A 223,201-nucleotide genomic window follows, 5' to 3' on the forward strand; every position below is an offset into this window, starting at 1 on the left:
CTTCAACTTTTTTATTACCTAAACGTAGTAAATCACCTTGGAAAATATATTGACCATCTGCAGTAGTGTATACCGCAGTCATACCCTCTAAATTGACCCAGTAAAGATTTGGTACTTCGGTTGGTTTAATGTCGATAATTTTGGCATTGATATTTGCGGTTTTAAAATTTTTCTCTAACTTTTGAATCAAGCGTTGTTGCGCATTTCGCTCAGTTAAATTTGATGCTTGGCCGGTTGCTGGAGCAGTTGCCGTTAAAGTACCATCTGATTTTTGTGTGTCTTCAGATTTGGAGCATGCACTCATAAAAAGCGTCGTTGCAAGGGTAGAAGCGAATAAAATTTTCGAACGGGTAAATAACATAAACAACCCTTTTAAAGTTTTCAGCATTATTTTTACTGCGCTAAGCATAACAAAAAATATTCTCAAATCGTAAATTATAGCTCAGTGCTACAAAATTCAGATCGATGACTTAGCCACGGGGATGATGCTGAGCATGAAGTTGTTGCATGCGAATTTGTGCAACATGCGTATAAATTTGTGTTGTCGATAAATCACTATGCCCGAGGAGCATTTGTACCACTCGGAGATCTGCACCGTGATTGAGCAGGTGAGTTGCAAAAGCATGTCTTAATGTATGGGGGGATAGCTCTGTCGCTATACCTGCTTGGAGGGCATAACGTTTGATGGCATACCAAAAGTTTTGACGGCTCATAATCCCGCCATGTTGGGTCAGAAATAAGTAATCTGTAGCACTTTTATAGAGTTGTGGACGAGCTTCTGCTAAATATTTTTCAATCCATTCCACAGCAATTTGCCCCAAAGGAACTAAACGTTCTTTATTTCCCTTGCCCAAGATTCGCAAAAAACCCTGATTGAGATTGATGTGATCTATTCTTAAATTAATCAGTTCGCTCACGCGTAAACCACAAGCATAAAGGACTTCAAGCATCGTGCGATCACGCAAGCCTAACGCTGTGTTTGTATCTGGTGCTTGAATGAGTGATTCAACATCTTGCTCAGATAAATCTTTAGGTAACGCTCGTCCTAACTTGGGTGTTTTGTGTGCGGCTATAGGATTATCTGTTCTTAAATTTTGCTCTCTTAAAAATTTATAGAAAGACCGAAGTGCCGATAAAGTGCGAGCAATTGATCGAGGACTTTTTCCTTGTTTGGTGAGCTCAATCAGTACATCTGAAATATCATCATGTGACCATAAGTTCATGGGGCTGGTTAACAGAGTACTGCATTGGACTAAATCTGTGAGATAGGCATTTCGGGTGTGCGGACTAACAGACTGAGCGATTAAATAATCTCGAAATCCGTGTAAGAACGAAAGTTGTTCTGGAATTTGGATGGGGGCTGGAATTCGAGGTTTCTTATTAATCATAGGGATATTCGATTGAGAAATTCGATTGATTTAATTGAGATTATCTAATGTAGTGTAATTTTCTATGCATGTCGATGTGTTATAAGAAGATGCGAATCATTCTTGATGAGAATGCGGTAATAATTCTCATTTGTATGTATACTGTTCAAAATTTTTTAGGGTTAGGTACGGTGCGTTTATCTGATTTGAAAGTCAAACAATCTGCCATCATTACGCAAGTGCATCGCACTGTAGATGGTACTTCTACAGATATGGTGGCAAGTCGTTTAGAAACGCTAGGATTTGTTGCCGGAACTAAAGTACAAGTCATTACGAAAGGACTGTTTGGCGGCGATCCAATTCTCATTCAAGTGGGTTTTACTCGCTTTGCCTTAAGAAAAAATGAAGCACAAAAAATTGAAATAGAAGGAGTGTCGGCATGAGCGATGCGTTGCGTGTTGCCCTTGTTGGTAATCCTAACTGTGGTAAAACTTCATTATTCAATCATTTGACTGGAACACGCCAAAAAGTAGGTAACTATGCAGGTGTAACCGTTGAGCGAAAAATTGGTCACTTCACGCTAAACTCAGGTAAAGCGGTTCGTGTTTTAGACTTGCCAGGAACGTATAGTTTAGACGCAACTAGTCCAGATGAAGAAATCACCCGTGATGTTGTTTATGGGAAAATTGCGGAAGAAGGTCATCAAGATGCATTTTTATGCGTTGTTGATGCAACCAATCTGAAGTTGCACCTTGGTTTAGTTTTGGAGTTGATCCAATTGGGTCGTCCAATGCTACTCGTACTTAACATGATGGATGAAGCTCGTCGTCGTGGAATGCAAATAAATACCCAAAAGCTTTCTGAGCGCTTAGGCATTCCAGTTGTAGAAACGGTTGCTGTGCGTCGCTCAGGTATTGAAAACCTGATGAATGCGCTAGATCATGGCAAATATGCTGTTCCTCAAACTGAGCTGACAGGTTTGAAAGGATCTGATCACGACAAAGTTGAAGCGATTGTCAAAGATGCCGTTCAATTTGTTGAATTTGATGATAAACGTTCAGTTTTTCTCGATAAAATCTTTCTGCACCCAGTACTTGGTCTATTCAGTTTAGCGGTGATGATGTTCATCATTTTCCAAGCAGTTTTTGCTTGGGCGGCACCCTTCATGGATGGTATTGAGACGTTCTTTGGCTGGTTGGGTGAAGTCGTTGGTGAGAATATTGCACATCCATTACTCAATAGTTTAGTGGTTGATGGAATTATCGCGGGTGCAGGTGGTGTAGTTGTCTTTTTGCCTCAGATTCTCATCTTATTCTTCTTTATCTTGGTGCTTGAAGAATCAGGTTATTTACCCCGAGCGGCATTCTTACTTGATAAGTTGATGTATAAAGCAGGTCTTTCGGGACGTGCATTTATTCCATTACTGTCGAGTTTTGCGTGTGCAATTCCTGGAATCATGGCATCACGGACTATTAGTGATCCAAGAGACCGTTTGACCACGATCTTTGTTGCGCCATTGATGACTTGTTCAGCTCGTTTACCCGTCTATGCGTTGTTGATTGCAGCTTTTGTGCCTTCTCAAACGGTTTGGGGACTATTTAACCTTCAAGGTTTAGTGCTGTTCGGTCTATATATGGCAGGGATTGTGAGTGCACTGATCGTATCGTTTGTGTTGAAGTTTTTCCAAAAAGATAAATCTCAACATATGTTATTGATGGAACTTCCAAGCTATCGTTTTCCAGATTTGAAAAACGTGTGGATTGGCTTGCTTGATCGAGCAAAAATCTTTTTGAAGCGAGTCGGTGGAATCATCTTTGCGCTTTCTATTTTGTTGTGGTTCTTGTGCACATTCCCACAACCACCAGAAGGTGCAACCTTACCTGCGATTGATTATTCATTTGCGGGGATGTTAGGTCATTTGATGCAACCAATCTTTGCGCCATTAGGCTTTAATTGGCAGATCTGTATTGCCTTAATTCCAGCCATGGCTGCGCGTGAAGTTGTCGTTGCTGCTTTAGGCACGGTGTATGCTTTGTCTGCTGTTGATGAGGATGCGATGTCGGAAGGCTTGGCATCACTGATTAGTAGTGGTGGGGATTTGGGCTGGTCTTTAGCAACAGGATTATCACTTTTGGTCTGGTTCATTTATGCACCACATTGTTTGGCGACATTAGCGACAGTGAAACGCGAAACAGGTTCTTGGAAGACAGTTGGCTTGATGACCGTCTATTTATTTGGTTTAGCGTACTTTATGTCGTTCTTGACCTATCAAGTCGCGACCAGCGTGTTAGCTTAAATCTGAAGAGTTGAGGAGACTGAGATGATTGAAATTCTAATTATTACGGCATTGGTCCTTTGGAGTGCATTGGTCGTATTCAAAAAGGTTTTTCCACAGACGTCAAATTCAGTCTTTATGAAATTGTCAGATGCCACGGAAAGAAAAGGGTGGAAGGCACTATCAAAGTGGCTTAAACCCAAAATGACTGCTGGATGTGGCGGAAATTGCGCTTGTCCTGTTTCAGACAAGGAAACACCCAAGTTAAACCCTCAAGCTGTGAAATGGAAGTAGTTTACTTCAATAAAAAAACCGCCTAAATTGGCGGTTTTTTTACGCATGGACACAAAATAATGTCAAGATTATGAAATCAAAAAAAGCATTCAAAGCAGCAAAGTGCTAACATTTCGGCAGTTTCTAATTAGACTAAAATATGGGGCAGAAATGTTAATACAGCGTGGTGGATTAAAAGTTGTCGCAGGACTCGGAATTTCGGGTGTTGCTGCGGTAAATTTTCTACATGAAAAAGGCTATCACGTTGCAGTAACAGATTCGAGGACCTCTCCACCTGGACATGATCAAATTCCACCTGAAGTCCAAACTAGCTTTGGGAAATTTGACGAAGAAATGTTGTTGTCTGCTGAGGAAATTATTATCAGTCCAGGGCTTGATCCTAAACTGCCAGTGATTCAAACAGCACTTGCACAAGGCATTCCTGTTGTCAGTGAAATTCAAATTTTACGACGTGCGACTGAAAAGCCTATTGTTGCAATAACAGGTTCTAATGCAAAAAGTACAGTGACCACCTTGATCGGCTTAATGGCGAAATATGCAGGCAAAAAAGTTGCTGTAGGGGGGAATTTAGGACGTCCAGCCTTAGATTTAACCAAAGATGATCCAGAGCTATATATCTTAGAACTATCCAGTTTCCAATTAGAAACTACATCGAACTTAAATGCTGAAGTTGCTGTCGTCTTAAATATGAGCGAAGACCATCTCGATCGTCATGGCGATATGATGGGATATCACACTGCCAAACATCGTATTTTTCAAGGTGTCAAGAAAGTGGTCTTCAATCGGGATGACTCTTTGACACGTCCTTTAGTACCTGATGCAACGCCAATGCAGAGTTTTGGGCTCAATGCACCAGATATGAATCAATATGGTGTACTCAGAGATACTGATGGCACGATGTGGCTAGCAAGGGGGCGTGAACGTTTATTGAAAAGTTCTGAGATGTATATTCAAGGGACACACAATGTCGCAAATGCACTTGCGTGTTTAGCTTTAGGTGAAGCGATAGGTCTACCATTAGAGGTCATGCTCGAAACTTTGAAAACCTTCAAGGGGTTGGAACATCGCTGCGAATTTGTCAAAGAAGTGCAAGGTGTTCGTTATTATAACGACTCAAAAGGTACAAATATTGGGGCAACCTTAGCAGCATTAGACGGCTTAGGTGCGGCGATCGCAGTACAGAAAGCTAAAGTTGCCATCATTTTAGGTGGTCAAGGTAAAGGGCAAGATTTTAATGCTTTAAGAAAATCATTAACGGAATTTGCAAAACTCGCGGTACTCATTGGTGAAGATGCGCCAGTGATTGAACAAGCAATTCAAGGCACAACCACAATTCTTCACGCTACATCATTAGAAGAAGCCGTAAAATTATGCCAAGCAAATACACAGCAACATGATGTGGTATTGCTTTCGCCAGCATGTGCAAGTTTTGATATGTTTACAGGCTATCCACAACGCGGACATCAATTTGTTGCTTGTGTGAATGCGCTGCACGAAGAACAATAAGGACGAAGATATGGCTGAGTCAGCTCAGACAACGATTGATAAAGTGAATAAAATTTACCAACGTTGGTTACCACGTATTCCAAGTGAAATTACATCAAGGAATGTTCTAATTTTTTGTGTGATTGCACTGCTCTGTATTGGAACGGTGATGGTTGGTTCAGCTTCTATGCCTTACGCAGAAAGATTGCATGAAAATCCATTCCACTATGTCATCCGCCATGCCATATCCATCGTGGTTGCGTTTGTCGCAGCAATTTTGGTTTATCGTGTTTCGTTAAATACCTGGTTTAATAACACATTTCCGTTATGGATGATGACTATGGCATTGCTTGTCGCGGTGTTATTAGTCGGTTCGGAAGTGAACGGTTCGACGCGTTGGATTCGAATCGCAGGATTTACCTTCCAGCCTACTGAAGCTGCGAAAGTGATGATGGCTATTTTTACTGCAGATTATGTTGTCCGTCGGGCAGAAGAAGTGCGGAATAATGTGAAAGGGCTGGCACGATTAGCAACAGTAATGCTATGTACAGTTGGTTTGATTATTGCTGAACCTGACTTAGGTGCAACGGTAGTGGTTGCCTTAACGATGTTAGGGGTGTTCTTTCTTGCAGGTGCGCCACTAATCCAGTTTGGTATTGCATTGGGTGCCATTATCATGGCATTTGTAGTGCTGGTTGTGTTCGAGCCTTATCGTTTCGAGCGTTTAATGTCTTTTACCAATCCATGGGCAGATCCTTTAGGTTCTGGTTATCAGCTTTCAAATGCGCTTATGGCCTTTGGACGTGGTGAATGGTTAGGGGTAGGCTTAGGCCATAGTATTCAAAAAATGTCTTATCTACCTGAGGCGCATACGGACTTTATGTTGGCTATTTTGGCAGAAGAGTTCGGTTTCATGGGCATTACGGTTGTTCTCGCACTGTCATTTCTTATGGTGGGTGCGTGTATTCGAATAGGGCATCGTGCCATTCAGCATCAATTTTTGAGAGCGGGTTATTTGGCTTACGGGATTAGCATTATTTTTGTTCTGCAAATTATGGTAAATGCTGGCATGAATATGGGGCTGCTCCCAACTAAAGGTTTAACTTTACCATTTATTAGTTATGGTGGTTCATCTCTGATTATGTGTGCTGTCATGGTCAGTTTAATGCTGAAAATTGAAGCAACAACCCAAGAAAAGAATCAGGCCAAGGAAGTATCTAGTTTTTAAAATACACGATTGTATCTTAAGCATTCAAATCTGATGATGGTGGAGTACTATTTTGCTGCAACACCATCGTTGGCATATGTGTGCCACAGTTTAAACAGGTGACTTGACCAGATTTGGGTTTTGATAGTGGAATCAATGGAATAAAAAATAAAGAAAAATAATTGCGTTGTTGTTTAATTTCATAATTGCTATATGTACGACAGACTGGGCATAGAAATTGCCCTTTTTCCGTTTTGATGGTTTTAGGTCCTACCCCAAAAATAAAAAACATAATGAACTCCTGATTAATCTATCTAAATGGAATTCAAAAACATTTTCAGCTGAATAACAAGCATGATTCTGTATGGACACTATTCAAAAACACCTTGTATGGTGGTGCCAACTGGAATTTTCTTACGATCCCATTGTTGAATTGCCTGTAGAAGCATGCGATTTGGTTGATCTAGATCAACTGGATCTTGTCCTAATGCGTGAATAGCTTTGTTCAAGAGTTGGGGGGCTTGGGTGAGATCAAGTGCTACAGCTAAATTTTGCTTAGAAAGCTTTGTACCATCTTTATTCATTGCTAGGGGCAAATGCATATACTGAAGTTCAGGGTAGCCCAATAATCGCCCTAACCAAATTTGTCGTTCAGTGTTATCTAGCAAATCAGCACCACGCACAACATGAGTCATTCCTTGTAGATAATCATCCACAACCACGGCGAGCTGATAATTAATAATACCGTCGCGACGTTTAAGAATAAAATCTCCTAATTCATTGGTCAAATTAGAGCAATGCTGACCTTGTAAAAGATCCTCAAAACAAATCAACTCGTCTGATGTTTTAACCCGAATGGCTTGTTGATCGTGTGGTAGTTTTAAATCGCGGCAAGTAGCGCTATAGATATGATTAGAGCCTAAGATTTTGCGTGTACATTGGCAGGCATAGGTGAGGTCACGTTGCTGAAGATCATTTAAGACAGATTCATAGATGTTTAAACGGTCTTTTTGAAAGATAATTTCGTCATCAAACTCGAAACCGAAAGCTTCAATACATGACAAGATATGTTCTTCACTACCAGGATATATGCGAGGGATGTCTGTATCTTCAATTCGTACAACCCATTTGCCTGCATGAGATCTTGCTTCACAATAGCTTGCAACAGCTGTAATGAGTGATCCAAAATGAAGAGGGCCGGTTGGCGATGGCGCAAACCGACCTACATAAGCCATCCTGTTGTCCCCCTCCTTTATCAAAGGAGGGGTTAGGGAAGGATTATTAAATAACATGATTAACCGTTATTTTGTTTCTCTTTAATTTCAGCTAAAGTTTTGCAATCAATGCAAAGCGTCGCTGTTGGACGAGCCTCTAAACGACGTAAGCCAATTTCGATCCCACAGGTTTCACAGAAACCATAGTCATCATTTTTGATTGCTTCGATAGATTGTTCAATTTTGCGAATTAACTTGCGTTCACGGTCACGAGTACGAAGCTCAATCGCAAACTCTTCTTCTTGCGTTGCACGGTCATTTACATCAGGCAATGCAGTATTTTCATCTTGCATTGTATTTAATGTTCGATCCACTTCTGACATTAACTCGTCTTTCCATGCCAATAAAATTTGACGGAAATGCTCAAGTTGACCTTCAGACATGTATTCTTCATTTTTTTTCGGCTGATAAGGCTCGATGCCAAATAGACTCGCTGTAGTACCGCCTTCGGAAGTCTTTGGCTTGGTCTTACGCACGCGTTTTACTTTTTCAGCAACTACGTTGTTTTCTTCCAAGACTTGATTTTGGTTGTCATTCGCCATAAAGGGCATTCCTCATCATATGCGTGTTTGCGTACGCAAAAAATATGGTGATATGCAAGTGTTTTTATCGCTTCCGATAGATTGTTGCTATCGGGGGCGTCATCATATAGATTTTTTATCAAAGATGAAAGCTATGAATATCTGTTTTGGACTGTTCAGATTCCATTCGGACAGATAACTTAATCCAAAACACTTTAAAAGAAAAGCTAATAACCTGAAATTTCTTTATTAATATTTTGCGCAAAATTTTGTAGGCGATGAACACGTGTTTCAAAGCTACCATCAGCTTTCAATAGCAGGCTGCGATAGCCTGGTGCAAGGTCATCAAAGGCAAAATCTTCAGTCTTTGGTTTAAACTGAACAGAGGTAGAAGGCGTTGATAAAAATTGAATATTTTTCCAGACATTCAACGAATCTTGGTGCACATGTCCAAAGATCACTGCTTGAATGTGTTGATATTCTGCCATGATCTGTGTCAATTGATCTGAATTTTTTAAGATGTGTCGATCAATCCACTTGGAATTCATTTCAAGTGGGTGATGATGACACGCCAAAATGACTGGGTGCTGCTGTGTTTCCTGAAGAATCATTGATAAATGATTCAATTGTTCTGCTTTAATCCAACCATCTACTTTGTGGGGCACAGCACTATTTAATAGGACGATTTTCCACGTTCCGAAAGTTAACACGGCCGGTATAGGATCAGGCGCTGCAAAAGGAAAATATTCGGCATCATCATGATTGCCTGGAATTTGATAAAACGGAATATTCAAATTTTTCATGAAACTCAAATATCGCTGATAAGTTGCCTCATGTGGTACCTGTGCCAAGTCACCTGTATGAATAATCGCATCAATGTCTTGATAGCGATTTAAAATATCATTGATCACTGCATGAAAACTTTGTTCAGGATTTATCTGAACAAACGGCGTGTCAGGATGATCCATGAGATGGGTATCGGTAATTTGGATAATGAGCTGATCATTTTTATTCTGTTTGATTAAAGGCGTCATAAATTACCTCAGCGCTATAGAGGTAGTAGCAATGTGCTGTTTGAGCCATTGCAGAGCCATGATGACAGGTGCATTACACAATCGTTTGGATGCCAATAATGGTTCAAGATCTGAATAAGCTAAGATATGCAGTTGGATATTCTCACCTTCATCTGGCATACCATGAATACCGCCTTGCTCAGGAAGATCTGCTTCTGCAACATACAAATGAAAAACTTCATCGCACGCACCAGCAGAAGGGTAGAAGGTAAATAAATGTTCCAGATTACGAATTTCACAACCAGATTCTTCTAAACTCTCACGCTGAATACATGTTTCAGGTGATTCATCGCCATCTAATACGCCTGCAATGATTTCTAGTTGCCATGGGGAGATAGGATCATCGATTGCACCAATTCGAAATTGTTCAATCAGTGCAAAGCGCTTGAGCGCATCATTGTAGATGAGTACACCAGCAGCTTCTTTACGATGCACTAATTCACGATGAATTGTTGGGGTATAAGTATTCTCACCAAATAAACGATGTGTGATGCTCACTTTCTCTATACGAATGAATCCTTGATAAAGGGATTCGCGAGAATGGACCTTAAAATCTTTATTATTGTAGGTGGCTTTTTCAAGAATTTTCATTCGTATACGTTAGGACAAAAATTTATTTCATCCTAACTGAGATTGCATTAAAGAAAAACAGGTTTTTTAATTTTTACAGCTTCTGATACAACTTTTGTCCTTGCTTATGATACTCATTTTTCATCGCGTTGAGACCTGATTCAATCTCTTGATTTAACTTGAGATCTAGATTATCAGACTGCTGATTTTGAGCGTATTCACGCACATTTTGGGTAATCTTCATTGAGCAAAATTTAGGTCCACACATCGAACAGAAATGCGCTGATTTATGTGCCTCTTTAGGCATGGTTTCATCATGCATACTACGTGCTGTATCAGGATCTAAACTTAAGTTAAATTGATCTTCCCAACGAAACTCAAAACGTGCTTTTGAAAGCGCATTATCACGGACTTGAGCACCTGGGTGTCCTTTGGCGAGGTCTGCAGCATGTGCTGCAATTTTATAGGTAATAATGCCATCTTTGACGTCCTTTTTATTGGGTAGACCTAAATGCTCTTTAGGTGTTACGTAACAAAGCATCGCTGTTCCATACCAACCGATCATGGCTGCACCAATTGCTGAAGTAATATGATCATAACCAGGTGCAATATCTGTTGTTAATGGTCCTAATGTATAAAAAGGTGCTTCTTTGCAAACCTCAAGTTGTAAATCCATATTTTCTTTAATCATATGCATAGGAACATGACCAGGACCTTCGATCATGACTTGTACATCGTGTTCCCAAGCTCGATGGGTTAATTCTCCTAATGTACGTAGTTCGGAAAATTGGGCTTCGTCATTGGCATCTTGAATGCACCCAGGGCGTAAACCATCACCTAAGCTGAATGAGACATCATAGGCTTTCATGATCTCGCAGATTTCATCAAAATGGGTGTATAAGAAATTTTCTTTATGATGTGCAAGACACCACTGTGCCATGATTGAACCACCGCGTGAAACGATGCCCGTTAAGCGATTGGCTGTGAGAGGAACATAGCGCAATAAAACACCAGCATGAATCGTGAAGTAATCAACCCCTTGCTCAGCTTGTTCGATTAAAGTGTCTTTAAAAATTTCCCATGTAAGATCTTCTGCGATTCCATCCACCTTTTCTAATGCTTGATAAATCGGAACAGTTCCAATAGGTACAGGAGAATTTCGAATAATCCACTCGCGTGTTTCATGAATATTTTTACCTGTAGACAAATCCATGATGGTGTCAGCACCCCAACGTGTTGCCCATGTCATTTTTGCTACTTCTTCATCAATGGATGAACCCAGTGCTGAGTTGCCAATATTGGCATTGATTTTCACTAGGAAATTTCGTCCGATAATCATCGGTTCGAGTTCAGGATGATTGATATTGGCAGGAATAATGGCACGACCTGCAGCGACTTCTTGGCGTACAAATTCAGGTGTAATTTCTAATAAATTTTTTGCACCAAAGTTTTGACCAACATGTTGGCGAGTATCCACACCTTCGCGTTGCTTTTGGTTTTCTCGAATCGCAATGTATTCCATTTCAGGCGTGATAATACCCTGCTTAGCATAATGCATTTGCGTAACGTTATGTCCTGGTTTAGCTCGACGAGGTTTCTGGATATGTGCGAAACGAATGCCAGCTGTACGAATATCTTGAAGACGTTCTCGCCCAAATTTTGAGCTTAATGTCGCGAGTTGTTCTGTATCTGCGCGCTCTTCAATCCATGTATCTCTGAGGTTTGGTAGGCCTCGATTTAAATCAATTTGAATCTCAGGGTCGGTATAAACACCTGAAGTGTCATACACCATGATGGCAGGATTATACTCACCGCCTAAGCCCGTTGGTGTATCAGAGAGTGCAATTTCACGCATGGGTACGCGAATATCTGGACGAGAACCTTGAACATAGACTTTTTTTGACGCCGGTAAAATGCGGGTGAGATCTTGAGCATCTTGCTCATGTTGAGCAGAGAGATCTGTATTTGAAAGATTCGTTAATTGGTTCATTGCAATGATCCTTATGAATGACATCAACGAATCAAGCACGACCAAAAACGGTGGCGGAATTATCCTGAATGAATAACCGAGAACAAAGTTTTTAGATGGCTTGATTCCTACGCAGGTATTAACCTGATCAGGTTCAACGGTACTCACCATCAAAACAATGTTTTAGGTGATCTCAGCGAGTTATTACTCGCGCTCCGTCAAGCGATGCCAAAATATTAACATATAAAGTCAGATTAAAGTCATCAGACTAGGATGCATAACAAATTGCGTCTTTAAAGCAATTACGACGATTTTCAAGATCAACAGTTTTTAAGTTTAAATAGCGACTTAGCTGTATAAGAACTTGCGGATTTTCATCAGTCTGATTTGAAGTTAATTTACTTTTTTGTTGTGAATCCAGTTCGATAAATTTTAAGAAAAGTCTCGCTTGATCTGCTAAACGACTATTTTTCATATTTGCGAGTTGTTCGATTTCAGCTAAAGCATCGGGAGTAATTTCAACACGTCCTTCAAAATCATGAGAAACAGGATCATGTTTGAGACCTTTAAATAATAGATTTGAATAAAAATGGTAAAGGTACTCTGCATCTAAACGGAAACTGCTTTGAGGATATTTTTTTAGATAATTTTCCCAATACTGGGCACGTCTAGAAATCTCTTGTGCTTCAAGATGAAAATGAGGATCTTCAAATTGTGCTTGCTGATTTTGTTCAGCAAGTTCCTGCATAAATGCTTGTTCTGCCTCAGGGAAATAGGGGGCAAATACTCGTGCTAAATAGTATGGGTTTCTTTGATAAGTTGCTTGGTGGTTAATATCGACGAGATCAATATATGCTTGACCCTTGTGCCGAAGTAAATATTGATCTCGTGGATGTAATTTTTCAATTTGTGATTGTTGAATCGTCGGAAATTGCGACTGGTCATGAGCATATAAATCAAAAGCTTTTTGCTGATCAGCTGATCGATCTATACTTAAGAAATTTCTATACATGATGTCTGCCAAACCGATCAATTCTTTCTGTTCCTGAAATGGCATTAAGGGAAGACAAAGTCGAATATCTTGATTGATTTGCTCAATGGCGAATGTAGTCCGTTGAGCAGTTATCCCGAGCATTTCTTTTTTGAGTTTTTGACAAATGAGGTTGAGATCAGGTGTGGTGTTCTGGTTTTGGGTTGGGTTTGGAGATTCAGTAGGAATTTCTTCGGAAATCGGCTTTTGACACGCAGTTAAGCCAAGACTTACGACCATAAGAGTCAATAATTGACGAATGGGCTTAAACGTGTGCAAAAATGACTTCATTGAGATATCAAAATACAGTTAAAGTGTGAAATGAGGCGCAAATAGATTTTCACTTATTTTAAAACCGTACAGTGAAATTTATTGTAGTTGCTTCGCAATCAAGCGTTAAAGTAATGTATAAAAAACATACACCAATGCGCATAATTCAAAATAATTCTCCGGATTAAATGAAAAAATAATAAAATTGATACGTAAAAAGCTCGATTAAAGATTATATTTGCAACATCCTATTCTAATTACTTGTTATTCAAATGCTTAAGGTACTGTGAAGTCATTATCATGAAAAAAACTCTACTTGCAGTCAGTTTAATTGCGCTTAGCCCGATGAGCTTTGCATTGAACCTCGTTGAAGCCTATGAGCGAGCAAAGCAAACCGATCCAAATTGGCAAGCCAACGTGTTGCAGTATGAGGCTGATCAGTTAAATATAGGTTTAGCAAAAGGTAATTTGCTGCCGACAGTAACCGTTTCAGGAAATGTGACGCGTAAAAACCAAGATGTAAATCGTTCAAGTACAGAATCGAATCCTTTTTTTAATAGTTCTAACCTGTTGGCATCGACATCGACCACTCGTCAAATTGCGATTACTGCACGACAACCCATTTTCAGAATGGATGCTTGGCAGGGATATAAACAGGTAAAAACCTCAGTTCAACTGAGTGAAGTCACTTTAAAACAGCAACAGCAACAACATATATTAAATGTCTCTGAAGCTTATTTTAATGTACTACGTCAACAGGCTTTAACGCTCACTAACGCTCAAGAAGAAAAAGCATTATTCGAGCAGCTCAATATGATGAATGCCAAACTCAAAGAAGGTTTAGTTGCTGAAAGCGATGTGAGCGAAGCGAATGCACAATATCAAAATGCGCGAGCAAATCGAATTGCGACAGGTGTTCAATTAATCTTGGCACAAGAGCAACTTGCTCAGTTGATTGGACCTTACCAAGAAAAGCTCGCTGTTTTAAGTGATGATTTCGAGTATCAAAAGCCTGTACCGAATATCATGAGTGAATGGACTAAATTAGCTCAAGAACAGAATCTTGAAATTCTACAAGCGCGTTTGCAACGTCAATATGCCAATGATCAGCGACGTGTAGAGCAAGCGGCGCTTTATCCTCAAGTCGAAGCAGTAGTCACTTATGGTTATAGTGAACAGTCACCACAAACAGCTATATCAAGTGATGGGAAATTTGATCAGGTGGGTGTAGAAATGAACTGGAATGCCTACACCGGTGGAAGAACTAAAATTAATATTGATAAAGCGAAAAAAAATGTTGAAAAGTCGGAACGCCAATTAGAAGCTGCGATACGTAAAGCAACCACAGATGCTAAAAAATCTTACCTACAAATTGATATGGATAGTGCTACATTGCAAGCGCGCAAAGCTGCCATGGATTCTTCAGCATTAGTCGCGAAAGCATCCCAAGCTCAGTATGATGAAGGGCTTAAAAGTATGGTTGATGTGTTGCTTGCGCAAAGAAATGCTTTTGCAACGCGATTAGATTTTGTGAATGCTCAATATGATTATGTGTTGAATGTGTTGAGGTTGAAGGCTTCTGTGGGGCAATTGAATGAAAATGAGCTTCGTCAAATGAATGCATGGTTAGTTGAAAAATAGAATAAATTGATTGTTTTGTCATCAAATATTCACAATTGATATGCTTTAATATGGCAAAAATTTCAATCTATTCACGCTGTGTGGAGTAATAAGACTTTGAGCTCTAATAATCCTGTACTTAGCCACCATATTTCTTCTCAATTTAACGAAGATTTGCAAGATGTCCATACCAAATTTATGGCGATGGGTGGTTTGGTTGAGCAACAAGTTGCTAATGCCATTCATGCTCTTTTAGACACCAATGTGAATTTGGCTGTAGATGTCCAATTTCAGGATAATACGGTAAATCGCTATGAGCGTGAAATTGATGAAGGCTTGACTTTGATTTTAGTACGCCGTCATCCTGCTGCAAGTGATCTCCGTATGGTGATTGCAATGAGCAAGGCCAATACCGATTTAGAACGTATAGGTGATGAAGCAGCTAAAATTGCACGTATAGCCCAAAATCTATGTGAAGAAGGTGAGTCACCTCGTGGTTATATGGAAACACGTCATATCGGTAACCAAGTTCGAGTAATGATTCATGATGCATTGGATGCATTTGCACGCGTTGATGCAGAGCAAGCACTAAAAGTATTGTTGGCTGATGCAGATATCGATCGTGAATACCAATCTGCTACACGTACATTAATGACTTACATGATTGAGGATCCTCGTCATATTTCTCGTGTTCTGAATGTTATGTGGGTGCTGAGATCTCTAGAGCGTATTGGTGACCATGCGCGTAATATTTCTGAACAAGTGATTTATATGGCTAAAGGCTACGATGTTCGTCACACCAGTGTGGAAGAGATTGAGGAAAAAGTTCAAGGTAATCATTAAAATAGAATTCGTCTCAAACACAAAAACCTCGAACATCGAGGTTTTTTTATGCGGACACTAAACTTGAGTTCTGTAAAACATATAGACAAAAAAATTCCTAGATTTTGGGGGAAATCTAGGAAGGAAAACTGATGAAACAGTACGCTGTTATTATTATTTGTTCACTCATAATCTTGCTATGAAATAATAATATTTAAATTATGTGTAAAGTTCAGCTATAAAAGTGTGATTTTGTGTAATTTAATATTAATAAAATGTAAACTGGTTCACATTTAAGTATCTTATTCAATCCTGCCTATTTTATTGGTTTATGTCAATTATCATGATGATTTAAAAGTATTTTAGAATCGTTGAAATAAAAAAGCCCTGAATATCAGGGCTTTTTTCAAATTCATACTTATGCAGATTTTGCTTCAGCAGGTGCAGATAACATATGACCTGTTTCTTCAAAATTAGAATGCCAAGAGAGCGCTTCTGTAAGTAGGTGAGGGGTTTGTCCACCTTTAGCACATGCACGATCAAAATAGTCGTTTAATGCATCTTTATACAATGGGTGAACACAGTTATCAATGATTGCACGTGCACGTTCGCGCGGTGCAAGACCACGTAAATCAGCAAGACCTTGTTCAGTCACAAGAACGTCTACATCATGACCTGTATGATCTACGTGAGATGCCATTGGCACTACAGATGAAATGTCACCACCTTTAGCGATTGATTTTGTCACGAAGATTGCGATATGCGCATTACGTGCGAAGTCACCTGAACCACCAATACCATTCATCATTTTTGAACCACATACGTGCGTAGAGTTCACATTGCCGTAGATGTCAAATTCAAGCGCAGTATTGATCCCGATAATCCCTAAACGGCGTACCAATTCTGGGTGGTTTGAAATTTCTTGAGGGCGTAATACAAGTTTGTCTTTGTATTGCTCAAGATTATTGAATACTTTTTCACCATAACGGGCAGAAAGTGTAATTGATGAGCCAGAAGCGAATTTCATTTTACCAGCATCAATTAATTCAAAAGTACAGTCTTGAAGTACTTCTGAGTACATGATGAGATCTTCAAAATTCGATTCCTTAAGACCCGTTAATACCGCATTGGCAATTGAACCAATACCTGCTTGTAATGGACCTAAATTTTTAGGAAGACGTTCATCAGCGACTTCTTTTTCAAAGAATTCGATTAAGTGGTTTGCAATTGCTTGAGTCTCATCATCTGGTGCAGTCACTGTTGATGGAGAATCATGGAATTCGCTGTTAAATACGATGCCAACAATTTTAGCAGGATCGATATTAATTGCATGTGTACCAATACGCTCATCGACTTGAGTGAGTGGGATCGGCTGACGTGTCGGACGATAAGATGGGATATAAATATCGTGCAAGCCTTCGAATGCTAGGCTTAAATTTGTGTTAATTTCAACAATTACTTTTTCTGCAAAGATTGCAAAGCTTGCTGAGTTACCTACTGAAGTAGTTGGAATGATGCCACCATCTTCAGTAATTGCTACAGCTTCGATGACTGCAATATCAGGCTTTTTCAATTGTTTATTACGCATTTGTTCAACAGTTTCTGACAAATGCTGATCAATAAACATTACTTCGCCTTTATTGATCGCCTTACGCAAAGTATTGTCGACTTGGAAAGGTAGACGACGAGCCAATACGCCAGCTTCAGTTAACTGTTTATCTAAGTCATTACCCAAAGACGCACCTGTGATTAAAGTGATCTTTAAAGGGTTTGTATGAGCGCGTTTTACCAATGCCAATGGAACTGCTTTAGCTTCACCAGCACGCGTGAAACCACTCATACCTACGGTCATGCCATCTTCAATAAACGTTGAAGCTTGTTCAGCTGAAATGACTTTTTCATGAAGTGACTCTAAACGAATGCGATCTAAAGACATGGTTTACTCTTCTCTTGATATTCTGGATCTGGCACCGATTGTACCGATCAAGCGAGCCATTTTGCATACCTGTTAGGCTAAGGTCTAATTTTTTCAAAAAATGCGGATATAAAGATATATTATGGTTTATAAGATATTGTTTTTTATATTTAATTTTCATTGTGGTGAATAATTAAACCAATTCAACCGTTCAACTATTCACCATTCATCAAAATCGTTCGGTGATGGTTTGCCTGATTTTATCTAAGGTGCTATTGGTTGAAATATCAGCAACTTGAGGTGTTGAAAGGGGCAGTAGAATGACCGCTTCAAGACCTCCTTCAGGACGATTATGAATTTTTAATTCACCTTCATGAATATCGACAATTCGTTTCACAATAGCTAAACCAAGACCACTCCCTTGGATTGTTCGTGCTTCATTACCACGTACAAAAGGTTGCATAAGGTCTTCAATTTGATCTTCTGGGATTCCAGCACCGTGATCAGCAACACAAATTTTTAGATGATCTCCCTCGACTTTCGCACTTAGCTCAATGGGTTCAGCACCATAACGCTTAGAATTATTAATTAAGTTACCAATTAAGCGCTTGAGGGAAAGCGAACGAGCAGTAATTAGTGGGAGTTCTTCTGGTTCAAAGCGAATATCCAGGGGTTTAAACTGAATAACTAATTCTTGCAAAAGGGTATTGATATTGGTTTCTTTCAGGTCTTCATCTGAACCATCACGCATGTAAGAAATAAACTGATTAAGAATGGCATCCATATCATCCACATCAAAGATTAAGCCTTCTTTCAAGAAGTCATCATCTGACATCATTTCGGCACTCAGTCGAATTCGAGTGAGCGGGGTTCTTAAATCATGTGAAATACCAGCCAACATAATTTGACGATCACGTTCAGTGAGCTCCAATGTATAAATCATATGATTAAAGGCTTGGTTGACTTGGCGGATTTCCAAAGGTCCGTGGTTCGTCTCAAGATAGGGGGCTTTTCCAGTTTTACTATAGCTATTTGCTGCATTTTGAAGTCGGCGTAGTGGGCGATTGAGCTGTCTCACTAAAGTTAAGATAATCATGGCTGAAATCAGCGGTACGCCAAGAAACCATGCCAAAATCAATTCGGGGCTATAATTCGCATAAGTTTTTAACGGCTCTTGAACCCAATTCCCGTTCATTTCTGGAGTTTGAATCCAAATACGTGGACTGGGTTTAAATTGGAAATAGACAGTGACTTCAGGTACGTCGAGTTCTTTGGCTAATCGTTTTTCAACTTGATTCGTAAAGAATTCAGCGATGACTTTGTCACGCTGGTTGGGGAATGCAGCAGGGTCTGTAACGTATTCAATTCCAACACGCTGTTTTAACCATGTATCAACATCAAGTTCAGTGTCACCATGAAAAATTCGAAGGTCAGGGTTGTTGATAATTTCGAGTTCAACTGCAAGGTAGCGTGCATGCTGTTGAATCTCTGGCAAATAGAGGGTTTTCCAAAAAAACCAAAGTGACATAAACAGACTAAAGAACACCACAAAAACAACTAAAACTGTTGTTCTCATTGCAGCGGAGCGCGGCTTGATTTTGTCAAGAAAGCGTTCCCATTTGGTTCGTTTTCGCTCTGAATACGCAACAAACTCATTAAATTTTTGTGGGTCAATAGGATCAAGTTTCACGGTCTAACCTGAGAATTTGGGCTTAAAAAGAATAAGTGCATGTAATTGTTCAATACATAAAATAAAGACCCCGACATCATTGATGGCGGAGTCCATTGTTTAAAAATTATTCTGCACCATCTGGTACGAATACGTATCCCACACCCCACACCGTTTGAATATAGCGTGCACGAGCCGGATTTTCCTCGATTAAACGACGTAAACGAGAGACTTGAACATCAATAGAGCGTTCCATTGCTCCCCATTCACGACCACGTGCCAAATTCATTAATTTATCACGTGTCAACGGTTCACGAGGATGTTGCACCAATGCTTTGAGTACTGCGAACTCACCAGTAGTTAAGGTCACCACTTGACCCTCACGAGTCAATGTTCGAGTCGATAGATCGAGTGACCAAGGACCAAATGAAACCACTTCAACATTCTGGCTTGGTGCCCCAGGAACCTCACGCACTTGTCGACGTAGTACAGCTCGGATACGAGCTAACAATTCATTTGGGTTGAATGGTTTTGGTAGATAGTCATCAGCACCTGCTTCAAGCCCTGCAATACGATCAGAGTCGCTACCACGTGCAGTGAGCATAATAATAGGCGTGTCGATGTTAGACTGCCTTAAACGACGACAAATGCTTAAACCATCTTCTACAGGAAGCATAAAATCTAAAACGATGAGCGAGAAAAGTTCACGTTGTAATAACCGATCCATTTGCGTGGCATCATGTGCGGTTTTAACCACAAAACCTTTATCTTCTAAAAACCGTTGTAAAAGGGTACGAAGACGCACATCATCGTCGACGACCAGAATGCGCTCAACTCTGTCAGTGTCATTGTGTACTACATCAGTATTTTCAGCAGGTACAACTAAACTCATGATGCACTCCCTTAAAAGTTGTATTTATAAATATTCATTTGTCTCAGTATAATGCCTAAGTTCTTGTTAAGACTATGTATCAAATTGCTCAAAATTACAATTTTAAGCGTGTTTTGAAACCAAATCACAACAAGTGTTGACCTGTTTTTAGGCAAATAATTTAAAATAAAATCGCTATTCAATATGAAGCTAATTTGAAGTGGTATTGAAAGCAAGAAATTTACATCAAAATTAGAAAAATAAAGTGATTTTAAAGAGTTAAATGTTTTAGTTGATTGTCAAAGTGATGACACAATGAGGCATTACACTCACATAATTGATCAGAGACTTCACCTGAAGCTTTTTCTTTGGGAGATAAAACCAGAAAAATTTAGACTTTTATTTAAAATTTCATTGCAAATATTCAAAACAATTGTGGATTTTATAGTCTCGGTCTTTATAATCACTAACTTTTAGTCCTTATCCTTGTGGAATTTAACACGATGACTGACTTAGTTCAGCAGTTGGCAAGTGAACTTGCCGTACGTCCAAACCAAGTAGAAGCTGCCATTAAGCTGATTGATGAAGGTTCTAGTGTTCCATTTATTGCACGTTACCGTAAAGAAGTAACTCAAGGCTTAGACGATACGCAGTTACGTCAACTGGATACCCGATTAACTTACCTTCGTGATTTATTTGAACGCCGTGAAAAGGTCATTGAATCACTGAAAGAACAAAATAAACTCACGGATGATTTGTTAGCTCGCGTCAATGCCGTTGAAACAAAAAATGCATTAGAAGAAATTTACGCACCGTATCGTCCAAAACGTACCAGTAAATCATTTAAAGCAAAAGAGGCTGGTTTAGGCCCAATCGCTGAAAAAATCTATAATGAAAATGTTGAACCTGCAGAAGCTTTAGCAGGATTTAATCATGAAGATTATCCTGATTTAGAAAGTCAATTAGACGCTGTTCAACATATTCTCATTGATGACTGGGCACAAAATATTGCACTTACGACAGAGCTTAAAGCGATGTTTGCAAAAACAGCAGTGTTAAAAAGCTTAGTTGCTAGTGAAGAGAAAAAAGAAGTTGGTAAAAAATTCCGTGACTACTTCGATTTTTCTGAAAATTTAAACAAAGTTCCATCACATCGCTTATTGGCAATGTTACGTGGACGTCAAGAGAATGTACTCGGTCTAAAAGTTGATGGTGAAAATGATGCTCCTTTGGCGCGCATTGAAACTGAATACAATCTTGATCAAGTTCAACCTCAAGCCCGTCAAGATTTTCTGAAGCAAACTGCAAAATTATTCTGGCTCGGCAAAGTCCGCCCTACAATTGAGCATTCACTTCTGACAGAAAAGCGTTTGGCTGCTGAAGCAGAAGCAATGCAAGTATTTGCAGAAAATTTACGTCATTTACTTTTATCTGCACCAGCAGGTTCACGTACTACTTTAGGTGTGGATCCTGGTATCCGTACAGGTGTGAAATTGGCTGTCGTGAATGCATCTGGAGATGTATTGGCGCACAGCACGATTTATCCATTCGCACCTAAAGAAGATAAAGAAGGGTCGATCAATGAATTGGCACGTTTATGTCGTGAATTCAATGTTGAGCTAATTGCTATTGGTAACGGTACCGCGAGTCGTGAAACAGAAGCTGTTGTTGCGGAAATGATGGCTGCTCATGCTGATCTTAACTTAACGCGCGTGTCTGTATCTGAAGCAGGTGCTTCAGTATATTCAGCATCTGAATTGGCTTCACAAGAATTACCAGATTTAGACGTATCGATTCGTGGTGCAGTATCTATTGCGCGTCGTTTACAAGATCCATTGGCTGAACTTGTGAAGATTGATCCTAAATCAATTGGTGTAGGTCAATATCAACACGATGTGAATCAAACAGGCTTGGCAAAAACGCTTGAAGCTGTAGTGGAAGACTGTGTGAACTCAGTTGGTGTAGATGTGAATACAGCATCTTCAGCGATTTTGGGTTACATCGCAGGATTAAACAAATCTATAGCACAGCAAATTGTAGACTACCGTAAAGAGAATGGTCGTTTTGATAATCGTCAAGATTTGAAAAAAGTACCACGCTTAGGTGAGCGTACTTTTGAGCAAGCTGCAGGTTTCTTACGTATTCAAGACGGTTCAGAGCCATTGGATGCTTCAGCAGTTCATCCTGAGTCTTATGGTTTAGTCAACAAGATTGTTGAAGCGAAAGCGACCACTGTAAAAGATATTATTGGCAATACTGAAATCATTCGTCAGGTTAAACCTGAAGAGTTTGTTGATGACAAATTTGGTTTACCAACGATCCAAGATGTTTTGGCGGAGCTTGAAAAACCAGGTCGTGATCCCCGTCCAGAGTTCCGTACAGCGAAGTTCCGTGATGACATTACTGAGGTTTCACAGCTGACTGAAGGCTTAGAGCTTGAAGGTGTAGTGACTAATGTAACGAACTTTGGTGCATTTGTTGATGTTGGTGTTCATCAAGATGGTTTAGTTCATATTTCAGAACTAGCGAATGAATTTATTTCTGATCCACATAAGTTTGTGAAACCAGGGCAAATTGTTCAAGTGCGTGTGTTACAAGTTGATGTGGAACGTAATCGCGTGAATTTATCGATGCGTCCTGCAGGATCTGAAGTACCTGCGAAGGCACCGCGCCAGCCACGTCGTGAAACTCATGGTCAGCAAGAGCAACGTGGTGAGCGTAAACCACATGCTAAGCGTCCTCAGCAAGCACGTCCACACGGTGATCGCCCACAACATGCGAAAAAACCTCAGCAGCAGAAACCACAAGAACAGAAGATTGGTGGTTTAGGTGCATTATTATTACAAGCAGGGGTTAAAGGTTCGAAGTAATCTTTAATCAGGTAAAAAACCTCCCATATGGGAGGTTTTTTTATGCTTATGTTTTTAAATAAATGAAGAACATCAAGGTGATTTATTTTAAATATAAACTTTAAGATGGTATAAAACAATAAGAAAAACTTAATAATCAATTCATCACTTCAAAATTATTTTTAACTTTATAAGTCATATAATTAAGAGAAATTAAACATGAGTATATCTCAAAATGAAGAGCTGAAACCTCGATTTTATAGTCGTGATTTGCTCTCAGGTCTGGTTGTTTTCCTTGTTGCACTTCCGCTTTGTTTGGGCATAGCTCATGCATCAGGTGCACCACTCATTTCAGGCATCATTGCTGGCGTGATTGGTGGAATCGTTGTTGGTTTTTTTAGTGGCTCACATATCAGTGTATCTGGTCCCGCTGCAGGCTTAGTGGCGATCGTATTGACCCAAATTGAATTACTTCAAGGTAATTATCAAGCCTTTTTGTTCACATTGTTTTTAGCTGGAATTTTACAAATATTATTTGGTATTTTTAGGTTAGGTGTTTTCTCAAATTTCGTACCCACCAATGTGATTTTGGGATTACTTGCCGCGATTGGTCTGTTACTGATTATCAGTCAATTACCCAAATTGATTGGTTTGGACGTCAAAGGCTTTGTTTTGATTGATCAATGGTCAATTCAATCTGTGCTGAGTCATATTGATATCGGCTCAGGATTAATTGGTCTGAGTTGTATTGCGTTAATTCTACTGTGGGATAGTAGTAAATTAAAAAAACTGCCGCTGCCTTCAGCCTTGATTGCGGTGATATTTGCTGGACTTCTCAACTTTATCATGTTGAAAATCGGCTCTCCATATGCAGTAAACCCTCAACAATTGATTAATCTTCCGAATATCTTTTCTGGTTCAGAAGCGATTTTCCAGTTTCCAGATTTTTCGTATTGGAATAATAGTTTAATTTATACGGGTGCAATTACTTTAGCGGTGGTGGCTTCTCTTGAAACACTGTTAAATTTAGAAGCTGCCGATAAGATGGATCCACAAAAGCGCTCATCACCACCGAATCGTGAATTATTTGCACAGGGGGTAGGAAACTCTATGTCAGGATTGATCGGTGGTATGCCGATTACATCAGTCATTGTTCGTAGTTCAGTGAATGCAACCAGTGGAGCTAAAACTAAATTTTCTGCAATCTTTCATGGTTTTTTACTGATTGTTGCAGTGGCGGCGCTCACCCCATTGATCAATGCGATACCGCTATCTTCATTGGCAGCAATCTTAATCTTGACTGGATTTAAATTGGCAACACCAAGCCTATTTAAACGGATTTATGCGCAGGGTTGGAAACAATTTTTACCTTTTATTGTCACGGTAGTTGCAATCATTGCAACTGATTTACTGAAAGGCATCATGATTGGTTTAGTGATCAGTTTATTGATTATCTTACAGAGTCATCTACACCGTGGTGTACGTGTGATCCATGAAAAACATTTGCATGGCTCACTTACCCGTATTGAATTAGCACCGAATTTAAGTTTTTTAAATCGTGCCGCACTCGTCACCGCTTTAGAAAAAATTAAACCGCATGAAACGGTGCTAATCGATGCATCCAATACCTATTATATTGATCCAGATATCTATCAAATTATTAAGGACTTTCAAAGTGAAGTGGCGGTAAAGCAGGGGGTAAAAGTTAATTTACAGGGTTTTAAAGCACATTATCCTGAAATAAAAGAGGACGAGCTCGATCTTGATGTGAGTACGCAAGAACTCCAAAAACAGCTCAGTCCTGATCAAGTTTTACAGATGTTAAAAGACGGGAACTTGCGTTTTATTAATCATCAGCGTTTACACCATAATATTGCTCGCCAAATTCAAGTTACGTCAAATGCAGGGCAACACCCTATTGCTGCAGTGTTGGGTTGTATGGATTCTAGAGCACCGACAGAGCGCATTTTTGATGTAGGAATCGGTGATTTATTCAGTTTGCGTATTGCTGGAAATATTGCTGGTCAAAAAGTCGTAGGGTCTTTAGAGTTCGCATGTAAAACCAAGGGTTCAAAACTGATCGTGGTATTGGGGCATACGGACTGTGGAGCGGTAGGATCTGCTTGTAATTTATTTGAGCAAAAGGTGGATTTGAGTCAACTGAAAGATACACCGAACGTTCAGCATTTCTTGAAGCCGATTATGCAGGCGGCAGAAACAGTCAAAAATGATATGAGTAATTATCAACTTACAACCAATTTTATTGATGCTGTAACCGTGTTAAATGTGCGAAATAATATTAATTATATTATTAAAAATAGTGACACGCTAAGAGACATGATTGAGCGTAAAGAGATTGGGATTGTTGGCGCAATCTATGATGTGAAATCTGGTCAAGTCAACTTTTTATCTTAAATGGTCTCATTTCATCAGTAAGTGATATTAAAAACCTCCCAAATGGGAGGTTTTTAATTTATCCATTAATCATGGGGACAATCCAGCTGGTTAAGATCAATAAAATCCCGAGATGACCTAATTTTCGTGAAATTTTTACGAATTTTGGAACTGATTGTTCGATCTTTTGTGCATAGTCTTGTAGGTTGGCAGCTTTAGTTTGGCGGCTATGCCACAAGAATACGGCAAGATCGATACAGATGAGAATAGTGCCCACATCAGCAACAACGTCTAAAACTTTAAATTCTTGAGTATAAAAACCGAGAGTAACTTGATAAATGAGGAATATCGCAAATGCGATGGCTGCACATTGCAGCACTAAAGCTAAACCACGCATAAGTACAAAGCATAAAATCAATAAGATGCAAGGTTTATAACATAACTCTGCCGCCTAACGAATGATCTCGATTTTTTTTTTACGCCTATATTTGAACCCAATCATGATTAGCACTAAATAAGATTCGGTAAGATCAAGCTGAATGCGATCGTGCCTAAACCTATTTTTGACAAATGATATGCATAAGACTTTGGTGCTTTGGCATGATTCATCTGCTGTTGATCCAATTCAGTTTTATTTTGAGCATCGGCTGGTTTTATGTTGAATCCCAGCTCAAGCAAAATTAAAAATAAACCTAGCTGTAATAAGGTGTCGAATGAGTAATGTTGCTGAATAATCATGCTCATGATTTGAGTAAAAATCAAAACGGCAACTGCTAGAAAAAATAATCTAAAAAAATAAATTTGAGCCATGACAAACTCCTATTTTATGTTTTGATCATGGCATTTAATTCTTAAAGAATAATTAAAATCACACAGTGAAAATGTAACAAGATCATCTCACAAAGTACTTAAATTAACTTGTTCGATCACCAATGTTCGCCAGGAAATAGTCGGGCATATGCACGCTGTACAATGTTTAATTTCTCTTGGCGACCGACAGAAGCAGTAGAGCTTGGAAATAAATTAAATCCAATCGACATCAATTTATTATTAATATCAGGTGCAATTGCATAAGTAATTGATGCAAGTTTTCCAAGACCAGTCGCTACCTTTTTTGGACGGTTCACAATAGCACCAGCGATTAAATCTGCAGCTTGATTCGGTGAAAGTGCTGGCACGTATTTATATATTTTAGTTGGAGCGATCATCGGCGTTCTGACCAAAGGCATGTAGACCGAGGTGATAGCGATATTATGCGCATGTACTTCAGCTGATAGGCAACGGCTAAATGCATCCAATGCAGCTTTTGAAGCGACATATGCAGAGAAGCGTGTAGCATTGGCTAATACACCAATTGAACTAATATTAATAATATGTCCACGTTCACGGTCTATCATATGTGGAAGGATATTTAAAATGAGGCGAACAGCACCAAAATAGTTGAGTTGCATCGTGCGTTCAAAATCGTGAAAACGGTCGATGGACTCATGGACTGCACGGCGAATCGAACGACCTGCATTATTAATTAAAATATCAATATGTGTGACGCTATTGAAGATTTGTTGCGTTACAGCATCGATTGAACTCATATCATTCAAATCACAAGGAAAAATGTCAGCTTTTCCCCCTTTTTGCTCAATCTCATATTTTACTTGTTGTAAAGTTTCCTCAGTTCGTGCCACCAATAATACATGCGCACCTGCCGCAGCCAATTGATGTGCAACAGTTAAACCGATACCACTGGACGCGCCTGTAATCAGAATATTTTTTCCATGGACACGTTTTTTAAAACGTTGTTCTAATTTTTTATTCACTTCATTCTCCCTGTAAATGCAATGAATTGTGGAACACGTATTTTTAAACGTGTCATACAAATCAGCATAGTGGAAAAATGAAAATAAACCATGGCATAAGTTTATGAATTTATTGTAAAAATTAGAGTAAATGCTCTAATTTTTTATTGTGGTAATACGAATAAAATAATTGAAAAAGACGATATGGTAAATGAGGATAAAGCCCCAGTCATGAGGCTTTATTTCTAATGTATTACCAAGATTAAACTTGAGCGAGCGCTTGTTCTAGGTCGGCGATTAAATCGTCAGCATGTTCGATTCCAATAGATAAGCGAACCATATCCGTAGAAACGCCAGCAGCTTTTAACTCTTCTTCATTCAATTGGCGATGCGTTGTGGTTGCTGGGTGACATGCTAAGCTTTTTGCATCACCGATATTCACCAATCGTGTGAATAATTGTAGGGCATCAATAAAGCGAGTTCCGCCTGCTAAGCCATCCTGTACACCAAATGAAAGAATTGCTGAAGGTTTGCCCTTAACGTATTTCTGAGCTAAAGCATGTTGCGGGTGATCAGGTAGTCCTGCGTAATTTACCCATTTTACTTTTGGATGAGCTTGTAAATATTGAGCAACTTTTAAAGCATTTTCAGTATGACGTTCCATACGTAAACTTAATGTTTCTAAACCTTGCAGGATTAAGAAAACATTTTGTGGGCTAATCGCTGCACCTGTGTTGCGTAATGGCACGACACGAGCACGTGCAATATAAGCTGCTTCACCAAGCGCTTCGACATAGTTCACGCCGTGATAGCTTGGATCGGGAGTATTTAATGCTTTAAAACGATCTGGATATTTACCCCAAGGGAATTTACCGCTGTCAACAATGATACCGCCGATCGAATTACCATGTCCGCCGATGTACTTGGTTAGAGAGTGAACAACAATATCTGCACCAAATTCAAAAGATTTTTGAAGCACTGGTGTAGCAACCGTATTGTCCACAATCACAGGAATACCAAGTTCATGTGCAAGCTTGGAAATCGCCTCTAAATCAATAATATTGCCGAGTGGATTACCAATAGACTCAACGAAGACTAATTTAGTTTTTTCATCAACAAGTGCCCGCAAACTTTCTGGATTTTGATAATCGAAGAAGCGCACTTCGATCCCTTGTTTTGGTAGCGTATGTGCAAATAAATTATATGTACCACCATAAAGTGTAGATACAGAAGCGATATTGTCCCCAGCTTCAGCAATGGTTTGAATGGCATAGGTAATGGCTGCCATACCTGATGCAAGTGCTAATGCGCCGATCCCACCTTCGAGTGCTGCAATACGTTGTTCAAGCACAGCAGTCGTTGGGTTCATAATCCGTGTATAAATATTCCCAGAGACCTTTAAATCGAATAGGTCTGCGCCATGTTGCGTATTATCAAATGAGTAAGACGTCGTTTGATAAATGGGTACCGCAACAGCTTTAGTCGTTGGTTCAGGTGAGTATCCAGCATGGATGGCGAGGGTTTCGTCCTTATATGTCATTTTGAGATCTTCTTGTGGTTTAAAAATTGTTCAATGAGAATATAGCACCCTAATCATATTATAAAATTTATAAAATATTGAAAAAGTTATCTAAAATTCTCATATGTTGCTCATTTAAAAGCCATATTCTTGTGCACTTTGAATGGTGAATTTGATGAAAAAATAAACTTGTAACATTCCTTGCAAGTTCGGGCGTATGGCTTATGTTTTTATCGTATTCATCGTATAATGCTCGCTAATTATTTGTCCGCGATTTGTATTTACAGCGGATTTTGTTTTTTTTATAGAGGAGTCCTACGTGGCCCAATATATTTACACGATGAACCGTGTGTCTAAGATGGTTCCGCCTAAGCGCGAAATCCTTAAAGACATCTCTTTATCATTTTTCCCAGGCGCTAAAATTGGTGTTCTTGGTTTAAACGGTGCAGGTAAATCTACCTTGCTTCGTATTATGGCTGGCGTAGATAAAGATTTCTCTGGTGAAGCTCGTGCACAACCAGGCATCAAAATCGGCTACCTTGAGCAAGAGCCGCCATTAGATGAAACAAAAGACGTTCGTGGCAACGTTGAAGATGGCGTTCGTGAAGCACTTGATGCGTTAGCTCGTCTTGATGAAGTTTTCGCTGAATATGCAGCTGAAGATGCCGACTTTGATGCACTTGCAAAAGAGCAAGAAAAGCTTGAAGCAATTATTCAAACTTGGGATGCGCATAACTTAAATAACCAGCTTGAACAAGCAGCGGCAGCGTTAAACTTGCCAGCTTGGGATGCTGATGTCACTAAATTGTCAGGTGGTGAGCGCCGTCGTGTGGCACTTTGCCGTTTGCTCTTGTCTAAACCAGACATGTTGCTTCTTGACGAACCGACGAACCATTTGGATGCATCATCTGTTTCATGGTTGGAACGTTTCTTAAAAGACTTCCCTGGTACAATCGTTGCGATTACGCATGACCGTTATTTCTTGGATAACGTTGCTGAGTGGATTCTTGAGCTTGACCGTGGTATGGGTATCCCTTATCAAGGTAATTATTCTTCTTGGTTAGAGCAGAAAAATGCCCGCTTAGAGCAAGAACAGAAGCAAGAAGAATCTTTTGCTAAAGCATTGAAAAAAGAACTTGAATGGGTTCGTTCTAATGCAAAAGGTCAGCAAAAGAAAAATAAAGCACGTATGGAACGCTTTGAAGAGCTTAACTCTCGTGAATTCCAACAACGTAACGAAACGTCTGAAATCTACATTCCACCTGGTCCACGTCTGGGGAACAAGGTTGTAGAAGTTGAAGGCATCAGCAAATCGTTTGGTGATCGTACACTTTACAAAGATTTATCTTTTGTTGTTCCACCTTGTGCGATCGTGGGTATCGTGGGTGAGAACGGTGCGGGTAAAACCACACTATTCCGTATGATGACAGGCGAATTGCAACCTGATACAGGTACGGTAACGCTAGGTGAGTCAGTTAAAGTGGCTTACGTGGGTCAGATTCGTGACACCTTAGATAACAATAAAACGGTTTGGGAAGAAGTTTCTGGCGGTTTAGATATCTTACGTATTGGTGAATATGAAATCGCATCACGTGCGTATATTGGTCGTTTTAACTTTAAAGGCCAAGATCAGCAGAAGCGTGTAGGTCAATTGTCAGGTGGTGAGCGTAACCGTTTACAGCTTGCGAAAATTCTACAAATGGGCGCAAACGTTATCCTTCTCGATGAACCATCGAACGACTTGGATATCGAAACTTTACGTGCACTTGAGGATGCAATTTTAGTATTCCCTGGTACTGTAATGGTCATCTCGCATGACCGTTGGTTCCTAGATCGTATTGCAACGCACATCTTGTCATTCGAAGGTGAAACACCAGAATTCTTCACAGGAAACTATGCTGAGTTCGAAGAATATCGTCGTAAACGTGACGGCGATGATTTAGTGGCTAAGCGCCAGAAATATCGCAAAATTGGTGGTTAATTCCATCTAATAAAAAAACCAGCCTTCAGGCTGGTTTTTTTATGAATTAATTTTATGAAAAAGCTAAAAGACTATAAGCTTGAAGTAGAGTTCTTTTTGCATTTTCATTTCCAGCATTCGCTGATTGGTTCAGCCATTTTTCAGCAATTTGATAATTTCGATCCAAACCTAGTTCACCATTTAAGTAACTCAGACCTAATTGATATTGTGCTTCAGCATTCCCACGTAATGCATCACGTAGGTATAACCACATTTGATTTCGAGGGTTTAAGGATGTGGATGGCTCGAGATTGGATAAATTAGCCGTTCGAGTAGGTTTTAGATCAAAGAATAGTGATTGAAATAGTTTTTATTATCATTATGGTTCTCCTTGCTTATCCATGCAAAAATGAGATATATTTCATTAAATTATGCTCTTTTGAAGGTTTTGTCTACTACTCATATATAAAATTTAAATTTATTTAATTTTAAGTCCTTAAAGCTCAAATGAGCTTTAAGGACTTATGAAAATAAACAATTAATTTTCCCATTCGTGATTACATTCACGGCATTTCCATTTCTTTTGAGATTGCATGAAGGCTTGCATCGAAATTTTGAAATCTGGTAAATCTTTCCAGAACATCACACCCGCAATCACTGCAATTAAAAATACGATCACAGTTGCAATTTGAAGTGTCTCACCAGCACCATTACTAAAAATCATCAGTACAACGCTAATAATCACCAATAATAGGAGTAAAAATAGAGTGGGTATGAGGATGATTAAGCTTTTAGGAACATTTGGTCGTACAGCAGGTGCATTGGCACTTGCTAAAGGAAGAATTTTACGACTTTGACATTTAGGGCATTGGTACTGCATGAGCGCTCCGTATTTCTTTTGCTTAATTCTATAACATCGAAACTAAAATCAAAAATGTATAGATGAAAAAAAACCACTGATCGAGGTCAGTGGTTTTTTAGAATTTGGCGTCCCTACGGGGATTCGAACCCCGGTTACCGCCGTGAAAGGGCGATGTCCTAGGCCTCTAGACGATAGGGACTTATGAGGCAACACAGTCAATGCTATAAAAGCAATCTAGGTATCAAGCTAAGTGCTCAATCTGTGTGAGCGCTATATTAGGGATATAACACTCATGCGTCAATAAAAAATTTAATTAAGCTTCATCAACTGCATCATTTTTCGGCAGTTTTAAGCTTTCATTCAATTTTTCCCATACTTTAAGCTCTTTTTTACTTGGACCGCCAACGATTTCGAGTGCATGACGCAGACGAGCAAAAGTCAAATCAGGACCAATGGTCACCATGGTTTGCATCACTGGCGTTGAAGCAGTAGAACCCGCAATGGCAATAAAGAACGCAGGCATAAAGTCACGTAATTTAATTTCCATTTGTGCAGCTAAATCCATTAGCGTTTGGCTAACAGTGTCATTATTCCAAGTAAATAAGCTTTCTAAGCGCCAAATTGCAAATTGTAGGCTTTGACGAACTTGCTCTTCAGATAACTTTTTACTTTCGAATTGTTCTTTAGACAGTGTAGGGAAGTGATTAAAATAATGTGCTGACCAATTCACTGCTTCAGACAATAGGTTAATACGTGGTTGGATTGCGGCAGCAATCTCTTCTAACTTGGCACGATCTGCCTTCCACGCCAATAAAGTATCTAAAAGCTCAGCAGGGCTAAGTGATTTGATCCATTGACCGTTTAACCAATTGAGTTTTTCTACATCGAAAATTGGACCCCCAAGCGATACACGTTGGATGTCAAAATTCTCGATCATCTCAGCCAAATTGAACTTTTCGCGTTCATCTGGCATTGACCAACCCATGCGACCCAAATAGTTGAGTAATGCTTCTGGTAATACACCGATATCTTTGTAGTAATTGATTGAAGTTGGGTTTTTACGTTTAGATAGTTTTGACTTATCAGGGTTACGTAAAAGTGGCATGTGGCAAAGCACAGGCATTTCCCAACCAAAATATTGGTAAAGCAATTGGTGTTTAGGTGCAGATGGAATCCATTCTTCACCACGAATCACGTGAGTGATTTCCATTAAATGGTCATCAACAACGTTTGCTAAGTGGTAAGTTGGTAGGCCATCGGTTTTCAACAGAATTTGCATGTCAACTTGTGCCCATGGAATTTCTACTTCACCACGGAGTAAGTCATTAAATTTACAAATCCCTTCTTCAGGTACTTTCATGCGAATAACATGTGGTTCGCCAGCCGCTAAACGTCTTTCAACTTCTTCTGGCGTATGTTTTAGACCACGACCGTCATAACGAGGAGACTCACCACGTGCTTGTTGTTCAGCACGCATTTGATCTAATTCTTCAGCAGTGGCAAAACAATAGAATGCATGACCTTTTTCAACCAGTTCTAACGCATATTTTTTATAAATATCCATACGTTCAGATTGACGGTATGGTGCATGAGGACCACCCACATCTGGACCTTCTGACCAATTCAACCCTAACCAGCGCAAAGAATCGAGAATCATTTTTTCTGATTCAGGTGTTGAGCGGAGTTGGTCTGTATCTTCAATACGTAAGATAAATTCACCGCCATGCTGTTGAGCAAAACATAGGTTAAATAATGCGATATAAGCAGTACCTACATGGGGGAAACCTGTAGGAGATGGTGCAATACGAGTACGAACTGTCATAGCCAGAAAAGTTATCAAATAAAAATTGGTTTTATTATAGCAAAAAGCCCAGTGGCTTAATGATTAATTCATTAAATCGGACTGGGCTAAATTTGGCTCAATTGGGGAGATTGAGAAAAATATTGCTTAAGATGTGTGCTGAGGAAATAAACTTTGTAAAAAACGCGAAAACTGTTGGTGTTGCGATGCTAGGAAGTTTTGCGTTGGAGCATTCTTAATAGAAGTGATCACTTTAATCTGATCCATCTCTGAAGAAGGTTTGTTCTCAGCACGTTCACGTTTTTGTTGAGTCAATGCGCGTTCGATAGGTGTTAAAGACTTTTCAGCTACATTAGAGTTTTGTAGTGATTTAGCAGGGTTTTGTAACGCTGCTGCATGTGTCTGGCTCATACCAAAAACACATAAAGTTAAGCTTAACGCTTGTAAATAGCACAAATTCATTTCAATTTTCCCCTATTTTGAATTTATTGTAAGAGTAATTAGGTTTACATTTTAACCATAAAATTCACAAAAGTACAAATGCATCACACTTTCTTGCAATTTGTTATTCAAAAATCCTTAAGTTACTCAACCTGTAGCTGAAATAAATTTTGCCTCTTTTTATCAATAAAATATGGAGATTCGGTGAAGATATGATGTTAGGGGGTAAAATTTAAAGAGAGTTTATGTGATAAAAATGCAATTCATATGAATAAAATTTATATAAAATTTAAATATTTACAATGAATTAATTCGTCTATTGAATACATTGTGACTGAAGTAAATAAAAAATATAGTGCAATTCATAAATGTAATAAAAAAGAGATTTTAATGAATAAGCACTTTTTCAATAAATTATTGGGCACAATGAGTATTGGGGCATTGTTGTTCAGTATGACTGCACAGGCGAATATATCATTTTTAAATGTTTCTTATGATCCCACTCGCGAATTTTATCAAGAATATAACCAAAGTTTCGGTGAGTTTTGGAAAAAACGTACTGGTCAAGAGGTGCAATTTAAGCAATCTCATGGTGGATCTGGGAAACAAGCACGTGCTGTAGCAACAGGATTACAAGCAGATGTTGTGACCTTGGCACTTGCAAATGATATTGAAGAAATTGTAAAAGCAGGTTATATCAATAAAAATTGGCAAAAAGAATTTCCAAATAATTCAGCACCCTATACATCTACCATTGTTTTTTTAGTAAAAAAGGGCAATCCAAAAAATATCAAAGACTGGAATGATTTAGTCAAACCTGGTGTTGAGATCATTACCCCGAACCCAAAAACAGGTGGTGCGCCACGCTGGATTTATTTATCTGCATGGGGCTATGCGCTTAAACAGCCTGCTGGAAATGATGCGAAAGCTCGTGAATTAGTCAAACGACTATACAAAAATGTCAAAGTGTTAGATTCAGGAGCCCGTGGATCACTCACGACCTTTGCTGAACGTGGAATTGGTGATGTTTTACTGTCTTGGGAAAATGAAGCGCTCTTAGCGACGCAAGGTTTGAGTCAAGATAAATTTGAAATTATTTATCCATCCATTTCAATCCTAGCTGAGCCTTCTGTTGCCATCGTGGATAAAACCGTTGATAGAAATGGGAATCGTAATCTCGCAAAAGGATATCTTAACTATCTGTATTCACCTTTGGGGCAGGAATTAGCAGCTAAACATAATTTTAGACCACGTAATGAAAAAATCGCAGCTAAATACAGTGCTAAATTTCCAAAGGTACAATTATTTACCATCGATAAAGTATTTGGTGGTTGGGCGAAAGCGCAGCAAACGCACTTTGTAAATGGCGCGATTTACGACCAAATTTCAGCAGAAAAATAATCTACTTTTAGACCTTATATGAATGGATCGCGACATGTTATCCATTTTTTCTTATAAGTAATACATAAAATACTATATATTTGAATATAGGCTGTGTTTAAGATGATTTATGAATTAATTCATAAACTTGAAAGAAAAAATGGTAGCAATATAACGTAAACCACATCTCCAAATTAAATTGATGAATATGATTTTATTTCATATATTTAGCTTAATTATGTATATCTAGATTTTTGACTATGAAAATTCAATTTAAAGCCTTGCTTACAGCGGGCTTACTCGCAACAGGTTTATCGTTCAGTGTATCTTCTCAAGCAGCACAACGTGATTTCCTGAACGTATCTTATGATGCGACTCGTGAATTTTATGATGAGTTTAATCAGTCATTTGGTCAATATTGGCAGTCAAGAACTGGAGTGAAAGTCAACTTTAAACAATCTCATGGTGGCTCAGGTAAACAAGCACGCTCTGTGGTTGATGGCTTGAAAGGTGACGTTGTCACTTTGGCTTTGGCAAATGATATTGAAGAGATCGTGAAATCGGGTCAAATCAATAAAGGATGGCAAAAAGAGTTCCCTTATAACTCTGCACCTTATACATCAACCATTGTTTTTATGGTGCGTAAAGGTAACCCTAAAAAAATTCAGGATTGGCAAGATCTTGTTAAGCCGGGTGTAGAAATCATCACACCAAACCCTAAAACAGGTGGTCTACCACGCTGGGTATATTTATCAGCTTGGGGTTATGCACTCAAACAACCAGGTGGTAATGAAGCGAAAGCAAAAGACTTTGTTGGCAAGATGTACCATAACGTCAAAGTGATGGACTCTGCGGCGCGCGCTTCTATGACGACATTTGCTGAGCGTAAAATTGGCGATGTGTTGCTCACTTGGGAAAATGAAGCACTGGTCACTCAAAAAGCCTTGGGCAAAGATCAGTTTGATATTGTTTATCCATCTATTTCGATTTTAACAGAGCCTTCTGTTGCCATCGTTGATCGTACTGTAGATAAAAATGGCAATAAATGGTTGGCAACTGGCTATATCAACTATTTATATTCACCATTAGGTCAGGAGATGGCTGCTAAGCATTTCTATCGTCCGCGTAATGCTGAAGTGTTAGCAAAATACTCAAAACAATTTCCTAAGTTAAAAACATTTACCATTGATGAGGTTTTTGGTGGTTGGGCAAAAGCACAACAAGCACATTTTGTGAATGGTGCGATTTTTGATCAGATTTATAACAGCCGTCGTTAATATACCGAAGTAATTGAAATTCAATAAAAAAGCCTCTAAGTGAGGCTTTTTTATTTGAACATTCCAGTGAATGAAACGGTTTTGCCTATAGAAAGTAAAATTTACCTACAAAAAGTCGTTTGGAGCTTTATTAAAACAAGGTAATAATGTGCAGTTAAATTTTTAGATGTTCTGAAACGTTATTATGTCGCATATTTCTGTATTACTTCATGAAACTGTAGATGCTCTATTGGGTGGGCGTAATACAGGGATTTATGTAGATGGCACCTTTGGTCGAGGAGGTCATACTCGACTTCTCTTGTCCAAATTAGATGAACATTCTCGTGTCTATGCCTTTGATAAAGATCCGCAGGCTTTGGCTGTGGCTGCTCAGTTAGAACAAGAAGATCCAAGATTTACCATTATTCATGCAAGTTTTGCAGATATTAAAACAGCCTTAAATCAACGCGGTGTTGATACTGTCGATGGTGTTATGGCAGATTTAGGTGTGTCATCACCACAACTTGATCAGGCCGAACGTGGTTTCAGCTTTATGAAAGACGGTCCACTGGATATGCGAATGGACAACTCTCAAGGCTTAACTGCAGCGCAATGGTTGGTTGAAGTTGATGAAGAGCATTTAGCGAATATTATTTTTCAATATGGTGAAGAACGATATAGCCGCCGCATTGCGAAAGCGATTAAAGCAGCAGGTTATATTGAGACTACAGGTCAATTGGCTGAAATTGTAAAAGTTGCCCATCCGAAATGGGAAAAGAATAAGCATGCTGCGACACGTACATTCCAAGCAATTCGAATTGAAATCAATAAAGAATTAGAAGATGTGCATGCTTTTTTACCTGAAGCGCTGGATATGCTTCATAATGGAGGTCGATTAGCGGTCATCAGTTTCCATTCCTTAGAAGATCGAATTATTAAACAATTTATTCAAAAAGAGTCGACTTTAGCTGAGGATGATGGTTGGGGCTTGCCTCAGAAACCTAAAGAAACTCGTCGCTTGAAAAAAATTGATCGCGTACGTGCGAGTGAAGAAGAAGTGAAACAAAATCCGCGTTCTAGAAGTGCTTGGTTGCGAGTTGCAGAGCGAATAAATTTTAAAGGCGAATAATGAAAAAGGAAAAAGACGTAGAACAACAGGAACCTGTAGCAACGCCCTTGGTGCGAAAAAAAATACTGATCTATAGCATTTTAACCGCTATGGTCATGGTGAGCGCATTTATGGTGGTCTATCAGGTCTATTCTTATCGTCAAGATTTTCGTGAATTCAATACGCATATGCGTGAGCTTGAAGACATCAATGCTGAATGGGGTCGTCTACTTATTGAGCAACAGACATTTGGAGCGACTGCACAGATTGGGACACGTGCAGTGACACAATTACGTATGTATTCACCACCAACATCACAGACTGTGGTGATTTCACTTCCTGCTGAAACCGCGAAAAATCAATAGGCACGCTGAATGGTTGATAAAAGCAAAACAAAACAAACACGTAAAAAACAGCAGCCAATTACACAGAAAAGAACCGTTGCTGTAGATATGTGGCGTTTCTATTTAATGTGGGGCTTAGTCCTGATATTTTTTGTGGTATTGGTTGCACGTGCCTTTTATGTTCAAATTGTGAACAAAGACTTTTTGCAAAATAAAGCCAACGCTAAAATTTTACGTACTGAAAAATTAAGTGCGATGCGAGGGGTTATTAGCGACCGTAATGGCGTTCCCTTGGCAATTAGTACACCAATTATGAAGGTGGTGATTGATCCTCAACATTATTTTGAAACTAAAGCAACTTTTGATGAAATTACTGAAGAGTTAAAAAAGAATCCAACCAGTCGAAAATTAAAAAATCAGTTACCACAGGAAAACCTGAATTTAGATGAGCTAGCAGATGCAGTTGGGCTGGATCGAGCTGACCTCAAAAAGCGTGTTCAAGATCGAGCTCGTTCACGTTATTTAGTATTGAAAAAAGAAGTACCACCTGCTCAAGCGGCTCTGTTAGCACAACGCAATTTTGCTGGCGTATATTCTGAAAAATCATATAAACGTTATTACCCACAACCACAACCCAACTCTCAAATCATTGGTTTAACCAATACCGAGGGAACAGGGATTGAAGGTTTGGAGATGCAGCTGAATAAGCGGCTTGCAGGGGTCAATGGCGAACAGAAAATTGTACGTGATAAGCATGGTAACCGTGTTCAAGTTCCAGAAGTTATTAAAGAAGTTGAAGCTGGGGAAAATATTACACTGAGTATTGATTCTCGATTGCAATATATTATGTATCGAGAGCTTACCGCGGTAGGTGTAGCAAATAATGCACGTTCTGCTACAGCAATTGCGGTCGATGTCAAAACCGGTGAAATTCTAGCGATGACCAGTTGGCCGTCGTATAACCCGAATGATAAAAAAAGTTTATCCAATAAAGATGCAATGCGAAATCGCGGTGCAGTTGACTCGTTTGAACCAGGTTCGACGATGAAACCATTAACGGTGGCGATGGCGCTTGAAAGTGGTAAGTACACTGCAAACTCAGTCGTTAATACCACGCCAGGGTCGATGCGTGTCGGTAATCATACAATTCGTGATACGCATAATTATGGAGCGCTTACTTTAGGTGGCATTATTCAAAAATCCTCCAACGTAGGTGTAGCGAAAATTGCCTTGTCTTTGCCTTATCCGACTTTACCAACGTTCTATAAGCGTCTTGGTTTTGGACAGCGTTCGGCTGTTAAATTCCCTGGTGAAAGTCCAGGTCTGATCTTACCGCCAAGTAAATGGAATATTTCAGAAGTTGCAACCATGTCCTATGGATATGGTCTCAATGCCACGGTACTGCAATTGGCAGACGCTTATGCCATGTTGGCAAATAAAGGGAAGAAAGTCCCTTTAAGTTTGTACAAGTTGGATAAAGCTCCTCAAGGTGAACAAATGATTGATCCTAAAATTGCGGATCAAGTCTTGTTAATGATGGAGACAGCAACATTGCCAGGCGGTACAGCGACTCGTGCTCAAATACCAGGTTATCGCGTTGCAGGTAAAACGGGTACAGCACACAAATTACGTGCTGACCGTAAAGGTTATTCGACCAATGAATATCGAGCTTTATTTGCAGGTGTTGCACCTGTAAGTGATCCACGTTTGGCGATGGTCGTCGTGGTCGAAAATCCAAAAGGCACATATTACGGTGGTACTGTCTCAGCACCTGTTTTCGCAAAAGTAATGCAGGAATCGCTGAGACTATTAAACGTACCATTGGATAAACCCTTAGATACTCCAAAATCCATTCCATAGGTGATGAATGTCGATTACATTTCAACAAATCTACGCTGTAGATCATCCAGCAGAATGGATGCAACAAGCATTTAATGGCTTCCAATTAGATAGTCGTAAAGTTGAAGCGGGACAAGTGTTTATTGCTTTGACTAGTCTTTCTCAACCTGAAAAAACTGCAGAGTATGCACAGAAGGCACTAGATCTTGGTGCTTTGGCTATTATTTCAGAACAAGATTTAGGTTTAACGCCAAGTTTGATCGTTCCGAATGTGCGTATGCTCATGGGACAATGGCAGAAAGATTATTTGCAACTGACACAGCCAGTAAATCCACTTCGAGTATTGGCTGTCACGGGAACCAATGGTAAAACGACCATTTCAAGGCTTGTTGCAGAGCTATTGGTGTTAAGCAAACACCCATGTGCGGTGATGGGGACGACAGGGAATGGGATTTTACCTCACCTTGAAGCATCTACACATACCACGTTAGATGCGTTGCATATGCAAAATCAATTGCATACTTATGCTCAGCAGGGAGCTAAGTTTGCTGCTATTGAAGCAAGCTCCCATGGTCTTGAACAGGGGCGTCTCAATGGAACGGCAATTGAAATTGCAGCTTACAGTAATTTAAGTCGCGATCATTTGGATTATCACAAGACTTTAGAGGCCTATGCAGAAGCTAAATCACGCTTATTTCAGTTTGAGAGTCTTAAAGTTGCAATTATCAATATCGATGATGCTTACGCAAATATCATGCTCAAAGCGGCGGAGCAAAATCCAGCAAAACCTAAAATTTTAACTTACTCCACCACTCAACCCGCGGATTACCGTGTTGAAGAGATTCAATATAGTTTAGACGGGGTTCATTTTAAATTGGTGACCAAGTCCCAAAGCTATTTAGTGCATAGTCCGTTATTGGGTCATTTTAATATTGAAAATGTAGTTGCGAGCTTAATCTCTGTTGAACAGGCGGGTTTAGATTTATCTCAGTTAGTCGTTTTAGTTCCTCAGCTAAAAGGCGCGCCAGGGCGTATGCAAGTGTTGCGTGATCAAGATCGTTTGTTTGTCGTGGATTATGCGCACACTCCTGATGCATTAGTTCAGGTTCTTCAAACATTAAAACGTCATGTTTCACAGCAATTATGGGCTGTGTTTGGGTGCGGTGGTGATCGTGATCGCGGTAAACGACCATTAATGACACAGGCTGCTTTAGATCATGCAGATGTTGTATTGCTCACCTCAGATAATCCACGTACTGAAAACCCAGAACAAATTTTTGCTGACATGAAGGCTGGAATTGAATTTTTGAACAGAGAGGTTCATGAAATTCATGATCGTCGTGAAGCGATTAAGTTTGCAGTGAAAACAGCGAAAGCAGGTGACATTGTTGTGATTGCAGGTAAAGGCCACGAAAATTATCAAGAGATTGATGGTGTTCGTCATTGGTTTGATGATGTGGTAGAAGTCCAAGCAGCCATTAAAGGTCAGCATGCGACTGAGCCAGCATCTTATCCAGCAGACTAAGGAATCATTATGCACACATCTACTACAAGTACTGCGACACTTGTCCCATGGACTTTGTCTGATCTTGTTGCTGCAACTCAAGGGTATTGGTTGAATGATAAAAAACCGACTGGAGAAGTAAAGCGTATTTTGACAGACTCACGTCATGCGGAGTCGGGGGATGCTTTTTTAGCCCTGAAAGGTGAGCGTTTTGATGCGCATGAGTTTGTTCAACAAGTGGCTGAAAGAGGCTGTCAGATTGCGATTGTTGAGCGGCCTTTAGACATTGATATTTGTCAGTTGGTGGTAACAGATACGAGATTAGCATTAGGTATGCTTGGTGCATTTCGTCGCGCTCAACATGCGCAATTAAAAGTTATCGCACTGACTGGTAGTAGCGGCAAAACCACGACTAAAGAAATGCTTGGTAGTATTCTTGCTCGCAAAGCACCGACATTGATCACGCGAGGTAATCTCAATAATGATCTGGGTGTGCCTATGATGCTATTGGAGCTTCGACCAGATCATGAATATGCAGTGATGGAGCTCGGAGCAAGTCATCAAGGAGAAATTGACTATACCTCGAAGCTCGTTCAACCTCATGTTGCGGGTATTATTAATATTGGTACGGCTCATCTTGGTGAGTTCGGTGGGCGTGACGGAATTTGTAAAGCTAAATCTGAAATCTATGGTCATGTTTCAGAAACTTCGATCGTACCAGCAGCTGATGATTATGTAGATCAGATCCGTCAAAGTGTGAAAACAACAAAAACTTTAAGTTTTGGAGAAGGTGGTGATGTCTATGCTTCAGATATTCAGCTGAATCCACAAAGTGCACAATTTAAATTACATACGCCTGTAGGTGTCCAACCCGTGGATTTACCTTTTGCTGGTGAGCATAATGTTCAAAATGCTTTGGCTGCTGCTGCATTTGCATTGTCATTAAATATCAGCTTGGATGATATTGTCACGGGTTTAGAACAAGCTGTGGGTGCAAAGGGGCGTTTGAATTTTATTCAAAAAAATGATTTTTTATTTATCGATGATACATACAATGCCAATCCGACGTCGATGCGTGCAGCGGGTGAAGTGCTTGCAAAGCAAGAAGGTATTCGTGTCATGGTGATTGGGGATATTGGTGAGTTAGGTCCGACTGCTGCTCAACAACATTATTTACTCGGGCGAGATTTGGTTTCGATTCGCGGACTCAACTTTGTTGTTGCTGTTGGTGAGTTTGCACCAGCAACACAGGAAGGCGCACGTAGTACTCAGTACGGGAAAAAGTTACAAGCTTTCCTCAATCAAGAGCAAGCTCTACCATTTTTAATTAGTCTAATCGAAACACATCAACCGCAAAAAATGAGTTTCTTATTCAAAGGTTCTCGTTATACCCATATGGAAACGTTGATGGCAGATTTGATGGAGAAACTCTAAATGCTGTTATGGTTATTTGAACAACTTTCCGGCTATCACAGCTCGTTCCAAGTGGTTCGTTATTTAACATTACGTGCGCTGCTCAGTGTCTTGACAGCACTCACGATAGGTCTAGTCCTTGGTCCTGTCATGATCCGTAAGTTACAAGCTTTAAAATATGGCCAAGCGGTAAGTTCTTTCGCTCCGGAAAACCATGCCAAAAAAATGGGAACACCAACCATGGGTGGTCTCCTTATTTTGCTTTCTATTGGGATTTCAACTTTACTTTGGGCAGATCTTTCAAACCCTTATGTTTGGATTGTGCTTGGCGTGATGGTGATATTTGGCGCCGTAGGTTGGGCGGATGATTGGATTAAAATCCGTTATAAAGACAATGCAGGTTTGCCAGCGCGTAAGAAGTTTTTTTGGACATCTGTCGCTTCTTTGGGTGCAGGGATATCACTCTACGTAATTGCGACTCAGCAAACTAATCCTGTACACACTGCGAATATGTTGGATTTGCTGATCCCTTTCTTTAAAGATCTTACAATTCCTTTATCGGTAATCCCTTTAGGGATCGGTTTTATCATATTCACTTATTTAGTGATTAACGGTGCGTCGAATGCTGTTAACCTGACTGACGGTTTAGATGGTCTTGCAATTATGCCAATTGTATTGGTTGCGGCGGGCCTAGGGGTGTTTGCTTATTTGGCGGGTGATGTTCGTTTTGCAAATTATTTACATATTCCCTATGTGAAATATTCATCTGAACTCGTTGTTATTTGTGCTGCAATGATAGGTGCAGGTTTAGCATTCCTTTGGTATAACGCGCATCCTGCACAAGTATTTATGGGAGATGTTGGTGCCTTGTCGCTTGGAGCGATGCTGGGAACTATTGCGGTGATGGTACGTCAGGAAATTGTATTTGCAATTATGGCGGGTGTATTTGTAGTCGAAGCAGTTTCTGTATTCTTACAAATCGGTTCGCTTCGTATGCGAAATAAACGTGTTTTCCTTATGGCGCCGTTACATCATCACTATGAAAAGAAAGGATGGCGTGAAACACAGGTGGTCATCCGTTTCTGGATTATCACAATTATGCTGGTAGTTTTAGGTCTAATGACCTTAAAATTGCGCTAAGCAAGAATCAAATGAGATCAAGTCGGCTTATGCCGGCTTTTTTCATCGCTAAAATATTTTGGAGAAAATGATGAATCTGTTGATGTGTCCTGTTTGTCGCGAGGCATTGGCGCTTGAGGGGAAAACATGGCGCTGCAAGAGTAATCATAGTTACGATATTGCAAAGCAAGGTTATGTGAATTTGCATGTCGTACAGCATAAACATAGTAAAAATCCTGGGGATACCCCCGAGTCTGTTCAAGCTAGACGGTCGTTTTTATCAGCGGGATTTTATGCGCCATTACAGCAAGCTGTCGTTGCTAGAATCCGAGAATTACGTATTGAAAATCTTTTAGATATTGGTTGCGGTGAAGGATATTACACCAATGCAATGGAAGCTGAAGCGATACAAGTTGTGGGGGTGGATATTGCTAAAACTGCAGTTCAGGTAGCAGCAAAATTAAATCAAAATGTCACTTGGGTTGTGGGTACGGGGGCTGTGTTGCCTGTTTTAAGCGAGACCATCGATTTATGTACCAGTTTATTTAGTCCTATTCCCGAGGCGGAAATATTACGTGTATTAAAACCATCGGGGTATTTAATGGTTGTTACCCCAGGTCCACAACATTTATATAAAATGCGGGAAGCACTATTTGAAGAAGTTAAGGCACATGAGCCACATAAATTTGTAGCACAGTTGAGCGAGCACTTTGAGTTAATTGATGAAAGCTTAATTCAGGCACCATTGGTGTTGAACCAAAATGACCTAAAGTGTCTTATCGCAATGACGCCATATGCTTATAAGGCCAAACCTGAACGGCGTGAGCAATTAGAGCAAGTTGAAAAATTTGAACTGAGTGCGGAGTTTCAGATCTATATTTTAAAAAAGAAAAGTTAAAAGAAGCCCTCTTTTAGAGGGCTTTATTTTGGTTATTGAACTTGATTAATCAAATTTTCGATTGAATCTCGTTTAACTTGTGGTGTTGAATTCATATCCGGTGGTGTCGACGACGTCGGCGTTAACGGTTGATCGTTATCTGGTAGATCATCAAAATCGCGATCATTCGTTGGTGCTACCACTGGAGCAGGGCGATAAATTGGACGAGCTAAAGGTGGAGTTTTATCTTTTTGCTCATGGTTTAATGTATGTACACGACCACGTTGTTCTCGAGTTAAAGGAGCTTTTGCATTTTTATCTAAACTTACCCAAGCATATGGTGTATTGGCAAGCGACTTCTCCATAAAGTCACTCCAAATTGGAAGAGCAGCGATACCCCCATATTCACGACGACCTAGCGTAGTCGGTTGGTCGAAACCTACCCATGAAACTGCGACTAGATTGCCGTTAAAGCCAGCGAACCAAGCATCTTTTGCATCATTGGTTGTTCCTGTTTTACCTCCTAAATCACCACGACCAATTTTTAATGCTGCGCGACCAGTACCATGCTGAATTACGTCTCGTAAAATATTCGCCATATCAAATGCTGAACTGGATTTTAAAATTCGATGTGCTTGACGATATTGGCTGCGCTCTTCATCGGTTAAAGTGGGTTGCTTATCCTCTAAAGACTGATTGGTAACTTCAATAATTTCGTCGTCTGGTGTTGTTGCTTCAGCAGAGGTTGTATCTTGCTTCTGAGATTTAATACATGAAATACATGCGTATTCTGGATTGGCTTGATAAATCACTTTGCCGTAAGCATCCTCAATACGGCTAATGAAGTGAGGTTGCACGCGGAAACCGCCATTGGCAATCGCGGCATAGCCTGTTGCCATTTGCACAGGGAGTACTTGAGGTGTTCCTAATGCAATCGTGTAGTTACGTGGAATCTGATCTTCCTGCAAACCAAAATCCATAAACAATTGGCGAGTACGTTCTAGACCGACTGTTTGTAAAAGGCGAACAGAGACAGTATTACGTGACAAATATAAAGCCCGACGTAATGGAATCATCCCCAGATAGCGCCCATCAGAATTGCGTGGTGACCATTTACCAATGGTAATGGGATTATCACTAACCATGGTATGCGGCGTCATACCTCGTTCAAGTGCAAGCGAGTAGACAAATGGTTTGATAATAGAGCCAGGTTGACGCCAACCTTGCAGTGCACGGTTAAATTTCGATTGATAAAAATTATATCCACCAACGATCGCGACAATGGAACCATCATTTGGGTTAAGTGCAATTAACTGACCTTGTACACGAGGCACCTGTACCAAGGACCACATACTACGATTTTGATTTGGACGTAGACGAACAATATCTTTGACTTTTACAATTTGTGAGGCATTGCTCGGTGCACCACCCACACTATTGGCATTGCGATAGCGTCTCGCCCAAGACATGCCAGACCAAGGAACAGTGACTGATGAACCATCTTGTAAAGTTGCTTCAAAAGAATTACTTAAAACTTTAGTGACTTCAGCAGGATAGGTGTTTGCAAATGGTACAAAGTCTTTTAATGGTTTGTCATGGGCTTCTGGGCCACGCCATCCATGACGACGGTCATAACTTTCTAAACCAACACGAACTGCTTCTTCGGCAAAGGCTTGACGATTGTAATCAATAGTGGTGTAAACCTTATATCCTGAATCGATCGCGAGATCGCCAAATTTTTTGACGAGTTCAGAACGAACCATTTCACCGACATAAGGGAATTTATTGTTAATACCGCGATCAGGCATGTCCAAAGCGATAGGCTCTGATACTGCATCTTCATATTCAATTTGACTAATATAACCCAACTGTAGCATACGACCTAAAATCCAATTGCGACGTTCTAACGCACGTTCAGGATTGGCCACAGGATTATACTTAGAGGGTGCTTTAGGTAATCCTGCAATCATTGCCATTTGGGCAATTGAAAGATCGTCTAAATTCTTGTTGTAATAAATTTTTGCTGCTGCGGCGATGCCATAAGCATTTTTACCGAGGAAAATTTTATTGACGTAGAGAGTAAGAATTTCTTCTTTTGATAATTTTTGTTCAATTTTACGTGCTAAGAAAATTTCGGTGAGTTTGCGCTTGAGAGTTCGTTCTGGTGTTAAATAATAGTTTTTAGCCACCTGCATGGTAATTGTAGAACCACCAGTTTGAATGTCAGAACCCGTGATCGATTCACTGACTGCACGTCCTAAACTTTTAAAACTAATACCGCTATGCTCAAAAAAAGAAGAGTCTTCTGCAGCTAAAAAAGCATGAATAAAATCTTGTGGGATTTGCTCATATTCAACTGGAACAGAAAGTTTGCCACCATATTCTGCGATTAATTGGTTATCTGCTGTATAAACTTGCAGCGGTTTTAATAATGGAGCCTTCTTAAAAGCAGTCATCTCTGGCAAAGATGGTGCAATATAGAGATACATTCCATAAAATCCCATTGGAATTGTGACTAAGATAATGATAATCAGCAAAAAAAAAGGGTGAATCTGTCCACAACAAGATAGCTTTTTCATAACAAGTAAGTTTTAATAGGTGCTAAAGGCAAACTAATAGAAGGTCAGTATAGCTTCTCATTTAACGGAATGTTAGTTGAGTTATTATATCCGCAAAAAAATTAGACCAAGTGTAGTTAGTTTGTATTGTGCTGTTGTTGGGGACAAAAAAATAATAGGAATTGCATTGTGCTTAGACTATATCGTAAGCCAAATAAGGGGTTAGTGGGGGTAGATGTTAGTTCGACCTCTGTTAAGCTATTAGAGCTATCAGTTAAAAACGGTCGCTATTGGGTTGAAAGTTACGGGTTAAGTCCATTGGTTGATGGAAGTGTTGTTGAAAAAAACATCCTCAATCAGGATAACGTGGCTGATGCTTTAGAGCGCGCGATTAATATTGCAAATCCGCAATCAACGAATGCTGCTTTTGCAGTGCCTACGTCTATGGTGATTCACAAGGTCATCGAGATGGATGCCGACATGAGCGATGATGAGCGTGAAGTTCAGATTCGTATGGATGCTGAGCAATATATCCCATTCCCACTTGACGAAGTCAGTTTAGACTTTGAAGTGCTTCCTGAGCGATTAAACAATCCAAACAGAGTGAACGTTCTACTCGTTGCGACACGTACTGAAAACGTGGACTCTCGTATTGAAGTATTGGATTTGGTCGGCCTTACCCCAAAAGTTGCCGATGTTGAAAGCTATGCACTGGAACGTAGTTTTGAAGTCTTTGCAGATACATTGCCGATTGGTGCAAATCTTGTTGGCGTTCTTGATATTGGTCATACCATGACGACTTTGTCAGTCATGCAAAATGGCAAAATTATTTACACGCGCGAACAAGTGTTTGGCGGTAAGCAATTGACTCAAGATGTGCAAAATCGTTATGGCTTATCTTATGATGAAGCTGGGCGTGCTAAAAAAGATAACACCTTACCAGATGACTTTGAAACAGAAGTTTTAATGCCATTCCTTGATGCAGTGATTCAACAAGCAGCGCGTTCATTACAGTTCTTTTTCTCTTCTTCTCAATTTAACGAGATTGATCATATTTTATTGGCGGGTGGTAATGCCAATATCCCAGGTCTTGCAAAAATGATGCAACAAAAATTGGGATATCGTGTCACTATTGCTAATCCATTTTTACAAATGGGCTTTTCTCCTCAAATCGACCTGAAAAAAATAGAAAATGATGCACCATCATTATTGGTGGCGTGTGGCTTGGCATTGAGGAGTTTTGATTAATGGCTAAAATTAATTTACTCCCTTGGCGCGAAGAGCTAAGAGAACAGCGAAAAAAGCAATTTGTTTATATCTGTATCGCAGTGGTATTACTTGCGATTTTATCGGTTTTAGCAGCTTGGTTCTTCTTGAATCATAAATTGCAAGACCAAGAACAAGCAAACCAACTTATTGTAAGCACCAATCAAAGTTTAGACGTTCAATTAAAATCCTTGGAAGGATTGCAAGAACGTCGAAATGCAGTGATTGAGCGGATGAAACTGATTCAAGGTCTTGAAGGTCAACGACCTGTTACTGTGCGTTTAGTAGATGAATTGGTACGTGTTGTTCCTGAAACGGTGTATCTGACGAAATTTACCCGTACTGGTAATAAATTTACCATCGAAGGTAAAGCAGAAAGTCCGAATGCGGTAGCAGAGTTATTACGTGGTTTAGAAGCTTCCCAGTGGTACCGAAATGCATTTATGAATTCATTCTTGGCTGCGCCAGAAGTGAAGGAAAAAGCACCAAGTTCGGTAATCCCTCGAGTTGAAGAGTCATACGGTACATTTATCGTGACTGTCGACTTGGGTGCGATTGCTCAACCGACATCAGAGATGGACGCGAATAATGTGGGAGGTGCACCATGAGTCGTAATGATTTAAATGACTTTGATTCAGATGTCACTGCACCAAAAAAGAAGTCCATGACTGTTGAAAAGTTCTTTCAGCAATTTAATACTTTGGACTCCAATAACTACGGTAGTTGGCCACTGTCTGTAAAAATTACCTGTTGGATTTTTATTTTCCTATTTGTTTGTGCTATTGGTTACTTTTTGGTGATTAAACCAAAACTTGAATCCATTGATCTTGCTAAAGCACAAGAGGCAAATTTACTGACAGAGTTTAAAGAAAAGGATTCTAAGCTCCGTAATTTGCAGCAATACCAAGCACAGTTGCAACAAATGGAAATGAATTTCAATGAGCAATTACAACAATTGCCAAAAGAAACAGAAATTCCAAGTTTAGTTGAGGACATCAACTTAACAGGTGTGAATTCAGGGCTCAAATTTAAAAATATCCGTCTCGAAAATGAAGTGGCTCAAGAATTCTTTATTGAGCAGCCAATTTCGATAGAAACGACAGGTGATTATCATTCATTTGGGCGTTTTGTGAGTGGAATTGCGTCTTTACCGCGTATCGTAACGTTACATGATTTTGTGATTACAGCGACGCCAAGTACAGATAAAAAATCTGATATTCCACTGATCAATTATTCATTAAAAGCCAAAACATATCGTTATGTTGCATCGACTGAAGATACGGTAGGTTCAGCGGTTGTTCCACCAGCTGATATGCCAGCAGGAGGACAATAATGAAATCATTTAAGCTTTTGTGCGGATTAGTTATTGCAACGACTATGGTGGGATGTGATTCGCGTATTGATGCGGTCAATCAAGAAATGGCGAATATTCGTAGCCAGCCGCCTTTACCCATAGAACCGGCACCTGTATTTAATCCAGTTCCAAATTTTCTTTACTCGGCGCATCAACTTCGAAGTCCATTCTTGCCAAACTCATTGGCAACAGAGCTAAGAATCATGTCGGGTAAACGTGTTTATCCTAATTTTAATCGTCAACCACAGCCTTTAGAAAGCTATGCATTGGAAACGTTAAACTTCAAAGGAAGTTTAAAACGTAACAATGGCCAGATTCTCGCTTTGATTCAAACCCCTGATGGTGAGATTGAACGTGTGCAACGTGGTAATTACATGGGGATGAACCAAGGGCGCATCGTGAAGATAACGCCGACTCAAATCGATCTGATTGAAATTGTTTCAGATGGTCGAGATGGTTATATCGAAAGACCAAGAAGCTTAGTGTTGCTTGGGCCTGTTGGTTAAGACGAGATAAGGAATAACAATGAAAAAGAGTATGCAAAATTTTTGGGGTGGGGATCGACATTATATGAACCGTTTTCTTCGTCAATTCGCTATGACCACTGTTTCTATAGCTGTTATGCAGGCAGCGGCGGCTAAAACTACGATGACTAATATTGTGCCTTTGCAGGTGCCAGGTCAAGGAACAGAAATTCGTGTCATGTTTAACGGATTACCTCCACAGCCACAATCGTATCAATTGGAAAATCCATCTCGACTCGTTTTGGATTTTATGCAGGCAGGTCAAACACTGGCGAATACTAAAATACCTGTGTCGACCACTGAAGCAAACTCAGTTGAAGTCATTTCTAATGATCAGCGTTCACGGTTAACTGTCAATTTAACGCAGAAGGGGAGCTACACGACACGTGTTGAAGGCAATACCTTTATTTTAAAAATAAATAATCCGAACTCTGCGAAAGTGGCAATACCTGCGGCGCCAGTGGTTACCCAAGCCAAAGCACCAGAACCAGCGACTAAACCAAGTGTTTTAAAGCCAGTTATACGTCCTAATCTGACGAATAACGTTACACCTGTTACGGCTACAGCTGTGGCAGCGACACCTGTAACGCCTACACCTGTGATTCCTGTTGCAGCACAGCAGGTATTGAAACCAACTGCACCAACGCCTACGGTTTTAAGACCTGCCGCTCCACCTGTGCCAGTGGTTCGTCAGCAAGTTGCAGCACCTGTACCACCTCCAGTAGCTCCTGTTTATCAGCAGCCTGTTGCGTATACACCGCCAGCGCCTGTCGCTTATCAAGCAGTACAACAAGGACTGCAAGATATTGGTTTTGAGCGCGGTAGTGCAGGTGAGGGACAAGTTGTACTGAATTTAAAAACAGCAGATACACCAGTAGATGTACAACAGCAAGGTAGCAAAGTTGTGGTGCGTTTCCTCGGTAACAAAATTCCATCGCATTTGGTGCGCCGTTTAAACGTTAATGATTTTGCGACGCCTGTCTCTACAGTAGATGCTTATAATGATAAGTCGAATGGTGTAATTTCCATTCAATCGAGCGGTAGCTTCGAATATATGGCTTATCAAACAGATGGTAAGTTAACGATCAGTCTAAAACGTCCAGAAGAGAAAAAAGGCTTAAGCAGCCAAAATCGTACACCGAAATATACAGGCAATAAGATTTCTCTCGATTTCCAAGATATTGAAGTGCGCCGCGTATTACAATTGTTGGCTGATTTTACCGGCATTAATATGGTGACTTCGGATTCAGTTCAAGGGAATATTACATTACGCTTAAAAGATGTGCCTTGGGATCAAGCGCTTGATATTGTAATGAAAACCAAGAATTTGGATAAGCGTCGCAACGGAAATGTAATTTGGATTGCACCGGTTCCAGAATTGATTAAAGCCGAAGAAGAAGAGGCGAAAGCCATTGCACAAAGTGTGAAATTGGCACCATTGCAAACCGAATATATTCAATTGAGCTATGCCAAAGTTGAAGATATTGAAAAGTTGATTACTGAAGGTCGTAACAGTCGTTCTTCTAATGGTAATAATACAAACTCAACAACTGACCCATTGGGGGACAGTGTCGGGTCATTATTAAGTCCACGTGGTACAGTTTCAATTGATCCACGTACCAATACATTGATCATTAACGATACAGTTCAAAAAATTGATCAAATTCGCAAGATGATTGATTTATTGGATGTTTCTGTAAAACAAGTCATGATCGAAGCTCGTATTGTACGCGCGACAACAGATTTCACCAAAGAAATGGGTGTGAAATGGGGTGTAGTATCGAAAGGTGTTGCAACCAATAATGATCTTTTGGTTGGTGGTAGTGATCAAACGCTGTGGGATTTAAAATCACCAAGTGAGGATGGTCGTTATAATATTCAACGTCCTGATAACTTAAATGTGGATTTAGGTGTGGCTGGGGCTGCCGGTAAAATTGCATTTGGTTTAATCAATATGTCTGATTTTATGCTGGATCTTGAGTTGTCGGCATTACAAGCTGATGGCTACGGTGAGGTTATTTCTACACCAAAAGTTCTCACTGCTGACAAGCAGCAAGCGAAAGTTGCTTCGGGTCAGGAAATTCCTTACCAAACCACTGAAACTGCAGGTGGTGCTGCAACGGCGACGACTTCCTTTAAAGAAGCGTTGTTAAGCTTAGAGGTAACTCCAAGTATTACGCCTGATGGTAAAATTCAAATGAAATTGAACATTACCAGTGATTCACCAGCAGGTTATGCACAGAATGGTGAAATCATTTTGAATAAAAATCAAATTGATACCAATGTACTCGTGAACAACGGTGAAACTGTGGTGTTAGGTGGTATTTTCGAGCAAGAAACGATTTTTAACCAAACCAAGGTGCCTTTCTTTGGTGATATTCCTGCTGTTGGTCGTCTATTCCGTAAAGACAGTAAAACAGAGAATAAGCGTGAGTTATTAATCTTTGTGACACCAAGAATTGTTAATGACAGGCAAACTAGAAACAATTAATATAGTTTCAATGAAAGCAATTCAATAGGTGACTCCTTGCCAAGCAAAGAGTTTGAAACCCTACCGAATATTTATTTGGTAGGGCCCATGGGAGCTGGTAAAACAACCGTTGGTCGACATCTTGCAGATTTACTTCATCGAGAGTTTCTTGATAGTGATCATGAGATAGAAAGAAAAACTGGGGCGACCATCCCATGGATTTTTGAGAAAGAGGGTGAACAGGGATTCAGACATCGTGAGTCACTGGTAATTGATGATTTAACATCAAAACAAAATTTAGTTGTTGCGACGGGTGGCGGCGCAGTTACTCAGTCGATTAATCGATCTTATCTAAAAGATCGAGGTATTGTGATTTATCTTTATACTCCCGTAGAAATACAACTTCAAAGAACCTACCGTGATAAAAATCGACCTTTATTACAAGTCGAAAATCCTGAACAGAAATTACGTGAATTATTGAATATTCGTGATCCGCTGTATCGTGAAGTTGCACATCATATTATTGAAACGAATCAAGGTGCTGCGCGTGATTTGGCACAACGTATTCTTAATGTGATTGTCGCAAAAGAATTGAATTAAATTTGTTTTATTGGCTTATAACATCATGCAAACCTTATTCGTTGAACTCGGTGAACGCCGTTATCCTATTTTCATTGGTAGTGATTTAGATCCGCAACAATTACTTGAACCCTATATTCATGGGCAACAGGTCATGATTGTCACCAATGAAACGGTTAAACCGTTGTATTTAGATCACTATGTATCAGCTGTGGAAGGTTTGAGTAAAAAAGTTGGGACATGTGTTCTACCTGATGGTGAATGTTATAAAAATATTGAACATTTGAATTTAATTTTTGATGCCTTGCTTGAGGCAGGATTTAACCGAGATTGTACAGTGCTTGCCTTGGGTGGAGGGGTGATTGGTGACATGGCTGGATTTGCATCAGCTTGTTTCCAACGCGGAGTGTATTTTATTCAAGTCCCGACTACGCTGCTATCGCAAGTCGATTCGAGCGTTGGCGGTAAAACTGGAATCAACCACCCATTAGGCAAAAACATGATTGGCGCATTCCAGCAGCCACAGGTCGTACTTGCGGATATGGCGCAACTTAAAACATTGCCTGAGCGTGAGTTATCAGCAGGTTTGGCTGAAGTCATTAAATATGCCCTATTAGGAGATGTTGATTTTCTTGCATGGCTTGAGGAAAACATGGATGGTCTCGTTGCACAACATCCAGAATTACTTGCTGAAGCAGTGTACCGCTCTTGTGCACACAAAGCGCGAATTGTGGCCAATGACGAGAAAGAACAGGGTGAGCGTGCATTACTGAATTTAGGTCATACCTTTGGACATGCGATTGAATCTTATCTGGGATATGGTGAGTGGTTACATGGTGAGGCTGTGGCGACGGGAATGGTGATGGCGGCAGATTTATCTTATTTAATGGGGTGGATCACAGAAGCTGACCTTGAACGTACAAAAATTATCATTCAACGTGCGAAATTACCGATAAAATGTCCTCAAATTCCACTTGATGAATTTTTGGCATATATGTCTCATGACAAAAAAGTCCTGAACGGTCAATTACGTTTAGTGCTCTTGAAGTCGCTAGGGCAAGCAGTAATTACCAAAGAGTTTGATGTGGAATTAATGAAACAAGCGATTTTACGTAATCAAGCATAATCTTAGGTTTTCTCATGACGGTACGCCACTCATCCCCACGCACAGCGCAACAATATATTTGGTTGATCGGTGGCATACTGTTTTTAGTCGCATCTTTTGTATTCTGGATTTTGACAGATAGCAAAGAGTTGGTTGCTCAGTCTAAGCAACTTGAAGAAACTCAAGTTCAGATTCAACCAGAAAAGGTGGCAGCAACAAATTATTTGGGTGGGCTGACTGATCAAGTGCGACCTTTAGAATTAACTGCGCGTAAAGTTGCTTCAGGAAACCATTTGCCTGAATTTAGAGGCACAAAGTTTATTCAAGACAATAAAAATAATTATTTTATCGAACTATTTCGCGTTACCAATGAAGATGTAATTAAAAGTTTTCTTAATAAGCAAACTGATCGTAAATCATACATTTATTTTCGTTTGAGTGGTGAAGACCAAGTCGAACAGTACATTTTGGGTTATGGGCTGTTTATGGGGGAAGGTGCTGCTAAGACAACTTTAAATGGATTGGATTTAAAGTTACCACCTTCTGTAGCGCCTAAAGTTGCTGGCTTTAATCAGTTTGTGGGTCAAGTCAATGACATGGGATCTGAAGAACTGACAACTGCAAAATTATACGAAGTTAAATTACGACCTGCGGCTGTGCCATTGAATGATGAGTCCTTGCTGGTTCGTCCTAAGCCAACCCCTGTTGTTGATCCTGCTAAGGCAACAACTAATGTGACTATTACAAGAAAAGATCAGTCAGGAAATGTGGTTGATGTGAGACGTTCGCAATCGAATGTTGACCCTATTTCGAGCGATAATTCAAAGAATAATACGGATAAACGGAATCAAGAGGCTCAAATTAGTGATCCATTTAATTAAAATGGTATAAAATGGCGCAAAATTAAACGAAAGCATAATAAATTTGCACATCATTGGTGCGATAAAGTGGTTCTAATTTGGTGCCTTTTCGGTTAATAATGACAAAATAATTGAAATAAAACGCTTGCACGGAATAAATAAATATTGGCATAGATTTTGCTTTATTGGTGCACTGATTAAGTAAATTGTCCCTATTTTGGAGCGAAGACCTTAATTTAGTGTGCGATTTAGTCAAATTGATCTGCTTTAAATGGGTGCAAATCGTCTCGTACATTTGTGAAATTAAATCAGAAAAGACGTTCAATAACGAAAGACATACAGAATCATGTCTTTGTTTTATAAAGAAATCGTATTTGAAGAATAGATAAGTTTTGCCCAATGAGGGCCATGTTGAAGAAGGGTACGCTATGCACATGCCATCGCCTAATACTGTAGCTCCCGCTAAAGGTCTATACCAACCGGATGAGTTTAAAGATAACTGTGGTTTCGGATTAATCGCCCATATGCAAGGTGATGCGAGTCATGACTTGGTCAAGACCGCGATTCATAGTTTAAGTTGTATGACGCACCGCGGTGGTATTGCTGCAGATGGTAAGACGGGTGATGGATGTGGTCTACTGTTGGCTATGCCTAAGCAATTCTTCCGTGAAGAAGCAAAACGTTTAAGTGATATTACACTCAGTGAAATTTTTGCAGTAGGTACAGTTTTTCTTAGCCTAGATCCTGCAATTGCTGCACATGCAAAACAAGTGCTGACTAAAGAAATTGAATCAGAAGGTTTGCGTGTAATTGCATGGCGCTTAGTGCCAACCAATAATGAAGCATTAGGCTCAATTGCGATGCAGTCTTTGCCAGCATTTGAACAAGTAATTGTTAACTGTCCAATGGGTGTTGAAGAAGTTGAGTTTAACCGTAAGTTATTCTTGGCTCGACGTCGTGCTGAACAAAAATTAAGTCAAGATAGTTCATTCTACGTTACAACACTTTGTTCAACTGTGATCTCTTATAAAGGCTTAATGATGCCTGAAGCGATTGCAGATTTTTATACAGATTTGGCTGATCCACGTTTGGAATCTCACATTGTGGTGTTCCATCAGCGTTTCTCAACCAATACATTGCCACGTTGGCCATTGGCACAACCTTTCCGTTACTTAGCGCACAATGGTGAAATTAATACCATTACAGCAAACCGTAACTGGGCGATGGCACGTACACCAAAGTTTGAAAACCCACTCTTGCCAGGTTTAACTGAGCTTAACCCAATCGTAAATCGTACTGGCTCTGACTCTTCAAGTTTAGACAACATGCTCGAGATCTTGGTTGGTGGAGGTATGGACTTATTCCGTGCACTACGCATGCTCGTTCCACCAGCATGGCAAAACGTTGAAACTTTAGATGCTGATTTACGTGCATTCTATGAGTTCAACTCTAAACATATGGAAGCATGGGATGGGCCAGCAGGTCTTGTGATTCAAGATGGTCGTCATGCGATTTGTATGCTTGACCGTAATGGCTTACGTCCTGCACGTTGGGTAATTACTAAGAATGGTTACATCACACTTGCATCAGAAATTGGTGTCTGGGGTTATGAACCAGAAGACGTAGTATCTAAAGGTCGTGTTGGACCAGGTCAGATCTTAGTCATTGACACTTTCACTGGTAAATTGCTGGATACTAAAGACGTCAGTAATCATCTGAAAAAAATGCGTCCTTATCGTCAATGGTTGCGTGAAAATTCAGTGCGTATCCAAGGCAGCCCAGAGCTAGAAGAATATCTATGTGATCAAGGCTTAAAAGGCGATGCTTTAAAAGCAGCTCAAAAAATGTTTATGGTGACATTTGAAGAGCGAGATCAGTTATTACGTCCAATCGCTGAAAGTGGTCAAGAAGCAGTAGGTTCGATGGGCGATGATACGCCGATGGCAGTATTGTCTCGTCAAGTACGCCATGTAACAGATTACTTCCGTCAACAGTTTGCTCAAGTAACTAACCCACCAATCGATCCATTACGTGAATCGATCGTAATGTCTTTAGAAACATGTTTGGGTCGTGAACAAAATGTATTTGAACAAGGTCCAGAGCATGCGGATCGATTAATTATTTCAAGTCCTGTACTGTCAAACTCTAAAATGCATCAAATTCGCACTTTAGGTCGTAAGGGCTACGAGATTGCAGATATTGATCTAAACTATGCAGAGACTGAAGGTCTAGAAGCCGCGATTACACGTATTTGTGAAGAAGCAGCGCAAGCAATTCGTGATGGCAAAACCCTATTGGTGATTTCTGATAAGAAAATCCGTGAAGGGTTCTTACCAGCGAATGCAGCGATGGTAACGGGTGCTATCCATCATTACCTCATCCATGCAGGTTTACGTACAGATGCAAACATTATTGTTGAAACAGCTTTAGCGCGTGATCCACACCAGTTTGCCGTAATGCTTGGCTTTGGCGCAACAGCAATTTACCCATATCTTGCATATGACGTCATTAATGATTTAATTGCGAAAGGTGAGTTGTTAGGTGATCCGATTCATGCACAAGCGAATTTCCGTAAAGGGATTGAAAAAGGATTGTTGAAAGTCCTTTCAAAAATGGGTATTTCGACCGTTGCTTCATATCGCGGTGGGCAGTTATTTGAGGCTGTTGGTTTATCTGAAGAAGTTGTTAATAAATGCTTCACAGGTGTTCCAAGCCGTATTAAAGGTGCGACTTTTGTTGATCTTGAAAATGATTTGAAAAAATTAGCAGAAACCGCTTGGAAATCACGTAAGCCAATTGAGCAAGGTGGTTTGCTGAAATTTGTATTTGATAAGGAATATCACGCTTTTAATCCTGATGTAATTAATGCTCTACATAAATCTGTACGTTCTGGGAAATATGAAGATTTCAAAGAATATGCTGAGCTTGTAAATAATCGTCCAGTGGCAACCATTCGTGATTTATTTAAACTCAAAACAGAAAATTCAATTCCACTGGATCAAGTTGAATCTGTAGAAGCGATTCTTCCGCGTTTTGACTCTGCAGGGATGTCTTTAGGGGCATTATCACCAGAAGCACATGAAGCGATTGCCATTGCAATGAATACAATTGGTGGTCGTTCGAACTCAGGTGAGGGTGGTGAAGATCCAGCGCGTTACGGCACAATCCGGAACTCAAAAATCAAACAAATCGCATCAGGTCGTTTTGGTGTAACCCCTGCTTACTTAACGTCTGCTGAAGTACTGCAAATTAAAGTGGCACAAGGTGCAAAACCGGGTGAAGGTGGTCAGTTGCCAGGTGGTAAAGTGAATGGCTTAATTGCACGTTTACGCTACTCTGTACCGGGTGTGACATTAATTTCTCCACCACCGCACCACGATATTTATTCAATCGAAGATTTATCGCAGTTAATTTTTGATTTAAAACAAGTTAACCCTCAAGCGATGGTCTCTGTAAAACTGGTATCTGAGCCAGGTGTGGGTACGATTGCTGCGGGTGTTGCAAAAGCCTATGCGGACTTTATCACCATCTCTGGTTATGACGGTGGTACAGCAGCATCGCCATTGTCTTCGATTCATCATGCGGGTTCGCCATGGGAGCTTGGTCTTTCTGAAGCGCATCAAGCCCTTCGTGTAAATGATTTGCGTGGTAAAGTTCGCGTTCAAACGGATGGTGGTTTAAAAACGGGTCTAGATGTCGTGAAAGCAGCTATTTTAGGTGCGGAAAGCTTCGGTTTTGGTTCTACACCAATGATTGCGTTGGGTTGTAAATACCTCCGTATCTGCCACTTAAATAACTGTGCGACTGGTGTAGCGACTCAGCAAGATCATTTGCGTCAAGAGCACTATATCGGCGAACCACAAATGCTCATTAACTTCTTCACCTTTATTGCTGAAGAAACACGTGAGTGGTTGGCTGCATTAGGTGTATCAAGTTTGAAAGACTTGATTGGTCGTACCGATTTACTAGAAATGCTACCTGGTGAAACAGATAAGCATGCTCACCTAGATTTAAGTGCTTTACTTGAATCACATCCAGCTGCTGAAGGCAAAGCTCAATATTGCGAAGTCGAAGGAAATGCACCATTTGATAAAGGTGTTTTGGCTGAGTCTATGATTGCAGAAATATTGCCTGCGATTGAAGCTGGTACAGGTGGTGAATACAGTTTTACCATTGGTAACTGTGACCGTTCTATTGGGGCACGTGTTTCAGGTGAGATCGCTCGTCGCTATGGTAACTTAAGTATGGAAGCACACCCTGTTAAAGTGAATTTGACAGGTACTGCTGGACAATCACTTGGTGTATGGAATGCGGGTGGTCTGCATATCAAGCTTGAAGGTGATGCGAATGACTATGTGGGTAAAGGTATGGCGGGTGGTCGTATCTCAATTTTCCCACCGAAGGGTTCTCCATTCCAAACACAAGAAACAGCGATTATTGGTAACACATGTTTATATGGTGCAACAGGCGGTAAATTATTTGCTGCAGGTACAGCTGGTGAACGTTTTGCTGTTCGTAACTCAGGCGCGTTCGCGGTGATTGAGGGTGCTGGCGATCACTGTTGTGAATACATGACAGGTGGTATTGTAACGGTACTGGGTAAAGTTGGTCATAACTTCGGTGCAGGTATGACAGGTGGTTTTGCTTATGTACTTGATTTAGATAATGACTTTGTTGATCATTATAACCATGAGTTAATCGAACTTAATCGTATTTCGACCGAATCAATGGAAGAACATAAAGAGTTCTTAAGCCGCATTTTAGATGAGCATATTAAGGAAACTGGTAGTGCTTGGGCGTACAAGATCCGTAACGAGTTTGATTTCTACAGCCGTAAATTCTGGTTGGTGAAACCGAAAGCTGCAAACTTGCAGACTTTATTAAAAACAACTCAAGCTGATCCTCAATAATTCCACTACTGCAGATATATAGGCAGATGCAGCTGAACTAACAACATACTGCATCTACCCACGGAGAGAGACATGGCAGAACGCCTTAATAATGACTTTCAATTCCTGGATGTCGCACGCCAAGATCCAGAGAAAAAAGATCTCAACGTCCGCAAAGCTGAGTTTGTGGAAATTTATAAACCTTTTACAGCCGAAGTTGCGAAAAACCAAACACATCGCTGTTTAGGTTGTGGTAACCCTTACTGTGAATGGAAATGTCCAGTACATAACTATATTCCAAACTGGTTAAAACTGATTGCTGAAGGTCGTATTTTTCAAGCAGCAGAGCTTTGCCATCAAACAAATACATTGCCTGAAGTCTGTGGCCGCGTATGTCCACAAGACCGTTTGTGTGAAGGTGCATGTACACTAAATGATGGGTTTGGTGCTGTGACCATTGGTAATGCTGAAAAGTATATTAATGATACGGCATTTGCATTGGGCTGGCGTCCTGACATGTCTCATGTCAAATGGACAGATAAAAAAGTCGCGATTATTGGTGCAGGCCCTGCGGGTCTAGGTTGTGCGGACATTTTGGTGCGCAATGGTGTTAAACCCGTCGTATTTGATAAGCGCCCAGAAATTGGTGGTTTGCTGACCTTTGGTATTCCTGAATTTAAGATGGAAAAGGACGTGATGAAACGTCGTCGTGAAATCTTTACAGGCATGGGGATTGAATTCCGTTTAAATACAGAAATTGGCACAGACATCACTATTGATCAATTGCTTGCTGATTATGACGCTGTCTTCATGGGTATGGGAACGTACACATACATGAAAGGTGGTTTCGCAGGTGAAGATTTGGAAGGTGTTTATGATGCGCTTGATTTCTTAATTGCCAATGTGAATCGTTGCCAAGGTTGGGAGAAAGATCCTTCAGAATTTATCAGTGTGGAAGGTAAGAAAGTTATTGTACTCGGTGGCGGTGATACTGCTATGGACTGTAACCGTACTTCAATCCGCCAAGGTGCAACATCTGTCACTTGTGCATACCGCCGCGATGAAGAAAACATGCCAGGTTCACGCCGTGAAGTTAAAAATGCGCGAGAAGAAGGTGTTGAATTTCAGTTCAATCGTCAGCCGATCGAAATCGTGGGTGAGAATGGAAAGGTCACAGGTGTTAAATTTGTGACGACTCAACTCAGTGAGCCTGATAGTCGTGGTCGTCGCAGTCCTGAACCGATCCCAGGTTCAGAGGAAATCTTACCTGCTGATGCAGTGCTGTTGGCCTTTGGTTTCCGTACAAGCCCTGCAGAATGGTTTAATGATGTAAGTATTAATTTAGATGGTTCAGGTCGTGTCGTTGCTCCTGAGCAGCAACAATACAAGTTCCAAACTTCTAATCCGAAAATCTTTGCCGGTGGAGATATGGTGCGTGGTTCTGACTTGGTCGTAACTGCGATTTGGGAAGGACGTCAAGCTGCTGAAGGTATATTAGATTATCTTGATGTTTAAACGAAAACACGCCTTACAAAAAATCCTACTTCGGTAGGATTTTTCATTTATATGCATGACTTGTTTGACAATCTCCTGTTGAATATTCAAAAGTATCCAATTCAAGAACTATCTTAAGAATCATGTAATTAAATTAAAAAAGAGAATGGAGTTGTAATTTAATTTGCGACTTTATTGGCAAAAAATATAATTTATTTGTCTGTGTGGTTATTTTTGCAATATTAAATCTGATTTATTCTGACAGTATGAATAAGAAATGCTATATCCATATAGGCTCTAAAATGACAACTACACAAATCGCCAAAGATAAATCTTATTTAAATCGTCCAAAAGCGATTGGGATTACCGTACGACGTTTAAATTATAATCCTAAAGCCATTCGACGCCATTTTTTCGCGAATTCTCCTGTCATGTCACATTTGTTGACGGCACTTTCTTCTACCTTTCCAATTGGTGAACAATTCTTTGTTCATAGTGTTCGTAATGTACGAGATAAAGTGAAAGATGACAAATTACAAGCACAGATTGCAGCATTTATTGGTCAAGAAGCGATGCATTCAAAAGCACATGCGGAATTTAATGACGCTTGGCGCCGTGATGATTATCAACTTGACAACTTTCAAGCATGGTTAGCGCGACGCGATGAATTTATTCGTACTACCCATCCAAAATTGCAGTTAGCAATTACCTGTGCTTTTGAGCATTTTACAGCGTTATTGGGTGGTTATATTCTTCGTCATCCTGAAGTCCTGTCGACCTTAGATGAAGATGCAACTAAGCTTTGGGTGTGGCATGCTATTGAAGAAATTGAACATCGAGCAGTTGCATTTGATGTCTATCAAGCGGTATACAAAGATACCAAAGTGCGCCGCAATATTATGCGTAGCGTAACCACAGGTTTCGCAAGTCTTACATTTTATTCAGCGACTCGATTATTTTGGCAAGATCGTCGAAAAAGCTTACCGAAGGTCAGTGGAAACTTATATGGTATTTACCTGATTTCTAAAATGATGATCGAGCTAATTCCAGAATATTTATCATATTACAAAGAAGATTTTCATCCTTCTGAAATTGACTATACGGATATCGTGAATCATTGGAAGGCAAAATTAGCTGAAGAATATCAAGTGGAAGGCTTCCAAGAGCATCCCCAACCTGTACTATATAGCTAACAAAAAAACCTAGCGAAAGCTAGGTTTTTTTATTACTTAGATGAGTCTTGATTAAACTGACGCATTCTTCTTTGGCGCTGCCAAGGGAGAGGGCGGTCTAGTGCTTCGGGGACATCGCCTGATGTAGAGCGTAAACGTAAATGTAATGCAGCTTGTGCAATTAAATTTGCCGATACAGGCGCCGTAATAAAGGCAAGTAATGTAATCAGTAGTTCAGCAAACCCAAAGCGACTATGAAAAGCTGAATAAATCATAGCTGCTATTAAAAAACTACCTAAGCCTAGTGTGCTCGACTTTGTAGGGGCATGCAGACGCATGAATAGGTCAGGCAATTTCACCATTCCAATTCCACCTACAAGTGTAAAAAAGGCACCATTGATCAGGAAGAAGGAAACTAAGATTTCCATGATGAGCTGAGTATTCATATTGTTCTCCTAGTCCACCACATGGCCTGTCGTAAAATAACGAGCCAATGCTGCTGTGGATACGAATCCAAGCATTGCCACCAACAATGCACCTTCGAACAATGAAGTACTTGCCCAAAAAATTCCAAGTACCACGACCAAGCAGGTTGCATTCAGAAATAAAGTATCTAGTGCGAGTAGTCGATCTACCATAGAAGGACCAATGACTAAACGCATTAAGCAGAGCAGCATTGAAATCGTAATTCCAATCAAACTAATTCCCAATGCATAAAGTAAGATCGTCATGCTGAATCTCCTTGTTTCACATGGAAAATCGCCATAAGTGGTGCTTCATAGCGTTGTTTGATTTCCAAAATATCAGCTTCGGGATCATCTGAGTTAATTGAATGGACCAAAATGTCACCGCGTTCTTGGTCGATTCCAGCACTGACTGTGCCAGGTGTAGTCGTAATGATCATTGCCAATAAGCTGTTGACCTGATCATGATCAGTATCTAATGGAACACGATACCACTTGGGATGAAGACGGTCAGTTGGTCCAAGCACTTGCTTAGCGACACGGATATTACTGATGATAATGTCCCAAAGTACGACCAAAATTAATTTGCACGCTAAATCCCAATGAATATTGGGTGTGCGAACGATAAAAGGTTGTACCAATTTTGGGATGACTAAACCAATCACAATGGCAACTAAAATATCAAAAAACTGAGCGCTTTGTGCCAGCATTAGCCAACTTATTCCCACAATCACAGAAACAAAAGGATGCGGGAAAACTCGATCAAATAGAGAGCTCTTTTGTATCATTTACTGCTCCATCGGTTGAAGCTTAGATTGGGCTTCTTCAGGTTGTCGCTGGTTCAATTCTTGTTCTTTGATTTGACGGCGCTTGAACTCTGAGATGTGTTCGCCCTCAAGTGATTTTTCACTTATAACATGTGGAATATAATGTGCATTTGGGTCTGCAAACTCTCCGCCGTATTTTGTTTCTGGAAGATAATTGGGATCAAATGGTTGTACACTAATTACTTCACCACGTTCATCCATTTTTAAAACAGCAGTAATATATTGTTCTGAATCATTTAACTGATTTGCAGTTTGTTGAATATACTGTGTGACTGGATGAGCAAATATCACATAAGCGATTAAACTTATAATAAAGACAAAAATTGTGGTGTCATTACGTGGAGGTGCCTTGCTTGGTAACTTTTGATATTCATGATAAGACTCTTGATTAGGGTCATTTTCTGGTACAGTTGAACGCCATAAAATAACGAATCCTAAACGAGTGAAAGCTATGATACTAAGCAAGCTCACAATCAGAATGACAATAATAATGAGCAATTGATAGCTAGATACAGAGGCCGCTTGAAGGATAAATACTTTTCCAAAGAATCCACTGAAGGGTGGAAGCCCTGCCATCATGAGTGCAATAATGAAGAAGCAAATCGAAACTAGCGTCTGCTGTTTCATGATTGGTGCGATTTTTAGATGATCTTTGAATGCACCACGCTGCGAAGTAATCCAACCGCATAGCAAGTAGAATGCAGCGGCAATAATCGTACTATGCACGAGGTAATATAGCGCTGCAGCCCAAGCATCTGCAGTCATCAGAGAAAGGGCGATTGCAATCGTTCCTATAGACGATAGGATCATGAAACCAACAAAACGACGCATTCGCTCTGCACCAATCGCACCAATTACACCATAAATAGTCGTAATTAAACCAATTGGAAGCAGCCAAGTGCTGAGAATTTCTCGCGAAAGCTCATCGGTGAATACGGTTCCATTCACACGTAAAATTGCATAGATACCCACTTTGGTCATGATGGTGAATAATGCGGCTACAGGGGTCGTGGCGACGGCATAAGTTTTAGGTAGCCATAGTCCGACAGGGAGGATTGCAGCCTTGATACCAAAGACTACAAACAGCATTAATCCGCCTGCAACTGCCATATTGTACTGATCACCTTCAAGTGTACGTACAATTCGACCCACATCAGCCATATTCAGGCTACCAGTATTACCATAAATCATCCCTAAGCCAATCAAAAAGAATGCAGACGCTAATAGGTTGATCGTTACATAGTGAATACCAAGTTGGAAACGTGCTTTGCCTTGACCATGTAGAAGCAATACATATGAAGCCATCAACAGCACTTCAAAGAAAACAAACAAGTTAAATAAGTCGCCTGTTAGAAATGCACCACATAATCCCATGAGTAAAAAATGGCTCATTGCATGGAAATAGCGTCCACGTTCATCCCATTCTTTACTTGCAAACCAAATAATTGGTGTCGCAAGAGCATAGGTGAGCACGAGCATAAAGGCTGCCAAACGATCTAGTACAAGTACAATGCCAAAAGGAGCTGACCACTCGCTTAAACTATACACATAGATCTGACCAGAGTTCGCCTGAATTAAGTAAATGATTGCAGTCGCTAAACCAAGAAAAACCGATGTTAAACTGATTCCACGACGCCAAGGTTGACGCCAGTCATGCGCTAAAGATCCTGAACCTGGATTACCCAATAGCACTAAAATAAATGCAGTAAATGTCGGAATTAAAATACTTAAAATTGGCGAGTGGGTGAGCCATAAATCATAAAAATTCATCATTAAGGCTCATCCTCGCGTGGGTCTGTATTAATAATCTCTTCTTTTGAGTCGACGTGATCAGTACCAGATTCATAACGACTTCTTAGCGCCAGTTGAACGATAAAAGCAGTGGTTGCAAAACCAATTACAATTGCGGTCAAAACTAATGCTTGAGGTAATGGATCTGTAACCTGTGTGGCATTGGTTAAAATAGCAGGTGCATTGAGGTGGATTCTCCCCATAGCGAATAAAAACATATTCACTGCATAGCCAATCATGGCCAAGCCTAGTACCACAGGGAAAGTACGGGCACGCAAAATCAGATAAATACCAGTGGCAACCAATAATCCAATAGCGGAGGCGAGTAAAAATTCTAAACTAATCATTCTTTACTCCTTCGGTACAGGGCCGGTGATGCTTGAGTTGCGTGAGTCGCCTAAAACGGAAATCATGAGCATTGTTGCACCAACGACTGTGACATAGACACCAACATCAAATGCTGCAGCAGATGGCAAATGCATTTTTCCGAGAATGATCGGCTCTACATAAATATGAGCGCTGGTCAGGAATGGTCGACCCCAGAACCACGCAGCGACACCAGTCAAACCAGCAACGGTTAAGCCAGTACCAATCCAAATTTCGTAAAGACGACCAGACTTTGCTCGTAAGAGTTTTTCAGTATGATCTTGACCTAGGGCAATGTACTGAATCACAAGAGCCATGGATGTAATAAGACCTGCGATAAATCCACCACCTGGAAGATTATGTCCGCGTAAGAAAATATATAAGCTGACGACTAAGGCAATCGGAAGGACCCAAGATGCGGTCATTCGGAACATCAACGGTGAAGGATTAAAGCGATAGGTTAAGCCTTGTGTAATGGTCGTACCATGAGCACGCATTCCATCCATTAAACACAGTGTCCCAATCGCAGCAATACCCAGTACTGTGATTTCACCAAAGGTATCAAATCCACGGAAATCGACCAAAATCACGTTCACAATATTTGAACCACCACCGAGCGGTAGAGATTGTTGAACAAAGAACCATGAGATTGAATTGTGATCACGCGTAAGAATCATCCAAGTGATCCACCCGATTCCTAGACCTCCGATGATTGCAATCACCGCATCTCTCCAACGACGAGTGCGTGAAGATTCATAAGGTGTGAGTTGCGGTAAGAGGGATAGACTCATCAGAAGTAAAACAGTTGTGACAACATCGACTGTGATTTGTGTAAGTGCCAGGTCTGGTGCTGACATCGTAACAAAGACCATCGTTACGACAAGACCGATTGCTCCACTGATAAGAACGGCTTTAATGCGTTCATGGTGAAACCAAAGCATCATCCAGCACGCTGAAAACAGTAATAACCAAAGCACGATTGCAACCAATGGTGCATGCGTCAGTTCGCGTGTACCTGCATAAATACCTTGACCAATGAGAGGCATGGAGACTAAAGCAACAGCAAAAATTAATATCCACAATAAATAGTTTTGTAGAGAACCTGTTTCTGTTGCTCTTTTTAATTTTCGCGAATTTAAGAGCAAATGTTTGAGAAAGAGATCAAACAGGACTTTACCTTGAAGTTTGCCAAGTATTGGATCAAGGTCAATGTCACGAATTCTACTGTTCTTCGCAAGACTAAAATAAAAAATAATACCGCCAATCAATGCAATCGCACTCATCAATAAAGGCACGTTAAAGCCATGCCAGATTGCTAGATGTACGCCTTCAAAAGCTGGAAGGTTGGTGCTTGCTCGTGCACCAGCATTGACGATATCGCCTACTAAGAGCGCTGGTAATAGACCAACTGCAATACATAATGTAGCTAATAAAATTGCAGGTGCACGCATACCAATTGGTGGTTCATGCGCATCTTTATTTGGAATCGCTTTGCCTAAATCACCATCAAAAAATACGCCATGAACTAAACGAACAGAATACGCGACAGCAAACAGACCTGCGAGTGTTGCAATAATTGCTGCGAAGATACCTACACCACCCGAGAGATTCGCTAATAGTTCAGTAAAGAACATTTCTTTGGATAAGAATCCATTGGTCAGTGGTACACCAGCCATTGAGGCTGCTGTGATCATGGTTAAAGTCGCTGTAAATGGAAGTAACTGCCATACCCCACTGAGTTTTCGTAAATCACGTGTACCTGTTTCATGGTCGATAATACCAGCGATCATGAATAATGCTGCTTTAAAGGTCGCATGGTTAATGATATGAAAAATAGCTGCAGCCACAGCGAGTGGTGAACCAATCCCAAGTAAGCAAACGATCAAGCCTAAATGACTAATGGTGGAGTAGGCAAGCAAACCTTTCAGATCTTCCTTAAAAATGGCAAAGAACGCGGCCATACATAAGGTAAATAAACCAATGAATGTGACGAGGTTATGATACAAAGCAGAACCAACAAAGATCGGCATTAAGCGCGCCAGTAAGAAAATCCCGGCTTTAACCATTGTCGCTGAATGCAAATAAGCTGACACGGGTGTTGGAGCAGCCATTGCATTTGGCAACCAAAAATGGAAAGGGAATTGAGCACTTTTGGTGAATGCACCTAAAAGAATAAGGAGCAAGGCTGGCACAAATAAATGACTCGATTGAATCTGCGCCGTCATATTGAGGATTTGATCAATTTGATATGTGCCAGTGATTTGACCTAAGAGAATAAAACCACCGAGCATGGCTAAACCACCCATACCCGTGATGGTTAAGGCCATTCTTGAGCCACGCTGTGCTGCTTCGTAGTTACTCCAATAACCCACTAAAAGAAATGACGAAATACTGGTCATTTCCCAAAAGACAAGAAGAATAAGTAAATTATTAGAAAGTGAAATGCCGAGCATGGCGGCCATGAACAGCATCAGTAAGAAATATAGCTTACTTAGAGAGTTTTTATGATTTAAATAATAATAAGCATAAATATAAATGAGCGTCCCAATCCCTGTAATAAGGAGGGAGAAGATCAAGCCTAATGCATCAAGTCTAAAGCTTAAGTCGATACCAAACTGTGGTAACCATGACCAATGTTCAGAGATGACTTGACCTTGAAAGACGTCTTTGGCTTGAGTCAGCAACAAGATAAAACTTGTTAAGCTGACTCCAATTGCCCCTAATGCTGTCGCCCCGCGAGAGATTTTTTGCAGCCAGAGGACAAGAAAAGTGCCAAGTATTAATGGTAACAATATAATAATCGGTAGCACACTCGTATCCATAGAGTTGTAGGCCGGAACCTATGATGAGTTTTATCTTTCAAAAGCTTGAGGATGGCAAAGAGTCATCCAACTACTTAAACTTTGAAAGCCGAACGAATTTTAAAAAACAAAAACAAGTTGTGTTGCGCAACTTGGAAAGCTAATGCAAAGAAATAGACATTTTTTGATTAAAAAATGAATGAGTAGATTTTATTACATGTATAAAATTACATCAAACTTTTTAGCTACACAATTCAGAATTATAGCGAAAAAAAGCTTAAATTTCTGTTTAAATTGAGTGAGTCATACCCGATTAATTCATCTAATTCCAATCAATTAGGGTGATGAAATACTTGATAAATCTCCAGCTTGGAGATACTCAATAAAGCGCTGTTTTTCTGACACTGATAAATTTTTGAAGTATTCAAACAAACGCAAGCCATCAAGCGTATCAGTAGATCGACTCACTTCAGTGATTTGATCATCTTGTAAATCATTAGCCATGAGTTGAGCAAATAGTTCATCATATTGTTCCCTGATTTGGTTTTGTTCTACTTCAACAATTTTTCGATTTTCTAACTTAAAATGTTGTACATCTACTTCATTGTTTAAAATCAATTCAGAGCATGCAGATGCGATAATTTGAATTTGTGGGAATGCTTCATGCAAACGGCTGAGTACGTTTTGCACAAAATCTTCATCTACTTGAGCATCAATATTGTCAATTAATAGAATGCCTTCACCATCAAGGCATGGGTCAATACTATGAGGATTCAGGAGACAAAGTCGTCTGACAATATCACCTACTAAACACAACCATTGACGATACGAATTAGATAATTGCGAAAAAGGAATTTCTTGACCATTTTGTACCAGCATCAATTGGATCTTGGGCGTGTATTCAATATAAATGTCACTGATCGATGGGAATAATGTCTGGATGGCTTTCTTGAGTGCTTTGAGTGATGGTAGTTGCATCTCTGCTTCAAGATTCAATAATTTTGCAACTAAATCCTCTTGGTCATGATGAGAGGATAATTTTTGATTGGTTTGAATTTTTTGAAAAACTTGTGCTAATCGTGCATTTTCGATGTCGCTAATTTCACGAAACCATTCGAAGAACCGAGCAAAGGTTGTATAAGGGAGTGCTGCAAGTTCATAGGCTGCGTGTGTTTGTAATACAGCAGGATTATTTTTGCTTAGCAAATTCACTTCGTTGATAAAGCGATCAGAAGGATAGTAGGCCACCATAGGCATGCCTTGAGCAGGATCTTGTTTGATCGCTTGTTGATAAAGATGAACGAGTGATTCTAATTGAGTCGTTAGCGCTTTACTATGACCTACACCTTTACTGGTTAATGTTTTATAGAGTTGCCATTCGCACAAACCATCTTCATTGTGTTGCACAGTCGCAGCCTGTTCAATAGATCCAATATCCGTGGGATATTGAACACAAATATCTATTTTGGCTTGAATGTGTTTGTGCTTAATATCAGAATCAAGCATGACTACACCAGCGGTTCTTAAATCTTTGGCACGTGCAGCAAACCACGTTAAAGCTTGATAAATATTTTTAATAATCGCAGTTTTACCAGAGGCCTGATCACCTAAAATAATAGATATTGGTCGTTGAGTTGGATCAAATTTAATTTTTATATCTGAAAAATGATAACAGTGACGTAACTGAATAGATTGAACTTTCATATTTTGCCTGCAACTTATCGTAGGGGATTATGCTGTTGCTTTCGTTTTAATCGTGGATTTAAGTTTGAGTTGTTGTATTAAATCATAAATATGATGAATATTTAAGCTGCTTTTTGCTCGTGTACATGCAACATAAAGTAAACGTAATTCTTCATCGCTAATTTTATGTTCTAGTCCATTAATTTTAAATTGGTAATCATCTTCTAAATGCACACGATTCCACTCTAAACCTTTGGCTTTATGAGCGGTTGAGATTACATAGTCCGCTTGTTCAATCGGTGTGATTTTGGCAAGAGCTCGTTTGAGTGGATCTGTACCATGTTCATCAACCAATTTAACCAAAGGCTTGATGTCGCTACCATCATTTGTTTCACAATATTCATGCACATCATGCCAAGAGTTAAACCAAGCTAACTCTGGAACGTCCGTTACTCTTTTACCTTGTTTAAGTAAGCTTGCAGCGTCAACAAAGCGATTTAATTTCGCATGATCGGCTTGCAGGCTCACTTTGTCCCCTTGAACTAATCCTGAGAGTAAAAGTTCCATCGCGCGTGCGTTAGTACGGCATAAAATCGCATCTCGCATTTTGGTATGAGGCTTGTTGACGACTTTTGATTGGAGTTCGGGGTTGCCAATCAACGGAACAGTCTCATTGAGTGCGCCTAATAAGTGATTAGCAACTTCAGCGATATCATCACCAAAACGGAATGAAGTGGTTAGGCGCGATTCGGGTAAAGGCATTTGTTGCATTGCATTGACTGCCCCACGCCATGCATAAATTTGTTGATGTGCATCGCCGACATAGATGACTTGCGTACTTTTTTGCTTGAGTAAAATCCCTAGCATGAGTGGGTCAGCATCCTGTGCTTCATCAAACAATACATAGTCTGCGGGTATAAAAGGATCTGATAAAGCCCATAATTTGAGATAGATATCATGCCCAATGCCAGCCTGATGATTAGGGTCGATTGATTCTAACCAACGACGTTCGACTGCAGGATAGAGGTGTTGCTGTAATACCGCAATATCGTCAGCATGTAGCCAACTTGGTGCTTGAATATGTCGGGGTGCAGGATATTGCGAGCTTGTTGAACAGAAATAACTAACAGCATTAGCAACTAAGCCCGCCAAACGACTAGGCATAAGCGCATATTTTTCGTAACGCCCCCCCATGAGTCGGCGTAATGTGATGGGTTGCAAACGGTATTCTTTGGCAATAAAGCTCGGGCTCAAGCGTGGGAGTCTAAGTTTATCTGTCACTCCACGTGGAACGCTTCGAAATGCTAAAGAGTGGAATGTACGACAATCCACGCGCTGATGAAATTTTTGTTGAGCCTCGCTGGCAATCGCTTTGTTAAAGGCAAGATACATACCGCGACGCTGTTGCATCGCATCACTGACTAATTTAAGCGTTGTTGTTTTACCTGTACCTGCATAGGCAATCACTTTGAAGGATTGACCAGATTGCGCTTGTTGAATCGCAATTTCTTGTTCTAAGGTAGGTTTGACAATGACAGACACAGGTTGATAAATCTTCAATGGTTTTAAAAATGATCAGTGAGTATAGCAAGAATTTACAAAGGGGAGAGTTCAATCTTCTTCTTTTTGGATGGGGAGTCTTCGGCGACTTAAAAAGCCGAATTAAATAAAAAAGCCATGTTTGAACATGGCTTTAAAGAGTAAATTAATGCGTGCGATTTGCTTTTTCAACAAGTCCTGACAGACCCTGACGTCGTGCAAGCTCATTTAAAACGAGTTGAATATCAAGATCGAAGTAACCCAGCATCACTATGGTATGGAACCAAACATCAGCAACTTCATAAATTAAATCATTTTGGTGATCCAGCGTCGCTTCTTGTTTGAAATCTTTAGCAGCTATTACCGTTTCAAAACTTTCTTCACCAATTTTTTCAAGTATTTTATTAAGACCCTTATGATAAAGCTTTGCCACATAAGAAGAGTCAGGATCTGCAGATTTACGTTCTGCCATCATTTGACCAAGATAATGTAATACATCGACTTGCTCAGCTTGAGCTGTTGATGCATTCATCACTTTACTATGCGCATTCTCAGACTTTTCGCCATAAATTTGGTTCGGATCTTTCAATTGAGCGTCTACAATTTCCCAACCGTTTGATGTTAAGCGGCGATAAAAACATGATTCACGTCCCGTATGGCAAGCAATGCCACCATGTTGCTCAATTTGAAGAACGATCACATCAGCATCACAATCTAAACGAATTTCATGCACAGTTTGGAAGTGACCTGATTCTTCGCCTTTATGCCACAATTTGCTGCGTGAACGAGAGTAGTAAACAGCTTGATTTTTTTCTGCTGTAAGTGCCAAAGACTCACGATTCATCCAAGCCACCATCAACACTCGACCTGTTTGATGATGCTGAGCAATGGCAGGGATTAAACCTTGTTCGTTAAATTTTACTTCATCGAGCCATTGCGTATTGTTCATAAGGATTTCACCAGAATTAAATGAGACACTACAAAATTGTAGGTCATTAGTTTAAGCGAATAAATCTTTGTAGGGGAGAGTAGAAATTAATTTATTTAAGATCTTGCATGTATTCTTCAAAGTTTTGCTTATGGATCATTTCTAGGAATGCATCCCCTAATCGTTGACTTTCAGCTACAGACTGTTTCCAAAGCTCGATTCGTTTTTTTTGATCAAGCCCTTTCAGTGTGAAATCTTTGCGATCAGGAAGACGTCCTAAAGGAAGTGATCTTAAATAAGACTCAGAGGGTGAAATCAATACGGTTCGTGCTTGATATTCAGCATTAGATCTACGTTTTTTGAGGAACTTATCGAACCAACCTGGTGTTATTTGATCTGTAAAATGAGGGTAGAGGACAATCCCATGACTCGGTAAAGGTAGATCGATATGATAATCAATTAGCCCGCCATCACGATAAGCAGCGACATCTGCACCATCGATATTTCTGACCGCCGGCATCACAAATGGAATGGATGCAGATGCCATTAACCAATCTTCTAAATTTTTTTCAGTCAACGCATAATCAAGGTGTTCGAATTCATTTTTGATGAGTGAAAGTCGTGAAGCGTTGTGTGGTTGAGCAATTGTACGTTGCATGAAGTGTCCAATTTTAGCTCTCGAAAAAGTATTGAGACCGATAATGCCAGCGACTGCACGGGCAAGCATAAGAGGATGATCACTTTGAAAATTTTTCGATGACTTTACTGCCAAAATAGCCAGATGGTAGTCGGGATGATCAATAATTTGATTGGTTTTACCTTGAAGGAGGGCTTTAAGCATGCCGCGACAGACGTCTCCAACTTCAATAATATTCATCTTAGGTCGAAATTCAAGATGGGTATATAACTCTGCTAATTTGGATGTGCCTGCTTGTGCACCATGCGCTGCAATACTTGCAAAACGCCAACTCCCAATGGATGAGCCAATTAAAGTCCGTTTTTTGGGTGCTTGAGCAAAGAACTCACCAAAAACAGCTTGGTCCAATCCTTGAATTCCAATACCTTTGGGACCACCTGCTGCTCCAGGAACAAAATCAACCGCACTGGCTTGTAAACCTTGTTCTTGAATGATCTTTTTTGCTTTATAACCTACATGAATATTCAAGCAAGGTTGAGTGTTCTTGAGGATATGTGTCATAAGCAATTCAGCGACTAAAACCTATTGAAGTAGTAAGTTTTGACATGAGATAGTGAACTTATTTCACCATACGCCAAATGGCAATAAAGGATGCCAATACAATTAAAATCATGGAGATAAACCATGGTGCGATCACAGCAATTGAGAGCAGAATTGCGATTACACTTCCGAAAATCCAACTACGCTTTTGCTGATGCTCCATTTGCAAGCGCAGCGTTTGAAGTTCATTCAATTGTTTAGCATGCCATGCAGACTGATTTTTTAAACCGTTAAGACTGTCAATCAGTAAAGTCGGTAAATCCTGAGCGCCCAATAACAAGTCTGGGATTTTTTGTCCCAATTCTTTAATATTTTTTTGAGGATTCATTTGGGCTTTAACCCAATCCGTTAGAATTGGCTTTGCTAACTTCCAAATATCTAATTCAGGATAAAGGTCTGTACCTAAGCCTTCAACATGCACTAAGGTTTTAAGCAATAACATCAGTTGCGGTGGGATTTCTAAATGAAAACGTCGAGCGATGTCCATCACTTGGATCAATATGCCTGCGAAATCTAACTCATGCATCGGTTTTGAAACCATAGGTCCCACTGTACGACGCATTTCACGTGCTAAAGCATCTTGATCCGTGCCTGGTGGAATCCAACCTGCTTGATGCACAATCTGAATCAATTGCATGAAATCACTGTTCATGACTGCCAGCAACATACGTGCTATCGTCATTTGATCATGCTTGGAAAGCTCGCCCATGATGGCGCAATCGAGCGCAATAAATCTTGGGTTTTGTGGATTAATCGTTTCTACGAAAACATTACCCGGATGCATATCTGCATGGAAAAAATTATCGCGAAACACTTGAGTAAAAAAGATTGTTAAGCCTTTTTCTGCTAAGTCTGCACGATTCATTCCTAAACGATCAAAGGTCGCAGTATCTGAGATAGGCACACCAGTGATACGCTCTGCCACCATTACATCCGAACTATCCATATACACTTCAGGCACATACATCATGCTTGAGCCAGTAAAATAATGGCGCATACGTCGTGTATTTTCGGCTTCAAGAGTCAAGTCGAGTTCATTTAAAATAATTTGACGATAATCTTGAATAATTTCAGATAGATGTAAAGCACGGGCAGCTTCTAGCCTTTTTTCTAAATAGTGACCAAGCCATTCTAAAATTTCAAAATCTTGAATAATTTGAGCACGTATATTTGGGCGAGTTACTTTCACGACAACTTCACGACCATCGTGAAGAGCAGCGGTATGTACTTGGGCAATTGAAGCAGCAGCTAGTGGCTTATCATCGAAGCGCGCAAATAATGTGGAAACATCTGCTTTAAGTGAATCTTGAATTCTTTGCTTAGCCACTCCAAGATCGAAAGGTTTAACACGATCTTGTAATAACACCAATTGTTGTAATATTTCTGGTGGAATTAGATCGCGACGCGTAGAGAGGAGCTGCCCTAATTTAATTGCGAGTGGCCCCATTTCTTCTAAAGCTTCTTTAAGCTTTAAAGAATTTTTACGTTCTCGACTAGAAAGTGCAGCAGGATGCAAACGTATAAGATTCAGCAGGGGACGAACCTTTGCAGGAATATCTTCCGCAGGAACCAACGTGTCGAGTCTATAGTGCGCAGCTATACGCCAAAGTTCGATTAAACGTCTAATGTGCGGAATCATATATGCAATTACCTGAAATCTACGAAGGGTTAAATTTTGATTTTAAAAGCTGAATTTTTGCTTCTAGTCGATCAATATCTTGATTAAGCTGGCGAGTTCCATGGAGAAGATCGTCCATTTGCCAACGTGGTGCGAATAGTCCAGTATCTTCTTTTAAAAAGTCTTCCGCAAAAAAAAGATGAGATTGAAGAGACTTAATTAAATGTTGTGGTGCTAATTGAACCTTGCCGATTTGACTTGCAAGATTAGGTCCGATCCAATCACTCAATTGCGAAGCGAGGTCTGGCTCAGCATTTTGTATAATTTTTTGAATGTCTTGCAGAAGGCGATAGTCACCTTGAACAGGGATATTGCCAATGTCATCTGCTAGAAATAATTTGCACAATTCGACCACATTATTAACATGCAATGTGGAATCTGCTTCAGTAATCGTTTGAGCTTGCTCCCAAGGTCGCTGTTCGAAAATAGAGGGTTGAGTGCTATGACCTGTTACTGTTGGTTCTAAACGAACTTTATTTTCATCAAAAAACACATCAACGGAAAGCTGTGGTGTATCAATCACAACACGAAGCATTTTCCCTTGTAATTGGTTAAATTGGATACGAGTAATCGCATCCAAATTAATCCAATGATGTATGGTTTTTTCAACTGCACCCAGTGCTAAGATTGACCACATGACGAAGTGCTACCTGCGGTTAGAGTTTAAAACCACGGTGAACTGCAACAATACCACCTGTCAAATTGTGATAATCGCAGTTTTGGAAGCCCGCATTTTCCATCATGCTTTTCAATGTGCGTTGATCTGGGTGCATACGAATTGATTCAGCAAGATATTTATAGCTTTCAGCATCATTTGCCACAATTTTACCCATGATTGGTAAAGCAGTGAATGAGTACAAATCATAGAGTTTTGAGAAAGGCTCAAAGACTGGTTTTGAAAACTCTAATACAAGTAAGCGACCACCTGGTTTAAGTACACGATACATTGCTGCAAGCGCTGCATCTTTGTCTGTTACATTGCGCAGACCAAAACTGATGGTGAGTAAATCAAAACTGTTATCTTCGAAAGGTTCAAGGGTTTCAGCATTCGCCAGTACAAAATCAACGTTGGTACAACCCGCGTCGATCAGACGGTCGCGACCTACATTCAGCATGGATTCATTAATATCAGATAATACAACATGCCCAGTAGGACCAACTTCACGGCTAAATACTTTCGCTAAATCACCAGTACCACCAGCGATATCTAAAACGCGTTGCCCACGGCGAACGCCAGACATATTAATGGCAAAACGTTTCCACAAACGATGAATACCAAATGACATTAAGTCATTCATAATGTCGTATTTCGCGGCAACTGAATGGAAAACTTCAGCGACTTTTTGCGCTTTCTCTTCAGAATTTACGGTTTTATAACCGAAGTGTGTCGTTGGTCCAACGTTTCCAGTATTCGCACCACGTGGCAAATTATATTTCGGCACTGAAGAATGTACTGGCGTATCTGTCAGTTGCTCTTGTAGCGATTGTTGCTGACCTTGAGGTGCGCCAGTTGGTAATGGATCTGTTAAAAAAGGACTCACGTTGTCTTTATTATTTGCCGGCTCAACCTGAGCATGAGGCTGTTGATTTTCATTAGACATTCGAGTCACTCCTGAACACAAATAATATTAAATCTGAATTAAACTGCATAATGACAGATTCTTCAGTTTTTTTCAGTCTAGATTATGCAATTGATATGAATAATATACAGAATTAAAGCGAAGTTTCATCCATGAAATGAGAAGATGTTCTTTTATTTTCGATATTCTGACCAGACGCTTTTACGCTTTTTTGGCTGATCAGAATCTTGGCTGATGAATTTTAATTAAGCGATTTGGAAGGGATTTTCTTTCCCTGAGTGTACATTATTTACAATGATTCGCTCTTTTTCAGTAAAACTCCGAATGAAGGTGGCAGCCGATTTCATTGGTTTCATAGCGACAAAGCCTTCACCAATAAAGTCATACATCAGTTCAAAATTATATTTGCTTGCTGCACCTTTACACATTTTAAACGCTGTGTGCATGATGAATGAACGCATGTATTTGTCCAGACTCAGACCGAGCTCATCCAACAGATTGAGTTGTTCATGGCGCGCTTGCTCTTGATCTAAAGCCACTAGAGTTTCACGCATCATTTCATCAGTAATTGGTTGGTCTTTTGGATAATGTTGGAGTAAATACTGTGCAACTTGTTCATCCAATTGCATTGCCAAGACCGCTAGTCCTACAGACTTTAATCCGGTTTTAATAGCATTTTCTGGAATGATTTTTTCAGCTTTGTGTGCGTATTTTAGTAAACGTTCGATTTGCAATGCTAGGTCATCAAATTCTGGGCCACCATAAAGACGGTTAATAAAATATTGAGCCATCAACTTATTTTTGTCTTCAGCGAATAACTCAGCATGTGTTTGAAGTATGCGCTGTTTTAGCCAATTTTGAGCATCATTTAACCTTTGTTTGAGTGCCGGATCCTGATGATAATTGAGTTGTTTGTATTGTTCTAAAAGTTGATCTAATGCAGCAAGTTTGGACATGTTCTAGCTCAATTAAAAGGACTGAAAAAAGCATAATAGGTTAGATTGCGCTCGACTATGACTGTTGAAATCTAAAATAAAACCTTTCAGGTCAGTCATGGATGAAAAGACAATTGCAATAAATTGTACCTGAAGATTTAAGTTGATACTGTTCCTTGCGTATACTGTCGAAAATACAATAATTTTGAGTGGGCTATGTCTGAACTAAAACAACAATTTGATAAAAATACTGATCAACCCGAAGATAAGAACAAAATATTTGATGCAGATCAGATCAATTTAGACTTAATTGAAGCGCAATATGCTCTCAAAGATACACGTGGTAAGAAAAATGCCAAAAGCTTGGTGGTGTTGGTAAGTGGCATTGAGTTAGCAGGTAAAGGAGAATCGGTTAAGCAATTAAGAGAATGGGTTGATCCACGATATTTGAAAGTCAAAGCTGACCCTCCTCACCTTATTCAGCCGAATATCCCATATTGGCAACCTTATGCACGTTATATTCCTGCTGAAGGACAAATGATCGTCATGTTTGGAAATTGGTATAGTAATCTTTTAGCCACATCCTTACATGTTTCAAAACCATTTGATGAAACCATGTTCGAAAATTATTTGCAGCAAATGCAAAGCTTTGAGCAGGATTTAAAAAATAATCATGTTGATGTCGTGAAAGTTTGGTTTGATTTATCGTGGAAATCATTACAGAAGCGTTTAGATAAAATTGAACCTTCGGAGCAGCGTTGGCATAAATTGCATGGGCTGGATTGGCGCAATAAAAAACAATATGAAAATGTACAACGATTACGTCAAAAATTTACCCAAGACTGGGTCATTATCGATTGTGAAGATGAAGTATGTCGTGATCAGAAATTCGCAGAAGTTGTATTAGCGCGACTGAAAGATTTGCCAAATCATCCTCAAAAAATGCGCCAAAAATGGCATCAAGCGGATATCCCAGAAATTTTAACGTCCCCCAATGAAGCAGTACTTGAAAAAGATCAGTATAAGGCTGAACTCAAGAAACTGACCAAGAAGGTCGCTGAAGCATTACGCGCAGAAGGACAAAAAACGGTGATCGTTTTTGAGGGGATGGATGCCGCAGGTAAAGGTGGTACGATCAAGCGTATTGTGAAAAAGCTCGATCCAAGAGAATATGGCATTTATAACATTTCTGCGCCCGAAAAGTATGAATTGGCGCGGCCTTATCTCTGGCGTTTTTGGAATAAACTGCTTGAAGATGAAAAAATCTCGATTTTCGATCGCTCTTGGTATGGTCGTGTATTGGTGGAAAGAGTTGAAGGTTTTGCAACGGATGTGGAGTGGAAACGTGCATATGATGAGATTAATCGCTTTGAAAAAGATCTAGTAGATACGCAAACAGTCGTTATTAAGTTTTGGTTGGCCATCAGTCAAGAAGAGCAAGCCAATCGTTTCAAAGCACGAGAGGAAACACCGCATAAGCGTTTTAAAATTACGGCTGAAGATTGGCGTAATCGCAAACGTTGGGATGATTATTTATTGGCTGCAGCAGACATGCTCCACCGAACAAATACCGAAGATGCGCCGTGGTATATCATTGCTACCAATGATAAATATACTGCACGCCTTGAAATTTTGAAGGCAATTTTGAAACAATTAAAAGTAGATGTTTAGAACTGATGAGAGATATAAATAAAGCCCTTACAGGACTTTATTTATACGTCTAAGGTTTTATGTGTTAAGCGTATTTCACAACATTTGCTTGTTGTTTTTGTTGAATGCTTTTGGCAAGTTTATAGCTTTCTTCAACATGAGCCTCAGCCACTTTTTTCATGACAATATAACCCAAGCTAGCTGCAATAATTGAACCGCCCAATGGAATAAACTTAGTCACTTGCTTGGTCAACACTTTGGCTGCCATATTGTTCAGCGAAGCTTTAGCGGCAGTACGAGCCACGACTAGACCAGAAAACTCGAAACCGCGTTTGCGTAGTTCGTTCCAATGGATTTTTTTGGTTTGAGGATCAAAGACGCTGATTTGTTCAGGAGCTAAGCCAAAGCGAGCATTAATTTCTGGAATTAAAATTGACAACATACCTACGTCAATCACAACATCTAAAAAGGGCACTGGAATGACAGCAACACCTGCTGAAACATAAGAGCGTTTTTTGACGAGATCAAGACATTCATCTCGAATTTGTTCTAAATTTAAATTTGGGTCGATTGTTTCTGGAATTTTATCAATTTTCATTTATTTATCACCTAATCAAAGTCTATGGTTCTCGATCCATCACATGATGAACATAGCGCGAGATGAAAGTTTTATTAAAGTCATAAAGTAAAAGTGACATAGTCAGATTAAGATGTATAGTAATTTATGTTTATGATTTTGTTCACACAACTTCATAACGTGTTCGTTGTATGGTGAAAGGGACCTTATGGGAATTCATGTAATTCAAAGTCAGCGCATTGAAGTTCTGGTACAAGGCATCATCACGACTCAAAAGCGTCCCACGAACAACCCATTTGCAGTTCTACAGCAACAACATTTCGTGGTGCCTTCTGCGGCAATGCAAGAGTGGTTAACCCAACGGTTATCTGAGCACCAAGGCATCAGTGCAAATACATTTTTCCATCAACGTATTCGTGGCTTTCAATGGTATGCCTACCAGCAAATTTTGAGTGACAAAGATAAAGTACGTAAAGCGAATATTCCACGTCTGATTATGAAGTGGCGTATTTTCCAAGCACTCAAACCTTTTATACAGCGTGCGCATAATCAGCTTGAGGTTGAACATCCTTTATTCCCATTAATCACACGTATCTATGACAGCGCAGCACGTATTGAACAGTCAAATGAACAATATCGAAAAAAAATGAGCATGTTGTATTGGGTATCTGATCAAGTGTCAAAATTGTTCAGCAATTACATGATTTATCGAGCAGAGTGTCGCCGAGCATGTGAATATGATTGTCGTTGTCCTGAAAATTGGATTCAGGTATGGGGGCGTAATGAAGCACTCAATATTGAACAACAATTACAATATTTAAATGATCAAGATTCCAGTTTTAAATTTTCGCAGGCACAACAATTAGAGGCTTGGCAACGTTGGTTATGGCTCAATATTTTTCATGAAGACTTTGTTGAAATGCAAAGTATTGATCATGATTTTTGGGCTGTACTTCGTGATGAACAGCAACAGAAAATAGCCCTCAAAAAACTACCACAGCAACTGATCGTTTTTACACTCTTGGATTTACCACCAAGTCAATTACAGTTTTTGCGCCGTTTGGGTCAGTACATTGATGTGTTGATTTTGCATTACAATCCCTCACAAGAATATTGGGCGGATAGTGTCGATCCGAATTGGAAAAAACAATATGACTTAAAGCTTAAAGAGCGATATATCGAAAAGTTTCAGCAAAAGCATCAAAGAAAACCAGCTGATAATGAAATTGAGCAGTTTTTTGAGAATTTTAGTCTGAGCTTTAATGGGCTGGCACGTGAGTCCAGACATCCCTTATTAACACGAATGGGCAAGCAGGCACGTGATCACTTTTCTCTGTTGTCTAACCTTTCCTCTGGTGATGAGGGGCAATGGATAGATGCTTTTGTGGATGCAGCACCGCAGCATTTACTGAGCCAATTGCAATCAGATATTTTACATTTGGTTGAACCTCAAGCTCAAAGTTATGTATTAGATCCAGCAGACGATTCAATCCACATTCATGTTTGTCATTCCGCTGTACGACAGCTTGAAGTCTTAAAAGATCAATTGACCCGATGGCTTGCTCAGTCAACAGCAGAAGCACCACGCCGTCCGAGTGATATTTTAGTTCTTGCGCCTGATCTGAAACAAATTGAGCCTTTGATACGGAGTGTGTTTCCGCAAAAAAATACTGCAACAGGTGTTTATCTGCCAGTAAAGCTAGCTGGTATCACGCAGTTAGATACAGTATTGGCATGGCGTTCAGTGTTAGGGCGAATTGAACTGATACAAAGTCGATTTACCATTGATGATTTTGCTGATTGGTTGAACTTAGCAGCGACCCAGGTGAGATATTGCTTAGACATTAACGGGGCTGAGCGCATCTTATCGTTGTTGAGACAAGCGGGATTTCGACGAGGTTTGGATGAGCAACATTTGCAAAAAACATTGGCGGAGTATGATCAAGACTATCGGTTCAGTTTTAAGTATGCCTTAGATCGTTTGGCGCTGGGTGTGGCTGTTCCAGTTCATGCGATGTTTCAGGAGACCTTAAGTTCTCATGTAGTGGACTCGGGTGATTTTCACTTAATTGCCACGCTCATTGAAATATATAAGCACTTTGTAGAGCGTCGAGATTGGCTCACGACGATTGAAATCGAAAATGATCAAGAGACGTCAGAGCATGTTGAATTTTGGCTCAATCGTTTAATTTTAGAAGTTAATGAGTTTGAAAGCGCTGGTGTAAGCTCGTTAGAGATGATTAAAGAGATTATTCAAAAGCAAATAAGAATGCTAACGCTGGCAAATTTCTATGAAGAACATGATCAAGCCATTCTTAAAAACATACGGTTGCCTTTGAGCTATATTCTGACTGAAATCCAAAGCACCCTTGAATCGCAACTTGATTATGCATTGCCAACTGGACAAATTACATTTAGTCAAATTGGTTTGATTCGGCCAATACCGTATAAGTTAATTGTCATGATGAATTTAGATGGCGGGAAGTTTCCAAATCGGGAGAGCCATTTACCTTTTGATTTAATGGATTTACTCAAGCCAATGATTGGTGATCGATCACGTTTAGATGATGATCAAGGTGCTTTTTTAGACGCTTTGTTATTGGCCAAAGATAATCTCTGGCTATTCTATAATGGTTTTGATGTAGCCGATGGTGAAGTGCGAGATCCATCAAGTAGTGTTCAGGAATTGCTCCAACATCTCGCGTGGATCATAAAAACATCAGATCAATCTTCCTCGAATCCTCTCATTGATATAGATGGCATTCAAGTTCATCAAAATTTGAGCACACTCTATACGGTGCATCCTTTGCAACCCTTTGATCCTGATGGTTTTCAGCAACAGCATCAGCGCTATGACGATGAATGGTATGCCGTGGCTTCTAACCTCAATCGTCAGGATCAACGTGGTCATAGAGCGGCCTGGATTAATACCTCGCTTGAATTGAATCAGGACATCATGGTCTTGGACGCTGAACAATGGATCAAAGATATTTGTTTTCCTGCGCGCCTTTATTTAAAAACCGTAGGCGTATCTAATTTAAAGGATCAGGATTTACCTGAGGTGAATGAGCCGCTGTTATTAGATGGATTAGCACGATACTCTATTCGTGACTTTTTACAACAGCAGCCTAATGTTTCGAAGCTTCAGACTGAATTACTCAGTGACCAGCTTCCTGTCGGTAAATTACAAGAAGTCAGTTTGAAAATGAGTCTGTTAGAACATCAGCAGTTATTAAAAAGACAAAAGTACTATATTGATGAGCCGACCAAAATCACTCAGCGCGTCATAGCAATAGATGATATACATCTTCAAGTGACCGTTCCTCAAGGGGATGAGACGAGTTGGGTGGGTGTTTCAACATCCAGTGCACGAGCACAACGACGAGCACATGTGTGGTTAGAATACTTACTTTGGTTAAGTTATCGAGACTTACCAGATCACCTTGCAACTGAAATGCAGCGCATCCAAATCTTTAGCGATAAAACCATCATGTGTACTGGCCTGACGACGAAACAAGCTCAGGATATGCTTTCTCAATGGATTCAGGCATATAAACAAGCCCAAATAGAGCCTCTCGTTTTACCTGCAGCATTGCTGATGAAACTTGCGGTAGATGGAAAAGCATTAGAATGGGTCACTGATGAAGAGGGTCATCAGCAGTTAAATAACTTCGATAAGCTATTAAATGAGTGGAATAAAAGCGATGCCTTTCTGAGTTATAGTTTAAATGACAGTGAAGAAAGTCATTTGCACCGAGATTGGCAGTATATTTTACAGGATTTAGATGCTGAGCACTTATTAAAACAAGCGTGTGATCAGTTTGCTTATGTTTTATATCAGCCGATATATATGTATCAATCGGAGGCTGAAATATGAGTCAAAAGCCTATAGTCTCATATCAGCCAATTGTGGATATGCATTTCACTGGATTGCATTGGATTGAGGCTTCTGCAGGGACTGGAAAAACGTATACGCTCTCCAGCCTCATGGTCAGAATTTTATTAGAAGAATATTTACCAAAGCAGATTATTGCGACGACATTTACACGCAAAGCAGCGGCTGAATTGAAAAGTCGAATTCGTGCACGTTTAATCGAGGTACTTGGACTTTTAGAGTCATGTCGTGAGCTAACTCAAGATCAAGTTCAGGCGCGTGCAAAATTAGAATCAGATATTTTATATCAAGTGATTTTAAATCAATTTTCTGGCTTGATTGCACATGCATGTGCACGTTTAAAATTGGTGATAGATCAGCTTGAAGAACTCTTTGTTGGGACCTTGGATAGCTTTAGCCAAAAGCTTCTTCGTGAATTTGCATTTGAGAGCGGTAAAATTGAACGAATGCAAATCACCAATGATGCAAAACAATATACGGTTCAGTTAATTCATGATGAATTACGGGCATGGATTCAACAGCAGCCTCAATCAACTGTAGATTATTTGCTGCTTAAGAAAAAAATTAAGTCACAAGATGCTTATATCGATTTAATTGAAACGAGTTTGAATTTTTCCTCTGCTTATTTCAAAGCAGTGCCAGCGCCGACCATAGATGTAGACGCTTTCAGAACTCATGCAGAGCGCTTCATACAGATCGAGCTTGAAACGCTAGATTCATTAACAGACTTTTATGATCCTGAAGGGCAGTATTATGCTGTAGTCGCAAAGAAGTGGCGCGATCAAGATAAATTAAAAATGACACTCACGCAGTTGTTGCCTGAATTCCTTGATCAAGTTAAATCCCAAGGCATTGAAGTCATTTTTGCGTCGCATCTCAGCACTCATCTTAGTCAGTTGAATGAATTAAGAAAAAAAGTTCTCAACAAATGTCCCGTCGATGTTTTGGCGGCATTTGAGCAACATCCTATTATTGTTGAACTTGCTGAGTTTTTTAAACAGTTTGACAAGCTCAACCAACAACTCGAGCATTTGGAGAGTTATTTACAATATTATTTAGCACAACAAGTAAAACAACGTTTGCCAGAGTTGTTACAGCAAAAATCAGAAACCACATTTTCACAGCAAATTCGAACTTTGGCCGAAGCACTGCAGGGAGCGCAAGGTCAGGAGTTTGCAAAGTACGTTCACGCGCGTTACCCACTTATTTTAGTGGATGAGTTTCAGGATACCAACCAAGATCAAGATGATATGTTGGCGCAGATTTGGAGACATCCAAGTCGTGTGAAGCAGGGTTGTATGATTATGGTGGGAGACCGTAAGCAAGCGATCTACGGTTTCCGCGGTGGAGACATGCTCACGTTCCTAAAAGCATATCAAGATGTTGAAACTAAAGCAGGGCGTTTTTACCAACTTGTGCATAATCATCGCTCAGTGAAACCATTGGTCGAAGTCGTCGATGCATTGTTTCAACAACAAATGGATTTTGGTGAACAAGTTGTATATACGCCTGTTACAGCAGGTACTCGATCGCATCCATTATTGATCCAATCCGGTTTAGAAAATTATGCTCCGCTTCGTTGGGTTCAAGTAAATGATAAGGAACACGAGTTAGAGCAGGTTGCTTGGAAGATACTGGATCTGCTCAATCAGGCTGCCCAAAGTCAGCTATATTTCGAAAAGCAGGGGCAACGTATTGAGCTTCAGGCAGATGATATCGCTGTTTTGTCTCGTAACAATCCTGATTTAGATAAAGTTCATCATCACTTATTGATGTTAGGCATTCCTGTAAATCGACCTTCACGAAAAAGTGTCTTCAAAAGTGGAATTGCTCGAGATGTTGGTGCAATTTTGACAGCCATCATGAATCCATTTGATGAAGCTAAATTAAAGAGAGCTTTACTTACACGATTGATGGGTTTTAATTTACATCGTTTTTTGCAACTTCAAATTCAAGCAGATGGCTTAAGTTTATTTATCACGAAATTTGAAGAAATTCGTGAAATGTGGATGGGCCAAGGCTTTTTAACAGCATGGCAAAGTTTCCTCACAGAATTCAAAGTTTGGACAAACTTGGTTGAGCAATTCAGCTATGACAATGAACGCGAAGTGGTCAATCTACGACACATTTCAGAGTTGTTGAGCCAAAACAGTGATGAGTTAAGAGGTATGCATACCCTTTATCATTGGTATATGCGGCAGCTTTCAAATCCGATGGAAAGAGAGTGGGAAATTGAAAGACAGTTGAGTAATCAAGCGGGCGTTCACCTTTTAACTATTCACCAATCTAAAGGATTGGAGTTTAAGATTGTATTCTTGCTTGGCGCAGATCGTAAACTGTCAGATCGAAGCGAACTTAACTTTTCAATTCGTGAAGTGCAGGATCATGGAACTGGAAAGTCCGTCGCACAACGTGTCGTGGCGTTAAAGCGTGAAGAATTATTGGAACCATTAGAGGTTGAGCAACATGACCAACGTGCTTTGGCAGAGCATCGACGATTATGGTATGTAGCCTTAACTCGAGCACAACACCGCGTTTATTCAATGATGAGTGATCAAAAAGGGCAATCTATTTATGGTTTGGCGTTTTGGCGTGGTCATGGTGCGAACCAATTTCAGCATGCTTTCAGTTTAGATGAGCCATGTTTAGAGCAATGCCCTGAGAAAGTAATCGCAAAAAAAGAACATCATACTGTTCAAATGATTGCGCAGAAATATCCTCAAGTTCATTTTTATCCTAGAGCCAAAACCAGTTTTAGTTATCTCGCACAACATTTGAGTCATCAACAAATTAAAGATCGTATGGCGGCTCAAGATATGATTGAACATCATGCGAGTGATGAGGTCAATGCTGTGACGCTCGTGACTCCATATCAATTTGAGGATTTGGATCATCAACAACCTTTGAGTTGGATTCGTGCTCATTTTCCGATGGGAACATTAGCTGGAAATTTCCTACATGAAATTTTTGAACATATCGATTTTCAAGATCGCCGAGATTGGACATTAGAAATTCGCCGCCGTTTTAAAAATGCCTATTCGAGTTTATGGGAGCAATTATTCGCTAAATTTCAATCAGATTTTCCTCAACATCATGATGCCGAGCAACATCTGTTAGAAATGATGGCTGAATGGTTAGCAGAGGTTTTAGAGACACCTATTCAACCTGAATTTCGACTCAAACAATTAGTACCTGAAGCACATTTGGCTGAATTTCCATTCTATTTGGCTTTAGCAGACCGAATATTTGGTATTCAGCGTATTCAGCAATTATTTTTAGAGTTTGGGCTTAATATGCCCGAATTCAATGCTGCAAATTCAGCACGTTACCTCAATGGTTCAATTGACTTGGTTTATTATGATGGGAAGCGCTATCACATTGCCGACTATAAGAGTAATTATCTCGGAAATCATGTGGAAGACTATTCAGCTCAAGCTATTCAGCTGAGCATGACGCATGCAAGTTATTGGCTACAAGCAGCCCTATATTTGGTGGCATTACATCGCTATTTAAGTATTCATATTGATGACTACAACATCGATCGAGATCTTGGTGGTGCCAGTTATTTATATTTACGTGGGATGAATGGCACTGACCAATATGGATTTAATTATTGGCGTCCTAGTTCAGAATTTATTCTAAGATTAGATGCAATATTGGGCTATTTTGCTGAGGATAAAAACAGCAAAATAGCATGAATATTTAAATGAATTTATTATTAATCATTAATTTATCTTGTGGATAATATTGATGATAAATGTGTAGATAACTATGAGGATAACTGTGTGGAAATTAACCAGAATGAAAAAGTTGATGTTCCTCAATGGGTAACAACTTGGGCTGAATATATCCTAAATCAGTATCTTTCATCAGATGATTTAAATGAACAATCCATTAACACCATTGAACAAGTTCTGATGGCATCTACTGTCGGCGATAGTTGTATTGATTTGAAAGGGGAGGTTATCCAAGATCTGAGTAAGTTGCTCGTGAGCGCAGAGCTTGCAGAACAACAGGTCGCGCCTTTTGTTTATGATCAGAACTATTTGTATTTATATCGCTATTGGCAATTAGAGCAGCGTTTAGCTCAACAAGTTTATCGTTTAAAGCAGCAAACGATAGTGCCTGTAGATTGCACAAAATATGAAAAATTATTAATCGATCCATTTCAAAAGCAAGCCTTAGAAATAGTATCAAGGCAAGCGCTGAGTATGATTACAGGTGGTCCGGGTACAGGGAAAACGTATACTCTAGCGCGTATTATTGCCGTATTAAATGAGTCGAATCATCAGTTAAGAATCGCAATGGCTGCACCGACAGGGAAAGCTGCACAGCGAATGAAAGAAGCATTGCAAAACTCATTAAATGACGATGCAATGCTCAATATGGGTTTGGATATTGCCCACTTAAAGCAGCAAAATACGTTAACGATTCACCGTCTTCTGGGTTTAGGGCATAGCGCTCAACCTAAATACAGTCTGAAAAAGCCATTACCCTATGATGTGGTGGTGATTGATGAAGCCTCAATGCTCGATCTCAATCTCGCGACGATGCTTTTTGAAGCAATTCCAGACCAATGTCGTTTGATCTTGTTAGGGGATGCACAGCAGTTGGCCTCGGTTGATGTGGGGATGGTATTGGCGGATTTACAACAAGTAAAAGCGCTTAATGACCATCACGTCAATTTAGTGACCAGTCGAAGATTCAAAGCAGGTGCAAAAATCGGTGATTTGGCAAGGTTCATCCAATCACATGAATGCTCACCACAAAGCTCGAAAGTTGATGTATTGGCTAAATTTGAGAAGGAGATTTGTAGAGCGTCTGAAATCCAACAGATTAATTTAGCTGAGCTTCAAGAGGATCTTGTTCAACTAGAGTATTTGAATAAAGAATATTCAGATCAAGATTTAAAAGCCTATTACCTTAAATTAAGCTCGGGGTTTACGGATTACTTTAAAGCACTCAACCTTTATGTCAGAAATGGATATCAGCAGCAGGATGTGGCTGAAATTATCCAAAAATTTGATGATTATAGGATCTTAGCTGCAGTGAGACATGGACATTTGGGATTGAATCGTTTGAATGATGAAATTGAAAGGGAGCTATTTCAGCACATGCGGATATCACGACACGACCTTTGGTATATTGGTCGCCCTGTCATGATGACATATAACGATTATCAACTCGGGCTTTCTAATGGTGATATTGGGATATGTCTCAGACATTGCCAGTTTGCTGATCAATTTGAAGTATATTTTCCAAGTCTTGACCAATGGTTTCCAGCATCACGTTTACCAAAGTCAATGCAAACCTGTTATGCGCTGAGCATTCATAAGTCGCAAGGTTCTGAATTTAAACACACTGCAGTTGTATTAGATGAGTTTGCGTCACGTCTATTGAGCCAAGAATTATTGTATACCGCGATTACGAGGGCAAAAAAAGCAGTCAGTTTATTGGTGGATACTGATGCTTTATTTGAGGCAATAAACATTAAAACAATAAGAAAAACAGGTTTATTGAATAAATTAAACACTTTATTTATATCTAATATTTAACGATTGGTTGAAAATAGAAAACCTTTGTAGGAAATATCTTACAAGGATTCGAGAAATTGGCGCATAGAGCTTCGTACAATTTTTTGCGATGATTGCTTGCATAAAAGGTTCAACACGGAAAGTTGAGCAATATCGCATAATTACAATAATTTATAGTCGAGAGACTGCGAACTTACAATGATGTAAGTGATAAAAGAGGAAACTTACAGCCGCTAAGCCTTGTAGTTTTGGGAGAGACTACAGGGCTTTTTTATATACATATAAGATTAAATTGATTACATAATGTACGTAATTTCTTACATAAAGATCAGAAAACTGCGACTTGTGTTGCATAATGAATCTGGCAAAATAGTCATATAAGGAAATGAAACCTTAAGAACAAGGACCGTATTAATAATAAATGTGTGTGCAGCACTTACAATAAAAATATAAATAACAGAATCATAACTAAAATATAAGAATCTACAGCGCAAAAAAGGCCCTATGACTTGTCATAGGGCCTTTTTTAACCGTTTATCTCAATTTTAATTTTTAGGCATCTTTATACTTGTTTTGACTTAATGATTCTATTAAAGTGAGTAAAAATTATCACTTTATAAAAAAACCATGAAAAAATTCATAATTTTAATCATTTTGGTGAGTCTTGTTCTGTTTGGGTTGTATAAATGTTTTAAGCCTGCAGATCAAACTAGTTCCTCAGTCGCTCAGATTGATTCTCTATCTGCTTCTGAGCGTGGACAGCAAACGCCAATATCGCCTAACGAAGATAAAGTCGAAGATTTAAATGAGTCTGAGAAGATGCCTGTTACTGATTCTCCAGATTTAGTAGATCCGAAGAGCGATTTTTCGATTAAGCCTATTGATCCAGAAACTGATCCAGCCAATCAAGTGTAATTTTTTACCCTGCGCACTAAAAACATAACAACGGAGAACAATTATGTTTAAAACTTTATCATTAAGCGCATGTTTGAGTGTTTTGATGGTCGGTACTGCAATGGCTCAAATGAGTCCTGTAGCAGCTAACGCTAAATTGAACAATCAGGCAAAACAAAAAGTGTCGAAAGGTGGTATTAATCTGTCGGCATTATTGAACAACAGTTCAAATGATCTAATCGTTGAATATCATATTGACATTAATCATTTAGAAAATAATCGCGCTCAACTTCGTGAACATCTTGCTCAAAAGAAGCAATCGATTCAATCGAACTTTAAGCGTTTAGGTGGTATTCAATTACTACGCGATTATAATGCCTTACCATATAGTTTTCATCGCGTTCAAAAGCGTGACACGCTCGTAAGCTTATTGAATGACCCGAATGTAAAAGCAATTTATCCAAATAATATTTCTTATACGACAGCATCTCAAAGTCTACCATTAATTGGTCAAGTGCCTGCAGCTGCGCAAGGCTATACTGGTGCGGGGACAACAATTGCTATCTTAGATACAGGTATTAATTACCACCATTCAGACTTTGGTAATTGTACAGCGCCAGGTGTACCATCATCCACTTGCAAAGTTTCGGATTCTATTGAAATTGCTCAAGAAGACGATACATTAGAATTAGATGTTAATGGACATGGAACTAACGTTGCAGCAATTGCTTCTAAAGTTGCACCAGATGCAAAAATTGTGATGCTTGATGTGTTCACCGGCAGTACAGCTAGAACTGGTGGTGGCGCATCCGATTATGACATAATTGGTGCCTTGAACTGGGTAGCGAACCATGCCCAAAGCAAAAACATTAAATCAGTAAACTTAAGCATTGGTAATGGACGTAGTTATTCCTCAACTTGTACTAGTTCCGTACTTACAGATTCTTTTTCGAAGTTGAGAGGCTATGGGGTATTACCAGTAGTTGCATCTGGCAATGATGGCCATCTGAGTGGTATATCCTATCCAGCATGTACTGCGGGTGCAGTCAGTGTAGGGGCAGTTTATGATGCTAACGTAGGTTCGATTGCATTTAGCAATTGCTCTGACAGTGCAACTTATAGCGACAAAGTAACGTGTTTCAGTAACTCTAGTCGTAATTTAACTTTATTGGCGCCTGGTTCACGTATCACCGCTGGTGGATATACAATGGATGGTACTTCAATGGCTGCACCTCACATTGCTGGTGCTGTTGCTGTGTTACGTGCGAATAATGCTTTCCCGAATGAATCTCTGGATCAAATTGTTGCACGTATGACGTCTACGGGAACTTTGGTTACGGATCATCGTAACTCAATTCGAACACCTCGTTTGAATTTAATTGCTGCGTTAAATGGTGCTCCATCTACTCCAGCACCACAACCCCCTGTTATTGACCCACCTGTAGTGACGCCAACTCCTACGCCAACACCAACGCCAGCACCAAAACGTAACTGTCGTACTTTCTTTTTTGTGACAATCTGCACTGGTTAATTAATAGCTAATAGATGAAAACTTTAAAAAAAGGCATCTAAATGATGCCTTTTTTACATTGATATTAAACACGTTCAGTTTCAGATTGATCAGTTCCAAATAACGCGCGTCTTTTTTCCTTAGGAATACTTGGGCATTGGTTGGATATTTGATATAGCACTTTTGCTAAAGCGGCTAAATGTGTGCCTAACACAGATTTCCCTGTATTTAAGAACGATACACTGATATCCCGTTGAGGATCTGCCCAACATAAAATATTCGAGAAACCTAGATGACCAAAAGCTTGTCCAGTATTTGGGCCAAATACACCGATTGGATTACTGCCTAACATCGGACCAAGTGCATAACGCATAGGTGCTAAAAGGTTACGGTCTATTGTTGTATTGGATGTAGGGAGAGTTGCTCTGAAAACCGTTTCTGAATTGATAATTTGCTGATCTTGATAACGACCACCATTGAGTAACATTTCAAAAAAGCGATTGGCTTGTTCAGCACTGGTGTAAATATTTCCTGCAGGACAGACGGTATCCATAAAACGGGGATCATTGGTGACATCCACTGCCAGTTGCAGTCCTCCGCCTAATACACGATTGAGATATAGGTCAGTCCCCAAGACAGGGTGAATCCCAGTTGGATAATTTTTTGCAACTAAATGACGTAGTTCTGGTTTTAAACCATAGTTGAAGAAAGGTAAATTCATTGGTTTTTCAATATGTTCGTGCAAGTAATCACGAATATCTTGTCCTGTTACACGTTCAACCAATTCTCCTAAAATATATCCAGCAGTTACAGCATGATAAGAGAGTTGCGAGCCTACGGGTGCAATCGGTTTTGCTGCATAAAGATGCTCCAGGATCCCTTGACGATCAAATAAAAGCTCTGGAGTGACCTCAGTTTCAATTTTAGGAATACCGCCACGGTGTGATAACAAATGAAATATGGTGGCGCGTCGTTTACCGTTAACACCAAACTCTGGAATATAGCGACTCACTGGATCAAGTAAGTTAATTTTCCCTTGTTGATCTAACAAATGCACTAACATGGCATTAACGATTTTAGAGGCAGAAAACATACAGACCGGTGTTTCTGGTGTCGCAACTTTAGAAGGGTCTGTTTGATAGTTTGGACCAAGTTCTGTGTAACCAATACTGCGATTAATTAATATCTGACCCTTGCGACGTAAACACATACTGATCATTGGATGATTGCCAGTACGATAAAGTGCTTCAACACTGTGCCAAATTTTATCAATTTGCTGTTGCGTCATTCCCCCAAGTTCTGGCGCAACTTCGTCTTTATGAAGAGTGATCGTAGTTAAGTCTTTTGGTGCTATGCACGTATTTGTAGAGAGTAATTTCACGTTCATTCCATGTTTCATTGTTTTTATAACAGGCAAGTTTGCCCTGCCAAAAAACAAAAGTCAGTATCTTTAACGACATGAATTGATGATTGTTTCTGCCAGAAGTTATTGAGCGGATAATTTTGCTTTTTGAGGGGGGTTCCTTTAAAATAGCACGCTGCTGTAGTGATGCACGGCAGTCAATTCCGCTTTGAAGAGCGTCATTGATTTGTATCAAATACTTTTAAATAAGCATCTCGGAGAAATCGAATGGCTTTAACAAACGCAGATCGCGCAGAGATCATTGCTAAATTTGCTCGCGCTGAAAACGACACTGGTTCACCAGAAGTTCAAGTAGCTCTTTTATCTGCTCAAATCAATGACTTACAAGGTCACTTCAAAGAGCACAAACACGACCACCATAGCCGTCGCGGTCTTATCCGTATGGTTAACCAACGTCGTAAGCTTCTTGACTACCTTAAAGGTAAAGATGCTACTCGTTACAGCGATTTGATTGCTGCTTTAGGTTTACGTCGTTAATTCGATTTAAACTTTATTTTCGGATTATTGCATGTTGAATGCTGTATTGCTGAAAACTAAAGGCGATCTAGTTTCGACTAGATCATGGGGAAGGGGCGAATAGTTTCGCTCCTTCTTTGTGTTTAAAAATAGTGTTTCTAGTGAGGTCGGCTTCTAAGCTTTGTCATTTAAAACCTGTGTTGTGAATGCCAAACCTTAGGGGTCTCCACTAGAATAAAATCAGGAAAAAATAGAACATGTCGATGTTTAATATTATTCGTAAAGAATTCCAATTCGGTCAGCACCAAGTTGTGCTTGAAACAGGCCGTGTGGCGCGTCAAGCAAATACTGTTGTGATTACCATGGGTGGTGTGACTGTATTGGTTGCTGTTGTTGCTCAACCGACTGCGAAAGCAGGTCAAGACTTTTTCCCACTGACTGTTAACTACCAAGAAAAACAATATGCTGCAGGTCGTATCCCAGGTGGTTATGGTAAGCGTGAAGGCCGTGCATCTGAAGCTGAAACTTTAATTTCACGTTTGATCGACCGCCCAATTCGTCCGTTGTTCCCAGAAGGTTATTACAACGAAATCCAAGTGACTGCAACAGTTGTATCATCTGACAAAACTATGGAAGCTGATATTGCTGCAATGTTAGGTACCTCTGCTGCACTCGCAATTGCAGGTACACCATTCCGTGGTCCAATTGGTGCTGCACGCGTTGGTTTAATTAACGGTGAATACGTTCTTAACCCAAGTCATGAACAACTTGCTCAATCTGATCTTGATCTTGTCGTTGCGGGTACTGAAGCTGCTGTTCTTATGGTTGAATCTGAAGCGAAAGAACTTTCAGAAGACCAAATGCTTGGTGCTGTATTGTTCGGTCACGACGAAATGCAAATTGCAATTCAAGCGATCAAAGAATTTGCTGCAGCTGCTGGCGCGAAGGAATCTGACTGGGTTGCTCCAGCGAAAAATGAAGACCTTCGTAGTCAATTGAAAGCAGCTTTTGAAGCGAAAATCTCTGAAGCGTATACGATTGCGGTTAAGCAAGACCGTTATGCAGCACTTGATGCACTTCATGCTGAAGCGATTGCTCAGTTCGTTCCAGAAAATGACGAAACTGGTCTTGCTGATGAAGTGAACGAATTATTCGAAGACCTTAAATACCGTACAGTACGTGACAACATCTTGTCTGGTAAGCCACGTATTGATGGTCGTGATACTAAAACTGTTCGTGCAATCGACGTACAAGTGGGCGTATTAGATCGCGCTCATGGTTCTGCATTGTTTACACGTGGTGAAACTCAAGCACTTGTAACAACAACTTTGGGTAACACGCGTGATGCATTAATGGTGGATACCCTTGCAGGTACGAAGACTGATAACTTCATGCTTCACTACAACTTCCCTGCATACTCTGTAGGTGAAACTGGTCGTGAATCTGGTCCTAAACGTCGTGAAATTGGTCATGGTCGTTTGGCACGTCGTGGTGTTCAAGCAGTTCTTCCACCAGCTGATCGCTTCCCGTACGTGATTCGTATCGTATCTGACATCACTGAATCGAATGGTTCGTCTTCAATGGCGTCTGTGTGTGGTGCTTCTTTATCACTTATGGATGCAGGTGTTCCACTTAAAGCGCCAGTTGCAGGTATTGCAATGGGTCTAGTGAAAGAAGGTGAACGTTTCGCAGTTCTTTCAGACATTCTAGGCGACGAGGATCACCTTGGCGACATGGACTTTAAAGTAGCAGGTTCTGCAAACGGTATTACTGCACTTCAAATGGACATCAAGATCGAAGGTATTACTGAAGAGATCATGGAAGTTGCATTGAATCAAGCGTATGCAGGTCGTATGCATATCTTGAATGAGATGAATCAAGTGATTTCACGTGCTCGTCCTGAAATCTCAATGCACGCACCAACATTCCAAGTGATCAGCATCAATCCTGATAAGATCCGTGACGTGATTGGTAAAGGCGGCGCAACTATTCGTCAAATCACTGAAGAAACCAAAGCAGCGATCGATATCGAAGATAACGGTACAGTACGTGTATTTGGTGAAACTAAAGCAGCGGCAATGGCTGCAGTAGCGAAAATCCAAGCGCTTACAGCAGAAATTGAACCAGGTACAATTTACACAGGTAAAGTCATTCGTATCGTTGAATTCGGTGCGTTCGTCAATATCCTTCCTGGTACTGATGGCTTGCTTCACATTTCACAAATCTCGAACGAGCGTATTGCGAATGTGACAGACGTTCTTACTGAAGGTCAAGAAGTTAAGGTACAAGTTGCGGATGTTGATAACCGTGGTCGTATCAAACTTACAATGAAAGACATTGAACAAGCTTAATCATTTAAGCTAATTCTAAGCCTTGTGTGGTGCTTCGTTTAAACGAGTGCTACACAAGGCTTTTTTTATGGCATGATCAAAATGTTCTCATTTAAAAATAACTAAAATGCAAAAGTTTAATTATTATTATCATCAAGATGACGGGTATATTTATCTGAGTGAAGCATTATCGACTGATGTTGATGCAGAATTTATATGGTTGAGTTTTGAACGCCACGAATTGATTCAAAATACAGAGACGTGGCAACGATATATTTTTGAGAACACTGGAATTCTGTTGAACGAATTTCATCTTAAAGATATTCAAAACCTTGAGCATCCTTGCGTATTTGATGCATTAGATGATTATGATTTGTTGATCTTTAAAAAATTAATCACCCCAGATGACCACATTCAAATTCAGAATGGTCATTCAGCTGAACAACAAACTGCGGACATTGTTACAACGCCGGTAAGTTTTGTCATGACATCAAATGTTTTAATCACAGTGCATGAACGAGGTAATCGTGTATTTGAAACATATCTTGAAAGAGTGCAGGCGATTCAAACACGACCTATAGAGCAACAAAATATTCCACGAAAATTAGCACAGAGCCCTGTAGATATTGTGCTTAGATTACTGAATATGATGGTGGATGGCTATTTAGGTTTACGTGTGCCACTAACCAAACGTGTGGAATTTTGGCAAAGAGAACTATTACAAGGAAATCAAAAATTTAATCGATGGAATCAACTGCTGCAAGAGATCACGGCTTTTCAACAAGTTGAAAATTTGTGTGAAGAACAGGTTGAATGCCTACAAGAATTAAGAGATGAAGTTGTCGAAAATTATCATCATATTAAAGCTAAACGTAAGGCAGAGAAGCAAAATTTAATGCTCGTCCGAATGGATGATTTAATTAGCCATATTGAAAGAATACAAAAGCACAGTGTTCGGTTAAACCATGCAGTACAAGCCGCTATCGATTTGCACTTTTCAGCAGTGGCCAATCAAACCAATGAAAATATGAGAATTTTAGCAATTATCACCGCTGTATTTGCACCACTGACTCTTCTTACAGGTATTTACGGAATGAATTTTGAATTTATTCCAGGATTAAACTCACCGCATGGCTTTTGGTATATGCTCACAGCCATGTGTGTGACAACACTTTTGTTAATTTGGTATTTTTATCGTAGACAAATGGTCGGACGCGGTGAAAAAAGTGTGATGGAATTGTTGGCTCAACAAAACCAGCAACAACAACTCGGTTTGTTTGCATTTTTGGAGTATGAACCGATTCAAAAAACATTGAAAGGTACGCTCCGAGAAATGGGACGTTGGACTCGATTAAAATAGTCAACGTCACATAAGGCACTTATGCTTTAAGTCAGAATGATAAGTGCCAGATTCACCGTTATTTTATAATATTAAATTGAAATTACTGGGTAAGGTTCATCTGCGCTTGTTTGAGCAAACGATACATTTCATCTTTTAATTTAAGTTTTTTTCGCTTTAGAAACTCAATATCATCATTAATTACATTAACTGGATTTAGTTCCAAATGCGTAATTTCATGATCTAGCGTTTCATGTTCCTCGAAAATTTTAGCGAAGTGAGGGTTTTCTTCTCTTAAAGGCTGAATAAGTTCACGGAACTCAGGGAAAAGGTTTTTCAGCTTTTTATTGCATTCTTTAACTTTCATTGATGGTTTAATCCTTTCATTCTAATCAATAAAAAATAAATGCATGTAACAGTACATGCATTTATGTGGGCTTGCTTTATTTGAAGTATTTCACTTGCTTGCGCAATTGTTGTACTTCATCTATCAGATCCATCATCATGGCGACGGCAGGGAGACTTGCTTCAAAATCCCGTTGCAAGCGATAAGCTCTCCGTGCTCGAGTAAGTTCTTCACCAAAAAATTGATGGATTTTTTGCTCAGAACGAGCAGGTAGAATCTCATATTCAAGTAATTGCAAAACCCATTCAGGACTTTGTCCGCATGCTTGGGCAAAATGCTTTAAATCAAAAATACATTGGTCATCAATGATTTCAGCCTCTAAATATCCATTTTTGTACACTTCTCGGTACTGAATCGTTGTCATGATTCACCTCCTTCATCACGAGGGTTGAAATGTGTAAATGCTTGAGCAAATTGCTCATATGCCTGTTTTTGCTGCGGGGATTCTGCTCTTGGATAAACAATATTCAGGATTAGATAAAGGTGTCCCGGGGGTGAAGAGGGAATCCCTTTTTCTTTAATACGGAGTTGTTTGCCATAAATTGTATGTTGAGGAATGCTGACTTTGATCTTTCCAGAGGGGGTTTTTAGCTCGATGTCTTGGCCTAAAGCAGCTTCCCAAGGACTAATATTAATGTGATAGTAAATGTCTGCCTGATCGACATATATGCTGTCAGTGGTTTGATAATGGATCTGTATATAAAGATCTCCATTTTCACCGCCCGATAAACCAGCTTGTCCTTGACCTTTGAGTCGAATTTGCTGACCGTCTTTCATCCCTTTCGGGATTCTAATTTCAAGGGTTTTTCGCTGAACTTCAGGTTGTCCATATGCATTAAAAGTAGGTATACGCAATTGGATGGATTGAGTGGCACCTTCAAAAGCGACTTGTAAGGGGACTTCTATACTGGCATGTTGATCTTCACCACGAATCGGCTGGGATTTATATTGGTGTGAGCGCTGTGCATAACCTCCACCAAAACCTGTACCAAAACGCCCAAACAAATCTTCAAAGCCAGAAAATTCATGATTTGTATGGTTTTCACTATCCGAGAAAGGAGACTGACTATTCAACTGATCGAGTTGTTGATCGTACTCTTGTTTTTTTAAAGGATCACTTAATGTGTCATACGCAGTATTAATCGCCTGCATTTTTTTTTCGGCATCAGGTGCTTGACTGATATCGGGATGGTATTTCCGAGCCAGTTTTCGATATGATTTTTTTATTTCCTCAGGACTCGCATCGCGATCTAGTCCGAGTTCCTCATAATAATTATTTGCCATTAAGCAAAAATAACCGTTGATTAACTTTTAATCATTATGAGCAGACTTTCGAAGACTACAATATGTTCAGATGGTGAATAATTGTTTCAATTTCTTACAACCAAAAAAAATCAGCAAGTAAAACTTGCTGATTTTCGAAGAGAACTGTTAAGGATTAACTGAGGTGCTCGCCGAATAGACCGAGTGCTTCTTCAGCAGTAAATCTGTATTGAGTGTTACAGAATTGACAGTCCATGGTAATAGGGTTCTGTTGTTCTAAAATTTCACGCACAGATTCAGCACCCACCTGAATTAATGCTGTAGAGCAACGCTCTTTAGAACATGTACAGCCAAATTGAAGTTGTTCAGCTTCAGGTAGTCTGACTTCTTCTTCATTATATAAGCGATACAAAATTTCTTGCGCATCCAGCTCAGTAAGTTCATCTGTTTTTAAAGTTTCAGTGAGCATGGTTAGACGAGGCCAGATATCTTCATCAACCTTTTGCTGCTCTTCATCATTGTTACGCGGTAACAATTGAATTAAAAGACCACCAGCGCGTTGAGCAGTACTAGCTAAAACGATCTTGGTTGGGATTTGGGCAGATAAATCATAATACTGCATGAGGCATTTAGCTAAATTCGGCTGATCTAAAGGCACGATACCCTGATAGCGTTCGCCAAATTCAGGTTCAATATTAATAAATAAAACTGGACTGACCAAAGTTTTCAGAACGATGCTGCTGTCTGATGCTTCTTCAAAACGTGGATCTGCTTCATATTCAGCTAATCCGCGTACTTCACCGAGGTGATTACATTCAGCCATAGCCCATTTTAAGGTGCCAGAAGCTTGAATTTGGAGGCTAATACGTCCCTTAATTTTAAGTGTGCTGGCCAACAATGCAGTCGCACTGAGCATTTCGCCCAATAAAATTTGAATCGCAGGTGCATAGGCGCGTTGCGCTAAAATTGTTTTAAGCGCATCTTCAAGATGTACGACTTCACCACGAACAGGGCTGTTATCAATAAAAAAACGTTGACGTAAATCAGACATAAAATTCTCCAAATCCCTGTCTAGATGGTGACGATATTGTAAATCACAAGTTAAAACTCTTCATCTCGACAAACATTAATTTGGTTTTGCGAGTGCTTAGCGCGTCGTTCTATAGAACTTACTTCAGAATCAATGGTTTCATCTAAACTTTCTGAAAGTGGTTGATGTTGTTGCGCATCATTTTCAAAAATTTGTTCGAGTTCCGCTAAGAAATTTCGATAGCTTTCAAAGACTTTTTGATCATCCGTATAGATGCGTTGTTGCTCAGCTAATAGACGCTCATCATAGTCTCTAAATATTTCAATACTATGTTGAGCATGTTCTTGACTTAAACCTAACGCGGTTAAGGTGCGAAATGCCATACCGAGTGAAGATAGAAAAGTTTCACGCCAAATATGCTCAATGCCTAAGTCTTTAAGTAAATGCATATGATGTCGATCACGGGCACGGACGATGAGTTTGAGCGTTGGATAATTCAAACGTAAATGGCGAGCGATATTCATCGACATTTCCACATCGTCTACAGCAAGTACAAAGGCCTTAGCATGCTCAATGCCTGCAGATCTCAATAAATCAGGCGAGGAGGCGTCTCCATAATAAATTTTACCACCGTACTTTCTCACAAAATCAATTTTTTCTAAATTATTATCAATGGCTGTAAAGCTGACATGATTGAGATAAGCAACGCGCGCCACTATTTGTCCGACGCGTCCAAAACCTGCAATGATTAATGTCGAATGAGTGTCTGGTAATGGGACATCTTCAGCACTATCAGTCTTTCGATCAAGATATGGAATGAGCCATTGTTGTGCAAGCCAAAAAATGACAGGGGTGAGTGCCATCGAAATTGCAATGATCAGAATCGTAGGGGATAACACTGCTTGAGTAATTAAACCTTCGGTATTCGCAATAGCTAAGATCACATAAGCAAATTCTCCTCCTTGAGCAAGACAAATGGCAATCAATACACTGGTTTTCCATTGAAATTTAAAATATCGTGCGATTGCAACCATGCTTAATATTTTTATGATGATCAGCACGAATGCCCCACCAAAAATGAATAGCGGCTCATCTACGAGGAGATCAATCGGTGTCATCATGCCTACGCTCATAAAGAATAAACCGAGTAATAAACCTTTGAAGGGTTGAATGCTCGATTCCAGTTCATGGCGAAACTCAGAATCCGCGAGTAATACACCTGTCAGAAAAGCACCGAGCGTGGTGCTTAATCCGAGCATATCCATAAACAGAACGACAGCCAAAACAATGAAGAGTCCAGCAGCCGTAATGAGTTCAGTGGCACCACTCTGTACAATGAATCTAAAAAATGGTCGCATCACATAGCGACTAAATAAAAATAAGCCAGTAAACGTTGCAACAACAGCGGCAAAGTAAGCAATACCATGATGTGTAGATTGATTTCCCGCGAGTAGGGGAATCAGGGCGAGTAAAGGAATAGCGGCAATATCTTGAAACAGTAAAATAGAGAAAGATTGTTGACCATGTGCGGTATTCAGCTGCTGCTTTTCTGCAAGTAATTGCATGACAAATGCTGTAGATGATAAAGCAAGGGCAAGACCAATAACGACACTAGCAGCAAGATGCTGTTGGAAGAACAGCCAAATGGTTGCGACAAGAATTATACCTGTGATCAAGACTTGAGCACTTCCAATCACAAATATAGAGTGACGCATATTCCACAAGCGCTGAGGGCGTAATTCTAGGCCAATTAAGAACATCAAGAAAATCACGCCGTACTCAGCTAATTTCATTAATGTTTCGGCATCATTGGTCACATTCAATGCACTTGGACCAAGTAATATTCCTGTAAACAAATAACCTAAGACTGTCGCAATACCAAATTTTTTTCCAAGTGGAACAAGAATTAATGCGGCAGCTAGAAAAATTGTGATTTGTAACAACAATGGCATTGGCCTTCCCTAAAGTGGAATGTTGGACTGATGAAATTGTAATCGTGTCTGCTTTAGCTGTGTAAATTTAATTCAGGTCTTCGACTTTGATAATTTAACTCTATTCATGATTAGCTTAGCTCTTGAGGATCTATATCAATACTGAGCTTCATCGTTGAAGGTTTTTGTTGAAGCACGAATGGCCACCATTCTCGTATATAGAAATGCATTTTTGCACGATCTGATGACAATAAAACCACATGTGCCTGATAACGCCCAGCCTTTCGCTCCATTGGCGCAGGAATTGGACCCCAGATCTCAATCAGCTCACCAGTATGTTGTTGGAGCGATTGTGTCATATTGGTTAAAAAATTGAGATTTTCTTCCTGACTACGCGATTCACAACGTATTAATGCTGCATAGCGCATTGGAGGGAGTAAAGCAGCTTGACGATCATGAAGTGTTTCACGAGCAAAAGCACGATAGTCTTTATTAATGAGCGTGTTGAGTAGAGGGTGATCTGGTCGTAAAGTTTGTAGATAAACCTCACCTTTTTTTTCACCTCGTCCTGCACGCCCTGCAACTTGAACAATCAATTGGGCAGTTCGTTCTGTTGCTCTGAAATCAACACTGAGTAAACCACTATCAATATCTAAGATTGCAACTAAGGTTACATACGGAAAGTGATGACCTTTGGCTAACATTTGCGTACCAAGTAAAATCATCGGTTTACTTTGATGAATTTGCTCGTAAATTTTTTGCCAACTCCCGACACGGCTCGTGGAATCACGATCTACTCTGACCACAGGAAAGTCTGGAAATAAATGTTGTAAATTCTCTTCAACTTTTGCCGTGCCCATTCCAATCGGCTTTAAGGTCTGTTGCTGACAAGAGGGGCATTGATCAGGCAGTCGATTAATCGTCCCACAGTGATGGCAATGCAGGTGCTCATATGGTTTTTTATGAAGCGTAAAATGTGCATCACAATGGGGACAATTGGCTTGCCATCCACAGCTTTCGCAGATCAGGACAGGTGCATAACCACGTCTGTTTAAAAAGATCAGTACCTGTTCTTCTTGATTGAGTCTTTTTTGAATTTCTTTAATGAGTTGTTCGCTTATACCATGCTGTTTTTGAGCAATCTTTAGATCAATTAAATGAATTTTAGGTAAGCTTGCACCTGCAGCACGTTCATCGAGTTTCAGAATCGTTAATTTTTTTTGCTCCACCAAATGATATGAGTCAATACTTGGTGTTGCTGAGCCAAGGACAATGGGGCATTGCTCTAAATAAGCGCGATAGAGAGCAACATCACGTGCATGGTAGCGAAAACCTTCTTGTTGTTTGAATGACAGGTCATGCTCCTCATCTAAGATAATGAGCCCTAAATTTGGCATGGGGGTGTAAATCGCAGAGCGTGTACCAAGAATAATGGAGGCCTTCCCTGTTTGAGCATATTGCCAAGCTTGGAGGCGCTTTGTGTCATTCAGTCCGGAATGCAACAAGACAATATTGCAGTGAAAGCGAGATTGAAACCGACTGATAGTTTGAGGGGTTAAGCCAATTTCTGGTACCAGTACCAATACTTGCTGACCTTTTTGTAAAACCTCTTGCATAACTTGCAAATAAACTTCAGTTTTTCCGCTTCCAGTTAAACCATCGAGTAAAAATGCTTGATAGCGATTTTGTGCTTTTAAAATGGATTGAATAGCTTTTTTTTGATCATCATTTGCAGTCAATGGCATTTGAGCCAGCTGTACAGGTTCAGGACTAAAGTCCTGTTGAATCAATTCACATTCGACGATTTCTTTCTTTTCAAGCGCTTTTAATGTTGCTGTTTCCACACCACTTAAATTCAGTATCGTCTCGGCAGTCCCTTGAGGGTGTAGCTTTAATATTTTATAAGCCTCTTGTTGTTTTAAAGATCGAGCCACTTTCTTTTCAGCGTCTAAATTTAAAACTTTCCAAGAGTGAGCTAATAAATTATAGGGTTTACCCTGCCTTAAAAATGTCGGCAAAGTGGTATGCATGACTTCCCCAATGGGAAATTGATAATATTGAGCAGACCACTGCGCGAGCTGAATGATCGTAGCATTGAGTATGGGTTGCAGATCTAAGATTTCAGTGATGGTTTTCAGTTTGATTTTCGGATCTAATGGCGTTTCCGGTGCGATCTTTTCAAGTACGATTCCGACTAAGTTTTGACGACCAAACGAAACAAGAACACGGCAACCTATGTGTATAGTTTGGTATTGTTCTGCAGAAACTTCATAATCAAAACAATCATATAGATAAACTGGCACCGCGATGCGCACTCGATAAACAATTTGGCTTAATTCTGAAATATTTGTCATATATAGTCGTCGATCAATATGGTGAAAACTTATCGTGGATAACCAATGCTTGTGATAGAGTGTTCAAGTTGTTGCAAGTGATCAATATGAATGAAGAGAACGGTCTAAGGCAACTCTTAAGACATCATAATTAGGAAAATTAGAGCATTATCATGCCCGCATATCAATATACTGCCATCGATGCTTCAGGAAAGCAGCAAAAGGGTGTGCTAGAAGGTGATTCAGCCCGACAGATTCGACAACAGCTTCGGGATAAACAATGGATTCCAGTACAAGTTGATGCTGTAGAACAAAAAGACAAGCATCGAACTGGTGGTTTTTTTCAAAAAAAATTTACAGCTTATGACTTAGCTTTGATGACTCGCCAATTATCTGTATTAGTTGCTGCGGGGATCCCACTTGAGGAAGCATTAAGAGCAGTTGCCAAACAAAGCGAAAAAGCTCACGTGCAAAATTTGATGTTATCTGTACGATCAAAGGTTTTAGAAGGTCATTCATTGGCTCAAGGGATGCAACAATCTGGCAGATTCCCTGAACTTTATATTGCAACGATTGCTGCTGGTGAACGATCAGGACACTTAGATCTTATTCTCGATCAATTGGCTGATTACACTGAAAATCGCTTTGCGATGCAAAAGAAGATTCAAGGTGCAATGATTTATCCTATTATTTTGATGTTGATGTCTTTCGGTATCGTAATGGGACTCATGACCTATGTAGTACCAGATATCGTTAAAACTTTTGACCAAAGTAAAGATGCGCTACCTTGGATTACGGTTGCTTTAATGAAAGCCAGTGATTTTATACGTCAAGCTTGGCCATTTGTATTGGTTGCATCGGCGTTGGGATTCTTTCTATTGGTGCGTTTTTTAAGGACTGCCGCAGGGCATTATGCTTTTGATCGTCTCACGTTGAAGTTGCCATTATTTGGAAAACTATCACGAGGTATTAATGCCGCCCGCTTTTCAAGTACCTTATCTATCTTAACGCAATCTGGTGTTCCTTTGGTCGACGCGTTAAAAATTGGTGCAGCAGTAAGTAGCAATTGGGTTATTCGAGATGCAGTCAATGTCGCGGCTGAAAAAGTCACAGAGGGTGGAAATCTGGCTACGCAACTTGAGCGCTGTGGTTATTTTCCACCGATGATGGTGCAAATGATCAAAAGTGGTGAAGCCTCGGGTGAGTTGGATCGAATGTTAGAAAGAGCTTCGACGATGCAAGATCGAGAGGTTACTACATTGATCTCAACATTATTGGCGTTGTTGGAACCACTAATGTTGGTGTTAATGGCTGCGATTGTATTGGTGATCGTGATTGCTGTCATGTTGCCAATCGTCAACATGAACAATATGATTTAAACAGATTCAATAAATTCTAATAATGAATGAAATAGCGAGTGAAAACATGCGAAACAAGATGAAAATGCGAAAACAATCTGGTTTTACCCTGATCGAAGTGATGGTAGTGATTGTGATTTTAGGTGTGCTTGCAGCACTGATTGTGCCTAATGTCATGGGTCGTGGTGAGAAAGCGAAGGTTGATACCACAATCATTACACTGAAAGGTGTTGCAGGTGCATTAGATCAATACAAATTAGACAATAACCAATATCCATCGATGCAAGATGGTGGCTTGGATGCCTTAGTCAATCAACCAGCTTCAGCAAAAAATTGGTTACCTGGTGGTTATGTGAAGGGTGGTTATCCTAAAGATAGTTGGGATAATGATTTACAATATGTGATTCCTGGTTCGGAAGGTCGTGCATATGATCTTTATTCATTCGGCGCAGATGGAAAGCAGGGTGGTGAAGGAAATGATGCTGATATCTTTTACACACCATAAATGAAAATCATTATTAAAAACCATTCATGGTATTAATCACTTCACTTAATCGAATTAATAAATATTGAGTGAAGTGATAATCTTTATTATTTAGAAATATTAACCCAAATAATTGATAATTATAATGTTTAAAAATAAAGGGTTTTTGAGATTTATAATAAGAATTATTCCCATATTTAATGGTTACAAGAAACAGAAAATATGAAGAAAATTAGGCTTTTTATTTTAATTATTCCCTGCATAATGGAGCTAACAGCTTAGCTTGATAATAAGGGGGAATGATGAAAGCATTAATATTGTCAGATGAAATCAATTTATTTCATTGGACTGTGCTCAAGTCTGCACTGCTTATTTTGACCTTATTGCCTATCAGTCATCTATTTATTAATCTTTGGTCAAATGCAGACGCAAGCAGTCAAATCATGATCGGATTTATGGCGATTAGTGTATTTAGTGCGATTACGATTTTAAGTTTTTATAGTGCACTTAAGGCATCTGTTTTGATGCTGTCTGATGTTTCTTCAACATTTGAAGCGCTGCTCATTAAAATTTATCGATCTATTCCCATGTTGAGTTTGATGGCAATGCTGTCTTACCTCACAACACAAATTTAAAAAAACCGAGCATATTTGCTCGGTTTTTTGATATAGAACGTATATTTGATTTGAATCAAGTGTTATCGACGAGATTTAAAACTGACATCGACAACACGTGGTCTAAAGAACCAACCCATCATCAATAAAATCAATGACAATCCCAATATTGGCCAATCACTGAATCTCGTATACCAAGTTTGCCCTTGCATTGCAGGTAGATCACCACGAAGAACCGCTTTTTGATCAATTGGGGCTTGGCTGACGATTTCCCCTTTGTGGTTGATAAAAGCAGTCACACCTGTATTGGTTGCACGAATAAACCAGCGTCCATTTTCTTTTGCTCGCATTTGTACCATTTGTAAATGTTGCCAAGGACCAGCCGTACCCGTAAACCAAGCATCATTTGAAACGGTGACGAGGAAATCACTATTTAGAGCATTGCGTCGGGTTAGGTTCGGGTAGGCAACTTCATAACAAATCGCAGCAGCTAATTTGTGATTGTGAATTGAAAATGGAGCTTGATCCTGCGGACCACGCGAAAAACCGCTCATTGAAGGATCATTTTGAAGTGCAGGTAACACCCAACTTAACAGACCAGACAGCGGAATATATTCACCAAAAGGAACGAGACGCTGTTTTTTATATAAGCCTGTAGCTTCATCACCGGATGCCATCATGGAGTTGTAATAACGCGGATAACCCAATGCCTTAGATTCATTTAAATCCCAATATGGAATACCTGTTACCCAAGCTGTGTTGGTACTTTTGGCTTGCTGATCCATTGCATCTAAAAATGGTTCAATATCTGATTGAAACATTGGGATAGATGATTCAGGCCAAACCACCAAGTCACGTCCCCATTCTGAACGTGTTAATTGTGCATAGATTTCAAGTGTCTTTACTTGATACTCAGTTAACCACTTTAAATCTTGAGGGATATTACCTTGGATTAAAGAAACGCTCAGCGGTGCTGATTTTTTTTCTTCAACAAAAGTTAAATGGGATGCGCCCCATGCACCTAGTAATACAATTGAAACTGGAATAGCCCAAAAGTAGCGTTTTCGTAGGAGTTCAACAAGTGCAGATGCAATGAGAATGACCACGAAAGAAACTGCAAATACACCAAATAAAGGTGCATAGCTATCTAAGAAGCGTTCGGTAAAAGCATAACCTGCAAATAACCAAGGGAAACCAGTAAATACCCAAGTTTTTGCCCATTCAAAGAATACCCATAAAGGGGCAAAAGTAAGTGGTGTTTCTGGAAAGAATCGACGATATATCCAAGTTTGTATTGCAGTAAATAGCCCCATCACCAAGGCCATAATCGCAATCATGATGACACTTAAAAACGCAGATGTATCACCATACACATGGATAGAAGTGTATAACCAGAATGCACCTACAAACCATAATCCAAAACCGTAAGCCCAACCGATGAGGAATGCTTGTTTAGAATTCCGCTTACTGAGTGTGGCATATAGCAATGCTGGCGATAATATTGCCAGCCACCACCAATAAAAAGGTGCAAGTGCGAGACTAAAAGTCGCACCTGCTGTTAAAGCGATAAGGAGTGGGTAAATGAAAGGTAATGATTTTTGTTTTTCTGAAGGACTCAATAATTTTTGAAAATAGGCTCTCATTTACGCACAGCTCGAATCAGATGAATAGTACGGACATCTGCTTCCACAATGGTAAATTCCCAATCTCCCAATTCAATCACTTGGCCTTGAAGATCGCTTACTAAACCAATTTCTTGCAGTAATAGTCCACCCACAGTTTCCACTTCATCATCGGAAAATTCAGCATTTAAAACATTGTTAAAATGTTCAATTGGTGTAAGTGCTTGAACTAACCACGTGTTACTGCTGTTGCTGGTTTGATCTGGAACAATGAAATTGGCTTCTTCATCGACATTGTCATGTTCATCTTCAATTTCACCCACAATTTCTTCAAGAATATCCTCAAGTGTCACTAAACCCGAAGTAGAACCGTATTCATCAATCACAATCGCAATATGTGTTTGAGTGTTTTTTAGCATTCGGAGCACTTGATCAGAACGCGCGCTTTCAGGCACAAAGATCGGTTGGCGCATCAGCGAATGTACATTTACTTTCGAATCACGATCTTTTAAGAAAGGTAAGAGGTCCTTTGCCAAAAGGATACCAATGACGTTATCAGGTTGATCTGTTGAAAATACAGGGAAACGTGAGTGTGCTGACTCGATGAGAACATCAAGAATATCCAATAACTCATCATCTTCTTGTAAGCTAACCATTGAAGTTCGTGGCGTCATGACTTCACGAATTTTAGTCGCTGGAAGGTCAAAGATTCCTTCGAGCATCGCTACTGTATCTGGTTCGAGTAGTCGACGTGAATCTTGTACAATTTTTAACAGTTCATCTCGGGTTTCTGGGGCTGTGCCTAACCATTTGCGTAAGCCACGCATACCCCACGATGTACCTGATTCCTCTTGCATGATCTTTCCTAAAGACTCTTCAATTGAAAAAATAAGTTTTAATCATACCGAAGAAAATACGCTTGTCTATTGGTAAAATTTTGATTCCTAATGATCTATTTGATCATAGACCACTGTATTTGGAGTCTTTTTCTGAATTTGGGAGTGAAAAGATTGAATTATGATAAAATAATCGCCCAATCTTTTTAGGGCGATATTGAATGTCTGATTCTCAAGTTCAACCTCAAATCCAGTTGAATACACGTGGTTTACGTTGTCCAGAACCGGTGATGATGTTACATCAAGCCATTCGTAAATCTAAGTCTGGTGATGTGGTGGAAGTATTTGCAACAGATAATTCAACTTCTTGGGATATTCCTAAATTCTGTATGCATCTTGGTCATGAATTGCTGTTGCAAGAAGAACGTTTAGATGAAAATGGGAACAAAGAGTTTCATTATTTGGTGAAAAAAGGTTAGACCGTCGTGAATTAACGATTGAAACAATTCATATCGTTTAAAATTGATTTTTTCGTGTACAATTTGGGTTAAGAATATCTAAATAATAATGATTAACTCATTTTGACATGAAGAATTTCATCAATAATATTCAGGGTGCGATTGAACAGCTCGGTCTAACCGCCCAAAACAGAGCCCTCCACATCCAATTCAGTCATTCACAACTGAATAGCCAAGTCTTCCTACAACGCATCGATGGCAGCCATGTCCTTAACGAAGGCGTGCAAGCAGAACTCATCTGTCTCTCGACCAATGCCTTAATTCCACTCAAACAATTCATCGGCACACAAGTGGCCGTCGATCAAGTCACTGATCAAGGAACCCTGTTTAGAACCACTGGCATCATCACCGAAGCCTCACAAGGACAAAGCGATGGAGCACTGACCCTCTACAAACTTACGCTTAACGATGCAACTTCACTTTGGCACAAACGCCGCAACAGCCGCGTATTTATGAACAAATCCGTGGTCGAAGTGGTGGAAATCCTCTTTGAAGAATGGCAAAACAAAAGCCCACTCTTTGCCTCTAGCCTTAGCCTAGACCACAGTGGACTACAACAACAATACGACATCCGCCCCTTCATCATGCAAAGCAACGAAAGCGACTACGACTTTCTGACTCGTTTACTACGCAGTGAAGGCATTAACTGGCTCATTGATGAAGCCCAACCGATTGTACCGAGCAACAACAGCCCGATCGAAGCACAAAAGCTCCGCCTGATTGACGACAACAGCCAATACCAAGCCCTTAACCGACGCAACATCCGCTACCACCGTAGTGATGCGACAGAACAATTTGATACCATTACCAGCTTTATCGGACAACGCAGCCTACAGCCCACTGCAGTCCACCTACAACGCTGGCAAGCCACAGCCCTCGAACAAGAAGAAGGCGCAGGCTCAGTACAAAGCAAACACCAACACAGTGACCACCAAGACAATGCCAGCCTAGGCCTCGAACAAGCATGGCACATCAGCCCTGCATGGATCCAAGACCTCAAAGGCGAAGACCAAGCCACCGCCTCAGGCAACAGCCAAGTCGAAAAACTCAACCAACACCTCAGCGACTACTACGCCGGACAAAGCAAACAATTCATCGCCAAAGCCAGCGTCAGAGACAGTCAAGTCGGCTACTGGTTCAGACTCGATGGACACCCAGAAATTGCACAACACAGCGGAGCTGACCAGGAATTCCTCATTGTAGGCAAACGCTACTACAACCAAAACAACCTACCCAAAGACTTAGACCAACAAGTCCAACAACTGCTACAACGCAGCCAATGGACGCCAAAACACAAGACAAACACCAACCAAGCAACCCACACGGACCAAGAACGCCAAGCCAGCGAACTCATCCTACAACGACGCAACATCAAAACCGTACCCGAATACAACCCCTTACAACATCGACCCAGCACCCATCCGCAACGCGCCAAAGTGGTGGGACCTGCAGAAGAAGAAATCCATGTCGATGAATGGGGACGCATCAAAGTACGCTTCCTATTTACCCGAGCAGAAGACCACCAATTTGATGGCGGTGCCGGCAGTAACAACAACGACACCGATTCAGCTTGGGTCGATGTACTGACCCCATGGGCAGGCGAAGGCTATGGTGCACGCTTCCTTCCTCGAATCAATGAAATCGTAGTTATCGACTTCTTTGACGGCAACATCGACCGTCCCTTTGTGGTGGGCCGCCTACATGAAGCCCAACGCAGCCCAACCCGATTTGACAGTCAAGGCCAACTGCCGGACACCAAAAAACTCGCAGGGATTAAAAGTAAAGAAGTCCAAGGCGAAGGCTATGGACAACTCCGCTTTGATGACACCACAGGACAAATCTCCACCCAACTGCAAAACACCCACGGGGCGAGCCAACTCAACCTAGGGAATCTCAGTCATCCCAAAGCAACCGCAGAAAGTGAAGGACGAGGCGAAGGCTTCGAACTCAGAACTGACCAATGGGGTGCAGTACGAGCAGGCGAAGGCATACTCATCTCCACCTACAAACAAGAACAAGCCAAAGCAAACCATCTCGATGCAAGCGAAGCCAAACAACAACTCGAAAGTAGCTTAAACAACGCCAAAGCCTTAAGTGAAGTGGCAAAAAATCAACAAACTGATCCACTGAGCTTACTCGAAAACCTACAGGGCTATCTCAAGAACTTAGAGAGCGAAGACCAAAGCAAAGCCGCGGCCTTCAAACAAGCGATCATGCTTTTGGCTTCACCAAGTTCAATTGCCGTAGAAAGTAACGAAGACATCCACCTCAGTGCAGATGGACAGATCAACCAAATTGCACAAGGAAGCATCAACACCAGTACCCAAGACAGCATACTTAGCCATGCCAGCAAAAAGATCAGCTTATTTGCCGCTCAAGAAGGAGCACGACTGTATGCAGGGAAAGGGAAGATTGAGATTCAAGCTCAAGGGGATGGCGCGGATCTGATTGCCAGAAAGGGGGTGCAGATTATTTCGACGGAGGCAAATGTCGACATCACCAGTGCGAAAGAAATTGTACTGACCGCAGGTGGTTCACAGCTAAAAATAAATGCTTCAGGGGTATTTCCTACGACTGGCGGTAAGTTTGAGGTTAAGGCAGGACAGCATTTGTTTGTGGGGGGAGCAGACGTTGGATTTAATATGCAAGGACTACCTGCATATGAAATATATAATGAAAAATTCCAAATCCTTTTGCCGTCGGGTGAGCCTATGAAGTTTATTGACTATAAGGTTTCTACGAGTGATCAAGAATTTATTGCACAAGCGGATAATAAAGGTAAATCTAAACGTATTAATACCAAAGGCGAAGAAGGTTTAACATTGAATTTAAACTGGATGACTTTAGAGGTAGTTGAGAGCGAAGGAGATGTGGAATAATGGGAGGTGATCTAGACTGGAAAAGTAATACCAATACGACTGAAAATAGTTGCAAAATAGCACAGTGTGATTGTTTGACTTTTTGGGAAGTATATCAGCAAGTAGCGATGCAGCGTCTTTCAAATTTAAAAGATGCTAAACAAAACTTATATAGACTTGAAGAAGGTTATGAAGCACGAGCAAGAAGAATAGCGGCAGCATACGCTAAAATTTTCTTAGAAAAAGAGATAAATGGTAATGTAAATTTAAAAGGTCGTTATTACTGGATGGGTTTGGGTGCATTTGCATCTAAAACAGTTGCTAATGTTTTTGATCATTGGGGAAGTCAGACAGGTTATTCTGCTCCTATTATTGTAGATACTATAAAAGAACCAATCGATCTTTTTGCTTTAGGGAATTTGTGGCTATTTATGGATATTGCCCCTTGGCATTATGCTTGGAGCACTTCATCAAAAACCTTTGATAGTTGTAGAACCCAAAGAAATATTTCAAAATTTACTCATATAAAAAAAGAAGTCATGAATCTACCATGGTCAAGTTGTTTGCCAGAGATTAATTACTTAGGAAGTACAAAGCAAATCAAAAATGCTTTTGCTTTGTTGCCTGAAATAGAGGCTATTTTTTTACAAGCAAAATCTGAAAAGCAAAAATATACTAATGCTAAAACTCAATTATTTGCTCATTTAATGGCTATTGCAGTTCAGGAACAATTTAATATCTTGCAACCTGTTGTTTGGAATAAGGCTTCCGCGAAATGGGGGGCAGAGAAGCAAAGAAGCTGGTATATGGGCTGGGCAATGCCAGATGCAACCTTAGTTTTGTCAAGCGATTATGATGTGGATGAAGTTAAAGAGGGCTGGTTCTCTAGTAGTGATAAGGCTAAGCGAGCTAGCGAACTGCCTGAAGAAGTTTATATTTCACCTTTTAGTGATACAAAGGCGGAGAATTACGATAGTCGTATGATTTGGATTAAAAAAGCCGCTGAAAAATATCACCGTTTAATGTTGGATGATAAAGGGCGTGCCTTTTTACATCAGGAATTAAAAACAATAACGGGGTGGAGTCAGAGCAAAGCAAACTTTCTCTTTGGAATACATCCAAGTAGTAATGAAGGGAAAAAATAACGATTTTTTTAACAAAAGTTTCAATATGAAAAATTATCTAAGTTTAATTTTTGGATTTTCGATATGTTGCCTATTATTGGCATGTACTCCAAATACGAAAAGTGAAGGAAATGAAATCATGCCACCACAAAGTGCTATTTTACATTTTGGACAGCAAGGTTTAAAAGATTTTGTTCAATATAGTAATGCGCCGATAGATCGCCAACCTGCGGGGATGAGTTTTTTGTCACTAGATTGGAGACCGCCCAAACTGGGACAGGTTAAAATTGTGACTGAAAAAAGTAACTTTGAAATTGATAATGTTATTAGTGTAATGGGGACGCAAGTTGCGCGAATGGGCAATGATGGTGTTTTGATTATGGATGTAACCGCTAGTTTACATGCTAATGAATATACGACTAGAGAAGATGCATATAACGCTTATGTCAAACTTATGAAGCAAATGAATGAGAAAAACTGGAAACAGTACTATTTACCTTTTACTGAACGTATAGATAAACAAGATAATCTAAAATATATGAGAAAGCATATGGGGAAGGTTATTGATCCAAGCTATATTTTAAGTTTTAAAGAGTGGCAAGAAATGTTGAATATGACCAATGATCATATGTTTTTTGATTTATATAATAGTAATATTAATTTAGGAATATCTCTTTCTAGAACTCATAAAGACGATGAAAAAGAACAATATGTTGTTAGATATGGTTTTGAGCACTTTAGATATAGTGGTTTTAATGCTATTTCTAACTCAGATGAAATGACAGCAGAACAGTTAAAACAAGCCTTTTTAGATGAAAGAAGAGACAATGAAAAAGATCGTAAATTTAGGGAAGAAAAAATTAAACTGGAAGGCTATCATATTGATGACAGCTATGTAGACCCTGATGTTTGGCAATATATGCAATAGGATATTTGGTGGGCTTTGTTTCACAAAGTTGTTTGTTAGGTTTAATTTAGCAATATAATTGTGAGACGAGTAAGCCCACACTTAAAATCTATTCGACATCCAACTGGCCTAATTACAATAAAAAGTTTTAATTAATCGTGGAAATATTTCGATTTGTTTCGATCTTCAGACTCAATGGTGCACAAAATTACTGCAGTAGTTTCGCTAAGAAAAAATGCAAACCTAGGAAAGATAAAAACTGAGTTCCTAGACGTTTAACTGTTTTCAGTAATTCATTCCGTTCTAAAGATCTCAATTGCTTATCTTTCCAAGGCTTTGCATTCTTCCTAGGTGGAATGACTGCATGTGCATCTCGATCTAAAATGACTTGTCTGCAGTGCTTCGTGTCATAAGCACCATCGGTATAGACCGAATCAATTCGTTCATCTAAGGGAATTTGAGAAAGTAAATCACCGAGTACTTGCGAATCGCTCACATTGTTTGTAGTGAGTTGTACTGCACGTATTTGTAGGGTTTTAGCATCGATACCAATATGAAGCTTACGCCATTGGCGACGATATTCAGGTCCATGTTTCTTACGTTTCCACTCACCCTCACCTAGAAACTTCAAGCCAGTTGAGTCTACGAGTAGATGTAGCCCATCGCTACTTTTTTGATAGCTAATCGCAATATCAATATACTTTTGCCTTCTCCGTATGGTCGAATAATCTGGCGCTATCCAATTTAATCCAGAGAGTTTAATCAAGCTTTGAACAAAACCTGTGACCATGCGTAAAGAGAGTCTGAATAAAGATTTGATCATTAAACAGCATTGAATAGCGGTGTCTGAGTAAGTTTGACTTCGACCTTGCTGGGCTTGTGGTTGTGCATACTACTGAGTGTTTGGATCAAACCAAATGGAAATATTTCCTCGGTTAATAAGGGCACGATTGTAGGAAGACCAGTTAGTGGTACGATAGATTTTAGGAGTAGGTTTATTCATTTTGAAATTATAGGACTGAATAAATCTTCTAGGCTAGGTTTGTGCAACAAAGCCACTTTAAATCTAAAGTAAATGGGTTATTTGTTAATAGTTGTGATGAATCAATTATATATCAAAATTATTATTGTAGCTGGCTTGTTTTTAATAATTTAGTAAATAGGTTGCATCGCTTTAACGATAACTAAAACTAGTTAAAGGTGAAGTAATAGATAATATTAGTGGTTTTTTATTTGATATATTAGATATTTTCGTAAATCAAAATTAGGTAATCCGAAATAAATAGTAGAGTTCAAAATATTTATTTGGGGTGAAAAAAATCATGACTTTATCTGAATTATGTAGTCAAATTTTCGGAATTTATGTTGTGAGTAGATAGTTATGAAAAAAATAATATATTGGGAATTATATTTTCAGTATTTTTATAATAGCATGCAGCCACAAGCTTGCTTTTAATAAAATTGATCTTAAGCAAGCTGAATTAAATAAATATTATAAAGAAACAATAAAAATTGAAGATATTAATATTTTAGATATCAGTTTTTATACAAATTTGCCTAGTAGCTCAGGACTTGATATCACAATTGAAGGAGATTCTCCATTTGATAAAAACTTAATAAGTATACAAGGTGTTCCAAAAGTTGAAGGTAGTTACGAAATTGTAATTAAAGGTGAGTTTAGAGGTGGTATTATGGATGGAGTCACCGAATTTAATAAAAAATATAATTTAATTATAAAATAATATTATTAATATCTTGGATTGTGTCTTTATATAGTATATTACGGTCTATTATAGATGGATTTAGAAGGAACATTACTTAAAATAAATTGAATAACAATCTTATTGATTAGCCATTTTATCTAAATAATATAAAAAAACCCGCTTACGCGGGTTTTTTGATCTCAAACGAGATTACATATTCGGATAGTTCGGACCACCCGCACCCTCAGGTACAACCCAAGTAATATTTTGTGACGGATCTTTAATATCACAAGTCTTACAGTGAACACAGTTCGCAGCATTAATTTGGAAACGCTTAGAACCATCATCATTTTCCATGATTTCGTATACGCCAGCAGGGCAGTAACGCTGAGCAGGCTCATCCCATTGAGGAAGGTTAACGTTTACTGGAATTGATGGATCAGTTAATTTTAAATGCGCTGGCTGATTTTCTTCGTGTACTGTATTCGAAACAAACACTGAAGATAAACGGTCAAATGTAAGCTTACCATCTGGTTTTGAATAGTTTGGTTTGAAGTTCACTGCATCAACAGTTTTTAAAGCACTGTAATCAGGTGTCAAATCACGTAAAGTGAACGGAACTTTAAATACATTTTGATCGATAAAGTTGAATGCGCCACCGAAGAATGTACCAAACTTATGCATTGCAGGGCCAAAGTTACGAGCATTATATAACTCTTCTTTTAACCAACTGTTGTTAAATTTCTCTGTATATGACGTTAACTCTTTAGCAAAGAAATCTTCGCCTTCAGTTACACGAGCAATTGCAAGGTCGCCGCCTTTTTCTACACCAGCTTTAATTGCTTCAAATACAGCCTCACCACATAACATGCCTGATTTCATAGCAGTGTGTGAACCTTTAATTTTTGCAAAGTTCAAGAAGCCAGCATCATCACCAATTAAGCTTCCACCTGGGAAGGTGAATTTAGGAAGAGAGTTAAAACCACCTTTAACTACTGCACGTGCACCGTAAGAAATACGTTTACCGCCTTCCAATACATCTTTAATTAATGGATGTGTTTTCCAACGTTGCATTTCCATGAATGGATACATATGAGGGTTTTGGTAAGATAAGTCGACAATCATACCCAATGATACTTGGTTATTTTCAGCGTGATATAACCACCAACCACCAGATGAACCAGTTTCAGTTAAAGGCCAACCCGCACCGTGCATGACTTTACCTGGTTTGTGCTTCGCTGGATCGATTTCCCAAAGTTCTTTAATACCGATACCGTAATGTTGAGGATCAGCGTCTTTATCTAAGCCGAATTGAGCGATTAGCCGTTTACCTAAGTGACCACGGCAGCCTTCAGCGAATAAAGTGTATTTCGCATGGAGCTCATAGCCTGGTGTAAAGTTATGTGTTGGCTCACCATCTTTACCAATACCCATATCACCTGTTTGGATACCTTTTACAGTACCATCAGCATGATACAGAATTTCCGCTGCTGCGAAGCCCGGGAAAATGGATACTTCAAGCTCTTCAGCTTTTTGTCCTAACCAGCGTACGACGTTACCCAGAGAGATGACATAGTTACCGTCGTTGTGCATAGTTTTAGGCACAAAAGCATGAGGCATTTTTTGAGATTTTTGATCTGAAAGAAGGAAGTACGTTTCATCTTCTGTAACAGGTACGTTTAAAGGCGCACCTTCTTCTTTCCAATTTGGGAACAATTCATTAATAGCGCGTGGTTCAAGCACAGCACCAGAAAGAATATGCGCACCTACTTCAGAGCCTTTTTCAACGACACATACAGATAAATCGTTGAGGTTGTTTTCAATTGCAAGTTGACGGATTTTGATCGCAGCTGAAAGACCCGCAGGGCCCGCTCCAACGATTACAACGTCAAACTCCATCGATTCACGTTCGATGTGTTCCATAAAGGACTCCTCATAAAGTAAAGGGTGGCAACCGATAATTCCGACGGTGCTGCCATGAGTGTTCTTAGTTGCAGGTACAATTTTGCTCTCGTACCTTTTATATATTTTGCGCTAGTATAGGTTCAAACCTTGATCAAGCCAATTGGCTGAGTCGCTTTATTTTCCGTCAGCAGGGCATAAACCATGGTAAAACAAAATGATTCTATAACAGCACAGCCTGATTCACTTGTACCTGATGATAAAAACTTAATCAATATCGTACAATATCTAAAAGATGCACAGTCAAGTCACAAAAGGTCAATCCCACCTCTTGAACAATGGAACCCAAAGCATTGTGGCTCAATGGATTTGAAAGTAAAAGCGAATGGTGAATGGTGGCACGAAGGTCAATTGATTAAAAGACAAAGCCTCATTGACCTATTCTCGACAGTACTGTGGAAAGAAGACAACAAATTTTACTTAAAAACACCCGTTGAGCAAATCGAAATTGAAGTCGAAGATGAACCTTTATTGGTCAATCAGGTAGATCAAGTCGAGATTCAAGGGCTTTCCTATCTACAGCTAACAACGACCACTCAAGATCTCATTATTGTGGATCAAGATCATCCAATCTTTATGCGTGATTTTCAAGGAGAGATGCGTCCTTATGTGCATGTGCGCTTTGGCATCAACGCATTGATACAACGTTCAGCTTTTTTTCATTTAGTTGAAATGGGGGAGTTGAGCGAAAATGAGCAAGGTGAATCAGTTTTGAATTTAAAAAGTGGTAATCTGCTATTGCAATTAGGGACTTGAGGTTTAAGCTTAGCCCATTCATTTAAGCATTATAAAAGTAGTCGTTGAGATGTCTGCAATTTTACCCCAACCGAGCTCTAATGAGCCTATGCCTCATGCACTTGAACATGCCCCTATTGGGATTTTCGACTCGGGTATTGGTGGTTTATCTGTTGCATTGGAAATAGCAAAATATTTACCCAATGAGCATATCCTTTACTATGCAGATACAGCTCATGTCCCTTATGGTCCGCGCGAAGATCAAGATATTCGTCAGCTCACAGCACATGCAATCGAGTGGTTGTATCGTCAAGGATGTAAAGTTGCGGTTGTTGCGTGTAATACGGCATCAGCTTTTAGTCTGGATTACTTAAGGACGCATTATGGTGAGCGATTTCCGATCATTGGGTTGGTTCCTGCGTTAAAACCTGCAGTGTTACAGACACAGTCTAAAGTGGTAGCTGTATTGGCGACTCCAGCGACTTTTAGAGGCCAGTTAATCAAGGATGTAATGCAGAATTTTGCAGATCCTTTAGGCGTTAAAGTTCATCAAGTCACCAGTTTGGATTTGGTTCCTTTCGTGGAAGCTGGGCAACAAAATTCGCAAGCCTGTATTGCAACATTACAACGAGTACTTGATCCCGTCATGCAAGATCAAGCCGATTATTTGGTGTTGGGTTGTACGCATTATCCATTTTTAAAATCTGCAATTGAGCATCTTTATGCAGAGCGACTGACTTTGGTTGATTCTGGATTTGCTGTTGCACGCCAAACAGCAAGAGTCCTTATCAAAAATAAATTCAATGCAACTCAACCATATGACAAATCAGTGCAGTTACGTTGTGTCGTCAGTGGCGGAAATGCGCTTGAACTTCAGCCTGTACTTCAAAATATGATCGGGCATGAAATACTATGGTCAATTGAAAATTTAACTGATACATTCGAAGAAGAATGATCAATATCAAGCTATATATTTTAAGCCTTATGAGTAAGGCATTTTTACCTAGATGCAGGATTGGATTAAGGCATGCTAGATAAGCGTTACCAAGTGTTTATTACAACTTCTGGTAAAGAGATGCAGCCAGAGCGTATGGTTGTGTCTCAAACGCTGATCGGTATGGGTTTTTTTTCATGGGGTTTAGAACAAAGAACACCTGTAACAACCGCTTTTGCACGCCGTCAAATTGATGATTGTGATTATGTACTTCTGCTTTTAGGAAGCCAGTATGGTGAGCAATCTGTCTCTGGTATTAGTTACATGCACTTGGAATATATCTATGCCGTGACTAAGCAAAAGCCCATTATTGTATTTATGCATGAACAGCCAGAATCGCGTGAGGAGCATTTACGAGAGCATGAAGTGGATCTTCAACAGCGCTTTCAAAATTTCCGTCAACAGATCATTCGAGAAGTTGATCAGGTCGTATTTTTTAAAAGTGCTCGTGAATTAGAGCTAGCACTCAGGTCTCATATGCCTCAAATGCTTGAACGTTACCCTGTTTTGGGTTGGGTAAGACCACAAAGCATTCAAGCAAAACAAGATGAGATTGATCGATTAAGAGCTCAGCTGGCACAAGCAAAAATGGAACAAGCCAAATCTGAAGTCGATCCTTTTCTATCTTTGCCTAGAATAGAGTGGGATGATCAATTCAGTTTTGATTATCGTATGCATGCCTATGTTGATAGTCATTTTAAAGAAATTATTTGTATACGTTCCATGCGATGGCATGAAATTTATACTGTTCTTGAGTCTCAATTTTCCCAAGCAACACCAGAAGATTTTTATTCTAAAGTGTTGAATCAGTATTTGACTGATACGGGGCTGGTCGATGCTCAATTGCAACTTCCTAAGGCACATATGGTATCTAGAGCACAGATTAATGTACGTGCATTGCATACCATCAAGCAACAAATGCGTAATAATGAATGGATCGTTCCTGTAGGACGAGATGATCGTCAGCGGATGTTATGGAAATGCATGAATAAATAGATCAAGTTCATATGATAGTTTTTCTCTTTCATTCACATTTTAAAAAGCAATCATAAAATCACGCCGAATTTACTTAGACTCTGATAAAGTATTTCTTAATTAAACAGTGAATTGATGTGGATCAGATGTCTGAGTTAAAGCCGAAAATCACCGTAATTATTGCCAACTTGGGAACACCAGATGCCCCTACAGTGCCTGCGGTACGAACTTTTCTAAAGCAGTTTTTATCTGATCAGCGTGTGATTGAGATTCCATCGTTTTTGTGGAAAATTATCTTACATTGTTTTGTTTTACCATTTCGACCAAAGCATGTTTCTGAAGCATATGCGCAGGTGTGGAATGGAGATTCCCCTATGCGTGAAATTCTGTTGAAGCAAACAGATTTAATCCGTCAAAAAGTTATTCAAGATTATCCAGATTTTGATGTTCAGGTCGTTCCTGCGATGACTTATGGTCATCCTAGTATTCATGAGGTTCTAAAAAAACTTACTCAGACACCGCAAGATCACGTCATTTTATTTCCACTTTTTCCTCAATATTCAGCGACATCTACAGCACCTTTGTATGATGCATTGGCGAAATGGGTTTTAACGCAGAGAAATTTACCTGGCTTAAGTTTAATACGCGATTATTATCAACATCCAAAATTTATTCAGGCTTTGGCAAAGAGTGTTCAGGTTTTTCAGGCGCAACACGGTAAAGCGGAAAAATTATTAATGTCTTTCCATGGGATTCCTCAGCCTTATGCAGATAAAGGTGATCCATATGCCGACCGTTGTAGGGTTACAGCGAAAAAAGTCGCAGAGGCTCTGGGATTACGTGACGATGAATGGGCTATCAGCTTCCAATCACGATTCGGTAAACAAGAGTGGGTCAAGCCATATACAGATGCGTTGCTGACTGAGTGGGGACAACAAGGAGTTCAATCTGTCCATGTTCTCAGCCCTGCTTTTTCAGCAGATTGCTTAGAGACTTTAGAAGAGTTGGCTGTGGAAAATGCCGAAACCTTTAAAACAGCGGGCGGGAAAGACTATGCCTATATTCCAGCGTTAAACACTGATGCAGCACATATTGATTTGTTGGTCGATTTAGTAGAAGCTCAACTGGATGCACTCAAGATTACCCTCCAACATTCTGCGTAAATTTAAAGGTTCCTATGCTTCAAGTTAAAATTATTCCTGTGACAGCATTTCAGCAAAATTGTTCATTGGTTTGGGATCAAGAGACCAAAGAAGCTGTGTTAATTGATGCAGGTGGTGAGCCTGAAAAAATTATGCAAGTTGTGCAAGAGTTAGGCTTAACAGTGAAGGAGTTATGGCTAACTCATGGTCACCTTGATCATGCTGGCGCGGTTGGAGCATTGGCGCGAGAGTGGGGTATTCCAGTAATTGGTCCTCATAAAGAAGATGCATTTTGGTTAGATATGATTCAGGAAGTTTCAGCACGATATGGTTTTCCGATTCCAGAGCCTGTTGTGGTTGATCAGTGGCTTGAAGGTGGTGAAACTTTAAAATTAGGAGAAGAGTCCTTTGAGGTTCGATTCGCTCCCGGTCATACGCCTGGCCACGTCATGTTCTATAATGCTAACTATGGCTTGTTATGGACTGGCGATGTTCTTTTCAAGGGTTCAATTGGTCGAACAGATTTTCCCAAGGGAAATCATCAACAGTTGCTGGATTCGATTGAGAGAGAATGTTTTAGTTTGCCAGATGAAACACAGTTTATTTCAGGGCATGGTCCAATCAGTACCATTGGCTATGAGAAAAAGTTTAACCCGTTTGTGGCAGGTAAAGCTGGTTAATTAAAAACGAAAAAAGTGATCTCGATTGATATCATTCAATTCCAAAAATAGAAGGGCAGCGGCTAACACAAATAGTGCAGAGATTAAAATCAAGACGAAATCATGTTGATAAATGCCTAGACCTGCAAAAAGGAGGCCTAGGCAAGTTAAAATTATACTGAGTATGAATGTGAATTTATAAAGTCTCATGTATTTATGAAAGTAGAATTGTTGTTTTAATGTGATTGTCATCACAATATCACAACACAAACTTAAATAAAATCACATTTATCGAGTTTTCTTAAAAAAGCTAATTTTTTTGGTTGTGTAAATATAATTGAATTATTTTTTTTAATATTGAGCAAAGTTGGCATTATTCATGATATTCGCCTTGATCAGCTTGAGGAGAATCCTGTGTTGGAAGGCGATATTCATCGTTTGCCCAAGCCCCTAAATCGATAAGTTTGCATCGTTCAGAACAAAATGGACGAAATTCATTGCCAGTCCATTGACTAGGCTGTCCACAGCGTGGGCACGGAAATGTTTTTGGCATAAATGAATCCTAGTAAAATAAAACAGCTAAAATAGGCAAAAGCATCTAGAGTTGCTAGACTTGTCGCGTTTTCATAAGTTTGATCTGATTATGCCGATTCGTCAATTTCAAGCACAGCGTATGCATGCGCCACGCGACTTTCAACCGATTCTAGCTGAACCACTATGTGTTGAGATTGGGGCGGGTAAAGGTAAACATGCTTTATTGTTTACGCAACAAAATCCGCAAAGACAACTAATCGCGATTGAACGAACTAGAGAAAAATTTCTAGCGATGCAAAAACAGCATCAACTAGAGGGACAAACCAATTTGCGACCTGTACATGCAGATGCAATCCCTTGGATCGTACATGCGCTATTTCCACAGCAAGTTGAAGATTTTTTTATTTTATATCCGAATCCTGAACCTCATAATCCAGCGCAACGTTGGTTGAATATGCCTTTTTTTGAATTTTTACTGTCTCGATTGCAATCGAATGGTACGATCACTTTGGCCAGCAATATTCCTGAATATATCGACGAGGCAGAGCAACAACTGCTTAATGTTTGGAACCTTTCTTATGTTAAAGAAAGAATCCCTTCAACTTCGGCAAGAACGCATTTTGAAGTGAAGTATCTAGAACGTGGTGAGTTATGCCAGCAGTTGATTATTCAAAAACCTGAAGCGTACCAAACTCGCTTCGATCACTTTATGCCTCTGCAGGGGCAAATACCGATCTCTTCTGAAAATCAACAAACGAATGATCTATGAATTTGGAATATTCAAAGCGAATCGCAATCGTAGGCGCAGGTCCGGCAGGTTTAATGGCTGCTGAAGTTTTATCTGCTCATCCTGCATTTGAAGTTCATATTTTTGAACAAAAGCCTTCAGCTGCACGTAAATTTTTGATGGCAGGTAAAACAGGTTTAAATATTTCTCATGCCGAACCTATCGATCAATTTATTGGTCGTTATGATCATGCCGAATGGCTTGCACCTTGGGTAAAAAAATGGGATGCGCGTTGGATTCGAAATTGGATGAAAAACCTAGGGATTGAATCCTATGTTGGAAGCTCTGGTCGTATATTTCCCAATGAAATGAAAGCAGCTCCATTACTGCGTGCTTGGTTAAAAAGTTTAGTAGATACCAAGGTCAACTTTCATTATCGGCATCAAATTACCGCGCTTAATCAAAATGAACTGACAGTTTTTGATACTCAATCCAATTCAATACGAACTGAGCAATTTGATGCGATTGTATTGGCGTGTGGCGCTGTGTCATGGGCACAGTTGGGTAGTGATGGGGCTTGGCAGTCATGGTTGGCTAAAGAAGAGTTAAAAGCGTTTTCCCCGAGTAATGCTGGTGTAGTCAGAGCTTGGTCTTCGTATATGGAACCTGTATTTGGCTCGCCACTCAAACGAGTTGAAGCTTGGGTGGATCATCAGCCCAAAGCTAAGGGTGATATCGTGATCACCCACTATGGTTTGGAGAGTGGGTTGGTCTATAAGCATGGTCGGGCACTTCGAACACAATTGCAAGATCAAGATTTCATGGTTTTAAATTTAGATTTACTGCCAGAATTATCTGAGCATGAAATCATCTCTAAACTTAAGAATGCTAAGAAACAAAGTATTAATAATATTTGGCGAAAAATGGGATTAGACACTGCAAAGTCAAATTTATTACGTGAATTGACCCCAAAGCATGATTGGGCGTTTGCAGAGAAAATGGCTCAGCATATTAAACATTTATCTATCAAACTAGACGGTTTTAGACCCATTGAAGAAGCCATTAGCTGCGCAGGTGGTGTACGGGAAATTGCCTTGACTAAACAGTTACAGTTGAAAAGTAATCCAATTGTTTTCTGCTGTGGAGAGATGTTGGATTGGGATGCCCCGACAGGTGGTTATTTACTTACAGCATGTTTTGCAACAGGTCGAGCAGCAGGATTAGGTGTAATTGAATACCTAAATAAAACTGTTGAAAAAGACTAGCCAAGCGCTAGTCTTTATTTATGATTATTTCGCAGTGAGTGCATTTCCTTCAAATTTAATGCCATCCCATCCATGAATCATGAATTGACGGATATTTTGATGATCTGATGCTTCAGGTGTCGCCAGAACAGAAGCGTAGTGTTCTGCAAAAAGCTGTAATGTTTGTTCTTGAGAAAGACCATTTAATTTGGCAAAGGAAAAAACTTTAGCACTCCCTTGATTTTCATTACTGGCATTATATTGTTGACCATTACTAAATGCGGTTGGCGTATGTGTATAACCTGCTTCAATAAATGAAATTACGTCTGCAAATTTTGCTTCGCCATTTTTTAATTGTTCCAATAATGCTTGAGCCATAATTGAGTCCTTACACGTTTAAATTTGCTACATCTTAACGAAAAAACGCGTGAATCCAAGACAATAATTCGTTACTTTTTAAGGGGGAAATATGATCAATACACGAGAACGGACATAATATGAGTTGGTTATGGGTAGCATGTGGTGGAGCGATTGGTGCAACACTTCGATATATGACCAGTATGTGGTTCATGCAAAATGCAGATCAATTTCCATGGGCAACTTGGATTGTGAATATCTTGGGCTGTGTTCTAGCAGGGGGATTTTTTGCATTCAGTTTACAATATCCTGTATTACAACATGAGGCTCGCCTATTTTTTATGGTTGGCATATTAGGTGGTTTTACCACATTCTCAAGTTTTGGCTTGGAAACTTTTCAATTGATAAAATCTGGGCAATACAATTTGGCACTGATGTATGTTGTGAGTAGTATCATGATTGGACTCTTGGGATTGGTTTTGAGTTTTTCCTTTACTCAATTTTATTTAACCCATAAATAACGATAAGAATAAAAAAAAGCCTAAATTGGAGGAGTAAATTTAGGCTTTAAAATAGTGAGAGTCGAAAATTTTATTATTTACGTTTAAAGCGACCGAAACGCTTATTGAAACTTGCCACACGTCCTTCATTATTAGCTTGACGGACTTCACCAGTATAGAAAGGGTGCGAAGCACTTGAAATATCTAGCGTGACATAGGGGTAAGTTTTCCCTTGATATTCTTTGGTTTGCTTTGACTGAATCGTACTACCGATGATGAAATACTGATCTGCGTTGGTATCATGAAACAGTACTTCATGGTATTCAGGATGAATATTGGGACGCATGGAAACACTCCTAACTATTTATATTTTGTTATAATATAACATAACAATAATGAGCATTGTAAGGTCTTGTTAATTTTTCAATTAGGAACGAGCGTTTCAAACAAATCATTGATATTGTCATCGACTTTTAAGTTAATCAGATTCCAATAGTGTCCAGAAATAGTACGATTGACCATTAATGTGTCTGGAGAGGGCTTAAATGTATCCCAATACTTAAGTGATTTTTTCACTAAAATGACGCCATCATGATGAGATGAGTTTTCAGCAAAATTGTATTGAGTGGTAAGGGGTCTGAGCAACACTTCTAACCATTGTTTGTAAAGTTCCTCAGGGAATTTTCCTGTTTCAGCAAGAGCATCCAATGCGAATAAATGCTGTTCAATCTCTTGGATATTTTCAGCACGACCAGCGCGAACTAATTTTTTAAATCGATCCACCAGTTCAGCAGATAAGGTTTTAACACCACCGAAATCATAGATGATGACACTACCATCGGAGCGGAAAGCAAAATTGCCAGGATGCGGATCACAATGAAAGCGTTTTAGATAGAAAATCTGATGGCCAAGAGCCTGAATTAGTCGACGACCAATTTCGTTACGTGTTTCAAGCGGCCAAGTGCTTGCGGTTTCAATATTGTCACCTGCTTCTAAGCTCAATGTAAGAACTCGTCTGCTGGAATAATCTTTGAAAACTTGTGGGATAATAATTTTAGAATCCAATGCTTGATGGAAGGTTCTAAATACCTCTAAATTTTGCGCTTCAATTTCATAGTTGAGCTCTTCGTGTAAGCTGTCTTGAATTTCTGCAAATAATCGATCTTGTAATTTTTTATCGACTTTTAATACACCCATCAAACGTAAAGCCAAGCGGACTTGTTTTAAATCGCTTTCGCATGCTTCATCTACGCCTGGGTACTGTACTTTTACAACGACTTCTTGGCCATTTTTTAAGGTTGCTTTATGAACTTGCCCAATCGAAGCTGCTGCAAAAGGTTGTTCATCAAATGTTTTAAAAACATCTAACAGTGGCTGACCAAGTTCTTTTTCAACTTGTTGCTTGATTTGCTGGAAGGGCATCGCAGGGGCTTGACGTTGTAATTTAGCAATAGCCTTCGCGACTTCAGGCGGGAAAATATCTTTGTATTGTGATGCAATTTGACCAACTTTCATTACAGCACCTTTCATTTCCCCAAGGGTGTCTGCAATTTGAACACCAATGTCTTGAAAGAGCTTACTGCGTGCTTCGTTTTTTTTATCATCATCTGCATTAAAGGTGCGGATAGAGTTGGACACGGTTTTAGTAGCAATACTTGCAGTCATACCTGCGAGTTTCATGAAACGACGGCCGGGAGAGCTCGCTTTGTTTGCCATGAGTTGAGAACCTCGATTCATTATTTTCATCTTCTGATTTGATCATAGGCGACAAATCAAAAGATGCATATTTGAAATTGTTAATGAGTTGTAAGTAAATGATTGGCATAAAAAAATAAATCCCGAGCATTCGGGATTTATTGTTCATGATGATTGACTACGCTCAAGTCGCTGATTATTCATATATAAACGTCCGAGTAAGAGTACACAGGCAATACTTAACCCCACGATCAATCCAATCCATACACCCGCAGGACCAATGTTGGTAAATCTAGAGAGATATACGCCTACAGGGAATGCAATCACCCAATAGGCAAGCATAGTAATCCACATAGGACCCTTCGTATCTTGCATGCCTCTTAGACATCCTGCAGCACTGATTTGCCAAGCGTCCATCAGTTGGTAAGCAACAGCGAATAGAACCAAGTAAACCGCAATTTGAGTCACCAATACATCAGAGGTATATAACGCGACAATTTGATGGCGGAAGACCCACAATAAAACCATGGTCATTACTGCCAGTACAGTACTTGTTGCTAAACCCAACCATTGGACTTTACGCATAGATTGGTAATCCTTTTCACCATAATACGTTCCCACTCGGATGGTAAGTGCGATCGCGAGAGACATCGGGATCATAAATAATTGTGACGTAATGGAGATGGCAATTTGATGCGCTGCAACCGTAATTTCACCCAATGGACTCAATACGATTGCAGCGGTACTGAAAATACTGACCTCAAAGAAGATAGCCAAACCAATTGGGAAACCTAAAGCAAGGATGCGTTTTAACCAGTAGCGATCAATTTTTTCAAAATGACTAAAGGGTTGGGTTTTTTGATATGCCTGATTATTCAAGATATACAATGCCAACGTGATCAGCATCAGCCACTGTAGAATTGCCGTTGCAAATCCACATCCAGCACTTCCTAATGCAGGAATTGGACCTAAACCATACATAAACACAAAATTAAGCGGAATAAGTACGACTAAGGCCATTAAACTGATCACAGTCACTGGGCGTGGATTACCAATCGCCTCAGAGTATCCTCGTAGTGCAGCAAACATGGTGACTGCTGGCATACCGAATCCAATCGCATGTAAGAATAGGCCAGCTTTAGGGTGAAGTGACTCTGGAACGCCAAGAAGAGGAAGCGTATAGGGGAGAATCTGTAAGACTAGACCAGCAATAATCCCGAGAACTAAAGCAACCCATAATGCTTGTCGTGTAATAGTGGCAATTTTCTCTGGAGTCCTCGCACCGTTTGCTTCAGCAACCAACGGCGTTGTTGCAATCATAATACCGCTAAATAGCAACATGACAGGAATCCAAAGACCTACCCCGACAGCAATTGCCGCTAAGTCTAATGCAGATAAATGTCCTGCCATAATAGTATCAATCAGTCCTAATCCTGCTTGCGAAAATTGCGTAATCAAGATTGGGATCATGAGATGAAATAGTTTTTTTAATTCATAACTGATGTTGGAAGTTGCAGTCACATTAGACACAAAAATTACTCATCGTTTTTATGTGCTTAGAATGAAGGTTTAGCGTTGTAAAGTGAGAAGCACACCTATAAAAATCACCACGCCACCCAAAATGCGCTGCCAATTAATGGCAATTTTTTCTGTACCTAAAATTCCAAAATGGTCGACTATCATGGACATAACAATCTGTCCAAAAATAATTAACGCCGATAAGGTTAAGAAACCTAATTTAGGTGCGGAATAAATACTAATACTGATGGCATAAACACCTAAAAAACCGCCAAGCCAAAGATGCCAAGGAATTTGTACAATTTCGCTCAATTGTGGTTTTTCAGTCTGTTGAAAAAAAACCAGTATTGCGAGAACTATTGTACCAATCAAAAATGATAAAAGTGCAGCTTGTAATGGAGAATATAAATATTCACGTAATTGTGTGTTAATCGCAGTTTGGAAGGTCATTGCGATTCCGATCCCCAGCGCTAAAGGGATAAAGAATAAAAATTGGCTCGCGACTTTAAACATAAATGCACCCACGTCCTTGTTTTATATTGAGTGTAAAGTAAAAACTGAATCAGTTCTGAGCGTTATGGTGTAGTCATGTTAAAATAAGTTTTTTAAGTTTTGAGCTGTACGTTTGGCTACTTTGAATCCACAAGATATTCCATTGTCACTTTATATTCATATGCCGTGGTGTGTGCGTAAATGTCCATATTGCGACTTTAATTCGCATGCAGTACCCAATGGGGCATTGTCCATGGCGTTGGAGAAAGAATATTTACAAGCATTGGTTGAGGATTTCAAAACACAGATAAATTTTGCTCAGGGTCGTCAAATTCATAGCGTGTTCATAGGTGGAGGTACTCCTTCTCTCATTTCTGCTCAAGGGTATCAATGGCTATTTGCTCAGCTAAGCGCTTTGATTCCGTTTGAGGATGATTGTGAAATTACCTTAGAAGCCAACCCCGGAACGGTAGAACATGATCCATTTGCAGATTATTTAAAGGCGGGGATCAATCGGTTGTCTTTAGGTGTCCAAAGCTTTAACTCGAATCATCTTCAAAAACTGGGGCGTATTCATTCCAACCAAGATGCAATTTCAGCAATTGGTTTGGCGAAAGATGCAGGCTTTAAGCGAATTAATGTCGATTTAATGCACGGCTTACCTGAACAAACGCTTGAACAAGCATTACTTGACTTAAAACTTGCCGTGGAGCACGGTGCTACACATATCTCGTGGTATCAGTTAACCATTGAGCCCAATACCGTATTTTTTCGAACTCAACCTATATTGCCTGTCGATGATGTATTAGAAGAAATTCAGGTACAGGGTGAGGCCTATTTAATCGAAAATGATTTTACTAACTACGAAGTGTCGGCTTGGCGTAAAGAAAAACCCTCAGCACATAATTTAAATTATTGGCAATTTGGCGATTACTTAGCGATTGGTGCTGGTGCGCATGCTAAAGTGACGCTAAGTGATGGTGTATATCGTTACCAAAAAACACGATTACCGAAAGATTATCTAGCGAAAGTCCCTGCAGAGCATTTGCATTTTAAGAAAATTGAAGCTGATGAAATGCCATTCGAATTTATGATGAATGCACTTCGACTTAATCAAGGTGTACCAACCTCATATTATGAAGCTCGTACAGGTTTATCTTTGAAATCAATCCAAGTTCAAATTCAGTCATTGATTGACAGAAAATTAATAGTAGATGATCCAAACCGTTTGTCATGCACTGCTCAAGGACATTTATATTTGAACTCATTGCTTGAGGAGTTTCTGTAAGTTCTATAGTTAAACTCCAATGTAATTTTTAACAGCGAAACTGTTAAATCCACACTTATTTCGCTCCTTTACTGTGAAAATAATGATGAGTTTTTTAATGGTTCTCATCAAGATAGGTAATAAAAATGAAATTAGTTCTAGTGGCTTCAATCTTGGGATTGGCATTCGTTGGTTGTGCTGATAAAAAACAAAAATAGTGAGCAAATGTCAGAACAAGAGAGACCAGCGCATTTAAATGCTGAAGCTTCAGCGCCTGTTGATCAAGTTGCTCGTGCTGAAGGTGAACAGGTGATCCATTTTACTGGACCAATGGATTTAACATTAGAGCTAAAAACAAATGACAATTTTCAAACGGCAGAACTCAGGGATAACTCGGATGCGGTTTATCACCTGAAGAACGCGGTTGCTGCAAGTGGTGTGAAACTTGCAAATGAAAATGGTGTTTCAATTCATTTTAAAAATTTCAATGGTTTGAATGAGGGAACAGTTGAACTCGTGAAAGATAAGCCAATAGAGATTAAAGAGTACCGTGAGCATTAAAATATATGCATTAATTTACAACACCTGATTGGTTGTTCAATCAGGTGCTTTTTTATTCCTTAATTTGAGCGTTGATCTTCAACATACTTTTTTAAATGATTGACCATTTCCCACTGAGAACCAATAAAACGATATAGGGCTTCAACTTCTTGTTTTGTCGCGCCTTGAATAAATTTATCATCTAAAGTTACTTCAATTTTTCGTTCAAATTCTGTGCTATTGGCGTTGATACGATCAAATTCATAGGTAATTTTTGAATGGATTGGGACTTGAGCAAATTGCTCTATGGTTGCGATAACAAACTTCTTATCTTTCTCAAACTCAATCACATGCCATTCATTACTCCAATCTTTTATGCCTGGAATCGGGCTGCTAATAAACTCTTTAAAAGTCGTACCTTTTTGAACGCGAATATTCTTAGGCTCGATGGCTTGAGTTGCACCCAAATTAATTTTTGGCCAGAGATTCACATTGGTTAAAATATTGAAGACTTCACTCACAGGGCGATGAATAATGACCTCAGCAGATCCACTCGTCGAGTAATTCAAATTCTTTGTTGAATACGTCGTGGTTTTTTGGTGATGTTTAATATCCGATTCAGCGAAGCTATTTGTAGCGAAAAAGACTGCAATGAGTAAAGAGAGGGAGATCAAGGTCTTATGCATATTATTTTCCTTTTTGTATATTGATAAAAGCTCGTTTGGAATATTTATATCGCTTGATCAAGATACCACTGTTGTATTCTTGCTCTAAATGTAATTTCGTATTCTTAAAGTAAGATAGTTTATTCGATCAATAAAAAAAGACCGCCTTGGCGGTCTTTTTTCTATGAAATCTTAGTAATCAAAACTAAAGTGTTCAGCTTCTAAAGACATTAAAGTTTTCGAAGGGTTAACCATAGATTCAGCATGACCTTGAGCACGAGGAAGTAAACGCTCAAAGTAGAAATCTGCAACTTTGATTTTCGCTTTGTAGAATTCTGGAGTTTCTTGACCATCACCTGATGCCAACTTCGCTGATGCCACTGCCGCTTGTTGAGCCCAGTAATATGCCATCATTGCATAACCAGAGAACATTAAGTAATCCACAGAAGCACTTGAAACGATGTCGCGATCTTTGCGTGCAGCAAGCATAATACGTACAGTTAATGCGTTCCATTGTGCACAAATCTTAGTTAAGTCCCAAGCAAAACGGCGCATGTATTTATTGCGTGCGTGCTGGCCACAGAATTTTAAGATTTCAGCTGTATAGTCACGAACGACTTTACCTTTAGAAGATAACAGTACTTTACGACCGATTAAGTCTAGTGCTTGAACACCAGTTGTACCTTCGTAAAGCGTTGAAATACGCGCGTCACGAACGATCTGCTCCATACCATGTTCTTTGATATAACCATGGCCACCAAAGACTTGCATACCGTGGTTTGCTGCTTCTAAGCCTAACTCAGTTAAGAAGCCTTTCAAAATTGGTGTGTAGAAACCTAGTTTATCATCATAATCATCAAACTTCGCTTGATCAGCTTGAGCTAAAGCATCAGTCATTTTGTCAGCAAGTTGTGCAGCATGATAGATCATTGCACGGCCACCTTCAGCAATCGCTTTTTGAGTCAAAAGCATACGGCGAACATCAGCATGATGGATAATTGAGTCAGCTACTTTTTCAGGCTCTTTTTTACCTGAGAGTGCGCGCATTGACATACGTTCTTTTGCATAAGGTAATGCACCTTGGAATGCAAGTTCTGCATGTGCTAAACCTTGAACAGCAGTTCCGATACGCGCCGTATTCATGAAGGTAAACATTGCGTGTAAGCCTTTGTTGACTTCACCAATCAGATAACCCGTTGCAGCATCAAAGTTCAGTACGGCAGTAGCAGATGCTCTGATCCCCATTTTGTGTTCAATAGAACCGCAAGTCACAGGATTGCGTTCGCCTACACCACCATCAGCAGTTGGGATGAATTTTGGAACAATGAATAAAGAAATACCACGTGTACCAGCTGGAGAGTCTGGAAGACGTGCCAACACAATATGAATGATATTTTCAGTTAAATCGTGTTCACCCGCAGAAATAAAGATTTTAGTACCTGTGATAGCATAAGTACCGTCACCTTTAGGCTCAGCTTTAGTTTTAACTTGACCCAAGTCTGTACCACATTGTGGTTCAGTTAAACACATTGTGCCTGACCATGTACCAGCAGTGAGGTGAGGCATGTAGGTGTTTTTCTGTTCTTCAGTACCAAATTGCATGATGGTATTCATACAACCCATACTTAAGCCCGGATACATCGTGAAAGACCAGTTTGCTGTACCCATCATTTCTGATTTGATCAGGTTCAGCGACATAGGCAGTGCTTGACCACCAAACTCTTCAGGATACGAAAGACCTTGCCAGCCACCTTGTACAAACTGCTCGTAAGCTTCTTTGAAACCTTTAGGCGTTTTGACTTCACCATCTTTAAAATGACAGCCTTCTTCATCTCCAGGCTGATTAAGTGGAGATAATACATTTTCACAGAAATCTGCAGCACCTTCGATAATCATATCGACAGTATCAGAGTCAGCAGCTTCGCCGTTGCTTAGAGTTTTATAGTGCGCAGGATAATCAAAAACTTCGTTCATTAAGAAACGAATATCACGTACGGGCGCTTTATATGCAGGCATTGAACTTTTCCTAATTTGAATAGAGAAAATACTTTTTAGATGATCCGATTATTGACCTACAACACTAAAAAAACATTGATGTAAGTCACGGAAATAAATGTCAGAATTGCGAATTAGTGTTTAGGCTCTAGAATGAATATAAACTGAATTCATTTGTTGTAGTAGGAGTTTATTAGAAAAAATAATATTATTAATACATAAGCTTAGGTTGGTTTTGTTGTGTGGATGATCATATGTTTAATTTGAATTTATTCAATTTGAATATGCACTAAAAATATGTCACTAAAATCAATTCGAAGAGATTTAATCGATATTATAGAGAGAAAAAAGTGCAATTTAAAAAATTGCACTGTTCACAAGGCACTAAACGTGTGCAAAAACTAAATAAAATCTTTTAATTCTGGACGCACACCATTCCAAATCGCGAAAGATTCAATCGCTTGTCCAACGAGCATTCCAAATCCTTCTGCAGTCGGAATTCCACGCTGTTTCGCTTGATCAAGGAAAGTGGAAGGTTTGCCATAGGCCATTTCATAGGCATATTTGAATTTTAACTGTTGAGGTAGATTGATTGCATCGCCAGATAAGCTTGCCGAGGTAGCATTAATAACAATATCAAATTCACCTGCTATGTGATCAAGACCACAAGCGTTTAGCTCTAGATCTGGGACAGCAGGTTGTAAGTCCTGAATCAATTGCTCTGCGCGAGCAACCGTTCGATTAGCAATCATGATTTTATTTACACCAGCTTTATGCAGTGGATAAATCACGCCACGTGTTGCACCACCTGCACCTAAAATAAGCACGCTTGCTTGCTCAAGAGGCCAATTTAAATGTTGAATGGCTGCAACAAGTCCTTGGCCATCGGTATTGTCGCCATGCAATATACCATCTTTCATCCATAGTGTATTTACTGCTTTTGCAATTTTGGCACGTTCAGTGAGTACATCACATTGTGCAAAAGCTTGTTCTTTAAACGGCACCGTGACATTCAGACCAATACCACCAGCCTTAAAAAATTCATTGATACTCTGTGTAAAACCATCGAGAGGAGCAAGGCGTTTGCTATATTCAAGGATCACCCCAGTCTTTTGTGCGAACGCATGATGAAGCTCTGGAGATCGAGATTGTTCAATGGGATTTCCAATTACGGCAAATTGTTTGCGCATTGCTCTAATTCCTGATGAAGAAGTGGCAAACAATATACGTCAAATGCAGAAAGTTCCCAATATGAACATATTTAATGAAGTGTATTAATGACTTGGGTTACAAATTTCAAATAGGGTATGAAGTAAAATATGCGCAATGTTGAGCAGTAGACCAACAGCTGCAAACACCATCAAGCTAAAACCAAAGCTATCATTGAGTAGTGTTTCTGAAAATATAGTGGTACTGATTGCACTCAAAAGAGCGATAACCAGTGTCCAAAATACGACAACACGTGCGCGAATAGAGTTGTGTTGCATATCGATTCCTTATGCAGAAGTAAAAACTTCCATGAGTAATACAAGTAAAAATTGATTGTACAGTACTTTGCTTAAATTAAACTTAAGAGCTGTGTCAGAAGTGTGACAAAATTTAATCAATTTTATCTATTGTGCCTTTTTTTTTAAGAAAATGTAATGGAATTATTCAATTTCGTTAGACAATGGGATGAATATATTGCTCAACAAAAAAGCCCTGTTTTAACAGGGCGAGTGATTTACATTTAATGCAGTTCAGCGAGCCAATCTCTCGGTTTTAAATAGTAGTCGGTTAATTTTTTTTCAGCAGAGCCTTCATCCCATTCAGGTCTGTATTTCCAACCCGTTAATGGAGGAAGACTTACTAAAATAGACTCAATTCGACCGCCAGTTTGTAATCCAAATAACGTCCCTCGATCGTAAACTAAGTTATATTCCACATAGCGCCCACGACGATACAATTGGAAATCGCGTTGAGCTTCACTATAGGGTTTATCTTGATTACGTTGGAAGATTGGTAGAATCGCATTGAGATATCCATTGCCTACAGCTTGCATGTATTTAAAACAAGTTTCGAAATCCCACTGATTTAAGTCATCAAAAAATAACCCACCGACACCACGTTGTTCATCACGATGCTTCAAATAAAAATAATCATCACACCATTTTTTATGATCTTGGTAGACATGATCGCCAAAAGGTGCACAAAGATCGTGCGCAGTTTGATGCCATGATTTAACATCTTCATCATTCGGATAAAATGGCGTTAAATCAAAACCGCCGCCAAACCACCAAATAGGATCTTGTCCTTCTTTTTCTGCGACAAATAGTCTTACGTTGGCATGTGAGGTCGGCACATTTGGATTTCTAGGATGGATCACTAAAGAAACCCCCATGGCTTGTGCTTGTGCGCCAGCTATATGTGGGTGCCGTTCGGTAGCAGATGCTGGTAACTTTGAGATATTGATGTGCGAGAACATCACACCACCTTTTTCGATCACTGTACCATCTTGCAATACGCGTGATCTGCCACCACCACCTTCGGGACGTTCCCAATCATCGATCTCAAATTGGGCATTACCGCCACCTTGTTGTTCTTGTTGTTCAAGCGCAGCACAAATTCGAGTTTGTAAGTCGAGTAAAAATTCACGAACACGTTGAATATCTGCAGAAGTCGGGTGTGACATACCAAGCCTCTTGGGCAATGAAAAACTAGCTACATCAAAACATAAATTGTATGAAAGATTAAGGTAATTTTATCGATATAGCAGATCGAGATTTAAGTTTAGTCAGGGTAAACGTACTTTGTGATTTGAATTTGCTTATGAATCCTGACCAAGCTACTAGGTTGAATTAAAAGAATAAGCTCCTCAAAATAGGACGACTGAAAGCAGTTAAGCTTTTAATATGTGGTGATTTTAAAGGTGGGGATATGTTCGAAAACGTTGTTTCACTGGTGCAAAAATATAATGTTCCAGGTCCTCGATATACGAGCTATCCCACAGTTCCGTATTGGGAGCAGTCGACTTTTGATCGAGTACTATGGCAGCAAAAACTAAAAATACGTTTTGATAAATCGAATAGCCAACATGGTATTAGCCTTTACATTCACTTACCTTTTTGCGAGTCCTTATGTACTTTTTGTGGATGTCATAAAAAAATCACTAAAAAACATGAAATGGAACAGCCCTATATTTTGGCTCTGTTAAAAGAATGGAAATTGTATTGTGAGTTATTTGTAGAGCGTCCTTTGATTAAAGAGATACATCTAGGCGGAGGGACACCTACATTTTTTTCTCCTCAGCATCTTAAACAGTTGATTGATGGGCTTTTAGCGTTATCACAAGTAGCTGAAGATCATCAATTTAGTTTTGAAGGACATCCTAATAATACTTCCTACGAACATTTAAAGACGCTGTTTGAATTGGGTTTTAGACGCGTTAGCTTTGGTGTGCAGGATTATAATGAAACCGTGCAGAAAGCGATCCACCGAATTCAACCTTTTGAACACGTAAAGCAGGTTACAGAATGGGCGCGTGAAATTGGTTATACGTCTATTTCGCATGATTTGGTCTACGGGCTGCCCTTTCAATATTTAGATGATGTTTTAAACACAATTGATCAAACCATTCAAATTAAGCCAGATCGTTTAGCCTTTTACAGTTATGCACATGTACCATGGATCAAAGGTAATGGGCAACGTGGTTTTAAAGACCATGATGTTCCGCGCGATGAAGAGAAAAGACAGTGTTATGAGCAAGGAAAACAAAAATTATTGTCTGCTGGATATCATGAAATAGGGATGGATCATTTTGCGCTTGAGCATGATGATATGTATCAGGTATTTCAAGCCCAACAGTTACATCGTAATTTTATGGGATATACCGTTTCAAAAACAGAAGTGATGATTGGCTTAGGGATGTCAGCTATTGGTGATTGTTGGCAAGGTTTTGCTCAAAATGAAAAGAAGCTTGAAGATTACTATGCTCGATTAGAACAAAACGAAATTCCAGTTTTTAAAGGTCATCTTTTAACAGAAGAAGATTTGAAAATCAGAAAGCATATTTTAAATCTCATGTGCCATTTTGAGACGAATTGGCAAGGTGACATGGATTTTGCACAGCGACCACAAGTTTTAGAAGATTTAGCTGAAATGCAAAATGACCAACTTGTGAAGATGAGTGAATATGGATTGAAGGTAACGGAAGCTGGAAAACCATTTGTACGAAATATCTGTATGGCGTTCGATTTAAGGTTAAAAAGAAACAAACCTGAAAATCGGATATTTTCTATGACGATATAGTCATCTTCACAAATTGGGCTGAGTCTAAGTAAAAAAATACCCCTAAGCATCGGGGTATTTTTTACAGCGATTAAATTATGCTTTAGTTAAAAATCATCCTTTTGATACATATGTGACATGCGCTCATGTTTGGTTTTTAAGTATTCTTCATTGAATTTATTCAAACCGACCGTTAACGGGACACGATCAACTACATCAATTCCTAAATCAGTTAAAGCTTTAATTTTGAGAGGATTGTTTGTGACAAGTTTGACTTGTTTCACTTGTAAGTGATCCAGCATGATACTGCACATATCGTATTTACGCGCATCAGCGGGTAAGTTGAGCATCAGGTTAGCATCTACTGTGTCATGTCCTTGATCTTGCAAGGCATAAGCACGAATTTTATTGGTTAAACCAATACCACGACCTTCTTGGCGTAAATATAAAATTACGCCTTGTCCTGCTTCGTTAATCAGTTTTTGAGTTGCTTGAAGTTGTGGGCCACAATCACATTTTAATGAAGCAAAAGCATCACCTGTTAAACATTCGGAATGGATTCGTACCAAGACAGGAGAGGTGGGTGCTGTATCTAATCCTTTTGACAATGCTACGTGTTCTTCACCTGTTTTAGGATCTTGAAAAACAGTGATTTTAAAATCACCAAAGGCAGTGGGTAATTTAGATGTGGCAACAAACTCTATAGGCACAGCGACTTCCATTACATGTTCATAATTTGGCTAAAGTATAGCTGAATGATCAGACCATAGTTGAGTATCATTGTGCAAATTTACACAGAAGATTTCCTTTTTTTTGCAAAGCACAAGATAATAGTTGATAAGTAGCATCGATATTCAGGATAATCTAGCTACCTAACAACGCCCGTTTAGCGAAAGCTCAACACTGGACCAATATAAATGTGGTTGATTTAAGGTGTTTTTTTTCGATTTCTCGATCAATAAGAAGAATCGAGCTAACCCATTTACCTAGCTTAGGATTTGCCAGGCTTTAGAAGGCATTGCCACATATGTTGTATACCGAAATACCTAGTCAACGTCCTGTTACGCCTTTATTGGATGCGATTAATCATCCAATGCAATTGCGTCAACTAGCCAAAGAACAATTGAGTCAAGTGTCGGACGAGCTACGTCAATTTATTTTGTATGCTGCTGGACAAAGTGGTGGGCATTTCGGTGCCAATCTAGGTGTAATCGAATTAACTGTTGCCTTGCATTATTGTTTCAATACACCGCATGATCGTCTTATCTGGGATGTGGGACATCAAGCATATCCACATAAAGCTTTGACTGGACGTCGTGAGCAACTGACTACAATTCGTGCAAAAAATGGCTTGGCGGCGTTTCCAGCTCGTGAAGAGTCTGAATTTGATACTTTTGGTGTGGGCCACTCATCGACTGCTATTTCAGCGGGTTTGGGAATGGCTTTAGCTCGTCGTTATCAAAAAGATCCTTGTGAAGTGGTTGCAATTATCGGTGATGGTGCAATGACAGCAGGGATGGCATTCGAAGCCATGAATGATGCTGTTGCACATAATGCTGATCTCATGGTGGTGCTGAATGACAATGATATGTCGATTTCATGTAGCACGGGTGGTTTTGCAAAACATTTGGCTGCTATTTGGGAAAAAGGGCAATCTGTACACATTGATGAGCAGGGTAATCCATTTATTCAGGACTATCCTGAGTGGGACTACACTTCACGTTTACATTGTGCTGCTACCGAGGCTGCGGATAACTTATTTAAAGCGATTGGATTTGACTATTTTGGTCCATTCGATGGTCATAACGTCGATGAACTTGTTAATGTATTTAGTGCCTTAAAAAAACGTAAGGGGCCGCGCTTAATTCATATCTATACCAAGAAGGGTAAGGGCTTCGCACCTGCTGAAGCAGATCAAATAAAATATCACGCAATTGCTAAATTAAATGCTGCAGCAGTTTCAACAAAAGCACCCAAATATTCTGATGTTTTTGGGCAGTGGTTGTGTGAGGAAGCCCAGTTAGATGATAAGTTGTTAGCCATTACACCTGCCATGTGTGAAGGTTCAGGTATGGTGCAATTCGCCAAACAATATCCTGATCGTTATTTTGATGTGGCAATTGCAGAACAACATGCAGTGACTTTAGCTGCAGGTATGGCATGTGAAGGTTTAAAACCAGTAGTGGCAATTTATTCAACCTTCTTACAGCGTGGTTATGATCAGCTTATTCATGATGTGGCATTACAAAACCTTGATGTCACATTTGGTATCGATCGTGCAGGTTTAGTGGGTGAAGATGGACCAACCCATGCTGGTGCATACGATTACGCATTTATGCGTACAGTTCCGAATATCGTGATTATGGCACCAAAAGATGAAAATGAATGCCGTCAAATGCTACATACCGCTTATTTGCACCCGGGTCCTGCTGCAGTACGTTATCCACGCGGAAATGGTTTAGGTGTTGAAATTCAAAAAGAACTGACAGCGCTTGAAATTGGTAAAGCTGAGTTAACTTTGGAGCTGAATGTAAAAGCCGAAGAAGTGATTACTATTTTAGCTTTCGGTAGCCGCGTGAGTGTTGCAGAACATGCTGCTCAGCTTTTAGTTGATCAATTGGATGTTGCAGTACGCGTTGTGAATATGCGTTTTGTTAAACCCCTAGATGGTCAAATCATTCGACAATATGCAGATCAAACCCAACTTTTTGTAACGGTTGAAGAGCATGCAGTCATGGGTGGTGCTGGAAGTGCTGTGAATGAATTTATAATGGCCGAACACATTCTCAAGCCAGTTTTGAACATAGGCTTACCTGATCAATTCTTGGCACAAGCCAGTCATGGTGAGATGCTTAAAGATTGTGGATTGGATGCAGAAGGTATCCAATCTTCAATTCAACAAGCTTGGTTAAAGCTTGTACAGGTGGTTTAAATACAAGTCATAAAATTTTAGAAACATTTTTTACCTAAAAGCGCCGATATTTGATAAAATGTCGGCGCTTTTATGCATTATTCTTTATCAGTATCTTCAAATTTGTAGTGGGTGTTCAATGGAACCTATGGTGGTGATGGCTGCGCGTGCGGCTCAAACAGTTGGTCAAGAGCTTTTAAAAGCGCATCAGAATCGTCATAAACTTGATCTGCAAGTTGAAGAAAAAGGTATCGAAGGTCCTGTGACTCGCGTTGATCGCTATGTTGAAGAGTTGACGATCGATATCTTGCGCAAAAGCTATAAAAATCACAGCTTCCTTGGTGAAGAGTTTGGTATGCAAGAAGGTAAAGGTCACGATGCTGATTGGTGTTGGGTGATCGATCCTTTAGATGGTACTTTAAACTTCATTAATGGTGTCCCACACTTCTGTATTTCTATTGCAGTTCAACACAAAGGCGTGACTCAACACGGTGTTGTGTATGACCCAATCAAAGATGAATTGTTCTCTGCGAGTCGCGGTCGCGGTGCAATGATGAACCAACGTCGTATTCGTGTGAATGTAAAAGATAGTTTAGATCGTACATTCTTGGCTGTTGGTCATGCATATCGTGCTAAACGTGATGGCGAAGTAGTTTCTTATGCAAAAAATCACTTCGATTCTTTGTTGGCAGTATCTGAACAAGGCGCTCAATTCCGCCGTTTAGGTTCAGCAGCACTCGACTTAGCTTATGTTGCTGCTGGTCGTTACGATGGTTATTTCGAACTTGGTTTGAAACCATGGGATATCGCAGCGGGTGAGCTAATTGTTAAAGAAGCTGGTGGTACAGTAGTTGATGCGCGCGGTGGTTCAAACTCAATGGAAAATGGTCAAGTCTTGGCTTGTTCTATGAAATTATTGAAACCATTGATGCAAGCAGTTGTCCCAGCTTGGGGTGCTGCTGCTAAATAAGCAGATCAAATTTATGAAAGCTCCCTAATAGGGAGCTTTTTTATCTCCAAAACATGATAAATTTGAATATTTGTACTTGAATGCACCAAAAAGCAATTAAACTTAATGACATTATAAAAAAATCTGTTATACTCCGCGCACGCACTAAATTTCGTTCATTACCTGAACATTTCTCTTCTATATTGTGTATGCGCGTCCGGTCCAAAGAGAGGACATTATTTCGCGCCCCACCCAATCGCTAAAAGCGATTCCTTCAGGTTCAGGCTGTAATCATGTGTGCGTTATACGCATCGTCGTTCTCGGATCGCCGCTGATTCTATATTTTCAGCGATTATTGCTGTACCGCTTTTTGCCGATGTCCATCAGACTTTATTTAATGGAGCACCCAATTTTCGGGTGAAAAACTCTATGAGCAAAACTTTTGCTGATTTTCCACTACACGAATCACTTCAACAAGCATTACAAGCATTAGGCTTTACATCGCCTACTCCTGTTCAGGAACAATCAATTCCTGCTGCTTTAGATGGTAAAGATCTTTTAGTATCAAGCCAAACAGGTTCTGGTAAAACTGCTGCATTCTTATTACCTACACTTCACGCTTTAGCGGGTAGTGAAGATACGTTGCTTTCTTTCAAAGAGCGTATGCGTGCTGTAACTGCACCTACAATTTTAGTACTTTGCCCAACACGTGAATTGGCTCAACAGGTGAGCCAAGATGCGATTGCATTTGTACGTCACATGAAAGGTGTTCGTATTGCTGCGATTATGGGTGGTATGCCTTTTGGTAAACAAATCCAACAATTAAAAGGTGCACAAGTTGTTGTAGCGACTCCAGGTCGTTTACTTGATCTTGTAAACCGTCGTCAAATCAAATTGGACAAAGTTAAATCATTAATCGTAGATGAAGCAGACCGTATGCTTGATCTTGGTTTCTCTGAAGATTTAGAGGCGATCAGTGATTTAGCGGGTAACCGTGATCAAACATTAATGTTCTCTGCGACTTTCGCACCACGTATTATTACGTTGGCAGAACGTATGATGAATGAGCCTGAACGTATTGCGATTGAAACTGGTCACACGACGAATACTGACATCACTCAGACTTTACATTGGACTGATGGTTTTGAGCACAAGAAAAAGCTTTTAACACATTGGTTAAATGAAGAAGATCTTGATCAAGCCGTTGTATTTGCTTCTACGCAAGAAGATACAGATATGCTTGCAGAAGAACTGTCTGAAGCTGGTCTTTCAGTTGTAGCACTTCATGGTGCAATGCCACAGACTGTACGTAACCGTCGTTTGCGCAGCATCCGTGAAGGTCGCGCAAAAATTTTAGTTGCAACTGATGTTGCAGCACGTGGTCTAGATGTACCAACAATTTCACACGTGATTAACTTTGGTCTTCCAATGAAGAACGAAGATTATGTACACCGTATTGGTCGTACAGGTCGTGCAGGTCGTACTGGTAAAGCAATCACATTAGCGACTTACCGTGAACGTGGCAAAATTCGTGCTTTAGAAGACTACTTAGATGCACGTCTAGAAGTTTCTGAAATTGAAGGTCTTGAGCCATCTCCACCTCCAGCACGCGGTAGTCGTGATGGCGCTGGTCGCGGTCGTGGCCGTGGTGGTGAAGGCCGTGGCCGTGGTGGTTTCGGCGGTGGTCGTCGTTTTGAAGGTGAATCAAACTTCAAACGTCGCGAAGGTAATCGTGATGGTGAACGCCGTTCGTTTGGTGAAGATCGTCCACGTCGTGAATTCAATGGTGAGGATCGTCCACGTCGCGAGTTCAACAACGACCGTCCACGTCGTGAGTTTAATGGCGAAGATCGTCCGCGTCGCGAGTTCAACAATGATCGTCCACGTCGTGAATTCAATGGTGAAGATCGTCCACGTCGCGAGTTTAACAATGACCGTCCACGTCGTGAGTTTAATGGCGAAGATCGTCCACGTCGCGATTTCGGTGACCGTCCGCAACGTTCATTTGATGATCGTCCAAAGCGTGATTTCGGTGATCGCCCTCGTTCTAACGATGACAATCGTGGTAACCGTGTAGATTATAAACCTCGTGAAAACAGTTTTGGTGACCGTCCAAAACGTGATTTCGGTGACCGTCCAGCACGTCGTGAAGGTGGTTTTGATCGTCCAAAACGTACATTTGGTGATGACCGTCCAAAGCGTGAATTCAATAGCGATCGCCCACGTCGTAAATTTAACGACTAATCGGTATAGCTAAATAAACCAGCCTTCGGGCTGGTTTTTTATTGCTCATATAAAAAAATCTGTTAGAATAAAAGTGAATAAGTTCACATTATTTATGGTAAATGTAAAATATGAATAATAAGATTGTAATGCTTGAGACGAAGCAAATGAATGTGGGTGCAATCATGATGTACGTGTTCTTTTTATTGGTATTACTTAATCTTGCCTATTATTTTTTTAGTATCACATTATAAATTTTTAAAAAAGAATAATTTCAAATCATTGTTTCATAAATAAAACACATCTTTCTATAAGCAAAATTAATAAAAATGATCAATAATGCTACAATGTCCGCTTAACCTTGTATTTTATAAATAACATTTAAATTCAGTTATTTCAGAGTATAGTATGCAAGCTGAAAAATTGTAGGAACACGCTCAGCTATGAATAATCAAATACAAATCGATGAGCAAGCATTGATCGAAGTAAAAAATTTAAGCTTTAATCGTGGTGATCGTGTTATTTACGACCAAGTCAATTTAAAGATTCGTAAGGGGCAAATTACTGCCATTATGGGTCCTTCAGGGACGGGGAAAACCACGCTTCTTAGACTCATTGGGGGGCAACTTGTACCTGATGCAGGCGAGGTCTTGTTGGATGGCAAAAATATTAGCCAAATGAGTCGTCAGGAATTGTTTAAAGCACGTGCTCGTATGGGGATGCTCTTTCAGAGTGGTGCGCTTTTCACTGATATGACTGTCTATGAAAATGTAGCTTTCCCTATCCGCGCCCATACTCAATTGCCTGAACATCTGATTGCAGAACTGGTCGCTTTAAAACTCGAATCTGTGGGATTACGTGGCGCTGAGCAAATGATGCCTTCTGAGCTTTCAGGGGGGATGAATCGCCGTGTGGCGTTAGCTCGTGCAATTGCACTAGATCCAGATTTGATTATGTACGATGAACCATTTGCTGGTCAGGATCCCATCGTAATGGGGGTTTTAACCCGATTGATTCGTTCTTTACGAGAAGCGTTAGACCTAACGACCATTATTGTGTCTCACGATGTTGCTGAAACATTATCTATTGCAGATTACATTTATGTGGTTGCGGAAGGTAAAGTACAAGGCGAGGGTACACCTGATCAGTTAAAGAGTCATAGTTCGCCTTTCGTTCGTCAATTCTTAACAGGTTCGGTCGAAGGTCCTGTGGATTATCAATTTAGTCATCAAGCATATTTAAGTGATGAGGTGCGTACATGAATGCGATAGCCTCACTAGGTAGACGCGTTATAGAACGTGTTCAAGGTATTGGCGTTGCAGCCATTATGCTAGTTCAAATTTTATTTTCGATGCCGACTTGGATTGGAGTCAAACTCTTTATCTATCAAATGTACCGTGTTGGCGTATTATCATTGCTTATCATTGTGGTTTCAGGACTGTTTATAGGTGCAGTCTTGGGTTTGCAGATGTATAGCATTTTGGTCACTTTCGGCAGTGAAGCGATGCTTGGTGCAGCAGTTTCGTTGACCTTGTTGCGTGAACTTGCGCCAGTGGTTGCTGCACTTCTTTTTGCGGGGCGTGCAGGATCTGCTTTAACCGCCGAAATTGGTTTGATGAAAGCGACTGAGCAATTGTCTAGTATGGAAATGATCGGTGTTGATCCACTTAAACGCATTATTTCACCACGTTTATGGGCGGGTATATTTAGTTTGCCTATGCTTGCCGTAATTTTTGCTGCTGTGGGGATCATGGGCGGAAAAATGGTCGGTGTGGATTTTTTAGGTGCTGATGAAGGTTCGTATTGGAGTGGTATGGAAAGTGCCGTTCAATTTTATAAAGATGTATTTAATGGCACGATCATCAAAAGCTTTGTATTTGCTTTAATCTGTACGTGGATTGCCGTATATCAGGGATATTCATGCGAGCCTACATCAGAAGGCATTGCGACAGCAACAACAAGAACGGTAGTGTATTCATCACTATGTGTTTTAGGATTTGATTTTGTTTTGACTGCGGTCATGTTTGGAGGTGTGTAATGAAATCACGTACGAGTGAGCTCGCAGTTGGAATATTCGTGATTCTATTTGGTTGTGCATTATTTTTCTTGGCAATGAAAGTAAGTGGCTTAGCTGGGACAAATTTAAAAGATAGTTATAGCATGACGGCAACTTTTGATAATGTTAATGGTATTAAACCACGTGCTAAAGTTGCACTAAGCGGCGTAAAAGTAGGTGAAGTTGAGTCAATCACATTAGATCCGTTAACACGTCTTGCTACAGTGAAAATTAATTTAGATGGTGAGCTGACATCTTTCAATGATGAACAACTTAAAACTGTGCAAGAAGGTGCTTTAGAAGAGTTGCGCTATAGCAGTGACTATGAAGCTGCGACGCCATCGCAACAAAAAGAAATGGAAAAGCAACTGATCGCTAACATGAACTCCATCACCAATATTGATGAAGATGCTTACATTATGGTAGCGACAAATGGCTTACTGGGCGAGAAGTATCTCAAAATTGTTCCAGGTGGTGGTCTAAATTATTTAAAACGTGGTGATCAAATTGGCAACACACAAAGCACAATGGAAATTGAAGACTTAGTGTCTAAATTTGTGACAGGTGGTGCTGGTGACTCAGCTGCGAAAAAAGATTCAAATGGTTCATCAGATGCAGAGACTGTGGAATTCACAGATGAAACTGCTTCTTTTGTTAAATGATTAAATAGAGGAAAAATAAATGAATACGTTCGTAAAGCAAACACTGACTGTTAGCGTTTTATCGACGATGATTGCGAGTACAGCATTTGCTGCACCTACGGAGACTCCTCCTGCATTTATCAAAAAAGTAGCTGATGGCTTAATTTCACGTTTAAAAGCAGACCAAGCTAAGTTACAAAATAACCCTGCTGCGGTACGCGCAATTGTTCGTCAAAATTTAGATCCATATATTGATTCACAATCATTTACTCGTATCGTGATGGGAACTTATGCAACGAATCAATATAGTAATGCTGCTCAACGCGCACAGTTTGAGAAGAACTTCCGTGAAACATTGATTGAAAACTATGGTAGTGCTTTCTCTAAGTTTTCTAATCAGACATATACAATTCGTCCGTATAAAGCATCTAACACTAAAAACCCTGTTGTAACGATTGATTTTATTAACAAGGGTGAGAAGATCCCTGTATCGTTCCAATTGGCTGATAAAGGTGATCAGTGGAAGATTCGCAATATCAACGTTTCTGGAATTGACTTAGGTTTGCAATTCCGTAATCAGTTTGCTGCTACTGTGAAGCGTAATGGTGGCGATATCAATAAAGCAATTGCAAACTTCAAGCCTGATGCTGAAGCTGCAGTTGAGAAAAAATAACAGAGAACAATTGTGATTTCACTCAAAGATCAAGAAATTATGGTTTCTGGAAAAATTAGCTTCGACAATGCTGAACAGTATTATCAACAAGGTTTAATGTTGATTCAACAGGCAAAGCAGTTTCCACTTACTGTAAATTTATCAGGTCTTGAACATGGTAGTACTCTGGCGCTAGCTGTTTTAGTGCGTTTATTGCGTCAAGCACCTGGAACATCGAGTTTACAGTTTAAATCTGTGCCAGAAAAAATGATGAAAATCATTCAATCTTGCCATTTAGAAAATGATTTAAAATTGATTTGATTGAAAAATAAAAAAGCACCTTAGGGTGCTTTTTTATCGCTTTAAAATAGTAATTTACTCAACAGAAGGTACTTCATACGTTGTTTAAAAAACGCGACATCAAAGCGTACTCAAATCCATTTTTTCCATCTAAAATAAATCAGTGGTCCAAATAAGAATACTAGGATAATCAGACTGACAACAACAAAGCTCGTCGTTCCTTGAGCAAAGGGCAGTACATCAGTGTTCATACCATAAATACTGGCCACCAACATCGGGGGAGCAAGCATGCTAGGTAAAATCGAGAATCGACGAATCGTATCATTCTGTTCAGTATTAATGAAACCCGAAGTGGTATCCAATAGGAATCGAACCTTCTGGAACAAGAATGCATCATGTTCTACTAATGAGCGAACATCCTCACTGAGTTCTCGAATATCAGCATCATAAATATGACTGCCTAAGGCACGGGGTCTTGCTAAGAAGGTCAGAACGCGGCGTAAGTCTATTAAACAGAGTTGCGCTTTACCCAACATATCTTCTTTTTGAGCAAGACGGGTAATCATATCATCGAGATCAAGAATTTGTTCACGGTGGCGAACATTCAATACTTCTGTAGAGTAGAGTTCTAAATCCTTGTGGATATCTTCTAAGATATCCGCAAGCTCATCGAGTTTAGCTTCGAGTAAACCCAAAAGTATCCAAGTCGGATCTTTATAGTCAATGTCGTAATCATTACGGCGAGCACGTGCTCGAAAGGCACGGAAAGCAACGAGCTTTTCACCACGTAAAGTAAATAGTCGATCTTTATGTAGAATAAATGCAACGGTTTGAACCGTTCCTAGCATATTGGATGACTCTTCAGGGTCACCATCGACTTGGTAGTTTTTATTTTTCGTTAAAAAATACGTACTGATATGTAAAATGCCATCATCATCACGGTAGAATCGTGCAGATGATGAAATATCTTCTAATGATTTTAGTGTTGGAAGATTTTGTTTATAGGCATCTAAAACCCATTCTTGCTCATCTTGAGAGGGTGCAATTAAATCGATCCAAACCAATTCAGGGTGTAAATCAAACCCACCATTGATCGTTGCATCTTCTAGACTACCGCGCTCTGTGGCATAAAAGGCTTCAAGCATTTTATCTTTTCTCCCTTGCGCAGTTTGTGTGTGAACGATGGGTGTATTTTAGACAAGGATGCCATGAAAAAAAACTGATTCCATCATTAATTAGGTTAAAAAACACAGAACATATCATTTTAATTGTTGTTATAAAAACTTAAGGCTAATTTTAAATGAATTCTATTGCAATATTTTGTGGTTCAACATTAGGTTCCGATCCTGTTTATGCTGATGCAGCAAAGAAAACAGGGAAATATTTAGCGCAACAAGGCAAGACCTTGGTGTATGGTGGCGGTCGTTCAGGATTAATGGGGATTGTTGCGGATAGTGCATTAGAGGCTGGTGGAAAGGTCATTGGCGTGATTCCACAAGGATTGGTGGATCGTGAATTAGCACATCCAAATTTGACTGAACTTCACGTTGTTACCAGTATGCATGAGCGTAAAACGCTGATGGCAGATTTGTCGGATGGTTTTATTGCCTTACCGGGTGGTGCAGGAACAATTGAAGAAATTTTTGAACAATGGACATGGGCGCAACTCGGTATTCATCTTAAACCCTGCGCATTTTTAAACATTAACGGGTTTTATGATGATCTATTACAATTCATTCAACATACGACAGATCAAGAGTTTACTCGAGCTCGCTTTACCAATGCATTAATCAATTCAACTTCAATCGAGGATATTGTGTCAAAATTCGAGTCTTATCAGGCACCACAACCGAAATGGGGTGTCCAAGATCGAGAAGATTTGGTGAAACTAGATACATGAGCAAAGTCATTACTGTCGCAGCAGCGATTATTTCCAATGAGGATCAGCAGTTGTTGTTGGTTCGAAAAAAGAATACCCAGTTTTTCATGCAAGTTGGTGGGAAGTTAGAGGAGAATGAGCCTTCTGAGGACACGATTCTGCGAGAAATTAAAGAAGAAATTGGCGCTGAGGCAGTAATAGATCAATATATAGGTCGTTTTGAAACCAAAGCTGCAAATGAAGCGGATCATCAGTTGATTAGTTATCTCTATCGAGTTCAGCTTAAACAAGAGCCTCATATTCATGCAGAAATTGCTGAAATGAAATGGATCGATTTAGATGATGATGCTACGCCTTTAGCACCGTTAACTCGAGAAATCGTGATTCCTTGGTGTAGGCAGCATTTTAATGCCAATTAAAACTTAAAGTGACTGTGTCAATATTCTGCGGCTGCAATGCATGCGATCTGAACGTTCTGACAGCCGAGCTTTTCTAGTGCATTGGCCAACGCATTGACTGAACTCCCTGTGGTCACGACATCGTCAATAATCAGGATATTTCTAAACTTTCCTTTTTCTGAACGTATTGGTTTGAATTGAGATTGAATATCCTCGATTCTTTCTACACGTGTTAAGCCTTTCTGTGAGTGTTGTGCTGAACGTTCAATTGGCTGCCAAATGGGTATTTGCAGTTTTTTGGAAAGAATTTTTCCGATGACCATCATTTGATTATAACCACGCTCTTTCAAGCGCTCGTTTGAAATAGGCATAGGTACAATCGCTTGAAAACGTTTCAGTTTAAGTTCTAGCAATGTGTGTGCTAGAAAAGTTTGATAATGAAGTTGTTGTTCATATTTGAATAAGTGAATAATGCGATCTATAGGAAAGCTATAGTCGAAACAAGCATAAATATTTCTTTCATGTCGATGAATGAGTGAAGGGCTTTTCCATGGGAGCATTGTCCAACAGTCATCACATAATCTGTGGGTTTGAGTTGGAGAGAATCCACATAATTGGCAAGCGCGTCGTGATAATAATGTGTGATAGAGGTTATGAATAGGGCTCAGCATCATGGCTCAAGTTATTTTTATTGTGAGTACCTATGATTATAGCTGAGCTCGTTGATTAAGGAACATATTAAACATACGCATATCTAGGTGCTTCTGGTAACCATCGTTTAAGAAGAGCATCCGCTTGATGTGGGTAATCTTTTAAAATTTGAGTCGCGACATAGTGCGCTTGAGTTAACAGATGGTCATCACGTTCCAATTTAGCCACGCGAAAGCCCATGTCTCCAGTTTGTTTCGTTCCTAACAGTTCGCCTGGGCCACGGATTTCCAAATCTTTTTCTGCTATTAAAAAGCCATCATTGGTTTCACGCATAATGCGTAAACGCTCTTGTCCATTCTGCGATAAAGGACTTTTATACAATAATGCGCAAAAACTTGCTTTAGCACCTCGACCCACACGCCCCCTTAATTGATGTAGTTGAGATAGACCCAGTCGCTCCGCATTTTCAATGACCATGATGGATGCATTTGGTACATCCACTCCAACTTCGATCACAGTTGTTGCGATCAGCAGTTGTAATTGATTGTCTTTGAACTGTTGCATGACAGCTTGTTTTTCATCAGCTTTCATTTTGCCATGAACCAAACCAATATTGAGGTGCGGAAAGCGTTCTTTAATCTCCTGATAAGTCGCTTCAGCAGCTTGGGCATCTAACGTCTCTGATTGTTCCACTAATGTACAGACCCAATAAGCCTGCTTACCTTCAGCGCAGTTTGTCGCAATCCGCTGCAGGACCTCTTCACGACGATCGAGTGGAATAGTGACTGTTTGGATTGGGGTACGCCCTGGGGGTAACTCATCAATCACAGAAGTATCTAAATCTCCGTACGCTGACATTGCTAACGTACGTGGGATAGGGGTGGCGGTCATTACTAACTGATGTGGTGTCGTATCCTGTGCCCCTTTATTTCGTAATGCTAGACGCTGGTCAACTCCAAACCGATGCTGTTCATCAATGATGACAAGACCCAATTTATGAAACTGGACGTTATCCTGAAATAGTGCATGAGTGCCGACGACCAATTGGGCAGAGCCTTCTCTAATCTGCTGTTCTGCAGCAGCACGTGCTTTCCCTTTTTGTTTGCCTGATAACCAAGAAACTTGGATGCTGAGTGGTTCGAACCATTTTTTAAAATTTAAATAATGTTGTTCTGCGAGGATTTCAGTCGGTGCCATAAGAGCAACTTGCCATCCCTCTTCGAGTGGATGACATGCCGCAATGCCTGCTACTAGGGTTTTGCCTGCGCCTACATCACCTTGCACCAGTCTGAGCATCGGTTTGTTTTGTTTAAGATCTTTCACAATTTCATTTGAAACACGTTTTTGAGCATTCGTCATTTCAAAGGGAAGTGTGGAGAGAAGTTGTTTGGCAAATGTTCGACTGGCTGAAAATGCAGGTGCGGAGATCTGTTGAATGTATGCACGACGAGTCAACAAACTAATTTGATGACTGACTAATTCTTCAAAGATGAGACGTTGCTGCGCAGGATGCTGTCCTTCAGCCAGTTGCAACATATTGGCATCGGTGGGAGGGTGATGAATATATTCTAGTGCTTCTTTTAAAGCATACCCATTGGTAAATTTTGCAGGAATCAGTTCTGGTAAATCATGGGCATGTTGTGCTAAAGCTTGTTTAATATATTCACGCAGTTTAGGTTGAGTGAGTCCTTCCGTTGATGGGTAAATTGCTGTTAGCTGCGTTTTTGGAAGTGGTGTATGATCCGTAATCAGTTGAATTTCTGGGTGATACATTTCTAGGCCACGAGCGCCTACTCGGACTTCACCAAACACTCTTAAACGATTTCCAGGCTTTGCGCGATCCATCAATGCTTTATAAATATGATAAAAACGTAAAGTGACTTTTCCAAAATCATCTTGTAATAATATTGCCATGGATTTGCGTTTACCAGGCGGCATATCCATTGATGCGACAGTGCCTTCAAGTAAATAGCTTCGACCTACTTGAAGTTGATTCATGGGCACAATAGTACTGCGATCTTCATAATCTCGAGGCAGATGAAACAAAAGATCATCCGTATTCCAGATATTTAATTTTTCGAGTAAAGCGGCAGCGGCGTTTCCTACACCTTGCAACTGATGGACTGCAGTCATGTCCCCTCAACTTTGCTTAAATTGAATTTATAACACTAGAGAATAGGTCTTACATGCATATTCTATTTATCGGTTATGGTAAAACATCGCAACATGTTGCTAAACAATTATTTCAACAAGGACATCAAATTACCACAGTCAGTTTAAGCAGGAAAGATCAAGCAGGTGCTATACATCTTCAACAAGATATACACCAACTTGATTTATCGACATTGTCGCCTATTGATGCAGTATACGTGTTGATTGCACCTAAAGACCCATCACTAAACGGGTATAAAGCAGCTTTCATAGATGCGATTCCACATATGAGAAATCAGCTGGCTCTGCATCCTATCCAAAAGATTATTGTTGTCTCGTCGACACGCGTTTACGGACAAGATCAAGGGGAGGAGATTGATGATCAAACAGAGATCAATCCGCAAGATGAGAAAGCATTAGTGTTAGCCACAATGGAGAAGCTTTGGCAAGAAGCCTTTCCACAGCAATGTATCATTGTGAGACCCACTGGTATTTATGGCGTATCCGTGAAGAGAATGATGCAGCTTGCTCAAAATACAATGGACTATCCCAATGTGCATTGGTCGAATCGAATTCATATCGAAGATTTAGCGGGTTTTCTTATCCATTTACTTCACGTGGAACATCCAGAAAAAACTTATATTTGTAGTAATAATCAACCCATTCCATTACATGAAATTATTCTGTGGTTCCAAAAGCAGTTAAACATCCCTCCATTAAAATTATTGAGTGAGGCACAGCGTGGAAAGAAAATTTATGCCTCTCGAATGTTAAGCACTGGTTTTAAATTGAAACATGCTCAATTTTTTAAGGATTATCGAGAACTCATTTAGGCATAAAAAAACCCTCACTGGGGAGGGTTTTAGATACTATTTTTTCTTGCGTTTTAAGCGTTTTTTGGCTTGTTGATCAGCAACTGCATCCAAAGCTTCTTTGAGCTCTTCATCGTTAAATGAAGTGATATGTTGCAACATTTGTAAGGTTACATCATCTAGTACCAAGTTGGCATATTGAGCAACCTCTTTGAATTGTGCATCAAAGACTATTGCGCCTTCTTCGTTATTACTGATATAGCCTTGTTGAGTCAGAACTTTGATAAAACTTTGGAAGAGCGCTTTATCAAAGAATTCAGGTGAGTTGAACTCATAAAGTACAGATAAACGCTGACCTAATAGATGGCTTAAATCTTCGACCTGCTTGGTCGTAATATTTCCAGAGCCACGTTGAGTAATTAGGGCAAGTGTCATGTAGTAGCGTTCAATACTTTGCTTCACTGGAGCAGCAAGCACGACTAACTGATTGTGTTGTTCAGAGTTAGGTGCAGGGCTACATAAATTTCCATGTTCATCAATCGTAATCAACTGTGCTTCTACCAGACCTTGAACATAGTTACAGATCTGTTCTTTAAGCTCATCCGTATTCCACTTAAGGAACAGTTCAGCTTTCAAGAATGGATAAAGTGTACGAATGACATTAATCAAATCGCCCTGTGAAATTTTACCATTGTGCTCGACCATCGCAGCAATCAGTGATGGCAAGACATAAGCATGCAAAATATTATTGCGGAAATATGTCAGTAATACTGCTTGACCATCTTCAATCGCAATAATATCGCCAAGGACATGTTTTACACGCTTAATCAACTTGAGTTTTAAACCATAAGCAATGATTTCTTTACCAGACAGTGGTGTGATTTGAACTCGATGATCATAAGGTAAAGCTGTTAGAAGATTGCGATAGGTATCTAACTGTTTAATACAAATCTCTTCATCAAGCGTGTGCTTGGAAGTCGATAGAAGAATAAGTGACAATAACGAAACTGGGTTGATAACAGCAGCACGGTTAATATTTTCAAGAATTGCATTTGCTGAGGTGTTGACTGCATCAGAAACTTCTTGAGGAATCGGGTCATCATTCTTCTCAATTTTGATATGTTCAGCACCATGCTGTTTCAAAATCTCATCAAGGAAGACGGGTTCACCAAAGTTTACGTGTACTTTTCCGAAGATGCGTTCAATCTTTCTTAAGGTTTGTAAAATACCAAAGATAGATTCGGCCTCTTTAGGCTTACCATTCATTTCACCGACGTAAGTTGCACCTTCCATCAGGCGTTCATAACCAAAATAGGTTGGGACAAATACAATAGGTTTAGCACGACCACGCAAATGACTATGCACAGTCATTGCCAACATACCTGTTTTCGGTGGTAATAAACGTCCAGTACGTGAACGTCCACCTTCAATAAAGTATTCTAATGGCGTGTTGCGCGATAGGATACTGTATAGATATTCTTTGAATACAGTGGTGTATAACGCATTTCCACGGAAGGTTCGACGTATAAAGAATGCACCGCCACCACGTAAAAGCTGTCCAACGAATGGCATATTCAAGTTATCACCTGCAGCAATGTACGGTACCATCATCCCACGCTTATAAATCACATAAGAGAGTAATAGGTAGTCAATATGGCTACGATGACAAGGTGTATAAATAATTTCGTAGTCTTTCGCTAATTCACGAACTGTATTGAAATTATGTACTTCTACGCCGTCATAGAGTTGAGTCCAAAGACGCGTCAGGGCTTGTTCTGCAAAACGTACGGTTGCATGAGAATAGTCTGATGCAATTTCATTCACGTAGCCGATCGCACGGCGCTCAGCTTCAATCAAACTGATTTTAGAGCGAATACTTTCTTTGCGAATTCCGTCCTGAACATCTTGAGATTTAATCAATGATTGCATCACGTTTCGACGATCTGACAAATCTGGACCTAATACAACTTCACGCTGACGATCTAGATAATCATTGAGTTGATTGACGATATATGTTGCAGGAGACAAGTTTGGATGTGTTACACGTGCGTAATCTACCAATTCGCGCAGTGATTTTGGTTCATGGAATTCAAGAAAAGATTGGCGACCATGTAAACCAATATTCATCAGTTGTTTAACAGTACTTGGTGTTGCCCAAGTGTCCGTAAATAGCAATTTAAATAATGAATCTTCTTTGTCCGGTGAGCGGCCCCACAATACAGTCACTGGTACAAGTTCAATGTCAGTATCTGGGTGCTTATCCAATATCTCGATCAATCTGAGGAGACGAGGTGGAAATGCATGGAGTGGCGGATTAAGTAAGTTTGTTTCATCTTGATGTTGTAAAAATAATACAGCAGCTTTCTCTTTATGGTCCCCGATCATGAGTGGGTCAAGTGCTGGCGCGAGATTTAATCGACGAGTTTCGCCGTCAACCACTAACGCATTACTACGCGAGTAATTTTGTAATACATAGCACACCACTTTTTTGTGAGTCGTGTTATTTTCAGTGGGTGGTGTTGAAGGTTGGGTTTCAGTAGGAACCTCTCCAAGAACATGCGGTGTTACTACGAGGTCAAGCAACTTACTGGAAAGTCGACGATACATTTGACCAAAGCCATTCTTGGACATACATACTCCTAGCCAAAGACGAATTTCGCATGACGCGAATGAAGGCAATTATTTTCTTAAATCTGTGATCAAAACAATATGTCATTTTCTAACAAAATGCACAGAATTTGGATGAATTTTCGTTAATAATCGTATTTTTAGCCAAAATATCAAATTTGTTTTATGACAATATAGTCAAGCAAAGTTTAGTTGTTTACTCGGAAATTATGGCAAGATAGAGATTGAGTCATTAAATTGGAAAATCTGTTTAAATTCAACAGGACCAATTTAATGTCGTAGCAATAAATATATAGGTCCGATATGAATCAGCTCACGCAAGAACTCGTAGATTTACTCACGCTAGAACGACTTGAAGAAAACATTTTTAGAGGCAAAAGCCAAAATTTGGTTGGAAAACGTGTCTTTGGTGGGCAAGTTCTAGGTCAAGCGTTACGTGCTGCTTCATATACAACTGATCGCCCTGCACACTCATTGCATGCATATTTCTTATTTGGTGGAGATGTTAATGCACCCATTATTTATGAGGTAGATCGAATCCGAGATGGGCGTAGTTTTGTGAGTCGCCAAGTTCGTGCGATTCAACATGGCAAGACGATATTCATGTGTATGGTATCTTTTGCAGACCAAGAAGAGGGTCTCAATTATCAAGTTGCTGAACCCGAATACCCGCCAGTAGATGGGTTAAAATCTGAAGCTGAACTCAAGAAAATGATTGTGGATTTTGTACCAGAGAATGTACGTGCCAGCTTTATGCGTGATCGTCATGTTGAAATTAAGCCTGTAATGCCAGTGAATCCATTCCAACCACAACCTGAGGCGCCGTCTTACGCGCACTATATTCGTACACATGATCGTTTGGCTGATGATGTAGATGAAAACGCATTACATCAGGCGATCGCTGCTTTTTATTCAGACTTTACTTTGATGACAACCGCGCTTCGACCACATGGACTCAGTTATATTTCACCGAGTTTACAGTGTGCCAGCATTGACCATACCATGTACTTTCATAAACCATTTCGTGTAGATGATTGGATGCTCTATGACATGGAGGCAACGATTAGTGCAAGTTCAAGAGGATTGAACTTTGGGCGAATGTGGCAAAATGGACAATTGGTCTGTAGTACAGTACAAGAAGGTCTAATTAGAATTCGTGAAATCGAAACGCAATAAGATAATTGATCTATGCTTCAAGCCAAATCTTCAGATTTGGCTTTTTTACTTCATATTTGTATTTATAAATTATTCGTTTCGGTTGCAAAGCTAACAAGAAAAAATGATCGATTCTTGAAGTCGCTCATGGCATAGTGCGACTAATAAATCAAAATGAAAAGCACAGGACATGAGTCTAAATACGCAAATTTTAATTGCTGCAATTTTAGGTGTGGCTTTTGGCATCTTGTTAAATGTATTCCCTGATACAGCATTTTTTAACGGAAGTTTATATGGCTTAGGGATTGCCAGTAGTATTTTTATTGGTCTACTTAAACTATTACTGATTCCTCTAATTTTTAGTTCTATTGTTGTCGGAGTTTCCAATCTGCAGACTGGTGGCCAACTTGGTAGAACTTGGAAAATTACCCTTGCTTGTTGTGTCACAACCACAACGTTGGCGCTGATTTTAGGGCTTGCGTGTGCGCATCTTTTCGAGGTCGGGAAGGGTGTAGACATCACTATTTTTCAAGAGACCATGAATCAGCATCAGACGCCTGATACTTTGACTCCCTCGAGTTTTTTTACCAACTTTATCCAAAATACACTAATAAACCCGTTTAAAGCATTTGCTGAAGGTAATGTGTTAGCCGTTGTCGTTTTTGCACTTTTAATTGGGGTGGCTCTCGTTAAAGGTGGTGAAAAATTTAAAACAGTGAAAGCGTTGAGTCAGCAATTTTTTGAAATCATGATGTTGATGATTGGTTGGGTGATGAAGCTCGCACCAATAGGGATTTTTGCGTTACTGGCAAAGTTAATCGCGACGGAGGACCTATCTGTTCTGAGTCGATTAGCAGAATTTGCAGCAGTAGTCACGGGAACGACCATCTTTCATGGCCTTGTTGTTTTGCCTTTGTTGCTCTGGATTTTCGGGAGAATGAATCCAATTACATTTTTTAAGGGAACACGAGCAGCCTTGATTACGGCGTTTGCTACCAGCTCAAGTTCCGCAACCATGCCGCTATCAATGAAGTGTGCTCAGGAAAATTTAGGAGTAAGACCCCAGACTGCAGGATTTGTGATCCCTCTCGGGACACAGTTGAATATGGATGGGACGGCATTGTATGAGGCTGCGGCGGCGCTGTTTATTGCGAATTTAATGGGGCTTGACTTAACGTTAGGACAACAATTGATTGTGTGTGCGACAGCAATGATTGCATCTTTAGGGGCACCAGGTATACCTAGCGCAGGTATGGTTACCATGATTATGGTTTTACAATCAGTTGGACTCCCAGCAGAAGCAATCGCGATATTATTGCCGATTGACCGTTTGTTAGATACCGTTAGAACAGTGGTGAATGTGCAGGGGGATATGATGATTAGTGTTGTTGTAGATCGTTACACGAATCCTGATCATGAACCTATTGAAAAAAATACAGCTTAAAAGATTAGATCAGATATAAAAAAAGCAGGGATCACCCTGCTTTTTTTATTGAATACATTATGCAACTTTCAGTGCTGCACGTTCCGCTGCTGGTGACTGATTTAGATAGTTGATCGCATCTTCAGTTTTTGCTTCATGAACAGGGTCATACCAAGGCATTAAATAGCCGAGTTGTTGAGAAACAAGCCAGAATGGGTGAGGAAGTAAACCATTGTCTTTTTGGGCAATTCGTGCCCATTCACGCCAAATCCAAGGTTTGTAAACAGCTGGTTTAATTGATTTAAAGCGAGGGTCTTGACCCATAATATGAGCAGCACCATCAACCCATAAACCTAATACAGCAGTAATCACAACTACACTTTGATAATAGCGAGAAATATAACCACCGCCAAGATGACGATATAAGTCAAATGCAACGGTACGGTGTTCAATTTCCTCAGCACCATGCCATTTTACGAGATCGAGCATATTGGCATCAGCACCCAATTCTCCCCATTTTTTGTTGTACAAGGCATATTTGCCGAGGACACAAGTCATATGTTCAACAGTAGCAATAATACCTAATCTGAATAAATCCCACTGATGATCTAAGGCTTTTGGGACGTTTAGACCTAAAGGTTTATCCGCTAAAAGTTTTCCAAAAAGAAAGTCCATGATATCGAGGTTACGTTGAATATCGATATGACGTGCGCTGAGATATTCTTTATTTGCTGAATTATGTGCTTGAGCGTGCATCGCTTCTTGGCGAATAAAAGCTTTCACATCTTCTGCAAGTTTTTCATCAGTAATTTTGGGTAATACTTTGTTGTACAGACGACAAAACCAAAATTCGCCTGCTGGTAAGATATTGTTAATTTCATTGATAAAATAACTAACGAAAGGCTGATTTGGAACCCAATCTACTGGTGTATCCGCCCACTCAAATTTAACTTTACGAGGTTTGATGTGATACTCAATAGAAGATCCAATCTTACTATTTCTTAATCGAGACAATAATTTCATCACACTTTCCTGAATTTTTGTTGTGATTATCATTTTTCAGTATAAAAAAATGCCCTCAAATAACCTTAGCATTTGAGGACATTGATGTATCAATTAGTGAATGTAATGATTTAACCATTCAGTAGGGTAGATACTATTCGGCTTTGTTGGATTCTAGTTCGGTTGTTTCGCTTGGTGATTCATCATCTTGTTGAATATCATGATCAAAATCTTCATCGATGTCTGATTCACTTACTTCAGGAATTGCACTTAGATCAAATCCGTTAGGTTGCTCAAGCGTAAAATTTAAACGACCAGCAATAACGCTTGCGAGTTCTTCAAGACCTTGCTTATTGAGGGATGAGAACAATTGGATAGAGAAGTTAAGCTTCATCTTCTTTAATTGAGCTTTAACTTCTTGCAATGCTTTGGAAGCTGGACCACGATTTAACTTATCTGATTTTGTTAATAAAACATGGACAAATAATTTACGTGAATAAGCCCATTCTAACATCATGACATCGAAATGTTGTAAAGGGTGTCGTATGTCCATTAACAATACAAGCCCTTGTAAACTTTCACGATGAATGAGGTAGTTTTCAAGCTCTTTTTGCCAAACGATTTTCATGCTTTCAGGTACAGCAGCATAGCCATATCCAGGAAGGTCAACTAATCTTTGTTCGGCATTGCCCATGCTAAAAAAGTTAATCATTTGTGTGCGACCAGGTTTTTTAGACGCACGTGCAAGTTGTTTTTGATTAGTTAATGCATTAATCGCACTCGATTTACCAGCATTCGAACGACCTGCAAAAGCAATCTCATAACCTGTGTCATCGACACATAAATTCAGTTTTGGTGCACTCATTAAGAATTCGGCTTTGCGCAACCAGTTGAGCGCTTGAACCGAATATTCAGTAATCGCTGGATCGGCTTTTTTCTCATAGCTGATCTTTTGCTTTGGGGCATTTGACGCCTTACTGTTTTTCGACTTTCCTCTGCTGTGATGCATAGCTCAACTTCAATAACTCAATTTACAATCAGCTATTATAAAGGAAGTCGCGCATGCAAGCGAATACTCAATCGAATTGAGTAAATCTATGGTGTAACTTGAATGAACGGAATGGGTGAATCTGAATTGAATTTTATACCTAAGGTGGGTATAACATCCTTCAGTTTAAATTGATCTAAATGCTGATAAAACTGTTTGACTGCATGATCTAAAATGCCTTTTAAGCCACAGTCACTTCTTAATACGCATGGTGGGTTATGACACTCTACAATTTGCTGATCGCCTTGAAGTGTTCTCACTAAAGTCCCTAATGAGATATTCAGAGTTTGAGGGGCTAGACGTATACCGCCACCTTTGCCTCGAGTGGTCATTAGCCAATTTTGTTTTGCCATAAAGTGAACGATTTTCATGGCGTGGTTTTCTGAGACCTGCAATTGGTTTGCCAGCTCTGCAATGGTATAAGGCAAGTCGCGAGGTTGTGCGACATACATCAATATACGCAGGGCATAGTCGGTAAATTTATTCAGTTGCATAGATCATCATAAAAGACAGCTTATTCCTATCTTAACATTGAAAGCCCCGCGAACGGAGCTTTCAGTGATCTCTTAATATCTTATTTCGGTTGAAGATTTAGATGAATCAATTTTTTAGTGGCGCAGATACCTCAACAACATCACCTACTTGATAGTGGTTTAATAAGATATTTGCCACAGAATATTCAGTAGCTTCATCTACCGCTTTCACTGTGATTTGATACTGGTCAGCTTGTGCAGCATCAAAGCTAAATTGTTGTGGTTGGCGCATCTCTTGCCCCGGTACTTGGACTCGCACCGAAATATATTCACCTGCTTCAGCCGTCGCAATGGTGTGACCGTCTTTGGCAGCTAAAGTTAAGGTTTTGGTGTTAGCTTCAGCTTCAATCGCTGTAAGTTTAAATTCACGCCAGCCAGCCCAACCGCCATTTTGTGCAGTCAAAGCTTCATATTTTGATTTTTCAACACCAATTAAAATGTCTGCCAATTGCATATACGCGGCTTTCCAAGCAGCAATCAGATCAGAGTCCATTGGCACATCTAATACTTCGCTGATTGAATGCAGAAGGTTTTCACCCACAATCGAGTATTGATCCGCTTGAATGTCTAAACTTACGTGTTTAGTGGTAATTCGCTCAATCGCTTTTGCCAACACTGTAGGATTTTCAATATTTTCAGCATATGCCAAAACAGCAGCAGCTAAAGCACGTGGCTGACGACCAGTACTTTGATGATCCATGTTAAATGTATTTTTTAACTCGGGGTTGTTGTTCAGCATGCGATTATAGAAATAGGTCGTAAGGGCAACACCATTCTCACGCAGAACGGGAACAGTCGCTTTTACAAGTTCAATATGTTGTGGCGTCATGAGCTTCAACTTTGGCTTTATTAAAAGATATATTTAAAATACATCTTTTGGGGTCGAGCTGCAATATGACTTGCATAGAAAACCTTAAAATAATTATGGGATATTAAAATATCCCATAATGAAGTTAAAAATGATGGGTAAAGGGAGGACTATTTTTTTCCAAATAATGAGCCCAGTAGACCGCGTACAATTTTTTGCCCAGTGCTTCCGCCGAGGCTTCGTGCAGCACTTTTAGCAAACGTACCGACAATATCTTGGGTGAGTTTTTCGCGTTGTTTGGCTGCACGTTCTGCTTCTTTTTGTTGTTCACGGGCAAGGCGTTCTTGCTCTTTAGCAATTTGCTTCGCGTAGGCCTCTTGTTCCTTAGCTTGTTGTTTTGCTAACGCTTCTTGTTCGGCTTGTTGTTGACGCTGAACTACTTTGTTTTGCAGCATTTCAAAAGCACTTTCTCTATCAAGTACTTGCTCATAAACACCTGCAACCACACTGTTTGTCATGAGCGTCTTGCGCTCTTCAAGCGTGATAGGTGTAAAAGATGAATATGGGGGTATGACCCAGCCGCGTTCAACCATTTGTGGCGTGCCTTTCTCATCTAGACAGCTAATCAGCGCTTCACCAACTGCCAACTCCGTAATGGCGTCCTGTACTTTGAATGCAGGATTGGGTCTAAAAGTATCAGCTGCAGTTTTTACTGCTTTTTGATCTTTTGGTGTGAAGGCACGAAGTGCATGTTGAACACGGTTGCCCAGTTGTCCTAAAACACTTTCAGGTAAATCCAGCGGATTTTGTGTGACAAAATAAATACCTACTCCCTTAGAGCGGATTAAGCGTACCACTTGTTCGATCTTTTCTTGCAAAGCAGGGCTGGTATTGTCAAACAGTAAATGTGCTTCATCGAAGAAAAATACCAATTTCGGTTTATCCATATCACCGACTTCAGGTAATTGTTCAAACAGTTCGGAAAGCATCCACAGTAAGAAAGTCGCATACAGCTTTGGTGTGTTCATTAATTTATCGGCAGCGAGCAAATTAATATTGCCGTGACCTTGTGCATCGGTTTGGATAAAATCCATAAGGTCTAATGCAGGCTCACCAAAAAATTGATCACCGCCTTGATCGGACAGTGCTAGCAAATTACGTTGGATTGCACCCAAGCTGGCAGGAGAAAGATTGCCGTATTCTGCTTTAAAGTCAGCTGCATGCTCAGTCACATAAGTGATCATCGCCTTGAGGTCTTTAAAGTCGATCAGTAATAAACCTTGATCATCCGCGATGCGGAAAATCGCAGAAAGCACACCTTCTTGGGTGTCATTCAAATTCAGCATTCGGGCTAAAAGCAATGGACCAATTTCTGATACTGTAGTCCGAATCGGATGACCTTGTTCGCCAAATAAATCCCAAAAAACCACAGGTGATGCGCTAAATGGAATTGATTCAATATTGAGGCTCTTGATGCGTTCATCAAACTTTGAATTGCTTTCACCTGCTTTGGCAAGGCTAGATACATCACCTTTTGCATCGGCTAAAAATACTGGCACACCAATACGAGAAAAGCTCTCTGCCAAGACCTTCAAAGTGACTGTTTTACCTGTTCCTGTTGCGCCGGCAATCAAGCCATGTCGGTTTGCCAGTTGCGAATGTAAAACAATCTCTTGGGATGTATCTGAGGTTTTTTTTGCGATGACAATTGGTGTGCCCATAATTATTCCTTTTTATTTGATCTTTTGTTGTTGCATTATTTTGAGTGCTTGTTGAATATCTTCTATCAAATCGTGAGGATGTTCCAGTCCTATACAAAAACGAACCAATATTCCTTCTTCTAAATGTGGATGTGCAAGCTCACGCATTTGATCAATTTGATAGAGCATTACTAAACTCACTGGGCCACCCCAGCTAAAACCTAATTTAAACAGGTGGAGAGCATCACAAAAATTGCGTATATCTTGAAGATTATATTTTTTATCAAAAATTACACTGATCAAACCTGCGCTTAATTCTGATAGGCAAACTTCTTTCCAAAAAGTATGACCTGCAGATTTTGGATTGGCAGGGTGCAATACTTGTGCAAACTCATTTTGCTGTTGAAGCCAGCTTAATAAAGTTAGCGCTGATTTAGATTGGTGCGTATAACGGAGTTCCATTGAAGATAGGCTGCGCTGAATCTGTGCGGTGTCATCGCCTGATATAGAAATTCCTTGAATTGCATGCATGCGAAATAGCTTGTGGTATAAATCCTTGTTTTTTGTTACGACACTTCCCATGAGAATGTCACCACCACCGCTTGGATATTTGGTGAGTGCATGGACGGTAATATCGACTGCTAAGTGTTCTGTACCAAAATCAAAAGCATTAAAAGCTAGACCCGCTCCCCAAGTATTATCAAGTGCGGTAAGCATCTTATGAGCTTGAGCTTTTTTCACCAGATTCGTTAAATCTGGAAATTCAAGTGTTACAGATCCTGCAGCTTCTAACCAAATTAACTTAGCTTTATCACTTGGTTTAAAGCTCTCAACATCAATTGGGTTATAGACCTTAACGGCAATACCATAACGTGATTCTAGGTTTCGCAGATGCTCCATATTTGGACCGTAAATATTGTCAGCGACCCAAACTTCATCACCATGTGCTAAAAAACAAGAATTCACCAAGTTGATTGCAGAGAGTCCGCTTGGTGCAAGTAGGCAGTATTCTCCGCCTTCTAATTGTGCAATATTGTCGCCTAGCGTAAACGTAGTGGGGGTGCCATGCGTTCCGTAACTATAGTCATAAGCATCGGTCCAATGGCGATTGAAAAGAGCATCGGTATTTTCAAAAATGATCGTTGATGCACGATAAATAGGGGGTTGAATACTATTTAAAAGTTGAGGTGCTTTTCTAGGGCTGTGTATGAGTTGAGTTTGCGTATTTATTTTCACAATTTACCTGTATAAACCGTCATTTTATAACTAACAAAACATACTACTAAAAAACTGCATAGCTGTGCTTTGTTTAAAATTATTTAACAACCTATAGGTTGGCTTCATTTTTGCAACTGCTAGTGCAATATAAGAATAGTTCGGGTTGGAAAATGAAGCCATTAAAAGTGCATTACTTTCAGCATATTGCTGGTGAAGGGTTCGGAAGTTGTTATGAATATTTAAAATCAATTGGAGCGCAAATTAGTGCTACGGAGTTTTTTGCATTACCTGTTGAGATGGCATTAGAAATCGAGGCGTTACCAGCAATTGAAGATATTGATTTACTAATCATCATGGGTGGAGCAATGAGTGTAAATGATGAGGTAAATTATCCATGGCTAAAAATAGAAAAAAGATGGATCCGTCGATATTTATCACTGGGCAAGCCTGCAATTGGTTTGTGTCTCGGAGGTCAGCTTATAGCCAATGCTTTGGGAGCAAGTGTACGTTTAAATGAACAACAAGAGTTAGGTTGGACTAAAGTCTTCAGAACTCAACATGGTTTATCAGATTACTTTGAAATACCTAAAGAATTGGAAATAATGCAATGGCACAGTGAGACTTTTGAGATTCCTAAAGGAGGCGTCAGACTGGCTGAAAATAATGTGTGTGCAAACCAAATGTACCAAATTGGAAAGAATGTGCTGGGTTTTCAGTTTCATCCAGAAATAACGCCGAAAGTTTTACAAATGTATATTGAGAATGAAGAGCATGAAAAGGTATTTTCTGGCGCTTATGTACAATCTTTAGATACCTTAAAACAAACAAAAAAAACGAGGTTTCATAAAGGGAATGAATTGCTGATCGATGCAATTAATTATGTATTGGGGTTCGGGCAGGGTGTACAAAAGAAAGCCGCCAACGCTTAACCGTAAATTGAGAAAAAATGATAAATAGGTTTGCTTAACAGTTAAACAATCGTTATAATGGGCGACCCTTTGATATTAAGGGCTAAACAACGTTGATTGTTGTTTAGATCGTTACAGTCGTGGCATCGATCACGACCTTAGTGATTTTCACTGCCTCTGACACTTGCCTTGTTTTCGGACAGGGGGAGATGCGTCATGGGTGATTCTTTATATATTTGGCTTGGAGTTTACTGGTATGTCTAACCAGAGAATCCGTATCCGTTTGAAGTCTTTTGATCACCGTTTAATTGATCAATCTTCTCAAGAGATCGTAGAAACAGCAAAACGTACTGGCGCACAAGTTTGTGGTCCAATCCCGATGCCAACTCGCATCGAGCGTTTTAACGTTCTAACTTCACCGCACGTTAACAAAGACGCGCGTGATCAGTATGAAATCCGCACTTACAAACGTTTGATCGACATCGTTCAACCTACAGACAAAACTGTAGATGCATTGATGAAATTAGATCTTGCAGCTGGTGTAGACGTTCAGATCGCATTGGGTTAAGGCTTTCGGTTAATTAACACTCTAAGTTAATTAAGCCGCTTTTTTAGAGGTTTATGCACATGGCTATTGGTTTAGTCGGTCGCAAGTGCGGTATGACACGTATCTTTACAGATGCTGGTGTTTCTGTACCTGTTACAGTGATTGAGGTTGATCCTAACCGCATCACTCAAATCAAAACGCTTGAAACTGATGGTTATCAAGCGATTCAAATCACTACTGGTGAACGTCGCGAATCTCGCGTTACTAATGCTCAGAAAGGTCACTTCGCTAAAGCGGGTGTTGCTGCTGGTCGTTTAGTTCAAGAGTTCCGTGTTACAGAAGCTGATCTTGAAGGTCGTGAAGTTGGCGGAACTATCGGTGTAGATTTGTTCACAGTGGGTCAAATCGTTGACGTAACTGGTCAGTCTAAAGGTAAAGGTTTCCAAGGTGGTGTTAAGCGTTGGAACTTCCGTACTCAAGACGCTACTCACGGTAACTCTGTTTCTCACCGTGTTCTAGGTTCTACAGGTCAAAACCAGACTCCTGGTCGCGTATTCAAAGGCAAAAAAATGGCTGGCCATTTAGGTGCTGAACGCGTAACTACACAGGGTCTTGAAATCGTTGCTATCGATACAGAACGTTCAGTTCTTGTAGTTAAAGGCGCGGTTCCTGGTGCTACCGGTGGTGACGTAACTGTTCGTCCTACTATCAAGGCTTGAGGGGAAATAACGTGAATTTAAATACTGTTTCCGGCTCTGCTGTTGAATTATCAGAAGTTGCGTTCGGTCGTGAATTCAATGAAGCTCTTGTACACCAAGTTGTTACAGCTTATTTAGCTGGTGGTCGTCAAGGTTCAAAAGCTCAGAAATCACGTGCGGACGTTTCTGGCGGTGGTAAAAAACCATTCCGTCAAAAAGGTACTGGTCGCGCTCGTGCTGGTTCTATTCGTAGCCCAATCTGGGTTGGCGGTGGTAAAACTTTTGCTGCTCGTCCACAAGACTGGTCTCAAAAAGTAAACCGTAAAATGTATCGCGGTGCTATGCAATGCATCCTGGCTGAACTTGTTCGTCAAGATCGCTTAGTTTTAGTTGAAGAGTTTGCTGTAGCTGCTCCAAAAACTAAAGAATTGCTTGCAAAACTTAACGACTTGAATGCTACTCGTGCATTAATCGTTACTGATGCTGTTGATGAGAACTTGTATCTAGCTGCTCGTAACCTTCCACACGTTGATGTGGTTGATGCTGCTGCTATCGATCCTGTTAGCTTGATCGCGTTCGATAAAGTTGTTATGTCTGTAGCTGCTGCTAAGAAAATTGAGGTAGAACTCGGATGAACAACGAACGTATCTATCAAGTCCTAAAAGGACCTGTATTCTCAGAAAAAGCACAAGTTTTAGGTGAAACTGCTGGTGTTCAAGTGTTTAAAGTTGCTATCGATGCAAACAAACTTGAAATCAAAAAAGCAGTTGAACAATTATTTGGTGTAGAAGTTGTTAAAGTTAACACGACTATCACTAAAGGTAAGACTAAACGCTTTGGTAAAACTATCGGACGTCGTTCTGATGTTAAAAAAGCATACGTCACCCTGAAAGCTGGCCAAGATGTAGAAATGGCTGACTTGGGCGATACCGCTGAAAGCACAGCGGAATAAGGACGAGAATTATGCCTATTCAAAAATGTAAGCCAACGTCTCCAGGACGTCGCTTTGTAGAGAAAGTCGTTCACGACCATCTTCACAAAGGTGCGCCTTATGCTCCGTTGGTAGAAGCTAAAAAACGTACTGGTGGTCGTAATAACAACGGTCACATTACTACACGTCACGTTGGTGGTGGTCACAAGCAACATTACCGTATTGTTGACTTTAAACGTAACAAAGATGGCATTCCTGCGACTGTAGAGCGTATCGAATACGATCCTAACCGTACTGCACACATTGCATTAGTTTTGTATGCTGACGGTGAGCGTCGTTATATCATTGCGCCTAAAGGTCTACGTGCTGGTGATAAAGTTCAATCTGGTAACGATGCTCCAATTCGTCCAGGTAACTGCTTACCACTTCGTAACATGCCTATCGGTTCTACTCTTCACAATATCGAGCTTAAAATCGGTAAAGGCGCACAATTAGTGCGTTCTGCTGGTGCTTCTGCTCAGTTATTGGGTCGTGACGGTTCTTACGCAATTATTCGTCTACGTTCTGGCGAAATGCGTAAAGTACACGTTGAATGTCGCGCAGTTCTTGGTGAAGTTTCTAACCAAGAAAGCAACTTACGTTCACTAGGTAAAGCTGGTGCTTCACGCTGGCGTGGTGTTCGTCCTACCGTTCGTGGTATGGCGATGAACCCGGTAGATCACCCACATGGTGGTGGTGAAGGGCGTAACAAAGGTATTCAACCTGTAAGCCCATGGGGTCAAAAAGCTAAAGGGTACAAGACACGTACCAATAAGCGTACGACTAAGATGATCATTCGCGACCGTCGCGTTAAGTAACAAGTAAAGGAATCTGACAATGCCTCGTTCTCTGAAAAAAGGCCCATTCGTCGATGCGCACTTGTTCGCTAAGGTTGAAGCGGCTATCGCGGCTAATAACCGTAAGCCGATCAAAACTTGGTCGCGTCGTTCGATGATCCTCCCGGATTTTGTTGGTTTAACAATTTCTGTACACAATGGTCGTAACCATGTTCCGGTAATCGTATCTGAGCATATGGTTGGTCACAAGCTTGGTGAATTTGCACCGACTCGTACTTACCGTGGTCACGGTGTTGACAAGAAATCTAAACGTTAATAGGTGCTATGATGGAAGTAACTGCTAAATTACGCGGTGCCGCTATCTCGGCACAAAAAGCTCGTTTGGTTGCAGACTTGATTCGCGGCAAATCTGTTGCGCACGCTCTTAACATCCTAAACTTCAGCAACAAAAAAGCTGCAGTTTTAGTTAAGAAAGCGTTGGAATCTGCGATTGCAAACGCTGAACATAATAACAGTTTAGATGTAGACGATCTTAAAGTTTCTACGATCTACGTTGATGAAGGCATGAGCCTTAAACGTATTTTGCCACGTGCTAAAGGCCGTGCAGATCGTATTACTAAGCGTACTTGTCACATCACCGTTAAGGTAGGGGTTTGATATGGGTCAGAAGGTTCATCCAATCGGTATCCGCCTAGGTGTTGTGAAACGTCATAACGCTAACTGGTATGCGAATCCGAAACAATACGCTGAATACTTGCTTAAAGATCTTCAAGTTCGTGAGTTTTTGAATAAAAAACTCAAGAATGCGATGGTAAGCAATATTCTTATCGAACGTCCAACAGGTGCTGCTAAAGTAACAATTAGCACTGCTCGTCCTGGTATCGTAATCGGTAAAAAAGGCGAAGACATTGAAAAATTACAGCGCGAACTTACCAATATTATGGGTGTTCCAGCGCAAGTAAGCATCAACGAAATTGATCGTCCAGATTTAGACGCTCGTCTAGTTGGTGAAGCAATTGCTTCTCAATTAGAAAAACGTGTAATGTTCCGTCGTGCTATGAAGCGTGCGGTTCAAAACACTATGCGTGCTGGTGCGAAAGGTATCAAAGTTGAAGTTTCTGGTCGTTTAGGCGGTGCAGAGATTGCACGTACTGAATGGTATCGTGAAGGTCGTGTACCTCTACATACTCTTCGTGCTGACATCGACTATTCAGCGGTTCGCGCAGAAACTACTTACGGTACGATCGGCGTTAAAGTTTGGATCTTCCGTGGTGAGATCTTGGGCGGCATGAAACAAGTCATGAACCCAGCTCCAGCTGAAGAACGTCCAGCTAAACGTGGTCGCGGTCGTGGTGAAGGTCAAGAGCGTCGTGGTCGTCGCAATGATCGTTCTGCTGAAAAAGGAGAATAATCCATGTTGCAACCTAAACGTACTAAATTCCGTAAAGTGCAAAAAGGCCGTAACACTGGTCTAGCACATCGCGGTAGCACAGTATCTTTTGGTACTATCGCACTTAAATCAGTTGAACGTGGTCGCATGACTGCGCGTCAAATTGAAGCAGCGCGTCGTACAATCAGCCGTCGTGTAAAACGTGGTGGTAAGATCTTTATCCGTGTATTCCCGGACAAACCAATTACTGAAAAACCATTAGAAGTTCGTATGGGTAAAGGTAAAGGTTCTGTGGAATATTGGGTTTGTGAAATCAAACCAGGTAAGATCCTGTACGAAATGGAAGGTGTGAACGAAGAATTAGCGCGTGAAGCATTTACGCTTGCTGCTGCTAAACTTCCGTTTAAAACCACTATCGTGACTCGGACGGTAATGTAATGAAAACTAAAGATCTACGTGAAAAGTCGGTAGAAGAATTGACAGCTTTGCTTGATGAGCAACAGTTGAACCAATTCCGTCTTCGCATGGCTAAAGCAACTGGTCAATTGGGTAAATCGCACGAAGTGCAATTAACTCGTAAAACTATTGCTCGCATCAAGACCCTCCTTACCGAAAAACAGGGGAACGCACAATGAGTGAGCAAACAGTTCGCACGTTAACAGGCAAAGTAGTAAGCGACAAGATGGACAAGTCTATCGTTGTTCTTATCGAACGCCGCGTTCAACACCCGTTGTATGGCAAATCAATCCGCCGTTCAACAAAATTACACGCTCATGATGAGAACAACACTGCTAAAACTGGCGATGTTGTAACTATCAAAGAAAGCCGCCCAATTTCTAAAACTAAGTCTTGGACTTTAGTTGAAGTTGTTGAAGCAGCTGCTGAGTAAATAACGTTCTTGTTGCATCATCGGTCAATTTCGAGTACTCTTTGAGCCTTTCGAAATTGTGACCGGTGATGCTCGGTTTTGGAGTAGGGCAATGATTCAGACCGAAACTATGCTCGACGTAGCAGACAACAGTGGTGCTCGCCGCGTACAATGTATTAAAGTACTTGGTGGTTCACATCGTCGTTATGCTTCAGTTGGCGACATTATTAAAGTTACTGTAAAAGAAGCAATTCCACGTGGCCGTGTTAAAAAAGGCGACGTAATGAATGCAGTAGTTGTACGTACAAAATTCGGTATCCGTCGTCCAGATGGTTCTGTTATTCGTTTCGATGATAACGCTGCTGTTATTTTGAACAACAACAAAGCTCCGATTGCTACTCGTATTTTCGGACCAGTGACTCGTGAACTTCGTACTGAACAGTTCATGAAAATCATTTCATTGGCTCCTGAAGTTCTATAATAGAGGCAATCATGGCTAAGATTAAAAAAGGCGATCAAGTAATCGTGATCGCAGGTAAAGAAAAAGGCAAACAAGGTACTGTTTTGTCTGTTTCTAATGACCGAGTTAAGGTTGAAGGTCTTAACTTAGTTAAGAAGCATCAAAAGCCTAACCGTGCAACAGGTGCTGAAGGCGCTATCGTTACACAAGAAGCTTTGCTTCATATCTCTAACGTGGCAATTTTTAATGCTACAACCCAAAAGGCTGACCGTGTTGGTTACCAAGTGATTGATGGCGTGAAAACTCGCGTTTACAAATCAAATGGTGAATCAGTGGCGGTAGCGAAGTAATAGGTTGAAATAGGCAATGGCCAGACTTAAAGCGCGTTACAACGACGAACTTAAAGCTCAATTACAAGAACAATTGGGCGTTAAGAATGTGATGGAGATCCCTCGCATCACTAAAATCACGATCAATATGGGTGTTGGTGCAGCTGCTGCTGACAAAAAACTCCTTGATGGTGCTCTTTCTGATATGCAAGCTATCGCTGGTCAAAAACCAGTTCTTACGTTAGCTCGTAAATCTATCGCTGGTTTCAAAATCCGTGATGGTTGGCCGATTGGTTGTAAAGTTACTTTACGCGGCGAACGCATGTACGAATTCTTAGACCGTTTGATCTCTATCGCGATCCCTCGTATCCGTGACTTCCGTGGTTTCTCTGCGAAATCATTTGACGGTCGTGGTAACTACTCTATGGGTCTTAAAGAACAGATCATGTTCCCTGAGATCGATTTTGATAAGATTGACCGTATTCGTGGTATGGATATTACCATCACTACGACTGCTCGCACCGATGACGAAGGCCGTGCGCTTATGCGTGCATTCGGCTTCCCGTTCAAATAAGAGGTCGATATGGCTAAGAAAGGTATGATTAATCGCGAATTGAAACGCGAAGCTACTGTTGCTAAATACGCTGCAAAACGTGCTGAATTAAAAGCTGTTATTGCAAACGTAAATGCAAGCGACGAAGAGCGTTTCGAAGCGATGATGAAGTTACAAGCATTACCACGTAATGCATCTCCAGTACGTCTTCGTAACCGTTGTGGTTTAACTGGTCGTCCTCATGGTTACTTCCGTAAGTTCGGTTTAAGCCGTAACAAATTACGTGACACAGTAATGCAAGGTGATGTGCCAGGCGTTGTTAAGGCAAGCTGGTAAGGAGCACTATAAATGAGTATGCAAGATACCGTTGCCGACATGTTAACACGTGTTCGTAACGCACAAATGGCGAAGAAACAAACTGTTTCTATGCCAAACTCAAAGTTAAAAGTTGCGATTGCTAACGTTCTTCAACAAGAAGGTTATATCGCTGACGTAGCTGTTGCGGATGCTGAAGGCAAACCAACACTTACTTTGACTTTAAAATATTTCGAAGGCAAACCAGTTATTGAAACTGTGAAGCGCGTTAGCCGTCCAGGTTTACGTCAATATCGCGGTAAAGATAACCTTCCAAGCGTTAAGCAAGGTTTAGGTATTGCAATTGTTTCTACAAGCAAAGGCATCATGACTGATCGCGCTGCACGTGCTGCAGGTATCGGTGGTGAAGTTATTGCTTTTGTTTCTTAATAGGTGATTCCTCATGTCTCGTGTGGCTAAAGCCCCAGTAACTGTACCTAACGGTGTAACAGTTACTCAGAACGGCCGGCAGGTCGAAGTGAAAGGCAGCAAAGGTACTTTGTCTTTCAACCTGCATGCGCTGGTCGAGCTAAAACAGGAAGACGGTATTCTAGCTGTTGCTCCTAAAGCTGAATCTAAAGATGCTTGGATGCAAGCTGGTACTGCTCGCGCTGTGCTTAACAACCTTGTTAAAGGTGTTAGCGAAGGTTTCGAACGTAAGTTACAACTTATCGGTGTTGGTTATAAAGCTGCGGTTAAAGGGAACACAGTTCACCTTAACCTAGGTTTCTCTCACCCGATCGATTACAACCTTCCTGAAGGTGTAACTGCTGAAACTCCTACAGCTACTGAAATCGTGCTTAAATCTGCTGATAAAGCAGCTTTAGGTCAAGTTGCTGCAGATATCCGTGGTTACCGTCCGCCAGAGCCATATAAAGGTAAAGGTGTTCGTTATTCTGATGAAGTTGTACTTCGTAAAGAAGCTAAGAAGAAATAAGGCGCGAGGTTCTTATGAACGAAAAGAAACAAACCCGTTTGCGTCGTGCGAAAAGCACACGCTTGCACATCCGTGCATTGGGTGCGACTCGTTTGTGTGTAAACCGCACTCCGCGTCACATCTATGCTCAAGTAATCTCAGCAGATGGTGGCAAAGTATTAGCGCAAGCTTCTACTTTAGATGCTACGTTACGTAGTGGTACTACAGGTAACGTTGAAGCAGCTACTAAAGTTGGTGCTTTAATCGCTGAACGTGCTAAAGCAGCTGGCGTAACTAAAGTTGCATTTGACCGTTCTGGTTTCAAATATCATGGTCGTATCAAAGCCTTGGCTGATGCTGCTCGTGAAAACGGCTTGGAGTTCTAATCATGGCTAAAGTTGAACAAAACGAAGGTCTTGTTGAAAAGCTGGTTGCCGTTGATCGTGTAGCCAAAGTTGTTAAGGGTGGTCGTATCTTCTCTTTCACAGCATTAACTGTTGTGGGTGATGGTAATGGTCGCGTAGGTTTTGGTCGTGGTAAAGCTCGTGAAGTTCCAGCTGCTATTTCTAAAGCACTTGAAGCTGCTCGTCGCAACATGATTACTGTTGAACTTGTTGATGGTACTGTTCAGCACCCTATCAACGCTCGTCACGGTGCTAGCCGTGTTTACATGCAACCTGCTTCTGAAGGTACTGGTGTAATTGCTGGTGGCGCTATGCGTGCTGTTTTAGAAGCTGTTGGTGTACGTAACGTATTAACTAAATGTTATGGTTCTACTAACGCTGCGAACGTAGTAAACGCGACTTTCAATGGTCTGCGTGATATGACTTCTCCTGAGAAAGTTGCTGCGAAACGTGGTCTTTCAGTAGCACAAATTCAAGGGTAATCAATCATGAAAACGATTAAAGTTACCCAGACTAAATCTGCATCGCATCGCTTGAAAAATCACAAGCTTAGCCTTAAAGGTTTAGGTCTGCGTCGTATTGGTCACACTGTAGAAGTTCAAGATACTCCTTCTAACCGTGGTATGATCAATCAAGTTTACTATATGGTTAGTGTAGAGGAATAAGCCATGACTCTGCGTTTAAATACAATTGCACCTGCAGAAGGTGCTAAACGTGATAACCTTCGTTTAGGCCGTGGTATTGGTTCTGGCGTTGGTAAGACTGGTGGCCGTGGTGTCAAAGGTCAAAACTCACGTAAGAGCGGTGGTACTCGTCCAGGTTTTGAGGGTGGTCAAACTGCATTATATCGTCGTCTACCTAAGTTCGGTTTCACTAGCCAATTGGCTTTGAAAACTGCTGAAGTACGTTTGTCTGAACTTAACAAAGTTGAAGGCGATATCGTTACTCTTGAAACTTTAAAAGCAGCGAACGTTGTACGTAAAGATATGATTCGTGCTCGTATCGTTCTTTCTGGTGAAATCACTCGTGCATTCACTGTTCAAGGTGTTGCATTGACTAAAGGCGCTAAAGCTGCTGTTGAAGCTGCTGGCGGTAAAGTCGAGGAGTAATCGCGAGTGTCTATGTCTCCTAGTTCTACAGGTCATGTTCACATGATGAAAGGTCAACCATTTCACGTGAAATATCGTGAAATTATTCGCCGATTAATGTTTTTAATTGGTGCTTTGGTGGTCTTTCGACTAGGAGCGCATATTCCGCTGCCAGGTATTGATAATGTCGCTTTAGAACGTTTCTTTAATGCAAACCAGGGTACTTTCCTTGGTTTGTTTAATATGTTCTCAGGCGGGGCATTGGAACGAATGTCCATTCTTGCGTTGGGGATCATGCCGTATATTTCTGCATCGATTATCGTGCAGTTAATGTCAACGGTTGTTCCTTCGCTGGAAGCATTGAAAAAAGAAGGCGAGCAGGGCAAGCGTAAGATTAACCAATATACGCGTTACGGCACATTATTCCTTGCAATTGTACAAGGTATTGGTATGTGTGCTGGTCTGATAAGTCAAGGGATTACCTTTACTTCAGGTTTAGCATTCTATATTCCTGCATTAACGTCTTTAGTTGCAGGTACCATGTTCTTAATGTGGTTGGGAGAGCAAATTACCGAACGTGGTGTTGGTAATGGGATCTCTATGATCATCTTTGCAGGTATTGTTGCTGGTTTACCAAGTATGGTTGTGCAATCATTTACCCTTGTGGAAAATGGTCAATCAAGTTTAATTGGTATTGCTATATTTGGCTTATTGTCTTTAGCTGTTTTAGCTGCGATTGTGTTTATTGAAAAAGCACAACGTCGTATACCTGTTAACTATGCTCAAAAGCAGCAAGGTCGCCGAGTATTTACTGCACAACAGACTCACTTACCATTAAAAATAAATATGGCGGGTGTAATTCCAGCAATTTTCGCAAGTTCGTTATTGCTGTTTCCTGCAAGTTTAGGTCAATGGTTAGGTAGTTCTGATCCTAATGCAGGGATCGTTAAGCGTACACTACAAGATTTGGCATTAGTTTTATCGCCTGGACAACCATTATATTTGGTGCTATTCGGTGCGCTTATTATTTTCTTCTGTTATTTTTATACGGCACTAGTTTTCAGTCCTAAAGAAGTATCAGAAAACTTAAAGCGTAGTGGAGCTTATGTACCTGGTATCCGCCCAGGTGAGCAAACTGCTCGTTATTTAGATCATATTCTTAGTCGTTTAACATTTATCGGTTCGATTTATATCACTGTTGTATGTTTAATGCCGATGGTACTTCAAAGTTCTTTTGGTATTCCATTCCATTTGGGTGGTACATCGCTGTTGATCGTGGTTGTTGTAGTTATGGACTTTATGGCTCAGCTACAGGCACACCTCACATCGCGCCAATATGATAATCAAACACTAATGAGTAAAACGACTGCTCATCCTAAGGGATAAGCGCACTTAGAGGTTTCATCATGAAAGTTCAAGCTTCTGTAAAGAAAATTTGTGGTAGCTGTAAAGTTATCCGTCGTAATGGGGTAATCCGCGTGATTTGTAGCGCTGAACCTCGTCATAAGCAGCGTCAAGGTTAATCTGATCAAGACCTGTTGATTTCAGTAGGCTAATTAGGTTATTATCCGCCCCTCAAAGATTTTGTGGGGCGGTTGATTATCTCTACTGCCTTTTTGGAGAAAGTGAATGGCTCGTATTGCCGGTGTAAACATTCCGGATAACAAGCATGCTGTTATCTCTCTTACGTATATCTTTGGTATTGGCCGCCATACTGCTAAGCAAATCTTAGCTGCAACTGGTATTGCACCAACTACTAAGATCCGTGAATTAGATGACGCTCAGCTTGATGCGATTCGTGCAGAAGTTGCTAAGGTTCCGACCGAAGGTGACTTACGTCGCGAAATTTCCATGAACATTAAACGTTTAATGGATTTAGGCTGCTACCGCGGTCTTCGTCATCGTCGCAGCTTGCCTGTCCGCGGACAACGCACCAAAACTAACGCACGTACCCGTAAAGGTCCGCGCAAACCTATTAAGAAATAAGATTTCTGGAAGCTAAAAGATGGCTAAAGATACTCGCACACGCAAGAAGGTCACTCGTACCGTCTCTGAAGGTGTTGCACACATTCACGCTTCTTTTAATAACACCATTGTGACTATTACCGATCGTCAAGGTAATGCACTGGCTTGGGCCACTTCAGGTGGACAAGGCTTCCGTGGATCACGTAAATCAACTCCGTTTGCTGCTCAGGTAGCTGCTGAAGTTGCTGGTAAAGCTGCTTTAGATTACGGTTTGAAAAACTTGGACGTCCTTGTTAAAGGTCCTGGTCCAGGTCGTGAATCTGCGGTTCGTGCTTTAGGTGCAGTGGGTTATAAAATTAATAGCATTACCGATGTGACTCCAATTCCTCACAACGGTTGCCGTCCACCTAAAAAACGTCGCGTGTAAGGAGAAACATTCATGGCTCGTTATATTGGTCCAAAATGCAAACTCTCTCGCCGCGAAGGGACAGACCTGCAACTTAAATCAGGCGTTAAACCGTTTGATGTTAAGACAAAAAAACATGCTAAAGCTCCTGGCCAACATGGTGGAGCTCGTGGTGGTAAACAATCAGAGTACTCACTACAATTACGTGAAAAACAAAAAGTACGTCGTATGTACGGTGTTTTAGAACGTCAATTTAGTAACTACTATAAAGAAGCTGCTCGTGTTAAAGGCGCAACAGGTGAAAACTTGTTGAAATTGCTTGAAAGCCGTTTAGATAACGTTGTTTATCGTATGGGCTTTGGTTCTACACGTGCAGAAGCTCGTCAGCTTGTATCTCACCGTTCAATCACTTTAAATGGTCGTCGTGTTAACATCGCGTCAATCCAAGTTAAAGCTGGTGACGTGATTGCAGTACACGAAGGCGCTAAACAACAATTACGTATTAAAAACGCAATTGAATTGGCTGCTCAACGTGGAACTCCTTCTTGGATGGAAGTTGACCATTCTAAATTAGAAGGTACATTCAAATCTGCACCTGATCGTTCTGATTTACCTGCTGAAATCAACGAAAGCTTGATTGTTGAATTGTATTCTAAATAATCCTTGAGGTAGCAATAATGACGCGTACTGCAAACGAGTTTCTAACTCCGCAAGCGATCAAGGTCGAAGCGGCAAGCGGGACCTCGGCAAAAGTGATTCTAGAACCTTTAGAGCGTGGCTTTGGTCATACTCTAGGTAATGCTTTACGTCGCATTCTTTTATCATCTTTGCCTGGCGCTGCTGTGGTTGAAGTTGAGATTGAAGGCGTCGAGCACGAGTACAGTACTTTAGAAGGCTTGCAGCAGGACATCGTCGAGCTCTTGCTGAACCTTAAAGGATTGTCTATTAAGCTGTTCGATCAAAATGAAGCATATTTGACGTTAGAGAAACAAGGTCCTGGCGATGTAACTGCCGCTGATCTTCGTTTACCTCACAATGTTGAAGTGGTTAACCCTGAACATTTGATCGGCACGTTAAGTGCTTCAGGCTCATTGAAAATGCGCTTGAAAGTTGTTCAAGGTCGTGGTTATGAGACTTCTGATTCTCGCTTCCCAGAAGGTGAAACTCGCCCAGTGGGACGTTTACAATTAGATGCGTCTTATAGCCCGATTAAACGTGTTTCTTACACAGTTGAAAATGCTCGTGTAGAACAACGTACAGACCTTGACAAGTTGGTCATTGATCTTGAAACAAACGGGACTGTTGATCCTGAAGAAGCGATCCGTAAAGCGGCAACAATCTTGCAACAACAAATTGCAATCTTTGTTGATCTTCAGAAAGATCAAGCTCCAGTTGCTCAAGAACCTCGTGAAGAAGTTGACCCAATCTTGCTTCGTCCAGTAGATGATCTAGAGCTTACTGTTCGTTCTGCTAACTGTTTGAAAGCAGAAAATATTTACTACATTGGTGATCTTGTTCAACGTACTGAAGTTGAGTTGTTAAAAACTCCTAACTTAGGTAAAAAATCGTTGACTGAGATCAAAGATGTTCTGGCTTCAAAAGGCTTACAACTCGGCATGCGTTTAGAAAACTGGCCACCAGCTAGTTTACGTATGGACGATCGTTTTGCCTATCGTAGTCGTTAATTAAGTAGGACTATCACCATGCGTCATCGTAATAGTGGTGTGAAATTAGGCCGTACAAGCAGTCATCGTAAAGCGATGTTCCAAAACATGGCTAATTCTTTGTTTGAACACGAGTTGATCAAAACAACTGTGCCTAAAGCAAAAGAGTTACGTCGTGTAGCTGAGCCTTTAATCACTTTAGCTAAAGTCGATACAGTAGCAAACCGTCGTTTAGCGTTTGCTCGTACTCGTTCAGCAGCAACTGTTGGTAAATTATTTACCGTTCTTGGCCCTCGTTACAAAGAACGTAACGGCGGTTATCTACGTGTTCTTAAAGCGGGCTTCCGTGCAGGTGATGCTGCACCGATGGCTTACGTTGAGCTAGTAGATCGCGAAGTTAAATAATTTCGTGTAGAACATCGCAAGTTGTTCAAAAAAGGTCGGTTGAATAAACCGGCCTTTTTTTGTCTAACAATTGGCATTACTTGACCTGAATTGATATGTTTTTTGCAACTTTTAGTCAAACTTGACATTGTGTATTGTCAAAAATATGTTTTAATAAAAATGTTCTTATAAAAAGGTTAATAAAAGAAATGGATAAGCAAGTCGATATTCTTATTGTTGGTGCTGGTATCTCTGGAATTGGAATTGCAGCACATTTAATTAAAAATAATCCGAACCGTAAATTTGAAATACTCGAACGTCGTAAAAGTTTCGGTGGAACGTGGGATTTGTTTAAATACCCAGGTATTCGCTCCGACTCAGATATGTCTACTTTTGGCTACAATTTTAAGCCATGGCGTAAAGCGAATGTGCTTGCAGATGGCGCTTCGATTAAAGGTTACTTGGGTGAAGTTGTTAGTGAGTACAATATTAAAGAAAAAATTCATTTTGAACATCGTGTACTTTCTGCGAATTACGATACTTCAATCAAAAAATGGATTGTAGAAATCGAAGATCAAAATCAAAAGAAACAAACTTGGCAAGCTAATTTTGTCTTAGGCTGCACAGGCTATTATAACTATGATCAAGGTTTCCAACCTGATTTTCCAAATCAAGATAAATTCAAAGGTCAATTGATTCATCCACAGTTTTGGCCTGAAAATTTAGATTATACCGGCAAGAAAGTAGTCATCATTGGTAGTGGAGCAACTGCAATCACATTAGTACCAGCAATGGCAAAAGGTGGGGCTGGGCATGTAACAATGTTACAACGTTCACCGACTTATATTGCTTCAATTCCTTCGATTGATTTTGTTTATGACAAAACACGTAAATTTATGACAGAGGACATGGCATATAAGTTTACGCGTGCTCGTAATATCGGAATGCAACGTGCAATTTTTGCTTTGTCAAAAAAACAACCTCAACTTGTTCGCAAGTTACTTCTTAAATCTATTGAAATGCAGTTGAAAGGTAAAGTAGATATGAAGCACTTTACCCCAAGTTACAATCCTTGGGATCAACGTTTATGTGTAGTGCCAGACGGTGATTTATTCAAAATTTTACGTAGTGGTAAAGCAAGTGTTGAAACAGATCATATTGAATCCTTCACTGAAAATGGTATTCAATTGAAATCTGGTAAACACTTAGATGCAGATATCATTGTTTCTGCAACTGGTCTAGAAATTCAAATTATGGGCGGTATCAAAGCGACTGTTGATGGTCAGCCGATCAAGACTAGCGAACATATGCTTTATAATGGTGTGATGGTAAGTGATGTACCAAATATGGCGATGGTTATTGGTTATGTGAACGCGTCATGGACCTTAAAAGTAGATGTCGTTGCTGATTATATTTGCCGTTTATTCAAATATATGGATCAGAACGGTTATGATGAAGTTGTCGCACCAACTGACCATTCTGCAATGCTCGATGAAACAGTTATGGGTGAAATGTCATCAGGTTATATTGCGCGTGCGGCTGATCAACTTCCAAAACAAGGTACTAAGGCACCTTGGATGGCAACGCATAACTATTTAGCTGATCGTAAAGATCTCAAAAATGCGACTTTTAACGATGGTATTTTAAAATTTGCGAAGGCTCCTGCACAGTCTGTAAAAAAGCCTAAATTAGTGTCTTAATGAATAGCTATTAAAATAAAAAAGGAAGCGAAAGCTTCCTTTTTCTATTTATAAAGAACGTGATATGAGTTCTTTCATGATTTCATTGGTGCCGGCATAAATACGATTTGCACGGTTATCGATATATGCGCGTGCAATAGGGTATTCAAGCATGAAGCCATAGCCACCATGTAACTGTAAGCACTCATCAACGACTTTAGAGAACATATCAGAAATTTTATATTTTGCAGCTGCGGCAGCATCTACACCTAAAGTACCCTCAAGTTGTAATTCCATACAACGATCTAAATAAGAACGACAGAAGTCTATTTCAGTTCGAAGTTCTGCTAGCTTAAAACGTGTATTTTGAAATGCACCAATAGGCTTACCAAATGCTTTACGATCTTTTGTATATTGTACTGTGTGCGCAAAGGCAGCTTCTGCACCTGCTTGGCAGATAATCGCAACAAGCATACGTTCCCATGCGAGTTCTTTCATAAGCATGATGAAGCCCATGCCTTCCATACCAATTAAATTTTCCTTTGGTACACGAACATTATCAAAGAACAATTCGCAAGTATCTTGTCCTTTCATACCAATTTTATTGAGTGGTTTACCTTTGGTGAATCCTGCTCGATCAGCTTCGACAATGATAAGCGATAAGTTGGCTGAACCTTTATCACTATTACCTGTCTTGCACACAACAATCGCCATGTCACATAGATAACCATTGGTAATAAAAATTTTAGAACCATTGATGACATATTCATCGCCATCTAAAACTGCAGAAGTTCGTACAGCTTGTAAGTCTGAACCTGTACCAGGCTCCGTCATCGCAATGGCAGTGACAACTTCGCCAGAAGCCATTTTAGGGAGCCATTTTTTCTTCTGCTCTTCGTTGGCAAAATTATTCAGGTAGTTCGCAACAATATCCGAATGCAATGAAAAACCAGTTGATGAATCCATTGCATAAGCTTGTTCTTCAATGAGGATCATACTGTAGAGTCGATCTACACCATATCCACCATATTCTTCAGGCATTGTGGTACACAATAGACCCATTTCACCCGCTTTATTCCATAAGTCACGATCTACATGTTGTTGTTCTTCGTATTTGGCAATATTTGGAACGACTTCTTTTTCATAGAATTTTCGGACAGTATCACGAAAGGCTTCATGTTCTGCATTGAATAATTTTCGAGGCAACATATTAGGAATTGGTCGAATTGCGCCTGATTGCATATTTATATTTCCATAAGTGTTATTAGAATAGCCACAACATAAGAGAGCCTGAACATTGGTGCAATGTGTTGAATGCTCAAAACACAAGAAATGCTGATGAATTTGGTCAATTGATATTTTTAAAACACAAAGCTCATGGCTTCAGTTAAAATGGAATGAACACAGATTAGGGGATAAAAATGTACGATGAATTAACGCTTGAAGAGCGTAAAGTTATCTATCGCGCACGTCGTGGGTTAAAAGAAATTGACGTGTATTTTGATCCTTATGTAAAGCAATACTATTTGCAAGCTGAACCTGAAGAGAAAGCAATGTTTGCTGAATTGGTTGAGCAAGAAGATCCTGATTTATTGGATTGGTTTATGGAGGTTTCTGAACCACCTCGACCTGAATTGCGCCAATTTATTCAAAAATTAAAAGATTATGTCCATAATCCATGAGCGTTATTCACTGAAACACAGCCTTTATTCAGCTGTGTTTCACGCTTTCTTTATGTTCATCATGAGTATTACTTTATTAATCAGTATTGAGCTCATTTATGCTTTAAGCAGTATTATATTTATACTGATTATCTGGTGGGGTTTTAGAAAAAAACCACAATTAAGTGAATTACAAAAACTAGACAAAGATTTATGGTCGATTCAAATGACTTCAAATCCAAAAATATACCAAGCAAAACTGACTCGAGTTTTTCATTTTCATTACTTCGTTGTACTCAGTTTTAACGAAAAGAAATTAGATTCTTTGGTGATTTGGAGAGATCAAATAGATGAAAAACAATGGAAAAGCTTGATTGCTCATGCAAATTTTGGCTAATTGTTAGACAAAAAGTGCTTTATTTTAAAATTTAAAACATGATAAAAAACAATTATTTAAAAACGTATAGTATGAACAAAAAATGAATTGTTTGACGAAAATGAAAGAAAATCAAATTGTTAGACAAAAATGCGATGAAATCTAAATTTCTAAAGTACATTAAATATACCAACAGCTAATGAGGAATTTCAAAATGAGCGAAATTCATATGTGGTTGTTTCTAGTGGTTGCTGCTGTTATGGCAATTATAATTGGAAGACTAGGAACTGTGCTGAAGGAACGAATTGAACACCACAACAACGAACAAAATAAACTCTCTTGAGTTTACCATTTAATAAGTAGCATGTGCCGAACCGTCGCAATGCTACTTTTTTTTGCCCAAAATTTTAACAATTCAAAAAATAAGTCAATTATTTCAATTCAGATCAATGACAGACTAATTGTTAATGAAGTGCATTGCTGCACTTTTATTCAGCGATTGCATCTGATATTTTAAATCGCAAGGATGACAAAATTATAAAATTGAGGACAGGAAGTATGTCTAAATTAAAGACTCAAGGTCTTTTCACGGCAATTGCGGTTGTAGCAGCTACAACTTTATCTGGATGTTCATACGTAATCAAAACTGGTGCGAATGCATCACTTGCGTTTAGTGAAAAACACATCTTACCGCCAGTACTCTCAATGGGTGATGTGGATATGGTGTGTAATCAGGGCACAGCTTTGACTCCTGTGATTATGGCGACTAAAGATATGGGTGCTGATCCGACCCGTATGGCAGTTCTTTTATATTCAGCTTCAGGGATGTGCGCAGAAAATCGTGCCTTAGATGCAGAATTAAGATACCTAAGAGCATCAAAAGCAGGTCAAGTGACAGAAGCACAAGATGCGCGTATTGAACAAAAGCGCTGGGCTGCTGTTGCTGCCGAACGTCAATATACGGGTTATCAATTGTTTGCGGAGCGTTGGCAGTCTAAATATAAATATAATTTAGGTGACTCATGTCCAACTATGCGTCGTAATCTTGACCAAACAGTATATCTGTTAGGCATGTTAAGTGGCTTACAAGCGATGACCAATGATATTGCTTCTGGTGGTCAAGTGCATGTTCCTAAAGATATCGCAGCAATTGTTGAACGTGGCATGGTCTGCCTCGATAACAACAAGTTCTGGGGCGTACCGAATGCTACTCGAGCAGTGATTTGGACATTATTACCTGGAGCTGATGCAGGCAAACCAGATCCATACCAAACGCTTAAACAATCTATGCAAATTGGTGAGCAAAAAGGAGTACGCTTATCGCATGCCTTGTATGCTGTTGCAGCACAAGCCAGTGGTGACGATGCAAAAATACGTGATGCATTACGTTCTTATGCCGCTTCACGTGCTGAAGAAGTTCCTGTAAATCCAGAGTTTAAGTTATTGGATAATATGGCAGGACAAATGATACAAGCGATCTCAGACCGTTATTGGACGGAGAATACAGGTGTCCGAACTGAAGCAGATGGAATGTCGAGCTTCTGGGATGATCAAGCGACCAATGAAGCCGATGATCTTTTCGAGAACACATTAGGCGAATAAGATTTTTTAATTTTGTTCAAAATTAAAAATGGAGTTATTCAAGAAAAAGAGCTTTAAGCTCTTTTTCTTTTAGGAATACGAAAGATGAAAGATACTATCCTGATTCGAAAAATACTGTTTATTGCATGCTGTATCAGTATTGCTGCTAGTTTGCAGATTTTTCAGGAGTATTTTTTCTATTGGCGTCCTGTATTGGATGAAGAAATTTGGCGAGTATGGACAGCTCACTATGTACATGTGGGATGGATACACTATGCATTGAATATGGTGGGTTTAGCCTGCCTACCATTCATCTTCCCATATGTCAAAATTAGGTACATGTTGTACTTGTTGATCGCACTCCCGCCATTAATTAGTTTAAGTTTTTTTTATGTTTATCCTCGCGTTGAAGCTTATGCAGGTCTATCAGGGGTGCTACATGGTATGTATATGGCTTTGGCAGTTTATTTTTTAAAATTTGAAAAAGAACGTAAATTCTCGCTGCTTGTATTAGCTTTAATCACGGGCAAAATTTTGTGGGAAAATATCTTTGGTTCTCTCGATACTGCGCAAATGATTGGTAGCCCAGTATTGGTTGAAGCACATTTAACAGGTGCAATATGGGGGGCATTACTCAGCATGTTCTTTTTAATTTATCAGCACATCTCCGTGAAGGACACACACATCTCTTAATTCCTCTGATGCTTAATTATCACTTATTTTAATGTGTGATCAGATTCAAATCTTTTGCATTTATTTTTTTAAGGTCATATTTGTTTAAAAAAAGAAATACAGTATGGTATAGCCTACTGATTTAGTTGGTTTTTATCTCGCTCTTAAGAGGTGAATTGATGAAAATTGGCATAAATTTAAAAAAAATGGAAAAGTCAGTCATTCTTTTTTAAAAAAAAATCAGTCAGATTCATGTGATAAAAGTGGTAAGGAAATTAGGTAAAGGATTTTGCCTAAGCCCGAATTAGAAAAGATGAGCTGTACAGGCAATGTATAGCAGTATTAAATAATGGAATAACAATGCAAGAGCCTTCTAAAAAGAGATCTGGGTTAGGTCTACTTAGTTATATATGGACTGAGTGGATATCTGCGTTTACGATTTTGCTTCTACTGTTACTGACGCTCATCATCGGGACAGGAGAAATGATTCACGGGCAGATGTTACGTATAGGTGAAAGTCTATACGGTGACGAAAAAATTGGTATGCAGTATTCATTCTTGCGTGCCGAACCTGAAAAGCCAGTCTGTGATCGAAATCCAAATATTGACCTTTTGGTTCAAAACCAAATGCAAGCTAATGCAAAAGATGAATTTGCAGATATCTTTGGTACAACGTCTGAAGAAGATGTTCGTGCCTCTGTATTGGCTGGTCAACAGTTATGTGAAGAAAAATATGCCTTCTATGATAAGTCAATTCAGTATTTAGAAGATAATCCTTCAATACGAACTTACCGAACCATGGAAACAACTTTCTTTGGTATTTTCCAATTTGGTACGGAAAATAAGGCAGTTCTATTGATTATCATGGTGGTACTTGCAGCGATCACTGCAACACTTAAAATCCACCACATTGGTCTACGCGGTCCAAGTTCTGTTTTAGATTATCGGGTTTACGCTGTCGCAATGATACTTGCGAACAGTTTCTTAACCAGTTCAGCGATCAGTCAGTATAGATCTGTATTGAACTCTGGTGTTCCGCCAACCAGTGAGATGACAATCATCTATTGGTTATGGATAATCTTGTTCAGTACACTGACATTAATTAGTTTGTACCAATTGTTCCGTGTACCAGAAAATGCGAAGCCAGGTGGTACGATTGGCATGGCATTATTGTCAGTCCCACTTTATGCCTATATGGCGATCACAACAGGATTTAACTTTACCTTTGTGATGGACTATCCAATGGGTCAAGGGATTTATTTAGGGCAGCTGGTTGAGTTCTCTACCATTTTCCTTAATTTATCACTGTTCATTTGGGCAGGTATGCTGTTAAAGCAGACATTAATTGTTGATAAATTCCTAAATATTTTACGTCCATGGAATCTAGCGCCTGAAACGCTTACCTGGTTAATCTTACTTGCTGCTGCATTACCTACAGCTTATACAGGTGCATCAGGTATTTTTGTAATCGCTGCAGGTGCGATCATTTATAAAGAAGTTTGGAATGCGGGCGGACGCCGTCAATTCGCTTTGGCTACAGCAGCGATGTCGGGTTCGCTTGGTGTGGTACTCCGTCCATGTCTATTGATTGTTGTTGTTGCATCACTGAACAAAGAAGTAACAACTGATTTATTATACCAATATGGTATCGGTGTTTTCCTCATCACTTCGACACTGTTCCTATTAATTTCACTGTTCTTTGCTGAGCAAAAATTCCGTATTGCAGCGCCATCAGTTGCATTCCCGAATTCCGCTAAGGCATTAGTGGCAGTAGTTCCTTATGTGATCGTGTTCCTGATCGTGTGGTCATTCTACAAGTATGCATTAAATACCAATTTGAATGAGTTCACTGCACCAGTCATGATGCCAATCATCTTACTTGTCATGGTGCTTTATGAAAAATTACGTCATGAACCAGCACCGCTCGCACCAGTAGGACATTGGGATACGACATTAAGCCATACTTCGGTTGAACAAGAAGCAGCTAAGGCGCGAGTGTCAGCATCTGAAATTGCAGCACAGGATAGTCCAGACAATCCTGCACGTAAAGTGAGTTTCTGGAAGTCAATTCATGTATCTGCAAGTGAAACAGTCGGACATATCGGGGCGCTTGTGATCTTAATGGCATTGTCTGTCAGCGTTGGTGGATACTTAGAGCGTATCGAGTTGATGGAACACTTCCCAACGGATATTGAAAATATCTATATCGTGATTACCTTGATCGTATGTCTCATGGTATTTGTCGGTATGATTATGGATCCGTTTGGTGCTGTCATCTTAATTTCAGCAACAGTTGCTCCTGTCGCCTACGCTTATGGTATAGATCCTGTTCACTTCTGGATGATTGCTTTAATTGGTTTCGAATTGGGTTATGTATCACCTCCAGTTGCACTCAATCACTTGCTCGCAAGGCAGTCGATTGGTGATGAAGAGGTGGCTGCTGCCGATGCAGAAGTGAAAGATAAAACGTTCTACTACAAATACGAACGTTGGATTCTTCCTCTGATTGTGATGATTCCAGCTATGTTAATTATCGCCTATGTACCTTATATCTTTAAGTTATTTGGTTGGTATCAATAATTAAATAAATAAGCACCTTCGGGTGCTTATTTTTTAATGAATTTACAATAAAGCCAGCTCTATAGAGCTGGCTTTATTGACTTTAAGCATCTTAATTTCTTGGACTAGGTTTAAATTGAATAACACCAATTTCGTCTGCAACCTCAGGCATTTGAGGTTCGTCAATGTGTGTCGGACGATTTTCAGAATAGTTGCATTCAATACATTCGATCCATTCTGAATCACCTGAAGTGAGCATGACAATACGATCCATAGCTTCACATTTCGGACATTTTGCACCTGCAATGAAACGACGTTTGATCGACATAATGACTCTCACCTTCAAAAATTAGTAGCGTAGTTTAAGCAGTTTTAGTGTCATTCGTCCAACCTTGATGGCGTAATAATGCATCAATTTTAGGCTCACGACCTCTAAATTTAACAAAGGCATCAAGCGCTGTATCTTTACCGCCTACAGCCAGCACTGCCTTGCGGAAAGCAAGTCCAGTCTCTTGGTTGAAGATCCCTTCTTGTTCAAAGCGATCGAATGCATCACTTGCTAAAACTTCAGCCCATTTGTAAGAGTAGTAGCCTGCGGCATAACCCCCTGCGAAAATATGGCTAAAACTATTTTGGAATCGGTTGTATGGTGCTGTAGGGAGAACAGCATATTGTTCACGAATTTCGTTTAAGGATTGTTGAATACCTGTTGCATATAAAGCAGGAGATTGTTTATGTATATTCAAATCAAACATGGCAAACTCAAGCTGTCGAAGGGTTTGCATGCCTGATTGGAAAAATCTCGCATCCAAAAGAGACTTAAGGAGTTCTTCAGGTAACGGTGTTTTGGTTTCAATGTGTTGGCTGATTAAAGCCAAGCTTTCATTATCCCAAGTCCAGAATTCCATAAACTGACTTGGCAGCTCGACGGCATCCCAAGCGACACCATGTGTGCCTGCTACAGAGATATGATCTACTTCTGTGAGCATATGATGCAGACCATGTCCAAACTCATGGAAAAGAGTAACGACTTCATCATGTGTCAAAAGCGCAGATTGTTGACCAATCGGTGGTGTAAAATTACCGACCATGTAACAAATCGGTTTCTGCATGCCATTGTTGGTTTGCATACGTGAGCGGAATCCGCTCATCCATGCTCCACCACGTTTCCCACTTCTAGCGTACAAGTCAAAATAGAATCCACCTATGACACTGCCTTGATCTTCAAGCTCATAATATCGTGCATCTGGATGCCATACTGGTGCTTCACGTTCAATGACTTGAATACCATATAAACGCTCCACAATTTTAAATAAACCTTGAACGACGACAGGGGTAGGGAAGTATGGCTTAAGTGCTTCCTGAGACAGATTAAACTGTTGAACTTTGAGTTTTTCCGAGAAATACGTCGTGTCCCAAGGTTGTAGTTCATCTACACCATGAGATTGAGCAATTGCTTTTAATGCCTCAATTTCTTGTAGGGCAGGTTTACGAGCATGTTCTGCCAACTCAATCAGGAATTGATCTACAGCTTCAACACTTGGAGCCATCTTACTTGCCAGTGAATATGCTGCATAATGATCAAAACCTAAAAGATGAGCCATTTCTTGGCGCAATTTGAGAATTTCTTCCATCACCGCAGTATTGTCATATTCAGGGTGATCTGACTGATCCGACGCTCGCGTGGTATATGCTTTATATAAGGCTTCGCGAAGCTCTCGATTATCTGCGTAAGTCATGATCGCAAGATAAGAAGGGAAATCCAATGTCGCCACGGCTTGATCGAGTTCACGTTGTTGACCGTATTGCTTTAGCAGTTCGATACTGCTCGCAGGTAAACCAGCAAGTTCATCTTCAGTTAATGGTTTGAAATATGATTGTGTGGCATCAAGAACGTGGTTAGAAAAATCTGAAGAAAGCTGCGATAAACGAGCTGATATTTCTGCGTAGCGTTTTTTTGCATCGCCTTCTAGAGCCACGCCTGAGAGTTTAAAGTCTCTAAGTGCAAGTTTAATCGCACTCTGTTGAGCTTCTGGTAAATCCGAAAAAATAGGTGCATCATGCACATGTTGGTAGGTTTGATAGAGCGCAGTATGTTGCCCTAATTGTGTGTAGTATTCACTTAAGCTAGGTAAAAGAGACTGATAAATCTCGCGGGTTTCAGGATTGTTCATCACAGTATTTAAGTGAGACAAAATTCCCCAAGATTCGCTCATTTGGTTTTCTAATTCATCGATTTGATCGAGCACATTTAATTGTAATTGTACCGTGTCTGGGACTGTCTCGAGTTGGTTTATAAAGTGTTGACCATTTTGAATCGCTTGTTCAATCTGTGCTTTAAGTTGATCAAGTGTAATTTGAGAAAAATCGGGTACAGGCAAAGTTGCCTTTTCTAAAGTCATAATGTCATGCCAATTAATATTTTGAGTTAAGTATAGATGTAAGGGGCTCGGATAGAGAAATCAAGTTTATTTAGGTCTTTTTAAGAATTCTTTATTAAACTTTTCTAATTCTTTGTGAATTTTCTCTAGTTGATTGTTTAAATCACCAGTAGATGCAGGTAGTTCTTCTAGCTCTCTAATATTGATTGATGAAATATCTTTTATTCTTGATTTCCAAAGAGACAAAGGAAACCTAAATTGATAACTGATTTCAAAAATTAGTACTTGGTCATTTAATGCTTCTATTAGTCCACCATATTGTCCCCAATCATAAAAATAATCCTGATTGGGATGCATTATTTTGATTCCATGTTTAAAAATTCCTGTCTCAAAATATTCGACAGGATCATTCAAGTGAGTAATACCAAATGCACGTCGAGGTATTGGATGAGAACTAGTAATTTTTATATTTTCTGCGATACCATTTCCTATATTTTTTATATGTAATTGAATGAAACTCTGTTTTCCATAATGGGGAGTTGCATAAGCTATAATTTGAGGCGCTTGATTAGTTTTAAAAACTAAATATGTCACTAATAAGGCTGTTAAAGAAATAATAAGTGTGAGGATTTCGGTGACGTTCATAACAATATCTTTTTGTTAATATAATATTGATTATAAATAAAAAAGAGCGCCGTAGCGCTCTTTAAAGATTTAGTCTAATTTAGCTTTCGCATTCGACTTTTTCTTTTTCACTTTAGCTTTCTTTTTCGCTTTATCTTTTACTTTTCCATCAGATTTTTTGTCTGATTTTTTAGAATAAGAGCTTGGTTTTGCCTTGGACTTTTTCTTACGAACAGGGCGTTCACCGTTTTCATCTTTATCTTTTAGGAGTTCGACAGGCTCATTCAACATGCGATTTAACGCTTCTTGCTTGGTGACCGGTTTTTCCTTTACGACACGTGGTGCTCGACTACGAATAGCGCGACCTGCATGGCTGAGTTGTTGAATCAATTCAAAATCAATCTTACGTTCTTCTAAATTGACACCTGCAACCTTGATGCGTACTTCATCACCCAAACCGAAGGTCTGACCACGATTTTGCCCAACTAAACTTTGACTCGCTTGATCGAAGACAAAGAAGTCATCGCCAAGCTGGCTTACATGGACCATACCATCGACATATAAATCTTTTAAAGTGACAAATAGACCAAACTCAGCCGTAGCACTAATGACGCCAACAAACTCTTCACCAAGATGCTGTTGCATATAATGGCATTTTAACCAAGTGGTCACTGAGCGAGAAGCTTCATCAGCTCGACGTTCTGTTGCCGAGAAATGATTACCGGCTTCTTCTAGTGCGCCACCTGAGACTGGTGCAGGTTTATTTTTGAGGTGTGCTTTGATAGCACGATGTAATAATAAATCTGGATAACGACGAATTGGAGAGGTGAAATGAGTGTATGCCTCATACGCCAAACCATAGTGACCAGCGTTATTTGGCCCATAATAAGCTTGCATCATGGAGCGAAGAAGCACAGCATGAATACTTGGCGCATCAATACGGTCTTTAGTGGCTTCAATGACCGCTTGATAGTCCGCTTGTGTAGGTTGATCAGGGAATTTCAAACCTAATAACTTAACAAAGTCGCGAACTTTTTGAATGCGTGAGAATTCAGGTGGCTCATGCACACGATACAACATTGGAATTTCGTGTTTTAAAGCAAATTCAGCAGCAGCGACATTGGCTAACAACATACATTCTTCAATGAGTTTATGAGCATCGTTACGTGATCTTGGTAGAATTTCTTTAATTCCACCAAGTTCATCAAAGGTCATGTACGTTTCAACGGTTTCAAATTCCATTGCATGGCGTTCTGCACGTAAACCTTTTAATACTTGGTAAAGTTGGAATAATGTATTCAGTGATTTACGCACTGTACGATCTTCAGGTACAGCTTGACTATCACCTTCAAAATATTTTGCAACTTGGTCATAGGTGAGTCGTGCTTTAGAGTGCATCACCGAAGGATAGAATTCAAATTTTGTGACTTTACCTGCGCGACTTAAATTCAAATCACAGACCATACATAGACGATCGACATTTGGATTGAGTGAGCATAAGCCATTTGAAAGTGCTTCAGGCAACATCGGTAAGACAAAGTGAGGGAAGTACACAGACGTACCGCGTTCTTGTGCTTCATCATCTAAAGGTTTACCAATACGAACATAATGACTGACATCTGCAATCGCCACCACGACGCGATAGCCGCCACCAGGACGTTTTTCTGCATAGACAGCATCGTCGAAGTCACGCGCATCTTCACCGTCAATTGTGACTAAGGGTAAATCTCTTAAATCAATGCGTCCTTGACGATCTCGTGCTGTCGGTTCTTTAAAACTTTCAGCTTCTTGAACTACTTCTTCTGGAAATTCGTAAGGTAAACCATATTCTAAAATGGTTTGAGGAATAATAATTTCAGTATCAGATTTGTCGGCCATAGATTGAATAATATGACCTGTAGCAAACTCTTCACGATTTGGAAAATCATCAATTTCAACTCGAAGAGAATCACCAACTTTAGCTTTCGCATGCGCAATGAGTTCTTTTTCTAAGGTAATCGGTTGATGCGCATTTGGATTTGCTGGTTGAATGAAGTATTCACCTTCATATTCTGCGAGTTTCCCAATGATCTGTTTGACGCGTCGTTGGGTAATTTCAGTAATGAAACCCCATGATTTACCTTTACGGTCAACAGAGGTCTGTTGAACTTTAACTCGGTCACCATGGAAGACTTGACGTAATTCACGCTCAGGTAACAAATATTCTTCTTTCTTACCATCTATACTCGCAACCCCTAAACCTTTGCTATTGATATAGATGGTCGCATCATGAACAGGTTGATCTGCCATAAGCTGGAACTTATAACCTTCTTTCGTCAATTGACCATCACGAACCATCGCACTTAAACGGTGACTAAGTGCTTCAATACTTTTTTGATCCGCAATTTCGAAGTGTTCCACAAGGTCTGCATGAGACAATGCTTTTTTCTTATTCTCAATCGTTTCTAGAATAAGAACACGGCTTGGAATAGGATTATCGTAACGTTCAGCTTCCGCCTTGGCTTCAGGGTCGACCCAATTTTTCATAATGTCTTTGGCTTCATATCAGAAGATAAGTTTAGCATAAGACATGATGAGAAATACTGCACGTAAATGATTGCAATAAAGTGTTTTTAGTTCATAAATTATAAACGAGATGCAGAATAGACAGCATTAAAGTGAAATTAATGCTGATTAAAGGTAAAAAACCTGAAAATTGTTTAAAAAATATATGATTGAACAAAAAACATAGAATTTTTTAAATTCTCACTTGAAGAGTAGGGACGAAGTTTGTATTATGGCGTCTCGTTACGGTGAGGTGGATGAGTGGCTGAAATCACTTCCCTGCTAAGGAAGCATACCTATTACTGGTATCGAGGGTTCGAATCCCTCTCTCACCGCCAACGATAAACTTGAAATGCGCTCATAGCTCAGCTGGATAGAGCACTTGGCTACGAACTAAGGGGTCGGGAGTTCGAATCTCTCTGAGCGCACCAATGAAGTTAATCGATGTAACGAAGTCGTAAGACACTCAAGTACGCGCTCATAGCTCAGCTGGATAGAGCACTTGGCTACGAACTAAGGGGTCGGGAGTTCGAATCTCTCTGAGCGCACCAACTTGATCATCTCTAAGATGTAAAAAAGAGAAGAAACCGCTTAATTGCGGTTTTTTTGTTTCTAGAATGAAGTGATGCTATAAATCATCATATTTTATTAGCTACTTAAGAAAGAAATAAATTTTAAAATTTCTACACATATTATTTTTAATTAATAGATATTAGCTCTTATAAAAACATCATCAATCCAACTCAGGATTGTTTGGAATTTGGATTGATCTTGTTGACCATCTCTTAAATTGTTGATTATCTAGCCATAATTTACATTTACGTATAAATACTGTTCGCTTGATTTAAATTTTATTAAAAAGTACTTAACAAATAATAATATTCATATATAATGCACTCCATCAAGACGTCGCGCTCATAGCTCAGCTGGATAGAGCACTTGGCTACGAACTAAGGGGTCGGGAGTTCGAATCTCTCTGAGCGCACCAACTTGATCATCTCTAAGATGTAAAAAAGAGAAGAAACCGCTTAATTGCGGTTTTTTTGTGTCTATTTTTTTATCTTATTTCTTCTGCTCTTCGTTTTTGACTTTCAATGCAAAGATGACATTCGCCCCAACTGTAGGGAGCACATCATGATAAGGCAAGCTCCGTGCTGCACGAATCAGGAACGGTGCTTTTTCATCTATTTTTCCAGCATTCGTCATTTTCAATAAAGTACCTTGTTGAAACTTATCAAATTGCATTTTTCCTTTAATGTATTTCAGATCACCGCCTTGAGCATAAAAACTATTCTGATTCGAATGAGGAAAGCTAAAATTTAGTTTAAATCGGAATGGAATTTGAATAACTCCTAACCCGAGTTCAACTTTAAAATCTGCCAATTGTGTTTGGTCTTTTAGGGTTTCGATATCAATAGATTTGAGTTGGCGGGGAAACAACTTTTTATAATGTACAGGCTGTGTCCATTTTTGTAATTGTTGCACTGGTTGGGAATAATACTGATACGTCGTCACAAAACGCATTGATTCTGCACCGTGTTGATAAGGCACGGTTGTCGGTGTATGGACAAAACTTACAGGGTGTTCGGTGATACGACTGATTTGTGCGATTTTGGCCAATTGATTTGTCGTTAATTGGTCGGATGGAAATTGACCTGGTTTGAGCGTACTCGAAGAAGGTGCTGTTAATTTTTTTCGAATTGATTCAAGTAAAAATGCATGTGTACCACTTGGAATTCCCATTTTTGCTTCAGGCACTGCATTCAGAACTTTGCTAAATAGAAAACCTTTAGGTTGGTTCAAATCTCCCCATTGCGTTAGGGTCAGAAGAGTATGATTTTGATCCAATTTGAACCATTCAAATTTGCCTAGACCATAAGGAACGGGTGCATCCACAATCAAACTCGAAATAGTATTACCTTCAATATGATGCTGAAACACTATGGTCTCATTAAAGTTGAGCACCGGTATTGGTGTTGGAATGGAAATTTTATATTGAACCTGAGTGATATTTTTTTCTTGATTTAATATTTTAGCTGACTTCAATGTCGGGAATAAACCAACAAAATTTTCAAACTGTGAAAGCGTTTTGGCGACCTTTTCTTCATTGACAGGCAATACGATGGCAGATGATGTGAACTTCACATTTGGATTTGGTTGTTTTTTGCGTGTCGGAATAGATGTTTGGGTATTTGTGTGCGCATAGATGAGAATCTGATCTTTGGCGATGCTGGCGAGTTCGGTACTATTATTTTGAAATGGTTTTAACGCACTGGGTATATTTTCTTTCCATTCAATAATCGCGCTGTACGACAAGCTAGGTACAAAAATAAGGCTTAAGCACAATGCTCGATAGTTAAAGTATTTCATTTTCATCCTGAACTATGAATTTAGACTTTTTATTTTGTGTCATTGTAAATCGTGTGATGCTTTCATCAATAGTGCGATGATGTAATCAACAGTATTCATTAAAACGACAATTCGATTTCAGGTAAAGTGGTGTAATATCTTTGCTTAAGAAAATCGATTGTTGAATCCCCTATGTCTGATACTCAACCAGTTTTATCTGTCCGTTACTTCTTAAATTTACAAGAGTCTCAGGATGGTTTTGCATTAGCTACTTTTGGCAAAAAACAATTTACGCGTTTTTTAACGCCACTTGTCAGTATTGCGATCGTGATTTGGGGGCTTTATCTTGGATTAGAGGGAGTAGGGCGCTATTACGTGACTTTAGGCACGTTCTTTATCTTTTTACAAATCGTTATGCGTTACTGGTTCTTACCTATGATGTTCAAGCGTCAGTTTGAAAAATATCAATTTGGTAAGACTGAACAAGGTATCGATTTGTTTCAAAACTCTGCCGAGCTTTTTTCAAGTGGTCGTCCTAAACAAGCATTTGCCTACATTGAAGTACAAAAATTTGTAGTGGGTAAATTGACCTATATGCTTGAACTCAAAAATCATACAGTTGTCATTATTCCAAAACGTGCATTTGAGTCTGATGTAGACAGAACACTGTTTGAAAATACATTCCAAAAACGTTAAGTTTTGATGAGTTCATTACTCAAACTATAAATAAGAGAGATTTTCATGAGTGCAGTTCCATCAAAAATTGTATGTGTCGGTCGCAGTTATGCTGCGCATGCTCAAGAATTGGGTAATGCGATTCCTGATCAACCTGTCTTATTTATCAAGCCGCCGAGTAGCTTGATGTCCTTAGCAGAAGGGATTGATTGGAATCGTGCATTGGGACAGTGTCATCATGAATGTGAACTTTCATTACGAATAGATCGACCGCTCAAAAACGTTAAGGATCCTCAAGAGGCATTAGCAGCAGTAGGTGCAGTCACCCTTGGTTTGGATTTGACTTTAAGAGATCAACAAGATCAGCTTAAAAAGAAAGGACAACCTTGGGAACGTGCGAAAGCATTTGATGGATCTTGTATTTTGGCAGATTGGATTTCGCTTGATCAGGTCCCAGCATTAGATCAAGTCCAGTTTAAGCTCGAAATTAATGATCAACTTAGGCAACATGGTGATACGGGGTTACTGATTTTTAAATTAGGAGCGCTTTTGGCAGAAATCAGTCAAAACTTTAGCTTAATGTCTGGTGATGTTGTCATGACGGGTACGCCTGCAGGTGTGGGACCATTAGAATCGGGTGATCAGCTCAAAATGACTTTGACTGGCTTAAAACAAGATTTTGTGTGGACTACGCAAGTGCATTAATGATGCATCAAGCTCAATTAAAAAGGATGATGGTTCATCCTTTTTTTATGGCTAGAGATTGTCTGAGTTGATGTTTTTACGAAACTGTTGGGGCGTGATGTGCATCCAGCGTTTAAACATATTGATAAAGGCTGAGGCGTTGGCATAGCCCAAATCTAGAGCAATATGTTCAACGGTTTTATTTTCAGACAATAAGCTTAATGCTCGTGTAATTTTAAAGCGTTGACGCCATTCATTGAGCGACATCGAAATTTCAGCTTCACATAGGCGAGATAAAGTGCGCTCACTCATATTCACCATTTGAGCATAATCTCTCAGTGGACGCTGATCACTGAGATGCTCATGGATGTAGGTAAATATCGTTTGTAATGCAGGATGATTAGAATGGGGCAAGTAGCTTTTGAGCAGGGGTGAGCTTTTTAATTGATCCAGTAAAACCATTAAAAGTCGTTGATATTCGGGTTGATCATGTTTGAAATAAGTTTTTCTGAGTTCATTGAGTAGCGCCGTCACTAAGGGGGAGCTTAGTAAAATACCTGCTTGTTTGGGCAGTGCATCACACAGGCTTTCATGCACGTATAAGGTGGCATGAGAAACAGCTGTGAGATTAATACTGCTGTGATGCAGATGCGGCGGTAGCCAAATTCCGTAGGGCGGAGGTGTTAAATATTGATTTTGATCAATATGAACTTCCATTACACCATCAAATGCATAGATAAATTCGCCCCATGCATGACCGTGTTTAGGATATTCCGAATGGGCTGGATCATTGCGGAATGTTAGCCAAAGATTCTCTTGGATATGATCATAATTATCTAACTGAACGAATAGTTCATGTGGATGGCGTTTTGGCATATTAAATTGCCTGAATAAATGTATTTGTTGTCTGTTTTGAATTATATATTCTAATTCAGTCAGCAGTATAGTGACGACTTGTTTGTGTGAAGAGTGCCACTCATGGGTGAGCGAAGAGGTCTTAACCTTCAGGCGTCAAGCTTAATGATCGTATTGTGTTTAGTCTGGGGTTTACAGCAAATTATCTTGAAACTTGCAGCTACTGATATTAGTCCTCTGATGCAAATCGCATTGCGCTGTGGTTTGGCAACCTTGCTTGTCGTTCCATTATTGTATCGACAACGAGTGCGACAACTGTTTCATTACCGTTATGTTGTTCCTGGAATTTGGTTAGCCTTTTTATTTTCTGCAGAATTTTATTTGGTTGCTGAGGCACTCAGGTACACCAGTGCTGCGCACACTGTTGTTCTGCTCTATACCGCGCCTATTTTTGTGGCTTTAGGCTTACATTGGAAAGTCAAAGCTGAAAAATTGAATCACTTGCAGTGGTTTGGTATTTTGTTCGCATTTTTTGGCATCGCTTATACTTTTTTAGTGCGTGATCAAGCTCAAAGTCAACTCAACCATATTTTATGGGGAGATTTTCTTGCTGTAATGGCAGGGATGATGTGGGCATTGACTACGATTTCTTTAAAATTTTCAACGCTTTCTGAGGCGCCGCCCACTCAAACATTATTTTATCAATTGCTTGGGGGCTTTATTTTTTTATTACCCTTAGCTTTTTGGACTGGACAAGCAGATGTGCGCTGGTCACAACTGACGTTTCTGAGCTTAACATTTCATGCGGTTGTCATGTCTTTTTTAAGTTTGCTGCTATGGTTTTGGTTGTTACGAACTTATTTAGCAAATGGCTTAGGTGTGTTTTCGTTTTTGACTCCCATGTTCGGCATGTTGTTCGTTGTCTGGCTATTAGATGAGGAGATCGAAACGAGTTTCTTGGTCGGTTCTTGTATGGTTCTTGCAGGGATTATGATTGTGTCTTTGCACCGCTATTTGAGAATTTATCTTGATCGAATCAGCGCAAGAATTGGAGCACTCCATTGAATCAGTATACATGGTTGGGATTAAGTTCGATTTTGATTTGGGCCTCGTTGGTTGCGGTGGTGAAACTTGTAACTGAATCATTAAGCCCGGTACAGGCGGTGGCACTGATCTATAGTTTTAGTGCATTGTTCATGTTATGGAAAAATGGTTTTCCCAAGCTTTCACTCATGCCTAAAAAATACCTATTGGGCTGTGGTACTCTTTTTGTTGGCTATGAGATCCTGTTTTTAATTTCGATTGCACTTTCAACGCATCGAGAACAGGTATTAATTATTGCAATGATTAATTATCTTTGGCCTCCTTTGCTGATTGTATTTTCGATTCTTGCACGGCAATTGAGCGCGAATATTTGGGTGATTGCTGGCTTTGCATGTGCCATTCTTGGGTTAATGATGGTTGTTAATCCAGATATTCTCGAGCCGAAACGCATATTGGTGGCCGTGCTTGAAAATCCATTGGCGTACTCATTTGCTTTCATTGGCGCCGTGCTATGGCCTTTGTACAGTATATTTACCAAGAAATATGCAGAAGGTCATAATGCTGTTCCATTTCTTTTTCTAATGACTGCAGTTGGGTTGTGGGCTGTACATTTTGTGATGCGAGAACCCTTTGTTGAGCTGAATTTGATGACATGGCTGATGGTTGTAGTCATTGGCAGCTTAATTGGCTTGGCTTATAGCAATTGGAACCAAAGCATGCAATATGGGAATCTCAAAATTTTAATTTTGGCAACGTATTTTATGCCCATTTTTTCAAGTCTGATGTCGATGCTGATTCTAGATGTGCAACCTCTAATGAGCTTTTGGATCGGTTGTGTCTTAGTGACCTTAGGCGCACTTATTTGTTGGAAATCTACACGTCCATATAGTCCATCTATGAAATAAGAAAAGGACCTGTAGAGGTCTTTTCTTATTGCAAGAGTTTATTTTTCTTCAAGTATGGTCGATAGTGGTACGGAGAGCTTTGCAGCCAGATAATCATCAGCTTCAATCAGTGCTGGACCAATACGGTTCATCCATACGTCATCTTCATGGATTTGTCCGATATCATTTTTATCAGGTAGCGTATAAGGCAATGATTTATAAAATGACCAAAAATCAAGATGATCTAAATTTCTAACCAAAACATATTCATTATTATCTGTACGTTTAATAATATTCTGCTGTTCCAATAGATTGACATATTTAGGCCAGCGGCCAATTTCACCGCGTCCTAAAATATCAAGTGCCTCCAGATCGGTTACGGTTTTACCTTGTTTTTGTTTTTTATAGAATAACTCAAGCATATCTAGAAGCATGAGAATTGGATGGCGCGTTTCGGTCTTACCTGTATGAAATGCTGTGAGGGCATAACTTATCTCAACACCAAGCAGTACGATGTTCCAAGAGAGATAAATCCACAACAGGAAAATTGGAACTGCTGCAAAAGCACCGTAAACCAACTGATAACTGGTAAAGTTAGTCATCACGAAGCCGAATAAATTTTTCAGTAACTCGAAGGTAACAGCACTAAAAATCGCAGCAATCATGGCTGCTTTTATTGGAACAGAGCGGTTTGGAATCGTCCAATACAAGGCAAAAAAACCAAATGCGGTGAGTGCAAATGAGATGACCCATAAAATAAACGTGCCATTCAATTCATAACCTGCAAAATTATTGCTTAGGATGTTCATAGACGCTAAAGTCGATGAAATCACAAAAGCCGAACCCAGCAGGATTGGTCCCAGTGAAATGATGGTCCAATAGCGCATAAAACCAATAATGCCATTACGCGTTTCTGTCACACGCCAAATACGATTGAATGCTGTCTCAATGCTAGTGAGCATCATTACTGTGGTAAAGAATAAAAACAGCACACCAATAATGGTTAAGTTGCTCGAATTGTCAGTAAATGCATTCAATGCTTTATCAAACGCGATACTGGTTTTAGGCAGAAAATTACTGTAGATCAATTGTTGTAATTGTTGCCGAGCAGGTTCTAATGCTTTAATCGATGAAATGATAACCAAGAATACGGTCAACATCGGCACGACAGCGAAAAGTGTGGTGTAAGTTAAAGAGCCTGCTTGCTCACGACAATTGTTAGCTTCAAAGCGTCGTAGTACAAACAAAATAAACTGAAACCATGTTTTATTGTAGAAAGGTAACTTTTTTAAGATTTCCGCCATAAATAATGAGTCTCGAGTATTTTTTAGTTAAAATTCTGTACGTTCGTTGCACAGCTTAACCAAATTTTAAAAAAAATACCGTATAGTTTTCTTTTTTCATTGGATGATCTTTTTATGCAAGCATATGTTCTAGTTTTGTATTACAGCAAATATGGTTCAACCAAGGAAATGGCACATTTAATTGCTCAAGGAATTGAATCTACTGGAATGCTTGCGAAAATTAGAACAGTTCCACAGTTGGCAACAGTGGTGACCGAAGCAGCACCAAGTATTCCAGAGGAGGGCGATATTTATGCGACTTTGGATGATCTTCAACATTGTTCGGGACTTGCATTAGGATCACCAACTCGATTTGGCAATATGGCATCAGAAATGAAATATTTTTGGGATCAAACAACGAGTTTATGGCTCAATGGTGCATTGCATAATAAACCTGCTTGTGTGTTTGGTTCATCGGGCTCTATGCACGGCGGGCAGGAAAGTACATTACTGACTATGTTGCCACCTTTGTTTCATCATGGAATGTTGATTTTGGGTTTAACCAATGCCAACCCAGCTTTATCGAATACAAAATCAGGTGGGACACCCTATGGTGCTACACATGTCAGTGGACCTAGACACGATCAATCTCTAAGCCAAGATGAAAAATCACTGTGTATCGAGCAAGGGAAACGATTAGGTGAAGTGGCGTTGCAAATGTTAAAGAAATAATTTTAAAGATTATTTTATCAGGCATAAAAAAAGTGAGCTTCTCGCTCACTTTTATTTTGAAATATGTTTCTGTTCAAATCGGTGTTTGCACTTTTTGCATTGGTAATCGAGGAAAACATTCTTATCGACAATTTCTCCCGCTTTTTTTCCAAAACGATGACCTAAAAAGCCACCAGTCACACCCACACTGATTGCACCAACAAAAGTGCCAATTGTGCCACCCATGATTACACCTAAAGGGCCCGCAACAGCACCAATGGAAGCACCAATAGAAGCACCTGATGCAGCACCACCCACAGTACCCGCAGTTGTACCCGCTGCGGAAAGAAGAACACCACCTGTTTTTTGCAGTAATTGTTCATGGTTGCGTTTTTCAATATCAGTTGAACCGCATTTTGGGCAGTGTATTTCTAAGTTTTCAGTCATTTAGGATTGCTCTAATCTATACATCCATTTATTTAAAAGATTCTAGCATTGCGCTTAAAGTTGCAACATGGCCGAATGTAGAAAAACTGTAATGCTAGATAAAATAAAAAATTGATTTGAAAATAGATTAATTTAATTTTTAAGGATAAAACCATTTTTTATGAGCAGGATGGCTTAGATCTTGAACTGAATAACTAAGCGCAAATAGTGATTTAATTTTTTTCGAAGTTTGGCTTATTTTTTTATTCCAATCAAAAAAATTACCAAGACAATGAAAAAATTATTTGTACTAAGCACCATTGTGACATTGAGTTTTAGCCTCATTGCATGCTCAAAAGAAAAGCCTACTGAGCTTAAGGGGCAAGATGAATCAAAAGAACAGTTAACAACATTGAATATTGGCTATCAAAAAGCGGCGCTTAAATTCATCGTTGCAAAACAAAATAAAACTTTTGAGCAGGCATTTCCTGGTGTGAAAATTCAATGGAAAGAATTCCCGGCAGGTCCTCAAACACTAGAAGCATTAAATGTCGGTGCTATTGATGTGGGGTATACAGGGGATACACCTGTAATTTTCGCACTTTCTGCAGGTAAACCAATTCAATATTTAGCGTATGAAAATGGATCTAAAAACTCACATAGCTTGCTCTTACCCAAAGACAGTACGATTCAAAGCTTAAAGGATCTAAAAGGTAAGCGCATTGGTGTTACACAAGGTTCAAGTGCGCATTACTTTCTCTCACAAATATTAGATCAAGCTCAATTGAGCTGGTCTGATATTCAACCCGTCTGGTTAACGCCTGCAGATGCCCGAGCTGCTATTGATAAAAAATCACTTGATGCTTGGGCGATTTGGGATCCTTATGCAAGTGCTGCTTCGCTTAAAGGTGATACACGTGTTCTTATTGATTCAAAAGCTTTGCCATTAGCGTATAGCTTCTATTTGTCTTCTCCAAAATTTTTAAAACATCATGCGGTTGAAGCCCAAAGATTTGTGCAAACATTAAATCAAGTAGATGATTGGATCAATCAACACCCAGATCAAGCCGCAAAAATTTTGGCGCAAAGTACAAGCTTGGACGAAAATATTACCAAACTGGTTTTAGAAAAAAGAAATATTCCTGCTTATGCCAAACTGGTCGATACAGATACAGTCACGGCGCAACAAAAAATTGCAGATTTGTTTTATCGACTCAAACTCATTCCGAATGCGGTGTCTTTAAAAGATCATGTGTGGACTGGGCAAGAGTAAGTGATTGAACGCGAATCATATTTTTATAGACGCATAAGTATCCAATTTAAATGATTTCAAAAGCATTCATCTTTCAGTCATTAATACAATGAAGTATTAGAAAGATGAGTGCATCATGAATCAACCATTACAACAAAGCTTAACAGCACTTCCTATTCTAAATTTAAGTCAATTTGATCAATCATCAACGCAAGCAGATTTTCTGCAACGACTTGCACATATCGCCAAGGATATTGGTTTTTTTTATTTGACAGGTCATGGCATTTCAGCTGAAAAAATTTTGGAGATTCAGCGTATTACTCGACAGTTTTTTTCGCTGCCACAAGAACAAAAAGATGAAATCGCTATGATTCATTCCCCGCATTTTCGAGGGTATAGTCGAGTAAATGCCGAAGTTACACGTCTGCAACCTGATTTTAGAGAACAAATAGACATTGGTTTTGAGCTGGCAGCATTAGAACCTGAAACTGGACCGACATGGAGACGTTTACAGGGACCAAATCAGTGGCCTTCGAATTGGCCTGAGTTTCAACGCGTAGTCACCGCATGGCAACGAGATCTCAGACAAGTTGCAATTAAATTATTAAAAGCCTTGTTGCTTTCATTGGGGCAGCAGGACACAGCACTTGATCAATTGATTACAGGCAGTCCACATGAACTACTCAAGCTGATTCATTATCCCCCAATTGATCAAATGAATCATCAGGGTGTAGGCCCTCATAAAGACTCCAATATTTTAACTTTACTTTTACAAGACCAGATCGGAGGACTTCAGGTCTTAAGTCAAGGCAAATGGATTGAAGTACCATTTGTTGAACACGCATTTGTCGTCAATATCGGTGAGGTTTTAGAGCTTGCTACGAATGGTTATTTGATTGCGAATCAACATCGAGTCATATCTCCAACCAATGCAGAACGGTACTCGGTTGCTTATTTTCTTTCTCCAAATTTATTTGCTGGTGAAATTCCGCTTTTAAATCTTGCAAATGATTTAAAAGCACTTGCACAAGGACCAGAGACAGATCCACTGAATCCTTTACTGAGAAATGTGGGAGAAAACTGTATCAAAGGTCGACTTAGATCTCATTTAGACGTTACTGAAAAATATTATCCAGCGCAATTTAAACAACTCAAACAATCAACAACAATATCGAGTAAATCATGAAGTCAAAATACGCCCAATTTTTATTTATTATTTTTGCAATTCTCATTATCAGTGCATGTAGTGCTCAACCTGAACCTCAAAAAACAAAGCAAACACAACAAACAATCGTGATTGGATCACATGGATCGGATGTTGATATTTGGAGACATATCGCGGATTCTGATCAGGCGAAAGCAGCAAATGTTGACATTGAGGTGAAAGAAATTAATGACGGTGTGGCTTTGAATCAAGCTTTGCTCGATGGTGAAATTGATGTAAATGCATTTCAATCTTGGGCGTATTTCAAAGAATTTAATGACTTGAATCATCATAAGCTTGCTGTCTTGGCGACCACTTATTTAGAGCCTATGGGTTTATATTCTAAAAACTACAAGTCACTAACTGCTTTGCCTGATCGGGCCTTAATTGCAATTCCAAATGATGTGGCGAATACAGCACGTGCATTAAGGTTATTAGAGCGTGCTCAGCTAATTACACTTAAGCCTGATTTTAATACGATTTCTGGAACTCTTGAAAGTATCCAGTCAAATCCGAAATCACTTCAATTTAAATTGGTCAAAGGTGCACAACTACCACGTGTATTGTCTGAGGTGGATTTAGCTGCAATTGGAAATACTATTGCTCTGGAAAGTGGACTAAATGTAATAACAAATGCGATATTTAAAGAAGAGGTCACTGATAAAGCTTTAGAAAATGTCAATATACTTGCAGTGCGTAAAGATCGATTGAATGATCCACAATTTCAAAAACTTTCAAATCTTTACCATCAGCCTTACGTTGAAGATTATATTCAAAAACATTTTGGTGGTACAAAATTGGGCATTCAACTTGATCCTGCCACATTAAAATAAAAAAAAGCGCCGTTAGGCGCTTTTTTTTAATGTTCAAAATTATTCTTGAACAAAAGTCACAGTCCCATTTGCAAGTGATTCAACACGAGCAAGTGATTCAACTCGGTAACCTTTTTCAAGTAAAAGATCACGGCCAGGTTGGAACGACTTTTCAATCACGATACCAATCCCGACAACCTCAGCTTCAGCTTGGTGAATCAAGTCAGCCAGACCTAAAGCAGCTTGTCCATTTGCAAGAAAGTCATCGATCACAAGAACCTTATCGGTTGCTGCAATGTGCTTCTTGGAAATAGCAATTGTGCTTTCTACTTGCTTTGTAAAAGAGAATACTTTTGAACGATATAAATCATCTTTTAAAGTTAAAGATTGATACTTACGTGCAAAAATTACCGGTACACCAAGTTCCAAGCCAGCCATCACAGCAGGTGCGATACCTGAAGCTTCAATTGTGATGATTTTGGTGATGCCCGCATCTTTGAATAGACGAGCAAATTCTTGACCAATTTGTTGCATCATCACTGGGTCGATTTGGTGGTTTAGAAAAGAATCAACTTTTAAAACCTGATCAGATAGAACGATACCTTCGTTTAAGATTTTCTGTTCTAGTGCGTACACGGGAGAATCCTCTAGGGCAGGTGCCTTTTTAAGCAAAGACGTATTTTAAAAAGCATCTGCAAAAAAGCAAGTAAAAAATGCCTTAATTTTGTGGACCGTTATACCCTGTCAGTAAGAGCCCGTATGAAGATTTTTTATCTTGGTGTGTGACTTTCACTGGTAGATAGTCCAATTTCGGAGACAGCCAAAAAATCGTTTCACGACCTGGTTTATCATGTTTCATCACTACTTTGATGGTATCAAACGTACCGTACTTAGTTTCTACTTTTTCAGTGCCTTGTTTGATGAAACGACGTGATTCAACTTCTTTAGCATCTGCAATCCAGTATTGCGATTTTAAACCACTATTTTTTAAGTCTTCACGAATTTGCAATTCTGCATTTAACTCATCCAGTACACCAGATTTCCATGCAAATGAACGTTGCTCTTTATCTTTGGTGGTGTTAATGGTTTTGGCACTTGGATTAAATTTAATGCTCATTGTATTGTTATGAACCAAAATTTTACTGGTGCGACTGAAATTGGATGATTGAATCTGATTATTGTTGAATGTGAAGTTACTGGTTTCAGTCGCTGAAGCAATACCTCCTGCTTTAGCTGCAAAAACGTAATTCCAGGTGTTACCTGATTTTTTCAAGGTTCGTGTTGCTGACCCCAAGTTTTTACCATTGTATGCAAACTGATAAGAGGCTTGGAAGGGCGTCATGGCAAGCGCTTGACTTGAATAGCCTGTGAAAAGCACGGCTGTACCTACACTTGCAATCACACTCAAAGTTTTAAACGATTTAAATGCCATAAATATTTTCCTTTACCTTCGTATCGAAGGATCACTTGAAGTTTTATTATCTCTGATAAATAAGGAGAAATAATCAATAATCACAGTGAAAATGTATTTTTCTGTAGCTTAAGCTTTATGACGACATTAGAACTCTGCGCTCTAGTCATCCTTTTGTTTAATTGGTGTAATGTGATCACTTTCCACTTCATCAGATTTAGATTTGAATCGATCAGTATTCATTTTGCTAAATAAAGCCATCAAATTTACATTACCAATCACGACCAATTCTGTTTCACGAAGTTCTGCATGGTTGACGTGTACTTTGCCCAATGTTTCGATGATCGAGCGATTTTTACCGAGCCACTGATTTAAATCGAGATGTAATAGATCATCTTTGACTTTAATGACATTAAAACGCTCTAAAATCATGCCAAGTGGATCTTTTCGAAGAATTTTTTGATAGAAGAATAGTGCAGATCGGAATGCAATTTTCATCCAAAAGGTTTGAAATTTTGCTTCAATGACTTCGGTTTCACTAATTTGTTCAAATACAATCAGTTGTACGTCTTTATTCAATTCCATTTGAATGAGCTTTAAATCTACAGAGAGAATGGTATAAAGCCCTTTCACATTCAAAGTGGCATAGAGTCGAAGCCAATCGTCATGTAAATCAGCATGTAAATCTTCAAGTATGCTGACATTGTCGGTCACAAAGCGCTTGAAAGTCGCATTTAAAAAAACTTGAGAGACAGGAAATTCACGTTCTTCTTCAATAAACCCTTCAGCCTTTTGATAGACTTTACGAAATTTGTTCGCGATATTTGAAATAATCGTTGGCATAAGTGAAGTTCCATTACCTCTAAATCTTGTGAGATGTCAGCTAGTGTATATCTTGTAGGTGATTACTGCCGAAGGATAACAGCTTATCCAATTGCGATGTAATGTTTACAAAGACGTTTATTATGGTTTTGATGGTCAGGCGTTATTTAAGTTTAATCTATTGGTTTCGCATGACTTTATCTCATTTTATCTGAAGAACTTACTCAATATTTAACTCATTTGTCTAAAATATGTCATCAATATAAAGATCAACTCGATTTATTCAGATTGATAAGCGCGCTGAATTTGACAGACCTCAATCGAATACGTGTCATACCATGATAGGCGACCTTTTTGTTGCGCATAAAGATGCTCAGTGTCCTGACGCCAAGCTTGAATATCCTCTAACCGAATCCAATAAGAAAGACTGACTTCATTATCCTTCTCTTGATAGGTTTCAAACTTTGTACAATGGTAATCATGCATCGCTTTATGCCGCATTTGGCTAGCCAATATTACATATTCATCATCAATATTTTTTATTTTAGCTTTGAAGATGACAACGAAGTTCATTTTTGAATACTCATTTATTATTTTAATTTGCTTCCCGAATAACGGGAAGCATAGACCGAAGTCATTGAGGAGTGTTATTCGTCATCCAATAGCAGGTAAGGATTTTCAAAACCTAGTTTTTGTAAAATCTCAATCTCAATTGCTTCCATTTCCTCAGCATCTTGTTCAGAAGTTTCATGATCATAGCCCATCAGATGTAAAGTACCGTGAACCAACATATGAGTGAAATGTGTTAATGGTGCTTTAAATTGTTCTTCTGCTTCACGAAGCACAACGGGAATACAAATCACCAGATCTCCGATAGGGAAACTGTCTAGAATTTCAGCCATTTCATCTGGTAAGTCGCTTGGAAAAGATAAAACATTGGTTGGCTTATCTTTACCACGATATTCAAGGTTAAGTTTGTGACTTTCTTCGACATCTACGCAAGCTATACCAATTTCACAATCGCTTTGTGTATCAATATGACGAAGGGTGGTTTCAATAATTTTTTTAACATACGCACGTTTGAGCACCAAGCTTGATGCTTCAAACGATTGTTGTAATGAGAGACTGAGTTTCAAAATCTTGCCTTGAGCGTGATTAGATTTAAATTACTCTGCATCTTGATGCTGAGCATCAGCAGCAGAATCATTTTCTGATATGAGTGCTTCTTGACGCGCTTTACGTTCCGCACGTGCTTCAGCAGTTAAACGATGTTGTTCACTGTCCCAACCTTCGTATGCTTCTACAATTTTTTGTACAAGCTGATGTCTTACAACATCACGTGAGTGAAAACGTGTGATATGGATTTCTTTAATCTTTTCAAGCACGCGTAATGAATGTGCCAAACCAGACTGCTGTCCACGTGGTAAATCCACTTGAGTAATGTCACCGGTAATGACTGCACGCGAACCAAAACCAAGACGAGTTAAGAACATTTTCATCTGTTCTGGCGTTGTATTTTGAGCTTCATCTAAAATGACAAAGGAGTGATTGAGTGTACGACCACGCATATATGCAAGTGGCGCTACTTCAATAATTTGACGCTCAATTAATTTTGCCACTTTTTCAAAGCCAAGCATTTCATACAGGGCATCATAGAGTGGGCGTAAATAAGGATCAATTTTTTGTGATAAGTCACCTGGCAAGAAGCCAAGTTTTTCACCAGCTTCCACAGCGGGGCGAACTAAAAGAATGCGTTGAATTTCATTGCGTTCAAGCATATCAACGGCAGCAGCTACAGCCAAATAGGTCTTACCTGTACCCGCTGGACCAATCCCGAAAGAAATATCACTTTGAAGAATGCGTTGTACATAGCGTTTTTGGTTGGCCCCCCGCGGATTAATGCGGCCCTTACGGGTTTGGAGCCAGACTTCATCAAGTCCTGTGTGTTCTTGATTAGGATCCAATTGTAATTCATGATCAGTCTGGCTGCCTTGAATCATTAAATGAATCAAATCAGAGCTGATTTGTTGAGAAACTTCAGCTTCGGCGTATAAGCGCTGAAGTAAGCTTTCAACTCTCTCGACTTCATCAATTCCACCGTCAATAAAAAAACTATCGCCACGCTGACTGATTTTTACATCTAAACGTTGTTCAATTTGTTTCATATGACCGTTGTACGCGCCAAGCATGGTTTGTAAACGGTCCATTGAAACACCGGGAAAAGCCACTGTACGTCGAATCGCTGCAGTCAAGAGATTTCCTTTAGAGTCTATTAATCTATACCTCTACATTACGCCACGTCAGGTTCAAGATTCAAGAGTTCACCGTAAACTAAATTTAAGGTTTTAATCTCTGTAATCTCAATCTCTGCAAAGCGTCCAAGCCAAGAGGCATCACCAATAAATGTTACTAAACGTGTATTGTCTGCGGTTCCTACCAATAAGTTTGGATCGTGTTTTGAAACGCTCTCAATGAGCACACGTTGGACAGTACCAAGCATAGCATCAGTTTTTTGGATACTTGACTGCTTAATCCATTGTTGAACTTTAGCCAAGCGCTCTTTTTTAACATCTTCAGGTGTTAAATCTTCCAGCTCTGATGCTGGTGTACCAGGACGTTTCGAGTAGATGAAACTATAAGAATGATCAAAATCTAAGTCTTGAATAAATTGATATGTCTCTTCAAAGTTAGCATCAGTTTCACCAGGGAAGCCAATAATAAAGTCTGAAGACAAATGCATATCAGGGCGTACCTGGCGTAATTTAGCAATCTTATCGATATAAACGTCAATCGTGTGGTTACGCTTCATCGCCTTCAATACATCATTTGAACCACTTTGAACTGGTAAATGAAGGTGAGAAACCATCTGTGGTAGGTCACGATAGCATTGGATAAGGTCATCATTGAATTCTAATGGATGAGATGTCGTATAGCGAATACGACCAATGCCTGGAATTTCCGCCACTAGACGAAGAAGATCAGCAAACGTACAGATTTCACCTTCGAATGTTTCTCCGCGGTAACCATTTACGTTTTGACCGAGTAAAGAAACCTCACGTACGCCCTTTTCCGCAAGACCAGCAATTTCAGCAAGTACATCATCTAGGGGACGAGATACTTCCTCACCACGAGTGTATGGCACCACGCAGAATGAACAGTATTTTGAACAGCCTTCCATAATCGATACGAAAGCTTTATAACCTTCAACGCGAGGTTCAGGTAAGAAGTCGAACTTTTCGATATCTGGAAATGAGATGTCTACCAGTTTGATTTTCTCTTTTTTCGGCTTTTCAATTTGATCCGTATGCTGATCAAGCATTTGTGGCAAACGGTGAAGTGTTTGTGGACCAAATACCATGTCGACATAAGGTGCACGTTTTTGGATATTGTCACCTTCTTGAGATGCAACACATCCACCTACACCAATCACCAAATCAGGATTTTTTTCTTTCAGCTTGCGCCAGCGACCTAATTCTGAAAATACTTTTTCTTGCGCTTTTTCACGAATTGAACAGGTATTCATTAAAAGAATATCTGCATCAGCAGGGTCTGTTGTTAATACATAACCGTGTGAATCACCTAGCAAGTCGGCCATACGATGACTGTCATACTCATTCATCTGACACCCTTGCGTTTCGATATACAGTTTTTTGACTGCACCATCGATGGCTGGGGTGTGCTGTGGCTGGGTAACAGTGTTTTCTGAGGCAGCTGGGGCACTATTCGGAATGAAGGTTTGAACCGTCATGAAGGCTCCTATCCTATAAAAAGGGATAAATATGTTCCGGTGAAGTATGGGGGAATCCCACACTCGATAAAAGCGAGCTATTTTACAGTATTTGTACTACGGGTTGAACAAATATATAAATCAGATCAAGTTTATGGATTTACAGTAAAAATACTTTAAAATAATAGTGGTTAATCAGCGCTTTACATAACAGAACAGTACTTGATCATTAGAGTATTTAAAATACATTTTAAAATTGCCAAGCGCTGCAAAAGAGTTGATCATGCAAAAAAGCATGTCCAAATGTAGCGACGAGTTAAAGTTGAGAAGAGAAGCGTGTTAAAAAAAGCAGTGAAGCAAAAACAGTTAAAACAATATTTAATGGGGCTGATAACACTAGGTTGTTTGCCCGTTGCTCATGCGGCTGAAGAGCAATTTAATGAGGCGATTAAATTTGCGAACTCGGGTAATACAGCTCAGCTCGAATATTATCGTTCTGCAATGCAAAATGATGCGCTTGGATATTATCCAGAATATTGGATGTTGAATAATAATTTAGGCTTCCAACCTGCAACGAATATTATCAGCTTTGCACAGCGCTATCCTCAATCTGCAATGGCTGAAAAATTAGCTGCTGATTATGTCGAAGAAAAGGTAAAACAAGCAGATTTCAAGACAGCTCAACCTGTTTTACCTTATGTCACCAATCCTGATCAAGCTGAAAGCTGTGCGGTTGCGCAAGTAAGAGCAAAAAATGGCGATACATTGGTATACGCTGAATACAAAGATGTCTGGTTTACAACAGAATCGCAGCCAGAATCGTGTAATGGTTTAGGTCGCTTAATGCTAAGTAGTCCCTTACTCACCACCACAGATCGTCAACAGCGCCTGTATGCGCAACTTAGAGCGGGACAGTCTGGTCAAGCGATCGCAACAGCACAAACTCTGGGTTTAAACTTGTCATTAGCACAATTAAATCAAATTCAGGCAGATCCTTTGAATTATTTATGGTCTGCGACCAAAGGAACAACAGTAGATTATGCTTATTTGGTGTTTGCTTTAGGTCGTGCTGCAGATGCTGACTTGAACACGGCGCTTCAAAATCTTCCTCGTGTCGTGCAAGGTGTTCCTGCAGATGTTCAAAAGTATATGTACCGCACGGTGGCGTATATTGGAGGCACGACAGTGATGAAAAATAATTTTAATCCTGAAGTGCTGAAGAACTTTGATTACAGTTATGGCGTGCCTTTTACACCAGAAGAGGCTGAAATTTACGCGCGTCAAGCGATTCGTTTTGGTGAGTGGGAAAGTGTGTTGCGAGCCATAGATAGTATGAGCGTTACGCAAAAACAAGAAGATCGCTGGCAATATTGGATGGCGAGAGCATATGAAAATCGTAAAGACCAAACTTCCAAGCAAGCTGCAAAAAGTATTTATCAACGATTAGCTGCCGCTGGCGATGATTATCACAATCTGTTGGCAAAAGACCATTTAGGTATTCGTTATAATGAAGCACATGATCGTGCTCAACCAAGCGCACAAGATATTCAACGTTTAGATCAAGATATTCACTTTAGACGTGCTTTTGCATTACGCAATATCAATGCTTCAGCAACTTACACAAATCGTGAATGGAATTGGGCTGTCCGCCAAGCTTATCTTAAGCAAGATGATGGTCTATTACTGGCTGCGGCAAAACGTGCCACAGAAATGGGGTGGTATGACCGTGCTATTTATGCGGCGGAAAGAACACTTAAACGTCATAACTATGCATATCGTTATGCGACACCACATCAAAATCTAGTGGTGACGCATAGTAAAAATGCAGGGATTGATCCTTCGTGGGCTTATGGTTTAATGCGTCAAGAAAGTCGCTTTGTGACCACGGCTCGTTCACATGTAGGTGCTGGTGGATTGATGCAAATTATGCCTGCAACAGCAAAAGATGTGGCACGAAAAATGGGTGAAACGTATAATCCTGCTGCATTATCCGATCCGAATACCAATATTCGTTATGGGACATATTACCTGTCAATGATTCAAGGTATGCTGAGTAACAGTCCAGTTCTGGCTACGGCTGGTTATAATGCAGGACTGACTAGAGCACGCCGTTGGCAACCAGAGTTCAAAAGCATTGCGGCGGATCAATACACAGAGTCAATACCACTTCATGAAACACGTGACTATGTGAAGAAAGTTATGACCAATGCTGCTCATTATGGTGTATTGCTTGGACAGGGGCCGCAAGCGATCGAAAGTCGTATGCCGCCTATTCCAGTAAGAAATACGCAATAGCATTTCAACTACTTTTGTGAGCTTTGATGAATCACACAAAACTGCTGTTTAGTTGTCAACACACTTACCTCCTCAGTAGTTTGAGCGTAGGGGCTTTGTTGTGTTCAGCAGATGTGATGGCATCAGGGAAAGGTTTACAAGGATATGTGCTTCAAGTACAGATGACACCTGCCATTTGTGCATTAGATCGAACAAAAGCGAAACACCGTAAATGCCTAGAAGGATATTCACTTACGATAAAGGGTCTTATCCCAGAAACCAGTCGTCATGATTGCCAAACGAGTTCATCTGCCACCTTGGCACCGCTACAGAAGAGGGTTGTTGCTAGGGTGATGCCTGATGAGCAGGCTAGAATTAGGCTGTGGGCCAACTATGGTGGTTGCGTTCCAATGAATGCCAGTCAGTATTTTCGTACCATTATTAATCATGCAGACCAATTAAAAGTTCCTGATTCCTTAACAGGAGTGGATCGTAAAACAGTCTCTATGGCGACATTACGATCACAATTCATCAAACTCAACCCAAAATTACCCAGCAAAGGTATTGAATTTCAATGCCAAAGCTTAAATGGTCGCCCAGTGTTAACGGGGGTTGAAATCTGTTATCGCACGAATGGTCAATTCAAGTCATGTGCGTCTGATATTGTCTCGACCTGCCCAAATAGATTTGACATAGAGGGCGCCTACTAATTTATTTCCGCGAAGTTAATTTATATTTCCTATCAGACTTTTGTTGAAATTCATTCTCTTTTCAATGCATCTGTCAAAGTATTGGAGTACAATCTTCGCCGTTTATGATTATTAAGATTAGATAGAACAGCTATTTAATCGCATTGACTATCCTCTCAACTGGAGATAATTACATGAAGCAACCTGTTCGCGTTGCCGTTACTGGCGCTGCTGGTCAAATTGGTTACAGCCTTTTATTCCGTATCGCTAGCGGTGAAATGTTGGGTAAAGACCAACCAGTTATTCTTCAATTATTAGAAATTCCTGTTGAGAAAGCTCAACAAGCGCTTAAAGGCGTGATGATGGAACTTGACGACTGTGCTTTCCCATTGTTGGCTGGCATGATCGGTACTGATGATCCTAAAGTTGCATTCAAAGATGCTGACTACGCGCTTCTTGTTGGTTCACGTCCACGTGGTCCTGGTATGGAACGTGCTGACCTTCTTAAAGTCAACGGTGAAATCTTCATCGGTCAAGGTCAAGCGCTTAACGAAGTTGCTAGCCGTGACGTTAAAGTTCTTGTTGTAGGTAACCCTGCTAACACGAATGCTTATATCGCAATGAAATCTGCTCCAGATCTTCCAGCGAAAAACTTCACAGCAATGTTACGTCTTGACCACAACCGTGCGTTAACTCAACTTGCTCAAAAAGCTGGTGTTGCAGTTTCAGACATCAAAAACATGACAGTTTGGGGTAACCACTCTCCAACAATGTATGCTGACTACCGTTTTGCTAATGTAAACGGCGAAAGCTTAAAAGACAAAATCAACGATGCTGCATGGAATAAAGACGTATTCCTTCCAACTGTTGGTAAGCGTGGTGCTGCGATCATCGAAGCACGTGGTCTTTCTTCTGCTGCTTCTGCTGCAAACGCTGCAATCGACCATATGCGCGATTGGGCTCTTGGCACAAACGGCGAATGGGTAACTATGGGTATTCCTTCTGATGGTTCTTACGGTATCCCTGAAGGCGTAATGTTCGGTTTCCCTGTAACTTGTGAAAATGGCGAGTACAAAATCGTTCAAGGTCTTGAAATTGACGAATTCAGCCGTGAGCGTATCAACTTCACGCTTAATGAGTTAGAAGAAGAACGTGCAGCGATTGCTGACATGGTTAAATAATTTAGTTTTCAACTAAATTAAAAAAGCACTCCGAATGGAGTGCTTTTTTAATGCACAAAACTTAACAATGCTTAAGAAATCCTTCTACATAGAACTTTGTACTGACATGTTATCTTGAACAAAATCATGAAAATTCAAGGAGCAATCCATGTTGGATATGGAAGTAAATCAAGAATTACTTTTTGAGCAATTGGGCTTAGATAGCTCACCTGAAGGGATTGATCACTTTATACAAACACATCGGCTTGATCCCAATACGCCGATGCATGAAGCTGATTTTTGGAATCCATCGCAACGCGATTTTATTATTAGTCATTGGAAAAAAGATAATGAATGGGCCATTGTCATTGACCAATTGAGTGAGCAGCTCACAAACGATACAAAGTGATGAAAATATAATCACAAATTGAAACAATAAACCCAGACTAAAAGCTGGGTTTTTTCATGGATTTTTTATAAGTTATTTAAATAATAATTTTATTAAAATCTGATAAGGGGAGTCTCTTGATGGAACATAAACCTTCCTTAGCGTTATTATTTTCTCAATTGGGGTTGGCAAATAGTCCAGCGGCAATTGAACTCTATATCCGTACACATCAGCTTTCCGCGCAACAAAATTTACATGATGCACCATTTTGGAATAAAGGTCAGCGTGACTTCTTAATTAGTCATTTAGTACAAGATGATGATTGGGCAATATGGATAGATGAACTTAATCAACAATTACATATGGATGCATATAAATTAAGAATGGCCTAAAAAAAAGCCCCTTTCATGGGGCTTTTTTTAATGCATCTTAGGTTTGGTTAACTGGATAAACCACTCTTGGTCATGAAATTGTTTGAAAGCAGGGTGAGTTCTTATCACCTCTAAATCATGATCAATAGTTTTAAAATATTTATTTAGCCAATGGCGTGTAAGTGCTGATTCTTTACGAGAAGCGCAAGCATAAGCCAGATTAAAATAAACATCACTATGATTGGTCGATGTTAATGATTTTAAAATTTGCTGAGTGATGATCGCAAATTTTTCATCTTGAGTAATCTCAAAATACATCATGTAGGCTCTGGCTAACATCAGGGTAAGATTAATATACAAACGCATTGGCATTTCTTCGAAATCTACTCGACCTTGTTCAAGAAGAACAATCGCTTCTTGAAGAAAATGAATTTGTTCCTGACGAAGCTTACTCATACTGACCAGCTCTAAACGCAATTCGGCACGTTCAAAGGCAAGCTCAGGCGTATTTTTTTGTAAGTAAAGTTGGTCTGTTTCACCAATGCGTTGAATAATTAGCTTGGTATTTGATTGCATGGATGAGTCCTCATCAGGTTTAAAACCTATATGGAGGCAACTTCGAAAAAATAAAGCGCTAAATTAAAGTTCGTGCGGTCCTTAACCAAGCTGTAATCGAAAGACGTTGGTGGTGTGCAACAAGAACTTCATGTAATAAATCGCTTTGAAATAGAGCGATGCGATTAGGTTTAGGTTCAATAATATGCCACTGATTATTCTTATCTTGGAGCTTTAGTTGACCACCCCAATGCTGATGCCATTCCTCATGCAAATAAAAAACTGTCGACATCACACGACCATTTTTGCCTTGAGGGTTGTCTCGATGTAAAGCATAGAAATCACCAGGATTATAACAAGCGAAGTGGGCTTCGACTTCTTGAATGCCTAAATAAAATGCACGATTTAATTCCTGAGAGAGTAAATCTAAGGTTTTTATGTGTTGATGGGAAATTGATAGTTTTGGATATAACCACAAAATGTGATCGCTGCGGATTGTGCTGACAATGCCATTTTGAATTGCTGCATTTCGAAAATCATCGAGATGGATTTGGCATTCATTTACAACGTTTTTTAAATAGTTTGGTGGGTATGCATGATCGATGATACTGAAGCCATGTTGATCTAAATCATCAAGGATTTGATCAACATTCCAATCCCCTGGGATGACAACTGCTTCCATATTTATCTCGCTATTTACTGTATAAAAAAAAGGTCAGCTATTTTAGAGTAATAATCGATTCTGAATGAAACACTTTTTCATGTTAAAATGATTGTTGATCTTAGGAATAATTGAAACATGAATTACCGTCACCATTTCCATGCTGGAAACTTTGCCGATGTCATGAAGCATGTATTGTTGCTTCAGATTTTGTCACGTCTTAATCAAAAAGATAAGCCGTATCGTTACATTGATACACATGGTGGTGCAGGTAAATACGATTTATCAACGTCTGCAGCACAGAAGTCGGGAGAGTTTTTAAATGGTATTCACCGTTTAGTTAAACTCGATGACTCAATTAAGCGTAATGCCCCTGAAGGTGTTAAGCAATATCTTAAAGTTGTAGAAGATATGCGTGCAGGTGCCGGAAAAGGCGCTTATCCGGGTTCGCCATGGTTCGCTTTGGAAGGAATGCGTGAAACAGATAAAGCAACAATTTTTGAGATGCAACGAGATGTATTTCAGCAACTTTATATGAATGTGCGTGATCGTCGTGCAGGTTTGCATGAGCGTGATGCTTATGAAGGTTTGCTCGGTGTGATTCCTCCTAAAGAAAAACGTGGATTGGTCATGATTGATCCACCATATGAGGTGGAGCGAAAGGATTTTCCGCAGTTGGTTGAACTCATCGCTACGGCATATAAGAAATGGCCTACAGGCGTATTTGCAATTTGGTACCCAATTAAAGACCGTGCAATGATTGATCGTTTTGAGAAAAAAATGATTAAGACTGGTATTCGCCGTCAATTGGTTTGTGAAGTATGTGTATGGCCAGACGATACACCTGTAGGATTAAACGGTTGTGGTTTATTAGTGATTAATCCACCTTGGAAGTTTTCTGAAGATGCAGATGAAGCATTGCAATGGCTTTTCCCGCACTTAAGAATGAGTGAAAATGGTGGTCATGCTGCCGTTCGTTGGTTGGTCGGCGAATAAGAATATTGAGAGATAAGGCTACAGTTAGGACGAATGACAATGACAAATATAAATAAACCTGAAACTGAATCTTCTCCAAGAAATGTTCCGGGCTTTGATGGTATTACTTTCGAAGTTGAAGAAGAGGAACATACGCAAGAAGGGCAAAAGGTTAAGCGTCGTGGGATTTATCTGTGGCCAAATCTGATTACTACTGCGGCATTGTTGTCAGGGTTTTACTCAATTATTGCAAGTATGAATGGCGAATTCACACAAGCCATTTATGCCATTTTTATCGCTGCTTTATTTGATGGTTTAGATGGTCGGGTCGCACGAGCAATTGGAGCGCAAAGCCCTTTTGGTGAGCAGTTTGATTCATTATCAGATATGTTGGCATTTGGTGTTGCGCCTGCAATTTTGATGTATAGCTGGAGCCTCCATGATCTAGGTCGAATCGGTTTGGCTGCATGTTTTGTCTATACTGCTTGTGCTGCATTCCGATTGGCACGTTTTAATGTGCAAATAGGTGTGGTTGATAAACGCTATTTTATTGGTGTAGCTAGTCCTCTAGCCGCAGTAATGATCATTTCTTTGGTTTGGGTGGGGCGTGATTTCCCTGAAATTTTTGTCCTATCTGATCCAATGATTCAGACGATAAATGCAGTCATTATTATTGCAGTTGGCTTGCTGATGATTTCGAATATTAAATACTATTCGTTTAAAACCGTAGATCGTAAACGTGTGCCGTTTGCAGTCTTGCCTATTGTTGTGTTTATCTTTGCTGCGATTACGTACAATATTCCTGTTGGTATTTTAGTGCTTTCGATTATTTATGCACTTTCAGGTTTCGTCACTACATTTTTGGCTCGAGAAAAAACAAGATAAATAAAAAAGGAGTTTGATATGCAGTTGTTGATGAGTTTAGCGGACGATTCAAAACAGCTGAATCAGGCTCCTTTTCCTCTTCGGTTGGATTATCACGGTCCACGAGGAATCTATAAAATTATCCATCAAGGATTGATGATTCCAGGATTACCATCTCCACTTCATTATTTTAATTTTTTAACCATTATCGGACAGCCGAATGTTCCAATGCTGCGTAATGATTATGCAATTAAAACAAAAGCCTTGGATACTGTTTCACTCATTACGAGCATTAGTCCACATATGGTTGGACATTTTCATGGTTATTCAATCATCAATGATTGCGAGATTAAAGAGAATAAATTTGTATTTGGACAAAGAGAGCAACTAGAAGGCTCAATCCCAAACTTCAAATTAATAAGAAAGGACAATGAACTTTCCGTTGATCTGAGTATTCAAACTCAACCAATTATTTCGCACTTTACCAAACTAAAATTAGGTTTATTTGATCACTGGTCATTAGTGTGTCAATGCAAAGGAACAGTAACCTATAAAGAACAAACATATAAAATTGACCAGTTAGGATCATTTGAATTTGCCAGAGCGATCAATATTCCTTATCTACCGCTTCATTTTTTTACCTATCAGATAATTAACTTAATCGACCAAAGGCAGTTACTTCTTGCTCATATACGCAATGGTTTAAATCAAATTGTGCAATCAAGGATGTATTTAAGAGATTTAAAAGCTCAGACATCTGAAATGTTTGATGATGTTTATTTCAAAGTCCATCGTGTATACCCAAAAGTAAAAACCCCTAATGGACATGAGATGTATTTAGCGCGCGTATTTGAATGGTCATTTGAAAATAAAAAAAGAAAAATAATCGTGAAAGGTGAAAGTCGTGGAGATTTTAAATTCGGTCTTGCCGCAGGTTATGTAGGTAGTTTTAGTTATGAGGTGCAGATTGATGGAATTCAAGAAGAAGGACAATCTGGGTATTGTGAATATATAGATTGCCGTAGTTTAAAGTGGCAAGAAATTAATAAAGATGAAAAATTAATGGATAATTTTGCAAGTATTGTGCCATGCACGCTTAAAAAATAGCTCCAAAAGCATAAAAATCACGTAAATTGAACAATAAATATCCAGTTAATCATATTTTTTTTAAATATTTAAAAAACATGGTTGCATTGGGGGAGGAATGCTGTAGAATGCACATCCATCGGCGGTGATGTTGATTAAAACTTGTTGAAAAACAAAGGTTTAGCTGAATAGGTTGGATCTAGGTTTTGAGAATGAGTTAGAAAATAAATTAACATTGCTAGTTGACTTTCTGAAAAGAAAGGGTAATATAGCCGACCTAGCTTGATGCTGACGAAGCATTAAGAAGATCATTAAGAGATTATGAAGAACAACTTGTGTGGATTTTTACTGGTTGATTGATCGATATATATTATCATTAATAATTGGTAGAAATTTCTCGAAGTTTATTTGAGCAAATTTTTTGTCAGTAATTGATGAGCCAAGATTGGTACCCTTTAGGTACTATTGAT

General features: G+C 39.8%; 204 protein-coding genes, 5 tRNA genes, 5 pseudogenes and 1 riboswitch (1 of these 215 running past the window's edge). Of the genes and pseudogenes, 126 read left to right on the plus strand and 88 right to left on the minus strand.

All coding sequences use genetic code 11. The features are described 5' to 3' along the window. On the minus strand, positions 1–361 hold the beginning of the coding sequence (locus AC1M9P_RS03305) for a DsbC family protein (protein WP_035264087.1). The gene continues 455 nt to the left of window position 1, outside the view; the window shows 361 of its 816 coding nt (coding positions 1–361); its start codon is at positions 359–361; the stop codon falls past the left edge of the window. A 109-nt stretch (positions 362–470) separates the two neighbouring features. Then, positions 471–1,388 (minus strand): site-specific tyrosine recombinase XerD, encoded by a 918-nt coding sequence (gene xerD / locus AC1M9P_RS03310; RefSeq protein WP_035263908.1) that lies wholly within the window; start codon positions 1,386–1,388, stop codon positions 471–473. A gap of 170 nt (positions 1,389–1,558) precedes the next feature. On the opposite strand from xerD, the gene AC1M9P_RS03315 reads away from it, so the two are divergent. From AC1M9P_RS03315 to ftsW, 5 genes are all read left to right on the plus strand, one after another. Beyond that, on the plus strand, positions 1,559–1,810 hold the full coding sequence (locus AC1M9P_RS03315) for a FeoA family protein (protein WP_035264089.1): 252 nt from the start codon (positions 1,559–1,561) through the stop codon (positions 1,808–1,810). Then, the gene (feoB, locus tag AC1M9P_RS03320; protein ID WP_035263911.1) at positions 1,807–3,663 is read left to right on the plus strand and encodes a ferrous iron transport protein B; all 1,857 of its coding nucleotides are present in this window, start codon (positions 1,807–1,809) and stop codon (positions 3,661–3,663) included. Before AC1M9P_RS03315 ends, feoB begins: the two co-directional genes overlap by 4 nt. Positions 3,664–3,687: 24 nt before the next feature. Continuing rightward, entirely contained in the window at positions 3,688–3,936 is a 249-nt protein-coding gene (locus AC1M9P_RS03325) for a DUF6587 family protein (protein ID WP_035263913.1), read from the plus strand. A gap of 150 nt (positions 3,937–4,086) precedes the next feature. Beyond that, positions 4,087–5,442, plus strand: a complete 1,356-nt coding sequence (murD, locus tag AC1M9P_RS03330; RefSeq protein ID WP_035263914.1) for a UDP-N-acetylmuramoyl-L-alanine--D-glutamate ligase — start codon at positions 4,087–4,089, stop codon at positions 5,440–5,442. Positions 5,443–5,452: 10 nt separating this feature from the next. After that, positions 5,453–6,649: a putative lipid II flippase FtsW gene (ftsW, locus tag AC1M9P_RS03335; protein WP_035263915.1), complete on the plus strand. Its 1,197-nt coding sequence runs from the start codon at positions 5,453–5,455 to the stop codon at positions 6,647–6,649. A 16-nt stretch (positions 6,650–6,665) separates the two neighbouring features. On the opposite strand, the gene AC1M9P_RS03340 is transcribed toward ftsW, so the two are convergent. The 7 genes from AC1M9P_RS03340 to AC1M9P_RS03370 form a co-directional block, all read right to left on the minus strand. Then, positions 6,666–6,920, minus strand: a complete 255-nt coding sequence (locus tag AC1M9P_RS03340; protein WP_035263916.1) for a zinc-ribbon domain-containing protein — start codon at positions 6,918–6,920, stop codon at positions 6,666–6,668. A gap of 79 nt (positions 6,921–6,999) precedes the next feature. Further along, positions 7,000–7,863, minus strand: coding sequence for a tRNA glutamyl-Q(34) synthetase GluQRS (gene gluQRS / locus AC1M9P_RS03345; protein ID WP_035263917.1), 864 nt, complete (start codon positions 7,861–7,863; stop codon positions 7,000–7,002). 59 nt (positions 7,864–7,922) lie between these two features. Next, complete coding sequence (dksA, locus tag AC1M9P_RS03350; RefSeq protein ID WP_035263919.1) at positions 7,923–8,444, minus strand: RNA polymerase-binding protein DksA; 522 nt, start codon at positions 8,442–8,444, stop codon at positions 7,923–7,925. A 206-nt stretch (positions 8,445–8,650) separates the two neighbouring features. Then, a complete protein-coding gene (gene cpdA, locus AC1M9P_RS03355; RefSeq protein WP_035263920.1) occupies positions 8,651–9,457 on the minus strand; it encodes a 3',5'-cyclic-AMP phosphodiesterase in 807 nt (268 codons plus the stop codon). Positions 9,458–9,460: 3 nt separating this feature from the next. After that, entirely contained in the window at positions 9,461–10,087 is a 627-nt protein-coding gene (locus AC1M9P_RS03360; protein WP_035263922.1) for an NUDIX domain-containing protein, read from the minus strand. 73 nt (positions 10,088–10,160) lie between these two features. Beyond that, positions 10,161–12,056, minus strand: a complete 1,896-nt coding sequence (gene thiC / locus AC1M9P_RS03365) for a phosphomethylpyrimidine synthase ThiC (protein WP_035263924.1) — start codon at positions 12,054–12,056, stop codon at positions 10,161–10,163. 87 nt (positions 12,057–12,143) lie between these two features. Continuing rightward, positions 12,144–12,263, minus strand: a riboswitch (TPP riboswitch). Positions 12,264–12,303: 40 nt separating this feature from the next. Next, positions 12,304–13,356: a hypothetical protein gene (locus tag AC1M9P_RS03370; protein WP_212771588.1), complete on the minus strand. Its 1,053-nt coding sequence runs from the start codon at positions 13,354–13,356 to the stop codon at positions 12,304–12,306. 279 nt (positions 13,357–13,635) lie between these two features. On the opposite strand from AC1M9P_RS03370, the gene abuO reads away from it, so the two are divergent. Both abuO and phoU read left to right on the plus strand, forming a co-directional pair. Next, complete coding sequence (gene abuO, locus AC1M9P_RS03375; RefSeq protein ID WP_035263926.1) at positions 13,636–14,976, plus strand: multidrug efflux outer membrane protein AbuO; 1,341 nt, start codon at positions 13,636–13,638, stop codon at positions 14,974–14,976. 96 nt (positions 14,977–15,072) lie between these two features. After that, on the plus strand, positions 15,073–15,798 hold the full coding sequence (gene phoU / locus AC1M9P_RS03380; protein WP_035263928.1) for a phosphate signaling complex protein PhoU: 726 nt from the start codon (positions 15,073–15,075) through the stop codon (positions 15,796–15,798). A 397-nt stretch (positions 15,799–16,195) separates the two neighbouring features. Here the strand turns inward: phoU and AC1M9P_RS03385 are convergent, their stop codons facing one another. From AC1M9P_RS03385 to ompR, 3 genes are all read right to left on the minus strand, one after another. After that, positions 16,196–17,713 (minus strand): acetyl-CoA hydrolase/transferase family protein, encoded by a 1,518-nt coding sequence (locus AC1M9P_RS03385; RefSeq protein ID WP_035263930.1) that lies wholly within the window; start codon positions 17,711–17,713, stop codon positions 16,196–16,198. A gap of 208 nt (positions 17,714–17,921) precedes the next feature. Further along, complete coding sequence (locus tag AC1M9P_RS03390) at positions 17,922–19,382, minus strand: ATP-binding protein (protein ID WP_481586722.1); 1,461 nt, start codon at positions 19,380–19,382, stop codon at positions 17,922–17,924. Between the two features lie 106 nt (positions 19,383–19,488). Then, positions 19,489–20,253 (minus strand): osmolarity response regulator transcription factor OmpR, encoded by a 765-nt coding sequence (gene ompR, locus AC1M9P_RS03395; protein WP_035263934.1) that lies wholly within the window; start codon positions 20,251–20,253, stop codon positions 19,489–19,491. A gap of 482 nt (positions 20,254–20,735) precedes the next feature. On the opposite strand from ompR, the gene AC1M9P_RS03400 reads away from it, so the two are divergent. Continuing rightward, positions 20,736–23,102: a Tex family protein gene (locus AC1M9P_RS03400; RefSeq protein ID WP_481586723.1), complete on the plus strand. Its 2,367-nt coding sequence runs from the start codon at positions 20,736–20,738 to the stop codon at positions 23,100–23,102. A 198-nt stretch (positions 23,103–23,300) separates the two neighbouring features. Then, on the plus strand, positions 23,301–25,496 hold the full coding sequence (locus AC1M9P_RS03405; protein ID WP_481586724.1) for a bifunctional SulP family inorganic anion transporter/carbonic anhydrase: 2,196 nt from the start codon (positions 23,301–23,303) through the stop codon (positions 25,494–25,496). 58 nt (positions 25,497–25,554) lie between these two features. On the opposite strand, the gene AC1M9P_RS03410 is transcribed toward AC1M9P_RS03405, so the two are convergent. The 4 genes from AC1M9P_RS03410 to AC1M9P_RS03425 all read right to left on the minus strand — a co-directional run bounded on the left by AC1M9P_RS03410 (position 25,555) and on the right by AC1M9P_RS03425 (position 28,808). After that, positions 25,555–25,872: a hypothetical protein gene (locus tag AC1M9P_RS03410; protein ID WP_092767300.1), complete on the minus strand. Its 318-nt coding sequence runs from the start codon at positions 25,870–25,872 to the stop codon at positions 25,555–25,557. 113 nt (positions 25,873–25,985) lie between these two features. Continuing rightward, positions 25,986–26,285, minus strand: a complete 300-nt coding sequence (locus tag AC1M9P_RS03415; protein ID WP_035263939.1) for a hypothetical protein — start codon at positions 26,283–26,285, stop codon at positions 25,986–25,988. A gap of 116 nt (positions 26,286–26,401) precedes the next feature. Further along, entirely contained in the window at positions 26,402–27,289 is an 888-nt protein-coding gene (locus AC1M9P_RS03420) for an SDR family NAD(P)-dependent oxidoreductase (protein WP_092767298.1), read from the minus strand. A gap of 241 nt (positions 27,290–27,530) precedes the next feature. Next, entirely contained in the window at positions 27,531–28,808 is a 1,278-nt protein-coding gene (locus AC1M9P_RS03425) for an O-acetylhomoserine aminocarboxypropyltransferase/cysteine synthase family protein (protein ID WP_035263942.1), read from the minus strand. Positions 28,809–29,106: 298 nt separating this feature from the next. Between AC1M9P_RS03425 and ettA the strand changes: the two genes are divergently transcribed. Further along, positions 29,107–30,768 (plus strand): energy-dependent translational throttle protein EttA, encoded by a 1,662-nt coding sequence (ettA, locus tag AC1M9P_RS03430; RefSeq protein WP_035263944.1) that lies wholly within the window; start codon positions 29,107–29,109, stop codon positions 30,766–30,768. Positions 30,769–30,820: 52 nt separating this feature from the next. Here the strand turns inward: ettA and AC1M9P_RS03435 are convergent. From AC1M9P_RS03435 to AC1M9P_RS03455, 5 genes and pseudogenes are all read right to left on the minus strand, one after another. Beyond that, positions 30,821–31,036, minus strand: a pseudogene (locus tag AC1M9P_RS03435) (SEL1-like repeat protein); the annotation flags it as partial. Between the two features lie 249 nt (positions 31,037–31,285). Further along, positions 31,286–31,627 (minus strand): hypothetical protein, encoded by a 342-nt coding sequence (locus AC1M9P_RS03440; RefSeq protein ID WP_481586725.1) that lies wholly within the window; start codon positions 31,625–31,627, stop codon positions 31,286–31,288. 105 nt (positions 31,628–31,732) lie between these two features. Further along, a tRNA-Glu gene (locus AC1M9P_RS03445) sits at positions 31,733–31,808 on the minus strand. A gap of 114 nt (positions 31,809–31,922) precedes the next feature. After that, positions 31,923–33,431, minus strand: coding sequence for a glutamate--tRNA ligase (gene gltX, locus AC1M9P_RS03450; protein WP_481586726.1), 1,509 nt, complete (start codon positions 33,429–33,431; stop codon positions 31,923–31,925). Between the two features lie 126 nt (positions 33,432–33,557). Beyond that, positions 33,558–33,872: a DUF4179 domain-containing protein gene (locus AC1M9P_RS03455; RefSeq protein ID WP_481586727.1), complete on the minus strand. Its 315-nt coding sequence runs from the start codon at positions 33,870–33,872 to the stop codon at positions 33,558–33,560. A 405-nt stretch (positions 33,873–34,277) separates the two neighbouring features. Here AC1M9P_RS03455 and AC1M9P_RS03460 point away from each other — a divergent pair, with 405 nt between their 5' ends. The 9 genes from AC1M9P_RS03460 (at position 34,278) to AC1M9P_RS03500 (ending at position 44,712) form a co-directional block, all read left to right on the plus strand. Continuing rightward, positions 34,278–35,252 carry a sulfate ABC transporter substrate-binding protein gene (locus AC1M9P_RS03460; protein WP_481586812.1) on the plus strand — a complete coding sequence of 325 codons (975 nt, stop codon included), beginning with the start codon at positions 34,278–34,280 and terminating at the stop codon, positions 35,250–35,252. Positions 35,253–35,491: 239 nt separating this feature from the next. Further along, the gene (locus AC1M9P_RS03465; RefSeq protein ID WP_179998869.1) at positions 35,492–36,508 is read left to right on the plus strand and encodes a sulfate ABC transporter substrate-binding protein; all 1,017 of its coding nucleotides are present in this window, start codon (positions 35,492–35,494) and stop codon (positions 36,506–36,508) included. A 184-nt stretch (positions 36,509–36,692) separates the two neighbouring features. Continuing rightward, the gene (rsmH, locus tag AC1M9P_RS03470) at positions 36,693–37,616 is read left to right on the plus strand and encodes a 16S rRNA (cytosine(1402)-N(4))-methyltransferase RsmH (RefSeq protein ID WP_481586728.1); all 924 of its coding nucleotides are present in this window, start codon (positions 36,693–36,695) and stop codon (positions 37,614–37,616) included. Continuing rightward, positions 37,616–37,960: a cell division protein FtsL gene (gene ftsL / locus AC1M9P_RS03475; RefSeq protein ID WP_035263955.1), complete on the plus strand. Its 345-nt coding sequence runs from the start codon at positions 37,616–37,618 to the stop codon at positions 37,958–37,960. The genes rsmH and ftsL overlap by 1 nt, the downstream gene beginning before the upstream one ends. A 9-nt stretch (positions 37,961–37,969) precedes the next feature. Beyond that, a complete protein-coding gene (ftsI, locus tag AC1M9P_RS03480; RefSeq protein ID WP_481586729.1) occupies positions 37,970–39,799 on the plus strand; it encodes a penicillin-binding protein PBP3 in 1,830 nt (609 codons plus the stop codon). Between the two features lie 7 nt (positions 39,800–39,806). Beyond that, positions 39,807–41,303, plus strand: coding sequence for a UDP-N-acetylmuramoyl-L-alanyl-D-glutamate--2,6-diaminopimelate ligase (locus tag AC1M9P_RS03485; RefSeq protein WP_481586730.1), 1,497 nt, complete (start codon positions 39,807–39,809; stop codon positions 41,301–41,303). A gap of 9 nt (positions 41,304–41,312) precedes the next feature. Next, positions 41,313–42,716 (plus strand): UDP-N-acetylmuramoyl-tripeptide--D-alanyl-D-alanine ligase, encoded by a 1,404-nt coding sequence (locus AC1M9P_RS03490; protein ID WP_481586731.1) that lies wholly within the window; start codon positions 41,313–41,315, stop codon positions 42,714–42,716. Next, positions 42,717–43,835, plus strand: a complete 1,119-nt coding sequence (gene mraY / locus AC1M9P_RS03495) for a phospho-N-acetylmuramoyl-pentapeptide-transferase (RefSeq protein WP_092767279.1) — start codon at positions 42,717–42,719, stop codon at positions 43,833–43,835. A gap of 70 nt (positions 43,836–43,905) precedes the next feature. Beyond that, the gene (locus AC1M9P_RS03500) at positions 43,906–44,712 is read left to right on the plus strand and encodes a putative RNA methyltransferase (RefSeq protein WP_481586732.1); all 807 of its coding nucleotides are present in this window, start codon (positions 43,906–43,908) and stop codon (positions 44,710–44,712) included. A 32-nt stretch (positions 44,713–44,744) separates the two neighbouring features. On the opposite strand, the gene ponA is transcribed toward AC1M9P_RS03500, so the two are convergent. After that, on the minus strand, positions 44,745–47,270 hold the full coding sequence (gene ponA / locus AC1M9P_RS03505; RefSeq protein ID WP_481586733.1) for a penicillin-binding protein PBP1a: 2,526 nt from the start codon (positions 47,268–47,270) through the stop codon (positions 44,745–44,747). Positions 47,271–47,438: 168 nt separating this feature from the next. Between ponA and AC1M9P_RS03510 the strand changes: the two genes are divergently transcribed. The 12 genes and pseudogenes from AC1M9P_RS03510 to AC1M9P_RS03565 all read left to right on the plus strand — a co-directional run bounded on the left by AC1M9P_RS03510 (position 47,439) and on the right by AC1M9P_RS03565 (position 62,983). Then, positions 47,439–48,497: a pilus assembly protein PilM gene (locus AC1M9P_RS03510; RefSeq protein ID WP_035263966.1), complete on the plus strand. Its 1,059-nt coding sequence runs from the start codon at positions 47,439–47,441 to the stop codon at positions 48,495–48,497. After that, the gene (locus AC1M9P_RS03515) at positions 48,497–49,123 is read left to right on the plus strand and encodes a PilN domain-containing protein (RefSeq protein WP_035263969.1); all 627 of its coding nucleotides are present in this window, start codon (positions 48,497–48,499) and stop codon (positions 49,121–49,123) included. Before AC1M9P_RS03510 ends, AC1M9P_RS03515 begins: the two co-directional genes overlap by 1 nt. Further along, positions 49,120–49,848 (plus strand): type IV pilus inner membrane component PilO, encoded by a 729-nt coding sequence (locus AC1M9P_RS03520; RefSeq protein WP_035263971.1) that lies wholly within the window; start codon positions 49,120–49,122, stop codon positions 49,846–49,848. The genes AC1M9P_RS03515 and AC1M9P_RS03520 overlap by 4 nt, the downstream gene beginning before the upstream one ends. Then, positions 49,848–50,375, plus strand: coding sequence for a pilus assembly protein PilP (locus tag AC1M9P_RS03525; protein WP_481586734.1), 528 nt, complete (start codon positions 49,848–49,850; stop codon positions 50,373–50,375). The genes AC1M9P_RS03520 and AC1M9P_RS03525 overlap by 1 nt, the downstream gene beginning before the upstream one ends. A gap of 19 nt (positions 50,376–50,394) precedes the next feature. After that, a pseudogene (locus AC1M9P_RS03530) lies at positions 50,395–50,829 on the plus strand (AMIN domain-containing protein); the annotation flags it as partial. A 324-nt stretch (positions 50,830–51,153) separates the two neighbouring features. Next, positions 51,154–52,884, plus strand: a pseudogene (locus AC1M9P_RS03535) (type IV pilus secretin PilQ); the annotation flags it as partial. Between the two features lie 36 nt (positions 52,885–52,920). Beyond that, complete coding sequence (aroK, locus tag AC1M9P_RS03540; RefSeq protein WP_035263975.1) at positions 52,921–53,463, plus strand: shikimate kinase AroK; 543 nt, start codon at positions 52,921–52,923, stop codon at positions 53,461–53,463. Positions 53,464–53,488: 25 nt separating this feature from the next. Continuing rightward, positions 53,489–54,568, plus strand: a complete 1,080-nt coding sequence (aroB, locus tag AC1M9P_RS03545) for a 3-dehydroquinate synthase (RefSeq protein ID WP_481586735.1) — start codon at positions 53,489–53,491, stop codon at positions 54,566–54,568. Between the two features lie 14 nt (positions 54,569–54,582). Continuing rightward, positions 54,583–55,428: a hypothetical protein gene (locus tag AC1M9P_RS03550; RefSeq protein ID WP_481586736.1), complete on the plus strand. Its 846-nt coding sequence runs from the start codon at positions 54,583–54,585 to the stop codon at positions 55,426–55,428. A gap of 413 nt (positions 55,429–55,841) precedes the next feature. After that, a complete protein-coding gene (gltB, locus tag AC1M9P_RS03555) occupies positions 55,842–60,317 on the plus strand; it encodes a glutamate synthase large subunit (protein ID WP_481586813.1) in 4,476 nt (1,491 codons plus the stop codon). A gap of 72 nt (positions 60,318–60,389) precedes the next feature. Continuing rightward, the gene (locus AC1M9P_RS03560; protein ID WP_481586737.1) at positions 60,390–61,811 is read left to right on the plus strand and encodes an FAD-dependent oxidoreductase; all 1,422 of its coding nucleotides are present in this window, start codon (positions 60,390–60,392) and stop codon (positions 61,809–61,811) included. 281 nt (positions 61,812–62,092) lie between these two features. Next, positions 62,093–62,983, plus strand: a complete 891-nt coding sequence (locus AC1M9P_RS03565) for a metal-dependent hydrolase (RefSeq protein WP_481586738.1) — start codon at positions 62,093–62,095, stop codon at positions 62,981–62,983. Between the two features lie 32 nt (positions 62,984–63,015). Here AC1M9P_RS03565 and AC1M9P_RS03570 read toward each other — a convergent pair whose 3' ends face one another. The 14 genes from AC1M9P_RS03570 to AC1M9P_RS03635 all read right to left on the minus strand — a co-directional run bounded on the left by AC1M9P_RS03570 (position 63,016) and on the right by AC1M9P_RS03635 (position 78,812). Continuing rightward, positions 63,016–63,408, minus strand: coding sequence for a Na+/H+ antiporter subunit G (locus tag AC1M9P_RS03570; RefSeq protein WP_481586739.1), 393 nt, complete (start codon positions 63,406–63,408; stop codon positions 63,016–63,018). 9 nt (positions 63,409–63,417) lie between these two features. Further along, a complete protein-coding gene (locus AC1M9P_RS03575; RefSeq protein WP_035263999.1) occupies positions 63,418–63,693 on the minus strand; it encodes a monovalent cation/H+ antiporter subunit F in 276 nt (91 codons plus the stop codon). Then, positions 63,690–64,214, minus strand: coding sequence for a Na+/H+ antiporter subunit E (locus tag AC1M9P_RS03580; protein ID WP_481586740.1), 525 nt, complete (start codon positions 64,212–64,214; stop codon positions 63,690–63,692). Before AC1M9P_RS03580 ends, AC1M9P_RS03575 begins: the two co-directional genes overlap by 4 nt. Then, positions 64,215–66,026, minus strand: a complete 1,812-nt coding sequence (locus AC1M9P_RS03585) for a monovalent cation/H+ antiporter subunit D (protein WP_481586741.1) — start codon at positions 66,024–66,026, stop codon at positions 64,215–64,217. Then, positions 66,026–66,391 carry a Na+/H+ antiporter subunit C gene (locus AC1M9P_RS03590; RefSeq protein ID WP_035264007.1) on the minus strand — a complete coding sequence of 122 codons (366 nt, stop codon included), beginning with the start codon at positions 66,389–66,391 and terminating at the stop codon, positions 66,026–66,028. The genes AC1M9P_RS03585 and AC1M9P_RS03590 overlap by 1 nt, the downstream gene beginning before the upstream one ends. A gap of 3 nt (positions 66,392–66,394) precedes the next feature. Continuing rightward, positions 66,395–69,232: a monovalent cation/H+ antiporter subunit A gene (locus AC1M9P_RS03595; protein WP_481586742.1), complete on the minus strand. Its 2,838-nt coding sequence runs from the start codon at positions 69,230–69,232 to the stop codon at positions 66,395–66,397. Positions 69,233–69,547: 315 nt separating this feature from the next. Further along, complete coding sequence (locus AC1M9P_RS03600) at positions 69,548–70,915, minus strand: AAA family ATPase (protein ID WP_481586743.1); 1,368 nt, start codon at positions 70,913–70,915, stop codon at positions 69,548–69,550. Positions 70,916–70,942: 27 nt separating this feature from the next. Further along, on the minus strand, positions 70,943–72,436 hold the full coding sequence (locus AC1M9P_RS03605; RefSeq protein WP_481586744.1) for a UvrD-helicase domain-containing protein: 1,494 nt from the start codon (positions 72,434–72,436) through the stop codon (positions 70,943–70,945). A gap of 163 nt (positions 72,437–72,599) precedes the next feature. Beyond that, positions 72,600–73,382 (minus strand): bifunctional phosphoribosyl-AMP cyclohydrolase/phosphoribosyl-ATP diphosphatase HisIE, encoded by a 783-nt coding sequence (hisIE, locus tag AC1M9P_RS03610; RefSeq protein ID WP_092767251.1) that lies wholly within the window; start codon positions 73,380–73,382, stop codon positions 72,600–72,602. A 91-nt stretch (positions 73,383–73,473) separates the two neighbouring features. Further along, positions 73,474–74,559 (minus strand): patatin-like phospholipase family protein, encoded by a 1,086-nt coding sequence (locus AC1M9P_RS03615; protein ID WP_481586745.1) that lies wholly within the window; start codon positions 74,557–74,559, stop codon positions 73,474–73,476. Positions 74,560–74,617: 58 nt separating this feature from the next. Next, positions 74,618–76,237: an ABC1 kinase family protein gene (locus AC1M9P_RS03620; RefSeq protein ID WP_481586746.1), complete on the minus strand. Its 1,620-nt coding sequence runs from the start codon at positions 76,235–76,237 to the stop codon at positions 74,618–74,620. A gap of 19 nt (positions 76,238–76,256) precedes the next feature. Beyond that, positions 76,257–76,913, minus strand: coding sequence for a ubiquinone biosynthesis accessory factor UbiJ (locus tag AC1M9P_RS03625; RefSeq protein ID WP_481586747.1), 657 nt, complete (start codon positions 76,911–76,913; stop codon positions 76,257–76,259). Positions 76,914–76,932: 19 nt separating this feature from the next. Continuing rightward, positions 76,933–77,877 (minus strand): bifunctional demethylmenaquinone methyltransferase/2-methoxy-6-polyprenyl-1,4-benzoquinol methylase UbiE, encoded by a 945-nt coding sequence (gene ubiE, locus AC1M9P_RS03630; RefSeq protein ID WP_035264034.1) that lies wholly within the window; start codon positions 77,875–77,877, stop codon positions 76,933–76,935. A 224-nt stretch (positions 77,878–78,101) separates the two neighbouring features. Then, positions 78,102–78,812 carry a DUF8198 family protein gene (locus AC1M9P_RS03635; RefSeq protein WP_179998845.1) on the minus strand — a complete coding sequence of 237 codons (711 nt, stop codon included), beginning with the start codon at positions 78,810–78,812 and terminating at the stop codon, positions 78,102–78,104. Between the two features lie 195 nt (positions 78,813–79,007). Here AC1M9P_RS03635 and pap point away from each other — a divergent pair, with 195 nt between their 5' ends. After that, a complete protein-coding gene (pap, locus tag AC1M9P_RS03640; RefSeq protein WP_481586748.1) occupies positions 79,008–80,462 on the plus strand; it encodes a polyphosphate:AMP phosphotransferase in 1,455 nt (484 codons plus the stop codon). 64 nt (positions 80,463–80,526) lie between these two features. Here the strand turns inward: pap and AC1M9P_RS03645 are convergent, their stop codons facing one another. Next, entirely contained in the window at positions 80,527–81,039 is a 513-nt protein-coding gene (locus AC1M9P_RS03645) for a hypothetical protein (protein ID WP_092767239.1), read from the minus strand. A 187-nt stretch (positions 81,040–81,226) separates the two neighbouring features. Between AC1M9P_RS03645 and AC1M9P_RS03650 the strand changes: the two genes are divergently transcribed. The 5 genes from AC1M9P_RS03650 to AC1M9P_RS03670 all read left to right on the plus strand — a co-directional run bounded on the left by AC1M9P_RS03650 (position 81,227) and on the right by AC1M9P_RS03670 (position 92,872). Continuing rightward, entirely contained in the window at positions 81,227–84,895 is a 3,669-nt protein-coding gene (locus tag AC1M9P_RS03650) for an exodeoxyribonuclease V subunit gamma (protein ID WP_481586749.1), read from the plus strand. Beyond that, positions 84,892–88,611, plus strand: a complete 3,720-nt coding sequence (locus tag AC1M9P_RS03655) for a UvrD-helicase domain-containing protein (RefSeq protein ID WP_481586750.1) — start codon at positions 84,892–84,894, stop codon at positions 88,609–88,611. The genes AC1M9P_RS03650 and AC1M9P_RS03655 overlap by 4 nt, the downstream gene beginning before the upstream one ends. Before the next feature lie 87 nt (positions 88,612–88,698). Next, positions 88,699–90,468, plus strand: a complete 1,770-nt coding sequence (recD, locus tag AC1M9P_RS03660) for an exodeoxyribonuclease V subunit alpha (RefSeq protein WP_481586751.1) — start codon at positions 88,699–88,701, stop codon at positions 90,466–90,468. A gap of 606 nt (positions 90,469–91,074) precedes the next feature. Beyond that, entirely contained in the window at positions 91,075–91,362 is a 288-nt protein-coding gene (locus AC1M9P_RS03665) for a hypothetical protein (RefSeq protein WP_092767232.1), read from the plus strand. Positions 91,363–91,405: 43 nt separating this feature from the next. After that, on the plus strand, positions 91,406–92,872 hold the full coding sequence (locus AC1M9P_RS03670; RefSeq protein ID WP_092767230.1) for a S8 family peptidase: 1,467 nt from the start codon (positions 91,406–91,408) through the stop codon (positions 92,870–92,872). Positions 92,873–92,936: 64 nt separating this feature from the next. Here AC1M9P_RS03670 and AC1M9P_RS03675 read toward each other — a convergent pair whose 3' ends face one another. Further along, positions 92,937–94,232, minus strand: a complete 1,296-nt coding sequence (locus AC1M9P_RS03675) for a serine hydrolase domain-containing protein (RefSeq protein WP_481586752.1) — start codon at positions 94,230–94,232, stop codon at positions 92,937–92,939. 249 nt (positions 94,233–94,481) lie between these two features. Here AC1M9P_RS03675 and rpsO point away from each other — a divergent pair, with 249 nt between their 5' ends. The 3 genes from rpsO to AC1M9P_RS03690 all read left to right on the plus strand — a co-directional run bounded on the left by rpsO (position 94,482) and on the right by AC1M9P_RS03690 (position 98,420). Then, complete coding sequence (gene rpsO, locus AC1M9P_RS03680) at positions 94,482–94,751, plus strand: 30S ribosomal protein S15 (RefSeq protein WP_035264047.1); 270 nt, start codon at positions 94,482–94,484, stop codon at positions 94,749–94,751. Positions 94,752–94,993: 242 nt separating this feature from the next. Continuing rightward, the gene (gene pnp / locus AC1M9P_RS03685) at positions 94,994–97,081 is read left to right on the plus strand and encodes a polyribonucleotide nucleotidyltransferase (protein ID WP_481586814.1); all 2,088 of its coding nucleotides are present in this window, start codon (positions 94,994–94,996) and stop codon (positions 97,079–97,081) included. Between the two features lie 106 nt (positions 97,082–97,187). Then, on the plus strand, positions 97,188–98,420 hold the full coding sequence (locus AC1M9P_RS03690) for a magnesium transporter CorA family protein (protein WP_481586753.1): 1,233 nt from the start codon (positions 97,188–97,190) through the stop codon (positions 98,418–98,420). Positions 98,421–98,502: 82 nt separating this feature from the next. On the opposite strand, the gene AC1M9P_RS03695 is transcribed toward AC1M9P_RS03690, so the two are convergent. From AC1M9P_RS03695 to AC1M9P_RS03720, 6 genes are all read right to left on the minus strand, one after another. After that, positions 98,503–98,766 (minus strand): HP1242/YdcH family protein, encoded by a 264-nt coding sequence (locus AC1M9P_RS03695; protein WP_481586754.1) that lies wholly within the window; start codon positions 98,764–98,766, stop codon positions 98,503–98,505. 76 nt (positions 98,767–98,842) lie between these two features. Next, entirely contained in the window at positions 98,843–99,169 is a 327-nt protein-coding gene (locus tag AC1M9P_RS03700; protein ID WP_035264056.1) for a chaperone modulator CbpM, read from the minus strand. Beyond that, on the minus strand, positions 99,166–100,089 hold the full coding sequence (locus tag AC1M9P_RS03705) for a DnaJ C-terminal domain-containing protein (RefSeq protein WP_481586755.1): 924 nt from the start codon (positions 100,087–100,089) through the stop codon (positions 99,166–99,168). The genes AC1M9P_RS03700 and AC1M9P_RS03705 overlap by 4 nt, the downstream gene beginning before the upstream one ends. Positions 100,090–100,243: 154 nt before the next feature. Continuing rightward, positions 100,244–101,119 (minus strand): Hsp33 family molecular chaperone HslO, encoded by an 876-nt coding sequence (gene hslO / locus AC1M9P_RS03710; RefSeq protein WP_092767221.1) that lies wholly within the window; start codon positions 101,117–101,119, stop codon positions 100,244–100,246. Positions 101,120–101,169: 50 nt separating this feature from the next. Then, positions 101,170–103,050 carry a monovalent cation:proton antiporter-2 (CPA2) family protein gene (locus AC1M9P_RS03715; RefSeq protein ID WP_481586756.1) on the minus strand — a complete coding sequence of 627 codons (1,881 nt, stop codon included), beginning with the start codon at positions 103,048–103,050 and terminating at the stop codon, positions 101,170–101,172. Between the two features lie 110 nt (positions 103,051–103,160). After that, on the minus strand, positions 103,161–105,383 hold the full coding sequence (locus AC1M9P_RS03720) for a primosomal protein N' (protein ID WP_481586757.1): 2,223 nt from the start codon (positions 105,381–105,383) through the stop codon (positions 103,161–103,163). 152 nt (positions 105,384–105,535) lie between these two features. On the opposite strand from AC1M9P_RS03720, the gene gspF reads away from it, so the two are divergent. The 3 genes from gspF (at position 105,536) to AC1M9P_RS03735 (ending at position 107,839) form a co-directional block, all read left to right on the plus strand. After that, entirely contained in the window at positions 105,536–106,741 is a 1,206-nt protein-coding gene (gspF, locus tag AC1M9P_RS03725) for a type II secretion system inner membrane protein GspF (protein WP_035264068.1), read from the plus strand. Between the two features lie 46 nt (positions 106,742–106,787). Further along, positions 106,788–107,225 (plus strand): type II secretion system major pseudopilin GspG, encoded by a 438-nt coding sequence (gspG, locus tag AC1M9P_RS03730; protein WP_092767409.1) that lies wholly within the window; start codon positions 106,788–106,790, stop codon positions 107,223–107,225. Between the two features lie 281 nt (positions 107,226–107,506). Then, positions 107,507–107,839, plus strand: a complete 333-nt coding sequence (locus AC1M9P_RS03735) for a hypothetical protein (RefSeq protein WP_481586758.1) — start codon at positions 107,507–107,509, stop codon at positions 107,837–107,839. A gap of 62 nt (positions 107,840–107,901) precedes the next feature. On the opposite strand, the gene lnt is transcribed toward AC1M9P_RS03735, so the two are convergent. Beyond that, the gene (gene lnt, locus AC1M9P_RS03740) at positions 107,902–109,461 is read right to left on the minus strand and encodes an apolipoprotein N-acyltransferase (protein WP_481586759.1); all 1,560 of its coding nucleotides are present in this window, start codon (positions 109,459–109,461) and stop codon (positions 107,902–107,904) included. After that, positions 109,458–110,297, minus strand: coding sequence for an HlyC/CorC family transporter (locus AC1M9P_RS03745; protein ID WP_092767211.1), 840 nt, complete (start codon positions 110,295–110,297; stop codon positions 109,458–109,460). The genes lnt and AC1M9P_RS03745 overlap by 4 nt, the downstream gene beginning before the upstream one ends. Positions 110,298–110,497: 200 nt before the next feature. Here AC1M9P_RS03745 and tusA point away from each other — a divergent pair, with 200 nt between their 5' ends. The 4 genes from tusA to AC1M9P_RS03765 all read left to right on the plus strand — a co-directional run bounded on the left by tusA (position 110,498) and on the right by AC1M9P_RS03765 (position 115,704). Then, on the plus strand, positions 110,498–110,755 hold the full coding sequence (tusA, locus tag AC1M9P_RS03750) for a sulfurtransferase TusA (RefSeq protein WP_179998829.1): 258 nt from the start codon (positions 110,498–110,500) through the stop codon (positions 110,753–110,755). Between the two features lie 107 nt (positions 110,756–110,862). After that, on the plus strand, positions 110,863–113,673 hold the full coding sequence (locus tag AC1M9P_RS03755; protein WP_481586760.1) for a type VI secretion system Vgr family protein: 2,811 nt from the start codon (positions 110,863–110,865) through the stop codon (positions 113,671–113,673). After that, a complete protein-coding gene (locus tag AC1M9P_RS03760) occupies positions 113,673–114,797 on the plus strand; it encodes a DUF2515 family protein (RefSeq protein WP_481586761.1) in 1,125 nt (374 codons plus the stop codon). Before AC1M9P_RS03755 ends, AC1M9P_RS03760 begins: the two co-directional genes overlap by 1 nt. A 118-nt stretch (positions 114,798–114,915) precedes the next feature. Then, the gene (locus tag AC1M9P_RS03765; protein ID WP_481586762.1) at positions 114,916–115,704 is read left to right on the plus strand and encodes a hypothetical protein; all 789 of its coding nucleotides are present in this window, start codon (positions 114,916–114,918) and stop codon (positions 115,702–115,704) included. 187 nt (positions 115,705–115,891) lie between these two features. On the opposite strand, the pseudogene AC1M9P_RS03770 reads toward AC1M9P_RS03765, so the two are convergent. Both AC1M9P_RS03770 and AC1M9P_RS03775 read right to left on the minus strand, forming a co-directional pair. After that, positions 115,892–116,686, minus strand: a pseudogene (locus tag AC1M9P_RS03770) (IS5 family transposase). A gap of 910 nt (positions 116,687–117,596) precedes the next feature. Then, positions 117,597–119,309 carry an electron transfer flavoprotein-ubiquinone oxidoreductase gene (locus AC1M9P_RS03775; protein ID WP_481586763.1) on the minus strand — a complete coding sequence of 571 codons (1,713 nt, stop codon included), beginning with the start codon at positions 119,307–119,309 and terminating at the stop codon, positions 117,597–117,599. A 183-nt stretch (positions 119,310–119,492) separates the two neighbouring features. Between AC1M9P_RS03775 and AC1M9P_RS03780 the strand changes: the two genes are divergently transcribed. From AC1M9P_RS03780 to AC1M9P_RS03800, 5 genes are all read left to right on the plus strand, one after another. After that, positions 119,493–120,104 (plus strand): DUF1285 domain-containing protein, encoded by a 612-nt coding sequence (locus AC1M9P_RS03780; RefSeq protein ID WP_092768147.1) that lies wholly within the window; start codon positions 119,493–119,495, stop codon positions 120,102–120,104. 49 nt (positions 120,105–120,153) lie between these two features. Continuing rightward, complete coding sequence (gene murI / locus AC1M9P_RS03785; protein WP_092768145.1) at positions 120,154–121,038, plus strand: glutamate racemase; 885 nt, start codon at positions 120,154–120,156, stop codon at positions 121,036–121,038. Between the two features lie 72 nt (positions 121,039–121,110). Next, positions 121,111–122,073 (plus strand): DUF4062 domain-containing protein, encoded by a 963-nt coding sequence (locus AC1M9P_RS03790; RefSeq protein WP_481586764.1) that lies wholly within the window; start codon positions 121,111–121,113, stop codon positions 122,071–122,073. Between the two features lie 125 nt (positions 122,074–122,198). Further along, positions 122,199–123,215 carry a ferrochelatase gene (gene hemH, locus AC1M9P_RS03795; protein WP_035264970.1) on the plus strand — a complete coding sequence of 339 codons (1,017 nt, stop codon included), beginning with the start codon at positions 122,199–122,201 and terminating at the stop codon, positions 123,213–123,215. 14 nt (positions 123,216–123,229) lie between these two features. Further along, positions 123,230–123,874 (plus strand): MBL fold metallo-hydrolase, encoded by a 645-nt coding sequence (locus AC1M9P_RS03800; RefSeq protein ID WP_481586765.1) that lies wholly within the window; start codon positions 123,230–123,232, stop codon positions 123,872–123,874. Between the two features lie 352 nt (positions 123,875–124,226). On the opposite strand, the gene AC1M9P_RS03805 is transcribed toward AC1M9P_RS03800, so the two are convergent. After that, positions 124,227–124,406, minus strand: coding sequence for a DNA gyrase inhibitor YacG (locus AC1M9P_RS03805; protein ID WP_035264978.1), 180 nt, complete (start codon positions 124,404–124,406; stop codon positions 124,227–124,229). An 84-nt stretch (positions 124,407–124,490) separates the two neighbouring features. On the opposite strand from AC1M9P_RS03805, the gene AC1M9P_RS03810 reads away from it, so the two are divergent. Both AC1M9P_RS03810 and AC1M9P_RS03815 read left to right on the plus strand, forming a co-directional pair. Then, positions 124,491–125,156 carry a class I SAM-dependent methyltransferase gene (locus AC1M9P_RS03810; protein ID WP_481586815.1) on the plus strand — a complete coding sequence of 222 codons (666 nt, stop codon included), beginning with the start codon at positions 124,491–124,493 and terminating at the stop codon, positions 125,154–125,156. After that, on the plus strand, positions 125,153–126,379 hold the full coding sequence (locus tag AC1M9P_RS03815) for a TIGR03862 family flavoprotein (RefSeq protein WP_481586766.1): 1,227 nt from the start codon (positions 125,153–125,155) through the stop codon (positions 126,377–126,379). Before AC1M9P_RS03810 ends, AC1M9P_RS03815 begins: the two co-directional genes overlap by 4 nt. Positions 126,380–126,403: 24 nt before the next feature. Here the strand turns inward: AC1M9P_RS03815 and AC1M9P_RS03820 are convergent, their stop codons facing one another. Continuing rightward, complete coding sequence (locus tag AC1M9P_RS03820; protein ID WP_035264987.1) at positions 126,404–126,736, minus strand: HopJ type III effector protein; 333 nt, start codon at positions 126,734–126,736, stop codon at positions 126,404–126,406. A gap of 119 nt (positions 126,737–126,855) precedes the next feature. Between AC1M9P_RS03820 and crcB the strand changes: the two genes are divergently transcribed. Then, entirely contained in the window at positions 126,856–127,236 is a 381-nt protein-coding gene (crcB, locus tag AC1M9P_RS03825) for a fluoride efflux transporter CrcB (protein WP_481586767.1), read from the plus strand. A gap of 73 nt (positions 127,237–127,309) precedes the next feature. Here the strand turns inward: crcB and AC1M9P_RS03830 are convergent, their stop codons facing one another. From AC1M9P_RS03830 to AC1M9P_RS03845, 4 genes are all read right to left on the minus strand, one after another. Beyond that, positions 127,310–127,561, minus strand: a complete 252-nt coding sequence (locus tag AC1M9P_RS03830; protein ID WP_035264993.1) for a type B 50S ribosomal protein L31 — start codon at positions 127,559–127,561, stop codon at positions 127,310–127,312. Between the two features lie 77 nt (positions 127,562–127,638). Next, entirely contained in the window at positions 127,639–128,931 is a 1,293-nt protein-coding gene (locus tag AC1M9P_RS03835) for an ABC1 kinase family protein (RefSeq protein ID WP_481586816.1), read from the minus strand. Positions 128,932–129,075: 144 nt separating this feature from the next. Continuing rightward, entirely contained in the window at positions 129,076–130,380 is a 1,305-nt protein-coding gene (locus AC1M9P_RS03840) for an MATE family efflux transporter (RefSeq protein WP_481586817.1), read from the minus strand. A gap of 99 nt (positions 130,381–130,479) precedes the next feature. Beyond that, positions 130,480–130,941: a DMT family transporter gene (locus AC1M9P_RS03845; RefSeq protein ID WP_035264998.1), complete on the minus strand. Its 462-nt coding sequence runs from the start codon at positions 130,939–130,941 to the stop codon at positions 130,480–130,482. A gap of 112 nt (positions 130,942–131,053) precedes the next feature. On the opposite strand from AC1M9P_RS03845, the gene hemW reads away from it, so the two are divergent. Together hemW and AC1M9P_RS03855 are read left to right on the plus strand one after the other, a co-directional pair. Next, positions 131,054–132,208, plus strand: a complete 1,155-nt coding sequence (gene hemW, locus AC1M9P_RS03850; protein WP_481586768.1) for a radical SAM family heme chaperone HemW — start codon at positions 131,054–131,056, stop codon at positions 132,206–132,208. 204 nt (positions 132,209–132,412) lie between these two features. Beyond that, the gene (locus AC1M9P_RS03855; RefSeq protein WP_481586769.1) at positions 132,413–132,748 is read left to right on the plus strand and encodes a hypothetical protein; all 336 of its coding nucleotides are present in this window, start codon (positions 132,413–132,415) and stop codon (positions 132,746–132,748) included. Positions 132,749–132,807: 59 nt separating this feature from the next. Here AC1M9P_RS03855 and AC1M9P_RS03860 read toward each other — a convergent pair whose 3' ends face one another. From AC1M9P_RS03860 to hemF, 5 genes are all read right to left on the minus strand, one after another. Further along, on the minus strand, positions 132,808–133,413 hold the full coding sequence (locus AC1M9P_RS03860) for an SRPBCC family protein (RefSeq protein WP_481586770.1): 606 nt from the start codon (positions 133,411–133,413) through the stop codon (positions 132,808–132,810). 171 nt (positions 133,414–133,584) lie between these two features. Continuing rightward, positions 133,585–135,408, minus strand: a complete 1,824-nt coding sequence (locus tag AC1M9P_RS03865; RefSeq protein WP_481586771.1) for an acyl-CoA dehydrogenase C-terminal domain-containing protein — start codon at positions 135,406–135,408, stop codon at positions 133,585–133,587. Positions 135,409–135,788: 380 nt separating this feature from the next. Further along, positions 135,789–136,577 carry a shikimate dehydrogenase gene (gene aroE / locus AC1M9P_RS03870; RefSeq protein ID WP_481586772.1) on the minus strand — a complete coding sequence of 263 codons (789 nt, stop codon included), beginning with the start codon at positions 136,575–136,577 and terminating at the stop codon, positions 135,789–135,791. Positions 136,578–136,661: 84 nt separating this feature from the next. Then, complete coding sequence (locus tag AC1M9P_RS03875) at positions 136,662–136,874, minus strand: hypothetical protein (RefSeq protein WP_035265018.1); 213 nt, start codon at positions 136,872–136,874, stop codon at positions 136,662–136,664. A gap of 242 nt (positions 136,875–137,116) precedes the next feature. After that, positions 137,117–138,058 carry an oxygen-dependent coproporphyrinogen oxidase gene (gene hemF / locus AC1M9P_RS03880; protein ID WP_035265021.1) on the minus strand — a complete coding sequence of 314 codons (942 nt, stop codon included), beginning with the start codon at positions 138,056–138,058 and terminating at the stop codon, positions 137,117–137,119. 245 nt (positions 138,059–138,303) lie between these two features. Between hemF and hemN the strand changes: the two genes are divergently transcribed. Next, a complete protein-coding gene (gene hemN / locus AC1M9P_RS03885) occupies positions 138,304–139,674 on the plus strand; it encodes an oxygen-independent coproporphyrinogen III oxidase (RefSeq protein ID WP_481586773.1) in 1,371 nt (456 codons plus the stop codon). Positions 139,675–139,760: 86 nt separating this feature from the next. On the opposite strand, the gene ribA is transcribed toward hemN, so the two are convergent. After that, positions 139,761–140,363, minus strand: a complete 603-nt coding sequence (gene ribA, locus AC1M9P_RS03890) for a GTP cyclohydrolase II (RefSeq protein WP_179999334.1) — start codon at positions 140,361–140,363, stop codon at positions 139,761–139,763. A gap of 317 nt (positions 140,364–140,680) precedes the next feature. Between ribA and dxs the strand changes: the two genes are divergently transcribed. The 8 genes from dxs to AC1M9P_RS03930 all read left to right on the plus strand — a co-directional run bounded on the left by dxs (position 140,681) and on the right by AC1M9P_RS03930 (position 149,406). After that, on the plus strand, positions 140,681–142,585 hold the full coding sequence (dxs, locus tag AC1M9P_RS03895; protein ID WP_481586774.1) for a 1-deoxy-D-xylulose-5-phosphate synthase: 1,905 nt from the start codon (positions 140,681–140,683) through the stop codon (positions 142,583–142,585). 118 nt (positions 142,586–142,703) lie between these two features. Next, the gene (locus AC1M9P_RS03900) at positions 142,704–143,534 is read left to right on the plus strand and encodes an inositol monophosphatase family protein (RefSeq protein WP_035265030.1); all 831 of its coding nucleotides are present in this window, start codon (positions 142,704–142,706) and stop codon (positions 143,532–143,534) included. 408 nt (positions 143,535–143,942) lie between these two features. After that, positions 143,943–145,757 (plus strand): DEAD/DEAH box helicase, encoded by a 1,815-nt coding sequence (locus AC1M9P_RS03905; RefSeq protein WP_180028266.1) that lies wholly within the window; start codon positions 143,943–143,945, stop codon positions 145,755–145,757. A gap of 422 nt (positions 145,758–146,179) precedes the next feature. Then, complete coding sequence (locus tag AC1M9P_RS03910; protein WP_481586775.1) at positions 146,180–146,998, plus strand: ABC transporter ATP-binding protein; 819 nt, start codon at positions 146,180–146,182, stop codon at positions 146,996–146,998. Further along, positions 146,995–147,774, plus strand: a complete 780-nt coding sequence (mlaE, locus tag AC1M9P_RS03915; protein WP_035265034.1) for a lipid asymmetry maintenance ABC transporter permease subunit MlaE — start codon at positions 146,995–146,997, stop codon at positions 147,772–147,774. The genes AC1M9P_RS03910 and mlaE overlap by 4 nt, the downstream gene beginning before the upstream one ends. Next, on the plus strand, positions 147,774–148,454 hold the full coding sequence (mlaD, locus tag AC1M9P_RS03920) for an outer membrane lipid asymmetry maintenance protein MlaD (RefSeq protein ID WP_481586776.1): 681 nt from the start codon (positions 147,774–147,776) through the stop codon (positions 148,452–148,454). The genes mlaE and mlaD overlap by 1 nt, the downstream gene beginning before the upstream one ends. Before the next feature lie 19 nt (positions 148,455–148,473). Then, a complete protein-coding gene (locus tag AC1M9P_RS03925; RefSeq protein ID WP_035265038.1) occupies positions 148,474–149,106 on the plus strand; it encodes an MlaC/ttg2D family ABC transporter substrate-binding protein in 633 nt (210 codons plus the stop codon). Positions 149,107–149,145: 39 nt separating this feature from the next. Next, positions 149,146–149,406, plus strand: coding sequence for an STAS domain-containing protein (locus AC1M9P_RS03930; RefSeq protein WP_218945337.1), 261 nt, complete (start codon positions 149,146–149,148; stop codon positions 149,404–149,406). A gap of 110 nt (positions 149,407–149,516) precedes the next feature. On the opposite strand, the gene AC1M9P_RS03935 is transcribed toward AC1M9P_RS03930, so the two are convergent. Next, a complete protein-coding gene (locus tag AC1M9P_RS03935; RefSeq protein ID WP_035265042.1) occupies positions 149,517–150,530 on the minus strand; it encodes a CorA family divalent cation transporter in 1,014 nt (337 codons plus the stop codon). Positions 150,531–150,685: 155 nt separating this feature from the next. On the opposite strand from AC1M9P_RS03935, the gene AC1M9P_RS03940 reads away from it, so the two are divergent. Further along, entirely contained in the window at positions 150,686–151,285 is a 600-nt protein-coding gene (locus tag AC1M9P_RS03940; protein ID WP_481586777.1) for an LOG family protein, read from the plus strand. Next, entirely contained in the window at positions 151,282–151,683 is a 402-nt protein-coding gene (locus AC1M9P_RS03945; RefSeq protein WP_481586778.1) for an NUDIX hydrolase, read from the plus strand. The genes AC1M9P_RS03940 and AC1M9P_RS03945 overlap by 4 nt, the downstream gene beginning before the upstream one ends. Before the next feature lie 17 nt (positions 151,684–151,700). Here the strand turns inward: AC1M9P_RS03945 and AC1M9P_RS03950 are convergent, their stop codons facing one another. Beyond that, positions 151,701–152,333 (minus strand): ComF family protein, encoded by a 633-nt coding sequence (locus AC1M9P_RS03950; RefSeq protein WP_481586779.1) that lies wholly within the window; start codon positions 152,331–152,333, stop codon positions 151,701–151,703. A 67-nt stretch (positions 152,334–152,400) separates the two neighbouring features. Next, the gene (gene recG / locus AC1M9P_RS03955) at positions 152,401–154,446 is read right to left on the minus strand and encodes an ATP-dependent DNA helicase RecG (protein ID WP_481586780.1); all 2,046 of its coding nucleotides are present in this window, start codon (positions 154,444–154,446) and stop codon (positions 152,401–152,403) included. 53 nt (positions 154,447–154,499) lie between these two features. Here recG and AC1M9P_RS03960 point away from each other — a divergent pair, with 53 nt between their 5' ends. Further along, positions 154,500–155,297: an NAD-dependent epimerase/dehydratase family protein gene (locus AC1M9P_RS03960; RefSeq protein WP_481586781.1), complete on the plus strand. Its 798-nt coding sequence runs from the start codon at positions 154,500–154,502 to the stop codon at positions 155,295–155,297. A gap of 36 nt (positions 155,298–155,333) precedes the next feature. On the opposite strand, the gene plsB is transcribed toward AC1M9P_RS03960, so the two are convergent. After that, on the minus strand, positions 155,334–157,907 hold the full coding sequence (plsB, locus tag AC1M9P_RS03965; RefSeq protein WP_481586782.1) for a glycerol-3-phosphate 1-O-acyltransferase PlsB: 2,574 nt from the start codon (positions 157,905–157,907) through the stop codon (positions 155,334–155,336). Positions 157,908–158,207: 300 nt separating this feature from the next. Between plsB and AC1M9P_RS03970 the strand changes: the two genes are divergently transcribed. Beyond that, positions 158,208–159,080, plus strand: coding sequence for an acyl-CoA thioesterase (locus AC1M9P_RS03970; RefSeq protein ID WP_035265059.1), 873 nt, complete (start codon positions 158,208–158,210; stop codon positions 159,078–159,080). A gap of 169 nt (positions 159,081–159,249) precedes the next feature. After that, positions 159,250–160,503: a dicarboxylate/amino acid:cation symporter gene (locus AC1M9P_RS03975; RefSeq protein WP_481586783.1), complete on the plus strand. Its 1,254-nt coding sequence runs from the start codon at positions 159,250–159,252 to the stop codon at positions 160,501–160,503. A gap of 57 nt (positions 160,504–160,560) precedes the next feature. On the opposite strand, the gene AC1M9P_RS03980 is transcribed toward AC1M9P_RS03975, so the two are convergent. From AC1M9P_RS03980 to AC1M9P_RS04005, 6 genes are all read right to left on the minus strand, one after another. Continuing rightward, positions 160,561–161,505 (minus strand): metal-dependent hydrolase, encoded by a 945-nt coding sequence (locus tag AC1M9P_RS03980; protein ID WP_481586784.1) that lies wholly within the window; start codon positions 161,503–161,505, stop codon positions 160,561–160,563. Positions 161,506–161,638: 133 nt separating this feature from the next. Continuing rightward, positions 161,639–162,493: a ribosome biogenesis GTP-binding protein YihA/YsxC gene (gene yihA, locus AC1M9P_RS03985; RefSeq protein WP_180028257.1), complete on the minus strand. Its 855-nt coding sequence runs from the start codon at positions 162,491–162,493 to the stop codon at positions 161,639–161,641. Positions 162,494–162,579: 86 nt separating this feature from the next. Continuing rightward, complete coding sequence (locus AC1M9P_RS03990; protein ID WP_481586785.1) at positions 162,580–163,026, minus strand: RrF2 family transcriptional regulator; 447 nt, start codon at positions 163,024–163,026, stop codon at positions 162,580–162,582. 106 nt (positions 163,027–163,132) lie between these two features. Next, the gene (locus tag AC1M9P_RS03995; RefSeq protein ID WP_481586786.1) at positions 163,133–163,894 is read right to left on the minus strand and encodes a globin domain-containing protein; all 762 of its coding nucleotides are present in this window, start codon (positions 163,892–163,894) and stop codon (positions 163,133–163,135) included. Positions 163,895–164,043: 149 nt separating this feature from the next. After that, the gene (locus tag AC1M9P_RS04000) at positions 164,044–165,594 is read right to left on the minus strand and encodes a helicase HerA-like domain-containing protein (RefSeq protein ID WP_481586787.1); all 1,551 of its coding nucleotides are present in this window, start codon (positions 165,592–165,594) and stop codon (positions 164,044–164,046) included. Positions 165,595–165,606: 12 nt separating this feature from the next. Further along, entirely contained in the window at positions 165,607–166,809 is a 1,203-nt protein-coding gene (locus AC1M9P_RS04005) for a PLP-dependent transferase (RefSeq protein WP_481586788.1), read from the minus strand. Between the two features lie 152 nt (positions 166,810–166,961). Between AC1M9P_RS04005 and AC1M9P_RS04010 the strand changes: the two genes are divergently transcribed. From AC1M9P_RS04010 to AC1M9P_RS04155, 30 genes and pseudogenes are all read left to right on the plus strand, one after another. After that, on the plus strand, positions 166,962–167,720 hold the full coding sequence (locus tag AC1M9P_RS04010; RefSeq protein WP_481586789.1) for a type 1 glutamine amidotransferase: 759 nt from the start codon (positions 166,962–166,964) through the stop codon (positions 167,718–167,720). Positions 167,721–167,955: 235 nt separating this feature from the next. Then, on the plus strand, positions 167,956–168,267 hold the full coding sequence (gene rpsJ / locus AC1M9P_RS04015; RefSeq protein WP_004725677.1) for a 30S ribosomal protein S10: 312 nt from the start codon (positions 167,956–167,958) through the stop codon (positions 168,265–168,267). Positions 168,268–168,326: 59 nt separating this feature from the next. Continuing rightward, a complete protein-coding gene (gene rplC / locus AC1M9P_RS04020) occupies positions 168,327–168,965 on the plus strand; it encodes a 50S ribosomal protein L3 (protein ID WP_035265091.1) in 639 nt (212 codons plus the stop codon). An 11-nt stretch (positions 168,966–168,976) separates the two neighbouring features. Beyond that, complete coding sequence (rplD, locus tag AC1M9P_RS04025) at positions 168,977–169,579, plus strand: 50S ribosomal protein L4 (RefSeq protein WP_035265093.1); 603 nt, start codon at positions 168,977–168,979, stop codon at positions 169,577–169,579. Continuing rightward, positions 169,576–169,896, plus strand: coding sequence for a 50S ribosomal protein L23 (gene rplW, locus AC1M9P_RS04030; RefSeq protein WP_035265097.1), 321 nt, complete (start codon positions 169,576–169,578; stop codon positions 169,894–169,896). Before rplD ends, rplW begins: the two co-directional genes overlap by 4 nt. A gap of 11 nt (positions 169,897–169,907) precedes the next feature. After that, entirely contained in the window at positions 169,908–170,732 is an 825-nt protein-coding gene (gene rplB / locus AC1M9P_RS04035) for a 50S ribosomal protein L2 (RefSeq protein WP_035265099.1), read from the plus strand. A gap of 19 nt (positions 170,733–170,751) precedes the next feature. Next, complete coding sequence (gene rpsS, locus AC1M9P_RS04040) at positions 170,752–171,027, plus strand: 30S ribosomal protein S19 (RefSeq protein ID WP_004281508.1); 276 nt, start codon at positions 170,752–170,754, stop codon at positions 171,025–171,027. An 11-nt stretch (positions 171,028–171,038) separates the two neighbouring features. Next, entirely contained in the window at positions 171,039–171,368 is a 330-nt protein-coding gene (rplV, locus tag AC1M9P_RS04045; protein WP_035265103.1) for a 50S ribosomal protein L22, read from the plus strand. A gap of 1 nt (position 171,369) precedes the next feature. After that, a pseudogene (rpsC, locus tag AC1M9P_RS04050) lies at positions 171,370–172,186 on the plus strand (30S ribosomal protein S3). After that, positions 172,126–172,539: a 50S ribosomal protein L16 gene (gene rplP, locus AC1M9P_RS04055; RefSeq protein ID WP_035265110.1), complete on the plus strand. Its 414-nt coding sequence runs from the start codon at positions 172,126–172,128 to the stop codon at positions 172,537–172,539. Before rpsC ends, rplP begins: the two are co-directional and overlap by 61 nt. Continuing rightward, entirely contained in the window at positions 172,539–172,736 is a 198-nt protein-coding gene (gene rpmC / locus AC1M9P_RS04060; protein WP_035265113.1) for a 50S ribosomal protein L29, read from the plus strand. The genes rplP and rpmC overlap by 1 nt, the downstream gene beginning before the upstream one ends. Continuing rightward, positions 172,733–172,990, plus strand: a complete 258-nt coding sequence (rpsQ, locus tag AC1M9P_RS04065; RefSeq protein WP_004691314.1) for a 30S ribosomal protein S17 — start codon at positions 172,733–172,735, stop codon at positions 172,988–172,990. The genes rpmC and rpsQ overlap by 4 nt, the downstream gene beginning before the upstream one ends. A 91-nt stretch (positions 172,991–173,081) precedes the next feature. Then, positions 173,082–173,450: a 50S ribosomal protein L14 gene (gene rplN, locus AC1M9P_RS04070; RefSeq protein WP_035265119.1), complete on the plus strand. Its 369-nt coding sequence runs from the start codon at positions 173,082–173,084 to the stop codon at positions 173,448–173,450. An 11-nt stretch (positions 173,451–173,461) separates the two neighbouring features. Further along, positions 173,462–173,779: a 50S ribosomal protein L24 gene (rplX, locus tag AC1M9P_RS04075; protein ID WP_035265122.1), complete on the plus strand. Its 318-nt coding sequence runs from the start codon at positions 173,462–173,464 to the stop codon at positions 173,777–173,779. Between the two features lie 16 nt (positions 173,780–173,795). Continuing rightward, positions 173,796–174,332 carry a 50S ribosomal protein L5 gene (gene rplE, locus AC1M9P_RS04080; protein ID WP_004809796.1) on the plus strand — a complete coding sequence of 179 codons (537 nt, stop codon included), beginning with the start codon at positions 173,796–173,798 and terminating at the stop codon, positions 174,330–174,332. Positions 174,333–174,341: 9 nt separating this feature from the next. Then, a complete protein-coding gene (rpsN, locus tag AC1M9P_RS04085; RefSeq protein ID WP_067731180.1) occupies positions 174,342–174,647 on the plus strand; it encodes a 30S ribosomal protein S14 in 306 nt (101 codons plus the stop codon). Between the two features lie 12 nt (positions 174,648–174,659). Further along, entirely contained in the window at positions 174,660–175,055 is a 396-nt protein-coding gene (gene rpsH, locus AC1M9P_RS04090; RefSeq protein ID WP_035265132.1) for a 30S ribosomal protein S8, read from the plus strand. A gap of 13 nt (positions 175,056–175,068) precedes the next feature. Next, entirely contained in the window at positions 175,069–175,602 is a 534-nt protein-coding gene (gene rplF / locus AC1M9P_RS04095) for a 50S ribosomal protein L6 (RefSeq protein WP_035265135.1), read from the plus strand. A gap of 14 nt (positions 175,603–175,616) precedes the next feature. Next, the gene (gene rplR / locus AC1M9P_RS04100; RefSeq protein WP_035265138.1) at positions 175,617–175,967 is read left to right on the plus strand and encodes a 50S ribosomal protein L18; all 351 of its coding nucleotides are present in this window, start codon (positions 175,617–175,619) and stop codon (positions 175,965–175,967) included. Positions 175,968–175,969: 2 nt separating this feature from the next. Further along, positions 175,970–176,467: a 30S ribosomal protein S5 gene (gene rpsE, locus AC1M9P_RS04105; protein ID WP_035265141.1), complete on the plus strand. Its 498-nt coding sequence runs from the start codon at positions 175,970–175,972 to the stop codon at positions 176,465–176,467. Between the two features lie 6 nt (positions 176,468–176,473). Next, positions 176,474–176,650: a 50S ribosomal protein L30 gene (rpmD, locus tag AC1M9P_RS04110; RefSeq protein WP_004786899.1), complete on the plus strand. Its 177-nt coding sequence runs from the start codon at positions 176,474–176,476 to the stop codon at positions 176,648–176,650. A gap of 3 nt (positions 176,651–176,653) precedes the next feature. Then, positions 176,654–177,094 (plus strand): 50S ribosomal protein L15, encoded by a 441-nt coding sequence (gene rplO, locus AC1M9P_RS04115; RefSeq protein WP_481586790.1) that lies wholly within the window; start codon positions 176,654–176,656, stop codon positions 177,092–177,094. Between the two features lie 45 nt (positions 177,095–177,139). Next, a complete protein-coding gene (gene secY / locus AC1M9P_RS04120) occupies positions 177,140–178,459 on the plus strand; it encodes a preprotein translocase subunit SecY (protein ID WP_171076742.1) in 1,320 nt (439 codons plus the stop codon). 20 nt (positions 178,460–178,479) lie between these two features. Continuing rightward, a complete protein-coding gene (gene rpmJ, locus AC1M9P_RS04125) occupies positions 178,480–178,596 on the plus strand; it encodes a 50S ribosomal protein L36 (RefSeq protein WP_000867907.1) in 117 nt (38 codons plus the stop codon). Positions 178,597–178,702: 106 nt separating this feature from the next. Next, complete coding sequence (gene rpsM, locus AC1M9P_RS04130; protein ID WP_035265156.1) at positions 178,703–179,059, plus strand: 30S ribosomal protein S13; 357 nt, start codon at positions 178,703–178,705, stop codon at positions 179,057–179,059. Positions 179,060–179,078: 19 nt separating this feature from the next. Then, positions 179,079–179,465: a 30S ribosomal protein S11 gene (rpsK, locus tag AC1M9P_RS04135; RefSeq protein ID WP_001040166.1), complete on the plus strand. Its 387-nt coding sequence runs from the start codon at positions 179,079–179,081 to the stop codon at positions 179,463–179,465. Between the two features lie 12 nt (positions 179,466–179,477). After that, positions 179,478–180,104 (plus strand): 30S ribosomal protein S4, encoded by a 627-nt coding sequence (gene rpsD / locus AC1M9P_RS04140; protein ID WP_035265160.1) that lies wholly within the window; start codon positions 179,478–179,480, stop codon positions 180,102–180,104. Between the two features lie 17 nt (positions 180,105–180,121). Then, on the plus strand, positions 180,122–181,129 hold the full coding sequence (locus AC1M9P_RS04145) for a DNA-directed RNA polymerase subunit alpha (RefSeq protein ID WP_035265161.1): 1,008 nt from the start codon (positions 180,122–180,124) through the stop codon (positions 181,127–181,129). An 18-nt stretch (positions 181,130–181,147) separates the two neighbouring features. Beyond that, positions 181,148–181,513: a 50S ribosomal protein L17 gene (rplQ, locus tag AC1M9P_RS04150; RefSeq protein ID WP_034587447.1), complete on the plus strand. Its 366-nt coding sequence runs from the start codon at positions 181,148–181,150 to the stop codon at positions 181,511–181,513. Between the two features lie 179 nt (positions 181,514–181,692). Beyond that, the gene (locus AC1M9P_RS04155; protein ID WP_481586818.1) at positions 181,693–183,192 is read left to right on the plus strand and encodes a flavin-containing monooxygenase; all 1,500 of its coding nucleotides are present in this window, start codon (positions 181,693–181,695) and stop codon (positions 183,190–183,192) included. A 48-nt stretch (positions 183,193–183,240) separates the two neighbouring features. Here AC1M9P_RS04155 and AC1M9P_RS04160 read toward each other — a convergent pair whose 3' ends face one another. Next, entirely contained in the window at positions 183,241–184,413 is a 1,173-nt protein-coding gene (locus AC1M9P_RS04160; RefSeq protein ID WP_035265167.1) for an acyl-CoA dehydrogenase family protein, read from the minus strand. Positions 184,414–184,592: 179 nt separating this feature from the next. On the opposite strand from AC1M9P_RS04160, the gene AC1M9P_RS04165 reads away from it, so the two are divergent. From AC1M9P_RS04165 to AC1M9P_RS04185, 5 genes are all read left to right on the plus strand, one after another. After that, the gene (locus tag AC1M9P_RS04165; protein ID WP_035265169.1) at positions 184,593–184,853 is read left to right on the plus strand and encodes an FAD assembly factor SdhE; all 261 of its coding nucleotides are present in this window, start codon (positions 184,593–184,595) and stop codon (positions 184,851–184,853) included. Between the two features lie 61 nt (positions 184,854–184,914). Then, positions 184,915–185,229, plus strand: coding sequence for a hypothetical protein (locus AC1M9P_RS04170; protein ID WP_481586791.1), 315 nt, complete (start codon positions 184,915–184,917; stop codon positions 185,227–185,229). A gap of 537 nt (positions 185,230–185,766) precedes the next feature. Beyond that, positions 185,767–186,810 (plus strand): hypothetical protein, encoded by a 1,044-nt coding sequence (locus AC1M9P_RS04175; RefSeq protein WP_035265182.1) that lies wholly within the window; start codon positions 185,767–185,769, stop codon positions 186,808–186,810. Positions 186,811–186,894: 84 nt separating this feature from the next. Next, positions 186,895–187,482: a rhombosortase gene (gene rrtA, locus AC1M9P_RS04180; protein WP_481586792.1), complete on the plus strand. Its 588-nt coding sequence runs from the start codon at positions 186,895–186,897 to the stop codon at positions 187,480–187,482. A 1,173-nt stretch (positions 187,483–188,655) separates the two neighbouring features. Continuing rightward, positions 188,656–190,041, plus strand: coding sequence for a TRAP transporter large permease subunit (locus AC1M9P_RS04185; protein ID WP_373683318.1), 1,386 nt, complete (start codon positions 188,656–188,658; stop codon positions 190,039–190,041). Between the two features lie 91 nt (positions 190,042–190,132). On the opposite strand, the gene AC1M9P_RS04190 is transcribed toward AC1M9P_RS04185, so the two are convergent. The 4 genes from AC1M9P_RS04190 to rnr all read right to left on the minus strand — a co-directional run bounded on the left by AC1M9P_RS04190 (position 190,133) and on the right by rnr (position 195,554). Continuing rightward, positions 190,133–190,342: a YheV family putative zinc ribbon protein gene (locus AC1M9P_RS04190; RefSeq protein ID WP_481586819.1), complete on the minus strand. Its 210-nt coding sequence runs from the start codon at positions 190,340–190,342 to the stop codon at positions 190,133–190,135. Between the two features lie 40 nt (positions 190,343–190,382). After that, positions 190,383–192,422 (minus strand): M3 family metallopeptidase, encoded by a 2,040-nt coding sequence (locus tag AC1M9P_RS04195; RefSeq protein ID WP_481586793.1) that lies wholly within the window; start codon positions 192,420–192,422, stop codon positions 190,383–190,385. 66 nt (positions 192,423–192,488) lie between these two features. Beyond that, entirely contained in the window at positions 192,489–193,046 is a 558-nt protein-coding gene (locus AC1M9P_RS04200) for a hypothetical protein (RefSeq protein ID WP_179999281.1), read from the minus strand. Between the two features lie 69 nt (positions 193,047–193,115). Continuing rightward, complete coding sequence (gene rnr / locus AC1M9P_RS04205) at positions 193,116–195,554, minus strand: ribonuclease R (RefSeq protein WP_481586820.1); 2,439 nt, start codon at positions 195,552–195,554, stop codon at positions 193,116–193,118. Positions 195,555–195,816: 262 nt separating this feature from the next. Between rnr and AC1M9P_RS04210 the strand changes: the two genes are divergently transcribed. The 4 genes from AC1M9P_RS04210 (at position 195,817) to AC1M9P_RS04225 (ending at position 196,557) form a co-directional block, all read left to right on the plus strand. After that, positions 195,817–195,907: transfer RNA gene (locus tag AC1M9P_RS04210), tRNA-Ser, on the plus strand. Positions 195,908–195,923: 16 nt separating this feature from the next. After that, positions 195,924–196,000: transfer RNA gene (locus tag AC1M9P_RS04215), tRNA-Arg, on the plus strand. A gap of 43 nt (positions 196,001–196,043) precedes the next feature. After that, a tRNA-Arg gene (locus tag AC1M9P_RS04220) sits at positions 196,044–196,120 on the plus strand. 360 nt (positions 196,121–196,480) lie between these two features. Next, positions 196,481–196,557: transfer RNA gene (locus AC1M9P_RS04225), tRNA-Arg, on the plus strand. A 74-nt stretch (positions 196,558–196,631) separates the two neighbouring features. Here AC1M9P_RS04225 and AC1M9P_RS04230 read toward each other — a convergent pair. Next, complete coding sequence (locus AC1M9P_RS04230; RefSeq protein WP_481586794.1) at positions 196,632–197,939, minus strand: SRPBCC family protein; 1,308 nt, start codon at positions 197,937–197,939, stop codon at positions 196,632–196,634. A gap of 171 nt (positions 197,940–198,110) precedes the next feature. On the opposite strand from AC1M9P_RS04230, the gene AC1M9P_RS04235 reads away from it, so the two are divergent. Both AC1M9P_RS04235 and AC1M9P_RS04240 read left to right on the plus strand, forming a co-directional pair. After that, positions 198,111–198,614 carry a YcxB family protein gene (locus tag AC1M9P_RS04235; RefSeq protein WP_481586795.1) on the plus strand — a complete coding sequence of 168 codons (504 nt, stop codon included), beginning with the start codon at positions 198,111–198,113 and terminating at the stop codon, positions 198,612–198,614. A gap of 45 nt (positions 198,615–198,659) precedes the next feature. Next, positions 198,660–199,298 (plus strand): fumarylacetoacetate hydrolase family protein, encoded by a 639-nt coding sequence (locus tag AC1M9P_RS04240; RefSeq protein WP_481586796.1) that lies wholly within the window; start codon positions 198,660–198,662, stop codon positions 199,296–199,298. 51 nt (positions 199,299–199,349) lie between these two features. Here AC1M9P_RS04240 and AC1M9P_RS04245 read toward each other — a convergent pair whose 3' ends face one another. Then, positions 199,350–200,153 carry an AraC family transcriptional regulator gene (locus tag AC1M9P_RS04245; RefSeq protein WP_481586797.1) on the minus strand — a complete coding sequence of 268 codons (804 nt, stop codon included), beginning with the start codon at positions 200,151–200,153 and terminating at the stop codon, positions 199,350–199,352. 102 nt (positions 200,154–200,255) lie between these two features. Between AC1M9P_RS04245 and AC1M9P_RS04250 the strand changes: the two genes are divergently transcribed. Both AC1M9P_RS04250 and yddG read left to right on the plus strand, forming a co-directional pair. Next, complete coding sequence (locus AC1M9P_RS04250; protein ID WP_481586798.1) at positions 200,256–201,197, plus strand: DMT family transporter; 942 nt, start codon at positions 200,256–200,258, stop codon at positions 201,195–201,197. Further along, on the plus strand, positions 201,194–202,081 hold the full coding sequence (gene yddG / locus AC1M9P_RS04255) for an aromatic amino acid DMT transporter YddG (RefSeq protein WP_481586799.1): 888 nt from the start codon (positions 201,194–201,196) through the stop codon (positions 202,079–202,081). The genes AC1M9P_RS04250 and yddG overlap by 4 nt, the downstream gene beginning before the upstream one ends. Before the next feature lie 38 nt (positions 202,082–202,119). On the opposite strand, the gene AC1M9P_RS04260 is transcribed toward yddG, so the two are convergent. Continuing rightward, complete coding sequence (locus AC1M9P_RS04260; protein ID WP_481586800.1) at positions 202,120–203,364, minus strand: YihY family inner membrane protein; 1,245 nt, start codon at positions 203,362–203,364, stop codon at positions 202,120–202,122. A 114-nt stretch (positions 203,365–203,478) separates the two neighbouring features. On the opposite strand from AC1M9P_RS04260, the gene wrbA reads away from it, so the two are divergent. After that, a complete protein-coding gene (wrbA, locus tag AC1M9P_RS04265; protein WP_035265209.1) occupies positions 203,479–204,075 on the plus strand; it encodes an NAD(P)H:quinone oxidoreductase in 597 nt (198 codons plus the stop codon). Between the two features lie 51 nt (positions 204,076–204,126). Here the strand turns inward: wrbA and AC1M9P_RS04270 are convergent, their stop codons facing one another. Beyond that, positions 204,127–204,501, minus strand: a complete 375-nt coding sequence (locus AC1M9P_RS04270; protein WP_035265212.1) for a hypothetical protein — start codon at positions 204,499–204,501, stop codon at positions 204,127–204,129. Positions 204,502–204,772: 271 nt separating this feature from the next. Between AC1M9P_RS04270 and AC1M9P_RS04275 the strand changes: the two genes are divergently transcribed. The 3 genes from AC1M9P_RS04275 to AC1M9P_RS04285 all read left to right on the plus strand — a co-directional run bounded on the left by AC1M9P_RS04275 (position 204,773) and on the right by AC1M9P_RS04285 (position 207,769). Next, a complete protein-coding gene (locus AC1M9P_RS04275; protein ID WP_481586801.1) occupies positions 204,773–205,753 on the plus strand; it encodes an aliphatic sulfonate ABC transporter substrate-binding protein in 981 nt (326 codons plus the stop codon). Positions 205,754–205,868: 115 nt separating this feature from the next. After that, the gene (locus AC1M9P_RS04280) at positions 205,869–206,918 is read left to right on the plus strand and encodes an isopenicillin N synthase family dioxygenase (RefSeq protein ID WP_481586802.1); all 1,050 of its coding nucleotides are present in this window, start codon (positions 205,869–205,871) and stop codon (positions 206,916–206,918) included. Then, entirely contained in the window at positions 206,915–207,769 is an 855-nt protein-coding gene (locus AC1M9P_RS04285) for a MetQ/NlpA family ABC transporter substrate-binding protein (protein WP_481586803.1), read from the plus strand. The genes AC1M9P_RS04280 and AC1M9P_RS04285 overlap by 4 nt, the downstream gene beginning before the upstream one ends. 39 nt (positions 207,770–207,808) lie before the next feature. Here AC1M9P_RS04285 and AC1M9P_RS04290 read toward each other — a convergent pair whose 3' ends face one another. The 7 genes from AC1M9P_RS04290 to miaB form a co-directional block, all read right to left on the minus strand. After that, positions 207,809–208,384 (minus strand): xanthine phosphoribosyltransferase, encoded by a 576-nt coding sequence (locus AC1M9P_RS04290; protein WP_035265221.1) that lies wholly within the window; start codon positions 208,382–208,384, stop codon positions 207,809–207,811. Between the two features lie 82 nt (positions 208,385–208,466). Then, a complete protein-coding gene (locus AC1M9P_RS04295) occupies positions 208,467–209,180 on the minus strand; it encodes a DUF3108 domain-containing protein (protein WP_481586804.1) in 714 nt (237 codons plus the stop codon). Between the two features lie 141 nt (positions 209,181–209,321). Continuing rightward, the gene (locus AC1M9P_RS04300; RefSeq protein WP_179999309.1) at positions 209,322–210,002 is read right to left on the minus strand and encodes a hypothetical protein; all 681 of its coding nucleotides are present in this window, start codon (positions 210,000–210,002) and stop codon (positions 209,322–209,324) included. A gap of 258 nt (positions 210,003–210,260) precedes the next feature. Further along, positions 210,261–210,554, minus strand: coding sequence for an antibiotic biosynthesis monooxygenase family protein (locus tag AC1M9P_RS04305; RefSeq protein ID WP_481586805.1), 294 nt, complete (start codon positions 210,552–210,554; stop codon positions 210,261–210,263). Between the two features lie 74 nt (positions 210,555–210,628). After that, complete coding sequence (gene ybeY, locus AC1M9P_RS04310; RefSeq protein ID WP_035269880.1) at positions 210,629–211,117, minus strand: rRNA maturation RNase YbeY; 489 nt, start codon at positions 211,115–211,117, stop codon at positions 210,629–210,631. A gap of 30 nt (positions 211,118–211,147) precedes the next feature. Then, complete coding sequence (locus tag AC1M9P_RS04315) at positions 211,148–212,233, minus strand: PhoH family protein (protein ID WP_092768044.1); 1,086 nt, start codon at positions 212,231–212,233, stop codon at positions 211,148–211,150. Positions 212,234–212,271: 38 nt separating this feature from the next. After that, a complete protein-coding gene (miaB, locus tag AC1M9P_RS04320; RefSeq protein WP_179999317.1) occupies positions 212,272–213,729 on the minus strand; it encodes a tRNA (N6-isopentenyl adenosine(37)-C2)-methylthiotransferase MiaB in 1,458 nt (485 codons plus the stop codon). A 360-nt stretch (positions 213,730–214,089) separates the two neighbouring features. Here miaB and AC1M9P_RS04325 point away from each other — a divergent pair, with 360 nt between their 5' ends. The 5 genes from AC1M9P_RS04325 to AC1M9P_RS04345 all read left to right on the plus strand — a co-directional run bounded on the left by AC1M9P_RS04325 (position 214,090) and on the right by AC1M9P_RS04345 (position 218,611). Further along, positions 214,090–216,003: a lytic transglycosylase domain-containing protein gene (locus tag AC1M9P_RS04325; RefSeq protein ID WP_481586821.1), complete on the plus strand. Its 1,914-nt coding sequence runs from the start codon at positions 214,090–214,092 to the stop codon at positions 216,001–216,003. A gap of 26 nt (positions 216,004–216,029) precedes the next feature. Then, positions 216,030–216,692 (plus strand): ribonuclease T2 family protein, encoded by a 663-nt coding sequence (locus AC1M9P_RS04330; protein WP_481586806.1) that lies wholly within the window; start codon positions 216,030–216,032, stop codon positions 216,690–216,692. Between the two features lie 173 nt (positions 216,693–216,865). After that, on the plus strand, positions 216,866–217,852 hold the full coding sequence (locus AC1M9P_RS04335; protein WP_035269892.1) for a malate dehydrogenase: 987 nt from the start codon (positions 216,866–216,868) through the stop codon (positions 217,850–217,852). Positions 217,853–218,000: 148 nt separating this feature from the next. Continuing rightward, entirely contained in the window at positions 218,001–218,240 is a 240-nt protein-coding gene (locus AC1M9P_RS04340) for a DUF2789 family protein (protein WP_035269893.1), read from the plus strand. Between the two features lie 119 nt (positions 218,241–218,359). Beyond that, entirely contained in the window at positions 218,360–218,611 is a 252-nt protein-coding gene (locus tag AC1M9P_RS04345; RefSeq protein ID WP_481586807.1) for a DUF2789 family protein, read from the plus strand. 27 nt (positions 218,612–218,638) lie between these two features. On the opposite strand, the gene AC1M9P_RS04350 is transcribed toward AC1M9P_RS04345, so the two are convergent. Together AC1M9P_RS04350 and AC1M9P_RS04355 are read right to left on the minus strand one after the other, a co-directional pair. Continuing rightward, positions 218,639–219,166 (minus strand): hypothetical protein, encoded by a 528-nt coding sequence (locus AC1M9P_RS04350; protein WP_035269895.1) that lies wholly within the window; start codon positions 219,164–219,166, stop codon positions 218,639–218,641. Between the two features lie 58 nt (positions 219,167–219,224). Then, positions 219,225–219,827 carry a 2OG-Fe(II) oxygenase gene (locus AC1M9P_RS04355; protein WP_481586808.1) on the minus strand — a complete coding sequence of 201 codons (603 nt, stop codon included), beginning with the start codon at positions 219,825–219,827 and terminating at the stop codon, positions 219,225–219,227. Positions 219,828–219,944: 117 nt separating this feature from the next. On the opposite strand from AC1M9P_RS04355, the gene AC1M9P_RS04360 reads away from it, so the two are divergent. The 3 genes from AC1M9P_RS04360 to AC1M9P_RS04370 are packed head-to-tail and all read left to right on the plus strand — an operon-like array spanning position 219,945 to position 222,752. Further along, a complete protein-coding gene (locus AC1M9P_RS04360; RefSeq protein ID WP_092768034.1) occupies positions 219,945–220,802 on the plus strand; it encodes a 23S rRNA (adenine(2030)-N(6))-methyltransferase RlmJ in 858 nt (285 codons plus the stop codon). Between the two features lie 39 nt (positions 220,803–220,841). After that, positions 220,842–221,666 (plus strand): CDP-diacylglycerol--serine O-phosphatidyltransferase, encoded by an 825-nt coding sequence (pssA, locus tag AC1M9P_RS04365; RefSeq protein ID WP_481586809.1) that lies wholly within the window; start codon positions 220,842–220,844, stop codon positions 221,664–221,666. Positions 221,667–221,684: 18 nt separating this feature from the next. After that, positions 221,685–222,752: a DUF6670 family protein gene (locus AC1M9P_RS04370; RefSeq protein ID WP_481586810.1), complete on the plus strand. Its 1,068-nt coding sequence runs from the start codon at positions 221,685–221,687 to the stop codon at positions 222,750–222,752. Positions 222,753–223,201 lie beyond the last annotated feature (449 nt).

It is taken from the genome of Acinetobacter sp. 25-47-122 (assembly GCF_056779695.1).

Bases quoted from the DNA above. Each gene is read 5' to 3' on its own strand.
- xerD (WP_035263908.1), bottom strand. From the start codon at position 1,388: ATGATTAATAAGAAACCTCGAATTCCAGCCCCCATCCAAATTCCAGAA.
- feoB (WP_035263911.1), top strand. From the start codon at position 1,807: ATGAGCGATGCGTTGCGTGTTGCCCTTGTTGGTAATCCTAACTGTGGT.
- AC1M9P_RS03325 (WP_035263913.1), top strand. From the start codon at position 3,688: ATGATTGAAATTCTAATTATTACGGCATTGGTCCTTTGGAGTGCATTG.
- murD (WP_035263914.1), top strand. From the start codon at position 4,087: ATGTTAATACAGCGTGGTGGATTAAAAGTTGTCGCAGGACTCGGAATT.
- ftsW (WP_035263915.1), top strand. From the start codon at position 5,453: ATGGCTGAGTCAGCTCAGACAACGATTGATAAAGTGAATAAAATTTAC.
- AC1M9P_RS03340 (WP_035263916.1), bottom strand. From the start codon at position 6,920: ATGTTTTTTATTTTTGGGGTAGGACCTAAAACCATCAAAACGGAAAAA.
- gluQRS (WP_035263917.1), bottom strand. From the start codon at position 7,863: ATGGCTTATGTAGGTCGGTTTGCGCCATCGCCAACCGGCCCTCTTCAT.
- dksA (WP_035263919.1), bottom strand. From the start codon at position 8,444: ATGGCGAATGACAACCAAAATCAAGTCTTGGAAGAAAACAACGTAGTT.
- cpdA (WP_035263920.1), bottom strand. From the start codon at position 9,457: ATGACGCCTTTAATCAAACAGAATAAAAATGATCAGCTCATTATCCAA.
- AC1M9P_RS03360 (WP_035263922.1), bottom strand. From the start codon at position 10,087: ATGAAAATTCTTGAAAAAGCCACCTACAATAATAAAGATTTTAAGGTC.
- thiC (WP_035263924.1), bottom strand. From the start codon at position 12,056: ATGAACCAATTAACGAATCTTTCAAATACAGATCTCTCTGCTCAACAT.
- AC1M9P_RS03370 (WP_212771588.1), bottom strand. From the start codon at position 13,356: ATGAAGTCATTTTTGCACACGTTTAAGCCCATTCGTCAATTATTGACT.
- abuO (WP_035263926.1), top strand. From the start codon at position 13,636: ATGAAAAAAACTCTACTTGCAGTCAGTTTAATTGCGCTTAGCCCGATG.
- AC1M9P_RS03385 (WP_035263930.1), bottom strand. From the start codon at position 17,713: ATGTCTTTAGATCGCATTCGTTTAGAGTCACTTCATGAAAAAGTCATT.
- ompR (WP_035263934.1), bottom strand. From the start codon at position 20,253: ATGAGTTTAGTTGTACCTGCTGAAAATACTGATGTAGTACACAATGAC.
- AC1M9P_RS03400 (WP_481586723.1), top strand. From the start codon at position 20,736: ATGACTGACTTAGTTCAGCAGTTGGCAAGTGAACTTGCCGTACGTCCA.
- AC1M9P_RS03405 (WP_481586724.1), top strand. From the start codon at position 23,301: ATGAGTATATCTCAAAATGAAGAGCTGAAACCTCGATTTTATAGTCGT.
- AC1M9P_RS03410 (WP_092767300.1), bottom strand. From the start codon at position 25,872: ATGCGTGGTTTAGCTTTAGTGCTGCAATGTGCAGCCATCGCATTTGCG.
- AC1M9P_RS03415 (WP_035263939.1), bottom strand. From the start codon at position 26,285: ATGGCTCAAATTTATTTTTTTAGATTATTTTTTCTAGCAGTTGCCGTT.
- AC1M9P_RS03425 (WP_035263942.1), bottom strand. From the start codon at position 28,808: ATGACATATAAGGACGAAACCCTCGCCATCCATGCTGGATACTCACCT.
- AC1M9P_RS03440 (WP_481586725.1), bottom strand. From the start codon at position 31,627: ATGCAGTACCAATGCCCTAAATGTCAAAGTCGTAAAATTCTTCCTTTA.
- gltX (WP_481586726.1), bottom strand. From the start codon at position 33,431: ATGACAGTTCGTACTCGTATTGCACCATCTCCTACAGGTTTCCCCCAT.
- AC1M9P_RS03455 (WP_481586727.1), bottom strand. From the start codon at position 33,872: ATGAATTTGTGCTATTTACAAGCGTTAAGCTTAACTTTATGTGTTTTT.
- AC1M9P_RS03460 (WP_481586812.1), top strand. From the start codon at position 34,278: ATGAGTATTGGGGCATTGTTGTTCAGTATGACTGCACAGGCGAATATA.
- AC1M9P_RS03465 (WP_179998869.1), top strand. From the start codon at position 35,492: ATGAAAATTCAATTTAAAGCCTTGCTTACAGCGGGCTTACTCGCAACA.
- rsmH (WP_481586728.1), top strand. From the start codon at position 36,693: ATGTCGCATATTTCTGTATTACTTCATGAAACTGTAGATGCTCTATTG.
- ftsL (WP_035263955.1), top strand. From the start codon at position 37,616: ATGAAAAAGGAAAAAGACGTAGAACAACAGGAACCTGTAGCAACGCCC.
- ftsI (WP_481586729.1), top strand. From the start codon at position 37,970: ATGGTTGATAAAAGCAAAACAAAACAAACACGTAAAAAACAGCAGCCA.
- AC1M9P_RS03485 (WP_481586730.1), top strand. From the start codon at position 39,807: ATGTCGATTACATTTCAACAAATCTACGCTGTAGATCATCCAGCAGAA.
- AC1M9P_RS03490 (WP_481586731.1), top strand. From the start codon at position 41,313: ATGCACACATCTACTACAAGTACTGCGACACTTGTCCCATGGACTTTG.
- mraY (WP_092767279.1), top strand. From the start codon at position 42,717: ATGCTGTTATGGTTATTTGAACAACTTTCCGGCTATCACAGCTCGTTC.
- AC1M9P_RS03500 (WP_481586732.1), top strand. From the start codon at position 43,906: ATGAATCTGTTGATGTGTCCTGTTTGTCGCGAGGCATTGGCGCTTGAG.
- ponA (WP_481586733.1), bottom strand. From the start codon at position 47,270: ATGAAAAAGCTATCTTGTTGTGGACAGATTCACCCTTTTTTTTTGCTG.
- AC1M9P_RS03515 (WP_035263969.1), top strand. From the start codon at position 48,497: ATGGCTAAAATTAATTTACTCCCTTGGCGCGAAGAGCTAAGAGAACAG.
- AC1M9P_RS03520 (WP_035263971.1), top strand. From the start codon at position 49,120: ATGAGTCGTAATGATTTAAATGACTTTGATTCAGATGTCACTGCACCA.
- AC1M9P_RS03525 (WP_481586734.1), top strand. From the start codon at position 49,848: ATGAAATCATTTAAGCTTTTGTGCGGATTAGTTATTGCAACGACTATG.
- aroB (WP_481586735.1), top strand. From the start codon at position 53,489: ATGCAAACCTTATTCGTTGAACTCGGTGAACGCCGTTATCCTATTTTC.
- AC1M9P_RS03550 (WP_481586736.1), top strand. From the start codon at position 54,583: ATGACGGTACGCCACTCATCCCCACGCACAGCGCAACAATATATTTGG.
- gltB (WP_481586813.1), top strand. From the start codon at position 55,842: ATGCCATCGCCTAATACTGTAGCTCCCGCTAAAGGTCTATACCAACCG.
- AC1M9P_RS03560 (WP_481586737.1), top strand. From the start codon at position 60,390: ATGGCAGAACGCCTTAATAATGACTTTCAATTCCTGGATGTCGCACGC.
- AC1M9P_RS03565 (WP_481586738.1), top strand. From the start codon at position 62,093: ATGACAACTACACAAATCGCCAAAGATAAATCTTATTTAAATCGTCCA.
- AC1M9P_RS03570 (WP_481586739.1), bottom strand. From the start codon at position 63,408: ATGAATACTCAGCTCATCATGGAAATCTTAGTTTCCTTCTTCCTGATC.
- AC1M9P_RS03575 (WP_035263999.1), bottom strand. From the start codon at position 63,693: ATGACGATCTTACTTTATGCATTGGGAATTAGTTTGATTGGAATTACG.
- AC1M9P_RS03580 (WP_481586740.1), bottom strand. From the start codon at position 64,214: ATGATACAAAAGAGCTCTCTATTTGATCGAGTTTTCCCGCATCCTTTT.
- AC1M9P_RS03585 (WP_481586741.1), bottom strand. From the start codon at position 66,026: ATGATGAATTTTTATGATTTATGGCTCACCCACTCGCCAATTTTAAGT.
- AC1M9P_RS03590 (WP_035264007.1), bottom strand. From the start codon at position 66,391: ATGATTAGTTTAGAATTTTTACTCGCCTCCGCTATTGGATTATTGGTT.
- AC1M9P_RS03595 (WP_481586742.1), bottom strand. From the start codon at position 69,232: ATGGATACGAGTGTGCTACCGATTATTATATTGTTACCATTAATACTT.
- AC1M9P_RS03600 (WP_481586743.1), bottom strand. From the start codon at position 70,915: ATGAAAGTTCAATCTATTCAGTTACGTCACTGTTATCATTTTTCAGAT.
- hisIE (WP_092767251.1), bottom strand. From the start codon at position 73,382: ATGAACAATACGCAATGGCTCGATGAAGTAAAATTTAACGAACAAGGT.
- AC1M9P_RS03615 (WP_481586745.1), bottom strand. From the start codon at position 74,559: ATGACACATATCCTCAAGAACACTCAACCTTGCTTGAATATTCATGTA.
- AC1M9P_RS03620 (WP_481586746.1), bottom strand. From the start codon at position 76,237: ATGATTCCGCACATTAGACGTTTAATCGAACTTTGGCGTATAGCTGCG.
- AC1M9P_RS03625 (WP_481586747.1), bottom strand. From the start codon at position 76,913: ATGTGGTCAATCTTAGCACTGGGTGCAGTTGAAAAAACCATACATCAT.
- ubiE (WP_035264034.1), bottom strand. From the start codon at position 77,877: ATGTCTAATGAAAATCAACAGCCTCATGCTCAGGTTGAGCCGGCAAAT.
- AC1M9P_RS03635 (WP_179998845.1), bottom strand. From the start codon at position 78,812: ATGTCCAAACTTGCTGCATTAGATCAACTTTTAGAACAATACAAACAA.
- pap (WP_481586748.1), top strand. From the start codon at position 79,008: ATGTCTGAACTAAAACAACAATTTGATAAAAATACTGATCAACCCGAA.
- AC1M9P_RS03645 (WP_092767239.1), bottom strand. From the start codon at position 81,039: ATGAAAATTGATAAAATTCCAGAAACAATCGACCCAAATTTAAATTTA.
- AC1M9P_RS03650 (WP_481586749.1), top strand. From the start codon at position 81,227: ATGGGAATTCATGTAATTCAAAGTCAGCGCATTGAAGTTCTGGTACAA.
- AC1M9P_RS03655 (WP_481586750.1), top strand. From the start codon at position 84,892: ATGAGTCAAAAGCCTATAGTCTCATATCAGCCAATTGTGGATATGCAT.
- AC1M9P_RS03665 (WP_092767232.1), top strand. From the start codon at position 91,075: ATGAAAAAATTCATAATTTTAATCATTTTGGTGAGTCTTGTTCTGTTT.
- AC1M9P_RS03670 (WP_092767230.1), top strand. From the start codon at position 91,406: ATGTTTAAAACTTTATCATTAAGCGCATGTTTGAGTGTTTTGATGGTC.
- rpsO (WP_035264047.1), top strand. From the start codon at position 94,482: ATGGCTTTAACAAACGCAGATCGCGCAGAGATCATTGCTAAATTTGCT.
- pnp (WP_481586814.1), top strand. From the start codon at position 94,994: ATGTTTAATATTATTCGTAAAGAATTCCAATTCGGTCAGCACCAAGTT.
- AC1M9P_RS03690 (WP_481586753.1), top strand. From the start codon at position 97,188: ATGCAAAAGTTTAATTATTATTATCATCAAGATGACGGGTATATTTAT.
- AC1M9P_RS03695 (WP_481586754.1), bottom strand. From the start codon at position 98,766: ATGAAAGTTAAAGAATGCAATAAAAAGCTGAAAAACCTTTTCCCTGAG.
- AC1M9P_RS03700 (WP_035264056.1), bottom strand. From the start codon at position 99,169: ATGACAACGATTCAGTACCGAGAAGTGTACAAAAATGGATATTTAGAG.
- AC1M9P_RS03705 (WP_481586755.1), bottom strand. From the start codon at position 100,089: ATGGCAAATAATTATTATGAGGAACTCGGACTAGATCGCGATGCGAGT.
- hslO (WP_092767221.1), bottom strand. From the start codon at position 101,119: ATGTCTGATTTACGTCAACGTTTTTTTATTGATAACAGCCCTGTTCGT.
- AC1M9P_RS03715 (WP_481586756.1), bottom strand. From the start codon at position 103,050: ATGCCATTGTTGTTACAAATCACAATTTTTCTAGCTGCCGCATTAATT.
- AC1M9P_RS03720 (WP_481586757.1), bottom strand. From the start codon at position 105,383: ATGACAAATATTTCAGAATTAAGCCAAATTGTTTATCGAGTGCGCATC.
- gspF (WP_035264068.1), top strand. From the start codon at position 105,536: ATGCCCGCATATCAATATACTGCCATCGATGCTTCAGGAAAGCAGCAA.
- gspG (WP_092767409.1), top strand. From the start codon at position 106,788: ATGCGAAACAAGATGAAAATGCGAAAACAATCTGGTTTTACCCTGATC.
- AC1M9P_RS03735 (WP_481586758.1), top strand. From the start codon at position 107,507: ATGAAAGCATTAATATTGTCAGATGAAATCAATTTATTTCATTGGACT.
- lnt (WP_481586759.1), bottom strand. From the start codon at position 109,461: ATGAGAGCCTATTTTCAAAAATTATTGAGTCCTTCAGAAAAACAAAAA.
- AC1M9P_RS03745 (WP_092767211.1), bottom strand. From the start codon at position 110,297: ATGCAAGAGGAATCAGGTACATCGTGGGGTATGCGTGGCTTACGCAAA.
- tusA (WP_179998829.1), top strand. From the start codon at position 110,498: ATGTCTGATTCTCAAGTTCAACCTCAAATCCAGTTGAATACACGTGGT.
- AC1M9P_RS03755 (WP_481586760.1), top strand. From the start codon at position 110,863: ATGAAGAATTTCATCAATAATATTCAGGGTGCGATTGAACAGCTCGGT.
- AC1M9P_RS03760 (WP_481586761.1), top strand. From the start codon at position 113,673: ATGGGAGGTGATCTAGACTGGAAAAGTAATACCAATACGACTGAAAAT.
- AC1M9P_RS03765 (WP_481586762.1), top strand. From the start codon at position 114,916: ATGCCACCACAAAGTGCTATTTTACATTTTGGACAGCAAGGTTTAAAA.
- AC1M9P_RS03775 (WP_481586763.1), bottom strand. From the start codon at position 119,309: ATGGAACACATCGAACGTGAATCGATGGAGTTTGACGTTGTAATCGTT.
- AC1M9P_RS03780 (WP_092768147.1), top strand. From the start codon at position 119,493: ATGGTAAAACAAAATGATTCTATAACAGCACAGCCTGATTCACTTGTA.
- murI (WP_092768145.1), top strand. From the start codon at position 120,154: ATGTCTGCAATTTTACCCCAACCGAGCTCTAATGAGCCTATGCCTCAT.
- AC1M9P_RS03790 (WP_481586764.1), top strand. From the start codon at position 121,111: ATGCTAGATAAGCGTTACCAAGTGTTTATTACAACTTCTGGTAAAGAG.
- hemH (WP_035264970.1), top strand. From the start codon at position 122,199: ATGTCTGAGTTAAAGCCGAAAATCACCGTAATTATTGCCAACTTGGGA.
- AC1M9P_RS03800 (WP_481586765.1), top strand. From the start codon at position 123,230: ATGCTTCAAGTTAAAATTATTCCTGTGACAGCATTTCAGCAAAATTGT.
- AC1M9P_RS03805 (WP_035264978.1), bottom strand. From the start codon at position 124,406: ATGCCAAAAACATTTCCGTGCCCACGCTGTGGACAGCCTAGTCAATGG.
- AC1M9P_RS03815 (WP_481586766.1), top strand. From the start codon at position 125,153: ATGAATTTGGAATATTCAAAGCGAATCGCAATCGTAGGCGCAGGTCCG.
- AC1M9P_RS03820 (WP_035264987.1), bottom strand. From the start codon at position 126,736: ATGGCTCAAGCATTATTGGAACAATTAAAAAATGGCGAAGCAAAATTT.
- crcB (WP_481586767.1), top strand. From the start codon at position 126,856: ATGAGTTGGTTATGGGTAGCATGTGGTGGAGCGATTGGTGCAACACTT.
- AC1M9P_RS03830 (WP_035264993.1), bottom strand. From the start codon at position 127,561: ATGCGTCCCAATATTCATCCTGAATACCATGAAGTACTGTTTCATGAT.
- AC1M9P_RS03835 (WP_481586816.1), bottom strand. From the start codon at position 128,931: ATGGCAAACAAAGCGAGCTCTCCCGGCCGTCGTTTCATGAAACTCGCA.
- AC1M9P_RS03840 (WP_481586817.1), bottom strand. From the start codon at position 130,380: ATGATCCCAATCTTGATTACGCAATTTTCGCAAGCAGGATTAGGACTG.
- AC1M9P_RS03845 (WP_035264998.1), bottom strand. From the start codon at position 130,941: ATGTTTAAAGTCGCGAGCCAATTTTTATTCTTTATCCCTTTAGCGCTG.
- AC1M9P_RS03855 (WP_481586769.1), top strand. From the start codon at position 132,413: ATGTCAGAACAAGAGAGACCAGCGCATTTAAATGCTGAAGCTTCAGCG.
- AC1M9P_RS03860 (WP_481586770.1), bottom strand. From the start codon at position 133,413: ATGCATAAGACCTTGATCTCCCTCTCTTTACTCATTGCAGTCTTTTTC.
- AC1M9P_RS03865 (WP_481586771.1), bottom strand. From the start codon at position 135,408: ATGCCTGCATATAAAGCGCCCGTACGTGATATTCGTTTCTTAATGAAC.
- aroE (WP_481586772.1), bottom strand. From the start codon at position 136,577: ATGCGCAAACAATTTGCCGTAATTGGAAATCCCATTGAACAATCTCGA.
- AC1M9P_RS03875 (WP_035265018.1), bottom strand. From the start codon at position 136,874: ATGCAACACAACTCTATTCGCGCACGTGTTGTCGTATTTTGGACACTG.
- hemF (WP_035265021.1), bottom strand. From the start codon at position 138,058: ATGTCACACCCGACTTCTGCAGATATTCAACGTGTTCGTGAATTTTTA.
- hemN (WP_481586773.1), top strand. From the start codon at position 138,304: ATGTTCGAAAACGTTGTTTCACTGGTGCAAAAATATAATGTTCCAGGT.
- dxs (WP_481586774.1), top strand. From the start codon at position 140,681: ATGTTGTATACCGAAATACCTAGTCAACGTCCTGTTACGCCTTTATTG.
- AC1M9P_RS03900 (WP_035265030.1), top strand. From the start codon at position 142,704: ATGGAACCTATGGTGGTGATGGCTGCGCGTGCGGCTCAAACAGTTGGT.
- AC1M9P_RS03905 (WP_180028266.1), top strand. From the start codon at position 143,943: ATGAGCAAAACTTTTGCTGATTTTCCACTACACGAATCACTTCAACAA.
- AC1M9P_RS03910 (WP_481586775.1), top strand. From the start codon at position 146,180: ATGAATAATCAAATACAAATCGATGAGCAAGCATTGATCGAAGTAAAA.
- mlaE (WP_035265034.1), top strand. From the start codon at position 146,995: ATGAATGCGATAGCCTCACTAGGTAGACGCGTTATAGAACGTGTTCAA.
- mlaD (WP_481586776.1), top strand. From the start codon at position 147,774: ATGAAATCACGTACGAGTGAGCTCGCAGTTGGAATATTCGTGATTCTA.
- AC1M9P_RS03925 (WP_035265038.1), top strand. From the start codon at position 148,474: ATGAATACGTTCGTAAAGCAAACACTGACTGTTAGCGTTTTATCGACG.
- AC1M9P_RS03930 (WP_218945337.1), top strand. From the start codon at position 149,146: ATGGTTTCTGGAAAAATTAGCTTCGACAATGCTGAACAGTATTATCAA.
- AC1M9P_RS03935 (WP_035265042.1), bottom strand. From the start codon at position 150,530: ATGCTTGAAGCCTTTTATGCCACAGAGCGCGGTAGTCTAGAAGATGCA.
- AC1M9P_RS03940 (WP_481586777.1), top strand. From the start codon at position 150,686: ATGAATTCTATTGCAATATTTTGTGGTTCAACATTAGGTTCCGATCCT.
- AC1M9P_RS03945 (WP_481586778.1), top strand. From the start codon at position 151,282: ATGAGCAAAGTCATTACTGTCGCAGCAGCGATTATTTCCAATGAGGAT.
- AC1M9P_RS03950 (WP_481586779.1), bottom strand. From the start codon at position 152,333: ATGCTGAGCCCTATTCATAACCTCTATCACACATTATTATCACGACGC.
- recG (WP_481586780.1), bottom strand. From the start codon at position 154,446: ATGACTGCAGTCCATCAGTTGCAAGGTGTAGGAAACGCCGCTGCCGCT.
- AC1M9P_RS03960 (WP_481586781.1), top strand. From the start codon at position 154,500: ATGCATATTCTATTTATCGGTTATGGTAAAACATCGCAACATGTTGCT.
- plsB (WP_481586782.1), bottom strand. From the start codon at position 157,907: ATGTCCAAGAATGGCTTTGGTCAAATGTATCGTCGACTTTCCAGTAAG.
- AC1M9P_RS03970 (WP_035265059.1), top strand. From the start codon at position 158,208: ATGAATCAGCTCACGCAAGAACTCGTAGATTTACTCACGCTAGAACGA.
- AC1M9P_RS03975 (WP_481586783.1), top strand. From the start codon at position 159,250: ATGAGTCTAAATACGCAAATTTTAATTGCTGCAATTTTAGGTGTGGCT.
- AC1M9P_RS03980 (WP_481586784.1), bottom strand. From the start codon at position 161,505: ATGAAATTATTGTCTCGATTAAGAAATAGTAAGATTGGATCTTCTATT.
- yihA (WP_180028257.1), bottom strand. From the start codon at position 162,493: ATGCATCACAGCAGAGGAAAGTCGAAAAACAGTAAGGCGTCAAATGCC.
- AC1M9P_RS03990 (WP_481586785.1), bottom strand. From the start codon at position 163,026: ATGCAACTGAATAAATTTACCGACTATGCCCTGCGTATATTGATGTAT.
- AC1M9P_RS03995 (WP_481586786.1), bottom strand. From the start codon at position 163,894: ATGACGCCACAACATATTGAACTTGTAAAAGCGACTGTTCCCGTTCTG.
- AC1M9P_RS04000 (WP_481586787.1), bottom strand. From the start codon at position 165,594: ATGGGCACACCAATTGTCATCGCAAAAAAAACCTCAGATACATCCCAA.
- AC1M9P_RS04010 (WP_481586789.1), top strand. From the start codon at position 166,962: ATGAAGCCATTAAAAGTGCATTACTTTCAGCATATTGCTGGTGAAGGG.
- rpsJ (WP_004725677.1), top strand. From the start codon at position 167,956: ATGTCTAACCAGAGAATCCGTATCCGTTTGAAGTCTTTTGATCACCGT.
- rplC (WP_035265091.1), top strand. From the start codon at position 168,327: ATGGCTATTGGTTTAGTCGGTCGCAAGTGCGGTATGACACGTATCTTT.
- rplW (WP_035265097.1), top strand. From the start codon at position 169,576: ATGAACAACGAACGTATCTATCAAGTCCTAAAAGGACCTGTATTCTCA.
- rplB (WP_035265099.1), top strand. From the start codon at position 169,908: ATGCCTATTCAAAAATGTAAGCCAACGTCTCCAGGACGTCGCTTTGTA.
- rpsS (WP_004281508.1), top strand. From the start codon at position 170,752: ATGCCTCGTTCTCTGAAAAAAGGCCCATTCGTCGATGCGCACTTGTTC.
- rplV (WP_035265103.1), top strand. From the start codon at position 171,039: ATGGAAGTAACTGCTAAATTACGCGGTGCCGCTATCTCGGCACAAAAA.
- rplP (WP_035265110.1), top strand. From the start codon at position 172,126: ATGTTGCAACCTAAACGTACTAAATTCCGTAAAGTGCAAAAAGGCCGT.
- rpmC (WP_035265113.1), top strand. From the start codon at position 172,539: ATGAAAACTAAAGATCTACGTGAAAAGTCGGTAGAAGAATTGACAGCT.
- rpsQ (WP_004691314.1), top strand. From the start codon at position 172,733: ATGAGTGAGCAAACAGTTCGCACGTTAACAGGCAAAGTAGTAAGCGAC.
- rplN (WP_035265119.1), top strand. From the start codon at position 173,082: ATGATTCAGACCGAAACTATGCTCGACGTAGCAGACAACAGTGGTGCT.
- rplX (WP_035265122.1), top strand. From the start codon at position 173,462: ATGGCTAAGATTAAAAAAGGCGATCAAGTAATCGTGATCGCAGGTAAA.
- rplE (WP_004809796.1), top strand. From the start codon at position 173,796: ATGGCCAGACTTAAAGCGCGTTACAACGACGAACTTAAAGCTCAATTA.
- rpsN (WP_067731180.1), top strand. From the start codon at position 174,342: ATGGCTAAGAAAGGTATGATTAATCGCGAATTGAAACGCGAAGCTACT.
- rpsH (WP_035265132.1), top strand. From the start codon at position 174,660: ATGAGTATGCAAGATACCGTTGCCGACATGTTAACACGTGTTCGTAAC.
- rplF (WP_035265135.1), top strand. From the start codon at position 175,069: ATGTCTCGTGTGGCTAAAGCCCCAGTAACTGTACCTAACGGTGTAACA.
- rplR (WP_035265138.1), top strand. From the start codon at position 175,617: ATGAACGAAAAGAAACAAACCCGTTTGCGTCGTGCGAAAAGCACACGC.
- rpsE (WP_035265141.1), top strand. From the start codon at position 175,970: ATGGCTAAAGTTGAACAAAACGAAGGTCTTGTTGAAAAGCTGGTTGCC.
- rpmD (WP_004786899.1), top strand. From the start codon at position 176,474: ATGAAAACGATTAAAGTTACCCAGACTAAATCTGCATCGCATCGCTTG.
- rplO (WP_481586790.1), top strand. From the start codon at position 176,654: ATGACTCTGCGTTTAAATACAATTGCACCTGCAGAAGGTGCTAAACGT.
- secY (WP_171076742.1), top strand. From the start codon at position 177,140: ATGAAAGGTCAACCATTTCACGTGAAATATCGTGAAATTATTCGCCGA.
- rpmJ (WP_000867907.1), top strand. From the start codon at position 178,480: ATGAAAGTTCAAGCTTCTGTAAAGAAAATTTGTGGTAGCTGTAAAGTT.
- rpsM (WP_035265156.1), top strand. From the start codon at position 178,703: ATGGCTCGTATTGCCGGTGTAAACATTCCGGATAACAAGCATGCTGTT.
- rpsK (WP_001040166.1), top strand. From the start codon at position 179,079: ATGGCTAAAGATACTCGCACACGCAAGAAGGTCACTCGTACCGTCTCT.
- rpsD (WP_035265160.1), top strand. From the start codon at position 179,478: ATGGCTCGTTATATTGGTCCAAAATGCAAACTCTCTCGCCGCGAAGGG.
- AC1M9P_RS04145 (WP_035265161.1), top strand. From the start codon at position 180,122: ATGACGCGTACTGCAAACGAGTTTCTAACTCCGCAAGCGATCAAGGTC.
- rplQ (WP_034587447.1), top strand. From the start codon at position 181,148: ATGCGTCATCGTAATAGTGGTGTGAAATTAGGCCGTACAAGCAGTCAT.
- AC1M9P_RS04160 (WP_035265167.1), bottom strand. From the start codon at position 184,413: ATGCAATCAGGCGCAATTCGACCAATTCCTAATATGTTGCCTCGAAAA.
- AC1M9P_RS04165 (WP_035265169.1), top strand. From the start codon at position 184,593: ATGTACGATGAATTAACGCTTGAAGAGCGTAAAGTTATCTATCGCGCA.
- AC1M9P_RS04170 (WP_481586791.1), top strand. From the start codon at position 184,915: ATGAGTATTACTTTATTAATCAGTATTGAGCTCATTTATGCTTTAAGC.
- AC1M9P_RS04175 (WP_035265182.1), top strand. From the start codon at position 185,767: ATGTCTAAATTAAAGACTCAAGGTCTTTTCACGGCAATTGCGGTTGTA.
- rrtA (WP_481586792.1), top strand. From the start codon at position 186,895: ATGAAAGATACTATCCTGATTCGAAAAATACTGTTTATTGCATGCTGT.
- AC1M9P_RS04185 (WP_373683318.1), top strand. From the start codon at position 188,656: ATGGCGATCACAACAGGATTTAACTTTACCTTTGTGATGGACTATCCA.
- AC1M9P_RS04195 (WP_481586793.1), bottom strand. From the start codon at position 192,422: ATGACTTTAGAAAAGGCAACTTTGCCTGTACCCGATTTTTCTCAAATT.
- AC1M9P_RS04200 (WP_179999281.1), bottom strand. From the start codon at position 193,046: ATGAACGTCACCGAAATCCTCACACTTATTATTTCTTTAACAGCCTTA.
- AC1M9P_RS04230 (WP_481586794.1), bottom strand. From the start codon at position 197,939: ATGAAATACTTTAACTATCGAGCATTGTGCTTAAGCCTTATTTTTGTA.
- AC1M9P_RS04235 (WP_481586795.1), top strand. From the start codon at position 198,111: ATGTCTGATACTCAACCAGTTTTATCTGTCCGTTACTTCTTAAATTTA.
- AC1M9P_RS04240 (WP_481586796.1), top strand. From the start codon at position 198,660: ATGAGTGCAGTTCCATCAAAAATTGTATGTGTCGGTCGCAGTTATGCT.
- AC1M9P_RS04245 (WP_481586797.1), bottom strand. From the start codon at position 200,153: ATGCCAAAACGCCATCCACATGAACTATTCGTTCAGTTAGATAATTAT.
- AC1M9P_RS04250 (WP_481586798.1), top strand. From the start codon at position 200,256: ATGGGTGAGCGAAGAGGTCTTAACCTTCAGGCGTCAAGCTTAATGATC.
- AC1M9P_RS04260 (WP_481586800.1), bottom strand. From the start codon at position 203,364: ATGGCGGAAATCTTAAAAAAGTTACCTTTCTACAATAAAACATGGTTT.
- wrbA (WP_035265209.1), top strand. From the start codon at position 203,479: ATGCAAGCATATGTTCTAGTTTTGTATTACAGCAAATATGGTTCAACC.
- AC1M9P_RS04270 (WP_035265212.1), bottom strand. From the start codon at position 204,501: ATGACTGAAAACTTAGAAATACACTGCCCAAAATGCGGTTCAACTGAT.
- AC1M9P_RS04275 (WP_481586801.1), top strand. From the start codon at position 204,773: ATGAAAAAATTATTTGTACTAAGCACCATTGTGACATTGAGTTTTAGC.
- AC1M9P_RS04280 (WP_481586802.1), top strand. From the start codon at position 205,869: ATGAATCAACCATTACAACAAAGCTTAACAGCACTTCCTATTCTAAAT.
- AC1M9P_RS04285 (WP_481586803.1), top strand. From the start codon at position 206,915: ATGAAGTCAAAATACGCCCAATTTTTATTTATTATTTTTGCAATTCTC.
- AC1M9P_RS04295 (WP_481586804.1), bottom strand. From the start codon at position 209,180: ATGGCATTTAAATCGTTTAAAACTTTGAGTGTGATTGCAAGTGTAGGT.
- AC1M9P_RS04300 (WP_179999309.1), bottom strand. From the start codon at position 210,002: ATGCCAACGATTATTTCAAATATCGCGAACAAATTTCGTAAAGTCTAT.
- AC1M9P_RS04305 (WP_481586805.1), bottom strand. From the start codon at position 210,554: ATGAACTTCGTTGTCATCTTCAAAGCTAAAATAAAAAATATTGATGAT.
- miaB (WP_179999317.1), bottom strand. From the start codon at position 213,729: ATGACGGTTCAAACCTTCATTCCGAATAGTGCCCCAGCTGCCTCAGAA.
- AC1M9P_RS04325 (WP_481586821.1), top strand. From the start codon at position 214,090: ATGGGGCTGATAACACTAGGTTGTTTGCCCGTTGCTCATGCGGCTGAA.
- AC1M9P_RS04330 (WP_481586806.1), top strand. From the start codon at position 216,030: ATGAATCACACAAAACTGCTGTTTAGTTGTCAACACACTTACCTCCTC.
- AC1M9P_RS04335 (WP_035269892.1), top strand. From the start codon at position 216,866: ATGAAGCAACCTGTTCGCGTTGCCGTTACTGGCGCTGCTGGTCAAATT.
- AC1M9P_RS04340 (WP_035269893.1), top strand. From the start codon at position 218,001: ATGTTGGATATGGAAGTAAATCAAGAATTACTTTTTGAGCAATTGGGC.
- AC1M9P_RS04345 (WP_481586807.1), top strand. From the start codon at position 218,360: ATGGAACATAAACCTTCCTTAGCGTTATTATTTTCTCAATTGGGGTTG.
- AC1M9P_RS04350 (WP_035269895.1), bottom strand. From the start codon at position 219,166: ATGCAATCAAATACCAAGCTAATTATTCAACGCATTGGTGAAACAGAC.
- AC1M9P_RS04355 (WP_481586808.1), bottom strand. From the start codon at position 219,827: ATGGAAGCAGTTGTCATCCCAGGGGATTGGAATGTTGATCAAATCCTT.
- AC1M9P_RS04360 (WP_092768034.1), top strand. From the start codon at position 219,945: ATGAATTACCGTCACCATTTCCATGCTGGAAACTTTGCCGATGTCATG.
- pssA (WP_481586809.1), top strand. From the start codon at position 220,842: ATGACAAATATAAATAAACCTGAAACTGAATCTTCTCCAAGAAATGTT.
- AC1M9P_RS04370 (WP_481586810.1), top strand. From the start codon at position 221,685: ATGCAGTTGTTGATGAGTTTAGCGGACGATTCAAAACAGCTGAATCAG.